Annotated in this window: 207 protein-coding genes, 8 tRNA genes, 3 rRNA genes, 8 pseudogenes, 1 riboswitch and 1 other annotated feature (2 of these 228 only partly in view); of the genes and pseudogenes, 68 read left to right on the top strand and 158 right to left on the bottom strand. The window is 41.0% G+C overall.

The genetic code is table 11. The features are described 5' to 3' along the window. Nucleotides 1-117 carry the 3' end of an APC family permease gene (locus LEUCM_RS05180; protein WP_056936430.1) on the top strand. The gene continues 1,476 nt to the left of window position 1, outside the view, so 117 of the gene's 1,593 nt are visible here — the last part of the coding sequence; the start codon falls outside the window, past its left edge; it ends in the stop codon at nt 115-117. Between the two features lie 237 nt (nt 118-354). After that, nucleotides 355-1,293 carry an alpha/beta fold hydrolase gene (locus LEUCM_RS05175; RefSeq protein WP_035148591.1) on the top strand — a complete coding sequence of 313 codons (939 nt, stop codon included), beginning with the start codon at nt 355-357 and terminating at the stop codon, nt 1,291-1,293. On the opposite strand, the gene LEUCM_RS05170 is transcribed toward LEUCM_RS05175, so the two are convergent. The 3 genes and pseudogenes from LEUCM_RS05170 to LEUCM_RS05155 all read right to left on the bottom strand — a co-directional run bounded on the left by LEUCM_RS05170 (nt 1,247) and on the right by LEUCM_RS05155 (nt 4,913). Then, a complete protein-coding gene (locus LEUCM_RS05170; protein ID WP_016265474.1) occupies nt 1,247-2,035 on the bottom strand; it encodes a Cof-type HAD-IIB family hydrolase in 789 nt (262 codons plus the stop codon). The genes LEUCM_RS05175 and LEUCM_RS05170 overlap by 47 nt on opposite strands. Nucleotides 2,036-2,162: 127 nt before the next feature. Further along, nucleotides 2,163-4,634, bottom strand: a pseudogene (locus LEUCM_RS05165) (heavy metal translocating P-type ATPase). A gap of 195 nt (nt 4,635-4,829) precedes the next feature. Continuing rightward, nucleotides 4,830-4,913 (bottom strand) — tRNA-Leu (locus tag LEUCM_RS05155). Nucleotides 4,914-5,012: 99 nt separating this feature from the next. Between LEUCM_RS05155 and LEUCM_RS05150 the strand changes: the two genes are divergently transcribed. Further along, the gene (locus tag LEUCM_RS05150; protein WP_025016047.1) at nt 5,013-5,843 is read left to right on the top strand and encodes an NAD(P)H-hydrate dehydratase; all 831 of its coding nucleotides are present in this window, start codon (nt 5,013-5,015) and stop codon (nt 5,841-5,843) included. A gap of 30 nt (nt 5,844-5,873) precedes the next feature. Here LEUCM_RS05150 and LEUCM_RS05145 read toward each other — a convergent pair whose 3' ends face one another. From LEUCM_RS05145 to LEUCM_RS05135, 3 genes are all read right to left on the bottom strand, one after another. Further along, on the bottom strand, nt 5,874-6,593 hold the full coding sequence (locus LEUCM_RS05145; protein ID WP_025016048.1) for a pseudouridine synthase: 720 nt from the start codon (nt 6,591-6,593) through the stop codon (nt 5,874-5,876). Then, nucleotides 6,590-8,227 carry a putative polysaccharide biosynthesis protein gene (locus LEUCM_RS05140; RefSeq protein WP_025016049.1) on the bottom strand — a complete coding sequence of 546 codons (1,638 nt, stop codon included), beginning with the start codon at nt 8,225-8,227 and terminating at the stop codon, nt 6,590-6,592. Before LEUCM_RS05140 ends, LEUCM_RS05145 begins: the two co-directional genes overlap by 4 nt. 482 nt (nt 8,228-8,709) lie before the next feature. After that, nucleotides 8,710-9,888: an MFS transporter gene (locus LEUCM_RS05135; RefSeq protein WP_025016050.1), complete on the bottom strand. Its 1,179-nt coding sequence runs from the start codon at nt 9,886-9,888 to the stop codon at nt 8,710-8,712. 149 nt (nt 9,889-10,037) lie between these two features. On the opposite strand from LEUCM_RS05135, the gene LEUCM_RS05130 reads away from it, so the two are divergent. Beyond that, a complete protein-coding gene (locus LEUCM_RS05130; RefSeq protein ID WP_025016051.1) occupies nt 10,038-10,412 on the top strand; it encodes a winged helix-turn-helix transcriptional regulator in 375 nt (124 codons plus the stop codon). A 257-nt stretch (nt 10,413-10,669) separates the two neighbouring features. Here the strand turns inward: LEUCM_RS05130 and LEUCM_RS05125 are convergent. The 3 genes and pseudogenes from LEUCM_RS05125 to LEUCM_RS05115 all read right to left on the bottom strand — a co-directional run bounded on the left by LEUCM_RS05125 (nt 10,670) and on the right by LEUCM_RS05115 (nt 17,125). Beyond that, nucleotides 10,670-12,009: pseudogene (locus tag LEUCM_RS05125) on the bottom strand (amino acid permease). Nucleotides 12,010-12,359: 350 nt separating this feature from the next. After that, nucleotides 12,360-14,783 (bottom strand): leucine--tRNA ligase, encoded by a 2,424-nt coding sequence (gene leuS, locus LEUCM_RS05120; protein WP_025016052.1) that lies wholly within the window; start codon nt 14,781-14,783, stop codon nt 12,360-12,362. Between the two features lie 102 nt (nt 14,784-14,885). Beyond that, nucleotides 14,886-15,092, bottom strand: a binding site (T-box leader). 23 nt (nt 15,093-15,115) lie between these two features. Next, a complete protein-coding gene (locus LEUCM_RS05115; protein ID WP_235803818.1) occupies nt 15,116-17,125 on the bottom strand; it encodes a LysM peptidoglycan-binding domain-containing protein in 2,010 nt (669 codons plus the stop codon). A gap of 186 nt (nt 17,126-17,311) precedes the next feature. On the opposite strand from LEUCM_RS05115, the gene LEUCM_RS05110 reads away from it, so the two are divergent. Together LEUCM_RS05110 and mnmM are read left to right on the top strand one after the other, a co-directional pair. Further along, complete coding sequence (locus LEUCM_RS05110; RefSeq protein ID WP_011375130.1) at nt 17,312-17,950, top strand: phosphatase PAP2 family protein; 639 nt, start codon at nt 17,312-17,314, stop codon at nt 17,948-17,950. Between the two features lie 18 nt (nt 17,951-17,968). Beyond that, nucleotides 17,969-18,529, top strand: a complete 561-nt coding sequence (gene mnmM / locus LEUCM_RS05105; RefSeq protein ID WP_025016054.1) for a tRNA 5-(aminomethyl)-2-thiouridylate-methyltransferase MnmM — start codon at nt 17,969-17,971, stop codon at nt 18,527-18,529. Between the two features lie 62 nt (nt 18,530-18,591). On the opposite strand, the gene LEUCM_RS05100 is transcribed toward mnmM, so the two are convergent. The 5 genes from LEUCM_RS05100 to yjbM form a co-directional block, all read right to left on the bottom strand. Then, nucleotides 18,592-19,221 (bottom strand): copper homeostasis protein CutC, encoded by a 630-nt coding sequence (locus tag LEUCM_RS05100; RefSeq protein ID WP_016265484.1) that lies wholly within the window; start codon nt 19,219-19,221, stop codon nt 18,592-18,594. A gap of 263 nt (nt 19,222-19,484) precedes the next feature. Continuing rightward, nucleotides 19,485-20,321: an undecaprenyl-diphosphate phosphatase gene (locus LEUCM_RS05095; protein WP_035145084.1), complete on the bottom strand. Its 837-nt coding sequence runs from the start codon at nt 20,319-20,321 to the stop codon at nt 19,485-19,487. A gap of 134 nt (nt 20,322-20,455) precedes the next feature. Beyond that, the gene (locus tag LEUCM_RS05090; protein ID WP_025016055.1) at nt 20,456-21,376 is read right to left on the bottom strand and encodes an RluA family pseudouridine synthase; all 921 of its coding nucleotides are present in this window, start codon (nt 21,374-21,376) and stop codon (nt 20,456-20,458) included. Beyond that, nucleotides 21,366-22,172 carry an NAD kinase gene (locus LEUCM_RS05085; RefSeq protein ID WP_011375135.1) on the bottom strand — a complete coding sequence of 269 codons (807 nt, stop codon included), beginning with the start codon at nt 22,170-22,172 and terminating at the stop codon, nt 21,366-21,368. The genes LEUCM_RS05090 and LEUCM_RS05085 overlap by 11 nt, the downstream gene beginning before the upstream one ends. After that, nucleotides 22,169-22,843, bottom strand: a complete 675-nt coding sequence (yjbM, locus tag LEUCM_RS05080) for a GTP diphosphokinase (protein WP_011375136.1) — start codon at nt 22,841-22,843, stop codon at nt 22,169-22,171. Before yjbM ends, LEUCM_RS05085 begins: the two co-directional genes overlap by 4 nt. 146 nt (nt 22,844-22,989) lie before the next feature. Here yjbM and LEUCM_RS05075 point away from each other — a divergent pair, with 146 nt between their 5' ends. Together LEUCM_RS05075 and LEUCM_RS05070 are read left to right on the top strand one after the other, a co-directional pair. After that, a complete protein-coding gene (locus LEUCM_RS05075; RefSeq protein ID WP_016265487.1) occupies nt 22,990-23,571 on the top strand; it encodes a CYTH domain-containing protein in 582 nt (193 codons plus the stop codon). Between the two features lie 86 nt (nt 23,572-23,657). Further along, the gene (locus LEUCM_RS05070) at nt 23,658-24,293 is read left to right on the top strand and encodes a ClpXP adapter SpxH family protein (RefSeq protein WP_231953286.1); all 636 of its coding nucleotides are present in this window, start codon (nt 23,658-23,660) and stop codon (nt 24,291-24,293) included. 52 nt (nt 24,294-24,345) lie between these two features. Here the strand turns inward: LEUCM_RS05070 and LEUCM_RS05065 are convergent, their stop codons facing one another. The 7 genes from LEUCM_RS05065 to LEUCM_RS05035 form a co-directional block, all read right to left on the bottom strand. Then, on the bottom strand, nt 24,346-25,320 hold the full coding sequence (locus LEUCM_RS05065; RefSeq protein WP_016265489.1) for a competence protein CoiA: 975 nt from the start codon (nt 25,318-25,320) through the stop codon (nt 24,346-24,348). Between the two features lie 63 nt (nt 25,321-25,383). Further along, a complete protein-coding gene (locus LEUCM_RS05060) occupies nt 25,384-26,073 on the bottom strand; it encodes an adaptor protein MecA (RefSeq protein ID WP_035145087.1) in 690 nt (229 codons plus the stop codon). Between the two features lie 172 nt (nt 26,074-26,245). Beyond that, the gene (spxA, locus tag LEUCM_RS05055; RefSeq protein ID WP_011375141.1) at nt 26,246-26,644 is read right to left on the bottom strand and encodes a transcriptional regulator SpxA; all 399 of its coding nucleotides are present in this window, start codon (nt 26,642-26,644) and stop codon (nt 26,246-26,248) included. Between the two features lie 326 nt (nt 26,645-26,970). Continuing rightward, nucleotides 26,971-27,711 carry an MBL fold metallo-hydrolase gene (locus LEUCM_RS05050; protein WP_025016058.1) on the bottom strand — a complete coding sequence of 247 codons (741 nt, stop codon included), beginning with the start codon at nt 27,709-27,711 and terminating at the stop codon, nt 26,971-26,973. Between the two features lie 129 nt (nt 27,712-27,840). Then, nucleotides 27,841-28,626: a DUF975 family protein gene (locus LEUCM_RS05045; protein ID WP_016265492.1), complete on the bottom strand. Its 786-nt coding sequence runs from the start codon at nt 28,624-28,626 to the stop codon at nt 27,841-27,843. Between the two features lie 17 nt (nt 28,627-28,643). Continuing rightward, nucleotides 28,644-30,743 carry an FtsX-like permease family protein gene (locus LEUCM_RS05040; RefSeq protein WP_025016059.1) on the bottom strand — a complete coding sequence of 700 codons (2,100 nt, stop codon included), beginning with the start codon at nt 30,741-30,743 and terminating at the stop codon, nt 28,644-28,646. Then, nucleotides 30,721-31,497 carry an ABC transporter ATP-binding protein gene (locus LEUCM_RS05035; protein WP_011375145.1) on the bottom strand — a complete coding sequence of 259 codons (777 nt, stop codon included), beginning with the start codon at nt 31,495-31,497 and terminating at the stop codon, nt 30,721-30,723. The genes LEUCM_RS05040 and LEUCM_RS05035 overlap by 23 nt, the downstream gene beginning before the upstream one ends. 139 nt (nt 31,498-31,636) lie before the next feature. On the opposite strand from LEUCM_RS05035, the gene LEUCM_RS05030 reads away from it, so the two are divergent. From LEUCM_RS05030 to LEUCM_RS05020, 3 genes are all read left to right on the top strand, one after another. After that, nucleotides 31,637-32,311, top strand: a complete 675-nt coding sequence (locus LEUCM_RS05030) for a response regulator transcription factor (RefSeq protein WP_025016060.1) — start codon at nt 31,637-31,639, stop codon at nt 32,309-32,311. A 9-nt stretch (nt 32,312-32,320) separates the two neighbouring features. Continuing rightward, on the top strand, nt 32,321-33,388 hold the full coding sequence (locus LEUCM_RS05025) for a HAMP domain-containing histidine kinase (RefSeq protein ID WP_016265495.1): 1,068 nt from the start codon (nt 32,321-32,323) through the stop codon (nt 33,386-33,388). A gap of 109 nt (nt 33,389-33,497) precedes the next feature. Further along, nucleotides 33,498-34,664 carry a hypothetical protein gene (locus LEUCM_RS05020; RefSeq protein ID WP_016265496.1) on the top strand — a complete coding sequence of 389 codons (1,167 nt, stop codon included), beginning with the start codon at nt 33,498-33,500 and terminating at the stop codon, nt 34,662-34,664. Between the two features lie 32 nt (nt 34,665-34,696). Here the strand turns inward: LEUCM_RS05020 and LEUCM_RS05015 are convergent, their stop codons facing one another. The 8 genes from LEUCM_RS05015 to ykzS all read right to left on the bottom strand — a co-directional run bounded on the left by LEUCM_RS05015 (nt 34,697) and on the right by ykzS (nt 44,246). Then, nucleotides 34,697-35,992, bottom strand: coding sequence for a PTS sugar transporter subunit IIC (locus LEUCM_RS05015; RefSeq protein ID WP_016265497.1), 1,296 nt, complete (start codon nt 35,990-35,992; stop codon nt 34,697-34,699). A 245-nt stretch (nt 35,993-36,237) separates the two neighbouring features. Then, nucleotides 36,238-36,819 (bottom strand): anaerobic ribonucleoside-triphosphate reductase activating protein, encoded by a 582-nt coding sequence (gene nrdG / locus LEUCM_RS05010; protein ID WP_016265498.1) that lies wholly within the window; start codon nt 36,817-36,819, stop codon nt 36,238-36,240. A gap of 27 nt (nt 36,820-36,846) precedes the next feature. Further along, on the bottom strand, nt 36,847-39,063 hold the full coding sequence (gene nrdD / locus LEUCM_RS05005; RefSeq protein ID WP_016265499.1) for an anaerobic ribonucleoside-triphosphate reductase: 2,217 nt from the start codon (nt 39,061-39,063) through the stop codon (nt 36,847-36,849). A 200-nt stretch (nt 39,064-39,263) separates the two neighbouring features. Further along, complete coding sequence (locus LEUCM_RS05000; RefSeq protein WP_025016061.1) at nt 39,264-41,333, bottom strand: heavy metal translocating P-type ATPase; 2,070 nt, start codon at nt 41,331-41,333, stop codon at nt 39,264-39,266. Nucleotides 41,334-41,335: 2 nt separating this feature from the next. After that, entirely contained in the window at nt 41,336-41,776 is a 441-nt protein-coding gene (locus LEUCM_RS04995) for a CopY/TcrY family copper transport repressor (RefSeq protein WP_025016062.1), read from the bottom strand. 148 nt (nt 41,777-41,924) lie between these two features. Further along, a complete protein-coding gene (gene ptsP / locus LEUCM_RS04990; protein WP_035148600.1) occupies nt 41,925-43,646 on the bottom strand; it encodes a phosphoenolpyruvate--protein phosphotransferase in 1,722 nt (573 codons plus the stop codon). Then, nucleotides 43,646-43,912 (bottom strand): phosphocarrier protein HPr, encoded by a 267-nt coding sequence (locus LEUCM_RS04985; protein WP_004265632.1) that lies wholly within the window; start codon nt 43,910-43,912, stop codon nt 43,646-43,648. The genes ptsP and LEUCM_RS04985 overlap by 1 nt, the downstream gene beginning before the upstream one ends. A gap of 142 nt (nt 43,913-44,054) precedes the next feature. Then, the gene (gene ykzS, locus LEUCM_RS04980; RefSeq protein WP_011375155.1) at nt 44,055-44,246 is read right to left on the bottom strand and encodes a protein YkzS; all 192 of its coding nucleotides are present in this window, start codon (nt 44,244-44,246) and stop codon (nt 44,055-44,057) included. Between the two features lie 233 nt (nt 44,247-44,479). Between ykzS and LEUCM_RS04975 the strand changes: the two genes are divergently transcribed. The 4 genes from LEUCM_RS04975 to LEUCM_RS04960 all read left to right on the top strand — a co-directional run bounded on the left by LEUCM_RS04975 (nt 44,480) and on the right by LEUCM_RS04960 (nt 48,888). Next, nucleotides 44,480-46,645, top strand: coding sequence for an ATP-dependent Clp protease ATP-binding subunit (locus LEUCM_RS04975; protein ID WP_025016064.1), 2,166 nt, complete (start codon nt 44,480-44,482; stop codon nt 46,643-46,645). Between the two features lie 107 nt (nt 46,646-46,752). After that, nucleotides 46,753-47,049, top strand: a complete 297-nt coding sequence (locus LEUCM_RS04970) for a DUF1827 family protein (RefSeq protein WP_011375157.1) — start codon at nt 46,753-46,755, stop codon at nt 47,047-47,049. A gap of 124 nt (nt 47,050-47,173) precedes the next feature. Continuing rightward, nucleotides 47,174-47,596: a PPC domain-containing DNA-binding protein gene (locus LEUCM_RS04965; protein WP_011375158.1), complete on the top strand. Its 423-nt coding sequence runs from the start codon at nt 47,174-47,176 to the stop codon at nt 47,594-47,596. 206 nt (nt 47,597-47,802) lie between these two features. After that, a complete protein-coding gene (locus LEUCM_RS04960; RefSeq protein ID WP_025016065.1) occupies nt 47,803-48,888 on the top strand; it encodes a MucBP domain-containing protein in 1,086 nt (361 codons plus the stop codon). A 112-nt stretch (nt 48,889-49,000) separates the two neighbouring features. On the opposite strand, the gene LEUCM_RS04955 is transcribed toward LEUCM_RS04960, so the two are convergent. The 3 genes from LEUCM_RS04955 to LEUCM_RS04945 all read right to left on the bottom strand — a co-directional run bounded on the left by LEUCM_RS04955 (nt 49,001) and on the right by LEUCM_RS04945 (nt 53,194). Beyond that, a complete protein-coding gene (locus LEUCM_RS04955; protein ID WP_011375160.1) occupies nt 49,001-50,578 on the bottom strand; it encodes a peptide chain release factor 3 in 1,578 nt (525 codons plus the stop codon). A 30-nt stretch (nt 50,579-50,608) separates the two neighbouring features. Further along, nucleotides 50,609-51,949 (bottom strand): hemolysin family protein, encoded by a 1,341-nt coding sequence (locus LEUCM_RS04950; protein ID WP_056936435.1) that lies wholly within the window; start codon nt 51,947-51,949, stop codon nt 50,609-50,611. Between the two features lie 138 nt (nt 51,950-52,087). Then, entirely contained in the window at nt 52,088-53,194 is a 1,107-nt protein-coding gene (locus LEUCM_RS04945; RefSeq protein WP_011375162.1) for an AI-2E family transporter, read from the bottom strand. Nucleotides 53,195-53,321: 127 nt separating this feature from the next. Between LEUCM_RS04945 and LEUCM_RS04940 the strand changes: the two genes are divergently transcribed. From LEUCM_RS04940 to LEUCM_RS04930, 3 genes are all read left to right on the top strand, one after another. Then, a complete protein-coding gene (locus LEUCM_RS04940; protein WP_025016066.1) occupies nt 53,322-53,753 on the top strand; it encodes a GNAT family N-acetyltransferase in 432 nt (143 codons plus the stop codon). A gap of 128 nt (nt 53,754-53,881) precedes the next feature. Next, nucleotides 53,882-54,301: a hypothetical protein gene (locus LEUCM_RS04935; protein ID WP_258421052.1), complete on the top strand. Its 420-nt coding sequence runs from the start codon at nt 53,882-53,884 to the stop codon at nt 54,299-54,301. 141 nt (nt 54,302-54,442) lie between these two features. Further along, nucleotides 54,443-56,143, top strand: a complete 1,701-nt coding sequence (locus LEUCM_RS04930; protein WP_229295523.1) for a glycosyltransferase family 8 protein — start codon at nt 54,443-54,445, stop codon at nt 56,141-56,143. A gap of 68 nt (nt 56,144-56,211) precedes the next feature. On the opposite strand, the gene ntdP is transcribed toward LEUCM_RS04930, so the two are convergent. From ntdP to LEUCM_RS04910, 4 genes are all read right to left on the bottom strand, one after another. Further along, a complete protein-coding gene (ntdP, locus tag LEUCM_RS04925; protein WP_011375166.1) occupies nt 56,212-56,748 on the bottom strand; it encodes a nucleoside tri-diphosphate phosphatase in 537 nt (178 codons plus the stop codon). Nucleotides 56,749-56,834: 86 nt separating this feature from the next. After that, on the bottom strand, nt 56,835-57,938 hold the full coding sequence (gene mutY, locus LEUCM_RS04920; RefSeq protein ID WP_056936431.1) for an A/G-specific adenine glycosylase: 1,104 nt from the start codon (nt 57,936-57,938) through the stop codon (nt 56,835-56,837). Next, a complete protein-coding gene (gene recX / locus LEUCM_RS04915; RefSeq protein WP_025016070.1) occupies nt 57,925-58,731 on the bottom strand; it encodes a recombination regulator RecX in 807 nt (268 codons plus the stop codon). Before recX ends, mutY begins: the two co-directional genes overlap by 14 nt. A gap of 1 nt (nt 58,732) precedes the next feature. Further along, nucleotides 58,733-58,912: a hypothetical protein gene (locus tag LEUCM_RS04910; protein WP_011375169.1), complete on the bottom strand. Its 180-nt coding sequence runs from the start codon at nt 58,910-58,912 to the stop codon at nt 58,733-58,735. A gap of 385 nt (nt 58,913-59,297) precedes the next feature. Here LEUCM_RS04910 and rlmD (LEUCM_RS04905) point away from each other — a divergent pair, with 385 nt between their 5' ends. Further along, nucleotides 59,298-60,689 carry a 23S rRNA (uracil(1939)-C(5))-methyltransferase RlmD gene (gene rlmD / locus LEUCM_RS04905; protein ID WP_011375170.1) on the top strand — a complete coding sequence of 464 codons (1,392 nt, stop codon included), beginning with the start codon at nt 59,298-59,300 and terminating at the stop codon, nt 60,687-60,689. Between the two features lie 215 nt (nt 60,690-60,904). Here rlmD (LEUCM_RS04905) and LEUCM_RS04900 read toward each other — a convergent pair whose 3' ends face one another. Beyond that, a complete protein-coding gene (locus tag LEUCM_RS04900) occupies nt 60,905-61,411 on the bottom strand; it encodes a DUF805 domain-containing protein (protein ID WP_011375171.1) in 507 nt (168 codons plus the stop codon). Nucleotides 61,412-61,501: 90 nt separating this feature from the next. Between LEUCM_RS04900 and LEUCM_RS04895 the strand changes: the two genes are divergently transcribed. Next, a complete protein-coding gene (locus LEUCM_RS04895; protein WP_011375172.1) occupies nt 61,502-61,972 on the top strand; it encodes a nucleoside 2-deoxyribosyltransferase in 471 nt (156 codons plus the stop codon). An 86-nt stretch (nt 61,973-62,058) separates the two neighbouring features. Continuing rightward, nucleotides 62,059-62,301 (top strand): hypothetical protein, encoded by a 243-nt coding sequence (locus tag LEUCM_RS04890; protein WP_025016072.1) that lies wholly within the window; start codon nt 62,059-62,061, stop codon nt 62,299-62,301. Nucleotides 62,302-63,080: 779 nt separating this feature from the next. Here the strand turns inward: LEUCM_RS04890 and LEUCM_RS04885 are convergent. The 3 genes from LEUCM_RS04885 to LEUCM_RS04875 are packed head-to-tail and all read right to left on the bottom strand — an operon-like array spanning nt 63,081 to nt 66,716. Continuing rightward, a complete protein-coding gene (locus LEUCM_RS04885) occupies nt 63,081-64,244 on the bottom strand; it encodes a hydroxymethylglutaryl-CoA synthase (RefSeq protein WP_056936432.1) in 1,164 nt (387 codons plus the stop codon). Nucleotides 64,245-64,258: 14 nt separating this feature from the next. After that, nucleotides 64,259-65,527 carry a hydroxymethylglutaryl-CoA reductase, degradative gene (locus LEUCM_RS04880; RefSeq protein WP_025016073.1) on the bottom strand — a complete coding sequence of 423 codons (1,269 nt, stop codon included), beginning with the start codon at nt 65,525-65,527 and terminating at the stop codon, nt 64,259-64,261. Continuing rightward, nucleotides 65,520-66,716: an acetyl-CoA C-acetyltransferase gene (locus LEUCM_RS04875; RefSeq protein ID WP_025016074.1), complete on the bottom strand. Its 1,197-nt coding sequence runs from the start codon at nt 66,714-66,716 to the stop codon at nt 65,520-65,522. Before LEUCM_RS04875 ends, LEUCM_RS04880 begins: the two co-directional genes overlap by 8 nt. 196 nt (nt 66,717-66,912) lie before the next feature. Between LEUCM_RS04875 and LEUCM_RS04870 the strand changes: the two genes are divergently transcribed. The 4 genes from LEUCM_RS04870 to LEUCM_RS04855 all read left to right on the top strand — a co-directional run bounded on the left by LEUCM_RS04870 (nt 66,913) and on the right by LEUCM_RS04855 (nt 68,685). Further along, nucleotides 66,913-67,125: a DUF1659 domain-containing protein gene (locus LEUCM_RS04870; protein ID WP_025016075.1), complete on the top strand. Its 213-nt coding sequence runs from the start codon at nt 66,913-66,915 to the stop codon at nt 67,123-67,125. A gap of 32 nt (nt 67,126-67,157) precedes the next feature. Then, entirely contained in the window at nt 67,158-67,379 is a 222-nt protein-coding gene (locus tag LEUCM_RS04865; protein ID WP_025016076.1) for a DUF2922 domain-containing protein, read from the top strand. 195 nt (nt 67,380-67,574) lie between these two features. Further along, nucleotides 67,575-68,399, top strand: coding sequence for a hypothetical protein (locus LEUCM_RS04860; RefSeq protein ID WP_025016077.1), 825 nt, complete (start codon nt 67,575-67,577; stop codon nt 68,397-68,399). Continuing rightward, the gene (locus LEUCM_RS04855) at nt 68,386-68,685 is read left to right on the top strand and encodes a hypothetical protein (RefSeq protein ID WP_025016078.1); all 300 of its coding nucleotides are present in this window, start codon (nt 68,386-68,388) and stop codon (nt 68,683-68,685) included. The genes LEUCM_RS04860 and LEUCM_RS04855 overlap by 14 nt, the downstream gene beginning before the upstream one ends. On the opposite strand, the gene LEUCM_RS04850 is transcribed toward LEUCM_RS04855, so the two are convergent. After that, nucleotides 68,682-69,500: a TIM barrel protein gene (locus LEUCM_RS04850; RefSeq protein WP_082267679.1), complete on the bottom strand. Its 819-nt coding sequence runs from the start codon at nt 69,498-69,500 to the stop codon at nt 68,682-68,684. The two genes, LEUCM_RS04855 and LEUCM_RS04850, sit on opposite strands and share 4 nt — an antisense overlap. A gap of 156 nt (nt 69,501-69,656) precedes the next feature. Between LEUCM_RS04850 and LEUCM_RS04845 the strand changes: the two genes are divergently transcribed. After that, nucleotides 69,657-70,547, top strand: a complete 891-nt coding sequence (locus LEUCM_RS04845; RefSeq protein ID WP_011375184.1) for a diacylglycerol/lipid kinase family protein — start codon at nt 69,657-69,659, stop codon at nt 70,545-70,547. A gap of 40 nt (nt 70,548-70,587) precedes the next feature. Here the strand turns inward: LEUCM_RS04845 and LEUCM_RS04840 are convergent, their stop codons facing one another. From LEUCM_RS04840 to LEUCM_RS04820, 5 genes are all read right to left on the bottom strand, one after another. Further along, nucleotides 70,588-71,484, bottom strand: a complete 897-nt coding sequence (locus LEUCM_RS04840; RefSeq protein ID WP_025016079.1) for a DUF975 family protein — start codon at nt 71,482-71,484, stop codon at nt 70,588-70,590. 97 nt (nt 71,485-71,581) lie between these two features. Further along, on the bottom strand, nt 71,582-72,586 hold the full coding sequence (rfbB, locus tag LEUCM_RS04835) for a dTDP-glucose 4,6-dehydratase (RefSeq protein WP_025016080.1): 1,005 nt from the start codon (nt 72,584-72,586) through the stop codon (nt 71,582-71,584). 102 nt (nt 72,587-72,688) lie between these two features. After that, a complete protein-coding gene (locus LEUCM_RS04830) occupies nt 72,689-73,423 on the bottom strand; it encodes an amino acid ABC transporter ATP-binding protein (RefSeq protein WP_011375187.1) in 735 nt (244 codons plus the stop codon). Then, on the bottom strand, nt 73,423-74,859 hold the full coding sequence (locus tag LEUCM_RS04825) for an amino acid ABC transporter substrate-binding protein/permease (protein ID WP_016265521.1): 1,437 nt from the start codon (nt 74,857-74,859) through the stop codon (nt 73,423-73,425). Before LEUCM_RS04825 ends, LEUCM_RS04830 begins: the two co-directional genes overlap by 1 nt. Before the next feature lie 206 nt (nt 74,860-75,065). After that, nucleotides 75,066-75,500: a hypothetical protein gene (locus tag LEUCM_RS04820; protein WP_025016081.1), complete on the bottom strand. Its 435-nt coding sequence runs from the start codon at nt 75,498-75,500 to the stop codon at nt 75,066-75,068. A 396-nt stretch (nt 75,501-75,896) separates the two neighbouring features. On the opposite strand from LEUCM_RS04820, the gene LEUCM_RS04815 reads away from it, so the two are divergent. Next, nucleotides 75,897-76,307 (top strand): peptide deformylase, encoded by a 411-nt coding sequence (locus LEUCM_RS04815; protein WP_025016082.1) that lies wholly within the window; start codon nt 75,897-75,899, stop codon nt 76,305-76,307. A 66-nt stretch (nt 76,308-76,373) separates the two neighbouring features. On the opposite strand, the gene LEUCM_RS04810 is transcribed toward LEUCM_RS04815, so the two are convergent. After that, entirely contained in the window at nt 76,374-77,294 is a 921-nt protein-coding gene (locus LEUCM_RS04810) for an IS30-like element ISLsa1 family transposase (RefSeq protein ID WP_011373852.1), read from the bottom strand. 448 nt (nt 77,295-77,742) lie between these two features. Between LEUCM_RS04810 and LEUCM_RS04805 the strand changes: the two genes are divergently transcribed. The 4 genes from LEUCM_RS04805 to LEUCM_RS09865 are packed head-to-tail and all read left to right on the top strand — an operon-like array spanning nt 77,743 to nt 80,463. After that, nucleotides 77,743-78,441, top strand: coding sequence for a LytR/AlgR family response regulator transcription factor (locus LEUCM_RS04805; RefSeq protein ID WP_025016510.1), 699 nt, complete (start codon nt 77,743-77,745; stop codon nt 78,439-78,441). Then, on the top strand, nt 78,434-79,762 hold the full coding sequence (locus tag LEUCM_RS04800) for a sensor histidine kinase (protein ID WP_025016509.1): 1,329 nt from the start codon (nt 78,434-78,436) through the stop codon (nt 79,760-79,762). Before LEUCM_RS04805 ends, LEUCM_RS04800 begins: the two co-directional genes overlap by 8 nt. Nucleotides 79,763-79,778: 16 nt before the next feature. After that, nucleotides 79,779-80,351, top strand: coding sequence for an accessory gene regulator B family protein (locus LEUCM_RS04795; protein WP_025016508.1), 573 nt, complete (start codon nt 79,779-79,781; stop codon nt 80,349-80,351). Continuing rightward, the gene (locus tag LEUCM_RS09865; RefSeq protein ID WP_011375194.1) at nt 80,326-80,463 is read left to right on the top strand and encodes a hypothetical protein; all 138 of its coding nucleotides are present in this window, start codon (nt 80,326-80,328) and stop codon (nt 80,461-80,463) included. The genes LEUCM_RS04795 and LEUCM_RS09865 overlap by 26 nt, the downstream gene beginning before the upstream one ends. A gap of 200 nt (nt 80,464-80,663) precedes the next feature. Here the strand turns inward: LEUCM_RS09865 and galU are convergent, their stop codons facing one another. After that, the gene (gene galU / locus LEUCM_RS04790; protein WP_056936491.1) at nt 80,664-81,566 is read right to left on the bottom strand and encodes a UTP--glucose-1-phosphate uridylyltransferase GalU; all 903 of its coding nucleotides are present in this window, start codon (nt 81,564-81,566) and stop codon (nt 80,664-80,666) included. A gap of 191 nt (nt 81,567-81,757) precedes the next feature. Between galU and LEUCM_RS04785 the strand changes: the two genes are divergently transcribed. Next, the gene (locus LEUCM_RS04785; RefSeq protein ID WP_025016507.1) at nt 81,758-82,576 is read left to right on the top strand and encodes a hypothetical protein; all 819 of its coding nucleotides are present in this window, start codon (nt 81,758-81,760) and stop codon (nt 82,574-82,576) included. A gap of 204 nt (nt 82,577-82,780) precedes the next feature. Further along, nucleotides 82,781-83,326 (top strand): sigma-70 family RNA polymerase sigma factor, encoded by a 546-nt coding sequence (locus LEUCM_RS04780; protein ID WP_025016506.1) that lies wholly within the window; start codon nt 82,781-82,783, stop codon nt 83,324-83,326. Nucleotides 83,327-83,369: 43 nt separating this feature from the next. Here LEUCM_RS04780 and LEUCM_RS04775 read toward each other — a convergent pair. Further along, nucleotides 83,370-83,585 (bottom strand): annotated as a pseudogene (locus LEUCM_RS04775) (nucleotidyl transferase family protein); the annotation flags it as partial. 93 nt (nt 83,586-83,678) lie between these two features. On the opposite strand from LEUCM_RS04775, the gene LEUCM_RS04770 reads away from it, so the two are divergent. Further along, entirely contained in the window at nt 83,679-84,599 is a 921-nt protein-coding gene (locus LEUCM_RS04770) for an IS30-like element ISLsa1 family transposase (protein WP_011373852.1), read from the top strand. A gap of 5 nt (nt 84,600-84,604) precedes the next feature. On the opposite strand, the pseudogene LEUCM_RS04765 reads toward LEUCM_RS04770, so the two are convergent. From LEUCM_RS04765 to LEUCM_RS04745, 4 genes and pseudogenes are all read right to left on the bottom strand, one after another. Then, a pseudogene (locus tag LEUCM_RS04765) lies at nt 84,605-84,778 on the bottom strand (sugar phosphate nucleotidyltransferase); the annotation flags it as partial. A gap of 88 nt (nt 84,779-84,866) precedes the next feature. Further along, nucleotides 84,867-85,793 carry an IS3 family transposase gene (locus LEUCM_RS09980; protein WP_258421062.1) on the bottom strand — a complete coding sequence of 309 codons (927 nt, stop codon included), beginning with the start codon at nt 85,791-85,793 and terminating at the stop codon, nt 84,867-84,869. A 17-nt stretch (nt 85,794-85,810) separates the two neighbouring features. Then, nucleotides 85,811-86,062 (bottom strand): IS3 family transposase, encoded by a 252-nt coding sequence (locus LEUCM_RS04750; protein ID WP_004270797.1) that lies wholly within the window; start codon nt 86,060-86,062, stop codon nt 85,811-85,813. Nucleotides 86,063-86,295: 233 nt separating this feature from the next. Further along, nucleotides 86,296-87,270 (bottom strand): glycosyltransferase family 2 protein, encoded by a 975-nt coding sequence (locus LEUCM_RS04745; RefSeq protein ID WP_025016528.1) that lies wholly within the window; start codon nt 87,268-87,270, stop codon nt 86,296-86,298. 258 nt (nt 87,271-87,528) lie between these two features. On the opposite strand from LEUCM_RS04745, the gene LEUCM_RS04735 reads away from it, so the two are divergent. After that, nucleotides 87,529-88,598 (top strand): IS3-like element IS1163 family transposase gene (locus LEUCM_RS04735; RefSeq protein WP_112234043.1). Its coding sequence is split into 2 segments (ribosomal slippage): nt 87,529-87,757 and nt 87,757-88,598, totalling 1,071 coding nucleotides; the frame shifts between segments, so codons are not numbered across the junction. Here the strand turns inward: LEUCM_RS04735 and LEUCM_RS04730 are convergent. From LEUCM_RS04730 to map, 8 genes are all read right to left on the bottom strand, one after another. After that, on the bottom strand, nt 88,582-89,208 hold the full coding sequence (locus tag LEUCM_RS04730) for a glycosyltransferase (protein WP_096695391.1): 627 nt from the start codon (nt 89,206-89,208) through the stop codon (nt 88,582-88,584). The two genes, LEUCM_RS04735 and LEUCM_RS04730, sit on opposite strands and share 17 nt — an antisense overlap. Nucleotides 89,209-89,258: 50 nt before the next feature. Beyond that, the gene (locus LEUCM_RS04725) at nt 89,259-89,513 is read right to left on the bottom strand and encodes a glycosyltransferase family protein (RefSeq protein WP_096695390.1); all 255 of its coding nucleotides are present in this window, start codon (nt 89,511-89,513) and stop codon (nt 89,259-89,261) included. Nucleotides 89,514-89,526: 13 nt separating this feature from the next. Beyond that, nucleotides 89,527-90,165: a sugar transferase gene (locus LEUCM_RS04720; protein ID WP_241652827.1), complete on the bottom strand. Its 639-nt coding sequence runs from the start codon at nt 90,163-90,165 to the stop codon at nt 89,527-89,529. 79 nt (nt 90,166-90,244) lie between these two features. After that, on the bottom strand, nt 90,245-90,988 hold the full coding sequence (locus LEUCM_RS04715) for a CpsD/CapB family tyrosine-protein kinase (RefSeq protein ID WP_025016240.1): 744 nt from the start codon (nt 90,986-90,988) through the stop codon (nt 90,245-90,247). 4 nt (nt 90,989-90,992) lie between these two features. After that, a complete protein-coding gene (locus LEUCM_RS04710; protein WP_035148695.1) occupies nt 90,993-91,739 on the bottom strand; it encodes a YveK family protein in 747 nt (248 codons plus the stop codon). 86 nt (nt 91,740-91,825) lie between these two features. Beyond that, a complete protein-coding gene (locus LEUCM_RS04705; RefSeq protein WP_025016242.1) occupies nt 91,826-92,791 on the bottom strand; it encodes an LCP family glycopolymer transferase in 966 nt (321 codons plus the stop codon). 446 nt (nt 92,792-93,237) lie between these two features. Continuing rightward, nucleotides 93,238-94,173: a YihY/virulence factor BrkB family protein gene (locus LEUCM_RS04700; RefSeq protein WP_025016243.1), complete on the bottom strand. Its 936-nt coding sequence runs from the start codon at nt 94,171-94,173 to the stop codon at nt 93,238-93,240. A gap of 169 nt (nt 94,174-94,342) precedes the next feature. Next, the gene (gene map, locus LEUCM_RS04695) at nt 94,343-95,140 is read right to left on the bottom strand and encodes a type I methionyl aminopeptidase (protein ID WP_025016244.1); all 798 of its coding nucleotides are present in this window, start codon (nt 95,138-95,140) and stop codon (nt 94,343-94,345) included. A gap of 262 nt (nt 95,141-95,402) precedes the next feature. On the opposite strand from map, the gene LEUCM_RS04690 reads away from it, so the two are divergent. From LEUCM_RS04690 to LEUCM_RS04675, 4 genes are all read left to right on the top strand, one after another. Beyond that, entirely contained in the window at nt 95,403-95,855 is a 453-nt protein-coding gene (locus LEUCM_RS04690) for a flavodoxin (RefSeq protein ID WP_011375211.1), read from the top strand. A gap of 582 nt (nt 95,856-96,437) precedes the next feature. Then, complete coding sequence (locus tag LEUCM_RS04685; RefSeq protein ID WP_011375212.1) at nt 96,438-96,920, top strand: GtrA family protein; 483 nt, start codon at nt 96,438-96,440, stop codon at nt 96,918-96,920. Beyond that, complete coding sequence (locus LEUCM_RS04680; protein ID WP_025016245.1) at nt 96,913-97,335, top strand: GtrA family protein; 423 nt, start codon at nt 96,913-96,915, stop codon at nt 97,333-97,335. The genes LEUCM_RS04685 and LEUCM_RS04680 overlap by 8 nt, the downstream gene beginning before the upstream one ends. Nucleotide 97,336: 1 nt before the next feature. Then, the gene (locus LEUCM_RS04675; protein WP_016265548.1) at nt 97,337-98,269 is read left to right on the top strand and encodes a glycosyltransferase family 2 protein; all 933 of its coding nucleotides are present in this window, start codon (nt 97,337-97,339) and stop codon (nt 98,267-98,269) included. A 58-nt stretch (nt 98,270-98,327) separates the two neighbouring features. On the opposite strand, the gene wecB is transcribed toward LEUCM_RS04675, so the two are convergent. Both wecB and LEUCM_RS04665 read right to left on the bottom strand, forming a co-directional pair. Next, nucleotides 98,328-99,467 carry a non-hydrolyzing UDP-N-acetylglucosamine 2-epimerase gene (gene wecB, locus LEUCM_RS04670; protein WP_011375215.1) on the bottom strand — a complete coding sequence of 380 codons (1,140 nt, stop codon included), beginning with the start codon at nt 99,465-99,467 and terminating at the stop codon, nt 98,328-98,330. A 96-nt stretch (nt 99,468-99,563) separates the two neighbouring features. After that, the gene (locus tag LEUCM_RS04665) at nt 99,564-100,121 is read right to left on the bottom strand and encodes a TetR/AcrR family transcriptional regulator (protein ID WP_025016246.1); all 558 of its coding nucleotides are present in this window, start codon (nt 100,119-100,121) and stop codon (nt 99,564-99,566) included. A 164-nt stretch (nt 100,122-100,285) separates the two neighbouring features. Between LEUCM_RS04665 and LEUCM_RS04660 the strand changes: the two genes are divergently transcribed. From LEUCM_RS04660 to LEUCM_RS04645, 4 genes are all read left to right on the top strand, one after another. Continuing rightward, complete coding sequence (locus LEUCM_RS04660; RefSeq protein WP_025016247.1) at nt 100,286-101,518, top strand: aminopeptidase; 1,233 nt, start codon at nt 100,286-100,288, stop codon at nt 101,516-101,518. Next, nucleotides 101,518-101,709: a hypothetical protein gene (locus tag LEUCM_RS04655; RefSeq protein ID WP_025016248.1), complete on the top strand. Its 192-nt coding sequence runs from the start codon at nt 101,518-101,520 to the stop codon at nt 101,707-101,709. The genes LEUCM_RS04660 and LEUCM_RS04655 overlap by 1 nt, the downstream gene beginning before the upstream one ends. Nucleotides 101,710-101,918: 209 nt before the next feature. Continuing rightward, on the top strand, nt 101,919-102,629 hold the full coding sequence (locus tag LEUCM_RS04650; protein ID WP_025016249.1) for a VIT1/CCC1 transporter family protein: 711 nt from the start codon (nt 101,919-101,921) through the stop codon (nt 102,627-102,629). Nucleotides 102,630-102,770: 141 nt separating this feature from the next. Then, nucleotides 102,771-103,091, top strand: a complete 321-nt coding sequence (locus tag LEUCM_RS04645) for a DMT family transporter (protein WP_016265552.1) — start codon at nt 102,771-102,773, stop codon at nt 103,089-103,091. A gap of 31 nt (nt 103,092-103,122) precedes the next feature. On the opposite strand, the gene LEUCM_RS04640 is transcribed toward LEUCM_RS04645, so the two are convergent. The 10 genes and pseudogenes from LEUCM_RS04640 to LEUCM_RS04595 all read right to left on the bottom strand — a co-directional run bounded on the left by LEUCM_RS04640 (nt 103,123) and on the right by LEUCM_RS04595 (nt 111,858). Continuing rightward, nucleotides 103,123-103,467 (bottom strand): iron chaperone, encoded by a 345-nt coding sequence (locus LEUCM_RS04640; protein WP_056936456.1) that lies wholly within the window; start codon nt 103,465-103,467, stop codon nt 103,123-103,125. A 101-nt stretch (nt 103,468-103,568) separates the two neighbouring features. Continuing rightward, nucleotides 103,569-104,432 carry a class II fructose-1,6-bisphosphate aldolase gene (fba, locus tag LEUCM_RS04635; protein ID WP_011375222.1) on the bottom strand — a complete coding sequence of 288 codons (864 nt, stop codon included), beginning with the start codon at nt 104,430-104,432 and terminating at the stop codon, nt 103,569-103,571. Between the two features lie 348 nt (nt 104,433-104,780). Beyond that, nucleotides 104,781-104,854 (bottom strand) — tRNA-Arg (locus LEUCM_RS04630). A 56-nt stretch (nt 104,855-104,910) separates the two neighbouring features. Then, nucleotides 104,911-106,107: an MFS transporter gene (locus tag LEUCM_RS04625; protein ID WP_025016251.1), complete on the bottom strand. Its 1,197-nt coding sequence runs from the start codon at nt 106,105-106,107 to the stop codon at nt 104,911-104,913. A gap of 72 nt (nt 106,108-106,179) precedes the next feature. Beyond that, complete coding sequence (locus LEUCM_RS04620; protein WP_025016252.1) at nt 106,180-106,707, bottom strand: transcription repressor NadR; 528 nt, start codon at nt 106,705-106,707, stop codon at nt 106,180-106,182. Between the two features lie 253 nt (nt 106,708-106,960). Continuing rightward, a pseudogene (locus LEUCM_RS04615) lies at nt 106,961-108,398 on the bottom strand (glycoside hydrolase family 1 protein). Nucleotides 108,399-108,413: 15 nt separating this feature from the next. Next, a complete protein-coding gene (locus LEUCM_RS04610; protein ID WP_025016253.1) occupies nt 108,414-108,836 on the bottom strand; it encodes a DUF3284 domain-containing protein in 423 nt (140 codons plus the stop codon). Between the two features lie 26 nt (nt 108,837-108,862). Next, nucleotides 108,863-109,198: a PTS lactose/cellobiose transporter subunit IIA gene (locus LEUCM_RS04605; RefSeq protein WP_011375228.1), complete on the bottom strand. Its 336-nt coding sequence runs from the start codon at nt 109,196-109,198 to the stop codon at nt 108,863-108,865. Nucleotides 109,199-109,500: 302 nt separating this feature from the next. Next, nucleotides 109,501-110,847, bottom strand: a complete 1,347-nt coding sequence (locus tag LEUCM_RS04600; RefSeq protein ID WP_016265559.1) for a DEAD/DEAH box helicase — start codon at nt 110,845-110,847, stop codon at nt 109,501-109,503. 12 nt (nt 110,848-110,859) lie between these two features. After that, nucleotides 110,860-111,858, bottom strand: a complete 999-nt coding sequence (locus LEUCM_RS04595) for a Gfo/Idh/MocA family protein (RefSeq protein ID WP_025016254.1) — start codon at nt 111,856-111,858, stop codon at nt 110,860-110,862. A 213-nt stretch (nt 111,859-112,071) separates the two neighbouring features. On the opposite strand from LEUCM_RS04595, the gene LEUCM_RS04590 reads away from it, so the two are divergent. After that, entirely contained in the window at nt 112,072-112,416 is a 345-nt protein-coding gene (locus LEUCM_RS04590) for a DUF4828 domain-containing protein (RefSeq protein WP_025016255.1), read from the top strand. Between the two features lie 288 nt (nt 112,417-112,704). Here LEUCM_RS04590 and LEUCM_RS04585 read toward each other — a convergent pair whose 3' ends face one another. Then, entirely contained in the window at nt 112,705-113,082 is a 378-nt protein-coding gene (locus LEUCM_RS04585; protein ID WP_011375232.1) for a YxeA family protein, read from the bottom strand. Nucleotides 113,083-113,096: 14 nt separating this feature from the next. Further along, complete coding sequence (locus LEUCM_RS04580) at nt 113,097-113,846, bottom strand: GH25 family lysozyme (RefSeq protein WP_025016256.1); 750 nt, start codon at nt 113,844-113,846, stop codon at nt 113,097-113,099. 145 nt (nt 113,847-113,991) lie between these two features. Between LEUCM_RS04580 and LEUCM_RS04575 the strand changes: the two genes are divergently transcribed. Together LEUCM_RS04575 and LEUCM_RS04570 are read left to right on the top strand one after the other, a co-directional pair. Beyond that, nucleotides 113,992-114,186 (top strand): hypothetical protein, encoded by a 195-nt coding sequence (locus tag LEUCM_RS04575; protein ID WP_025016257.1) that lies wholly within the window; start codon nt 113,992-113,994, stop codon nt 114,184-114,186. Between the two features lie 27 nt (nt 114,187-114,213). Then, complete coding sequence (locus LEUCM_RS04570) at nt 114,214-115,131, top strand: SPFH domain-containing protein (protein ID WP_011375235.1); 918 nt, start codon at nt 114,214-114,216, stop codon at nt 115,129-115,131. Between the two features lie 99 nt (nt 115,132-115,230). Here the strand turns inward: LEUCM_RS04570 and LEUCM_RS04565 are convergent, their stop codons facing one another. The 7 genes from LEUCM_RS04565 to gatC all read right to left on the bottom strand — a co-directional run bounded on the left by LEUCM_RS04565 (nt 115,231) and on the right by gatC (nt 123,597). Further along, the gene (locus LEUCM_RS04565) at nt 115,231-116,118 is read right to left on the bottom strand and encodes an alpha/beta hydrolase (RefSeq protein WP_016265566.1); all 888 of its coding nucleotides are present in this window, start codon (nt 116,116-116,118) and stop codon (nt 115,231-115,233) included. After that, complete coding sequence (locus LEUCM_RS04560) at nt 116,111-117,409, bottom strand: PTS transporter subunit EIIC (RefSeq protein ID WP_016265567.1); 1,299 nt, start codon at nt 117,407-117,409, stop codon at nt 116,111-116,113. The genes LEUCM_RS04565 and LEUCM_RS04560 overlap by 8 nt, the downstream gene beginning before the upstream one ends. 496 nt (nt 117,410-117,905) lie before the next feature. Further along, nucleotides 117,906-119,270, bottom strand: a complete 1,365-nt coding sequence (rlmD, locus tag LEUCM_RS04555; protein WP_011375239.1) for a 23S rRNA (uracil(1939)-C(5))-methyltransferase RlmD — start codon at nt 119,268-119,270, stop codon at nt 117,906-117,908. Nucleotides 119,271-119,352: 82 nt separating this feature from the next. Beyond that, nucleotides 119,353-120,381 carry a diacylglycerol kinase gene (locus LEUCM_RS04550; protein WP_016265568.1) on the bottom strand — a complete coding sequence of 343 codons (1,029 nt, stop codon included), beginning with the start codon at nt 120,379-120,381 and terminating at the stop codon, nt 119,353-119,355. 20 nt (nt 120,382-120,401) lie between these two features. Continuing rightward, on the bottom strand, nt 120,402-121,832 hold the full coding sequence (gene gatB, locus LEUCM_RS04545; protein ID WP_011375241.1) for an Asp-tRNA(Asn)/Glu-tRNA(Gln) amidotransferase subunit GatB: 1,431 nt from the start codon (nt 121,830-121,832) through the stop codon (nt 120,402-120,404). Next, nucleotides 121,832-123,298 (bottom strand): Asp-tRNA(Asn)/Glu-tRNA(Gln) amidotransferase subunit GatA, encoded by a 1,467-nt coding sequence (gene gatA, locus LEUCM_RS04540; protein WP_016265569.1) that lies wholly within the window; start codon nt 123,296-123,298, stop codon nt 121,832-121,834. The genes gatB and gatA overlap by 1 nt, the downstream gene beginning before the upstream one ends. Before the next feature lie 2 nt (nt 123,299-123,300). After that, on the bottom strand, nt 123,301-123,597 hold the full coding sequence (gatC, locus tag LEUCM_RS04535) for an Asp-tRNA(Asn)/Glu-tRNA(Gln) amidotransferase subunit GatC (protein ID WP_011375243.1): 297 nt from the start codon (nt 123,595-123,597) through the stop codon (nt 123,301-123,303). Nucleotides 123,598-123,926: 329 nt separating this feature from the next. Between gatC and LEUCM_RS04530 the strand changes: the two genes are divergently transcribed. Both LEUCM_RS04530 and LEUCM_RS04525 read left to right on the top strand, forming a co-directional pair. Continuing rightward, on the top strand, nt 123,927-124,295 hold the full coding sequence (locus LEUCM_RS04530; RefSeq protein ID WP_016265570.1) for a hypothetical protein: 369 nt from the start codon (nt 123,927-123,929) through the stop codon (nt 124,293-124,295). Continuing rightward, a complete protein-coding gene (locus LEUCM_RS04525) occupies nt 124,255-124,455 on the top strand; it encodes a hypothetical protein (protein WP_016265571.1) in 201 nt (66 codons plus the stop codon). Before LEUCM_RS04530 ends, LEUCM_RS04525 begins: the two co-directional genes overlap by 41 nt. A gap of 55 nt (nt 124,456-124,510) precedes the next feature. Here LEUCM_RS04525 and LEUCM_RS04520 read toward each other — a convergent pair whose 3' ends face one another. The 3 genes from LEUCM_RS04520 to pcrA all read right to left on the bottom strand — a co-directional run bounded on the left by LEUCM_RS04520 (nt 124,511) and on the right by pcrA (nt 130,455). Next, nucleotides 124,511-125,638: a CamS family sex pheromone protein gene (locus LEUCM_RS04520; RefSeq protein WP_016265572.1), complete on the bottom strand. Its 1,128-nt coding sequence runs from the start codon at nt 125,636-125,638 to the stop codon at nt 124,511-124,513. An 82-nt stretch (nt 125,639-125,720) separates the two neighbouring features. After that, nucleotides 125,721-127,754: an NAD-dependent DNA ligase LigA gene (gene ligA / locus LEUCM_RS04515; protein ID WP_016265573.1), complete on the bottom strand. Its 2,034-nt coding sequence runs from the start codon at nt 127,752-127,754 to the stop codon at nt 125,721-125,723. A gap of 478 nt (nt 127,755-128,232) precedes the next feature. Then, the gene (pcrA, locus tag LEUCM_RS04510) at nt 128,233-130,455 is read right to left on the bottom strand and encodes a DNA helicase PcrA (protein WP_172826498.1); all 2,223 of its coding nucleotides are present in this window, start codon (nt 130,453-130,455) and stop codon (nt 128,233-128,235) included. A 200-nt stretch (nt 130,456-130,655) separates the two neighbouring features. Between pcrA and LEUCM_RS04505 the strand changes: the two genes are divergently transcribed. Together LEUCM_RS04505 and LEUCM_RS04500 are read left to right on the top strand one after the other, a co-directional pair. Further along, nucleotides 130,656-131,480 (top strand): HAD family hydrolase, encoded by an 825-nt coding sequence (locus LEUCM_RS04505; protein WP_016265575.1) that lies wholly within the window; start codon nt 130,656-130,658, stop codon nt 131,478-131,480. A 4-nt stretch (nt 131,481-131,484) separates the two neighbouring features. Beyond that, a pseudogene (locus LEUCM_RS04500) lies at nt 131,485-132,424 on the top strand (LacI family DNA-binding transcriptional regulator). Nucleotides 132,425-132,911: 487 nt separating this feature from the next. On the opposite strand, the gene purB reads toward LEUCM_RS04500, so the two are convergent. The 4 genes from purB to LEUCM_RS04480 all read right to left on the bottom strand — a co-directional run bounded on the left by purB (nt 132,912) and on the right by LEUCM_RS04480 (nt 137,050). Then, nucleotides 132,912-134,204 carry an adenylosuccinate lyase gene (purB, locus tag LEUCM_RS04495; protein ID WP_016265578.1) on the bottom strand — a complete coding sequence of 431 codons (1,293 nt, stop codon included), beginning with the start codon at nt 134,202-134,204 and terminating at the stop codon, nt 132,912-132,914. Nucleotides 134,205-134,259: 55 nt separating this feature from the next. After that, nucleotides 134,260-135,372 carry an ATP-grasp domain-containing protein gene (locus LEUCM_RS04490; RefSeq protein ID WP_011375251.1) on the bottom strand — a complete coding sequence of 371 codons (1,113 nt, stop codon included), beginning with the start codon at nt 135,370-135,372 and terminating at the stop codon, nt 134,260-134,262. A gap of 308 nt (nt 135,373-135,680) precedes the next feature. Further along, nucleotides 135,681-136,268 (bottom strand): xanthine phosphoribosyltransferase, encoded by a 588-nt coding sequence (locus LEUCM_RS04485; RefSeq protein WP_011375252.1) that lies wholly within the window; start codon nt 136,266-136,268, stop codon nt 135,681-135,683. Nucleotides 136,269-136,393: 125 nt separating this feature from the next. Then, complete coding sequence (locus LEUCM_RS04480) at nt 136,394-137,050, bottom strand: glycoside hydrolase family 73 protein (protein ID WP_016265579.1); 657 nt, start codon at nt 137,048-137,050, stop codon at nt 136,394-136,396. A 156-nt stretch (nt 137,051-137,206) separates the two neighbouring features. Between LEUCM_RS04480 and LEUCM_RS04475 the strand changes: the two genes are divergently transcribed. After that, on the top strand, nt 137,207-138,193 hold the full coding sequence (locus LEUCM_RS04475; protein WP_025016260.1) for a Gfo/Idh/MocA family protein: 987 nt from the start codon (nt 137,207-137,209) through the stop codon (nt 138,191-138,193). Between the two features lie 69 nt (nt 138,194-138,262). Here the strand turns inward: LEUCM_RS04475 and LEUCM_RS04470 are convergent, their stop codons facing one another. Then, nucleotides 138,263-138,724, bottom strand: coding sequence for a GNAT family N-acetyltransferase (locus LEUCM_RS04470; RefSeq protein ID WP_025016261.1), 462 nt, complete (start codon nt 138,722-138,724; stop codon nt 138,263-138,265). A gap of 72 nt (nt 138,725-138,796) precedes the next feature. After that, a complete protein-coding gene (locus tag LEUCM_RS04465; RefSeq protein ID WP_004270163.1) occupies nt 138,797-138,997 on the bottom strand; it encodes a cold-shock protein in 201 nt (66 codons plus the stop codon). A gap of 311 nt (nt 138,998-139,308) precedes the next feature. Between LEUCM_RS04465 and LEUCM_RS04460 the strand changes: the two genes are divergently transcribed. Then, nucleotides 139,309-139,947 carry a hypothetical protein gene (locus tag LEUCM_RS04460; protein ID WP_025016262.1) on the top strand — a complete coding sequence of 213 codons (639 nt, stop codon included), beginning with the start codon at nt 139,309-139,311 and terminating at the stop codon, nt 139,945-139,947. A 49-nt stretch (nt 139,948-139,996) separates the two neighbouring features. On the opposite strand, the gene LEUCM_RS04455 is transcribed toward LEUCM_RS04460, so the two are convergent. Then, on the bottom strand, nt 139,997-140,590 hold the full coding sequence (locus LEUCM_RS04455) for an ECF transporter S component (RefSeq protein ID WP_025016263.1): 594 nt from the start codon (nt 140,588-140,590) through the stop codon (nt 139,997-139,999). Between the two features lie 127 nt (nt 140,591-140,717). After that, nucleotides 140,718-140,802, bottom strand: a tRNA-Leu gene (locus LEUCM_RS04450). 88 nt (nt 140,803-140,890) lie between these two features. Between LEUCM_RS04450 and LEUCM_RS04445 the strand changes: the two genes are divergently transcribed. After that, entirely contained in the window at nt 140,891-141,352 is a 462-nt protein-coding gene (locus LEUCM_RS04445) for a GNAT family N-acetyltransferase (RefSeq protein WP_016265584.1), read from the top strand. A gap of 80 nt (nt 141,353-141,432) precedes the next feature. Here LEUCM_RS04445 and LEUCM_RS04440 read toward each other — a convergent pair whose 3' ends face one another. The 6 genes from LEUCM_RS04440 to LEUCM_RS04415 all read right to left on the bottom strand — a co-directional run bounded on the left by LEUCM_RS04440 (nt 141,433) and on the right by LEUCM_RS04415 (nt 150,419). Continuing rightward, nucleotides 141,433-141,885, bottom strand: coding sequence for a SprT family protein (locus LEUCM_RS04440; protein ID WP_025016264.1), 453 nt, complete (start codon nt 141,883-141,885; stop codon nt 141,433-141,435). A gap of 2 nt (nt 141,886-141,887) precedes the next feature. Beyond that, on the bottom strand, nt 141,888-144,065 hold the full coding sequence (locus tag LEUCM_RS04435) for a Tex family protein (RefSeq protein WP_025016265.1): 2,178 nt from the start codon (nt 144,063-144,065) through the stop codon (nt 141,888-141,890). A 65-nt stretch (nt 144,066-144,130) separates the two neighbouring features. Continuing rightward, nucleotides 144,131-144,565 carry a hypothetical protein gene (locus LEUCM_RS04430; protein WP_016265587.1) on the bottom strand — a complete coding sequence of 145 codons (435 nt, stop codon included), beginning with the start codon at nt 144,563-144,565 and terminating at the stop codon, nt 144,131-144,133. Between the two features lie 284 nt (nt 144,566-144,849). Continuing rightward, a complete protein-coding gene (locus LEUCM_RS04425; RefSeq protein WP_025016266.1) occupies nt 144,850-147,513 on the bottom strand; it encodes a cation-translocating P-type ATPase in 2,664 nt (887 codons plus the stop codon). A gap of 583 nt (nt 147,514-148,096) precedes the next feature. Continuing rightward, nucleotides 148,097-148,924 (bottom strand): NAD(+) synthase, encoded by an 828-nt coding sequence (nadE, locus tag LEUCM_RS04420; protein WP_025016267.1) that lies wholly within the window; start codon nt 148,922-148,924, stop codon nt 148,097-148,099. Between the two features lie 31 nt (nt 148,925-148,955). After that, on the bottom strand, nt 148,956-150,419 hold the full coding sequence (locus LEUCM_RS04415; protein WP_011375264.1) for a nicotinate phosphoribosyltransferase: 1,464 nt from the start codon (nt 150,417-150,419) through the stop codon (nt 148,956-148,958). Nucleotides 150,420-150,517: 98 nt separating this feature from the next. Between LEUCM_RS04415 and LEUCM_RS04410 the strand changes: the two genes are divergently transcribed. Continuing rightward, nucleotides 150,518-151,246 (top strand): WecB/TagA/CpsF family glycosyltransferase, encoded by a 729-nt coding sequence (locus tag LEUCM_RS04410; protein ID WP_011375265.1) that lies wholly within the window; start codon nt 150,518-150,520, stop codon nt 151,244-151,246. 43 nt (nt 151,247-151,289) lie between these two features. On the opposite strand, the gene LEUCM_RS04405 is transcribed toward LEUCM_RS04410, so the two are convergent. The 13 genes from LEUCM_RS04405 to nagA all read right to left on the bottom strand — a co-directional run bounded on the left by LEUCM_RS04405 (nt 151,290) and on the right by nagA (nt 167,972). Next, nucleotides 151,290-152,243: a glycosyltransferase gene (locus LEUCM_RS04405; RefSeq protein ID WP_011375266.1), complete on the bottom strand. Its 954-nt coding sequence runs from the start codon at nt 152,241-152,243 to the stop codon at nt 151,290-151,292. 20 nt (nt 152,244-152,263) lie between these two features. After that, complete coding sequence (locus LEUCM_RS04400; RefSeq protein ID WP_035148700.1) at nt 152,264-153,340, bottom strand: glycosyltransferase; 1,077 nt, start codon at nt 153,338-153,340, stop codon at nt 152,264-152,266. A gap of 22 nt (nt 153,341-153,362) precedes the next feature. Further along, on the bottom strand, nt 153,363-153,749 hold the full coding sequence (gene tagD, locus LEUCM_RS04395) for a glycerol-3-phosphate cytidylyltransferase (RefSeq protein ID WP_025016269.1): 387 nt from the start codon (nt 153,747-153,749) through the stop codon (nt 153,363-153,365). Nucleotides 153,750-153,755: 6 nt separating this feature from the next. After that, on the bottom strand, nt 153,756-155,171 hold the full coding sequence (locus LEUCM_RS04390; RefSeq protein ID WP_025016270.1) for an oligosaccharide flippase family protein: 1,416 nt from the start codon (nt 155,169-155,171) through the stop codon (nt 153,756-153,758). A gap of 1 nt (nt 155,172) precedes the next feature. Further along, complete coding sequence (locus LEUCM_RS04385; protein WP_025016271.1) at nt 155,173-156,318, bottom strand: CDP-glycerol--glycerophosphate glycerophosphotransferase; 1,146 nt, start codon at nt 156,316-156,318, stop codon at nt 155,173-155,175. Further along, nucleotides 156,296-157,855, bottom strand: coding sequence for an O-antigen ligase family protein (locus tag LEUCM_RS04380; protein ID WP_056936460.1), 1,560 nt, complete (start codon nt 157,853-157,855; stop codon nt 156,296-156,298). The genes LEUCM_RS04385 and LEUCM_RS04380 overlap by 23 nt, the downstream gene beginning before the upstream one ends. A gap of 18 nt (nt 157,856-157,873) precedes the next feature. Next, the gene (locus LEUCM_RS04375) at nt 157,874-158,749 is read right to left on the bottom strand and encodes a capsular polysaccharide synthesis protein (protein ID WP_025016272.1); all 876 of its coding nucleotides are present in this window, start codon (nt 158,747-158,749) and stop codon (nt 157,874-157,876) included. A gap of 10 nt (nt 158,750-158,759) precedes the next feature. After that, entirely contained in the window at nt 158,760-160,259 is a 1,500-nt protein-coding gene (locus tag LEUCM_RS04370) for a hypothetical protein (RefSeq protein WP_157777016.1), read from the bottom strand. 264 nt (nt 160,260-160,523) lie between these two features. Then, nucleotides 160,524-162,527, bottom strand: coding sequence for a GW dipeptide domain-containing protein (locus LEUCM_RS04365; RefSeq protein WP_025016274.1), 2,004 nt, complete (start codon nt 162,525-162,527; stop codon nt 160,524-160,526). 77 nt (nt 162,528-162,604) lie between these two features. Then, the gene (locus tag LEUCM_RS04360; RefSeq protein ID WP_025016275.1) at nt 162,605-164,245 is read right to left on the bottom strand and encodes a putative glycosyltransferase family protein; all 1,641 of its coding nucleotides are present in this window, start codon (nt 164,243-164,245) and stop codon (nt 162,605-162,607) included. Between the two features lie 157 nt (nt 164,246-164,402). Further along, nucleotides 164,403-165,905 carry a glycoside hydrolase family 73 protein gene (locus tag LEUCM_RS04355; RefSeq protein ID WP_025016276.1) on the bottom strand — a complete coding sequence of 501 codons (1,503 nt, stop codon included), beginning with the start codon at nt 165,903-165,905 and terminating at the stop codon, nt 164,403-164,405. 207 nt (nt 165,906-166,112) lie between these two features. After that, nucleotides 166,113-166,814, bottom strand: a complete 702-nt coding sequence (locus LEUCM_RS04350; RefSeq protein WP_056936462.1) for a GntR family transcriptional regulator — start codon at nt 166,812-166,814, stop codon at nt 166,113-166,115. Nucleotides 166,815-166,832: 18 nt separating this feature from the next. Beyond that, a complete protein-coding gene (gene nagA / locus LEUCM_RS04345; protein WP_025016277.1) occupies nt 166,833-167,972 on the bottom strand; it encodes an N-acetylglucosamine-6-phosphate deacetylase in 1,140 nt (379 codons plus the stop codon). Nucleotides 167,973-168,113: 141 nt separating this feature from the next. On the opposite strand from nagA, the gene LEUCM_RS04340 reads away from it, so the two are divergent. Then, the gene (locus tag LEUCM_RS04340) at nt 168,114-169,034 is read left to right on the top strand and encodes a Gfo/Idh/MocA family protein (protein ID WP_025016278.1); all 921 of its coding nucleotides are present in this window, start codon (nt 168,114-168,116) and stop codon (nt 169,032-169,034) included. 193 nt (nt 169,035-169,227) lie between these two features. On the opposite strand, the gene proC is transcribed toward LEUCM_RS04340, so the two are convergent. From proC to LEUCM_RS04315, 5 genes are all read right to left on the bottom strand, one after another. Then, the gene (gene proC / locus LEUCM_RS04335; RefSeq protein ID WP_016265603.1) at nt 169,228-170,034 is read right to left on the bottom strand and encodes a pyrroline-5-carboxylate reductase; all 807 of its coding nucleotides are present in this window, start codon (nt 170,032-170,034) and stop codon (nt 169,228-169,230) included. 119 nt (nt 170,035-170,153) lie between these two features. After that, on the bottom strand, nt 170,154-170,750 hold the full coding sequence (locus LEUCM_RS04330) for a class A sortase (RefSeq protein ID WP_016265604.1): 597 nt from the start codon (nt 170,748-170,750) through the stop codon (nt 170,154-170,156). 514 nt (nt 170,751-171,264) lie between these two features. Further along, nucleotides 171,265-171,336, bottom strand: a tRNA-Gln gene (locus LEUCM_RS04325). 6 nt (nt 171,337-171,342) lie between these two features. Further along, nucleotides 171,343-171,423: transfer RNA gene (locus LEUCM_RS04320), tRNA-Tyr, on the bottom strand. A 125-nt stretch (nt 171,424-171,548) separates the two neighbouring features. Next, complete coding sequence (locus LEUCM_RS04315; protein ID WP_025016280.1) at nt 171,549-173,009, bottom strand: peptide MFS transporter; 1,461 nt, start codon at nt 173,007-173,009, stop codon at nt 171,549-171,551. Nucleotides 173,010-173,432: 423 nt separating this feature from the next. Between LEUCM_RS04315 and LEUCM_RS04310 the strand changes: the two genes are divergently transcribed. Further along, the gene (locus LEUCM_RS04310) at nt 173,433-174,017 is read left to right on the top strand and encodes an NUDIX hydrolase (protein ID WP_025016281.1); all 585 of its coding nucleotides are present in this window, start codon (nt 173,433-173,435) and stop codon (nt 174,015-174,017) included. A 125-nt stretch (nt 174,018-174,142) separates the two neighbouring features. Here LEUCM_RS04310 and LEUCM_RS04305 read toward each other — a convergent pair. From LEUCM_RS04305 to pth, 18 genes are all read right to left on the bottom strand, one after another. Beyond that, nucleotides 174,143-174,215, bottom strand: a tRNA-Thr gene (locus LEUCM_RS04305). Between the two features lie 8 nt (nt 174,216-174,223). After that, a tRNA-Glu gene (locus tag LEUCM_RS04300) sits at nt 174,224-174,295 on the bottom strand. A 44-nt stretch (nt 174,296-174,339) separates the two neighbouring features. Further along, nucleotides 174,340-174,412: transfer RNA gene (locus LEUCM_RS04295), tRNA-Asn, on the bottom strand. 5 nt (nt 174,413-174,417) lie between these two features. Then, nucleotides 174,418-174,534 (bottom strand): 5S ribosomal RNA (rrf, locus tag LEUCM_RS04290). A 90-nt stretch (nt 174,535-174,624) separates the two neighbouring features. After that, nucleotides 174,625-177,543: ribosomal RNA gene (locus LEUCM_RS04285) — 23S ribosomal RNA — on the bottom strand. Nucleotides 177,544-177,769: 226 nt separating this feature from the next. After that, nucleotides 177,770-179,343, bottom strand: a 16S ribosomal RNA gene (locus LEUCM_RS04280). The 16S, 23S and 5S rRNA genes sit together here with 3 tRNA genes alongside, the layout of an rRNA operon. Before the next feature lie 464 nt (nt 179,344-179,807). Next, nucleotides 179,808-181,298, bottom strand: coding sequence for a lysine--tRNA ligase (lysS, locus tag LEUCM_RS04275; protein ID WP_096695405.1), 1,491 nt, complete (start codon nt 181,296-181,298; stop codon nt 179,808-179,810). Between the two features lie 102 nt (nt 181,299-181,400). Then, the gene (gene dusB / locus LEUCM_RS04270; protein ID WP_025015942.1) at nt 181,401-182,387 is read right to left on the bottom strand and encodes a tRNA dihydrouridine synthase DusB; all 987 of its coding nucleotides are present in this window, start codon (nt 182,385-182,387) and stop codon (nt 181,401-181,403) included. An 83-nt stretch (nt 182,388-182,470) separates the two neighbouring features. Beyond that, nucleotides 182,471-183,349 (bottom strand): Hsp33 family molecular chaperone HslO, encoded by an 879-nt coding sequence (hslO, locus tag LEUCM_RS04265; RefSeq protein ID WP_025015943.1) that lies wholly within the window; start codon nt 183,347-183,349, stop codon nt 182,471-182,473. A gap of 72 nt (nt 183,350-183,421) precedes the next feature. Then, nucleotides 183,422-185,518, bottom strand: coding sequence for an ATP-dependent zinc metalloprotease FtsH (ftsH, locus tag LEUCM_RS04260; RefSeq protein WP_016265610.1), 2,097 nt, complete (start codon nt 185,516-185,518; stop codon nt 183,422-183,424). Between the two features lie 88 nt (nt 185,519-185,606). Further along, nucleotides 185,607-186,152, bottom strand: a complete 546-nt coding sequence (hpt, locus tag LEUCM_RS04255; protein WP_025015944.1) for a hypoxanthine phosphoribosyltransferase — start codon at nt 186,150-186,152, stop codon at nt 185,607-185,609. A gap of 39 nt (nt 186,153-186,191) precedes the next feature. After that, complete coding sequence (gene tilS, locus LEUCM_RS04250) at nt 186,192-187,571, bottom strand: tRNA lysidine(34) synthetase TilS (RefSeq protein ID WP_025015945.1); 1,380 nt, start codon at nt 187,569-187,571, stop codon at nt 186,192-186,194. An 83-nt stretch (nt 187,572-187,654) separates the two neighbouring features. Further along, nucleotides 187,655-188,098 (bottom strand): S1 domain-containing RNA-binding protein, encoded by a 444-nt coding sequence (locus LEUCM_RS04245; RefSeq protein ID WP_011375293.1) that lies wholly within the window; start codon nt 188,096-188,098, stop codon nt 187,655-187,657. Nucleotides 188,099-188,218: 120 nt separating this feature from the next. Continuing rightward, nucleotides 188,219-188,617 (bottom strand): FtsB family cell division protein, encoded by a 399-nt coding sequence (locus LEUCM_RS04240; protein WP_016265613.1) that lies wholly within the window; start codon nt 188,615-188,617, stop codon nt 188,219-188,221. A 145-nt stretch (nt 188,618-188,762) separates the two neighbouring features. Beyond that, nucleotides 188,763-189,029 (bottom strand): RNA-binding S4 domain-containing protein, encoded by a 267-nt coding sequence (locus LEUCM_RS04235; protein ID WP_011375295.1) that lies wholly within the window; start codon nt 189,027-189,029, stop codon nt 188,763-188,765. A gap of 9 nt (nt 189,030-189,038) precedes the next feature. Next, nucleotides 189,039-190,622, bottom strand: coding sequence for a putative polysaccharide biosynthesis protein (locus tag LEUCM_RS04230; RefSeq protein ID WP_025015946.1), 1,584 nt, complete (start codon nt 190,620-190,622; stop codon nt 189,039-189,041). A gap of 36 nt (nt 190,623-190,658) precedes the next feature. After that, nucleotides 190,659-194,180: a transcription-repair coupling factor gene (gene mfd / locus LEUCM_RS04225; protein ID WP_025015947.1), complete on the bottom strand. Its 3,522-nt coding sequence runs from the start codon at nt 194,178-194,180 to the stop codon at nt 190,659-190,661. A gap of 238 nt (nt 194,181-194,418) precedes the next feature. Continuing rightward, entirely contained in the window at nt 194,419-194,976 is a 558-nt protein-coding gene (gene pth, locus LEUCM_RS04220) for an aminoacyl-tRNA hydrolase (RefSeq protein WP_011375298.1), read from the bottom strand. Nucleotides 194,977-195,206: 230 nt separating this feature from the next. Between pth and LEUCM_RS04215 the strand changes: the two genes are divergently transcribed. Next, on the top strand, nt 195,207-196,184 hold the full coding sequence (locus LEUCM_RS04215; protein WP_011375299.1) for an L-lactate dehydrogenase: 978 nt from the start codon (nt 195,207-195,209) through the stop codon (nt 196,182-196,184). Between the two features lie 75 nt (nt 196,185-196,259). On the opposite strand, the gene LEUCM_RS04210 is transcribed toward LEUCM_RS04215, so the two are convergent. Then, complete coding sequence (locus LEUCM_RS04210; protein WP_011375300.1) at nt 196,260-196,679, bottom strand: MarR family transcriptional regulator; 420 nt, start codon at nt 196,677-196,679, stop codon at nt 196,260-196,262. 660 nt (nt 196,680-197,339) lie between these two features. On the opposite strand from LEUCM_RS04210, the gene LEUCM_RS04205 reads away from it, so the two are divergent. Then, nucleotides 197,340-198,719 carry a L,D-transpeptidase family protein gene (locus tag LEUCM_RS04205; RefSeq protein WP_016265616.1) on the top strand — a complete coding sequence of 460 codons (1,380 nt, stop codon included), beginning with the start codon at nt 197,340-197,342 and terminating at the stop codon, nt 198,717-198,719. Between the two features lie 181 nt (nt 198,720-198,900). After that, nucleotides 198,901-199,581 (top strand): cyclic di-AMP binding protein CbpA, encoded by a 681-nt coding sequence (gene cbpA, locus LEUCM_RS04200; protein ID WP_025015949.1) that lies wholly within the window; start codon nt 198,901-198,903, stop codon nt 199,579-199,581. A gap of 324 nt (nt 199,582-199,905) precedes the next feature. Here the strand turns inward: cbpA and LEUCM_RS04195 are convergent, their stop codons facing one another. The 10 genes from LEUCM_RS04195 to LEUCM_RS04150 form a co-directional block, all read right to left on the bottom strand. Beyond that, on the bottom strand, nt 199,906-200,427 hold the full coding sequence (locus tag LEUCM_RS04195; RefSeq protein ID WP_016265617.1) for a QueT transporter family protein: 522 nt from the start codon (nt 200,425-200,427) through the stop codon (nt 199,906-199,908). Nucleotides 200,428-200,433: 6 nt separating this feature from the next. Then, a riboswitch (PreQ1 riboswitch) is annotated at nt 200,434-200,478 on the bottom strand. A gap of 95 nt (nt 200,479-200,573) precedes the next feature. Beyond that, on the bottom strand, nt 200,574-200,930 hold the full coding sequence (locus LEUCM_RS04190) for a type II toxin-antitoxin system PemK/MazF family toxin (RefSeq protein ID WP_371861459.1): 357 nt from the start codon (nt 200,928-200,930) through the stop codon (nt 200,574-200,576). A gap of 23 nt (nt 200,931-200,953) precedes the next feature. Beyond that, complete coding sequence (locus tag LEUCM_RS04185; protein WP_016265619.1) at nt 200,954-201,220, bottom strand: hypothetical protein; 267 nt, start codon at nt 201,218-201,220, stop codon at nt 200,954-200,956. Nucleotides 201,221-201,301: 81 nt separating this feature from the next. Then, nucleotides 201,302-202,444, bottom strand: a complete 1,143-nt coding sequence (alr, locus tag LEUCM_RS04180) for an alanine racemase (protein WP_016265620.1) — start codon at nt 202,442-202,444, stop codon at nt 201,302-201,304. 3 nt (nt 202,445-202,447) lie between these two features. Then, entirely contained in the window at nt 202,448-202,801 is a 354-nt protein-coding gene (acpS, locus tag LEUCM_RS04175) for a holo-ACP synthase (protein ID WP_011375307.1), read from the bottom strand. A 133-nt stretch (nt 202,802-202,934) separates the two neighbouring features. Then, nucleotides 202,935-204,527, bottom strand: coding sequence for a degradosome RNA helicase CshA (gene cshA, locus LEUCM_RS04170; RefSeq protein WP_011375308.1), 1,593 nt, complete (start codon nt 204,525-204,527; stop codon nt 202,935-202,937). Between the two features lie 273 nt (nt 204,528-204,800). Continuing rightward, entirely contained in the window at nt 204,801-206,177 is a 1,377-nt protein-coding gene (locus LEUCM_RS04165; RefSeq protein ID WP_011375309.1) for a UDP-N-acetylmuramoyl-tripeptide--D-alanyl-D-alanine ligase, read from the bottom strand. Between the two features lie 163 nt (nt 206,178-206,340). Further along, nucleotides 206,341-207,582, bottom strand: coding sequence for a DUF3114 domain-containing protein (locus tag LEUCM_RS04160; RefSeq protein WP_016265621.1), 1,242 nt, complete (start codon nt 207,580-207,582; stop codon nt 206,341-206,343). 117 nt (nt 207,583-207,699) lie between these two features. Next, on the bottom strand, nt 207,700-208,599 hold the full coding sequence (htpX, locus tag LEUCM_RS04155) for a zinc metalloprotease HtpX (protein WP_016265622.1): 900 nt from the start codon (nt 208,597-208,599) through the stop codon (nt 207,700-207,702). Nucleotides 208,600-208,612: 13 nt separating this feature from the next. Continuing rightward, on the bottom strand, nt 208,613-209,179 hold the full coding sequence (locus LEUCM_RS04150; RefSeq protein ID WP_016265623.1) for a LemA family protein: 567 nt from the start codon (nt 209,177-209,179) through the stop codon (nt 208,613-208,615). 151 nt (nt 209,180-209,330) lie between these two features. On the opposite strand from LEUCM_RS04150, the gene LEUCM_RS04145 reads away from it, so the two are divergent. Then, the gene (locus tag LEUCM_RS04145) at nt 209,331-210,071 is read left to right on the top strand and encodes an SMI1/KNR4 family protein (RefSeq protein WP_035146668.1); all 741 of its coding nucleotides are present in this window, start codon (nt 209,331-209,333) and stop codon (nt 210,069-210,071) included. 26 nt (nt 210,072-210,097) lie between these two features. Beyond that, nucleotides 210,098-211,352: pseudogene (locus tag LEUCM_RS04140) on the top strand (multidrug efflux MFS transporter). Between the two features lie 320 nt (nt 211,353-211,672). On the opposite strand, the gene LEUCM_RS04135 reads toward LEUCM_RS04140, so the two are convergent. Continuing rightward, the gene (locus LEUCM_RS04135; RefSeq protein WP_011375316.1) at nt 211,673-212,350 is read right to left on the bottom strand and encodes a DUF2238 domain-containing protein; all 678 of its coding nucleotides are present in this window, start codon (nt 212,348-212,350) and stop codon (nt 211,673-211,675) included. A 12-nt stretch (nt 212,351-212,362) separates the two neighbouring features. Then, nucleotides 212,363-212,992: pseudogene (locus LEUCM_RS04130) on the bottom strand (TMEM175 family protein). 98 nt (nt 212,993-213,090) lie between these two features. Here LEUCM_RS04130 and LEUCM_RS04125 point away from each other — a divergent pair. Further along, entirely contained in the window at nt 213,091-214,320 is a 1,230-nt protein-coding gene (locus LEUCM_RS04125) for a chloride channel protein (RefSeq protein WP_016265628.1), read from the top strand. 83 nt (nt 214,321-214,403) lie between these two features. On the opposite strand, the gene LEUCM_RS04120 is transcribed toward LEUCM_RS04125, so the two are convergent. From LEUCM_RS04120 to pyrG, 3 genes are all read right to left on the bottom strand, one after another. Continuing rightward, complete coding sequence (locus LEUCM_RS04120) at nt 214,404-214,667, bottom strand: type B 50S ribosomal protein L31 (RefSeq protein WP_004270647.1); 264 nt, start codon at nt 214,665-214,667, stop codon at nt 214,404-214,406. 154 nt (nt 214,668-214,821) lie between these two features. Then, nucleotides 214,822-216,081, bottom strand: a complete 1,260-nt coding sequence (gene murA, locus LEUCM_RS04115) for a UDP-N-acetylglucosamine 1-carboxyvinyltransferase (protein WP_011375320.1) — start codon at nt 216,079-216,081, stop codon at nt 214,822-214,824. Nucleotides 216,082-216,426: 345 nt separating this feature from the next. After that, on the bottom strand, nt 216,427-218,019 hold the full coding sequence (gene pyrG / locus LEUCM_RS04110; RefSeq protein WP_011375321.1) for a CTP synthase: 1,593 nt from the start codon (nt 218,017-218,019) through the stop codon (nt 216,427-216,429). A gap of 266 nt (nt 218,020-218,285) precedes the next feature. Here pyrG and LEUCM_RS04105 point away from each other — a divergent pair, with 266 nt between their 5' ends. Beyond that, on the top strand, nt 218,286-219,221 hold the full coding sequence (locus LEUCM_RS04105; protein ID WP_056936448.1) for an ROK family protein: 936 nt from the start codon (nt 218,286-218,288) through the stop codon (nt 219,219-219,221). Nucleotides 219,222-219,301: 80 nt separating this feature from the next. Here the strand turns inward: LEUCM_RS04105 and rpoE are convergent, their stop codons facing one another. Both rpoE and LEUCM_RS04095 read right to left on the bottom strand, forming a co-directional pair. Beyond that, complete coding sequence (gene rpoE / locus LEUCM_RS04100) at nt 219,302-219,913, bottom strand: DNA-directed RNA polymerase subunit delta (protein ID WP_016265630.1); 612 nt, start codon at nt 219,911-219,913, stop codon at nt 219,302-219,304. A 43-nt stretch (nt 219,914-219,956) separates the two neighbouring features. Further along, nucleotides 219,957-220,397 carry a YwiB family protein gene (locus LEUCM_RS04095; RefSeq protein ID WP_011375324.1) on the bottom strand — a complete coding sequence of 147 codons (441 nt, stop codon included), beginning with the start codon at nt 220,395-220,397 and terminating at the stop codon, nt 219,957-219,959. 152 nt (nt 220,398-220,549) lie between these two features. Between LEUCM_RS04095 and LEUCM_RS04090 the strand changes: the two genes are divergently transcribed. From LEUCM_RS04090 to LEUCM_RS04075, 4 genes are read left to right on the top strand one after another with little or no spacing between them, the layout of a single operon-like run. Next, on the top strand, nt 220,550-221,392 hold the full coding sequence (locus LEUCM_RS04090) for a lipoyl protein ligase domain-containing protein (protein ID WP_011375325.1): 843 nt from the start codon (nt 220,550-220,552) through the stop codon (nt 221,390-221,392). 14 nt (nt 221,393-221,406) lie between these two features. Beyond that, on the top strand, nt 221,407-222,765 hold the full coding sequence (locus LEUCM_RS04085; RefSeq protein ID WP_025015954.1) for an HD domain-containing protein: 1,359 nt from the start codon (nt 221,407-221,409) through the stop codon (nt 222,763-222,765). A gap of 15 nt (nt 222,766-222,780) precedes the next feature. Further along, nucleotides 222,781-223,602, top strand: coding sequence for a sugar-phosphatase (yidA, locus tag LEUCM_RS04080; RefSeq protein ID WP_025015955.1), 822 nt, complete (start codon nt 222,781-222,783; stop codon nt 223,600-223,602). Nucleotides 223,603-223,621: 19 nt separating this feature from the next. Further along, on the top strand, nt 223,622-224,677 hold the full coding sequence (locus LEUCM_RS04075) for a YdcF family protein (RefSeq protein WP_025015956.1): 1,056 nt from the start codon (nt 223,622-223,624) through the stop codon (nt 224,675-224,677). Nucleotides 224,678-224,707: 30 nt separating this feature from the next. Here the strand turns inward: LEUCM_RS04075 and LEUCM_RS04070 are convergent, their stop codons facing one another. Next, complete coding sequence (locus LEUCM_RS04070; protein WP_011375329.1) at nt 224,708-225,439, bottom strand: TerC family protein; 732 nt, start codon at nt 225,437-225,439, stop codon at nt 224,708-224,710. Nucleotides 225,440-225,614: 175 nt separating this feature from the next. Here LEUCM_RS04070 and mscL point away from each other — a divergent pair, with 175 nt between their 5' ends. Then, nucleotides 225,615-226,013, top strand: a complete 399-nt coding sequence (mscL, locus tag LEUCM_RS04065) for a large conductance mechanosensitive channel protein MscL (RefSeq protein ID WP_011375330.1) — start codon at nt 225,615-225,617, stop codon at nt 226,011-226,013. A 213-nt stretch (nt 226,014-226,226) separates the two neighbouring features. Here the strand turns inward: mscL and LEUCM_RS04060 are convergent, their stop codons facing one another. The 4 genes from LEUCM_RS04060 to glmU form a co-directional block, all read right to left on the bottom strand. Further along, complete coding sequence (locus LEUCM_RS04060) at nt 226,227-227,057, bottom strand: MurR/RpiR family transcriptional regulator (protein ID WP_016265635.1); 831 nt, start codon at nt 227,055-227,057, stop codon at nt 226,227-226,229. 75 nt (nt 227,058-227,132) lie between these two features. Beyond that, nucleotides 227,133-227,828 (bottom strand): N-acetylmannosamine-6-phosphate 2-epimerase, encoded by a 696-nt coding sequence (locus LEUCM_RS04055; RefSeq protein WP_025015957.1) that lies wholly within the window; start codon nt 227,826-227,828, stop codon nt 227,133-227,135. A gap of 150 nt (nt 227,829-227,978) precedes the next feature. Beyond that, nucleotides 227,979-228,950 carry a ribose-phosphate diphosphokinase gene (locus tag LEUCM_RS04050; protein ID WP_011375338.1) on the bottom strand — a complete coding sequence of 324 codons (972 nt, stop codon included), beginning with the start codon at nt 228,948-228,950 and terminating at the stop codon, nt 227,979-227,981. An 836-nt stretch (nt 228,951-229,786) separates the two neighbouring features. Next, nucleotides 229,787-230,686: the 3' portion of a bifunctional UDP-N-acetylglucosamine diphosphorylase/glucosamine-1-phosphate N-acetyltransferase GlmU gene (gene glmU, locus LEUCM_RS04040; RefSeq protein WP_016265639.1), read on the bottom strand. Its footprint extends 489 nt past the window's final position; 900 of the gene's 1,389 nt are visible here — the last part of the coding sequence; its start codon lies off the right edge, out of view — the gene reads right to left on this strand; it ends in the stop codon at nt 229,787-229,789.

The raw sequence follows: 230,686 nt of genomic DNA, 5'->3' as shown, positions 1-230,686 counted from the left end.
GATTTCGTCCTAATTAGCGCCTTAGCCCTCATCTTCTATTATTGGGGTATTATCAGTCGCTTCTACTCTAAATACTTCTCACGCGCCAAACGAATCAATAAGGACGTCCAACTTTAAAAGAGTGTGTCATCAGTCTGGGATGTCCCGAGGATTAACAGAGCATGGCGAATGATTGCCGACGGTAATTATTTGACATGCGGCGTTAACCGCAAGGATATGACTGATAGAACACGTTTAAGTTAAAAGTGTGCCATCAAAAAGAGATTGAACAAAAATAATTTTTGTTTCAATCTCTTTTTTTGCTATCATATCAGCATTTCTGTTAGAATAAGCGATAAATGGAGGCGCTTAAATATGAAAAAATTTGCCGTACAATCAACCGACCGTCAGCACCAACTCCACGTTGTTGCTTGGTTACCTACTCAAAAACCAATCGCAGTTGTCCAAATTCTAACCGGCATGGCCGAATATATCGAACGCTATGACGCGCTCACCCAATTCTTAGCTGATCGCGGGATCGTCGTAATTGGCCACGATCATGTTGGTCAAGGACATTCCGTTCAGACAACTGATGAACTCGGTTATTTTGGCCCCCATGGCTTACAGACACTATTAAACGATTGTACCTTAATCGGGCGCATCGCCCATGAAGAATATCCTGAATGCCCACTATTTGTATTGGGCCATTCAATGGGTTCGATGCTTGCCACCCAATATGTCAAACAAACGACTGTGCCACTGGCTGGCGCAATTTTTATGGGCGTTATTGACGTTCCAGTCGTGCTCAAACCCGCTTTACCACTCGTTAATTTAATCGGAGCCCTTGCGCCTAAACAACCAGGCAAGCTTTTGAATAATCTAGCTTTTGGCGTTTATCCTAAACGCTTTGACGCCAATCGGCCGTTCTCGTGGCTCAGTTATAATCAGGACAATGTAGCGGCTTACGAAAATCATCCCCTTTGTGGCTACGTATTCAGTAATAACGGTTTTGCGATGTTATTGACGCTGACAGAATTAACGCGTCATGCTGATTGGCAACTGGCTTTAAAAGAACGCCCAGTACTAGTGCTGAGTGGCCAAGACGATCCTGCCGGCGGTTATGGGCGCCGCGCCCGCCATTTAGCGACACAATTTAAAAAGCACACCGTCACTAACGCCACGGTGCGCATTTTGCCACATACAGCTCATGAAATTTTACAAGAAACAAATGCAATTGAACAGCAACAAGCGATTTATGATTGGTTGCTTACAGCAATTTCTCAATCTCCTGCAACACGCCATAATTCTCGTTAGTATCCGCGCGGTAGGTGGCATATTGCAACATATCATCATCCGCATTACCCATTAAATAACTGTATTTAACTGTTTGAAGCATTTCTTTATCATTATACGTATCCCCAAAGGCCATCATTTCAGCCGTTGAAATATTGAAATGATTAGCTAAAAAGCGCATCGCGTGGCCTTTATCAATCCCCTTGTTCATGATATCGACCCATTCCACACCAGCGACGGCCACTGAATAGTCAGCACCAAACGTTGGCCCGTAAATTTGTTCGTAAAAGTCGCGGCTATTGGCTTCTGGGAAGTAAACCGTAAACTTATCCGCTTCAACACTCACTTTGGTTAAATCAGGAACGTATTTGATTTCGGCATAGAATTGACGGAATGTCGCATCTAAAGCTTGGTATTGTTCTTCAATATAAACCGCATCCATTCCACAAATCATCCCGATTCCGGTTTGACTCTCGTTCACAAAAGCGACCATCCGTTGATAATCAGTCAATGGCAATAAACTCTTGAAGATAATGTCACCTTGATAACTGATAACCCCGCCATTATCACCTACGAGACACATGTCATTTTCTAAATTAGCAAACATCTGCTTCAACGTATAAAGTGGCCGACCACTCGCCGCTGTAAAAATGATGCCTTTGGCCGTTAACTGTTTAACAACTTGTTCAAAATTCGGTGGCAACTGGCCACTTTCGTTTAATAAGGTATGATCCATATCTGATGCAATTAATTTAACTGTCATACTTAACGCTCCCCTATCCTTAGTTACCTTAATAATATAACGGTTTCGGCCCGTCGTCGCAACCGTTTACATTCAACTTATTAAAAATAGCACTGCCGCATTTAACGCGTCAGTGCTATTTTCGGTCTTATGATAATTTTAATCGTTTTAGTCGTAAGGCATTTAATAACACCGACACTGAACTAAAACTCATCGCCGCCCCAGCAATCATTGGGTTTAGAAGTGGTCCCCCAAACAAGTGCAGGACACCCATTGCGACTGGAATCCCGAGAATATTATAGGCAAAAGCCCAGAAAAGATTCTCTTTGATATTTTGCATCGTTTTCCGACTTAACTTAAAAGCCGTTGGAACCGCCATTAAATCATCGTGCATCAACACAATATCGGCTGATTCAATCGCCACATCTGTCCCTGAACCGATTGCTAGGCCAACATCAGCTTGCGCTAAAGCCGGCGCATCATTAATCCCGTCACCAACCATCGCCACTAATTGACCGGTTGCTTGTAAGATTTTAATTTGGGCTGCCTTTTGTTCTGGTAAAACATCACTAATCACTTGTTCAATCCCAACTTGGTGTGCAATTGCTTGAGCCGTCTTTTGGTTATCCCCAGTCAACATCACAACTTGAATCCCCATCTTTTGCAAACGACTGATGGCCGCTTGACTCGTTGCTTTAACCGGATCGGCAACCGCAATTACGCCTTGTAATTGACCGTCTTGGGCCAAGTACATCGGTGTTTTGCCTTGTTCGGCCAATTGTTGCGCCGTCTTCAAACCTGCTTCAATTGCAACACCATTTTCAGCCATTAATTGTTGATTTCCAAATAGAATTGTCTGGTTCGCAACTTGGGCGGATAGACCGTAACCCGGAATGGCTGTGAAATCGGTCATTGCTGATAAGGTTAATTGACGCTCACTAGCCGCTTGGCTGATTGCACTTGCTAATGGATGTTCCGAACCAGCTTCTACACTGGCCGCCAATTGTAACAAATCGTCTTCAGTGCCCTGATAAACAACCATATCAGTCACGATTGGCTGTCCGGCGGTAATCGTCCCCGTTTTATCCAATACAACGGTTTGAATATGTTGCGCCGTTTCAAGTGCGTCACCGCTCTTAATCAAGACACCATTTTCAGCCCCTTTGCCAGTCCCCACCATAATGGCCGTGGGGGTCGCTAACCCTAAGGCACATGGACAAGCAATCACTAAAACTGAAATCGTAATCGTTAACGCAAAGAGCCACGATTCTTGTCCTAAAAAGAACCACGCTAAACCGGATAATAAGGCCAAGCCAATCACGATTGGGACAAAGACGCCCGCAATCTTATCCGCTAACCGTGCGATTGGGGCCTTAGTCCCTTGCGCCTGTTCAACCAATTGGACAATTTGTGCTAAGGCCGTATCTTTACCAATCTTAGTGGCTTTAAATTGGAAATGACCATTTTTATTTAAGCTGGCCCCAATAACGACATCGCCAACTTGTTTTTCAACGGGCAAACTCTCACCGGTGATTAGCGATTCATCAACCGCCGAATGACCCGCAATCAATTCTCCGTCAACTGGTACTTTCTCACCAGGACGGACAACAAGCACGTCGCCGACGACCACTTCGGCCACATCAATCGTTGTTTCGACGCCATCGCGTAAAACTGTTGCTTGTTTAGGTGCTAAATTCAACAACTTTTCGATTGCTGACGATGTCTGCCCCTTAGAACGCGCTTCAAAATATTTACCCAACGTAATCAACGTCAAAATAACACTGGCTGATTCATAATAGAGGCTCGTCACTAAGTCGATATGCCCACTGATAATCGCTAAGGTGGCGATTAAGCTGTAACCCCAAGCAGCGCTAGTACCGAGTGCCACTAAGGAATCCATATTGGGATGCCCATTGAATAACGCCTTAAACCCGACAATGAAAAATTGCCGGCCCCAATATAATACCGGTAACGTCAATACTAGCTGGGTGACCGCAAAGTTAACGGGCGCTTGCATCGGTTGCCAAAATGCCGGTAGCGGTAAGCCAACCATATGCCCCATCGATAAATATAAGAGCGGCAACGTCACAAGGGCCGATAACCAAAAACGCCGCCAAAGCACTTGTAAGTGAGCCGTGCGTTTGGCTTGGATCTCCTGCGCTTCTTTTTCCGGGTCAATCTGTTCTGTTGCACCATAGCCCGCTGCGCTAACCGCTTCTTCAATCGCAGTCACGGATAATTCGGAATCGTCATATTCGACCTGCATTTTTTCAGTGGCCAAATTGACCGCCGCTTTTTGCATGCCCGGCAATTTTTGCGTTGCCCCTTCAATCGTTTGTGCACAAGAAGCGCACACCATCCCATCAATGTTAAACGTTTTAGTTGTCATTTGCTGGTTGCTCCCTTCAATCCGGTAATCCTAGTCGACCGTGTAGTGTGTCCCTTCAAGTGCCGCTGCCAAGGTGGCATGCTCAATTTCAGTAGCCGTTTGGAGTGTTGCTTGTTTTTGTTCTAAACTCACTTCAACAGATTGAACCCCTGCAATTTTTGAGAAGCGTTCTTGTACGTTTTGCGTACAACCATCACATTTCATCCCTGTAATTTTAACGATTTGTGTCATTGCCATATCCTCCAATATCTACATTTGTAAACTAATTGTTCAAAAAAATAACCGTCTCAGCGAAACGATCATTCATTCAATAAAGTTAGTTTACAACCGTAGACTTAAAAAGTCAACCTAATCATCCTAAGCAATAAAAAAGGCTAACCGCGTTGCTAAAAACAACTTAGTTAGTCTCTCATAAGCATTTCGTGATGCCCGTGGCAGGATTCGAACCTGTACTCGGTTACCCAAACAGCGACCTGAACGCTGCGCGTCTGCCAGTTCCGCCACACGGGCGATTTGCTACATGACTATTGTACCAGTGTTGTGAAGCCCTGCCAATACCCTTTTAACACTATTTCGCTTATAATAGAGGCAACTAAAGGAGGTCATCGTATGCAAATTATCACAGACGAGTTGGCCCGCCAAGTGATTGTGGCTCGGCCCGCTATCAGTCACAAAGACGATTTTGGTCGTATTTTAATCATCGGCGGTAGTCAGCAATATGGCGGTGCGGCTATTATGAGCGCCTCTGCTGCCGTTTATGCCGGGGCGGGGTTGGTTTCCGTGGCTAGCGATTTAAGCGTCCTCGCTAGCCTTCACACCCGTTTACCCGAAGCCATGTTTATTGATTACCGGCAACCCTTCGTACAATGGGCACCTACCGTTCAAGCCGCCGATGTCATCGTAATTGGTCCAGGACTTGGCTTAAGTGCCTTTGCGTTGCTTCGTTTGAAACAAGTCTTGCAAGCTGTTCAGCCTGAACAAACCCTCTTAATCGATGGTTCTGCGCTTACCTTAATCGCCCGCGAAAAACTTGCCCTACCAGATGCGCAACTGATTTTAACGCCCCACCAAATGGAATGGGCGCGTCTAAGCGGCCTATCGATTGAACAACAAACTGTCGTCAATAATCAAGCGGTACTGGCTGATTATCCAAAGGCCACACTCGTGCTAAAAAAACACCACACCGAAATTTATCACCAAACACAAGTCAGTCAGCTCATGATTGGCGGACCCGCAATGGCGACCGGTGGTAGTGGCGATACTTTAACCGGGATTATCGCTGCTTTTTGTGGCCAATTCGGAACCAACTATCAAACTATTAGTGCAGCTGTCTATACGCACAGCGCCATTTCAGATCAACTCGCTCAAAAGCAATACGTCACTTTGCCCACTCAAATGATTCAAGCTTTACCACAGTTCATGGCGCAGATGGCTCATTAATAAAAATAGCAGTCCGCTAAAAGCGGACTGCTATTTTTGTGTTGTTGTTTGTAAAGCATCAATTTCGGTTGTTGTTAACGCACGGTATTGCCCGCGTTTCAGGTCAGCCGGCAATCTTAACGGTCCCATCTGAAGTCGCTCTAGTGTCAGTACTTCTTTGTCAACCGCATGAAACATGCGCTTAACCTGGTGGAATTTGCCTTCATGAATCTCAACTTCAATTAAACTTTCTTGGCGTTTTGTATCAGTACTTAAAATCGTCAATTGTGCTGGTTGAGCATCAAAATCACTCAACTTTAGACCGTTAGCAAATTGTGCTTGGTCAGCCGCCGTTACCACCCCGGCAATTTTAGCGCGGTACGTTTTAGCAACGTGTTTTTTGGGACTCAATAAATCGTGGGCTAAATCGCCATCATTGGTGATCAACAACAGCCCCGTCGTATCCTTGTCCAAGCGGCCCACGGGGAATAAGTCTTCCCGATAATCTGCTGGTGCGAATAAATCCATGACTGTTTTTTGCGGATCGGTCGTGGCCGAAATAACCCCCGCCGGTTTATTTAATAACCAATAAAAATTAGTTTGATAGCGAATCGGTTCATCATCAACGTAAACCACCGTTTCTGGGGTCACTTGATATTTTGCTTCTTTGATAACTTTATCGGCAACACGAACCCGCCCTGCCTTTAATAATGGCTTGAGTGTTTTACGCGTGCTGACATTCATATGACTTAAAAAACGATCAATTCTCATTTTAATTTCAACTTTCTTCTAAAGCGGTCTAAGTTACTGCCTAAGACATAATCGGCTAAGCGTGATTTCAACGCTAAAACAGCATAGACTAACCCACCAACTGCGACACTAATCGCAAGGACGAGCACACTTTGAAGCCGACTTTGTGGATTAAACACTAACAATAATCCTTTGACCGTTAGTGATGTCATCAGATACATAATCACCGAAAAGCCGACGATCCCGATTAAACGGCGAATCGTTTGCCAGGCATCAAAATGATAATAGCGGTGTAATGCGGCTAACATCAAGATTGAACTCGTCGCAAAGGCTAAGCCAGTTGACACAAGCGGACCGTATACCCGGAAGAAATAAATGGCTGGGTATTGGGCCACAATTTTAACGATGAAACCAATCAATAGATAGAACAAGGCCAACCGGTTTTGGTACAACCCTTGTAGAATCGCCCCTAAGACCGTGAAGAGGCCTAAGAGAATTGAAATATACGATGAAAATTGTAAGACGCTAATCCCTAAGGCATCATGTGAGTAGAACAAAGTATAAAGCGGCCCAGCCACGGCTGCCATCCCGAAAGCCGCTGGAATCATGACTAAATTAAAGAGTTGAATGGTACTACCAATTTGTTGCCGCAATTCTTTTTGATTGCCACGAACGTGAGCCGCAGACATCAATGGTACCGCCGTAACAGCCATTGCGGCCGCTAACGAAACGGTGATTGAAATCAGCTTATTCGCATTGGCGGCAAATAAGGCGTACAAGTTATCGAGTTGGTGATTATTAGCAATCACGAAATCGTGCATCATCGGATTAAAGGTGTATTGATCGATGATATAAACCAAGTTAACACTCGCATCGATAACGATAAATGGAATTGATTGGCGAATAATGCCCTTCAATAAATCAGTCGTCGATACTTCTAGCTGATTATTACTGCCGGCGATTAATTGAGAAATGCGCCCGCGTTGTTTGATGTAATGGAAAATTAATAATAACAGTCCTGCAGCTGCCCCAATGAAGGCCGCAAATGTCGCCTGCGTAACAGCATCGACATAACTGCCCTTCATCACTTGCATGATCATGAAGGCGGAAACCGTCATGTAAAGCACTCGTGCGACTTGTTCGATGAACTGTGAAATCGCAGACGGTGCCATTTCGGAATACCCTTGGAAGTAACCCCGCATGATACTCAAGAGCGGAATCACTAGCAACGGCCAACTTAACGAACGGAAAACCGGCACCATCCGTGGATCACCGGCTGCCAAGACAGGAGCTAGTGCATATAGCGCCAGCGCCGATAAGACACCCATCCCTAACATTAAGATCAGTGACTTTTTAAAAAGGCGTTGCCCCACGCCGTATTCATTCATTTCATTATAACGCGCGATTTGTTTAGATAATGCGCCTGGAATCCCAGCCGTTGAAATCACTAAGAAAACACTATAAATCTGATAACCCCGGGCGAACAGTGTATTGGCTTGTAAGAAATTTGAGCCAAACCAAATTGGCCATGGAATAACGTAGACAGCGCCTAAGATTCGCGAAAAAATACTGCCGGCTGTCATCCATGCGAAACCGCGTAACATCTGATTCTGTGAAGATTTATCCGTAGTCCCCGTTTTAGGTGAATTGGTCATTTCACATACTCCCTCTTTCAACATCAAAAAGCATCTTCCTACCATTTTAGTTGATTGCCTGAAACCTTGCAATTCCTTTAACAAAACTTTATGAAAAAAGAGTGCTTTAGTACACGTTTAACTTCTGAGGATTAGCCTAATCAGGCGAATTGACGATGCAATCGTCGATTTGACTGATGTCGCTAACCGGAAGAAGTTGCGTACTAAAGCACGTTTCAAATTAGAACACTTTACCGAGCGTTTAACTTCTGAGTATAGCATAGCTTGGTGAATGAGCCGCACAGCGGATCGTTTGCTAAGCGTCGCTAGACGGAAGAAGTTGCTCGTTAAAGCACGTTTCAGCCGATTATCTTGTGAAGATTAGCCACAAAAAAGAAGCTGGGACAAAAATAAATTTGTCTCAGCCCCTTTTTTGATATTCGAACGATAATAGTCAAAACGTGTTAATCCTCAGGATATACCCGACTTATGCCATACTCTTTTTATTTCGTTTTCGTTGTTTGTTTAATCAAGTACCATGTTAATAAGATACTGATGAACACCATGATGCTCCCGAAAATTGGTGTACTACCCAAGCCCCAAGCGGCAGAAGCTTGACCGCCGACCAATGAGCCAATCGTAATCCCAATGTTAAAGGCTGAGATATTCAAAGCCGATGCCAATGGAATATCGTTTGGTGTGAACTTTTCAGCAAGTTGGACAATGTAAAGTTGCAAACCAGGAACGTTCATGAAGGCGAAAAAGCCCATCAATAAGACGTTAATTAAACCAAACCAATGTGAATTCAATGTTAGCATGAATAACATGAGGGTTACTAATAACCCAACAAACATTCTCAATAATGCCAACAAAGGTTTGTGGTTAGACCACTTACCGCCTAACGTGTTCCCTACGGCAACCATTAAGCCATAAACAACTAAGATAATAACCACCGCACTTGGTGACCAACCCATCTTCGTTTGTAAGATTGGTGTTACGAAAGTATAAACTGTGAATGTGCCACCATAACCAAGGGCTGTAATTAATAAGGCAATCACGATTGCTTTATTTTTGAAGACCCGAATAATCCCACTAAATTGGCTTGGTTGACCCAATGGTAAGTCGTTTGGAACCAAGAACCAGTTAGCGATTAAGCCCAAGACACCAATGCCAGCGATGAAAATAAATGACATGTGCCAGGTTGAAATTTGACCGATAAAAGTCCCCAGCGGTACCCCGGTAACAGTTGCGACTGTTAAACCAGTGAACATCACGGCAATCGCACTTGCTCGGCGTTCTGGTTCAACAACATCCGCCGCAATCACTGATGCGATTGACATAAAGATCCCATGTGATAACGCTGAAATAATCCGACCGATTAAAACAACTGAGAATACTGGGGCAAAGGCCACCGTTAAGTTACCAATGATAAAGACGATCATAATCCCCAACAATAAATTCTTCCGTGGCCAACGACTGGTTAAGATAGCCAAAATGGGCGCACCAATCGTAATCCCCAAGGCGTACATTGAAACGGTTAAGCCGGCTTGGCTCATTGTAATCCCAAAATCTTTAATCATCAACGGCATTAAGCCAACACTGATGAATTCTGTTGAACCAATCGCAAAGGCACTAATCGCCAATGCTAACAAAGTTAAGTTCGCACGTTGCTTTTTACTCATTTTCCCACACTCCTAATAGACTTTTTTACTGATGTACTATATTATTCAATAGAAGCGTCATTTTCACAATCACGCACTTTTTAGTCAGTAGGTTACTGAAAAGTAATAATTGAGTCTTATCACAATGAAAAGGTGAATCAAAATTAGAAATGAATGAGAAAACTTATAACATTGGTGTTGAAGCCACGATGGAAATCATCGGTGGTAAATGGAAACCTGTCATTTTATGCCACTTACGGAATCAACCACTCCGCTCAAGTGAACTCTTACAAAATATCCCTAAGATCTCTCAAAAAGTTTTAACGCAACAATTGCGCGAACTCGAAGCCGACGGGATTATCAATCGGAAAATCTATCAAGAAATTCCGCCGCGGGTTGAATACAGCCTCTCTGAATACGGTCAATCACTCAATAAGATTTTGAACCTACTCTGCTTATGGGGTGAAGATAATATCGACCGCCGCCAATCAGATGGCGAATCGATCAATGTCTTGCATCGTGATCAAATTAATCCAATCTACTAAAAAAGAGCGCTGTGGGTTGCGGGTAGCAACTGAGCATTAATACAAAATTGGCAGTAATCCAAGGTTTTAGGATTACTGCCAATTTTAGATTAAGCGGAAGTTGTTGCAACCAAAAAGCACGTCTAGACGATAGAAATCTGGATAGCAAAAAAGGCACCAGGACAAGTAATGCTTGTCTTGGCGCCTTCTTCACTATTTGAATATTGATAGTCTAACCGTGTTCTATAAGTCATATCCTGAACTTATGGCACACTCTTCTATTCTTTTTGACGTCCAAACTTCACGAAATAAATAACGATCATCAAGACTAAAAAGATTAATCCGACAATTAATGAGATCCGTGTTTCTGGATTAATAAACATGAAAACTAATGTTAAGCACAACATCGCCAACGTGATGTAGTTGGAATATGGTGACCATGGCATTTTAAATGGATGGGTTGCCATCTTTTCGGCGTGTTGTTTTCTAAAGGCAATTTGGCTAATTAAGATGACAAACCAAGGCACCATTCCTGGCAAGACACTTGAACTATAAACAAGGACGAAGATATTGCCAGCTTTAGGATAAACCAATGGTAGAATCGCGTTTAAAATCACACCAATTAAAATCCCTAATGAAATCGCACCAACCGCATAAAATGGCACGCCATGTCGGTTGAGTTTCAAGAAGCGTTTTGGTAATTGCCCATTATTAGCCAACGTAAACGTCATTCGACTCGCACTGTAAATCCCAGAGTTAGCGCCTGATAAGGCCGCTGTAATCACAACGAAATTAATAATTGAGGCTGCGGCGGTAATCCCGATTTTAGCAAAGGTTTGGACAAATGGTGAACCCACTTGGTTGAGTTCGTTCCAAGGGTAAATACTTAAAATGACGAAAATAGCACCGATGTAGAAAATGAGGATCCGAGCAACAGTTGATTGAATCGCTTTAACTAATGTTTCTTGTGGGTTTTCGGCTTCCCCGGCCGTAATCCCAATTAATTCAATCCCTTGATAAGAAGCAAGGACAATCGCAAGGGCAAAGACAAAGCCTTTGAATCCACCCGTGAAGAAGCCGTGTGTCCATAAATTACTAATCCCAACCGGATGCATGTGATTTCCAATCCCGAAGATGATTAATCCGAGACCAGCGACAATCATTAACACAATCGTCACCACTTTAATTAGGGCAAACCAGAATTCTAATTCACCAAACATGCTGACCGATATGAGATTAGCGGCACATAAGAACGTAATTGCGACTAAACCTGGAACCCACCCTGGCAGATTCGGCCACCAAAATTCTAGATAGCCACCGATTGCAATCATTTCACTCATCCCAACGACCACAAATTGGAAAACATTACTCCAAGCTGTCAAATAACCAAAAATGGGGTGCATATATTCCGTTGCAAATTTCGCAAACGATCCCGTATCTGGATCAACGTACAACATTTCCCCCAAAGCGCGCATGATTAAGTACAATAATAGACCGGCAATGCCATAAGCGATTAAGACAGAAGGCCCTGTCCATTTAATCGTCGTATTGGCCCCCATCCGATTGTCCCACCTAATGCAATCATCTGCATCTGACGGGCATTTAAATTCCGTTTCATTCTCCTCAAACCCTTCTATTTAGGTATTCCCATTGTTGGTTAACCCGACAATCTAAATTTACTTATCATCGTATAATAAAAAAAGAAGAAAATCAATGTCTTTTCTAATCTTTTTATCATTTTAGAATACTATTAAATAAGGTTTTGTAGATCAATAGTATTTGTTAGGTTCCTAACTATTAACTTTAGATAAGAAAAAAGGACAGACAAAATTGAATTTGTCTGTCCTTTTTGAATCGTGCTTTTCAAGCTAACTTTCTGCGCTTATCCCAGTGAATCAAACAACCGACTGCGTCGCTTATTCGCTTCCCTCTGATAATGCTCAAAAGTTGACCGAGCTTGAACGCACTCTAATTCGCTACAATATTTACCAATTTGTTTGGAATGGCAATCACTTTACGGACTGTCTTATCTGCGATAAATTCGGCTACTTTTTCGTTGGCCTTTGCCATCGCTTCTAATTCTTCCTTCGGTGTGTCTTTAGCCACTGTTACTTTGGCCTTTAACTTACCGTTAACTTGGAAGATGACTTCCACTTCATTAGCAATAAATGCTGCTGGGTCAAATGTTGGCCAATCAACATAGCTGATTGAATCATCATGACCAAGCATTGCCCATAATTCTTCCATCATATGTGGTGCGATTGGGGCTAATAATTTCACGAAGCCTTCAGCATATTCACGTGGGAATGTATCTGCTTTATAAGCATCGTTGATGAAGACCATCAATTGTGAAATGGCCACGTTAAAGTGCATGCTTTCGAAGTCTTCTGTGACTTTCTTAACGGTTTCGTTGTAAACCTTCTTCAATTGATCGTTGTTGTCAGCGACAATCTTACTTGAAAGTTGGTCGTTTTCGTCCGTATCTTCTTCTGTGTATAAACGCCATACACGGTCCAAGAATTTACGAGCGCCAGCTAAGCCCTTTTCACTCCATGAAATTGAAGCATCTAATGGGCCCATAAACATTTCGTATAGACGTAATGTATCAGCACCAAAACGATCAACAACATCATCAGGGTTAACAACGTTCCCTTTTGATTTAGACATTTTTTCGTGGTTATCGCCTAAAATCATCCCTTGATTGTATAGATGTTGGAATGGTTCCTTCGTTGGGACGACACCGATATCATACAAGAATTTGTGCCAGAAACGAACATATAGTAAATGAAGAACAGCATGTTCTGCACCACCGATGTACATGTCAACTGGTAACCAGTCCTTCAACTTGTCAAAATCAGCCAATTTATCAGGGTTCTTAGGATCGATATAACGGAGGTAATACCATGAACTACCAGCCCATTGTGGCATTGTATTCGTTTCACGACGGCCTTTACGACCATTTTCGTCCGTCACGTTTAACCAGTCTGTTAAGTTCGCAAGTGGACTTTCACCAGTACCAGAAGGTTTGATATCACTTGTTAATGGTAACTCAAGTGGCAATTGATCTTCTGGAACGACAGATGTTGTGCCATCTTCCCAATGAATAATTGGAATTGGTTCACCCCAGTAGCGTTGACGTGAGAATAACCAGTCACGTAATTTATAACTGATTTGTTCATGACCCACTTTGTGTTCAACCAACCATGGAATCATCTTGTCGATAGCAGCTTGTTTGTCTAAGCCATCTAAAAAATCTGAATTAATCATTACACCAGGTTCTGTGTGAACAGCTTCTTCAGGGTTACCGCCTGAAACAACTGGTTTCAATGGTAAACCGAATTTCTTGGCAAATTCCCAATCGCGAGGGTCATGTGCAGGAACGGCCATGACAGCACCAGTCCCGTATGAAGCTAAAACGTAATCTGAAATCCAGATTGGTAAACGTTCGCCGTTCACTGGATTGATGGCATAAGCACCCGTAAAGGCACCTGTTTTGTCCTTAGCCAAATCAGTCCGTTCAAGATCACTCTTGTGTTCGATTTCTTTTAAGTATGCATCAACGGCAGCTTTTTGTTCAGGCGTTGTGATGTCAGCCACTAATTTGTGTTCTGGGGCCATCACGATGTAACTCACACCAAACATTGTGTCGGCACGTGTTGTGAAGACGTCAATATTAGCGTCATGGTTTTCAACAGCAAATGAAACTTCAGCGCCTTTTGAGCGGCCAATCCAGTTACGTTGCATATCCTTGACACTTTCAGGCCAATCAACAAGGTCTAAGTCGTCAATTAAACGATCAGCATAAGCCGTAATCTTCAACATCCATTGACGCATTGGTTTCCGGTAAACAGGATAACCACCACGTTCAGTTTTACCGTCGATCACTTCTTCGTTGGCCACAACTGTCCCTAAATCTGGGCTCCAGTTAACAGCAACTTCGGCTTCATAAGCCAAGCCTTTTTCGTACATTTTTTCAAAAATCCATTGGGTCCATTTGTAGAAATCAGGATCCGTTGTATTCACTTCGCGATCCCAATCGTATGAGAAGCCTAATGAATTGATTTGACGTTTGAAAGTGTTGATATTTTTTTGCGTGAAATCAGCAGGGTTATTCCCCGTATCTAACGCATATTGTTCAGCAGGTAAGCCGAATGCATCCCAACCCATTGGGTGCAACACGTTGAAGCCTTGCATCCGTTTCATCCGGGCCAAGATATCAGTTGCCGTATAGCCTTCAGGATGGCCAACGTGCAACCCTTGTCCTGATGGGTATGGGAACATATCTAATGCGTAGAAATTTTTCTTATCTTTATCTTCTGTTGTTTTAAAAGATTTATGTGATTGCCAGTAGGCTTGCCACTTTTGTTCAACTGCGCGATGATCGTAAGTCATATCAAACACTCCTTATTTTTAGCGTACTTTCAAAAGTATAGACACTTTTGACGCACTCTTTTTTAATCCACTTAACGTCAAAAAAGTCCTATGGTATAAATACCATAGGACGAATTGACCGCGATGCCACCTAAGTTCTGCCCAGTTCAAACTGAACAACTCTCTGGCCGTAACGTGGCTGACGTTTCTATCTACTTGATTTCAATAGAAAACTCAAAGGTGAGTTCGCTAAGTTCAACGACGTGTTCGCACTAACCACACGCTCTCTGGACGTTTCACTTAACTACTAATCCCTCTCAACGTTAAATAATTGTTCTTAGCATACCAAACTCTTACTTCAATTTCAAGACTTGGCCAACTAAGATTAAATCTGAACGTAATCCATTAGCAGTCTTTAATTTACTGATTGTCGTGCCATTTTTTTGAGCGATTGACCATAGGCTATCACCTGATTTAACGGTATAAGACTTTGTTTTATTAGGCGTTGTTTGGTTGTTATTGTTAGTTGTTGTTTTACCAGCACTGACTTTTAACACTTGACCTGGATAAATAAAATTATTTTTAATGTTATTTAAACGAACCAATTCAGCCATTGAGATTCCTGATTGTTGTGAAATCCGCCATACTGAATCACCAGCTTTGACCTTGTAGGTTTTAGCGGTTGTCGTTGTTGAGCCATTGTTATTATTACTACTGCTATTGTTGTTGTTATTTGTTGGCGGTGTTGTTTGTCCCGTTGATTTTTGACCAACAATTAATTTTTGACCAGGATAGATGAAGTTATTACGGATATTATTCCACTTCACTAAGTTCGCCATTGAAACACCATAGCGGTTTGAGATTGCCCAAACTGAATCGCCAGACTTAACCGTGTAAGTTTGGTTATTCGCCGGTGTTGTTGGGTTCGTTGGATTTGTCGGTTTAGTTGGATTCGTTGGTGTTGTTGGGTTTGTTGTTTGTTTAGCAGAAACAATCAAAACATCGCCCGGGTGGATCATGTTATTTTTAATGTTATTCCAGCTAATTAACGTATTCATTGAAATACCGTAACGCTTAGCAATGCCGTAAACTGAATCGCCGGCTTTAACTGTGTATTTTTCACCATTTGCTGGTTTTTTTGGATTCGTTGGGTTGGTTGGTGTCGTCGGATTCGTTGGTGTTGTTGGTTTGTTAGCCGAAACGATTAAGACATCACCAGGGTGAATCATATTATTTTTAATGTTATTCCAGCTAATTAAAGTACTCATTGAAATCCCATAACGTTTAGCGATGCCGTAAACTGAATCGCCAGCTTTAACCGTATACTTTTCACCATTCGTTGGTTTAGTTGGTGTTGTTGGGTTCGTTGGTGTTGTGCCCGTACCACCATTATTACCACTTGTAGCAGGTGTATCATATTGCGTTAAGTTATATTGTTGGATAAGGCGATTTAAACTAGCTGCATAGTTCGTAGCTGTGGCATAGCGACCTTGAAGATATTGCGTCGCATTTTGATAGCTTGTTGTGTGGCTCTTGAAGGCCCCTTGATAATAAGGTGTTGACCCAAAAGAAGTATTCTTCAAAACATGCACGTAATCTTGTAGTGATTGGTAATATGAAGGATATTTACGGAAAGCAGCGTTGATTTGATAAAGATTACCATGACCATCATCTTCGTTTGTTAACATGTAGACAGAGCTACCGTTGTAACTCCCTTTAACACCGAATAAGTTGTAGTTAGGGGCTTTGCCTAAAGCGCTATTCCCAAAACCTGATTCAAGAGAAGCTTGGGCAATCATTACTGAAGCATACAAATCATTTTCACTTGCTAATTGACGTGCTGAGCTAGCAATTGAATTGATGAAAGTTGATGCACTGGTTGATGAATAAGCCATAATGGCTTGGGCTGTTGCGATATTAGCACCCGTATTTTGTGTGCCAACAACTGGTTGTGCTTGTGTTGGTTTGGGTTGAGCTGTAGCTGCCTTATTCGCATCATTTTCAGTCACTTGGGGCTTCACAACTGGTTGTGATTGGCTTTGGCTACTACTTGTTGTTTGGCTTGATTGACTTTGACTGCTGCTTGTTGCTTGGTCAGTACTACTTGTTGAGGTCGTACTATTAGCAACACTACTTGTGCTTGATGTCGCTGTATTGAGGTTGGTTTCGTTGGCACTCACTGTTTCAACAGCTGCCTTAACTTTACCGCTCGTGAGACTAGGTGCAACCGCAGACCCCATCAAGAAACTAGCTCCTGCAAAAGTCGTCATATGCCGCACTTTCTTATTCCGTAGTTCCTTTTTTTGACGGTTTAAAATTATTTTTTGTGTCGCGATTCTTTGTTTTCTAGTCTCTTTCAACATAAAAACCTCCATATAAATTTTCTTTAAAGTAATAGCTATCTTTATTAAGTTTATCTAAAATATATTATAATATTAATAATCCTATAAAACAACGTATATGTTATAAGCGGTTAATAATCGATTTAAAATTAGTTCAAGGCGACAGACCGTTAACATTGTTATTATAGAATTTGAAAGGGGTTCACTATGTCTCGTCAAAAGCAACAACTCACATCAATGATAGTGGGCTTTTCACTATTTATGATTATTTTAGTCAGTCTTTTAAACCAAGCAACTTGGATTAATACTTTCGATAGTCACATCATTCATATCGTTCGTAGCGTTGCTTCACCTTTAACAACCACTATAGCAATCGCTATCACAAGCATAGGTAATCCTTATAGTATGCTGGGATTAACAGTCGTAGCAACGCTCACCTTACTCTTCATCCGCCAGAATAATGCTGCGCTCTTCTTATTAGTCAATATGGCGGTTTTCAGTAGTTTAAACCACATTATTAAAGAATGGGTTGCTCGACCCCGACCTAGCGCGCATCATTTGGTAGTCGCTAGCGGCTTTAGTTTTCCTAGTGGTCATTCTTCTGGTGCCCTATTATTTTTTGGCTCATTAAGCATTATTGCCATTTACCTGATTAAAAGTCACTATTGGCGGCACCTAGTAATTGGTTTGTGCTTAATACTGACGCTCCTCATTGGGATTAGCCGGATTTACGTGCAGGTTCACTACCCCACAGATGTTTTAGCCGGTTTCATGTTAGCCTTAACCGGATTAGGCCTTTCGTGGTATTATTTTGATAGCTACCACCTATTGCAGCAAAAATCGTAATTAAAGGGGATTTTTATCATGCTACTTGATCAGCCAAGTTCTTTTGCCCACTTCCTATTAGACCAGGCCATTCGCCCAGGCGATGTTGTCATCGACGCCACTGTTGGCTATGGCGACGATACTTTATTTCTAGCGGAAAAAGTTGCCGATTACGGCCATGTTTATGGCTTCGATATTCAAAAAGAAGCGTTGGCAACTTGTCAAAAACGGTTAACAACGGCCAATCTTAACCAGCAGGTATCCCTCATCAATCAAGGCCACGAGCGAATCATCACTGCTCTTCCCGCCGATTTAAAGGTGCAAGCGGCGATCTTCAGTCTTGGCTCACTTTCACCAGAGACTTCTCAAGATGTCACGCTCCCTAACACGACCATCTCGGCTTACCATCAAGTCTTATCCCGTCTCAATCGGGGCGGTTTATTACTTTTTATCATTGATAATCACTTTTTTAAATCGGAAGAAGAAATCCACTACTTAGTTGCAGATTTAACCCGCCTCAATCCTGAGCGTTATGCAGTTCGCCACTTTCAAGGCGTCAACCAAGATGTCGGTCAACTACTGACCGTGATCAAAAAATAAAAAGGTTTCCGGATAAAAGTTATTTTTATCCGGAAACCTTTTTTGATTACTCAATTTTTGGATTAACCAACGATTTTAGTGCCATGTGCTTCTGTCACGTTTAATCGTTCAGTAATACCAGCAACGTTTTCCGCTGTAATGCCACCGCCTGGTAAAATGCCTAAGCGACCGTCAGCTAAACGCACTAGTTCTTGAAGACGTTCTTCATTTAACGGTGCCGTTAATGGGCCACCATGCGTTAAAATCCGTTTAACATCATGTTCAACCAACCAGTCGATTGCTTCGGCTTGGTCAGCTACTGCTAATTCGTCAAAAGCCATGTGGAAAACAACTTGCATCCCATTGGCAGCGCCAATTAGCATTTCCATTGCTTCATCATCAATCTTATTGTCAGGTGTTAAGCAACCCACAACAATCCCGTCAGCGCCTAATTCTTGTGCTGAAAAAATATCAGCTTCCATAATTTTTAATTCTTGATCGTTGTAGACAAAGTTACCACCACGGGGGCGAATCATGACCATCACTGGCACATCATGTTCATGTGCATAACGTACTGATTCAGCCATAACACCACGACTAACAGTGGTGCCGCCAACCGCTAAGTTGTCGTTTAATTCAATTCGTTTGGCACCATTACGAATGGCAGCCGGAATTTCGGTGAAATTTTCGACACAAACTTCTTTGATTAACATGGGAAAACCTCCAATTTTTATTTTAAACGTGCTTTTTAAAGCTGACTCCTGTGCTTAGTTACGCATCGCAAACGATCGACTTCGTCGCTCATTCACGACGCTAGACTAATGCTCAGAGTCAAACCGCTTTAAACGCACTTTGCACTCAAACGTGCTTTTTGAAACATATTCCTGCGCTTAACGCTATTTGCCAAACTAGCGATTCCATCGCTAATTCGTCAAATCAGGTTAATGCTCAGAATATACCCGTTTCAAACGCACTTTTATAAGAACATTGCGCCTAATACCAATACCCCTAGGATAATCCGATACCAACCGAAAACCTTGAAGTCGTTTTTCTTGATGTAACCCATCAAGAACTTGATTGAAATGATTGAAATGATGAATGAGACGACCATCCCGACCAATAAAATAATTGATTGATCACCAGTAAAGGTATTGCCTTGGTAGAAGAACTTCCCAATCTTCAAGATGCTGACCCCAATCATCGTTGGAATTGCCATGAAGAATGAGAATTCAGCCCCAACAAAACGTGATGTCCCAATTAAAATCGCCCCTAAAATCGTTGCGCCTGAACGTGATGTCCCAGGAATAATTGATAAGGCTTGGAAACACCCAATCCAAAAGGCGGTTAACCAAGGTAACGTATTTAAATCTGCAAATTTGGGTGTGCGTTGTTTATTGCGATTTTCAATAACGATAAATAAAATACCATATAAAATTAACATACTTGCGACAACCCAGTTTTGCATTAAATGTTCGTCCATCCAATCATTCAATGGGAAACCAATAATCACTGACGGAATAACCGCCAAAATAACCTTAAACCATAAAGTCCATGTTTGCTTTTGCTCTAATTGATTCTTCTGCGGTGAAAATGGGTTCAATTTATGGAAGTATAAGACGACAACGGCCAAAATCGCACCGAATTGAATGACGTAATTAAACATATCCATAAAGGCTTTTGATTCGCCCATTTTTAAAACACTACCTACTAATACTAAATGGCCCGTTGAACTAATCGGTAACCATTCCGTAAAACCTTCGACAATCCCTAAAATAATTGCCTTAATCACATTTAAAGTTAACACAATCTCCATCCCTCCATGAAACGTAGTCGTTCTCTAGTATACTAATTTCAAATCTAGAATGCGACTTAAATTAGAAGTTTAAGGTTTTTTTATTAAAATTAAACACAAAAAAAGACCGCCAAATCACGGCCTTTTGCTTATTTTTAGAGTGTTGTTTCATCAAAATCAAACTGGCGTTGCGCTAAAACAGCACTAAAATCAGCTGGCACCGGGCTTTTCACCGTAATTGTTCGTTCTTCAAATGGATGATAGAACGTCAATTGGCGGCAATGAAGTGCTTGGCGCGGCAATAAATCATCAGATTCACCGTAGAGGTTATCACCAATTAGCGAATGCCCTAGCGATGCAAAATGGACCCGAATCTGATGTGTCCGGCCTGTTAGTAACTTCAATTTAACGAGTGTGGCGCCATCACCGTGAGCGGCTTGCCAATATTCGGTCAATGACCGCTTACCACCTTCGCCGACCACCCGTCGCATGTAGAATTCTTCCGAGCGTTTAATCGGACGATCAATCCACGCATGTTGCGGTAAATCCTCGCGCATATCACCACTAGCAATTGCGATATACGTTTTTTGCAATTCTTTCGACTGTAATTGCCGATCCAACAAACTGTGCGCAAATCCATGCTTGGTAAACATCATCAAACCACTGGTATCGCGGTCCAAACGCGTGACGACATGGACTGCGAGGCTTTCAGCTTGTTCATCAATTAAATACTGCTTCACAAAATTGGCCATCGTATTATTCGGATGGTTGGGAGCCGGTAGCGAAGCGACAAAGGCTGGTTTATCAACAATCAGAAAATGATCATCCTCATAGGCAATTTTTAAATCACCCTTCACAGGAATCACGTGTTCCACCGCAACTTCTGGCGCTAGATAAACCGTCACCACATCATTTTGAACTAGTCTAATATTGGTATGGGCTTCCTGACCATTCACTAAAATCTGCCCACCTGAGAATTTAATCTTCGATAGCTGACTCCGAGAAATCTCATGTCGTCTTAAAAAATTACGTAAAATGCAGCCTTCGCTGTCTGTGTATTGCCACTCAAATTTCATGTTTTGACCCAATAAATGCATCTTCGACGCGATCCCAGAAATGGGTGTGTCGGTAACGTGCAAATTGTATTCTTTCTTTTGCAATTTTAAATTGCATTGATTCAATTGGTCGATCCTTAAACGTAAACTGATCAATCGTCACAACGTAATCGCTGGTCCGTGAGGGTTTTAAAAGTAACCACTCATCAGAAGGCAACACAATTGGTGCGGCCAGTGTTCGGTAAACACGATTATTAATCGACGCAATTTCAGTCAATTGCATCGCTTCTAATCGTGGATGCAAGACCGCCCCACCAATTGATTTTCCGTAAGCCGTTGAGCCAGTTGGTGTCGAAACACATAGGCCATCACCACGGAAACTTTCAAAAAAGTTTTCTTTGATATAAACATCGGTCCGCAAGGTTGCCGCATAACGCCGCAACGTCACTTCGTTCAACGCCAAGAAGTGTTGCACTTCGTTGGTATCGGCATAAGTAATCTTAACCTCGAGTAACGGATAACTAATACTCTGACCCAAATCTTCTTGTAAAGCGACTACTAAATCATCAACTTCAAAATCCCGCCAATCCGTATAAAAGCCCAGGTGTCCTGTATGAACCCCGATAAAGCGGATTTGATCCAGCGCATCAGCATAGCGGTGAAAAGCAGACAGTAACGTCCCATCGCCACCAACTGAAATCACCACTTCTGGTGTTTGTGCGTCCATCGTAAAACCGTTGTTAATTAACTTATTGGTTAGTTTATCAGCCACTTGTCGAGAAGAGCTGCCGTCATTGCTATATACCGTTATTCTCAATCTGGGGCATCTCCTTCAGAATCGTTTTCAGTCGCTTTTTCTAAAGCACTCTGCCACTTACCGTATGAAAAGAGCTGTTGTGCTTCTTGAATTTCTTCGCGAATTTCAGACATTTCTTTATCTAACATAAATGACGCTTCGGCTGCCCGTTTTAAACGTGCCTTCAATGTTTCAGGGAATTCCCCTTGGTATTTATAATTGAGTGAATGTTCGATCGTTGCCCAAAAATTCATCGACATTGTCCGAATCTGAATTTCTGCCAAGATTAATTTTTCACCGCTGATCAGTTGCACTGGGTATTCAACCACAATGTGATATGAGCGATAACCACTGGGTTTAACGTTTGAAACGTAGTCGCGTTCCTCGATAATCTTCATATCGGTTCGTTGGTGTAATAAGCCCACAATTTCGTGGATATCTTCTACGAACTGACACATAATCCGTAACCCAGCGATATCTTGCATATCTTGTTCCAATAAATCCTCTGTGATATACCGTCGCTGCATTTTTTCTTTGATACTATCTATCGGTTTGACCCGGCCCGTTACAAATTCGATTGGGGCATGTTCATTATTTTGTTGATATTGTTTACGCATACCACGTAATTTTATTTTCAATTCACTAACGGCTTGTTCATAAGGCATCAGGAATTTTTTCCAATTTTCGACCATAATAACCCCTCATTCAATCTGTCACATACAGCATTATTTTAACATATATTGGAAAAGAATAGATAGAATTCCTCCCAAATCAAATACAATTACAAGTTTTCAAATTTATGCTAGGATAGTCTTATTCTCAAAAGGCAGGTTATTAAATGACACAGACCATTGAACGTGAATTTAAAGTCAGTCTCACTGAACAACAATTCAATCAACTGCGGGCCGCCTATTCATGGCCGACACCTTTTACCCAGACCAATTATTACTACGAGCTACCGCAAAATGGTTTGTATCAGCAACATATGGGGTTGCGCACTCGCCTCTACCAAGAACAGGCAGAACAGACCTTAAAAGTACCCCAGACTGGTGCGACACGCACCCTACTGGAAATCACCGATACAATGCCATTAGCCACTGCACAGCAATTGATTGCGCAACAAACCATTCAGCCCGATCAGCAAATTGCTAAGTATCTAGAAACAATCGGGATTGATTGGTCACCCCTTTTCATCTGGGGTCAAGCAACCACTAAGCGTCAGGTTTTAACACTGCCTAGTGGTCGCCTAACATTAGATCAAACAACCTATCCGGATCAGACAGCTGACTATGAATTGGAACTGGAATTTGACGATATGCCACTCGCCCAACCTTTCTTCCAAGACATCGTTGCGCGTTTCAAATTAACACAAACTGCACTACTCAACAAGATTCAACGTGCTAAAAATCATCAAAGCTAATTAATTGCAAATCCAAAAAAATTTGTTAAAGTAAGACAAGAGCTTTCAATACGAGACTTAAGTTTGGGGGAACCATTTTGTTAGAAGTGTTTTTATATATTAACCCGATCGGCCAACGTTGCTTGCAATCCGAAAAGGCACTTTTAAAAATTATTGACGAGGCTGATATGAACATCCATTTCAAGTTCATACCCGTCCTCAACTTACAAAACGTTGAACGTTACATGCAATTTCAAAATTTAAATCGACGTGACTTAGACTTAAGAAATCACGTCTTTAGTACCATCTACGAAGCGGTCCTAGCTTATAAAGCAGCGACCTTCCAAGGTAACAAGAAGAGCCAAGCATTTTTAATGCAACTCCAACAAGTTTTTCAACAACCTGATACTACCCTTGATACTAAATTAGTTCTAGAAATCGCTGAAAAGGCCCACTTAGATACTGAAATGTTACTTGAAGATTGGCACAGCGATTTAACTAAACAGGTTTTTGATTCCGACCAACAACTAGCCTGTGAAATGAACATTAAGATGACACCTTCCGCAGTTGCCTTTGACTATTCTAAAGATGACTCAGAAGCCGGCTTATTAATTGAAAATTGTGACTCTTACGACCTCTTGAAAGAGGTTTGTTCTCAGGGAGTGAGTCCTGAAGACACGTACCAAAAATTACAAAAACATAAAGCTAATGTGACTAAAATCGCCTTTCGCGTACTGTCGTAATCCGTCATTCAGCACTAAATAAGCGCTCAAGATTTTAAACAGTCTTGGACGCTTATTTTTTAGCCCGCAAAGCCTGTTGCAGCCTGCAGGTTGACCAATCTCGAAAAGCTTGTTGGCCAATTAACGGTTGATTTAAGGTGGGACAAAACTGCGAAAATGTGGTTACGGGTTGCTCAGCCAGCCACCACTTTAAGCGACTTTCAAACTGATTCTGCTGATAAAGTGGTGGCACTACCGATTGATAAAAACACCAATCAGGGGCTTTTTGGAGTAACGTTCCTTGTTGGTAACAAAACTGTTGCAAGCGGACGAAGCGCTCATCACGTAGCTTTAGTCGTTGCATCAGCCGCGCTCGTTGCCAATCAATCGGCATATTTTGAATATTGATTGGTTTTAACAAACGATTTTTACTTAAAAATGCGACTAGTTGACGCGGTTTAAAGTATTGTGTCCGCCACTGATAACCTTGAAATTCAAGCGCAACGACGTGATGTTGCAAGACCCAACAGTGCAATTGCGTGCTGTAACAAACTAGATAAAAGCCCCATGCCGGGCAATAATTTAAAAAAGCCAATTGTTGCCGACTAAGATGGCGGGATTTAAAACGGAACCGATCACCAACTATCCAAGTGACCGCCAAACCACTTGCATGATACCCCTGCGTTCGTTTTAACAATTGTGTGGGCGTCAACGGACTACACTGATACTCAATCACTTGTGACTCACAATTGGGCTTTGTTAAATAAACATCGGCCCTCTGCTCAGAATTAACAACCAACTCAAAATCCGCCTGCCACCCCAGCGCATTAGCAAGTGCTGCAATCGCCACCTTACCAGTTTGATGGGCGTCACTTTCACCGCCGCCACCCACCACTTTAGTTTGATGCGCAAAATAAGGAACAGTCTGCTGACCGCCCTTGAGCTGAACAGGCTTTTGGCACCGCGGGCAAAAATACTGACCGCTTCCAAGTAAGACGGCATCTCCAGCAGACACCAACTGACCAGCAAGATTCAAAGCCATTTTCATCAAAACACCCCAAGAAAAAATACGCAAAAAAGCCAGTTGATTATTCATCAACTGGCTTTTTAATTAATCTTTAAAATAGTAACGTGTTAATTCCAAGGCGCTATTTTCCATTACTTTCTGACCATATTCACTTAAGAAATCAGCGGTGTAATTTGTTTTATGACCAAATTCATTAGCGACCGCTAAATCATCTTGGACAAACGTTTCCGTTGTATTTTCTAAGAAGAACACTAGTTGCGCGTAATATTGATGTTTGTAAACAAAAAGGGTTGAAACACCACTTTCAATGTGCAACTGTTGGGCAAGTGCAATCCAATCTTCAAATGTATCAAAGCCTAAAACAACTTGTTTAGTTGGGTTATCCGCTTGATTTAAATAAGATTCGATTTCGTCTTCTTCTTCGTCATCCTCAGAAGAGGCCGTATCCCGCTTCAATAGTTGATCCTTAATATACTCTGTAATACCGTCTTTTCCCTGAACCATTTCTGATTGTGCTTTGTTCAAATCAAGATTAGATAAATTCTTACTAATTAATAACTCTAACCCCTGTTCATTAGGTAATACTTGGAAAGTGACCGCATCATTATTAGCGAAAACGTGATCTTGATCAACTTCTTCTAGAATTGAATAGAAGAAGCGCTCGATTTTTTTATGATTACTCAATAAATCAAGGCCAGTAATGCCACGTTCTTCTAGATCATCATTTTCCAATAAAACACGAATTGTGTTTTCATCGATTTTTTCCATTCTCATGGGACAACGCCCCTTTCTATTGGGCTATTTAAATAGCCTGCACAGTATCCTACTCTTTGCTTTACCATACCAGTATCGGACACAACATTCAAGTATCAAACCATTTCCATTCAAAAAAAGATAATGATTTCGTTTGCTACTAAAAAAGTCGAGGTATCCACCTCGACTTTTTTTAGAATCCTGCCATTAATTGTGCTTGTTGTAATTCTAGTGCGCGCACTTCGCGTGGTAAGAAACGACGAATTTCATCTTCGTTGTAACCAACTTGAAGTCGTTTTTCATCCAAGATAATTGGTCGTCTTAATAGACCAGGATTTTCTTGAACAAGATCTAATAATTCATTAACAGATAAATCATCAATTTTAATATTTAGTTGTTGGAAAATCTTAGAACGTGTTGAAATAATTTCTTCAGTGCCGTCCTCAGTCATTCGCAAAATGGTTTTAATTTCATTTTTATTGAGAGGCTCCGAAAAAATATTGCGTTCTTTAAATGGAATGTTATGTTCCTTTAACCACGCACGAGCTTTACGACAAGATGTACAACTTGGTGAAGTATATAATGTAACCATATGTCTCTCTCCTTTACCTTTTATGAGAGCGGCTATGAAATAACCCATCTCCGTCTCATTCTCTCTCTTACAAGAACTTATTATACGCGAAACGACCAGTAAAAACTAGTTAATTTCCTTAATTTCTAATTAAATATTAATCTTTTCTATTAGACTAATAGTTCTATAATGTTCAATAAAAGCGTTTCAATCCACTCATATCACACTTTGAACTTATTGCCCCTTTTAAAAATTTATCCTTACCATTTAAAAAAAATTATACCAGCGTATCGTTCTCATAATATTTAACTTATTTTTTGTAAGCTAACAACAAGACCTATTCTAACCTAGTCTATTTTAATTGTCAAACCCTGTTCGGCAATTGTGACCGGAATTGTCGTGATTACTGTTTTAGCTTGTGCCAATAAAGTCTCTGGTGTGACAGCTTGTGGTAAATGCGTTAGCAATAATTGTTTAACGCCGCTAATCTGTGCAAGGTTTGCTGATTGCGTCGTCGTCATGTGCGCCATTTTTCCTGTGCGATCAGCTAAGAAGTTAGTGTCAGTCATCAATAAATCAGCACCCTGACAGAACTCAGCTAACCCTGGGAAGTAGGCCGTATCTGCTGTAAAGACTAAAACCTTGCCGGTTGTTTCTTCTTCAATTCGAACGGCAAAGGCTGGTACTGGATGTTCAGTCCGCTTAAACGTGACTTTCAATGGTCCGAGTTGCAACGTAATATCTTCTTGATAACCAAAACCTTGCGTTACATTTGGTAAGGTTAGGCTACCAAAGTGCAATGGATCTTGTAAATGCCCATAAATTGGCAATATGGGTTCTTTCTTTTGACCTGCTTGTAGTTGCCAGTAATATTGTAAAACGCCGACATCTGCGATGTGATCGTGGTGATAATGCGTCAACAAGACGGCATCTAATTGGAGTGGATCAAGTTCTTTTTCGAGTGCCAAGAGTGCGCCGCTCCCGCAATCGAGTAATAAATGATAATCGCCACTCGTTAAGAGATAACTACTTGTGCCGACCCCCGCATATGGATAACCGCCATAATAACCTAAAACTGTTAATTCCATTTTAATGAACCACCTTTCTATCTTCCTCTATAGTAGCTCACTAGCCAATTATATTGCACCCTTGTTTTTAAATATTTAGCGTTTTTTAAGCATCAAAAAAGGATTGGCATGTTAGCCAATCCTTCTTTACTATTGAATAATTTGAATGCGTTGTTGCTTAATATCTTGATAAAAGGCCGTCACACTGACGATTAAATATGGATAGAACCAGATGAAACCGATGCCGGCTGTCAAGTAGACTAACAATTCCCAGCCAATGAATGATAACCCCAATCCTAATAATTTCAACCAGTGGCCTTTTAAGATGAGTACTGACAAGGATAGTAGCATCCGCATTGAAACCTGTGGAAAATCAAATTTGATCAACACTAAGATTTGATAGTACATCAAAATTAATGGTTGCAAGAAGGTGATTGCTAGAATCACCAACAAGAATGCCAAAACAGTCGTATATTGTTTTGGATTCTGACTAATCTGCATAATATAAGGTGCCATTGATGTGATGCCATTATACGTATAACGGAAAACCCGTTGCCAGCTGATTAACTGGTGAAATGGTGCTAAACCAATAAATGTTAATGCCCAATTTAATAATTGTTGAATGAAGTTTAAGATAATCAGATGCGTATAAAACGGTGGTCGGAACAATACTAATGTATCGCTGAGACGCGTTTCTTTTTTGATTGTTAATTTATACGCCGCTAAGAAAACAGCGTTTAAAAAGACAAAATAAAATAAATAGTTGGCAAACGTATTTAACATTTGATAACCAAATGAATTTGTCTCGAATAAGCTTTGCAACAGCGTATCGGTCCCCATTTCGACTAATAGCCAGATAATCACTAAGGTTGCCATCATCTGCCAGTGGCCTTTTAATAGTTGCCGCGCAGTTGCACGATAAGTTCTTAATTGCAAAAAATTTTCCTCCGAGCTTAATATAGTACATCGTCATTTAACGGTATATTGACGATGCGATTGTAGATTTCGGCAGTTACCAGATAGAACACAAAATAAATCATAATGAAAATGCCGCACACAATATAGACTAATTGTAACCCAGGATTATCCAAAAACAAACTCAATAATCGAATCGCAAAAATCGCGTGCAAGGTCCCCAGAATAATCGGCAATAAAAAGATAATCAGAATTTGGAAATAAATCGTGCGTTTGATTTCCGAATAAGTCATGCCAATTCGTTTTAAGGTTTTATACTGCAAAATTTCTTCTTGGGCTTCTGATAATTGTTTCAGCATGATGATGCTCCCAGTTGCCAGCATGAACGTCAATGCGATAAATAAGGCAATATACATATAAAAACCAAAGTTGGCATTCGCACGGTCCTGATTAGGCTTGCGTAATAATAAATCAGCACGGACAAAACCACTTCGTTCTTCTTTAGTCGTCACTCGATAGCGTTTAAAGCCATTTTCATTTCTAACAGCTGTTAGATAGCTCCGTTTTTTCGTATCTTGTGAAAGCTTAAAAAACGACTTCATCAGTTTTTTATCGCGTCGTTGCTTAGGCGTTAGATCAAGCGCATAGACATGGTCAATAGTAGCCGGCTTGATTTGATCGTAATATTGATCTGGCACAGCAACCATATTCAGTGAGCCGTAAAAATTAACCGATACGCCATTTGGAAATAACCGCCGAAGATGAATAATGCGGAGCTGTGGTAACTCCGGTTGCTTAATCTGCAGAGGAATTCCTTGTTGATTGGCATGCGCTAACCGTTTATGATGTGGCATCTTAATCATCGTTAGCGGTAAATCAATCATCGCAATCGCCTCATTAGGCCGTAATGGCGTTGCTGGAAGCTTAAATTGTTGAGCCATCAACGCATTATATCGCGATAATGGTAAAACACCAGTAGCGCCAGCACGCGTCATTGAATCACTTAACAAGGGCGTTGCCAGTTCAAATTGGGCATCGACAATTTTATAGGTAGTCTCTGTGATTTTTTTTGGTGTAACCTGATGCGCCCGTAAAATTTGTTCGACACCCTTTTTTTGATATTTAGAATAAATAATATCTGCGGGAATATTTTCACGCAATGTCTTTTGGCTAAATGTATAGATCATCGCTGCGCTCCCCAACGCTGTAATCGTCACAGCGCTTAGAATGGTAATCATCCACAATGTTTTCGCGTTTTTCTTAAACCGATAGCTCAGATTCGTCACACTCAATAAATGTGTGCCCCGATAATAGAGTCGTTTCCAATGGCGTTCAATTCGGAGCCAAATCTGCGTATACGCTTGGAAAAAGGCAAGTGTCCCGATGACTTCAAACCACAAAATGGCACCCAAATACCCCGCATCAATACCATAGCCATAACGCCGTTCAAGTTCGGGCATCAGCACTAAAATACGTTCCGCTAAATAATAACCACTGATAATCAAAACAATGCCGATTATTCCCCAGATGGTTGTTAACCAATTAGGGCGCCGTATTTTGCGGCTAAACTCGGTTGGGTGCAATAAATCCACTAGTTGATAGCGAAAAATTAAACTACTATTTAATAGGCCAGTTAATAAGAACAGCAAACCGAAAGTAATCGTCGTCTGCTTAATAGCTCCCCAGGAGATTAAAAACGGGATTGCGACGCTGATGCCCATCATCCGTAATAGTAACATCCCAAATAACTTTGATAAAAAGATTCCGAAAAACAGACCAATCAACAGTGCAATCGTTCCGATTACTAAACTTTCGGCGAAGAATACCACACTAATCTGCAGACGCGTAACCCCCATTACACTGAGTATTCCGATTTCCTGTCGCCGTTTCTTCATAAAAAATAGATTGGCATACGCTAGGAAAAAGGCCGCAAATAAAATGATAATGATGCTGGCAATTTGAATCGTCCCACCAAAAATTAAGCGTTCACCCGCCGATTTTAGTTTAGACAACACCGGATCAGTTTTGATAGCCGTAAAACAAAAGTAAACAACAATCGCCATAATACAGGCCATCAAGTACGCCGCGTAATCGCGGGCCCGATTAATCGTACTTCTAACGAGGAGTCGTAACAGCATTGTAGCGACCTCCCCCACCAATTGTCGCCTGCATATCAATGATTTGATTAAAGAACTGTTGTCGATCACCACTGCGGACAATCTCAGAAAATAGCTGACCGTCTTTGATGAAGAGAATCCGCCGGCAATAACTTGCCGTAAACGCATCATGCGTTACTAATAGGATTGTTGTCTTCTCCTGATGATTAATTTCCGTTAGATACCGCAAAAGTTCGGTTGCCGATTTTGAATCCAAGCTCCCTGTTGGTTCATCAGCCAACAATAAAGTAGGATTGGTAATCATCGCCCGACCACACGCGACCCGTTGCCGTTGCCCGATTGAGATTTCATCTGGATAGCGGTCTAATAGACCCCCAATCCCGAGAACTTGTGTCACTTGGGCGAGTCGCTTTTCGATTAAGGCGACGCTCATCTTATCTAACGCTAACGGTAACAAAATATTTTCCCTAACCGTCAGCGAATCCAATAAATTAAAGTCCTGAAAAATAAAGCCTAAATCATGTCGTCTAAAATTGGCTAACTTAGCCTCACGCATTTTCGTCACAACTTGATTTTTGATCATTACTTGCCCATGTGTTGGCCGATCAATCGTCGCAATCATATTTAAAAGCGTCGTTTTACCAGCACCAGAAGGTCCCATGATGCCGACGAACTCCCCTTCTTCAATCTCAAAGGAAATATTATTTAACGCATTCACCAGATTAAACCGATGGCCATAAACTTTAGAAACTTGTTGAACGGCTACCACTGTCATTTTGTCACACTCCCGAATTAACTTGCTTTACATTTTAGCAGAGTTTTACCAAAAAACCCATTTAATCAGACCTTAGTTGGTTGTCTTTTAACTTAAAAATCGGTACTATGAACTTAATTATGTCTGAGGAGCGCTTATTATGTTTGAAATTATGATTGTTGAAGATGATCCTACAATTGCTAACTTGATTGCTGAAAACTTAGAGAAATGGCAGTTAAAAGCCATTATCCCCGATGATTTCGATACCATTTTTGACCGTTTTTTAACGGATAAACCCCACTTAGTCCTACTAGATATCAATTTACCCGTCTATGACGGTTTCTATTGGTGTCGTAAAATTCGTGAAGTTTCTAAAGTGCCGATTATCTTCATCTCTAGCCGCAGTACTAATATGGATATGGTGATGTCAATGAACATGGGTGGCTATGATTTTGTTAACAAGCCCTTTTCAATGGAAGTCTTAATCGCTAAAATCAATGCGCTTTTACGCCGGACCTATAACTATGTCGATCAAAATACAGACGTCATCGAACATAACGGCCTTCTAATTAACTTACAAAGTGGTGGGGCTCAAGTTGGTGATACTGTCGTTGACCTCTCTAAAAATGAATATAAGTTACTCCAATTTTTGATGCGCCAACACGGTCAAATTGTCAGTCGTGAAAAACTCCTACGGGCGTTATGGGACGACGAACGTTTTGTCGATGACAATACATTAACCGTCAATATCAATCGGCTGCGTAAAAAAATCGAACAAGCCGGTTTAGAAGACTATATTCAAACTAAAATCGGCCAAGGCTACATCATCCCATAAGGAGCAATTATGACCTTTAAAAAATTTATTCGTGATCATCTATTTCACATCGTATTCTTCTTTGGTGGCATGTTTGTCTTAGACATCGTCTTATGGCTAGATCCCCATATGCGCCTGGCCAAAGAAACCTTGATGTACCTCGATTTCCTATTAACGATTTTCTTTTGCGCTTTCTTGATTGGCCTTTACCTCTACCATCGTAAATGGTTTCGAACAATTCAAATCCGCCTCAACGCTAAAGAAGATGCCCTCAATTGGCCACTAACCGGCGCTACTTCGGCTGAAAAACAGTACTTTCAAAAATACGTTAATTCGCTATTAGACTATCATCAACAAAGCATCGAACGTTTGATGCACGCTCAACAAGATCAAAAAGACTTCATTGACGGCTGGGTTCATGAAAGCAAAGTGCCACTTGCTGCAACGCAATTGTTGGTTGAATCGATTGAAGATCAAATCCCAGAGGAGAAATTTAATCAACTGACCGACGAGCTCGTACAAATCGAACACTACGTCGAACAGGTTCTCTATTATTCTCGTCTTGATAGTTTCTCTAAAGACTACTTGGTCCAAGAATATGCCTTGAAACCCCTTATTAACCAAACGATTCGTCAAAATCGGAACTATTTTATCCAAAATCGGATTCAATTCAAATTGACTGGTGAGGAGCAAACCGTACTGACAGATGCAAAATGGTTAGTCTTCATCCTGAATCAAATCGTCTCCAATGCTTTGAAGTACACGCCTCAAAACGGGCAAATTACAATTGATTTGGCGCATGATGAACAAGGTGTCTGGCTTAGTGTCAGCGATTCTGGTATCGGTATTCCCGCTGAAGATTTACCGCGCGTCTTCGATAAAGGCTTCACTGGGCAAAATGGGCGTCAATCCAATCAGCGCTCAACTGGCCTAGGCCTCTATCTCGCTAAATCGCTAAGTAACAAGCTTGGCCACGAACTTTATGCCAGCTCAACGCCCGGAAATGGTGCGACTTTCAAATTACTCTTTCCCTTTTTAAGTTACTATAATGATCCAGACGGTGAACGTTTGATGGGCAAAGAAAATCATTTTAGATAAATATAATCGGCTAGTTCCCCTTTTTGAAGGTGGTACTAGCCGATTTTTTTATTCACTGACTCATGCAACTGTTATAATAAGCACATTAACCAGCGAAAGGAACCAACGCATGCGCAAAACAATCATCTTAACCCTCGCTTCACTACTCTTGCTTACCGGCTGTGGTGTTCAAGCTAAAAAAACGACCCAATCAACCAAAAGTACGAAACAAGCAACCATCACTAACGTCAAACCAACCACAGAAAAAATCATCCAAGGTGCCACTCAAACTTGGACCTTCGGCAAAAGGGTTGGTTCACAACAAACAACCAAAGGTGTGTCTGAGCAATTAACCATCTCGCCGACCACCAGAAGCGATGCCCAAATTAACTGGACAACCGGCCAAGGTCAAATTTCTGGTAATACAGTGGTCTACAATCAAGTATCGTTTAAAACCTGGTCTCGGAAAACACGACAAAGCGTTACTAAAGAAGGTCAAGATGATCTTCACTTTATGTCGGTCACTCAAATTAACCAGACACTCAAAAAATTAGGTGCCAATTTCAAAATCGGTAGTTTAAATGATCTTATTTATCTAGAAACAAAGACTAAAACGATGGTTCTTCCTGAAGCGGTCATTGCCAAAGACGACCACCTATACACTATTAATATCGAATACATTACGACTGATCACACCCAAACCCTAGAACGTGGTGAAGTCTTCAATAGTACCGCAACCCAACAAAAAACAACGCAAGTCCCCTTAACGCAGTTAAATGGTACTTGGACTGCAACCGGCACAACGGCCAGCGCTAACGATAGCGGCAAAGTACTCGTCAAAGACGGCTACCTCTATCAACAACGCTATGACAGTTATGAACGCTCCGCAATTCAATCGCTGGCTTCCGAATCGGCCGCCGCCCTTAGAAAAAGCGCGATGTTCACCGATCAGCAAAGTTCTGCAGCCAAAGCTGGCTACCAACTCACTGGTAAATCAGTTGCCAGTGGCGATAGTATCGGGTACCTCTACCTCTTTGTTAACAATCAAAAATTAGTCCGCATTGGCGAAGGTCTTGCGACCGACTACCAAAAAACAAGCGACCAAGTCTCTGAAAAAGAGTTACCGCAACAAAGTATCACGATTTTCAAGCAGATGGATGCTAAATATCCTGGCGAGGTTGCTTCAACAATCACCACTAAAGCGGATGCTCCAATCGTCGGTATGAGCGCTAGTATCAACTATTTGACGGATGTTACTGCCGGTCAAATTACGGAAAATAAATCAGTTACAAACTAAAAAAGGAAGACGCTAAGCGTCTTCCTTTTTTATTAGGCAGCTTCTTGTTGTTCACGGGCTGCTTCTTCTTTTAATGCCATTGATGTGGCAATCTTGATAAATGGCAAGTAGATAATCGTTGAAACGAGTAAGTTAACTGCGGCTAAAACCCCGCCTTGCCAACTAACAGTTGCCATAATCCCACCGATAATTGGTGGTGTTACCCAAGGTGGCATGATGGTTGCTGCTGGCACTAACCCTGTGCTCGTTGCAAAGTAAGCAATTGTCACTAAGACCATTGGTGTCACAATATATGGAATGAATAGAATTGGATTTAATACAATTGGTAAGCCGAAAGTTAATGGTTCGTTGATATTGAAAACGCCAGGTGCGGCACTTAAGTTACCAACAACCATGTATTGTTTGTTCTTACGGCCAACTAACCAGATAGCGAAAATCAAACCTAATGTTGCGCCTGTACCACCCAAGTTAACAAATGAATCAAAGAATGGTTTGTTAACGATGTAAGGGGCTACTTTACCAGCTTTAATCGCTGTGATGTTAGCTGTAATAGCAGGTGCATTGATAGTTTGCATGAATGGTTCGATCATGTTGGCACCGTGTAACCCGAAGAACCATAAGAATGGTGTAATGAATGCTAATAATAAAGCTGAAGGATAGCTGTTTGCAAGCCCTTGGAATGGTTCTTGAACGGCTTTGTAGAATGATGTCACGATATTTTCAATACCAAAACCTAATAAAATTGTTGCGAATAATGCAAAAATAGAAATGGTAATCATTGATGGTAATAAAGCAGCAAATGATTTAGCAACTGCAGGTGGTACCCCATCAGGCATCTTGATAACCAAGTGTTTGTTACCTAATAAGCGTCTGAGGATTTCAGTTGAAATCATTGCGACAATTAAGGCCACGAATAAGCCCATTGAATCCATGCCAGCCAAGCCACCAACAGCAAAGAAAGAACCTAATGCTGTGACGCCTGATGCTAGCGGATTAACATCGTAAGACTTACCTAAGTTATAGGCAACTAGGAAAACGATGAAGACAGACAAAATAGCAAATGTCCCGCTCCAAGCGTTCCCCCCAAATTTAGTCCAAATGTAAGCTTTGTCCGCGCCGGTACCAACTGTCTTTGAGAAAACACTATTCATAAAATTGGTATATGCCGGAATTGGTAAGTTATTGAGTAAGGTCGCAAAAGCACCTAAAATCATCAACGGCATTGTTGTCACAAAGGCATCCCGAATGGCAATTAGATGTCTTTGGTTCCCAACTTTAGCAGCAACTGGTAAGAATCGTTTCTCCATGAAACTGATAAATGAATCCATAAATCTCACTCCCTGTCCTGTTATTTAAAAGCCTATATAATTGCTATTACAAGTATTATCATAACGGCTTATGTAAGCGTTGCCAAATGATAGCCATACTAAAAAGCTTAAATTAGGAAGGTTTTCACTAATAACCAAAAGAAGCACCAACTCACTTAAATCCTGAGTGATGCTTCTTTTTTAATTTATACGGTATATACCATTCTCTTAAAATAAAATGTTATTTTTTTATTAGTGATGCATCGTTAATGGACTAATTTATCCCAAATAACGGGCTTACCAGCAACCAATGATTTCGGTACATCGATAATACGTTGGTTACTGCTGCCTCTAAATTGTAAGGTTAAATCCATCTTATCTTGCATAAAGCGACCGTCCACTAGAATATCGATTTGCGATAACAATTCCAGTTTATCGGGTGACTCGAGCATTAATTCTTCCCAAGTATAACCCGTCCACGACCAAACGTCCTTAGTCTGTCCGTAGGTTTCATGGATGCGATCAACCAATGACAGGCACGTTTTTGTATTTAAGAAAGGTTCGCCCCCCAGTAACGTCAACCCTTGAACATACGGTTGGCCAAGATCATCAATGATTTGGTCCTCCAGTTCTTTGGTGTAGGGCCGGCCATATTTAAAATTCTGGGCAATTCGGTTGTAACAACCTGGGCAGGCAAATAAACAGCCACTAACATACAAACTACAACGGACACCTTCACCATCAACAAAATTAAATGGTTTGTAATCCGCAATATAATCCTGACTAAGTTCTTCAGACAACCATTCTTGTGGTGCTGGGTTCTTAGGCCCGCGTTTCGTATTTCCCATTGAACAAACTCCTCAACTCAAAATCGTTTATTGTCTTGCAACGTTATTATTATCATTACCAATCGTGATGTGCATATGTTTGACACGACTTGAAATTTCCTTATGACGGCCGTGAACCATTGGCCGTTGTTGTGGGTTACCTAAATAACCACAAGTCCGTTTAACAACGTCACACGTTGCTGGATCTGTGTTCCCACATTGTGGGCATTGGAAGCCCCGTTCAGTTGGTTTAAAGTCACCCTTAAAGCCACACTTGAAACATTGATCAATTGGCGTATTGGTGCCTAAATAGCCAACACGGTCATAAGCGTAATCCCAAACAGCTTCTAGTGCCTTAGGATTTTGACGTAGATTTGGATATTCACAATAGTGAATAAAGCCACCGGCACAATATTTAGGATAATCTTTTTCGAAGTCTAACTTTTCAAATGGGGTTGGCGCCTTGCGAACATCATAATGGAAACTATTTGTGTAGTATTCCTTGTCCGTAATGTTTTCGACAATCCCAAATTTTTGCGTGTCTTTTTGGCAGAAAGTATTCGTTAAACTTTCAGCAGGTGTGCTATAAACTGAGAAATGATAACCATATTCTTTTTCCCAATCAACACAGTGGTTATAGAGGTCCTTAACCACGTCTAACGTGAATTGCTTAGCAGTTGCATCCTTTTCCCAATCTGAGCCAAAGAAGGCTGCACCGACTTCATAGAGGCCAATATAACCCAATGAAACTGTTGCGCGTGAATTCTTGAAAACTTCATCAACACTGTCCGTTTTCTTCAAGCGTTTGCCAAAAGCACCATAACGATAAAGAATTGGGGCGTTTTCAGGTTTAGCTTCCTTAGCACGTTCCACTTTGAAGACGAGGGCTTCCTTGCAGACCTTCAAGCGTTGTTCTAAAATTTCCCAGAACTTAGCTTGGTCACCAGCAGCTTCAAGCGCAATCCGTGGCAAGTTAACTGTTACAACACCCAAGTTCATACGGCCACTGTTGACCTCTTGTCCTTGTTCGTTTTTCCAGCCTTGTAAGAAACTCCGACAACCCATTGGTGCCTTAAATGAACCTGTTAATTCAACTAACTTGTCATACATTAAAACGTCAGGGTACATCCGCTTAGTTGCACATTCAACAGCTAGTTGTTTAATATCATAGTTTGGATCAGTTGGGGCTAAGTTTAAACCGCGTTTAACAGCAAAAACGAGTTTAGGGAAAATAGCCGTTCTCTTTTCCTTACCTAAACCTTCAATTCTAATTTCTAAGATTGCTTTTTGAATGGCACGTTCCATCCAACTTGTCCCTAAACCAAAGCCAAGTGTCGTGAATGGTGTTTGGCCTTGTGATGAATATAAAGTATTGATTTCATATTCCAATGCTTGCATCGCATCATAAATATCTTTTTCAGTCTTAGTTTGTGCGTAAGCTGTTTGTTTGGCTTCGCCATCAATCCAGTTTTTAGCATCAGTTAAATGCTTATCATAGTTCTTCTGTGCAAAAGGTGCCAATAATTCATCAACTCGATCAGCTGAACAGCCACCATATTGGCTAGAAGCAACGTTGGCAATGATTTGTGACATTTGTGCCGTAGCTGTTTGAATTGAATGTGGTGCTTCAACTTCGGCGTTCCCAATCTTAAAGCCATGATTCAACATTTCTTTAAAATCGATTAAACAACAGTTCGTCATTGGACTGTATGGTTGGTAATCCAAATCGTGCCAGTGAATTTCACCTTTTAGATGCGCATTGGCAACCTTAGGTGGCAACATCTTAAGGCCCATTGCCTTAGCGACGGTGCCGGCCGTTAAGTCCCGTTGTGTGTTAAACACTTGGCTATCCTTATTGGCATTTTCATTGACTACGGTTTGATCCTTAGCCAATAATTTTTGAATCGTAAAGTTAATATCAGTTGCTTTATTGCGGGCAAAATCCCGTTGTGTCCGATAATTAATATATTCCTGGGCGATGTCATATTGATGATGTTCTAATAGTTTGTGTTCAACAATATTTTGAATTTCATAGATTTTAACGTCTTTATCAAACCGCGCACCGACTTCGCTCACGACGTCGGTTGCCACTGAATTTAAAATTTGATAATCAAGTGGTTCTAATTCATCCTTAACGTTTTTAGCAGCTTTAATGACTGCTTGTTCAATTTTATCCGCTGAAAAGGGTAAAATACGTCCGTCACGTTTGACGACTTTAATCTCTAAATCCATTTTTGGGTCTTGTTCTTCACGTATTTCCAACATTGCACCAGTCTCCTTAAAAAAATCACTATCCCCATCATAGACGAATTCAAGATGCCAAGCAACTATATATAGTGTATTAGACATTAAAAAAGGCGTATACCAACTGTATGTCGTATACGCCAATTGTGCACAATTTTTTCTTTCCCGCGCCCTTATCAGGATTAGCCTGACGAGGTTCAAAAAAGGATTGACAAGTTTGCTTAATTTTTTAATTTTAATGTCATCGCATTAATTGCCACGACAATTGTTGAAAGCGACATCAAGATGGCACCAATCGCTGGACTTAAAATTAAGCCCCAAGCGGCAAATAAGCCACCCGCCAATGGAATTGCTAAAATGTTGTAACCAGCTCCCCACCAAAGGTTTTGCGTCATCTTCCGACTAGTAGCATGTGCTAAATTCAAGAAATGCATGATATCGTTCGGATTACTCTTAACCAAAATCACATCTGCGGAATCAATTGCGACATCCGTGCCCGCACCAATCGCAATCCCAATATCAGCTCGCGTCAAGCTAGGGGCATCGTTGACACCATCGCCAACCATCAAGACCACTTCACCCTTTGCTTGGTAATCTTGTACAAGTGCTTCCTTATCTTCTGGCTTCAAATTGGCTTGAACTGTCATACCACCCAATTGTTGCGCCACCTTTTCGGCAACCTGTTGATTATCCCCAGTCAACATCACCGGTTGGATATGACGCTTTTTCAATGCCTTGATAAACGCCAGTGCTTCTGGTTTCAACTGATCACCTTGTGCGACCAATCCTAAGACAGTTTGACCTTGAATTAAATAACTAATGGAATTACCTTTAGCAGCCAAAGTTTCAAAGGCTGCCGTATCAAATGCGATTTGCTTTTCTTGTAGATAATCGGCCGTAACGATTTGATAAGTTTGCCCTTCAATTGCGCCTGTCAGCCCGATTCCTTGAATCGTTTGTACATTTTCAGCTTGGGGCATCGTAATTTTTTCAGCGTCATTATAAGCCAAAATCCCAGTTGCCAATGGATGACTTGAGTGTCGTTCCAAGGCACCCATATAAGCCATCAATTGAGTTTTTGACATCTCGCCAGTTGGTTGAACCGCATTGACCTTAAAAGCCCCTTGCGTCAATGTCCCTGTTTTATCCATTAAAACCATCGTAATTTGATCTGCCACTTCAATGGCTTGGCGATTACGAATTAATAAGCCGTTAGTCGCTGCAATCGCTGTACTCCGAGCAACAACTAGTGGAATCGCTAAACCAAGTGCATGTGGACAAGCGATGATGAAGACCGTCACCATTCGTTCAAACGCAGTATTTAAATCAGCTAAGAAAAACCAACTGATAAAAGCAATAATCCCAGCCACTAACGCTGCGTAGAAAAGGTATTTAGCGACCTTATCGGCCAAACCTTCGACCTTTGACTTTTCTTGTTGTGCTTGTTTGATTAACTTCATCACCTGCGCTAAATAACCACTCTCACCAGTCCCCGTGACTTTAACGGTTAATGTCCCGTCGCCATTGACTGTTCCACCAATTACTTGGTCGCCAGTCTTTTTAGCAACTGCTTTGGCTTCACCAGTCACCAATGATTCGTTGACCTGACTTTGACCATTCACCACAAGACCATCCGCTGGGACTTTTTCACCTGCTGCCACCAACACGGTTTGGCCTTCTTGTAAATCCTTCAAATCAACAGCATGTTGCTGACCATCTTGATCGAGCACTTGTGCTTGGCCGGGTAATAAGGCTGCCATCTTCTCCATCGCACTCCCAGCGCTCATAACGGCGTTCATTTCAATCCAGTGACCTAACAACATGATAACGATTAACGTTGCCAGTTCCCAGAAGAAATCCATCACGTGCGTTTGTGTTGCCAAGAAATGGTTGGCAATAAAAGCATATAAACTATAACCGTACGATACCGTAATCCCCATCGCAATCAACGTCATCATCGCTGGGTTCTTCTCGGCCAATTCGCCCTTTGCACCTTTTAAGAAAGGCGCGCCGCCGTAAAAGAATAGGAAGGTTGCCAATAAGAGGACTAACCAATCCGAACCAGGGAACGTGGTTTGAAACGGTAATTTAATCCCCATAAAAGGCGATAATATAATAATGGGAATTGTTGCGACTAATGAGACCCAGAATTTCTGTTTCAAATTACCCATATGCATCATATGTCCACCATGCATCATCATATCGCCGTGATCATGGTCCATATCATGCATATCGTGCATGTCCATTTCCCCCATCTCATGATTGTGCATCTTCATATCATCGTGTTTCATCGTTATTCCTCCTTTTCACAGTCACATTTATTTGGCAAGCAGTCGCAAGCCACTTTTTCTGGTGCAGTAGCTGCTTTGGCTGTCAGTAATTGTTGTAACTGCAAAATATCCGTCTGACTCAAAGTCGTTTGATCAATTAAAGCGGCTAATGTCTGCCCTTTTTTCATACCACACAAGTGTTCAAAAAGACTTTGTGTGGCATTTTCCATCGCTTCAATCTCAGGAACGGTTGCCGTGTAATTAAACCGCCGCCCTTCCTTTTCTGTTTTTAAGAAGCCTTTTTTAACCAAGCGGCCAATCAATGTTTTGATGGTTGAATCTTGCCAATCGCGCTTTTGTTGAAGTAAATCAATCAAGTCACGACTGTTGACTTGACCAAGTGACCAGACAACGCGCATCACTTCCCATTCGGAAGTCGTAATTTCATTTGTATTTTCTGCCATCTCGTTCACATTCTTTCGTTTACATTTGTAATCATAGGTTCAGTTTACAATCCAGAAGCACTTCTGTCAATCATTAATACTTTTGCGTACAAAAAAGGGTGTTAAGACAAAATTACTTTTGTCTTAACACCCTTTAAAAAGTTTAAGCCTAACGATCTTTCATAAAATCTTCGACTAATTTTTGATTTTCTTCGTTGCTTGTATTGACGTTAACAGCTGTTTCAACCAAATCAGTTAATTCAGTTGTATCTAAACGTTTCATCAAACTACGAACTCGTAACACAGAAGTTGCACTCATTGAGAATTCATCTAAGCCCATCCCGACAAGGAGTGGTGCCATGATTGAATCTCCGGCAGCTTCCCCACACATACCAGTCCACTTACCTTCTTTATGAGAAGCGTCAATGACGTTCTTAATAAGACGTAAGATTGCTGGATTATAAGGTTGGTAAAGGTATGAAACACGTTCGTTCATCCGATCAGCAGCCATTGTGTATTGAATCAAGTCGTTCGTCCCGATACTGAAGAAATCGACTTCTTTAGCAAATTGGTTAGCCAATACAGCGCTGGCTGGAATTTCAACCATCATCCCAACTTGTAAATCGTCAGATACAGTTTGACCTGCAGCAATTAATTTTGCTTTTTCATCTTCGAGAATCCCTTTAGCTTGACGGAATTCAGCAACAGTTGCGATCATTGGGAACATGATCCGTAACTTACCATAGTTAGAAGCACGTAATAAGGCGCGCAATTGTGTTCTGAAAATATCATCACGATCTAAACTAATCCGAATTGCTCGGTAGCCTAAGAACGGATTCATTTCTTCTGGCAATGGTAAGTAAGGTAATTTCTTATCCCCACCAATATCCATTGTCCGCACAACAACTGGTTTGCCGTCCATACCTTCTAGAACTGATTTATAAGCTTCGAACTGGTCATCTTCACTAGGTAACTCAGCTGAATCCATATATAAGAATTCTGTCCGATATAAACCGATTGCTTCAGAGCCGTTTTCAAGAACACCAGCTAAATCTTTAGGTGTTCCGATATTAGCAGCAACCGTAAATGTTTTGCCGTCTTTAGTGACAGACTTTTCATTCTTTAGTTTTTCCCATTCTGCTTTTTGATCAGCAAAAGCTTGTGCCTTCACATCATATTCAGCAATATCAGCATCTGTAGGATCTAAAACAACATCACCATTAATACCATCGACAATTAATAAGTCGCCAGCTTTAACATCTTGTGTGACTGTTTCAGTCCCAACAATTGCAGGGATTTCTAAAGAACGTGCCATAATGGCAGAATGTGACGTCCGACCACCAACATCAGTTACAAAAGCCTTAACGAATTTACCGTTTAATTGGGCTGTGTCACTAGGTGTCAAGTCATGAGCAATCACAATTACTTCTTCATCAATTAATGCTGGGTTAGGGAGTGTTACCCCTAATAAATGACTGAGAACTCGCTTCGTAACATCTTTGATGTCAGCAGCACGTTCTTGCATGTATGCGTTATCAGTCATAGCCTCAAAAGTGGCCACGAATAAATCCGCGACCTCTTTCAACGCTTGCTCAGCATTAACCTTGTCATCATTGATTTTACCTTCGATAGCGCCGGTAAATTCTGGGTCTGCTAAAATCATCATGTGAGCGTCAAAAACTTGTGCTTCTTCTCCTAATGATTCAGCAGCAATCTTCCGAATGGTCTCTAGATCACTCGTAGAATCTTGTAAGGCCTTATGCAAACGATTAATCTCTTTTTCTGAATCTGAAATAGTTGATTTCGAAAATGACAAATCGGGTTGCACTAACATGTAGGCTTTCGCAGTAGCGATACCATCACTGGCAGCAATCCCTTTTAGTTTAGTCATTATTCAGATAAACCTTCCTTTTTCATTGTTTCTTCGATTGCGTTGATTGCGTCTGCTTCATCAGCACCTTCAGCAGAAATTGTAACGTCTGCGCCTTGGCCAACACCAAGTGACATAACGCCCATGATTGATTTCAAGTTTACAGATTTACCTTTGTATTCTAAGTTGACATCTGAGTTAAATTTGCTTGCTGTTTGTACCAATAATGTAGCTGGACGTGCGTGGATACCTGTGTCTGCTACTACGTGAAAATCGCGTTTTTCCATGTTAATCGATCCCCTTTTATCTAATTATAGATTTATTTTGGCCGAAATAAGTAGTCACTGATGGTGTCTACCCTTTCGAATATTAAGATTACCATTTTTTGAAAAATACTACAACAGTTTCGCTAACAAAATTAATGATAGTCTACACTATACCGCTTTCAGCGCAGCGATAAATCACTTGTCCATTTCGTTGGGCAGCGCCTACAATTTCTTTTCGGTGATCATAATTGACCCATACTTTCTGAAAGTCTAAAAACTCATCATGTTCAACGACAATGGTTTCTTTTTCGTGATTTAACAAGGCATCCATCTCCGCTAAAAAATCTCTTGCCATCTGAATCACTCCTTTATCACGTCTAGATAATTATTTTTAATGACCCTCTTTTCATTTATCAAGTAGCGTCACTGCCTCCAATTGTACGCAATTTTGACCCACAAATAAAGTTTTATTTTCGAGTTCGATTACTTGCAACTTTTTTTAGAGATGATTATAATTTATTCAAGGTCAAAGATAGTCAAACAAACTTTGACGTTACATTTAATAGGCGAAAGGTTGTGACAGATTAAATGCTTTGTCAAAATTGTCAAAAAAATCCAGCAACAATCCATCTCTACACTAGCGTCAATGGTCAAAACCAAGCCATTAACCTTTGTCAAAACTGTTATCAAGCACTAAAGCAACAAGGAATGAGTAGTCAATATAATGATCCCTTTGGTTTTAGTAATCTTGATGAACTCTTCAATGCAATCAACAATCCAAACGCTGAACGCAATGCTGCTAACCAAGGCCCCCAAACACAAGGTGGCCGTAATGGCGGCGGTAACAACGGTCAAAATGGTGAAAGTCTACTCAGCCAATTTGGTGTGAACCTCACCAACCTTGCTAAGGGTGGTCAAATTGATCCGGTGATTGGTCGCGATAAGGAAATCGCGCGCGTCATCGAAATTCTCAATCGGCGTACCAAGAATAATCCAGTCTTAATTGGTGAAGCCGGCGTTGGTAAAACAGCCGTTGTCGAAGGTTTAGCGCAAAAAATTGCCGATGGCGACGTTCCTGCTAAATTAAAGGATCGCCAAGTGATTCGCTTGGATGTCGTTTCATTAGTACAAGGGACTGGTATTCGCGGTCAATTTGAAGAACGGATGCAACAGTTGATCACTGAGCTCAAACAAAATAAGCAGATTATCCTCTTTATTGATGAAATTCACGAAATCGTTGGCGCCGGCAATGCTGAAGGCGGCATGGATGCTGGTAACGTGTTGAAGCCAGCTCTTGCGCGTGGCGAATTACAACTCGTTGGCGCCACAACTAATAATGAATTCCGTCAGATTGAAAAAGACGCAGCCCTTGCACGTCGTCTTCAACCGGTCGCGGTCAACGAACCATCTGTTGACGAAACCGTTCTAATTCTCAAAGGGCTTCAAGATAAATACGAAAGTTATCACCACGTTCACTATACGGACGAGGCGCTTAAAGCAGCAGCGGCCCTTTCTAGTCGTTATATCCAAGATCGTTATTTGCCTGATAAGGCTATCGACCTTTTGGATGAAGCAGGCTCTAAGAAAAACTTGACGATTACCTTGATGGATCCTAAGGAATTAGAAGCCAAGATTAAATCTGCAGAAGCACAAAAACAAGAAGCCCTCAAACAAGAAGATTACGAAAAAGCAGCTACCTATCGTGATCAAGTCACACAGCTCTCTGAAATGAAAGCTAATAATTCAGTTGAAAAATCCCAAGAACCAACAATCACCGAAAAGGATATGGAAAAAATTGTCGAAGAAAAAACCCATATTCCAGTTGGCGAATTAAAGGCGCAAGAACAAGCTCAACTTAAAAACTTAGCGCAAGATCTTGAAGCACGTGTCATTGGTCAAGATACCGCAGTTGATAAAGTCGCTCGTTCAATTCGTCGTAGTCGAATTGGCTTTAATAAATCCGGCCGACCAATTGGCTCCTTCCTCTTTGTTGGCCCAACCGGGGTTGGTAAAACGGAATTAGCCAAACAAATTGCCAAAGAACTCTTTGGCAGTACCGATGCGATGATTCGCTTTGATATGAGTGAATACATGGAGAAATTCAGTGTGTCAAAATTGATTGGTTCACCTCCTGGCTACGTTGGTTACGAAGAAGCCGGGCAATTAACGGAACAAGTTCGTCGGAACCCTTATAGTTTGATTCTTTTGGATGAAATCGAAAAGGCTCACCCTGACGTTATGCACATGTTCTTACAAATTCTAGATGACGGTCGTCTAACCGATTCACAAGGTCGGACTGTCAGCTTCAAAGACACAATCATTATCATGACGTCTAACGCTGGACAAACTGATGCTGAGGCTAACGTTGGTTTCGGTGCAGCTGTCGCTGGCCAAACCCATTCAATTCTCGATCAGTTAACGAACTACTTTAAACCAGAATTCTTAAATCGTTTCGACGATATTATTGAATTCCAACCATTAAGTAAAGATAATCTATTGAAGATTGTCAGCTTAATGCTTGATCAAACTAACGCGATGATTGCCGATCAAGGCCTCCACATTGCTGTGACGGATGACGCTAAATCTAAATTAGTCGATTTGGGCTACAACCCTGAAATGGGCGCTCGGCCACTACGTCGTGTCATTCAAGAACAAATTGAAGACCGCGTTGCTGATTATTATTTAGATCATCCAGAACATAAGCAATTAAAAGCGCAGTTAAATGATGATCAGATTCAAATTGTGCAAGGATAATATCAAATATTAAGATTTATTATCATATTTTAAGATTAAATCCGTGTTATATAAATCGCTTTCAGTTATACTATTAGTAGGACTTAAATGATTAGGGAGTGATTAGTATGAGACTCATTAATATTACAAATTCTTATCACCGTTTAGTAACACAACAATTAGCAACCACTAAAGCCGACTATGTGAGCGTCTATTCGCTTGGCAAAACAACAGTCCTTTTCACCCGCTCATCTAAAACGCGTGAAATTCTTCTAAAAAATGACAAGCGACATATTCAACAAGCTGAAATTGATTTTGTACTCAAGGAATTAGTAGATATTGATTCAACCGACGATGTTGAAATCCTAAACGATGGCTCATTAGTTGAGATTACCATTCCAACCCCTTCTACTACCGCCTCTTAGACGGTTGAAAGCAGGCCACTACCGATAACTTTGGTAGTGGCTTTTTGTATGCAATCAAAATAATAGCAATTCGATATGGCATATCGTATAATACCCATTAAGCTTATTGAGGGAGGATTTTACGATGCAAACTGTTCAAAAAGGGCAACAAATTATTTGTCGTTTAGAAGTTGGCGATGAACTCATCACCGAATTGAAATATTTAGCCGCTACTTTACCGGACCAATTAGGTGCCATCTCAGGAATTGGTGCCTGCAATGATGTTACTGTCAGTATTTACTCACCAGACAGCGACAGCTACGTTGAAACGCGCAGCCAAGAACAGGTTGAACTCCTATCATTGAGTGGTAACGTTGAAAATGCGGATGGTAAGATTTCAACTCACTTGCACGCCAGTTTTGCCCGCTTAGACACAAGCGTTTTTGGCGGCCATCTTGAACGCGCCGTTATTTCAAGAACTGGCGAACTCGTCATCTCAATCGTCCCCCTTGCTGTTGGGCGTATCTTGCATCAACCAACCCAATTACAAGTACTCGATTTATCATAAAAGATGATTAAAAGGGATTAAGGCAAATAAAATTTTTGCCCTAATCCCTTTTTTTGCTAGCCAAATTAGTCAGCGGATAATGATGCCCTCTAAGGTGCACGCTTTTTATTTAAAATTCTAGCCAAATTAGTAACGATTATAAACCACTCTTTTTCTAATTTATGATAGACTAGTATTAAGTAAATAACGTTCCACAAGGAGTCCGTATGAATTTTATTAACCTGATTCAATCGTTATTTAGACGGCGGCCAAAGCGCCCAACCATTCAACCAGAGACGCACTTTAATCAAGCTACTCCTGAACCAGAAAACACAAATCAATTCTTCGAGACAGCTGATCAATTTGAAAAAGAACCCCAAGCGCAGCAAACTGAACATTTTGTCACAACACCTGTCCAACCACGCAAAAGTTCAGTGACGATCCACTACCTCAACCAAAATCGAATTCCACTGCGGCCTTCGATTACACTTTCTGGAGTAGTTGGCGCTACGCTTGATTTACCGTGGTTAAAATTTCCTGGCTACTATTTAGCCGAAATTACAAATTTAAAACAACATTTCCATGAAGACCCCACTAACATTTGGCTTTTTTATAAACCCCAATTAGCGGCACCAGTCATGGTACTTCATCAAGATTTAGAAGGTGGTTTGCTGATCAAACCCCAATTTTTACTTGGCGCTTTGAATGAACACTATCAAGCTAACCCGTTAGAAGGCGGTGTGAACTTCATCTATCGCACTTCTAGTAATCAAACAGGACGTTTTAGTGCTGAAACGCAGCTAGTACGGTTCCAATATGATCCACTTAATCTAAAATACAGCGATGCCCCTGATCAACCGTTTATTGAATTAACCGCATCGGTTGACACTTACAAACGGCCGACAGAAGAAGCACTCACAACGACCCGCTTACCTAAGAATGCAATTTGGAAAATTTATAGTTGTGCAACAGCTACCTCTGGTCAACAATGGTTCAACCTCGGTAGTTTTTGGATTTCACCCAAGCATTATGAACTCCATGCAACTAACCCTAAGGCAACGGTCGATTACCAAGTCCCCAAGTTTACCAATCAATATACGGTTATTGAAACCACACCGCTTAATTTAGATGCGACTTTGAATAACACAACGGCAACGTTATGGGCCGCGCCTTACGAAAAACCGGCTACCTATCGCCTTGCTTTGAAGACTCGCGTGCACGTCAAGCAAGTGATTGCGCTCGACAATCTCAGTCGGTGGTGTGAACTTGAAGGTGGGCAGTGGCTATTAGAATCACTACTAACATTTGACTAAAAAAACATTTTTCAACGCTATATAAAAAGAGGTCTTCTGACAAAATCGATTTTGTCAGAAGACCTCTTTTTGATTGTTTAAAAACGTGCTTAGCCACTAGGAATGCATGCTCTTATAATTTAGCTGTTAATTTAACTTCTGGGTACTTATCTTGGAACCAGCGTTCTGCAAATTTATTTTCAAATAAGAAGAGTGGTTGGTCGTGAATATCTTTCACCAGCAAGTTCCGTGATGATGACATACTTTGATCTAATTTTTCAGGATCAATCCAACGAGCTGTTCGTGAGCCGATTGGTTCCATAATCACTTCAGAATTATATTCATGTTGCATCCGATATTGGAAAACTTCAAATTGTAATTGACCAACAGCACCTAGAATATAGTCGCTTGTTGTGTATGTCTTGTACAATTGGATGGCCCCTTCTTGAACCAATTGTTGAATCCCTTTATGGAATGATTTTTGCTTCATTACGTTTTTAGCAGTGACGCGCATAAATAATTCTGGTGTAAATTGTGGCAGTTTTTCAAACGAGATTGCTTCTTTACCAGTATGAATCGTATCACCGATTTGGAAGTTCCCTGTATCATACAACCCGACAATATCACCGGCAACCGCACTCGTTACTTGTTCACGAGCATCAGCCATAAATTCAGTTGAGTTATTCAACCGCATCTTCTTACCAGTCCGCGTCAACGTCACGTCAATCCCGCGTTGGAATTCACCTGAACAAACCCGTACAAAGGCAATTCGATCACGATGGGCTGGATTCATGTTAGCTTGAATCTTGAAGATGAACCCTGAGAAATCTTCATTCGTTGGTTCAACTTGTGTTTCTTCTTGTGTTTGATGAGCTTCTGGTGCTGGTGCCATATCAACAAAGGCTTCTAAGAAAGTCTTAACGCCAAAGTTTGTTAAGGCTGAACCAAAGAAGATTGGTGTTTGATCACCAGTAGCAATTTTAGCGGGATCGTAAGCATTACCCGCTTCACCGATTAATTCGATGTCATCTAGTGCTTGTGTGTAAACAGAATCTTCCTTCAAAGGATTATCGCCAGCAATCTTGCCTTCTTCATCTAAAGCAAGATAAGGATTGGCTTCATCTTCTGGCCGATACATTTCGATTCGTTTGTTAGCAATATCATATAGGCCACGTAAATCTTTACCCATCCCGATTGGCCAGTTCATAGCACAACCTTCGATATCCAATAATTCTTCTAATTCAGCAATTAAATCGAGTGGTTCGCGACCATCACGATCCAATTTATTCATGAATGTGAAAATTGGAATACCACGCATCTTGCAGACTTTAAATAATTTCTTAGTTTGGGGTTCGATCCCTTTAGCAGAATCAATTACCATGACAGCGGCATCCACCGCCATCAATGTCCGGTAAGTATCTTCTGAGAAATCCTCATGCCCTGGCGTATCTAAGATGTTAATCCGTTTACCAGCGTAATCGAACTGCATCACAGAACTTGTAACGGAAATCCCACGTTGCTTTTCAATATCCATCCAGTCAGATTTCGCAAACTGGCCACTCTTCTTCCCTTTAACGGTTCCGGCTTGACGAATCACGCCCCCGAATAATAAGAGTTGTTCAGTAATTGTTGTTTTCCCAGCATCCGGATGGGAAATAATTGCAAAAGTCCGCCGGCGTTCAACAGCCGTTTTTAATTCAGTTGGTGTCATTGTTAAATCCTCTCTTTAGTGCCAAAGTCATTAGGCCTCAGACGCATCATCTTTTGCAGCGACCGTCGTTGGTAATGTTAGTTTCAAATCTAATAAACGTGAACCGACTACCGAACCAGTTGTTAAAACAATGCCGTTCGGTAAATCGATTGATTCTGGATGACCACTGACAGGAATTGCACCAATCTCAGTAATCATAAACCCAGCAATCGTATCAACATCAGCGATTTGAATATCCGTCTGAAAGGCATCATTAAATTCATTAATTGGCATCCGGCCCATTGCCTTGTAGTGGGTCTCGTCAATCTTCTGATACAACACATCCGCCTTATCGGATTCATCTTCAATCTCGCCAACGATCTCTTCTAATAAATCTTCAATTGTGACTAGCCCAACAACGCCACCATATTCATCTAACAAGATGGCCATCTGGAGTTGAGTGCGTTTCATTTCGAATAATAAGTCATCAATCACAATTGTTTCAGGTACAAACAAGGGTTCTTTCATGACTGTTTCCAATTGTGTTTCTGAGAAGCCCTTCTCACGTGCTTCTCTTAGTAGGTTCTTGATGTGAACAATCCCTACAATTTGATCTTTATCATCCCGATAAACTGGGATTCGTGAAAATGGTTGTGCTAAAATAGCATCAATATTTTGGTCATTGTCCGCACAGATATCCACCATGAAGGCGTCCGTTCTGGGAACCATGACCTCTCTGGCCATCTTCTTATTAAGGGTAATAATCCCTTCTAACATTTCGTACTCGTCAGATTCTAAAACCCCTGCACTTTTCCCTGATTCGATCATATGAACCATCTCTTCACGGGTTAGTTTGGGTTCTGTCTCAGAAAAATCAATTGGCGTTAACTTCATCAAAACCGTCGTTGACGCTGATAGCAACCAAACGAATGGTCGCAATAAAACGCCAATGAAGCGAATCGGTTGAACTGCCGCCTTGGCAATCGCTTCTGAGCGATGCAGGGCAACTTGTTTGGGATATAATTCCCCAAAAACAAGTGAGATATAGGATAAGACAATCGTCACAATTAATACGGCTGCTTCCTTCGTCCAAGCCGCATTTCCTAAAAGGGGTGCTAATCTACCCGCAATGGTTGTGGCAGCACTCGCTGAAGATAAGAAACCAGCAAACGTAATGGCAACTTGGATCGTTGCTAAGAAATTATTGGAGTGGTTTAAAACCTCCACTAATAAGCGCGCCTTCTTATCGCCATTTTCTGCTTGGTTCTCCATCTTCGTGCGACTTAGTGATACTAGCGCAATTTCTGCCGCGGCAAAAAAAGCATTCACTAAGGTTAAAATTAAAATCAACAGTAACTGTCCCCACACCGGACTTCCAGGGTCAGGATTCATCGTCACATCCACTACCTTTCATCTTATAAATTATCGTATTGAGCCGATTAAGACCTACTATGCAGTATAGCATAGTCAAAAATGGAAATTCAACCCAGTAAGAGTCGTTAAAATCGCCTTCAAATCAGTCTTGTGCGATTATAATTTAGTCGCTTTATCGACTTTAGTGCGTAAAGCTTGAATATCGTATAAATAAACAACGACTGTTTTGGTAACGGCATAAAACGGAATTGCTAAAATCATCCCCAAAATACCGTAGATATTGCCGGCAACTAACAAGATAATGATAATCGTTAATGGGTGAATATCTAGGGAACGGCCAATCACATTAGGGTAAATCAAGTTCCCATCAATTTGTTGCACAATAACTACTACGACAATCACCATGATTGTTTTCGGAATTGAAATTGATAAACTAATAATTAAAGCAGGTGCAATCCCAATATAAGGACCAAGATATGGAATAATGTTGGAAACACCGGCGATAAAGCCCAATAAGTAGGCATATGGCATCCCAATAATCAGGTAACCAATAAAGGTGAAAACACCGACGAATAGACATTCTAGCGCCTGTCCGCCGATATAAGCTGAAATGGTTGCACCCATCTTACGTAATAAATCAGCGACTTGATCGTTATAACGATCTGGTAACATCTTTTGAATATTTGGAATGAGTCGATGACCGTCTTTTAACATATAAAAGAGCATGATTGGTACGGTAAAGACACCAATTGTCACACTCGTCACGGCCCCAATCATGCTGCCGAAACCACTGGTGAAACTCTTCATGATGTTTTCAGCAATCTTAGAAGGTTTTAAGTCTAATTGGTTAACGTATTTATTAACATCGATATTCTTCAAATGCGGATTTGTTGAGATCTTATCAATCATATCCTGCAAGCGATGCACATAATCTGGTAGATTCGTTACCACTTGTGTTACTTGATGGATTAATTGCGGAATCGCTAAGGCTACAATGAAGATAATCCCACCGAAAAAGACGATGAAAATAATCGCAATTGCCCATTTCCGTGATATTTTTAGCTTCCCCAGTAAATTAATCAATGGATTAAATAGGTAGAACAATAACCCTGCCCCAATGATTGGCCCAAACAAGGTTGAAATAAAGGTCCCTATTGGATCAAATAAGAAACTAATTTTAGTACAAACAAAAATTAAAACGGCCAAGATTAATAATTCAGTTGACCAAAACAACAATTTTGATTGACGCAAACGCTCAAACATAAACATTCCTCCACTTGACTTCATCGAAAATAACGCCTAATTGTGCTATTATAAACACAAAGATTATTTTTATTGTACCAAATTTCATTGTAAAGCTACATAAATTCAAACGATTGGTGGTTTTTTCATGCAAATTAAACAAACACGTGATTTAACAAGTCCTTACTATCAAGATGGTCTCGCTATTCGCCAAGCGGTTTTTGTCGCTGAACAAAAGGTCCCCGCTGAAATGGAAATCGATGAATTTGAAGACCAAGCACTCTACTTCACAGGTTATCTAGATGAACAACCTGTTGCCACATTACGCGTATTGACCGAGGACGACTTTTATCACGTGCAACGGGTCGCTACAATGAAAGCTTACCGGCACCAAGGGCTTGGATTAGAGCTAATGCAAGCAGCTGAAGCATCCGCAAAAAAAGCCGGTCATAAAGGCCTTATTTTAAACGCTCAAGTCACAGCCGTCCCATTTTATGAACGCTTAGGCTACCAAGCAACTAACAAGGAACGTTTCTTGGATGCCGGTATTTTACATCAAGAAATGATTAAGATCATATAAACCGTTGGCATTCTTACAATCTTTAACCTATAATAAATATTAAAGTCTGACCCTGTTTTCAAAGAGAGGTTTATTATGTCTAAACAAAAAACATTTTTCGTTAATCTATTTTTTTCGTTATCCCTTATTTGTTAGTTGTTACAATTGCTGCCATCGCTTATGACAGTTTGGTTGTGCATAGCGCTACTTGGGATCGTACAATTTTTGGCGGTCTCGTCGGCGCAACACTGATCCTCTTTACAAAAGTACCGCTTGAACGGCCACTAACAATTATGACTGAACAAACTAAGAATCCTGTTATGCATGCTATTTTGAACTTCTTCATTATCAGTCGTTCAACTGCTTATAAAATTGGCAACTTCGTTTTAGATTTCGTACTCTTTTGCCTAGCAACGTATCTACTAAGAGACTTTCTTTCCATCCAAATTATCTCTGGTAGCTTACTCGGTTGGTGTGTTATCGCAATTTTTGCTTCAATTAGCATCGCAACAGCCCTCGGTTTCAAGACACTAACAATTCAACAAGACACATCGGTAGAAAACGATTAGCGTGCTAGTCAAGGCGCTTTGGTTTTGAACATAATTTTCCCAACCATCCTTCTTCAGGGTGGTTTTTTTGTGCGCTAATCAGTTAATTTTACAAGCCTTTTGGCAACTTGTTACACTTAATCATAAATAGCTATGAAGGAGATGAGTGCCATCAAAACGATTGCTATTATGGTAGCTGCTGACGAGCAATACGCCGATCAGCTGTTACTGACACTTAAATCGATTCGAGAACATTGTGCTTTAGAAACGGCTGTTGATTTATTTGTCTTGAGTAGCGACCTCTCCCACGCAACTAAGTCCGCCGTCAATCGCTTAATGACGCTACCTCACCATGTCTCATTTATTGCCATTAATCCCCGTCGCATCAAAAATTTCCCAGGAAATAATCATTTTGACCAAACTGCCTATTATCGAATTCTAGCACCACAAATCCTCCTCGCTAGACATATTGAGCGAGTACTCTATCTTGATCTCGACACACTCATCCGAACCGATTTAACGCCTTTATACGACAGTGATTTAGAGGGGAATATTATCGGTGCGGTCATTGACCCTGGTAAAGCACTGACCTTAAAAAGACTTGGTGTTCCCCAATCGCAAGCCAATAATATCTATTTTAATGCCGGCGTTTTGATAATCGATACCATGCTTTGGGAAACACACCATATCAGCCAAAAAATTCTTGCGATGCTAGTGCCTTACCCTGGGCGCCGTGTTAATGATATCCAAGATGCGCTGAATGTCGTTTTGGCGGGACGGACTAAGTTATTGGCTCCCAAGTGGAACGTTCAAAATGCCATTTTATTTAAAACCTATGAGCCAATTAATAATGAGTACAGTCAACTCTTTAAACAGGCAATTACGGCTCCTAAAATCATTCACTTCACCACTGAGAAAAAACCATGGGAAGTCTTTTTAGAGCATCCTTATATGTCCGAATATCAGGTCTATTTATCACAACTACCTGCTGACAAACGTGATCAAATCAATATTGTTTCTGCGGCTAATTCTAATTTTGTGGAACCCCTCGCGATTTTATACGCCTCAATTCTGAATAATAACGATGATAACCGCCATTATGCCTTTTTTGTTTTAAGCGATCAGCTAACTGCTCGCGATCAGGCAACCTTGCGCCAAATCACTGAAAGTTTTAATGCCGAATTAACCTTTATTGAAGTTAACGAAACACCACTAACGGCGGTCATTCAAGATGAACAAGTTTTAAAAACTGCTTATTACCGATTACTGATTCCTAATCTACTACCCGAGATCGAACGCGTGCTCTATTTAGATTGTGATACACTATGTCTGGAAAATCTCGCGCGTCTGTGGGACGTTGAATTGGGTAACATACCAGTAGCCGCTGTTGAAGATGCCGGCTTCCATAATCGATTGGCTCAAATGGCAATTGACTACAAAAGTATTCGCTACTTCAATGCCGGTGTTTTATTGATGAACCTAACCATCTGGCGCCAACAAAAAATAACGGAACAAATTTTGACCTTCATTAAAGAATACCCTCAAAAATTACGATTTCACGACCAAGATGCCTTAAATGCGATTTTACATGATCGTTGGATTCACTTACACCCCAAATGGAACGTCCAAACTAGCATTTTGATGGACTTTATCGTTGCACCGACCGAACGGATTAACCGTCAATTTCTAAGTGCGCAAAAAGAACCGGGACTCATTCATTTTTGTGGCTCAGAAAAACCCTGGGATAAAAGTTCAACCCATCCTTATACACCTCAGTATCGCTTTTATAAAAGCCGCTTTTTAGAAAATAACAATCCGGTGCCTTTTAGAGCAAACACCACTTTTGATGAATATCATTCTTAAAAGAAAGCAAAAAAAGAAGACCGCACAATCTGTGCGGTCTTCTTTTGCTATTAAGACTAAATAGTGTTCTAACGGTGGTGAGCCAATTCTTGATATCGGTTATACCAGATATCAATATATTCCTTCGAAAATGGCCCTTTGCCATTGTTGATCCAATCTACCAAAACTTTGACATTGGCTTTCAATATCCGATCAGTTTCGGCAGAATAGTGCCACTTCGCACTATGCGCTTCATATTCATCGACGTCTAACAAGCGTTTCTCTCCGTTTGGAAAGACCTTCACGTCTAAATCATAGTCGATATACTTCAACGCTTCTTGATCCATAACGTGTGGCGATGCCAAATTGCAATAATATGATACGCCGCCTTCGCGAATCATGGCCACAACATTAAACCAATACTTCTTATGGAAATAAATAAGTGCCGGCTCCCTCGTGACCCACTTTCTGCCGTCTGATTCTGTAACTAAGGTATGATCGTTACAACCAATGACCGCGTTCTCGCTGGTTTTTAAAACCATCGTGTCGCGCCAAGTCCGGTGTAAACTCCCATCGTGTTTATAACTTTGAATCGCTATATAGTCGCCTTCTTTAGGTGCATTCATCGACCTACCTGGCTTTCCAAGGTTATTATTCATAATCACCTATCATTATAGCAAAGACTCTCAAAATTACCTAAAACTTTCTACCGCTAAAGTGAGTCAAATCGTTGCGCCATTTTCTTTTGAACCGTTGGCATTGCAATTTCTGCTAGAGCTGCTTTTGAATACCATTCACCTGGGAAAAAGGCCAAGTCGCTGTCTTTTGCAATCGTCGCCGATAACAACGTAATCGTCCACTTCAAATGGGTAAAAACGTGCGTCACCGGTTTGACAGGCACCGGTTTTAAATGCGCTAATGTTAAACCATACGCCTCTTTGAAGTAGGCTTCAATTCGAGTCATTTGCTCTTCTGGCGTTAATAACTCAGACTCATCATCCTGTAAATCTTCTGCCATCACCAACGGATAGGTCGTTAAATTAGCCAGCAAACCTGTGCTAGGTCGCTTTTGGAATAAAAAGCCCTTTTCAGATTCAATCACAACCGCAAAAAGCGCAACCGGTTTTGGTTTAGCCTTCTTCGTTTTAACCGGATAATCCAACAACGTGCCATCTTGATAACTTCTGAAAAATGGTGCTAATTCGGTGTCCCCAACCGTTGGATTTTTGGCTGTACAAACTTGCGAACCAAAATCCATGACAGCCTGGTTGAAATCGCCAGGTCGGTCTTTGGGAATTAACGGTAAAATGGCGTCGTAAAAAATACTACGATTCTTCGGATTCGCAATATCAGCGTCAATTTTTAATAACCGACTGAAGACCCGAAAAGCATTCCCGTCGATTGCGGGAACCACTTCGCCAAAACAGATACTGGCGATGGCGCCTGCTGTATACGGGCCGATACCGGCTAATTTTTCTAACTCAGCAGATGTTTGCGGCCATTTGCCCTGATAGTCATCAACTACTTGCTTAGCCGCTTTTTGTAAATTACGCGCCCGTGAATAATAGCCTAGCCCTTCCCAAGTTTTCAAGAGCAACTCTTCTGGGGCAGCTGCTAGGTCTTCAACGGTTGGAAAAGTCGCTAAAAAGCGTTCGTAATACGGAATCACCGTTTGGACTTGCGTTTGTTGGAGCATAATTTCAGACAACCAGACCCGGTAAGGTTCTTGATTTTGACGCCAAGGTAAATCGCGACGATGTTCGTCGTACCATGCCATAAAAGCAGTCTGAAACGCATCACGTTCACTCAGTGTCATCTGATACTTCTTGGTCGTCGATGAAACGGTTGATTGCATCAATATTAAATCCTTTCCGGTAAAGTGCTTGTTGCATCTTCATCCGCCGCTCGCGCGGTTCTAATAGGCGATAACGGCGCCATTTTTTCTCGCCAAGGGCTGCCAATGCATCTGCTTCACTATCACTGTCTTCTTCAAGCGCTAATTCGTCAATAATCCGACTTAAATTATCACCACCAAAGCCCTTTTGCATCAAGCCCTGTTTAATCTTTTGTTGTTGTTCGAAGAACGAACTGTGGCGGTACTTCTTCGCTAGCTTTTGGGCAGTTGCTAAGCCGACTGTCACTTGTTCTTCGTCTGTATATAGCGTCAACGCTTGATCGATATGATTAGCACTAACCCCTTTTTGAATCAATTTTTGTCGAACCACTTTAGGCCCCTTATCTGAAGTATTAATCACCGTTCTAACATAACTGTCCGCGTAATCCTGATCATCCAAATAATGTAGTTCGCGTAATTTTGTCAAACTGGTTTCAATGCCTTCTGGCGTAATTTCATGATCACGCAAGTGTTGTGTTAATTCTTTTTCCGTTCGTAATTGGTGACTTAAATAATTCAAGGCCAGTTGATAGGCCTTGGCATTGTCGTCTTCTTTTTGAATGTCGCGTTGTAAGCTACTATCGATTTCGAGCCCTTTTGCAAGCCGAAACTTGATTAAGACACTTTCAGTCACCCCAAAGGCAAACTGCTCGTCGATAAAAATGTTATAGCGCCCTTTTTGTTTTTGTGAGGTAATTTTAGTAATCTGTGGCATCTTATTTTCTCCCGTTACGTGTCGCTTTGACATTCAGATAAATCTTAAAGCCAATCACGACTACCGCTAAAATCAGGGTGCCAATGATTAATGGCAAGCTCTTCGCTTGAAAAGCATAGATCCCAATTGCAAGGACTATCACCATCGCAATTAAAAATTGATTTCGTTCCCAAAAGTTCATCGTTATTCGCTCCTTCATGGGGAGTTAGTACTAATCCCCGGCTACTGACATACTTCTTATTTAAATGCATTTCATCAATTATATCCTCAGGACATAACCGACTTGCATCACACTCTATTTAAACGTGTTCTGCAAGTCATATCCCTCCGGTTAGCGCTGCCTGTCAAATAATCGCTAACGCAATTTTTCGCCCGGCTGTGCTAATCCTCAGGCCATAACCGACTTACATCACACTCTATAGAGTAGCATAAATCACAACGCGCAACAAAATCGAACGCTGTTAGTTTCCGATTAGAATATCCGTTTTTTCTAACCGGGTTCTGTTATAATAGGGTACAGCAAATTTCGTGCTATTTACAATTTTAACAATATAGGAGTTAATTAAATGCCAGAACAAACAACTACTAATGAAGTCGAAGTCGGCCAACGTTTCCCACTGACCATCAAGCGAATCGGGATTAACGGTGAAGGGATTGGTTATTACAAACGCAAGATTGTTTTCATCCCCGGTGCACTTCCTGAAGAAGTCGTGATTGCCGAAGTCACAACTGTTGCCCCCCGCTTCATCGAAGCTAAGGTCCACAAGATTCGTCAAGAATCACCACAACGGGTCACACCTAGAGATGCCACTTACGGTCAAGTTGGTGGGATTGAATTGGAACATCTCAGTTATCCTGGCCAACTCGCCTTTAAAAAGGATATGATGATCCAAGCCTTAGAAAAATTCAAACCACACGGCTACAATGGCTATCAAGTCACTGAAACGGTGGGCATGGAAAATCCATGGCACTACCGGAATAAAGCACAATTCCAAGTGCGTCAATTAGGTGACCATTTAGGCGCTGGGTTATACGCTCCAAGCAGTCATACTTTGATTGACCTTCCAGAATTCGCAACCCAAACTGATTTAACGATGCGGATTATCCGCACTGTTTTAAAATTAGTCGAAGACCTCGGCATTCCCGTCTTTGATGAAGAAAAGAACGCCGGCATCTTAAAAACAATCGTCGTACGTGAATCTTTCTCAACCGGTGAAGCACAACTCACCTTCATCACCAATTCACCCAAACTACCAAAGAAATATGCGCTAATTACCGCCATTCAAGCTGAATTACCCGAAGTGGTCTCAATTATGCAAAACGTCAACAAAGGGAAAAACGTCTTGGTATGGGGCGACCAAACAATGCACCTTGCCGGTCAAGAAACGATTATGGAAAACCTCAACGGCGTTCAGTTTGAATTAACTGCCCGCGCCTTTTTCCAACTCAATCCAGTTCAAACCGCTAAGATGTATAACTTGGTTAAAGAAGCACTCGATTTAACCCCTGAAGATCGCTTAGTCGATGCTTACTGTGGTGTCGGCACTATCGGATTAAGTCTTGCCAATCAAGTCGCTGAAGTGCGTGGTATGGATACAATTGCCGACTCAATCGAAGCCGCTAAACATAACGCAGAGATCAACGGGATCGACAATGTGGATTATGCCGTTGGTGCAGCTGAAGACCTCTTACCAGAATGGTTAGATAACGGCTTTGTCCCAACAGCCCTTGTTGTTGATCCACCACGGACTGGTCTTGATCCAAAATTAATCGATGCAATTCTCGACAGCCGGCCCCTTAAATTCGTTTACGTTTCATGTAACCCTTCAACGCTCGCGCGGGATCTTAAGACATTGGTTCATACCTACCAAGTTGAAAAAATCCAACCGTTAGACATGTTCCCACAAACGGCCAGAGTAGAAGCAATCGTCACAATGAGATTAAAAAGAAATCTATAAAAAATGAGTGCTATTCATAGCGGTTATACTCTGAGGACTAGCCTAATCAGGCGAATAACCGATGCAATCGGTTGTTTGACTGATGTCGCTAGCCACAAGAGTATGCTATGAATAGCACGTTATGATTTGAGTGCTTTCAAAGGTCGTTTACCGCCGAGCACTAATCTAATAACAAAAAACAAACAAGCCATCCTTTAAAATGAGGATGGCTTGTTTTAGTTTTCTTTCACTTTAGCTCTCAAAAAGAACGTCACAAGCGGATTATCACTGTCTGTTTCTAACTGATTTGTTTTTAATAATGCCGTAATTAATAACGCTAAGCCGATGACAGCCGAAATAAAGGCCCAACCGCGAGATTGCTGACTATAGCTGGATGCAAGTCCATTTAAAACCCATAAGGTAACGGCGCCCCGACCGTTTAAACCAGCATCCCGATAACGACGAATACTAAGTGCAAGTGTTGGAATAAATATTCCTACAGCGATAATTGCAAAGATGCCCAAATAAATCCAAGGATTAATACCAGCTACATGACCTTTAGTGATTAATAACTGTCCTAATAATATAAATAGTGGTATATAAAGTATTAATATTATTATTCCCATTACCCACCAATAACCTGCCCGCGTACTTCGGCCCATAAAGTCAAAATAACCTTTAAAGTAATCCCGAAATGCTGTCTTAATTGTCACTTTACCAGGTACTTCTTGAATTTCACGCATACTTTTCCCTCCAGTTAACTACTATCCATTAATTGTACCGCATATCGTCTGCAATTTGATACAATGGTAAAAACACATTGGAGGCTCATTATGAAAATTTATTTTGCAAATGCACTCTTCTCACAAGCTGATTTTGATTACAATACGCGCGTGGTTGCTGCGTTACGCCAAGCAATGCCAACCTTAGATATCTATTTGCCACAAGAAAACGCAGCGATCAATGATAAAGAAGCCTACGCTAATTCCGAAATGATTGCCCAAGCTGATACCGAACAACTGGTTGCCAGTGACCTAGTGATTGCGGTCTTAGACGGCCCTACAATTGACGTTGGGGTGGCCAGTGAAATTGGTGTCGCATACGCCCGTAACATCCCAATTGTCGGCCTTTACACAGATAGTCGGCAACAAGGCGCCACGAATTCACAAAAGGTAGCCGCTTTGCAAACCATTGCTGAAAACCAATTCCATTACCTCAATCTTTATACGGTGGGCTTAATTAAATTAAATGGCACGATTGTTAACTCAGTCGATGCTTTAATCGAAACCGTTCAAAAATACTAAGAAATAGCGGCCGTTAATGCCGCTATTTTTTTGTTTCTATTTTTAAATAAAGGCGTATGCTAGTAATCAAAAGGAGCTGATTTAATATGTATGATCAATCGACAAAAGAATATCGCTGTAATATTTGTCAACAAACAATTGCTGTCAACGAACACTGTTGGACCAATATTCAATTACCCCCTGGTCGTTTCATGAACGGTTATATGGATATTCGCGAAACCTTAAAAATTACGAACGCCCAAATAATTTGCCAAAGTTGTGCCCAACTTATCAACAAGTCAATCGATTTGGACCAGATTCGAACACAAGCCTCAGATACTAAATCATGACAATCAAAAAAGGATTCAAAGTTGATAGCTTTGAATCCCCTTTATGTCGAGGTAGATAGCTTGGTTGCTGCTTGCTGATTCTGTTGTTTACTCTGGATAATGTTACACCTCAATACTATATTCAATTGTAATTAATCGTTTGTTCTAACCTACTGCTTATCGTATTACTCGATCTAGTTTAGTCGTTTCTTGGTGATTGACTCTGCGTGCAGCTTCAGCGATAACGATTAACTTTGCGTTTGTTACTGCTACGATATTCTTTAACAGACATCAGCCTCCGATATACTCGCACTTATACGCTTTGATTTTGCAATTAAGTTGTCATTGGACCCACTTCCTAGCAATCACTCAGTGTACTTTTACCAATCTTATCTTGCGATGTGTTGTTGTGATTTTGGTTCTAAAACTTTAACAATTTGTACCTTTTGTTACTTAATAACTGACAAATACGGTGGCGCTTAACAAATGTGGTTCACTTGGTTTTGTTCTGCCAAGCTATCTTTCCTCACCATTAATATACCATCTTATGTAACCGGTTACAACTAAAACACCTCATTTTTTTGAATTAATTTCAAAAACTTTTAAAATGCTGATATAACAACGTTTTAAGCTAAAACAAAAAGACGATTCGGATAAGATTAACTTATCGAAAGCGTCTTTTTGAAACGTGCCTTATCAACCTGATTCTTGCGTTTAGCTACGTCAGTTAAATAATCGATAAAACCGATTATTTCCCTAACTAGGCTAATCCTCAGAATCATCCCGGTTGCTAAGCCACTCTATCTTGTCATATATATTCTTTCGTGGTCCTTCACGCCTTTTAGGATAATTGGGGCGTTATCCATTGTGAGGTCAATTTCGTATTCACTACCGTCTTCTGGTAGTTCCGTTTGGAATTGTGTTTCGTATTCAACCATCGTGAGTTGGCGACGGTTGGCCAATAGATCAGCATGTTTTTGCTTTGCTAATTGTTTTTCGAAACCTGGTTGTAGAATCCCTGTGAAAAATTCGCTAACAGCACCTGAGCCGTAACTGAAAAGACCGATTCGATCGCCAGCTTCTAGATTAGTTGAGTGTTCCAATAATGAGAGGAAGCCTAAATATAGTGCACCCGTATAGATATTCCCGATTTGACGACTGTACAAGGTACTTTCAGCATACCGTTCTAAGAGTTGTGCTTGTTGTGCCTCGCTGCCTTCATCTAAAATCGTCCGCAATGCTTTTAGCCCCATCTTAGTATAAGGTAAGTGGAAAGCTAAAGCCTTGAAATCAGCAATTGTCCGACCCGTTTTAGCACGGTAATCAGCCCATGTTTTTTGGAAGAATTCGATGTATTGTTCTGTTGAATATTTGCCTCGTGCAAAGGCCTCTTTAGAATAGTTTGGACGCCAGAAATCTTGAATGTCTTCACTGTGGATACTTGTTTCTGGCTCAAGAACCATCAAACGTGGTTGGGCACTGACCAACATTGCAACGGCGCCGGCACCTTGTGTCACTTCACCCGGTGTCTCTAAACCGTAGCGCGCAATATCAGAACCAATCACTAATGCCTTTTGATCCGGATGAGCCGCAACATAATCATAAGCTGTCATTAAACCAGCAGTTGCACCGTAACAAGCTTCCTTAATTTCAAAAGTCCGTGCATTGCTGAGTCCTAATAAGCGTTGAATATAGATAGCACCAGCTTTAGATTGATCAATGCCTGATTCAGTTCCTAAAATCAACAATGAAATATTGTCGCGTGATTCACCTTCTAATAAATCCAAAGCGGCGTTAGCGCCCATTGTGACACTATCTTGGCTTAATGGTGCAATCGCCATTTGATCTTGGCCAATCCCAATTGTAAATTTATCAGGGTCAACACCACGCGCGTTTGCTAACATGACAAGATCTAAATAAGTATTTGGGGTAAAAAGACCCAATTTATCAATTCCAATTTGCATAATAAACTTCCAATCTATCTGTTTTCAGCACGGATTTGACTTAATAAAGTCGTCGCTGTTTCAGTATTTAAGTGCGGTGCTTTTAATAATTGTGGTAATAACGTGGTTAACTCGCTAGCTGTCGCGCCGACTGCAATTGCGAGTGATTTAGCTTGGAGTGCCATGTGCCCTTTTTGAATCCCGTCTGAAACGAGGGCTTTCAAGGCCGCTAAATTCTGACCTAACCCGATGGCCGCAATCACACCAGCTAATTCTTCGGCCGTTTCGATGGTCAGTAAACGCTGGGCAACTTGAACTGTCGGTAAAATACCGATTGAACCACCGACAATGCCGACTGGTAATGGGACGGCAATTTGACCGCGCAGTTGATGGTCACTAGTCCACGACCAATCCGTTAAGGGTTGATAGTGGCCGGTGCGTGCGGCATAACTATGCGCACCGGCTTCAATCGCCCGCCAGTCATTACCAGTTGCCATAATCACAGCATCAATCCCGTTCATAATCCCCTTATTGTGCGTCGCAGCCCGAGCTACATCCAACTGAGCAAACTGAGTCGCATCAATCAGCCGTTGTGCCACTGCCTCACCCGTTAAGGTCGCCGTTGCTAAAGTCTCCGGATTAAGTGTCACTGAAGCTTTAACAACGGACCCAAATGCGGCGTTAGTCAAAACACTCAACAAAATAGTCCCACCTAAAGTCGCTTGTACGGCGTGAGCAATTGCTTCACAAATGGTATTCACAATATTAGCGCCCATTGCGGCTTTGGTATCAATTTCAAGATTTAATTTCAGAAAACGATTTTCAACGATGGTTGTTGTGATTTTCTGCAAACCACCACCTCGTTTGACAATTGACGGATGTGCTTTTTGAGCAACCTCTTGCAAAATAACAAAATGGTTATCCACCCATTTTACAGCATCTACTAGCTGAGGTAAATCAGTTAACACGACTTCACCAAACATCACACGCTGCCCGCTTTCGATTGTGACACCACCATTTAGGCGCATCATCTTCGCTGCGTTATTAGCCGCGGCAATCACTGATGGTTCTTCGATTGCCATCGGTACTTGATAAACCTTACCAGCTACCATAACGTCCTGCACAATGCCTAAGGGCAGATGGTATTGACCGATATAGTTTTCAATCATACTATCGGCTAATTCATCTGCTAAAGGTTGGCTTTGTGCTAAAAATTGTGCATCTTTTTCTGAAAGTTGGTTAGCTTCAACTAAACGTGCTAACCGTTCTGATTTTGACAGTTGGTAAAACTTTGGACTAGTCATTTAGCCACGCCTCGTTCAGTTGGATTTCATAAGCAATCCCTAAGCCACCACCAATACATAATGAGGCGATCCCAGTTGTTTGGTTGGTCCGTTTTAATTGGTGCAATAAGGTCGTCATAATTCGTGTGCCCGAAGCCCCGATTGGATGCCCTAAAGCAACCGCACCACCGGCAACGTTCACTTTGGCAGTGTCTAACGCTAAGCCGTTTTGAACAGCAACGCTTGAGGCTGCAAAAGCTTCATTGATTTCAAATAAATCAATATCAGCAACCGTTTGATCTTGTTTAGCCAATAATTGTTGGATGGCAGGTACTGGTGTGTAGCCCATGTAATTAGGATCCATGCCGACTTCTTGATAACCAACTAATGTTGCTTGATAAACAAGACCGAGTGCTTCTGCTTTTTCTTTAGACATCACGATCATTGCCGACGCACCATCATTGATCCCTGAAGCATTGGCCGCTGTAACGGTGCCGTCTGCTTGGAAGGCTGGTCGTAATTTGCCCATTGTTTCAAGCGTTGTATCTGGACGAATCCCTTCGTCTTGACTCACTTCAAAGGTTGCGCGTCGTTGTTGCACAGTCACGGGGACAATTTCAGCATCAAACCAGCCAGCTTGTGTTGCCTTAGCCGCTTTTTGATGTGATTCTAGAGCGAATGTATCTTGCATCAAACGTGTAATACCGTATTTGGCAGCCACATTTTCAGCCGTAATCCCCATTGGTTTATTGGTGAAGGCATCATTTAAACCTTCACTACTGATACTATCGACAACGGTTTGATCACCAAACTTACTGCCAAAACGCATCCCTTTATTCAAATAAGGTGCTTGTGACATGCTTTCAGTCCCACCAACTAAAACGACATCGGCATCGCCCATCACAATCGCACTTTGTGCAAGACGGATGGCCTTCAAACCAGAACCACAAACTTCATTCACAGTCATCGCAACGCTCGTTTGTGCTAAACCGCTATTTAATGCGATTTGACGAGCAACATTTTGTCCTGAACCAGCTTGTAAGACATTGCCAAAAATAGCTTGATCAATTTGGTCAGCTTCAATGCCAGCTGCTTGAATCGCTGCTTTAGCCGCGATTGTCCCCAAATCGACTGCGGTTAAACTGGCTAATTGACCGCCAAACTTCCCGATTGGTGTTCGTTTGGCACTCATAATAACTACTTCTTTCATAATATCCCTCTTCACTTATAAGTCTAATTATTACTATAACTAAAAATCTGGTCATTGTATGCTTAATTTACTTTTCTTTAACTAATTTTTAGGATTAATCTAAAAATTAGTTACCATTTTAACGGCCATTTGGTTTACTCATTAACGTAAGCGATTCACCGGTGACCTTACAATTAAAAATTTGGAGGTTTTCAATATGCAAACATCATGGTTAACATCAACAATTGCGTTCGAATTACAAAACGAGGCTTATCAAGACGATCATCTCATGCGGCGTTTAAGCGCCGTAAAAGAAAACGTACAAGCTGACGAAATCCAAGCAGTCGGCGAAGCCCTTGCTAGCCTACATGATGACGATCAATTCATCATGGCAGAACTCACAACCAAATCTGTGTATAACGCTAAGTAAAAAACATACCAATTCTTTAGGAGGAATTCAAGATGAAAGAACTTAATTTAGAATTTAAAACGAGTGTTAATAAGAGCAAAACATTACGCCTACGCCAAGTCAACGAATCCTTAACCCCCGAAGTAGTTAAAGCAGCGATGACCAAAATCGCTAACGCCAATCTCTTCGAAAAAGATGACGTTCAACTCTACAAAACACCAGTCGCAGCCAAGTACGTTGAACGAATTGAAACACCAATTTTTTCGGATAAATAAGACTGTGTATCAGTTGGGGATATCCTGAGAATTCACAAAAGTTCGACTATAAAACAAGCGTCCGGGACAAATTTAAATTTGTCCTGGGCGCTTTTTTTGTCTTTAGATGTTCTTTAAATTTTAAGTTGTTCGCTTGTCACCATCCTTGACTTAGGTGTACGATGACCCTTATTAAGTTATTAAGGTAGGTTTAGCATGTCACTTTCAAACACACTAACCATTGACTGGCAACAACTGTTGATTGCCATTATGCGCAACTGCGCACTATTAATTTTAATGCCACTAGGATTTGCCGCCTTATTGACGGTGATTAACCGCTCAACGAAAACGCGCTTAGCACGCTGGTGGCCCCGCTCACAGATTGTGATTGGTGGCCTAGGCACCATTATTCATGAATTGAGCCACGCGTTATTTTGTCTGATTTTCAACCATCAAATTACTGATATGCAACTACTCAATCGCAACTTAAACGATCCTAATGACCACTCCCTTGGGCACGTCGAACATCGCTACCGTTCTGGCCGTCTGTGGCCAACAATTGGTAACTTCTGGATTGGCCTAGCACCTATTTTGGGTTGTTCAGCCGCAATCTTGGGCCTCACTTGGTTACTAGCGCGCAATACGTTTCAAACCTGGGTGACGTTTGCCGGAGAACCAACTTGGCAATGGCAGGCAATCAAACCCTTATTCAGTCAACTCTTGATGACTACTAAACCGAGCTTCCTATTTATCTGGTTGATCCTCTGTGGCATGATTGCTATCGGTGGTTTTGACTTATCAAAGGCTGACTATAAAGGGATGATTCCTGGGATTATCGCCACCCTGATTGTTATTATCGGAACCACCTTCATCGCCAGTCTATTCAATTCCACTACTGGTGGCACTAGTTGGTTACTCACCATCCTGACACCATTAATGGTCATTTTAACAATCGTCGTCTTACTCTCATTGATTAGTTGGCTGATTGTCGCCGCACTACTTAAATTGACGCAAAGGAGTCGATATCATGCGCGTCATTGATTTATTACAATTACTCGCCGATACACCGCGCAACGCACTCATTTTTTTCGAAGGCTCTGATCAAAATTGGCCGATTGCCGACTTTGAACAAGATATCCACAATGAACAACCGCGTCTGTTATTACAGACGGTCGCCAAGAAACCGCATCCCCTCAAACAATGGGAATTCAGTCTCCTTTTGAATCATCGCGAATACTATCAACACTATGTCTACGTTAATCAGGATAATCAAGCTTACCCACTATTTGGCTTCCGCGTAGCCCAGAATAAAATCCTGCTCGGTTAATGTTGCCGGTCAGCCGCCAAAGCGGTTAAATACTGGTGACTCGCAACCATTTCCCGCGCATCGTTTTGATCAGCCAACTGAACTTCATAGATGTTCGTTGCTGCCGAATTTAAAACCGGCACAACCCGGCGCCAATCAATGCGGCCGGTCCCGAGTTCTAACCCATCATGTTTAAGTCCTAACGAATCCACCAGATGGTAATGGGCAATCGCTGGTTTTAGCGTCTGTAAGCTCTGAACTAACACGTCATTATCGCCATGGTACTTAATAAAACAGTGACTCGTATCAAAAGCTAACCGATAGCCCTTCGCTAAAATGGCTTGGTCCAAATCTGGATTACCGTAATAAAAGAGTGGCGAAATCGAATTTTCGAAGAATAGATGATCATGACCAATCTTGTTGAGATAGTCCATCCGCTTAAAAAGTACCTCAGCCGCTTCAGTGAGATTGCGATAACCAACTGTCAATTGCTCAACGGGTTCATCATATGAACCGTGGACTAATAATTGAACATCTTCTGCTTGAGCGAGTTGCAATAAGTCCAACGTTGACTGCCACAAAAAGCGATAGCGCGCTGGTGAACTGGCCTCACTCATCGATAACTCAAGATGACCGCCTTCAAAATTCATCGGATGGTGTAAGATAATGTGCTGCACCCCTTGGTTACGGATAAATTGAATCTTATCGCGCAGCCTTTTTAAACCAGCACTTGCGACATCTTCTTCCGTCAGATGAAATTCAAATACGCTGGGATGATATTGTAAACGATCCTTAATTTGACGGTCATTCACACCCGCCTTTAACCCTAGTTGCATAGCCTGACCTACTTTCATAATTCAACGTTAGTTTCATTTTAACACTTAGCAAAAATGCTAATCAATTATCGGCTCAGCACCAACCTCAATTCGTTTTCAATGTTTATTCATGAGATTTTTGCTATGCTTAGGTTAGTTAATAAAGGAGGTCTTTTTATGGATCGTTATGCCGTTATTTATAATCCGCATTCTGGCCAAGATCATGGCGAGTCAGTTGGTAAAAAAATTGAACAAGCCCTCGTTAAAAACCAGCAGACGGTTGAATTGATGCCTACTAAAGGCCCTAAAGATGCGACACGCTTAGCAAAAAAAGCGGCGCAAGCGCAGTTCGATATCGTAGTCGCTGTCGGTGGTGATGGCACCATCAACGAAGTCGTTAGTGGCCTAGCTACTTTAGAGCAGCCACCTTATTTAGGAATTGTTCCCGCTGGTACCGTTAATAATTTGGCCCGCGTTTTACAAATTCCGTTAGATATTGACCAAGCGATTGAAAATCTACAGCAAGGCCATCTCCAACCACTAGATGTCGGTCAAATCAATGATGACTATCTAATCAGTACGATGACGCTTGGTATTTTAGCTGACGCTGCTTTGAATGTTACCCAGAGCGAGAAACAAAAATGGGGCCCCTTGGCTTTTTTAAACGAAGGTATTCGTGTATTAGCCAAGCATCAACATTACCCTTTAACAATTGAAACCCCTCATCGTCACTGGCAAAAAGACACACAGTTCTTGCTCGTGACACTCACCAATTCCGTCGGTGGTTTTACAAAATTCAATCCCGAAGCGCAACCAGATGATGGCTATTTCCATGTATTTGTCGCTCCTAAAATGTCATTAATGCGCTCTGCTATGTTTCTCCCCTATTTTCTAACAGGCAACTTTAAGAAAATTCCTGGAATGACCTACTTTAAAGCTGATAAAATAACAATTACCACTGACAATCAAGAAAGTGTGCAAACACGCATTGATGGCGATCCTAGTACCAAATCACCGTTAAATATGCGGTTATTGCAACACAAATTACAAGTCATCACGCCTCACTAGGCTATTAAAAAAGACAAAGTCTTACGACTTTGTCTTTTTTCTATTTCGTTTCATTTTCTTGATAACGTTGATAAAGTGATTCTAAGAATTGAATTTCAGTTACATTTTGATAAGGGAGCACATAGAAATTAGCGAGACCGTATGTCACACCAACCAATAATTGCCAGAAATAAAATGAATATTGCATGATTAAGAATTCTAATTTATAGCCATGCATGATTTTACGACTCATGTTAATCGCTTCGCTAGCAGTCATTTCAGGATTTTTTTCCAATAAGACATTAGTCATTGCGTATGAGGCCCCTTTGACAACTCCCGGAATGACGAATAACAATGACCAGCAGAATTGATAGAAGGTGGTTAAAACATTTGCTTTTAACACCCGGTTCTTTTGCGCTTTTACTAAGTAGTTAAAAATTTTCAACCCATCGGCACGCTGACCTCGTAAAGTAACGATTGCGCACCACTGTAAAACGGGTTTGCGTAAACAAGCAATTAAGAATAGCACTATTAAGAGCATAATCACCACTACAAACCATAAGAAAACCGTAAATCCGGTCGGACCTTGGTCAGAGTAGAGGTTCCCCAAAATTGTCATTTCAATGGCCGTCATCATTCTGCCAAAACTCATTACCAAAAGAAATGTGACAACAATCATCCCCACCACCAACCACAAGATGGTCTTCATCCATTCGCCATAACGTCCGGATAATTTACGTTGAGCTTCCTTTTTGATGTCCGCCCGCGTCATATTTAACCCCTCGACTTGGTCTAATTGGAGTGCCATTTCTTCATCCGTTTTCAATTTTTCAAAACGGCTCTTCACACTGTCACTTGTTGCGTTTGGATTGGTCATTTGTTCGATGTTAAACCCACATTTGGGACAAAACTTAGCCCCCTCCTTGATCTCCGAACCACAATTTGGACAAAACTTCATGATTATCTTCCCCCACTACTTAATATTAATTCTCTTTTATACTACTATTATTAACTTCTTTTGAACAGGGGGTTAATTAAAATCACATATTATTCGTTTATTGTCTATTGCGCGCGTATTTTGCTTCTACCTTAACTTTATCTGCTTGCCACCACGCTTCATGATGACGATACCAGTCGATTGTCTGTTGTAACCCAACTTTAAAATCTGTTAATTGCGGTTGCCATCCGAGTTCCTCCTGGAGTTTGGTCGCGTCGATAGCATAACGTAAATCATGGCCTGGTCGATCTTGAACATGATCATATGCATCTTTGGATTGTCCCATCAATGTTAAAATCATTTCTAAAACAGCTTGATTAGTATGTTGTCCATCAGCACCAATCAAATAGGTTTCGCCCATTCGGCCCCGTGTCAAAATCGTCCAAACGGCACTAGAGTGGTCATCCGTATGAATCCAATCACGGATATTTTGGCCAGCACCATATAATTTAGGGCGCCTACCACTTAAAATATTGGTAATCTGACGCGGGATAAACTTTTCAATATGTTGATACGGCCCATAATTATTGGAACAATTGGATATCGTTGCGCGTAGCCCAAATGAGCGCACCCACGCCCGTACTAACAAATCAGAACTCGCCTTGGAAGCGGAGTACGGACTACTAGGATTATAACGTGTTTCGGGTGTAAATTTTGCATCATCTACTAACGGTAAATCGCCGTAAACTTCATCTGTAGAAACGTGATGATACCGCACATGATATTGTCGACAGGCTTCAATTAGCGTATAGGAACCCATAATATTAGTTTGAATAAAAGGTGTTGGATCCTGCAGCGAATTATCATTATGACTTTCAGCTGCATAATGTACCACCGCATCCACCTTTTGGACTAACTGCTGAACCAATGGTGCATCACAAATATCACCGACTACCAACGTCACTCGTTCTGCTGGTAAGCCGGCTAAATTAGCCCGATTACCAGCGTACGTTAACTTATCCAAAACCGTTACATGGGCTTCTGGCTGTTGCCGGACCACATAGCGAACAAAATTAGAACCGATAAAACCGGCACCACCGGTTACAAGAATATGACGTATCATTTATCAAATCTCCCAACTACTTGTTATCACTTATCATAGCACGGACAACAAAAAAAGAGTTACCCAGTAATTTAAACCAGGTAACTCTTTAAACAGCTTTTTCTAAACATTCAATACCTTATTCAAGAAGTCCTTCGTTCTATCGTTTTGTGGGTTGCCGAAGACATCGTCTGGGGTGCCTTGTTCGACAATGTGCCCGTCTGCCATGAAGATGACACGATCAGCCACTTCTTTGGCGAAGCCCATTTCATGGGTAACAACGACCATCGTCATCCCTTCTTTGGCCAAGCGCTTCATTACTTCAAGGACGTCGCCGACCATTTCTGGATCCAGCGCTGATGTTGGTTCATCGAATAACAGAATATCGGGTTTCATCGCCAAGGCGCGCGCAATGGCGACCCGCTGTTTTTGACCACCTGAAAGTGAGCTTGGTTTGGCATCGTACTTATCAGATAAGCCGACTGTTTCCAAAAGATGTTTAGCCGTTTCTTTAGCTTCTTCTGGTGTCATTTTGCCCAGTTCAACAGGTGCTAGTGTGATATTTTCAGCAACGGTGAGATTTTTAAAGAGGTTAAAGTGTTGGAACACCATCCCAATTTTTTCCCGAATCTGGTTCAAATCGCTCTTACGATCACTAAGATTATAACCATCGACGATGATTTCGCCACTCGTTGGTTCTTCCAAACGGTTCAAACAGCGGAGAAAAGTACTCTTCCCAGAACCAGAAGGCCCAATCATAACAACCACTTCATTGTTGCCAACGGTTAAATCCAAATCCTTCAAAACTTCATTACTACCATAATTTTTAATGAGGTGGGACACTTCAATTCTATTCATTAGTTATTCATTCTCCTCTCGATATACTTCGATAACCATGTCAATAATGTAATCACAATCAAGTAAATCAACGCGATCATCCCCCAGATTTTGAAGCCTTCTAGGTTTCTAGCAATGATAATCTTGCCGGCTTGCGTTAATTCAACAATACCGATGATTGATAAGATCGAGGTATCCTTCAATGTGATGATGAATTGGTTAATAAAAGATGGCACCATAATCCGAATGCCTTGTGGTAAGATGACGCGACGCATTGCTTTGCCATATGGTAAGCCTAAACTACGGGCTGCTTCCATTTGACCAGCGCTAACGGCACCAATCCCACCTTTAACGAAGGCGGCTGTATAGGCCCCTTCATTGAACATCAGTGTAATCACACCAGCGACCATTGCGGGAATCTTTTGCCCCGTCAAACTTGGAATCCCCGTGTAGATGAATAAGGCTAAGACTAATAGTGGCAAGCCCCGGAAGATATAAATCACTGTATCCGAAACGGCCCGTGCAAATTTATTCGGTAACACGCCGAGTAAGCCGAAGAAGACACCGAAGATGGTTGCGAAGAAGATCGCGATGACCGTTAATAGTAATGTTTGACCTAAGCCATCTAAGATTGCGCCCTTATTTTCTTTTAATAAACCGAAGAAACTGTGATCAGCTTCTTTTTCGCTAGATGCTTTAGTATTTAAATATTTTGCTTGAATTTTAGCGTATTCGCCACTGGCTTTTAACTTCTTCAATCCCTTGTTGAATTTAGCAACTAACTCTGGGTTAGTGCCTTTCTTAACAGCGAATCCGTAGTCGCCGCCTTGAACTGGCTTCGTGACAATTTTCAAGCCTAAACCAGTCTTAATCCCGTATTGCATGACTGGTTCATCTTCGAAACAGGCTACTGAGTTACCGTTGACAACATCATTGTACATATTATCGGAATCGTCAAAAGTAACCGTTGTAAAGCCGTACTCTTTGGCCTTTGATTTTGCATAATCACCAGCAGCCGTCCCAGTCTTAATCGCGACCCGTTGGCCTTTCAACCCTTTTAAGCCAGTAATCTTACTGTCTTTTTTAACCGCCATGACAACGCCTGTGTGATAATAAGGATCCGCAAAATCAAATTTGGCTTTCCGTTCATCCGTAATTGTCATCCCGGCAATCACACCATCAATCTGTCCTGATTGGACCGCTTGAACGGCGGCATTAAAGCCGAGAGGTTGGATATTCACTTTGAAACCTTCTGATTTTGCGATGGCCTTCATGATATCAATATCAATCCCGACATACTTATTATCCTTATTCGCAAATTCGAACGGTGGATAAGTGACATCAGTTCCGATTTCATAAGTCTTCTCAGCCGCTTGCACTGATTGCACCTGTTGACTGCCAAATACAAACAGTCCCAGTAACAACAAACTACTCAAAAATAACGTTATTTTCTTCATTGTGAATCCTCCTCTATACCCTCTTACCGGTCATTAAAATTAAAAACTAATAAGTTTAGTTATAATGCTATACTCATAATTATAATCAAAAACACATACTTTGTCGAATTTTTATTCATTTTGTGCCTAAAAGATAAACTTTTTATTTATTCTAAATGCTAAAAAAGGCAATTAACCTACCCGGTTAACCACCTTTATTTCGAGCATTAGCCGAGTTTAACGACATCCGCCAATGCTTCATTAATTTGATGACAATAATCTTTTTGAATTTGTCGGATCTCCTGTAATTTTTCTAATATTAACGAATCGTTCTCTGTTTCAATGATTGATAACATTTTTTCAACACTTTCAGCGTATCCTCTAAAAGCTTCCTTTAACTGTTGATTAGTTTCAGTAAAATAACTTGGCGGATTAATACTTTCAATCAATTCCACAAAATGTCGCAAATTCACCAAATTCTTCTGGAAATACTTCTTCAAGGAATGCAGATTCTCATTAACCAAACATCTGCCTAATACGATATTACGGCAGGTTTGTGTGTATTCGTTAAAAACCGTATCAAATACTAATAATTTCTCAATGACCTGGTTGCAGCGCATGATATAAGTAACCGACGATAACGTTTCTGTTTGACTTAACATTTTATTATTTCTCCCCTCTATTGTTATAGAGCTTAAAGTCTTCCAAATTCTAATAGTTACCGTTATATATAATACGATAAACCGTTTATTAGCAATGTTAAGTGCTTTCTTTTTTTCTAATTTTTTACAATATAGACCATTAAGGCCATTTATATGACCGCTCGGTGTAATAGTTTACTAATACCACAAACAATAAACCACTAAATCTATCTTGCACTAGACCACTTTAATATTGATTAGCCTATTATAAAATTCAGCTCATATAAATTAAATTAAATTTTATAAATAAAATTATATTGTCAACCGTTATTTTGTCCCAATTTGGGCAGTTCGTGAATCACTTTGAGCAACATGATTCTGTTATAATAGGCTTATTAACTTGTGAGGAGTTTTTTTATGATTAAGCCGATTATGCATGATACCGAATTTTTGAGCCAGGTGGCCCTACCTGCCACAACTGCAGATACAGCAGTTATCACCGATTTAATTGATACATTACAAGCTAACACCGATCGTTGTGTCGGCATGGCTACTAATATGATTGGCGTTAATAAACGGATTATTATCGTCCAAATGGGGATTCTCCCTGTAATTATGGTCAATCCCAAGATTATCCGTCACAGCAACCCTTATCAAACTGAAGAAGGGTGCCTATCACTTGTTGGCCAACGTTCAACAAAACGGTATGAAACAATTGAAGTAAGCTATCAAGATCGCCAATTTAAAGCACAGCAACAAGCTTTTTCTGGCTGGGTAGCTCAAATTATCCAACATGAAATAGATCATTGTGAGGGCATCCTCATTTAATTCCTATTACACAGCCACTAGTCCGATTTGGTCTAGTGGCTTTTTTATATCAGGCAAATTACAAGTTTAATCCGAACAAGCCCGGAATCTTTCAATGGCAGTCTGTTGATGATGTATTTTTAATGGTCGTTGATTAATTAGTTCAAGTGCTGCTAGGATCTCATCAGTCGTTACTTGGCTAAAATTGGTCTTTTTCGGGAAGAACCAGCGTAACCGTCTATTAAAATATTCATTGGAACCTCGCTCCCATGGTGAATATGGATGGCAAAAATAAACTTTGATCTGATAATCCTGTTCTAAGGCCTGATAATTGGCAAACTCTTTACCATGATCAACAGTAATGGATTTTACTTGGGGACCGAAGGCCCCCATAAACTTGCCAAAGGCGGTGTTTAGAGCCTTAGCCGTTCTATTAGGGGCTTTGATGGCCCATAGAAGTCGGGTCTTACGTTCTACGAATGTAACCAGACATGATCGTGACTCACTTCGACTAGAAAGCACCGTATCTACTTCCCAATGACCAAAAGCTAACCGTTGATTAACAGTTGTTGGCCGTTGTTCGATGGAAGTCCCACTTGTAAATTTCCCACGATTTTCGCTCACTCGGTGCTGGCGGACATTCCGATTGGGTAGATCAGTCAATTTGAAGGGGAGCCAGCCACGATTAAGCCAATTATAAATTGACGCAGTGCTCAAGTTATAAGCGGCCGCAATGGTTTCTGGTGACCAGGTTAATCGTAAGTGATTGGTAATTAAAGTCGCTAATGCTGCCGTCAGCATCGAACGACGACCGCAATTCCGCCTTTTGCGATCTGCATCTTGCTGAGCTAATTCTGGATCATAAGGTTTAACTCGGTCCAACTCATAGCTAATCGTAGCTTTGGCGACGCCTAAGGCGTCAGCCATTACTTGGTAAGATTTATTCCCCTCATTGACCAGTTGTGCTAGTGCGCCACGTTGAAAACGTGATAAAGTAGATGTACCCAAAGTAATCACTCCCTATATTGGTTGGAATTAGCTACTACCATTGTAAGTGATTGCTTTGGGCTTTTTAATTTCTGTTCGGATTAATTATAGAATTTGCCATCACTAAAAATTTTTTTAATTAATTTAAATTAATTAAAAAATTAAATTCGGATATTATACTATTTGCCGTCTAAAAAATCAGCTTAGTTCTAGCATTTAATTTAATTTATTTTCGAAACAAAAATTACCGTTGCGACATTTATATTAACCGTTCAAGTAATTAGCGCTTTTAACAATCGTCTTTTAACGCCATATTAATGACTTAAAAGGGCATAATAATAGCCATTTTTGGTAAAAACGTGACAGGTTAAAGATGCTATTTTATTAAGAATAGTGATAGAATATTAAATAATCAAGTAATATAAGGAGCACTTTTAATGTTAAATATTGCATTTTGTGACGATAATCAGTGTTTTCTAAAAAAATCACTCAAGAAATCGATCGATCATTAGCCATCAAAGCAACTTATCAGACTTTTACAAATGCAACCGACCTACTCGATGCCTTTAAACCCGGTGTATTCGACGCCCTTTTTATCGACATTTATATGCCCAAAATTAATGGTAAAATGTTAGCCCACAAAATTCGCAATCTTGATAAGCGGGTAAAAATTATTTTTGTCACCCGTTATGAACAAGAAATTCTAAATACCCTGCAATATGATATCTATGATTTTCTACCTAAAGATCATCTCAGTGAGCGCATTGATAATTTGCTGGCACGGCTGAGTCGCTCTGTGGCTTTTGAAAATAGCAAATATCTTAGACTGAAACTACGCGAAACAACTGGTGAAGAACTCTATAAAAAAGTCTATCTTGATGACATTATTTACGTTCAATCACTCAATCGGAAGGTTTATCTCCATCTGGCCGATCAAACCCAATTTGAACTTATCGGTTATACCTTCCAAGAAATAACAGATTCGCTAGTTGAAAAGGGATTTCTGAGGACACATCGGAAATTCTCCGTTAATCCAATTTTTATTAATGAAATTAAAAACACCAGCATCCTAATGGATAATGGTGAAGAACTAGATTTAAGCCGTCGACGAAAAAAAGAAGTTCAAGAAGCATTTATATGCGGTATACGGGGGATTCTCAGTGACTAATCTAATTATCTACGTTACACCGACTGTGATTGAAGTGACCATCCTTTATGTACTATTGATTTTATTTTTAAATACGCGTTTTATTCAACGAAGCCGGGCGATTGCTGTGCTAATCACACTCATTGCGATAGATTCATACCTTACTATTTTTATCTCTGAATCAATACCATATATCCGTGCACTGCTAATCCCCATCGCTGTCAGCCTTTCATCAATATTACTATTTAAAGATAAAATAATTAAAATCTTTTACTTTGTTGCATTAGGTTACTATTTTGTTTATTTCTCTGATATTTTTTCTGGGTTAATACTCTCCAACCTTCTCAATAAAAATATCCTACAAGTTATCGACGTTACAGATTTTTATGGCATCCTATTCTATATTCTGACGAAGTCGATCATGTTGCTTCTAATTTATGGCTACTACCACTTTTTCAATAAACTGAATTTAAATATCTCATATCACTATTTGATGATTATGAATTGTATTTTAATCATTGGTGCCATCCTAATTGACAATTTCATGTCCATCATCAGTGGCAACTTACAACTTAACAATACGGGCCCGTTATCCCATAAAATACTAATTATGGTTATTTTACTCAATATCACTATCTGCTTAACGATTTACCTATTTTCACAACTAAGCCTCTACTATCAAAATCGTGAATTTGAACTTAACCTTCAAGCGACTTCTACTGTCTTAAAAAACGAAATTAAAATTCAAAATAAAAAAGAACTTGAACTCAGTCATATGCGGCATGACTTTAAAGAAAACATTATGTCAATCAAATATATGATTGAAAATGAGCTTGATACTGAAGCCATTAATTATGTCAACCAGATTACAGGGCAATTGGAGAAGGTTAAAGCCCAGGTTTTAACCGGGAATGTCTATATTGATGCCGTTTTAAACAACAATATTCAACTATGTGCTTCTAAGGATATCGAACTCTCACTTAAAGTGGACCAAGTCCAGACTGAATCGTTAGAACCCGTTTCTCTTTCCAACATCCTGATCAACTTATTGAAAAATGCCGTTGCCGCAACAGAAAAACTACCGCCCGAAAAAAGAAAAATCAGTGTCAAAATTTTTGAATATAAACATAAACTGGTATTAATTGTTAATAACTCTCATGCCGAAACTCATTTAGGCAACAAAATTAATCTTTCTAACAAAGGTTGGTTTAAACATGAACCACATGGCTTAGGCATTAATATTATTAAAAAGAGTATTGATCGACTCCATGGTGACTATAAAATAGCCTATGACGAAACACACTTCGATATGCTCGTTTTATTACCGATTGATCAAGACTAATAATGGAGGTATTGGCTTGGAAAACCTTACAAAAATGATTACTAATCTACTCGTTAGAAAAAAAGTGATTTCAGCAGACGAACAAGTCTTCTACAATTATGGCGTTGAGCTAACAATTAATGAGTTTTTGATTACGGCCTCCATCTTATTATTTGGGCTCAGCACTCATCAATTTTGGCTCACTGTCGGTTATGTGATTCTCTTTAGAATCATTCATACACAAACCGGCGGCTATCACTGTCGGACCTATTTAAATTGTTATCTGACATCCGCTTCTCTGGCTATTGTTGCCATCTATCTCGCGCAATGGCTATTATTCAATACCACTGTCGCGATTATTTTCTCGCTTCTATCAGCCCTTGCTTTCTGGTTTGGAACACCGCTTATAGAAGATAAACGTGTTAAAAATGAAAAATTTAAGCGTAATCGGATCACAATTGCCGCTTTCTGCTTATTCTCAGTTTTGTGTCTATGCTTCAACTTTTTAGTCATCCCGATTGGTGCCGCAACACTGGCAACTTTAGTGCTAGTCACAATATCCCATTTAAAGGAGGTGATATCTCATGAAAAAAGTCCTAAATTACGTTAGAGAAGCCATCGTATTAAAGATGCGCTTAAACTCAAAAACTGTTTCTGCAGGCTGGAGCTACGAAGTTAAAAAACCAGCTGAATTAGACAAATACCTAAAGAGTATTGACTAATTCATTACAAAAAAAGATCCCGTCAATGACGAGATCTTTTTTTATGCTCAATTACTAACCGCGATGGTCAGCACTCTTCACTTAAACGTGCTTCCTATCGCAATAATTTCCGCTTAATCTAAAATTAGCATTAATCCTAAAACCTGGATTAATGCCAATTTTTAATTAATGCTCAATTACTAACCGCGATGGTCAGCACTCTATTTATTTTCTTTCTTTTCACTTTGTTTTAATTCTTCACCCAATTTGATAATATATTTCTTCAAATCATCTTTGACTTCTGGGTGTTTCAAACCGTATTCAATACTTGTTTCTAAGTAACCGAACTTGTTACCAACATCGTAACGACGGCCCTTGAATTCGTGGGCGAAGACGCGTTGTGTCTTGTTCAATTCGTCGATAGCATCTGTTAATTGAATTTCGCCACCAAGGCCTGGTTTTTGATTTTCTAGGACATCAAAAATTTCCGGTGTTAATAAGTAACGACCGATAATGGCTAAATCACTAGGTGCCTTATCAACATCTGGCTTTTCAACGAAGTTCTTAACATTGTATAAATCATCTTTAACCTTGTTTTCAGGGTTAATGACACCATACTTATCAACTTCGCTGTGTGGCACTTTCATAACAGCCAATTGTGAGGCATGTGTTTCTTCATATTCATTAATTAATTGTTTGCTCAATGGCACTTCATCTTCCATCAAGTCATCACCTAACATGACAACGAAAGGTTCGTCAGCCACGAAAGACTTCGCAAGACGAACAGCATCCCCTAAACCATTAGGATGTGATTGGCGAATGAAATAGAGGTTAACGCCCATGTCAGTGGTTTCATTGACCATCTTCAACATCTTCGTCTTATTCTTAGCTTTTAAGTTTTGTTCCAGCTCAGGTGCTGAATCGAAGTGATCTTCGATTGGCCGTTTGCCCTTACCAGTAATAATTAAAATATCTTCGATACCTGAAGCTTTTGCTTCTTCAACGATAAATTGGATCGTTGGTTTATCAACAATTGGCAACATTTCTTTGGCCATTGCTTTAGTGGCTGGTAAGAAACGTGTCCCTAAACCGGCTGCTGGAATAACTGCTTTGCGTACTTTCATTTAAAGAATCCCCCATTAATCATAGTCTAATCATAGTATGCCATACTCAGGCCGATTTGTGACCCTTAGACGCTCAAAAATGAGAAAAATATTAATATATTAACATCTATTTGTTAATAGAATCACATTAAATTTGTAAGCGCTTGTTAATGTTTGCTATCCTCAATTGAATAGTTTATTAGGAGGTTTCTATGTTACTACATACGCGTACCGTCCCGCTCCAACACACAGTTTGTCCAGATTGCCTACCTTTAATCAAAACCGTCGATTATGATCTGCGCTTTCGTGAATCAATTAGTTGCCCGTATATCAACCATTATCGTATTAATTCCGATACCATGTTGCTAGCGACTAATAAACATCGCAGTTTAATTATCAGTCGTAACAACGGCCTGCAAGCGACGCCCCTTTCAACCCGCAAATTAATGCGCCAGTATAACCGTCAACAACTCATTGATTTCTCACAAATGCGACACATCTATCATAACTTCGGCCACCTACGGAAACTACCGCAAATTAACGGTGAATACCAATTTCTACCGCTTAGTGGCACTGCCCATCAAAACGCGAGTTGGTTAGCGCTACACTACGTTAAATACTACGAACAAGCTGGTGATCATCTGCGGATTACTTTCCTGAATGAAACAAATTGCGAACTCCTCTACAAAGGACGTCAGTTAGAGACCGAAATTCATCAATGTGCCGCAATCGGCCGGATTCTACGCACGAGCCTCGGGATTTGCGCAACTAACTTCGGCTATACCATCGAACTGCAATCTTGCTTTAACAGTAGTATTATCCATAGCTATGATTACTGTCATTGCCAATTATGTAGCATGGTACCGAATAACCCACAACAATTGATTCGGCTCCTAGATGACTTAGAAATTCACAAATCAAATTATATCTACCAAGCGGCCATACAAGAATACAAGGAATATCCGATTCATGAATTTAGCTGGTATTTACAAGGTGTGCCCGGTTTTATCAGGAAATTACGCGATTTATAAAACACCCGAAATATTGGCTTTTCACCGATTTTCAAGGTTAAATAATACTTGTTTCAGAAATTACTACTTACGAATTCCTATAAAACCAACGTTTCATTCTGATTAATCATCAAAAACGGTCGTTATTCTTTTGACCGCTAAGTCGTTATAGTGAACTTACCGGGAAAATTCACTGCGAGCTCGCGGCCTAAAGGATGAGACACAATGACCAAATCTAACCAAGCCGCTTTTAACCTCTTACTCCAAGACGACAACTTTATTTACGGGGCGCTCAAATCACTCCATATTAATCGTTATCACGAGAATTTCGATGATCTCTACCAAGAAGCCATCCTGACCTTCATTGATGCCTATCAGCGCTTTCCAGGCGATCCTGAGACCCGAGAGCACGAATTCATCGTCTACGCTTACCAAGCGATTAAATGGGCCACGATGCGACACTTCAGACAAGAAAACGGCCGGAACAAACAAATCGGTTTCGTTAACCGTCTATCTGAAGACGATGCCCTAATGGACTACCTCGACCAAATCAGTGATCCCCACTGCGACCCAGATAATGCCGTCATCTATAACGACCTCTTCGAAAAACTCTATCAGGTCTGCGACCCGCGTGAACGTCGCTTCCTAGTCCTACGCTACTTTGCCAACGCCAGCCTAAAAGAAATCGCCGTGGACTTAAACATCACGCGGCGAACGGCTAATAATATTAAATTTAGGGTGCAGAAGGAGTTTAGTAAGTTGTTAATCTAATAAAAAATAAAAGGCCTCTCGTAAGAATGAGAGACCTTTTATTTTAGTTGATGTTCAAATCGTTTTTAATTTTACTTGTTGAAATACCTTCTGTTCTTGGTAAGTAGATTACTTCACATTGATCTTTTAGGAAGTCAAATTGACCTTTCCAATCATCACCCATGACAAATGTATCAATATCATACTTAGCAACGTCAGTTTTCTTTTGTTCCCAATCTGTTTCTGGAATCACTTCATCAACATATTTAATAGCTGGCAAATTCTATAATTAATCCGAACAGAAATTAAAAAGCCCAAAGCAATCACTTACAATGGTAGTAGCTAATTCCAACCAATATAGGGAGTGATTACTTTGGGTACATCTACTTTATCACGTTTTCAACGTGGCGCACTAGCACAACTGGTCAATGAGGGGAATAAATCTTACCAAGTAATGGCTGACGCCTTAGGCGTCGCCAAAGCTACGATTAGCTATGAGTTGGACCGAGTTAAACCTTATGATCCAGAATTAGCTCAGCAAGATGCAGATCGCAAAAGGCGGAATTGCGGTCGTCGTTCGATGCTGACGGCAGCATTAGCGACTTTAATTACCAATCACTTACGATTAACCTGGTCACCAGAAACCATTGCGGCCGCTTATAACTTGAGCACTGCGTCAATTTATAATTGGCTTAATCGTGGCTGGCTCCCCTTCAAATTGACTGATCTACCCAATCGGAATGTCCGCCAGCACCGAGTGAGCGAAAATCGTGGGAAATTTACAAGTGGGACTTCCATCGAACAACGGCCAACAACTGTTAATCAACGGTTAGCTTTTGGTCATTGGGAAGTAGATACGGTGCTTTCTAGTCGAAGTGAGTCACGATCATGTCTGGTTACATTCGTAGAACGTAAGACCCGACTTCTATGGGCCATCAAAGCCCCTAATAGAACGGCTAAGGCTCTAAACACCGCCTTTGGCAAGTTTATGGGGGCCTTCGGTCCCCAAGTAAAATCCATTACTGTTGATCATGGTAAAGAGTTTGCCAATTATCAGGCCTTAGAACAGGATTATCAGATCAAAGTTTATTTTTGCCATCCATATTCACCATGGGAGCGAGGTTCCAATGAATATTTTAATAGACGGTTACGCTGGTTCTTCCCGAAAAAGACCAATTTTAGCCAAGTAACGACTGATGAGATCCTAGCAGCACTTGAACTAATTAATCAACGACCATTAAAAATACATCATCAACAGACTGCCATTGAAAGATTCCGGGCTTGTTCGGATTAAACTTGTAATTTGCCACCATAATAGATGTTGTCGCCCAAGATTAAGCATACTGAATCATCGCCGATGAAATCCGCCCCAATCACGAAAGCTTCTGCCAAACCATTGGGGTGTTCTTGAACGGCGTATTCGATGTTTAACCCCAAATCATTGCCGTTGCCAAATAACTCTTTGAACCGTGGTGGATTGAAGTCAATATTTGAGACAGATTTTAAGAGACATTCAGAACCGCGTTTACCTTCCACAGCTCAAATAAATCATTAATCGCGATTAATAACTTATTTGAACCCTGGAAAGCATTAAATCAGGCGGCCATTTGGCTCGTAAGTGTTGCAATTTCAACTTGTAAGGGGGTCTGGTAGCCCAGTGAACTATGAATTCTCTTCCTATTGTAGAAAGCATGTTGTAGAAAGCATGCACATATTCAAAAAGGACGGCAGCGGCAGTTTCATAATCTTCAAAGACCGGCACTGGATAAACACATTCCTTTTTGAGGGAAGCGTGAAAGGATTCCATTGGCGCATTATCATACGGACAACCCTTACGGCTGTATGCGTGGCGGATATGTAGCTCAGTTAAACGTTGATTGTAATCATCGCTGGTATACTGTGATCCTAAATCCGTATGGATAATCAGGTCCCCAGTAATGGTTCGATTTTTAACTGCGCTTTCAAGGGCCTTTAAGACTAAATCAGTAGCCATCTTTTTTGAGAACGAATAGCCGATAATCCGTCGTGAGTGCAGGTCCATGATGGTTGATAAGTAACACCAGCCATTACGCTTCGTTTGAATATAGGTCATATCAGCGGTCCATTTTTGATTTAAACCAGTGGTCGAGAAATCCTGCTTAAGCAAGTTGGGACGCTGTTCAACCTTGGTTTTGGAAGCCGAAGCCGCTTTCCACTTATTGACGGTAACGGAGTGGCTATCCAGTTCCTTCATGAGCCGGGAAATCCGTCGTGGACTGCACCGAAGCTGCAGTGGTTGAAGTTCCAGATTCAATTCATGGTGGATCTTCATAACACCGTATCGCTGCTTAAATTCCGCAAAGATCCGCAGAATCCGTTGTTTCAAGCCCGCATCTTCGGCCCGGCGTTTTGAAGGTTTGGGGGATCGATAACGATAATACTGAGCTCTGGAAACACCGAGGATTCGGCACATCTTGGTTACCTGGTGGTGATGGCTTTCTTGGTGAATGTAATCAAAGATATTGGTTACTTCTGCGCAAGGAAGCCCAGGGCTTTTTTTAGGATTTCGTTCTCCTCAGACAGCGAAGCCAGTCGCTTTTCCATCGCTTTGATTTTGTCTGGCGATTTACCGGATTGAGTTTTGGCCTGGCCCTGGATCCACTTATGAACTGTTGAATAGCCAATGCCATATTCTCTGGCCAGTTGGGCAGCTGATTCGCCTTGCTTATATAGGTTGATAATGTTTTGCTTGAATTCTTTGTCGTAACGAGTTGGCATGTAAAAATTCCTTCCTTTTGAGAGATGATTTATTCATTATACCCTCTCTTAAAAGTTGTCTCAGGAATCAGCTTACATCCACTCCTTTATGATGTATTATATCGAACAGTTTGTCCGTAATTCCATCATAGGAGCCACTAGATTATGCCGTATCACATTAAACCGATAAGCGACTTTATTTAGTAATGGTAATCGTTTAAGAATCTTTGCTATTACAGATAATAATTTTATATTCATTTTGAATTCTCTCTATATAGTTTAAATATTTTGAAGTACATATTCTTCCCCAATATAGAAATATACGCAGCTAAAAACGTCTTTTTATTTTCCACTTTTTTAAATATTAGTCTCCGTCTATTAGTGCGAATAAGGTTCCAAAGCAAATCAATACTCTCTTTATTTTTATTTCTATCTGATTCCATAGCTTGCATAAAAACATTAGAATACGCAGATAATAATTTACTTGATAATGGCACTAAAAGATCAGGATATGTTGACATTATTACCCCTTCCAATAATTGTCCTCTTTCAATAATATCAAGTTTCTTACTGTTGAATTCTTTATTAACAATGCTGTCTTTTCGCTGGAAGTAGTAATAATCTTCAACGTCAATCATTGCGATACTTGAAGCCTTACTAAATAGTTCATGAGTTATCGGAATATCTTCATACAAAAGCCCAACTGGATATTTTAGATTATCAAAATATCCAACTGGATACATTTTCCCCCAAGCCTCATTGTCCGGATTTTGGTACAGTATCTTCTTAATTGCATCACCCGGAGAAAGTAGACTTTGTGACCGAATTATATTTCTTGTATTAATGTAGTCACTACAGTAATTTGAAACAATCAGTCTATTAACTAGCGAAATATTTGCTCCCATTTGAATACCCGAATACAAATCTTCAATATAGAATTTAGACACAAAATCATCTCCATCTATAAACACAACATAATTCCCAGAAACAATCTCTAGACCACTGTTTCTAGCTGAACTTAACCCACCATTTTCAGTACGCCTGTATCTTACTCTTTCATCCCTACCCGCGAATTTTTTTATCCTTTCCGCAGTTGAATCGGTTGATCCATCGTCTATACAAATAATTTCTATATTTTTATATGTTTGTTTCAGAGTCGATTCAATACATCGGTCAACATAATCTTCAACATTGTAAAACGGAATAATAATTGATATTTTCTCGTCCACTATTTTAATTACCTCTTAAAATATATATTTTCATACTGTTCCACCATTCTTATTATGGAGTATTCTTTTTCTACACTTTTTTTTGCATTTTCTTTTATTTGATCTACCGCAATGCTAGATAGACTCATATCAATCTTTTTATAGAAACTACTTTCGTCATCGCACAAGAACCCATTATAATGCTCCTACCCTAGTATTTGGTACATAAATTTCTGAACAGTTGTGCCATAATTAATAAAACAAGATAGGAGCATTCCAATGAAACGATATCAAGATGATTTTAAAGCCAGCATTGTGAAGATGCATCGTGAAGAGAAAAGATCTATTCGCTCGCTTTCCGAGGAATACGGTGTTTCTCCAGCCGCAATTCATAACTGGGTTAAAGGCGCTAAATCAGTTGAGCTAGAAGACGGTACTGAAGTAACGTCCAAAGAATTCAAACAACTTCAAAAGGAAAATCAGCGATTAAAGGAGGAACTCGAAATTTTAAAAGCTGCGGCGGTGTTACTGGGAAAGCATTAGGACGAATTAATTGCCTTGTCTTCATAGAAGATCAGTTATTGCGACACCGCTTATCAATTATTCTTTCGGCACTGAAATTACCGCGCAGCACCTATTACCATTGGAAAAGATATCAACCTAGTCAACACGAACGTGTTGATAATCAACTCAAAGAAAAAATTAAATTGATTTGGGAAAATAATTATCGTGCCTATGGTTATCCACGAATAACGATGGTGCTTCGCAAGTCAGGCATCTGTGTTGGGTCAAAACGAATTTTACGATTAATGAGGGAAATGGAGATTCACTCTTTAATGAATCGGCGATTTAAAAAACCTGGCACTCATGTGGATCATTCACAACGCCCCAATTTAATCAAGCACCAGCCCAATGCAAGGATATGGCGTGCTGACATTACTTATTTGGAATTACGTCCAGGAACCTGGGTTTATCTCAGTTCTATTTACGAACCAAAGGTTCATCAAGTTCTTGCTTTCAAGATTGGTCGTCAGATGGAGGCGACGTTAGTTGTAGAAACGATTAATCAGGCGCTTGAATATCATCAAAAGCCACAATATTTTCACTCTGACATGGGTTCACAGTACACCAGCAACGAAGTTGAAACTTTACTTGAACGGCATCAGATTAGCCACTCATACTCAAAACAAGGTTATCCTTATGATAATGGGCCAATTGAAGCTTTTCACTCATTGTTGAAGAGAGAGTTTGCCTTTCAAACAACTTTTTCCAATTTTGAGGACTTGGTAATCCGAACCTCAAATTACATCAGTTGGTTTAATTCCGACAGAATTAGAACGAGTGTTTAGAAAAAGATGTGCCATTTATTGACATAGGAGCATAATTATCCAGAATCGTATCATTATTACCTATTATGTTAGTTACAAAAGCTATTTTTTCATAGTACATAGCCTCAAGTAATGAAATTGATAATCCTTCCCATTTAGATGTTAATAAAAAGAAACGATATGGTTGAATTAACTTCAAAACATCACGTCTATCCATCCAACCTGTAACAGTGATATTTTTAGCATTAAGTGTGTGCTTCAAACTTCCATCACCGATCCACACAAACTTTTTATTTGGAAATTCACCTGCTATTTTATTAAACATCACAGGATTCTTTTGCTCTTCAATACGGCCAATTGTGAAATAAACATCTTCCGTATTGGAATGTTCATTGTAAAATTTCCGCAAATAATTTGTATTGATTGCATTATTTACATACGTAGATTTTTTGGTTACCCTTTGACTCTCGTCATATTCACCTTTACTACATGCTATTGTTATAGCTTTATTCCCTAATAACTTTTCTACCAATAAATAGATATTCTTTTTCAATCGGCTTTCATTCTTCATTAAAAATGAATAACCGTGAGGTGTATAAAACATTTCACTCGTTCTATTACTATTCAACATTCTCCCTAGAGCTCCTGCCTTAGAAGAATGTAAATGAATAATATCAGGATTTATTTTTTTAAATTTCCCTTAATTTCCTTAAGAGCGTTATAGTCCTTTACAATAGAGACTTCTCTCGTAAAATGTTTAATTTCAATCATCTCAATATTCGAATTAAAGTAATTTTCCAGGTCGATTGGTGTTTGATCTCTTTTTCCATATAGAATGGAAACTTCATATCGATCAGACATTCCATTACATAATTCTGATAAATATGTCAACACTCCTCCACCTAAAGCTTCTACAACATGCACAATTTTTTTCATATAAGTCTCCCCTTTAATACGCATCATTTGGCATTACCATGATTTTAACAGTTCTAAAAAGGATGCCTAAATCATAAACCAAACTACTCTTTTTAATATATTTTAAATCTAATTCAACCATTTCATGAAAACCAATACTATTCCGCCCACTGACTTGCCATAAACCTGTACAACCAGGTTTAACCATGAGTCGTTGCCAGTCATAATCGGTATACTCTTTAATTTCCCGTTCTAAAGGTGGTCGTGGGCCAACCAATGTCATGTCACCAATTAGGACATTCCACAGTTGCGGTAACTCATCAATACTATATTTACGAATGAACTTACCAACCTTAGTAATGCGCGGGTCTTCCTTCATTTTAAACATCGCACCTTCGACCTCGTTGTACTTCAACAGATTCTTTAATTTTTCATCTGCATCCGTACACATTGAGCGGAATTTGTACATTTTAAACGTTCGCTGTTTTAATCCTAAGCGCGTTTGCGAGTAAAAAACACCGCCCGCAGGATCATCCATTTTGATCAAAATCGCAAGCACGAGAAAAAGCGGGCTCAGTAGGATTAGTCCTATCGAACTCGCTATGATATCGAAAATTCTTTTGATAATACGATAACCATACCGTTGATCAATAACAGCTTGGTTAAAAAGCATGACTTGGCGTGTATTCTCGACCTCTATCGCTTTATCAAGGTTCTGCTTTTGTACTTCCATATTTTTCCCCCCAGGTTTATTACTTTATTTCCTCTGCTCCATAGTACCCACCATAATAACCGCCATAGTAGCCACCCGTATTTTCTGCTTTAACGCGATTCATAATTGTTCCTAAAATTCGTGCATGAACAACCTCTAAAAGTTCTTTTGCCTTGGCAACCGAACCCTTTTCAACAATCCCTTGTGGTACCACCAGAATTGTCCCATCAACTTTGCTAGCAAGGATTTGTGCATCCGTCACCGATACTACAGGCGGTACATCAAAAATCACTAAATCAAAATGCTTTGTTAACTCTTGGATTAATTTATCCATCTTCTTCGTATTTAATAGTTCTGATGGATTTGGTGGAACCACACCGCATGGTAGAACAAATAAATGATCAACTGGTGTTTTTTGAATCGTCGTATTAAAATCGAATTTATCTCCTGTCAATAAGGATGTTAAGCCCTTTTTGTTAGGTACTTGGAAGGTTTGATGAACCGTTGGGCGGCGCATGTCTGCATCCACTAACAACACATTAACCCCTTGATCAGCCCAAGTAACTGCAACGTTCGCACTAACCGTGGACTTGCCTTGTAATGGGCCAGCAGATGTGAAGACAACACTCCGTAATTTTTGATCAATTGACGAGAATTGAATATTCGTTCGAACCGTTCTGAATTGTTCCGCAATGACTGAAGTCGGTTCCGTTAACGTAATTAAGCCAACCCCTTCTTTCATACTTGCTTGATCTAAACTCTTTTCTTTTTTAAATAAGCCCATTTCCCTATCCTCTTCTCGATAAGCGACTGCTACTTACGTTGACAATCGCTTTTTTAATCAAATCTTTATCAGCAATATTATTGACAATTCCTAAACTGGTTAAACCGAGTTCCTGCGTTAAGAAACTTTCTTCTTTAACCGTCTTATCCATTAATTCCCGTACAAAGGCAATCCCAACGCCTAATAATACCCCTAGCACCAGACCAATTAAGACGTTCAAGTTCTTTTTAGGTGACACTGGTGTTAAATTCGGTTTGGCTTCTGAAATGATTGAGACATTGTCAGTCCCACTCATAATTTTCGGTGCTTTTTTCTGGAATGTTCGTGCTGTTGTATTGACAATATCTACCGCAGTATAGGCGTTATCAGACTTAGCCGTGATTGAGAAGACTTGCGAATTTTGATTATTAGCAACACTAAGCATGCTAGCAAGTTCACCAGCAGTAAGTTTGTGGCCATCCCCCTTATTCATCTTACTTGCCACTGAATCCATAATAACTGGTTTCGTAATTAAGTCTTTATAGGTGTTAATCATCTGAACATCAGCTTGCACCTGATTCAGCTGTGCACCAACATCTGTACTTTGTTTACGATTAACTAAGAGCTCAGTTGAAGCACTATATTGTGGTGTAATGAAGAAAAACGTAACAATGATTGCTAACAGCGTACATACAACCGTTGATGATAGAATAAGGCGGCGATACTTTCGTAAAATGCTGAAAATCTGTTCAATATTAATCGTTTGCTCCATGATACCCTCCAAAATTAATTAACAATTATAATTACTTTACTCCACGCTGAAAGAAGTTAACCATCACTGGTTAGCTTCTTTCATGATTATTTCAAATCTAATTGCTTCCGTAAACGTGTCGACATTTGTGCTACCTCGGTTGGATTCATCACTTGGAAGGATTGCCCGTCAATCATTTGACCCGTTCCTTTTAGTTGAAGTGTCTTGAAGTGCATGGCATCGCCATAGTTTTGTTGAATATTTAAGACATCCTTCAAAGTGATATTAGTCTGCATATTATTTTCTAAAACTTGCAAGAATTTGTTATAATTCGTCACCATGTTTAATGACGTAGCTTTCTTCAAAACAGCTTGAACAATTGCTTGTTGGCGAAGTTGCCGACCAAAGTCTCCGCGTGGATCGTCGTAGCGCATCCGTGAGAATTTCAAAGCAGTTGGTCCATCAAGACTGACTGTTCCCTTTTCGAAATGGTGACCTTCGTAGGTAAAGTCCAAATCATTATCCACGGTCACGCCACCAACAGCATCCACCAATTGTTCTAAGCCCTTCATGTTAACTAGTACGTAATAATCGACCGGTACGTTTAAGAAGGCTTGGACAGTATTAACTGCCATCGGAATGCCGCCATAGGCATACGCGGCATTAACCTTAGCCGTTTGATCATAGCCAACGATTGGTACCCGTGAATCCCGGGCGATACTCAACATGTTGGTTTCCTTAGTCGTTGGATTGACCGTTGCGAGCATCATTGTATCAGTCCGGCCTTTTTCGGTTCGGCCTAGTTCCCCTGTATCTGTACCGAGTAAGAGGATCGAGAAAGGCGTCTTCTTATTTAGTTCAACTTTTTCTGAAACTTTGCGCTTATTTTGTGTCTTACCTTTAGGTTTATACACTGTCTTGGCGGTTTGATTAACATCCATATAGACCTTAGCCGCGAACGCGCCCCCAGCAAGAATCAATACCCCAAGAACAACTAAAATCACTTTTGTTAATGTCCACCCTCTGCGCCGGTGCTTATGGTGATGGTGTCGCTTCTGTTCTTCTGCAGTCATCCGTTTCGTATCCTCCTCGAAAACTAAACAAAAAAAATAATCAATCACATTACATACTATTTATAATCACGATACTTCCTATTGTAGTATAACTTTTATTAAAAAGAAATCCTTTTCTGGAATACACCTTAATAAAAAACACTTAGTTTTCACACTAAATTGTGAATAACCCCCTTAACATTGGGCGGTAATTCAATATTCAAGATTTTTAAATAATTAAATATTTTTAAAGTATCGAAAGTGAAAGTGGTTTACGAAATCTAAGTCCATCAAAAAACCGATATGTAAAAACATTAGTTTGACATATCGGTTGAGATAAATAATTTTAATTTTAGAGACTAAAAATAGGTTGTAATCATCCGGTTGATTCCCGAATTCTTACAACCTATATAATTGGTTAACGTTTCAATTCATATTTGTGCTTTGTCTCATTAATTTTTCGGCTGTCATTCATTTTGATCGCGCCGACGCGCAATGAAGTCATGAACCTTACCGCGACTGGCGTTAACATGTCCATGCAGTGCTTCTTCAATCACAACATTCAAGACAGCCCCCACCATCAGAATCGTTGCGGAATAATTCAGCCACAAGAGTAAGATAATCACCGCGCCGATTGCACCGTAACTATTCCATGACGTGCCGAAGTAACGAATATACAATGAGAAGGCTTGTGCAAGAATTAACCAGCCAACCGTTGTCAGTGCTGCCCCTGGCAGAACACTTCGCAATCGCATTTTCACATTCGGAACGAAGAAATAGATGAAAATCAGCAGTAGGAACAAGGCGATCCCCGTCACTGGCCATTTTAAACTACTAAAAATATTAACGTATGTCTTAGGAATGTTAAAGATTGGGACTAATAATTCCAAAACTTGTTGCCCGAATGTAAAAACAACAATTAAACCGACTAATAATAGAAGTAATAATAATGTACTCCCTAAAGAAATCAGGCGTTTTAAAACAAAGTTCTGAACTTTTTCAACACGATACGCGCGGTTAATACTATTTTTTAAGGCATTAATCCCCATGCTCGCTGCCCACAACGTCCCCAAGATCCCGACGGACAATAAGCCATCATTGCGTTTCTTCAATAGGGACTGCAGAACTGGCATAATCTTGTCGAATATCGTGGGCGGCACCGCCGTTTGGACGTAATCCGCCACACTCATTACATCTAACTGGAAGTACGGTAAGATGTTCCCGATAACGATTAATAGTGGGAAGATTGATAATAACGAATAATATGCGATTACCTTCGAATTATCACTAATGCTTGCTTCTGATGAACGCAACATCATTAACTTCACCACAGCAATCAACTTCTGCCGTCTGGATAAGTCCTGTTTTACCACCGGTAACTGGTTTTGATTGTCTACTGTCATATGTCACTCCAAATTCTCTTTTACACATTAGTCGTTCTACCTGAAAGGCTTATTTTCCCGACTTCTTAAGGCATATTTATCATTTCTATTATACACGAATTAACTATGGACTAATAGTTTTCTGAAAGCAAAAAAAGAAACCTTCTCATTTTAGAGAAGGTTTCTAATTTTATAGTAAATATTTAGCATCCATTTCTGGATCTTGTGATGTTAAGATTTTAGGGCCGTCTTTTGTGATGGCAATTGTGTGTTCGTATTGCGCACAGGCTGTGCCGTCTGCTGAGACGTAGTATTCCCAATCGTCACCAGGGACTGTCTTAGCCTTGATGTGCCATGTGCCACCTAAGATGACCATTGGTTCGATTGTAATGGTCATCCCTTCTTTAAGACGCAATCCCTTACCTGCTTCACCGTACGAAGGGACGTTAGGTTGTTCGTGCATTGTTGGTTGGATACCGTGACCGATTAATTCACGAACATCACCGTAGTTGTTTTCAACTTCGGTATATTGTTGGATGGCATGGCCGATATCACCTAAGCGATTGCCAACAACTGCTTGATCAATCCCAAGGTATAAAGCCTTGCGAGTATCATCCATTAATTTTTGTAATTCTGGTGCGATTTCGCCAACCGCATAAGTCCAGCAAGAATCACTTTCATAACCGTCTAAGTTAACAGTCATATCAACAGTGACGATATCGCCTTCTTTTAAAATTAGGTTTTTACGAGGAACAGCATGTGCTACTTCGTCGTTAACACAGACACAAGTGGCATACTTATAACCTTCAAAACCTTTTTCAGATGCCTTAGCACCTTGTTTTTCGATATAGTCATTTGCAAATTCTTCGATAACCCAGCTTGAAATACCAGGTTTGATAATATCGCGCAAACCACGATGAACACCGGCAATGACAGCACCCGAAGCTGCCATACCTTTAATTTCTCGTTCAGATTTTAATGTAATCAAAATGAAACCTCCAATAATTGTTACCAATTCACTATTCGTTGGAACAGTAAATCGACAGCGTTAACCCGCTGTCTATCTTCAATCTCATATTATACGCTATCTGACTCAAAAGTGTACGGCCGACCGCTTTTTAATTAAGATTAAACGCAACGCCTTTTCTTAGTTCTAGGCATTTGCTATAATCCATATAGCAGAATCTTTATTTTGGTCCGTCAGTTGCGGGCCATCATACCATTGCACACGTGAAAGGATGTTCCTAATAATGGCAACAGCAAAAGTAGTTTACGCAAGTATGACCGGTAATAACGAGGAAATTGCCGATATCGTTGAAGAAGCCCTCGAAAACTTAGACGTCTCGGTTGAAACGTCAGAAATCTCACAAGCAGATCCTTCTGATTTTGAAGACACAGACATCTGCATCGTCTGCAGCTACACTTATGGCGACGACGGTGACTTACCAGACGAAGCCGTTGACTTCTATGAAGATTTAAAAGAAATGGATTTAACAGGTAAGGTTTACGGCGTCTGTGGTTCAGGCGATACCTTCTATGATGAATTCTGCAAAGTAGTCGACGATTTCGCTGGCGTCTTCGAACAAACCGGTGCCACCAAAGGCTCAGACGTGGTTAAAGTTGATCTCGCACCAGAAGCAGAAGACATTGAACACTTAGAAAAATTCGTAGCAGAAATAGTAGCAAAACAGAGTGCTCTCTAAGCTGGTCAGCATCTGAGCACTAGCCTAGGCTGGTGAATAGTCAACTTTGTTGCCTATTTGCTAGACGTAGCTAGGCACAAGATGCTAACTTAGAAAGCACATTTCAAATCAGAGTGCTTTATAAAGCGGTTTGACTCCGAGCATTAGCTTAACTTGGCGAATTAGCGATGCAATCGCTAGTTTGACAAGTGTCGCTAAGCACAGGAGTCAGCTTTATAAAGCACGTTTCAAGTCAGAGTGGTTTATAAACTGGGAGCTTTTGAGCATTAGCTTAATCAGGCGGATTAGCGATGCAATCGCTGATTTGACTGATGTTGCTAAGCGCAGAAAGCTAGTTTATAAAGCACGTTTCAAATCAGAGTGTTCTGGCTGGCGTTTAGCTTCTGAGTATAGACCCGGTTGCCGAATGAATCATGTAATGGTTCGTTTGGCAATCGTAGCTAAACGGAAGAAGTTGCCAGACAAAACACGTTTCCACCAATTCAATATTTCCCCACTGGGTCTAGGGCAATTCCCTTTTGCTTTGGGCCCAGTTTTCTTATTTTAGTTTTACATTCTATTATTAATTTAGGGGCTCTTTTTATGGCTTTTATTAAGCGGCTATTATTTAAATACCGGGATTTATTGACCTACACCGTTTTTGGCTTTCTAGCATCCCTGGTCAACATCTTCACTTACTGGGTCTTTCGTCACACAATCATTTGGCCTTACTTGTTAGCAAACACGATTGCTTGGTTACTGGCGAATTTATTTGGCTTTTTCACCAATAAGTCCTTAGTGTTCCAATCTAAATACACAACTTTCAAGGCGCTCTTTCGCGAAGTGATTTCCTTTTTCTTCTTCCGTGGCGTTTCCTTTTTCTTAGATAACGGTCTGATGATTGTTGCCATCTCATTTCTAGGGTGGCAGAGTATGACAGCCAAGATTGTCGATCAATTAATCGTCGGTATCGTCAATTACATTACGACAAGCTACACCTTCAAGAAAAGTGAGCGGCAGATGGCCTTACGCGGTCGTATTCTGCGCCATTATCATACTATTTTAAAACGAGGCGATCATGATTAAAACAATTCAAAATCTCATTCATAAATATTGGGAACAATTAATGTATCTAGTCTTCGGGGTATTAACAACCGCCGTCAATATGGTTGTTTTCTACCTTTTAGACCAATATACTGGTATGTATTACTTACTCAGTAATACCATTGCTTGGTTTTTATCAGTTCTATTTGCCTTTTTCACTAATAAAACCTGGGTTTTTCAGTCAAAATACACGACTTTTAGAGATTTTTCACATGAAATAGCTAGTTTCTTTTTCTTCCGTGGTATATCCTATATAATGGATACTGCGATAATGTTTGTCGGTATTTCAATGCTCCATGGTCCTAACATGGTGGTTAAGATTATCGATCAATTTATGATTATCCTGGCAAACTACATTTTCAGTAAATGGATTTTCAATAAGTCAACGGAGGCTTAACATGAGCAAAACGATTTCAATTATTGTCCCCTGTTTTAATGAGCAAGAATCAGTCCCACTATTTTATGCAGCAGTTGAAAAAGTTGCGGCTCAATTACCAGATCATGCTATCGAATACTTATTTATTAACGATGGTTCCGCTGATCAAACGCTACCAGCAATGCGGACATTACAAGCACAAGATCCAGAACACGTGCATTACATCTCATTTTCGAGAAACTTCGGTAAAGAAGCGGCGTTATACGCCGGTTTACAAGCTGCAACTGGTGATTACGTCGCCGTAATGGATGTCGATCTCCAAGATCCCCCTGCTTTATTACCTGAAATGATTCAAGGTATCGAAGTTGAGGGTTACGATTGTGTTGGCACTCGCCGGACAACTCGTGCTGGCGAACCACCCGTTCGTTCATTCTTCGCTAAAAAGTTCTATCAAATTATCAATCATATTTCTCAAACTAAAATTGTGGACGGTGCGCGTGATTACCGTTTAATGACCCGTCAAATGGTCGATGCCATTCTTGAAATGACTGAATACAATCGTTTTTCAAAAGGTATCTTCAGTTGGGTTGGTTTCGACACTAAATATCTTGAATATCAAAATCAAGATCGCGTCGCTGGCACAACAAGCTGGTCTTTCTGGGGACTCTTCAAGTACTCACTTGATGGGATTGTCACTTTCTCAGAAACACCGCTAGCAATTGCCTCATTTATCGGTTTCTTCTCGTTTATTATCGCGTCAATCGCGCTAATCTTCATCATTGTCCGTGCGATTATCTTCGGTGATCCAACAAGCGGTTGGCCATCTCTCATCTCAGTTGTTCTAATGATTGGTGGCTTACAACTCCTTTGTTTAGGGATTGTCGGTAAATACATCGGTAAGATTTATCTAGAAGTTAAGAACCGCCCAGTCTACATTGTTAAAGAAAAGAAATAATCAAAAGAGGCGCCACGACAAATTCTGTCGTAGCGCCTCTTTTAGTTTATAACATGTTTTAAAATTCTTCTGGTCGTTCCTTCGTTTGTTCGAAATGATACGCAATTGCGTCTAAAATCCGCTTTGAAGCAAAGCCGTCACCGTATGGGTTTTTAGCTTGCGCCATGGCATCATAAACTTCTTGGTTGTCTAACAACTCAACCATTGCATCGTGTACCATTTCAGGTTGTGTGCCCACTAACTTCAAGGTCCCAGCTTCAACACCTTCTGGACGTTCAGTTGTGTCTCTAAGCACCAAGACTGGTTTACCAAGTGATGGTGCTTCTTCTTGCACACCACCTGAATCAGACATGATGAAGAAACTTCTAGCGGCTAAGTTATGGAAGTCAACCACATCTAGTGGATCAATCAAATGAATCCGTGGATGGTTACCTAATATGCTTTGCGCTGCTTCTTGCACAACTGGGTTAAGATGAACCGGATAGACGATTTCAACGTCATCATGGCTCTCAACCACTTGACGCATGACTTTGAAGACCCGCTTCATTGGTTCGCCTTGGTTTTCACGACGATGCATTGTCACTAGAACCATGCGTTTATCAGCATCCACCACGTTCAAAATATCGTGATCATAGTCGCTTTGCACCGTTTGTTTAAGCGCATCAATCGCAGTATTCCCAGTAATGAAGATATTATCTTCGTTATGGTTTTCTTGTAATAAGTTGGCTTTACTTTGACTTGTTGGTGCAAAATAAAGATCACTTAAAACATCGGTTAATTGACGATTCATTTCTTCTGGGAATGGTGAATACTTGTCCCAAGTTCTAAGGCCTGCTTCAACGTGCCCAATGGCCGTTTGATTATAGAAGGCACTGATACTAGCTGCAAACGTGGTGGTGGTATCACCATGCACTAAGACAATATCAGGTTTTTCAGTGGCAATCACGTGATCGAGATTCATCAAGACGTTACTTGTAATCTCACTCAAGGTTTGACGCTGTTTCATGACATCTAAATCATAATCTGGTTTAATTTTAAAAATTTCAAGCACTTGATCAAGCATCTGACGATGTTGAGCAGTGACAACAGTGACCGCTTCAAACTCTGTATCGCGCTTTTTAAGTTCCAATACGAGTGGCGCCATCTTAATGGCTTCTGGTCGGGTACCAAAAACGGTCATTACTTTAATTTTAGACACAAATAGACCTCCTACTACTTACTATTGCTATCCCTTACTATGCTACACGTTTGGCGCACGATTGACAATTATTATTATCGTTTCTTAACGATTTCTTTAGACCCGTTCCAGTTCAAAACAGCGCATTAGCATCACACCGATTTGCATTGAGGCTGATTCTTCATCAAATTGCACTAGGTGCGCGTTGATTAACGTGGCAAAGCCCGTCATTGTAATCCAAATTTCATTGACTACTTGTTGTTGCTGTTCTTTTGTCAGACGTTGGAGTGGCTGATAATCATGGAGCCGAATATCCGTCACTTGGTTAACAAAAGCGCGTGTTTCAGCAGCACCAAAATGATTATCAATAAATAACGCCCGGTAGAGTTCAGGTTCAACCGTCGCAAAACGAATATAGCCCACACCTAAATTAACAAGTGCGTCGTCATGATGCTGTTCTTCACTGACATACCAAATCAAACGCGCCTTAGCATGTTCCAAGACAGCTTGTTTCAATTCTGACATACTCCCGAATTCAAGATAAATCGGCTGTGTTGAGCAATTCAAAGCGGTTGCTAATTTACGCGCTGTGATTGATTTCAACCCATCCGTCAAAACAATTTCGTATGCTTTATCGAGAATTTGTTCTGCTTTTATTCTTTTTTTACGTGCCATGTTACCAGCACCTCCCACCACATTATTGACTCAAAAACAGATTCTTTAATGCCACTCTACCATAAAATTAAATAACATGAAAACGTTTTTATAGTTGGGGCGAGTTTTTTTAATCATCCTATGCTATGATATTGGTATCAAATAGGCTTTAAGGAGGATTTTTTATGACGACTTTCCAACATAATCTTGAAAAATATGCAGCATTAATCGCTAAAACGGGGATCAACGTCCAAGATGGCGATACCGTTGTCATCCAAATTGCAGTTAGCCAAGCTGAATTTGCTCGCGACATTACGGCAGCTTGTTACGATTTAGGGGCTGCTGAAGTGATTATCAAGTGGCAAGATGATGCCATTGATCGCATCAACATGCAACACAAGGCGCAAGAACGTCTGATTGACGTGCCAGACTTCCAAAAACAAGAATACGATTACTGGTTAGCAAACGACGCTAAACGGATTTCGGTGATGTCTAGTGACCCCGACAATTTGAAGGGCTTAGATGGCGACCGGGTTGCTGCTGCCCAACTTGCCAATGGCAAAGCAATGCTCAAGGTCCGCCAAGCAACACAAGCCAACAAGAATAGTTGGATCGTTGTAGCAGCTGCTAGTCCTGCCTGGGCGCATAAAGTCTTCCCTGATTTAGAAGCCCAAGAAGCTACTGATAAATTATGGACTGAAATCTTCAAAACAACCCGTGTTGACCAACCAGATCCAATCTTAGCCTGGGAAGAACATGGCAAGAAATTGCAAGCTAAAGCAGCCGAATTAAACGCTGCCCAATTCAAAGCCCTTCACTATACTGCCCCTGGCACTGATTTAACAATCGGCTTACCTGAAAACCATATTTGGATTGGTGGTCCTAACCAAAGTAGCGATGGTCGCCCATTCGTTGCCAACATGCCAACTGAAGAAGTCTTCTCAGCAGCTGATGCCAACCATATTGACGGTTATATTTCATCAACTAAACCATTGAGCTATGCTGGTAACGCTTTGAATCACATGCAATTCACCTTCGAAAACGGCCGCGTGGTTAAAGCCACTGCTGAAGAAGGCAACGATGTCCTTCAAAAACTATTACAAACGGACGAAGGCGTTAAAAGTTTAGGCGAAGTCGCCTTAGTACCAGATCCTTCACCAATCTCACAATCAAAGATCACCTTCTACAATACGTTATTCGACGAAAATGCGTCAAATCATTTGGCTCTAGGCTCAGCTTACGCCTTTTCAATTGAAGGTGGCACTGACATGACGCAAGAAGAATTAAAAGCAGCTGGCTTAAATCGTAGCCAAGCACACGTTGATTTCATGGTTGGTTCAAGTGATATGAATATCGATGGTTTAACACATGATGGTCAAATCGTACCAGTCTTCAGAAACGGTGACTGGGCTAACTAATGCTAACTTTTTGGCTTATGCTGTTAGGCATTTCGATTTGCCTAACAACCTTTTTTGTCGGTTTAACCGCTTATTACTATTTTCAAAAACAAACCACTAAATTATTAGTGGTCATCTCGTTAATTGGGATTGTCTGTACAGTCGTCACTTATTACTACTTCCACCAAGCCCTGTTAACACCAGCTTTATAATCAAAAAAGGATTGGACCCAAATTCATATTTGGCCCCAATCCTTTTTATTTTTCTTATTAACACCTGTACTTAATAACCATTCGAATCTAACCTAGCAATAGATTTGACACGATTCTTTCGTTGTGAATGATTTCCCAAAAGCCATTGATAATCTTTCTCAATTAGCTATAATGAAGTTAAATCAGTCAATATTAAGGAGACATCGCTCATGAAAGCTATCACAACCACCAACGCGCAACCACTAGAACATCACTTTCATCTATCAGAACGACTCAACATCATTCGGGCCGGTGTTCTAGGTGCCAATGACGGCATTATTTCGGTTGCTGGGATTGTGGTCGGTGTTGCTAGCGCGCACCAAAGTCAATACACCCTCTTCTTAGCTGGGATTTCTGGCATGTTAGCGGGCGCCTTTTCGATGGGTGGCGGTGAATACGTTTCGGTCAGCACACAACGTGATACGCAAAAATCAATGATGCGCCTTCAAAAAGAAGCGATTCAAAACGAATACGATGCCGAAGTAGCTAGTCTACAACGAACCTATGAATCAAAGGGCTTACCAACGCCTCTCGCTAACCAAGTTGCGACAGCCTTCATGCAAAAGGATAGTCTTGATATTACGCTCCGCGAAAAATATAACATTGAACTACACCACTATTTTAATCCCTGGCACGCAGCCTTTTCATCCTTCTTCTCGTTCATTTTGGGTTCGCTCTTACCAATCCTCACAATTCTAGCGATTCCTTATCCTTACAAAGTCAGTGGGACCGTGGCGTCAATTGTGGTTGCCTTAATCATTACCGGCTATACAAGTGCCACGCTAGGTCATGCCAACCGCTTCAAGGGTATTTTACGTAACGTTTTAACCGGCGTTTTAACAATGGTCGTCACTTACTTAATTGGCGGTTCGATCGGTTAGGCTTTTCTTTGGTAACCAAATTTGCTATGATAGACTTAATTTAATCGTTGCCACCGGGCAGTTAATCACTTCTATAGGTCATAGAAGAAGTGATTGGCTGCCCTTTTTTTATGGCGCGACAACTTTAGGAGGCTTTATATTATGGCATGGTTTGATTTATTAATCGCAGGATTAGCAGAGGTTTGGTGGGCAACTACTATGAAGATGAGTAGCGGTTTTACCAAACTCAACTACACGTTATTAACGATCGTCGGGATGGTGGTTAGCTTTGGCTTTTTAATTCGCGCAACTAAAGGCTTACCGCTCAGTATCGCTTACCCAGTTTGGACTGGGATTGGTGCCGTTGGGGCGATTTTAGTCGGTGTGATTTTATTCAATGAACATCTTAGTTTGTTAACTTGGTTATTCGTGATTTTACTCGTGATTGGGATTATCGGGATTAAAGTGACGAGCGGTCATTAAACAAAAATAAGCTTGCCCACTGTGGGGAAGCTTATTTTTGTGCTTGTGCTAACTGCCAACGTGCAATATTTTGGATGAGCTCAACTGGAAATGCCGCACTATCTTTTTTAAATTGAAGCGTCCCTTTACCCGTTTGATAAGGCGCGACTTCTTTTGCAAAATGAGCCATCGGTTGATTCGTTGGATAAAAACCAACGTGGCGCTTGTTAATGCCAAAATAACAAAGTGCCTTAGGTTGGTAGTAGCCAACTAATCCGTAGGCCAATTTAACTTCGGCATCCGGCAACACCGTACAAATAATCTTGTGCATTGACAGTGCAAGTGCACGATCATTATCATTTTCTAAACCAGCCAAGTATTGTGCCACATTGTCCATTTTAGCCCCACCTCTATTTTGCTATCATCTTAACACAAGCCTTCAAAAAAATGCCAATAAAAAAAGCCCAACCGAAGTTGGACTTTTTTGATAAATAATAATTATTTAACAGCTGGTGTACCGAACCATTCGATACGTGATTCAACTGTGTCTTTGATTGCTTTTGTACCAGGTGCAAGAACTTTACGAGGATCAAAGCCTTTTTCAGCTTCGTCTTTGTCTGCAGCGTAGTATGCTTTAACAGCTTTTGACCATGCAATTTGTTGTTCTGTATTAACGTTAACCTTAGCAATACCCATGTCGATTGCTTTAAGGATTTGTTCCTTAGGAATACCTGAACCACCGTGTAATACAAGAGGAATCTTGATTTCAGCAGCTAATTCTTCTAAACGGTCAAAGCTTAAACCTTGCCAGTTTTCAGGGTATACACCGTGAATGTTACCAATACCAACAGCTAAGTAGTCAGGACCAGCAGCTGCTAATTGTTTAGCTTCTTCAACATCAGCTAATTCACCAGCACCAACGATACCGTCTTCTTCGCCACCAATTGAACCAACTTCGGCTTCAACTGAGATACCTTTAGCATGTGCTAAAGCAACGATTTCTTTTGTCTTTGCTAAGTTTTCTTCGAATGGTAAATCATGACCATCGAACATAACTGAGTTGTAACCAACTTCGATACATTCTTTAGCAGCTTCGTAGTTACCGTGATCTAAATGCATGATAACAGGAACAGTGATGTTCATTGACTTGATTGTTTGTTCAACCAAGTTCTTGCATAATTCGTAACCACCCATATATTTAGCAGCACCCATTGATGTTTGGATCAAGATTGGTGTGTTAGTTTCTTGAGCAGCGCCTAAGATAGCACGTGTCCATTCAAGGTTGTTTGTGTTGAAAGCACCAACAGCGTAATGACCTTCACGAGCAGCTTTAAAGATTTCTGTACCATTAACTAATGACATGAAAAAGCCTCCAGATTAATTGCAACTTTTTAGTTGCGATTTTTGAATACGAGTCTATTTTACCATATTTTTGCTGAATATGAATCACCTTTGACAACTTTCTGAAAATGAAAACGAATTCAATCTTTCAACCCAATTCTGACTGGTTTTGTGCTTAATTATCAAATGAAAAAATAAATAACGACAATAATAACACCCCATAGTAATAGTGATATTGGCAGCCCATAAATTAGCCCTTTAAACAATGATTTTCCCTCTTAACGTCCGTATTGACGCAAAAAGAAGAAAATTTAGCGTCATTAGCGCTAAACTTTCTTCTTCTACTTGTTGTTGCTATTTAATTTAAGATGCCCCCGGCGAGAATCGAACTCGCAACCTATCGCTTAGGAGGCGATTGCTCTATCCAGTTGAGCCACGAGAGCCTATAACTTTCATTATCGCACCTCGTGAATTAACTGTAAAGTTGATTTAGCAATATTCAGTCGACATCTGTCATTTTTTGATGCATCGTTTCAACTCCGAATAAGAGGACGGCTCCGGCTGCCATCAAAATCGCAACCGTGAAGATCGTAAAAATCACTGTGATTGAGACTTTTTGATTGATGAGATAGCCGACTAAAAACGGTCCGACAATCCCACCAATCCGCCCAACTGCTGCGGCTAATCCACTTCCGCTGCCACGAATAATGGCTGGATATTGTTCTGGTGTGTAGGCGTACAACGCGCCCCACGCACCCAAGTTGAAAAAGGATAACAAGGCGCCAGCACTAATTAATAGACCGACTGATTGGGCGGTACCAAAGAAATAGGCACTGATTGCCGTTCCAATTAAGAAACTACCGAGGACCCATTTACGTCCCCACTTTTCAATTAACCAAGCTGCAAAAAAGTAGCCGGGTAGCTGCGCCAAGGTCATGATTAAGACGTAACCAAAACTGTTGACCAAACTAAAACCTTTGAGCACCATGACGCTTGGTAACCAGAGAAACATTCCATAATAAGAAAAGACGACTAAGAACCACACAAACCATAATAAAGCCGTTTTTTGGCGGTAAGCTGGTTGCCACAATTTCGTAACGCGCTGCATAAAGGGCAATGGCTTTTGAATCGTGGCTGGTTCGTGGCTATCCTTGACGTGCTCCCGAAGGACCAACGTGTAAACAGCGGGGAGTGACGTAATCAATAAGACAACGCGCCAACCCCAATTAGGAATCACAAAATATGCCAGTAAACTAGCCGCTAACCAACCGGCCGCCCAGAAACTCTCTAGTAAGACGACTGCCCGCCCACGTGTTGCGTCCGGTGTATTCTCTGAAATTAACGTCGAAGCAACTGGTAACTCGCCACCCAAACCAATTCCCACTAATAACCGTAAGGCCATGAAGACGATTAATGATGGGCTAAGCGCCGATAAGCCGTTCCCAATTGAAAAAAGTAATAGCGAGAATAGTAAACTATTCCGCCGCCCAATTTTATCAGCCAAGGCGCCGAAGAAGACAGCACCAATCGCCATCCCGATTGAGCCAACACTGCCAATTAAACCCATTTGCCCACTGTTAAGGTGCCATTCTTTAGCGAGCGCTGCAATGACAAACGACAACAATCCGACATCCATCGCGTCAAATAGCCAGGCGCCACCAGCTGCCCATAATAGTTTGTGATGTTCTTTTGTCATCTCAAATCCGCCTCCAAAGTTGATAATAATTGTGTTTATCATACTTCTTAGGTTTACATGTGTCAAGACACCCTAATTATTAACGTAGAGAATATTAAGTGCTGACAAGGCCGCTTTTATCCGTTCAAAATCCTGTTCAGAAGCGCATTCGATGGTGTGGAGGTGAATCCCACCAGTGAGTGTTGAGAGTAGTTTTTGTTCGGGATATTTTTTAATTTTTTGCATAAATCCTTTGACATCTGTCAAGTTGTTGATGCCTAATTGCCCCGTTATTTCGCCGTAGACTTGATGATCAACTGTAACGTCAATCACTCGCCCGCCGTTTTGAACAATGGCGGTTAATTCAGCGCGCGTCTTGGCTTGTGTATGCTGACACACTAATTGTGCGCGATAACCGGTGATTTGTTGGGTTGTCGTTTGATAATAATAGCCGCTGACCGTCGCAATAATATTGACACCCTGCGCGCGAATTAACGCAATATCGCCCACAATTGTCTGGCGACTCACGTGATAAGTCTGCGCTAGTTGCTTGGCACTAATCGGTTGGCCACTGTCTTTAATCGCCGCTAAAATGGCGTCTCTTCTTTGTTGGGTTGTCATTACCACACCTCGTTTTATCTAATACAGCTATTTTAAGCGCAATCGCACAAAAAAGGAAGTGCGTTTGAAACGGGTTGGCTTCGAGCATTAGCACCGCTCGGCGAATAACTGCTGCAAGCAGTTGTTTGACGAGTGACGCTAAGCACAGAAAGCTACTGACAAAAAACGGTAAAACCATCCATATCCGAATATCAAAAAAGACCTAGGACAAAAATCACTTTTGTCCTAGGTCTTCATTTTTTTAATTTAATTGTTATCCGTTACTTCGAATGACGCGTTGGTACCAATAAAAGCTGTCCTTAGGATAGCGATTGAGTTCCTTTTCGTCGGTTTCATCTCGATCAACATAGACAAAACCGTAGCGCTTCTGATAACCATTCGTCCAGCTCAATAAATCCGTGAAACTCCAGGTTGTGTAACCAATGACGGTCACGCCATCTGTAATGGCTTCTTGGATTGCTTGAATGTGAGCCTTTAAAAAGGCAATGCGGTAATCATCGTGCACTTCACCAGCACCATCTAGGCGATCATAAGCACCCAAACCATTTTCGGTAATTAAAACCGGTAAGCTATAACGACTCTCAATGCGCCGTAATGCCATTCTAAGTCCTTCTGGGTCAATAATTCCAATCCCAGTCGGTTTGTTGCATATACGGATTGTCAGCCGTCTTGAAAAGCCCTGGCACACCGCTCGCTTGACTCGTTCCTTTTTTACCGGAAGTATTTTGTTTGGTTAACCCAACGCCACCGACCAACGGATTAGCCGTTACGGTTGTCGTTTGGTAATAGTTGAGTCCCATGAAATCAGGCCGGGCTAATGGGTCTTGTAATAATGCTTGATCTGCTGCCGTGATATCTGGCAGCAGTCCTTCACGCGCCCAATAATTTAGAATTAACTTCGGATAGCGACCCCAAGCATAAACATCCAACCATAAATCGGCATTCAATTGCTCAGCATCATCAGCCGCAATCTGGTTCACTGGATCAGCATCTAGGGCATAGGTTGGACTATAGGCAAAACTAGGACCAATCCCACCTTGATAACCTTTTTCGTGGAACAACTTAATAGCACTCGCATTGGCTAAATTGGCCATATGATTAGCTTGATAAGTCCGTTTAGCATCCATCACTGCTGGTGGGTGTTCTGCGGTTAAATAGCCGTGCGTGATGAAGATATTTTGTTCGTTCAAGGTGACCCAATGATGAACACGATCGCCAAAACGTTCGAATAATAAGGCTGCATAAGCTGTAAAATCCGGAATAATCTGCCGCGATTCCCAACCACCATATTCATCTTGCAAGGCTTGCGGTAAGTCCCAATGATAAATCGTGACAATTGGTTCAATCTGATTAGCAATTAATTCATCAATTAAGCGATCATAAAAAGCTAAGCCTTCTTCATTCATCGTGCCGCGCCCAGCAGGTAATACTCGGGGCCACGAAATTGAAAAACGATAGGCTTTTAAACCCGCCCGGGCCATTAACGCGACGTCTTCTTGATAGCGGTGATAGTGATCGACCGCGACATCCCCGTTAGTGGCCTTAAAGGTCTTCCCAGGAATACGGACAAACTGGTCCCAGACAGACTGACCCTTACCCGCTTCTTGATAAGCCCCTTCAATTTGATAAGCAGCCGAAGCTGAACCCCATAGAAAATCTTGTGGGAATGGCGCCAATTGTTGATATTCCATAATCAAACTCTCTCCTTATCCCGCTAGATATGATTTTTCGATTTGTTTTAACATCTTTTTGAAGCCCCGTTTTCTCATAAAGCCTAAAACGGCACCCATCAATAAATCATTCGTTTGTTGTAATTTACTGTTTGCCTTGGCTTGTTCCCGGTAAATCACTTGGATGGCTTGCGGCCCATTGGCAAAAATATCATAACTTGATTGGTAAGTCCCTCGTGAGGAGCTTGTTTCGTAATGATAGCTCTGATCCTTGATCAACTGAGTAACCTTCAACGTTGCTTGACCACGGTTACCAAACAATTTTTGATACGAATAATTAGCAAGTTGCGCTTCGGTAATTTTTTCGCCAGTTTGTTGTTTGATATCAAATAACACAGACGTCACAATCTTCTGATAGAAATCACTCGCGGGCATACTCAAATTTTGTTTAATTTCCATAACGCAATCACGCTCTTTTCCTAAATTTAATACGTTTCAACAGGTAAGCCAGCCATCTTCCGGTAGACATCGACCACTTCGCCGGCAAGGTCTCTGAACGTAATGGCGTTCATTAAATGATCTTGAGAATGAACCGTTAATAAAGTGACATCAATATGGTCGCCACTGGCTTCCTTAGTTAACATCCCGGTTTGGACATTATGTGCTTCTGATAATGCAGCATCTGATTCCTGTAATTTAGCAGTAGCTTGGTCAAAATCGCCCTTCTTAGCGGCCTGAATTGCTTCCATTGCACTACTCTTGGCGTTCCCACCATTAATAATCAGTCCCATGATTGTTTCTAAGTTTTGTTCATCTGCCATTGTCGGCACCTCCTAAAATTTAGCTCGTCACTGACTTTCGGGCTTGCCCTTCGTGGTAACAAGGCCATTAGGGATAGCTTAAGTCTAACGTGGTCTTGTCCAATTTAGATAAAAGGCTTACAAATTAAAAGTCAATTTCCAGCGAGTCCGTTCGCTCAAGTGTCCGTCAAACGAAATAAAACCCTTACTTATATTGTAAACGCTTAACCGTGATTGTCAATTAATAGCTTGCCCACTCTCTCACAATTACGACCAAATAAAAAAGAAACCTTAACTAAATTAAGGTTTCTTTTTCGTTTGGGCTAGACCGTTAAATCTTTATTTTTCTTGTGGTAGCCCTTATTCTTTTGATCGCGTTTACGATTTTTCTTACGTTTTGGCTTTAATGGTTCAGCAGGTTGGCGAGTTGGCACTGGTTTCTTAGCCACTTTTGTCTTACTTCGTTCACCCATTGGTTTGTCATCAGCAACCGGTGTTTTCGTTGGTTGTTGTGTTGGTGTGGCAGCCGTTTTTTGAACTGGTGCGGCTTCCTTCACAACTGCTGGTTTTGTTTCTTCCAAATGATCGCCGACCAAATAACGGGTCACTAAATCATATTCTGGCGCTAACAATTTCCGCAAGTTACGGCCATCATGTTGGTTCCCCAACGTTAATACCGTTCCTTCACGGCCCATCCGACCAGTCCGACCAGCCCGATGAATATAGGTAATCTTAGCATTAGGCACGTCAAAGTTAATGACATATGGTAAGTCAGTAATATCTAAGCCCCGCCCAGCAACATCTGTCGCTAAAAGCAGTTGAATCTTACCTTCACGGAAGTCTTTTAACGCCTTTTGCCGTTCTGTTTGGCGTCCTTGGCCGGATAAAGCAGCATATGTTACCTTTTGGTGTTTCAAGGTTTGAGCTGCTTGTAGTAATTGGGCAGATTGGTTGAAAATTACCAAGCCTCTAAAATTCTTTTGGTGCGCTAAATGCCGTAAGACATTCACTTTTTGCGCGTTACCAGTTGGAATGAAGGCGTGTAATACGTCCCCACCAGTTTTGTCGATTGACCGCACATCAATTGTTTCGATTGGGACCCCAAACCAAGTTTCTAAATCGGTTAATGTGTCCGTTGAAGTTGCTGAGAAGAAGCCCAATTGCACATCAGCTGGTGATTCTTGCACAATGTGGCGGGTTTCTGATAAGCCACTGTCCGTTAATAATTCATCCGCTTCATCCATGATAATGGCTTGTAGCGTATGGAATTTTATCTTGCGTTGTTCGCTGAGTTCCAATAAACGGCCAGTGGTTGCAACGATAATTTCTGGTTTCGTCTTTAATCGTTCAATTTGGCGCTTAACATTAGCTTTCCCAGTAATCGCTTGGACGTTACAGTCAATCGCCTTGGCATAAGGTTGAATGACATCTCGTGTTTGAATGACGAGTTCTTGTGAAGGGGCCAAGATTAAGACTTGGAGACCTTCACCGGGCATAATCTTTTCTAATAAGGGGAGCGAAAATGCAAGTGTCTTCCCTGAACCGGTTGGGGCTAAGCCTAAAATTGATTTATCCTGTTTTAAAGGTTGGTAAACTGCTTCTTGAATTGGGGAAAGGTCCTTAAACCCTTGTTCATCCCATAGTGCTTGAAATAATGGTGAAACGCTCATGTATTGCCTCCGTTAATGTTGATCTGCATCAAACTGGATCCCGGCCGATTGTCTTAATTGATATAAAACGGCATTGACCGATTGACTTAGTTGTAATAATTCATGATACCGTTTTGTGTCGTGATTAGCAATAATCGTTGCAAAAGTTGCCGCTTCAGCCATCATCGGATTAGCAAGTGATTGTTCGCCGAGAGATGTTATTTTTTGACCACCATCTTCGTATAAATCGACTTGACCAATTGTGCCCGCATTATCTAAGACAATTGTGCTTTGGCCGCCATAAATTTCTGATGTTAAATATGAATCCACTGTCTTACCAAAGATTAAAGTCACATCGTAATCTGGGTAATGAAGGGTTGCGACCCCTTTACCATCCACCTTAGTTGGTAGCATTTCAGCTTGGTAATCAACCGCAATTGGTTGGCCAAACCAGCTGAGTGCATCATAAACAACGTAAACGCCTAAATCTTGTAAGGCACCACCTGAAAAGTGTGGTGAGAAAATATTGGGTTCTTCCCCCGCTAAAACCGCATCATAGCGAGATGAGTATTTCATATACGATAAGGTTGCGCCGTTGATGCTTGGTAATTTAGCAATTGCGTCTTGCACAATTTTGAAATTAGCTTCATGGATTTGGCGCGCTGCCTCAAATAGAAACTGATCGGGATGATCCGCTAATATAGCAATCATATCTACCATTTCATCCGGATTACTGAAAGCCGGCTTTTCGACAATCACATTTTTCCCTGCTTCGATTGCTTGTTTAGCTTGTTTAAAATGTAAGCTATTGGGGGATGCGATATAAACGGTTTCAAAATCGCGACTTTCAAAAAAGCCATCGAGTGTTGTATACGTATTTGCGTCGGGCGCAGTATAGTCTGTTTTAAACTGGTCCGCCTTTTCTTCAGTTCTTGAATAAACCGCTGTCAATTTGAATGCTTCTGCATCGCGTGCTGCGTTCACAAACTGGCCTGTAATCCAATTTGTACCAATAATGCCTAATTTTTGCATGTCAGTCAACTCCTTCAATTAATAGTTTTAGTATACGGGTTTTAGTTAGAAAAACCTATTAAAACCAACTACTAGTTAGTAGCCTCAATTAAGTATTTTAATAAATAATCGCGTTCTTTAACGATTCTTAATAAAATCCGACTTAAGTCCGATAATTAATTGCACGCAAGGCACGTAATTCGTGCTAAAATAGAGAGTAATTGAGGTGTGACTATGCGAATTTTTGAATTTAAAAAACCACGAGAATTATTTGATCAAACGATTCATCAATATCAACAAAAGGCCCGGGCCACTCAAGCCAGTAAAACAGCAACTTTTTACGCGGGTCATTGGACTTTCGATGATGAAAAAACGCATAAACGACATACGCTTGAAATCACGCCAAATTTACTTATCCAGATTGATCACAAACCATTAACTGGTAAGGTAATTTTGTTAAGTGAGACCGAGCTTATTTTTCTCGACCATTTTGGTTACCAACTCAAAATCACATGTGAAAACCACCAACCGGTTTCAATCTACGACGAAGCAGAAGACACAGAATACCCAATCAAATAAAGAGTGCTCTTTTCAACCGTTTTGATTCTGAGCATTTGTGTCACTTGGCGAATTAGCGATGCAATCGCTGATTTGACAAGTGTTACAAAGCACAGGAATCAGGTTGAAAAGACACGTTTCAAATCTGAGTGCTTTTATTCACGTTTTGGCTCTGAGCATTAACTCAGCGTGCTAAATGACCGATGAAATCGATCGTTTAGTGCGCGTGGTTAAGCACAAGAAGCAGTGAATAAAAGCCAATCCATACATAAAGAAGCCGCCCAGAAATAATTTGGGCGACTTCTTTTTTTACCTATTTAATTGTTTAGCCAATGCCTTTTCGGCTGCTTTTGGTAAATCCGCTTTGTCCACCTTTTGCCATGACATCACACCTTTGCGATCGTTAACCTTTAATTCAAGGTAGGCTTGTTTTTGTAAGCGTGAACTTTTGGCACTATTAAAGCTCACCTTTTTTTGATGGCCAGCCTGATCGTATGCAGGCAGGTCGTATTGGTAAGAAACATATGATTTACCTTCTGTGTCCTTATCGACCTGCTTCGTGCCGTCAGTTGTAATTTGTGTGTAATAGGTTTCACCACCGTAATAATATTCCTTAATTCCCCAGCTACCGCCAATAAAGAAAATCACGATGATGATTAATAATAACCAGCCTTTGCGTTTAAACATATTTAGGCTCCATTCTATTTAAGTTTTTGCCATTCTTGCGGCGTACCGGTGAAAACCGCCAATTGATATTCTGAGTCGTCTCGGCCACCAGGTATTTTGCTAGCAGTGGTATACTGCCAAAAACCGTTCTTAGTGCCAACTGTTGGCCGCTGTTGCGTTGTTTGCCACAGTGGATAAGTACCCTTGGTTGGAACATAGCGCTTCAATAATGCGGGCGCACCACCAATAATGCAATCTTGATGATAATACTGATTAATGAGCGTCACAAACCGGGCAATTGCCCGTTGCGTCTTGGCTTTTGCCAGTGGTTTTTGTGCGTAATCATTGTAATAAGAAAGATAAACCATGATTGGCAGATGTCCAGTATCTTGCCCGACCGATTTGATAAACTGTTGGGCTTGGTCTTCAGGTGAACTATCAAAACTAAAAAAGTGATAAACCCCCACTGATATACCTGAGCCCTCTGCCCGACTGTAATTACTATCGAAATTATCATCCTTATAGGAAGCCCCTTCGGTCACTTTTAGATAAACGAATTTTAGGCCTTCTTTTTTCAAAATCTGATAATCTTGGTAGCCATCTTCTTGGCTAATTTGAGCCCCTAAGACGGGATATTGTTGCTCGTTAGGCCGGTCGGTTCGATTCTGGAGCCACCACCAAATACCGGTGATCACTGCAATCGCTAAGAGGCTTAGTAAAACTATTCGGCGCCAGTAGCGCTTTTGAAAACTATCTTGAAAAATCGGCGTCATTCGACGTTTCATCGTTTCACCCCAACTTAAGCTTAGTACGCTTAGTTTACTATTTTCATTAACTGCAAACAAGCGACCTAACAATTTTGTTCGTCGTTGTCACTTTTGTTTGCCTTTTCACTTGAATGGTCTACAATATGTTCAAAGGAGGCGGATTATGCTAGATGAGCGTTTACTGGGGTTAACATTCCAGCTGCCCGATGCACAATCGGCGGGCGTGATTTCTTTTTTCGGCGTCTTATATCATTACCGTGTTGCGGGACCAGCGGAAACTGGTCTACTGGTTGTCGTCACTGATGTATCACCATTATACTTAACAGTTACGGCCCAACACAATGTTTTAGAATACTAGTTTTACTTTGGAGAGGAAGTTTTTAGTATGGGTATTTTTCTAACGATTTTATTAATTGTCATTTTGGTTTTAATTGCCATCACTTTATTCTCATCTTTTGCCTTGATTCATACTGGTGAAGTGGGGATTTTAGAACGACTTGGGGTTTACGTGAAGACCTTGGAACCTGGTTTCCACCTTGTCTTCCCATTTTTATACCACATCACTGAAGTAGTTAACATGAAACAAATTCCGTTAAAAGTAGCGGAACAAGAAGTTATCACTAAGGATAACGTTGTGGTCATGATTTCAGAAACACTTAAATACCACATCACAGACGTTAATTCATACGTCTACAAAAATAAAGATTCTGTTTTAAGTATGGTACAAGATACTCGGGCCCAACTGCGTGGGATTATCGGGAATATGGATTTAAACGATGTTTTAAACGGGACAGAACAAATTAATCACACCCTTTTTGAACAATTGAGTGCTGTGACCGCCGGCTACGGTTTAAATGTTGATCGGGTCAATATCGATTCCATTCAAGTCGCACATGATATTCAAGAATCAATGAACAAATTACTCCGTGCTTCTCGTGAAAAAGAAGCCAATATTATGGAAGCTGAAGGGCTCAAAGCCGCTGCCATCCGTAAGGCTGAAGGGGTTAAGGAAGCCAATATTCTAGAAGCCGAAGCTAACAAGCAAACCCAAATCTTGGAAGCTGAAGGGAAAGCGCAAAGTCAAAGAACCGTCGCTGAAGCGGTTAAGGATCAAATTAACTTAATCAACTCTAGTTTGGTGAATAACGGCGAACTTTACTTGCAATTCAAGAACATCGAAGCAATGGAACACGTTGCCGATGGCCAAAATAACACCATCGTGCTCCCTAACAAAGCAATTGACAGCTTAGGTAGCCTCCCAGCAGTTGGCGAATTATTAGCAAATAAAGACAAGCATCTATAACATACAAAAGAAGCGGCGGACAATATATTTGTCCGCCGCTTCTTTTTGGTATCCGAATAATTATCGTTTTAACGTGTTCTATAAGTTACACTTCTTTTTTTAGTGCTCTTGCTCGTCATCCGAATTGGTCCCCGCTTTTGGCGGTTGATTCATTCGATTGGTCGTCTTACTTAAAATATATTGCTCGAGTAGATTGATAATCTGCTGGTTCTGCGGTAAATCGGAGTGTTGCGCTTGATCCCCGGTAACCGTGATTTCCGTATAATGCTTGACTTGACCCTGATAAATATACTTACCAGCCTCAACACTACGAGCCGGCACAATCCCATCATTTTCGAAGTTCTCAGTCCCCGCGATGGAATACATCGACAAGTTTGAGGGAATCTTCTTTCGATTGGCGATAAAATCCGTTAACATTTGCGATTTATGGGCCAGCGACGTTTCTTCGAAATTATACGGTGAGCCAATCGTCATTAATTTTTTAACGGTAATGTCATCCCGATTGAAGTAATTCTCTAAAAAGGCGGTGTAGATCAAACCACCGTTCGAGTGCCCGACCGCTTTAAAATTATTAAACTGGTATTTCTTGGCTAACGCCGTAAACGCGATTGAGAACCATTTGGCCTGTTTTTTGATATTACTGTAGCCATCTTTATTATTCTCAAAGCCAACCACGATAAAAGGTTCGTTATCCCGCGGCTTAATTTCGCCAGAATAGCTGATATGATTATTGGTATCGACAGTCAATTTTAATAAACTATGCTTATTGCCCCGCTTTTTATTCAGTTTGTTAACCAACTCATCAAAACGATTCTGAGTCGCGCTACTCCCAGGAATGAAGATCACCGGAGACATTTTAGAATCATGGCGTTTAGTTAAAGTTGCGACGTTTTGGCGCGTCCATTGTGCAGAAGGCCACATCATCGCGCCTAAAAATAGAAAACTCAAGCCAAGGAGAATTAAACTTTTACGTTGTAATTTAGACATCTTGGTCAACTCCTTCCTGCAAACGATTTGCAAGTTGGATGAATGGTTTATAAATTAAAACGCCGACGAACACGTTTAACAAACTAATCACCAATGCCATCCAGTTACCGTTAGTCCCAATAAACGCCTGTAGTAACCCCGGCGTTCCCAGTGGCACATTGTAAACCACCGCCGGCATCAAATTGAGTGCAATCGCCAGGGCCGCAATCCCCATATTAACCAGTGGCACCAGCAGAAATGGAATAATGTATAACCCATTTCCTAAGACTGGCAAGCCCGTTAAAACGGCACTGTTGAAATTAAAGAGGACCGGCATCAACGACCAGCGGCCAATCAAATGCTGATCACGTTGACGACTGAAAAGAAAAATAGCGATTACTAAAGCCAAGGTGCCACCAGTCCCACCAATGGCCCCAAATGGTCCGTAAAGTGTTCCTAACGTGAACGGATAAGGTACGTGCCATGGTGTATGGTGCAAGAAGGCGTAATTTAGGTTAGCCGTTGCGGCAAACCCATCACGGCCAAACTGCTCAAGCGTTGGCATGCTGGTTAACCCAAAGAATGTCAAGATTGTAACGAGGACTCCAATTCCGAGTGAAAAAATCAAACTCGTTTGATTGGCTTTTAAATTCTGTAATTTTAAGATGACTTGATCCGGTAGAATTGAAATTTCCAACCAGTTGAGTAACAACCCCACTAAAATTGCAGTGACGACCACTAAGCTAATTGGCACTAACGAATCCAATGAACGCCCCACAATTGAGCCGTTATGGGGATTAGCAACCTGTTGCGCTTTCCCTAGCCATCTGAAAACAAGACCTACCAGATAACCGACGAGTAAGCCGAAGAAGAGCGCACCCATCCCCAACAAATTCGCATTAAACGTCAATTCACCGTTGGGCGTATACCGCAAGGCTAATAAAAGATAGGCCACTAAGCCTGTGATGCTTGCCAGTTGTTCGTCCCGACCATAATACTTGGCCGTATAGCGCGCTGTTGCAAAAGCTGCGATTGCTGCCACAATCCCTAAGGTTAAACTCGTTAGACTATTAAACGGCACCTGCATATAATTATGCTTCGTTAACCAAGTTGAAAAGTGGAAAATACTGGCGATAAAACTATGGCGATTAAATAATGTCAGTTGAATTAATTGGCTTAAACTACCGATTAACACAAACGGAAACAACAACGTTAAACTCCTTTGAATAATTTGATACAATGGATGATTGGTTTGAACCCGCGTGATCCATTGTCCAAATAACAGTAATTTAGATTGAACGATTACTTTCATCTGTTAACCCTCTTATCATTTCTCTTATTGGCTTTATTCTAGCCGAAACGATTCTATTTTGCACGACTTTCTTCCCTAGACCACTAAAAAGGCCGTCTAACCCTCGATGATGAGGATTAAACGGCCTTTTTAAACGTGCTTTCATTAACTACTTTCTGTGCTTTGCTACGTATCGCAAATAATCGGTTGCACCGATTATTCACAACACTAGGCAAATGCTCAAAAGTACCCGTTAATGTCGCACTCTTGATTTTAAACGTGCTTTTAATTGGCAACTTTCTGCGCCTAGCAACATCAGTCAAATCACCGATTTCATCGGTAATCCGTCTGATTAAGCTAGTACTCAAAAGTTAACCGCCAATTAACGCACTCTTGTTCTTAAACGTGCTCCGTCAGCCATATCATTCCGGTTAGCGACAGCAGTCAAACAACCGACTTTGTCGGTTATTCGTCTGCTTATGCTAATCCTCATGATATACCCGGCTGATGTCGCACTCTATTTTAATACTAATTTGGTTACTGATTCGACGTGTAATGTTTGTGGGAACATGTCCACTGGTTGTGTGCCTTCTGCTTGGTAACCTTGTGCGGCTAACAAGTCTAAGTCACGTGCCAATGTTGCTGGGTTACAGCTGACATAAACCATCTTAGCAGGTTTCAATTGACCAACAGCTTCGATAAAGCTTGGTTCCAAGCCTTTACGTGGTGGATCAACGATTAAAGCATCGACTTGAAGGCCGTCTGTTTGCCATTGGGCCATCACATCTTCGGCTTTGCCGAGTGTGAATTCAACGTTATCAATCGCATTGATTTTAGCATTATGACGGGCATCCATGACAGCTGATTCAACGACTTCAACGCCGTAAACTTGCTTAGCATGTTTAGCCACTGCTAATGAGATTGTCCCGATACCTGAATAAGCATCGATCACTGTTTCATTGCCTGTTAATTCAGCTGCTTCAATTGCCTTTTGGTAAAGGACTTCTGTTTGCACTGGGTTCACTTGATAGAATGATTGTGCTGAAATTTCAAATTTCAAGCCCATTAATTCGTCGCGAATAAAGTCACGGCCAGCGATTAATTTTGTTTGATCACCGAAAATGACGTTGGTTTGGGCCGCATTAACGTTTTGCATGATGCTGACCACTTCTGGAAGAGCCTTCTTGATTTCGATGGCAATTTCGCGGGCAGCAGGTAATTTCTTACTACGTGTGATGAAGACAATCATCATTTCGTGGCTGTAATAACCGCGACGAACCATGATTGTTCTCAAAACACCTTTATGCGTATCTTCATTGTATGGATCGATGTAGAAACGACGTAAGATATCACGAACCACTTTGATTGCTTCATCAATCTTAGGATCTTGGATGTAGAAATCTTCCATTGGCATCACTTGGTGACTGTGTTTCCGGTAGAAACCAGTCATTAAGGCACCATCGATAAACCGAACAGGTACTTGAGCCTTGTTACGGTAACCAGTTGGATCAGTCATCCCAAGTGTGGGTTGGACTGGAATATCCAAATGCGCTTTTTGGAAAACATTTAAGATTTGATTGCGTTTAAACGTTAATTGCGCTGGGTATGCCAAGTGTTGAAGTGGTGCGATCCCAGTTTGTGAGTAGATATTCGCTTTTGATTCAACACGATCTGGGCTTTTCTTTAATAAGTTAACCAAACGTGCGAAACCGTATTGTTTGTTGACCTTTGTGACTTCCACTTCGGCTTGTTCATCAGGTAAAACACCTTCGATGAATAATGGGTAATTGTCAACTTTGGCAACACCCATGCCTTCATAGGTCAAATCCATAATATCGACCGTTAACTTTTCATTTTTTCTTACTGGTGCTTGAATTTTCATAGTAACCTCTTTTTTGTTGTTTAAAAAGAGTCTGAAACAAAACTGAGTTTTGCGCCGGACTCTTTTCGCCTAATAGTTTAGTTTAACCTATTTTACCGTCACCGTCGATATCTTCTTTTGATATTTCTTCGACTTCTTTGACGAATTGATCTTCTGCTGCGAGCTCTTCTGGTGTCTCCGTTGTGATTGCGTGATCCGGAATCGCTTCTTTATTAACGTACATTTCGATGTGTTGTTGTAAGTTAATAAAAGTCATTGGCGCATCGCCACCGTATTCACCATCTAGATTAATCATCATCTTGTCGTTTTCGTCAGCTGGTCGAGCCACTAACTTAGACGTCTTCGTATAAATAATCCGTGGATCATCAACGTGCTTGCCACCTTTTAGGACAAGTGCCATCAGATGAACCAATTCGGCCATATTAGCCGTCTTCACGACGATTAATGAAAAATTACCGTCATCCAGTTGGGCATCTGGCGCCACCTGTTCGAACCCACCGACAGAATTCGTCAAGCCTAATAAGAAGAGTGATGCTTGACCATCATAAGTCCCTTCATCGTATTCAAGATGCATTTGAATGGGCTTAATCTGAGGCAACATTTCTGCGCCTTTGACGATATACGCTAAATAACCAAAGATTGATTTGAAATCAGAAGGTACTTCATACGTCAACTCTGTCAACAAGCCGCCCCCGGCGATGTTCATAAAATAATTATCGTTTGCTTGACCGATATCCATTTTGAGCGTTTGATTTTTTAAAATCACTTTCGCTGCATCGACTGGATTGTCACGTGGAATCTTCAAAGCGCGCGCGTAATCATTTGTTGTCCCGGCAGGAATAATTGCCATTTTAGGGCGTTTAGCCAGTCCGGCAATCCCGTTGACCACTTCGTTGATCGTGCCATCACCGCCGGCGGCAACCACTAAATCAAAATTATCTTTAGCAGCACGTGTCGCTTCTTTTTGCGCAGATGCTGGTTCAGGTGTTGTTTGATAAGCGCTCGCTTCATAACCCGCTTGTTCTAAAATATCCAGAATATCAGCAACACTTCGCTTCATTACTTCATGTCCTGAAGTTGGATTATAAATTAACCGTGCACGTTTTTGCATATGAATCTCCTAATTCTCGATTATCGTTTATTTAATTCAGCCATCAATAAATCATTAACAACTTTCGGATTAGCTTGACCGCGTGTTTCCTTCATAATCTTACCGACTAAGAAGCCAACTGCCCGGTCTTTACCATTTTTGAAATCGTCAATTGATTGTTGATTATCATCAAGGATCCCTGTGATGATTGGTGTCAACTTAGCAGGGTCTGATAATTGAACCATCCCTTTAGCTTCAACCCACGCTTTTGGATCCGTATCATTTTGGATAATTTCTTGGAAGACCTTTTTAGCAATCTTCGATGAAATAATACCGTCTTTGATCAAGTTGATCATTTGAGCTAAATGTTCTGGTGTTAATGCGGTTTCTTGAAGGTCAATTTGCTTGTCGTTCAAGTAAGCATTCACTTCGCCCATCAACCAGTTAGAAACTTGTTTAGGTGCGGCACCGTTGGCAACAGCTGCTTCAAAGAAGTCAGACATTTCCTTCGTGTTCGTTAAGACACCCGCATCATATTCTGGTAAGCCTAATTCATCAACATACCGTGTCCGGCGTTTAGCAGGCATTTCAGGCATATTGTCTTGCACTTCTTTCAACCAGTCATCGCCAATGTGCATTGGTGGTAGATCTGGTTCTGGGAAGTAACGGTAATCATCCGCACCAGATTTAACCCGCATTAAGTAGGTTTCGCCTGATTTTTCATCAAAACGACGAGTTTCTGGACGAATTGTTTCACCAGCAATCAAGAGTTGTGATTGACGCTTGATTTCATAAGCCAACCCTAAACGGACATGGTTAAATGAGTTCAAGTTTTTCAATTCTGATTTAACACCATATTTCTTAGCGCCGATTGGTCGCACAGAAATATTGGTATCCACCCGCATTGACCCTTCTTCCATCTTAACATCAGATGCGCCCGTAAATTGAACGATTTGACGTAAGGTTTCAAGGTAAGCATAGGCTTCTTCAGGTGTTGACATATCAGGTTTTGAGACGATTTCGATCAAGGCTGTTCCTTGACGGTTTAAATCGACGTATGAATAGCCGTCTGAACCATGCGTATTCTTACCAGCATCTTCTTCGACGTGCAATTCAGCAATCCCGATTTGTTTTTTGTGACCATCAATCTCGACTTCAATATAACCGTCTTTACCAAGGGGTTGTTCGTATTGTGTGATTTGATAAGCCTTTGGATTATCTGGGTAGAAATAATTTTTCCGGTCAAAATGTGTATCACGGGCAATATCAGCATGTAGTGCTGTTGCGACCATCATCCCAAGCGTGTAAGCACCCTTGTTCAAAGTTGGCAATGTCCCAGGATAACCCCAGTCGATAACATTCGTGTTGGTATTAGGTTCTGCACCATAATTAACAGGAGATGGACTGTACATTTTTGAGTTGGTTTTTAATTCAATATGCACTTCAAGTCCGATTGTTGTTTCGAAATTCATTAGGCTTGTCCTCCTTTAAAGCTTGGTACGTTTTTGTTAAATTCTGTGGCTTGTTCAAAGGCGTAACCGGCACGATAAACTGATTCTTCGTCGAAGGCTTTCCCGATGATTTGTAAACCAACTGGCATCCCATCAACAAGACCAGCAGGTACTGACATTGCTGGTAAGCCAGCCATGTTAGCAGGAATCGTTAAGATATCATTCATGTACATTGTGACAGGATCCGTGCCCTTGTCACCTAACTTGAAGGCAGTTGTTGGTGTTGTAGGACCCACAACTAAATCGTAATCTTCGAAGACCTTTTCGAAATCTTGAATAATCAAGGTCCGCATTTGACCCGCTTTTTTGAAGTAAGCATCATAGAAACCTGATGATAAAGCAAATGTGCCAAGCATAATCCGGCGTTTCACTTCATCGCCAAAGCCTTCAGAACGTGATTTAACGTAAACATCTTCAAGCGTCTTAGCTTCAGGTGAACGGTAGCCGTAACGAATCCCGTCAAAACGTGACAAGTTAGATGAGGCTTCACTTGAAGCAATGATGTAGTAAGTTTGAACCGCATATTGAGAATGTGGCAAGCTAACTTCTTCAACCGTTGCACCCAATGACTTGAAAGTTTCGATAGCTGTTTCGATTTGGGCCTTAACAGTTGGTTCAACACCTTCTGCCATATATTCTTTGGCAACGGCAATCTTCATGCCCTTGATGTCGCCGTTTAAAGCAGCCCGGAAATCAGGTACGTCATAATCAGCACTGGTACTGTCTTTTTCATCATGACCACTGATGGCTTGTAAAACAGTTGCGTTATCAGCAACAGTTCGACTGAAGACACCGACTTGATCAAGACTTGAAGCAAAAGCAATCGCACCCCAACGTGACACACGGCCATAAGTTGGTTTGATACCGACAATCCCGTTAAAAGCAGCGGGTTGGCGAATTGAACCACCAGTATCTGTCCCTAAAGCAGCGACCACTTCACCCGCGGCAACAGCTGCTGCAGAACCACCTGAAGAACCGCCAGGCACTTTATCAAGGTCCCAAGGGTTTTTAGTCTTCTTAAAGGCAGATGTTTCTGTTGAAGAACCCATGGCAAATTCATCTAAGTTGGTTTTACCAATCATGATGGCCTTTTTAGCCTTTAATTTTTCAACAACAGTCGCATCAAAAACGGGTTTGAAGTTAGCAAGCATCTTGCTAGCAGCTGTCGTTGTGACACCGTCTGTCAATAAGTTATCTTTAATCCCAATTGGCATCCCTGCTAATAAGTTATCAGCATCGATTGGTTGCGCATCGATTTTGGCAGCTGCTTCTTGAGCGCCTTTTTCATCGATGGTTAAGAAAGCATCAACTTGTTGTTCTTTGGTTTTAATCGTTTCTAATGTATCCGTTACTAATTGACTAGCCGTTAAGTCACCAGCAACTAGTTTGTCATGAACACTTTGTAAATCTTCGTTTAAATAATCCACGGTTAGGCTTCCTCCTTGTCCATGATGGCAGGGACTTTCAATAAGCCGTCTGCTGAATCTGGTGCATTCTTCATTAAGATTTCACGATCTGTCCCTGGTTGGGCAACATCTTCGCGAACAATGTTCTTGAGGCCATTTACATGAGTCGTTACGGGAACACCTGTGGTATCCACTTCGTTTAATTCATCAGTCATTTTCATGATGTCGGCAAGTTGTTCAGTGAATTGTTCTAATTGTTCATCACTGAAAGCTAATTTGGAAAGTTCTGCGACATGCTGAACTTGTTTTTTATCAATCATGAGTAAACCCCTTTTCTAATTCAGTCACTATTTATCCATTCTGATTAATTTTACCATATATTGCCCTAGATGAAAGTGACATCACCCGGAATTTGGTCGTTTTCTATAACTTATTCATGTAATCGTTACCATTAGTTGCTATCTCAAACTTTTTACCCTAATTAGTTTTATCATTACTGGTAACAATATATCTTATACAACTCATTAGGACTCGATATGATTCATAACAATGAATGGTAGACAACCATACGTTCAAACTTATATAATTGACTAGACAAATACGTTAGAAGAAATAATCATTTAACCATTATTACAAGGAGGAACTTATTATGACCATTACATCATTTACTCGTTTTTTAGCCGTTGCTAGCCTTAGCCTATTCGCTGGACTAACAATTCAACATCAATCCGTTTCAGCTGCTACTTCTACTGTCGGTGTTACTTTCTCAGGCATCACCCCAGAAATGCAAGCAAAAGCTGCAGAAGAACGGGCGGCTGAAGAAGAGGTGAATGATGCTTGGCTAGATATGGACTTTACCGACGATTCTCCTGTTGAAGTTGAAGAAACTGTCAACGGTCAAACACAGCACTATTGGGAATATGCTGATGGCACAACAAGCCAAACAGCACCTGCCGAAACAGCTGATACTGAAGACGTTGCAACAACAAACACCAGAAGCAGCAACTACTACTACTAAACAAACAGCAACACCTGTTAAAAAAGCACAACCTAAAAAAGAAAAGTTCAAACCAATGCCAAGTGTTGCAACGATTAAGCAACTCACATTTGACTGGGCTTCAGCACAAGTGATGCAACCCCTAGAAAAAATGATCGCACATGCTATCAAAGGCCTATAATTAAAAAAAGCTCCCGTCAATCAACTGATTGCCGGGAGCTTTTTGAATCTCTTATTTAATAACTACCGAAAACGTGTGTGGTAAAGCCTTTGCTGCCTGATACACGCCCAACATAGGCTTGCATCCCTTCCGCAGATGTAATTGAGATATCAAGCGGAATGTTACGCGGTAAATACTTATCCGCGGCCGTCGCAATATACTGTGTAAAACTCATAATTTCCGTTTCACTGTAGAATTGCGTATTAACCGTGATATTCATGCCTGCTAAGACGCCTTCTTCATAATGCGTCTGAGCGGTCACACCACTTAAGTTCGGGAAGAACGTTTCAACTTGTGTTTTAAAACTGTTAAAAGCTGTCGCGTCGTCTTGATTAATTGCTTTTTCATCATTTACAACTGGTAGCACTTGATTTTCTTGATTCAATTCGTGCCATGAATCAATCGTTGTGCTGCCTTTTTTGCTGACCCCATAAGCGAAGAATGTGCCACCAACTAAACTATCCTTAGGGGCTTGTTTATAAAGTCCAATGACAATTGTCGTATCGCTGAGGCCCTTCTTTTGACGCATTCGGCTTAAAACCTTATTAGCCATTTGTTTGCCTTGTTGGGTCATCATTGCTTTTGAAATCTTCGTTTCAAACGTTGCACCGTATTGTTCCTTGGTATAATAATCAACTTGATTCATCCCTAGGCCAATACTCATGCCCTTCATACTGCCATCTTCGCCTAAATAATCTTGTTCCAATATCTGTTGAAGGTAAATTGGATTCCGTTTATTTGGATCTTTTTGACCATTATCCTCGGGGTTTAAGCCCTCTGTATTCGTTTTTGATTTACGTGCTAACCATTTTTGCGCTTGAGCGGTCTTTAAACTTTGCCCTTCTTGGAAAACATATTTTGAAGTTGGAAATTGTTCTTTGGATAGTTTAAGAAGCCCACTCTCAAGACTCTTAACATCAAAAGAGGTATTACTCTGTTGCGTTGTTAATCCTCGAGTCTGACTAGTTTTATACTGACCATTATCAATTACGCCTTCATACATACTATCGGTCACTTTACCCGTTGTTTGTAATTTTTTAGTCGCTTTACTACTTGAACTCGATGAAGTGCCTGGAAGACTTGTGCAACCTGCTAACAATAAAAGAGTTGCTGCTGCAACGACCCATATTTTATACTTTGCCACTGAGAATGGTGCCTCCTTAATTCCGATTAAAGCGCGTTAAATAAATTAAACGCGCGCTCTTGGTTATTATACCGAACTTTACCTACTGCGCCAAATAATTATCTAAATCAGCTTCATTAATAATGGGGATGGCCAATGACTGTGCTTTTTCAAGTTTGCTACCAGCATCTTGACCCGCAATTAACGCATCCGTCTTCTTAGAAACAGAACCTGTGACCTTCGCGCCGTTATCTTCAAGCAATTGCTTCAATTCACCACGTGTATACTGCTCTAATTTACCCGTTAAAACAACCGTCTTACCGTTAAAATAGCTGTCACTAGTTGCTGCTTGGGCTTTAGTAACACCGGTATAAGTTAAATTAACGCCAACTGCTTCTAATTCTGCCATCAAGGTTTGGACTTGGCTATCCGCAAAATAAGTCACCAGGCTGTCGGCAATAATCGTGCCAATCGTATCAACCGTAATGATGGTTTCTTGATCACTCGCCATCAAGGCTGCTAAGTTTTGGAAATGTTCAGCCAATAAACGGGCAGCTTTAGCACCCACATGGCGAATCCCTAACCCAAATAATAACCTTTCTAGCGAATTCTGACGACTAGCATCGATGGCATTTAATAAATTATTAATAGATTTTTCTTTAAATTTATCCAATTGGGCTAAATCATCCGCCGTTAAACGGTATAAATCGGCCACATCGTGGATTAACTCTTTTTCTAAGAGTTGTGTAATGATTCGAGGCCCTAAACCATCGATATTCATCGCGTTCCGGGAAGCAAAATGGGTGAGTTGTTCCTTCATTTGAGCCGGACACATTGGATTAATGCAGCGTAATGCGACTTCTTCATCCAGATGCACTAAATCGTGACCACACGATGGACAAGTTGTTGGTATGCCGTACGCTTGGCTATCGCTAGGGCGTTTGGCTAAAACAACTTGCGAAATTTCAGGGATAATATCCCCTGCTTTATGCAGAAGTACTGTATCAAGCAAGCGGACATCTTTATCGCGTAACATATCCGCATTGTGTAGCGATGCCCGCGCAACGGTCGTCCCCGCTAGTTGAACCGGATCCATCACCGCGGTTGGTGTCACAACTCCCGTTCGGCCAACAGTCCATTCGATTTCACGAATAACAGTCTCTGCTTCTTCAGGTGGAAATTTATAGGCAATTTCCCAACGGGGCACTTTGACTGTATTACCTAATTGACGTTGGAGCGCGAGGTCGTTTACTTTTAACACAACCCCATCGATGCCGTACGCCAAATCGTTCCGTGTTCCTTGGTATTGTTCGATAAATGCCTGTACTTCAGCCATATTTTGACAAACAACAGACGTTGGATTCACGTTAAAGCCTAATTCCGCTAAAACATGGAGGGCCTCACTTTGCGTTGTCGCCTGCACATCATCAAACGTGACAATCGTATAGATAAAGGCACTCAATTGACGCGCAGCTGCCACCTTAGCATCCAATTGGCGTAAACTACCAGCCGCCGCGTTCCGTGGATTAGCAAACGGTTCTTGGCCTTCTGCTTCCCGTTTTTGATTCAAATCTGCAAAAGCCGCTTTGGGCATGTAACATTCACCGCGGACCTCAATTGAAACGGGACGCGTTAGTTTTTGCGGAATCGCCTTGATTGTCTTTAAATTCTGAGTAATATCTTCACCAATTGTCCCGTTACCACGCGTGGCCCCCCGGACAAAGCGGCCTTTTTCATAAATTAAATCAATCGCTAAGCCATCGATTTTTAACTCGACATTATACTCGATTTCCGTTGCCGTATTTTTTCGTAACCGTTGGTCAAACGCTGCCAACTCGGCTTCAGAAAAGACATCCCCCATCGATAACATGGGAATCTCATGCGTGACCTTTGTAAAACCTGGTAAGACTTGGCCACCGACTTTTTGAGTTGGTGAATCATTGGTCACAATCACCGGAAAAGCGGCTTCGAGCTGCTCTAAATCACGATACAACTCATCGTACACATGATCTTCCACTAAGGGCGCATCCTGTGTATAGTACGCCTGACTGTAGTCGGCTAATTGATCGCGCAATTGTTGCGCAAGTGAAGCCGCCTCACTCTGGGTATAATCTTCAACTGGTTTGGCTAAACCCATATTGGACACTCCTTTGTTGGATTGAAACGTGCTCTGTTAGGCATATTTCTGTGCTTAACAAAATTTGCCAAATCGTCGATTACATCGTCAATTCGTCAAATCCAGTTAATGCTCAAAATATAGGCGCCTACCGTCGCACTCTGATTTTGAAACGTGCTTTTTGTTGTAACAACTTCCGCTTAATCTAAAATATCCCTTAATCTTAAAACCTTGATTAAGTGCTATTTTGTATTAATGCTCAGTTGCTAAACACAACAAAAAGCCACTCTGATTTTAAACGTGTTTTTGACACAATTTCTTCCGTCTAGCCACGTCTGTCAAATAATCGATTGCATCGATTATTTGACAGACTGAGCTATACTCAGAAACTACCCGTGTAAAAAGACACTCTGATTTTAAACGTGCTCCAGCAGCGTACTCTTCCGGTTATTTGCGGTATTACACTAATCCTCAGAGTATAATCGCCTGCTTGCGCACTTTATTCTACTTTTTCTATTGGTGCAAAGCTTGCTAGTAGTCTCTTGACACCTTGTTCCTTGAAGGCGATGTCTAGTTCTTGGTCGCCGCCTGTGCCGTTGACCTTGACGACTGTGCCAATGCCCCACTTCTTATGTTGGACTTTTTGGCCCGCTTGCCAACTACCACTCTTATCGCCACCGGTTGTATCGGCAATTTTATGACTAGTGGTTGTTTTAGGCCCGTTATACGTCGTAGCGGTTGCTCTGGCGTAGCTATTCGACTTGCCAAATGGTAGCTTACGTTCTGGAATACTGCCGGCATTGCCGCTCGCGTAATCCAATAATTTATCATCAATTTCACCAACAAATCGTGAAGCTTGGTTACTTTGTTGACGACCATACAACATCCGTGAATAAGCATTCGTTAAATAAAGCTTACTTTCAGCACGGGTAATTCCAACATACGCCAAACGCCGTTCTTCTTCTAACTCGTCTTCTTCCAATAACGCCCGTGATAGTGGGAAAATACCTTCTTCCATCCCCATTAAAAAGACTACTGGGAACTCAAGGCCTTTAGCCGCATGCAAGGTCATCATCGTGACTTCACTAGCTTCTTCTTCAACAGAATCCAAATCAGAAACCAATGATAATTCCGCTAAGAAGTCCACAAATAAATCACTGTCTTCTTCTTCGGGTTCATAATGCTCATCAAATTGTTTCGTTACAGATAGTAATTCTTCAATATTTTCTAAACGGGTTTGTGATTCTAGTGTATTTTCAACTTCAAGTGCCTTCTTGTAGCCGGTCTTGTCCAATAATTGTTCGGTCAAGTCCGTCACGTTTAAGAATTCACGCATCTTCGCTAAATCACCAATGACGTTCCCAAAGTCGATTAAAGTATTGCGACTTCTAGCGGGAATCGTTGATAATTCAGCATTTTGTGCCGCTTCCAATAATGACCATTGGTGATCATCGGCAAACTGCCCTAATTTTTCAAGCGTGCCAGGGCCAATCCCCCGTTTAGGGCTGTTGACGATCCGTTCAAAACTCATTGAATCGGCCGCATTAACGACTAAACGTAAATAAGCGAGGATATCCTTAATTTCTTTCCGGTCGTAGAATTTGTGTCCGCCGACCATTTTATAAGGCATGTTAGCTTTAACAAACGCTTCTTCAATTGTCCGAGATTGCGCATTAGTCCGATATAACACTGCAAAGTCGCCGTATTTACGGTTATTTTTTTGCATTTCTTCTTGGATCTTCGTGATGACAAATAAAGATTCGTCGCGTTCACTCTGGCCTCGATAATACGTAATCGGTTGGCCTTCTTCATTTTGGGTCCACAATTCCTTTGGTTTCCGGAAAGTATTGCGGTTAATGACCCCATTAGCGGCTTCCAAAATGGTCTTGGTTGACCGGTAATTTTGTTCCAACATCACTGATTTAGCGTCTGGATAATCATGTTCAAAGTTCATGATATTGCTGATATCAGCACCCCGCCAACCGTAAATACTTTGATCGGCATCCCCAACAACACAGAGATTTTGATACTTCTCAGCTAACATATTCACCAATGTGTATTGCGCTTCATTAGTATCTTGATATTCGTCAACGTGAATGTATTGGAATTTTTCTTGATAATGTGCCAAAGTTTCCTTATTTTCTCTAAATAAGCGAATTGTTTGCATGATTAAATCATCAAAATCAAGTGCTTGGTTTTGATGGAGTCGTTTTTGGTATTCTGTATAGCATTTGGCCGCCATCTTTTCAAATGGCCCATTCGCTAAACCTTGATAGTCCGCTGGTGTTTGAAGCGCATTTTTTGCTTTACTGATTGTCCCTAAAATTGCTTTGGGTTCATATTTTTTAGTATCGATATTTAAGTCCCGACAAACATGGCGCATCAACGTCAATTGTTCAGAAGGATCCGCAATCGTGAAGGCCCGGTTATAGCCGATTTGTTCAATTTCACGTCGTAAAATCCGCACACAAAGGGCATGGAAGGTTGAAACCCAAACATCTTGAGCACCTTCGCCTAGTAAGTTGCCCACCCGTTCACGCATTTCGCGCGCTGCTTTATTGGTAAAAGTGATGGCTAAAATGCGCCATGGCAATACATGTTTTTCTTCAATTAAATACGCAACACGGTGCGTTAACACCCGCGTTTTACCACTGCCGGCACCCGCCATAATTAACAGTGGCCCTTCAGTTGTTAGAACCGCCTCAGCTTGTTCGGGATTCATTCCTTTTAAGAGCTCTTGTTCAGACAAATATAGTCATCCTTCCGTAATTGCAATTAGTCTTTATTATAACAAACTAGATAGGTAGAAAAAAGCGAACACGCCTTAGTAACCGGATTACAATTCTGGTCAATCTTATGCCTTGACCTGGGACGCGTTTCATAAATTATACTCACATTAATCCAAGAAAGGTGGCATTCATTATGATTAAATATATTTTTTCTGACTTAGATGGCACATTGTTAAACCAGGCGGGACAACTTTCCGAAAAAGATATCGCAACGGTCAAAACAAGCCCGCTACCAATCTCATTAGTTTCAGCCCGTTCGCCGCAAGAAATGCAGGCGACGGTTGAGCAACTCGCACTGACAACCCCACAAGTTGCTTTTAATGGCGGCCTCATCTACAAACCTACCGATTTATTCCCCATGGTCTTAGCCGAATATCCACTCGTAACAACAACTGTCGCACAACTAGTCGCTGCATTACAAACCGAATTTAGCGACATTAGTTTAAGTGCTTATGATTTACAGCATTGGTACACACAAAAAATTGATGCCGGAATTGAAACTGAGGCCCAACTCACCGGGCTCTTACCAACCATCATTAATTTTGACGACCAGTTGAAAAATCCATTCATTAAAATTTTTAAGGTGATGCTGATGGTGCCAGAAGATGAACAACGCACAGCCGTTCTACAATTCATTGACCAACTTCACTTACCTGGCCTTTCCGTCCAACAATCAGGTACAATGTACGTAGAAATCACCAGTCAACAAGCCACTAAAGCACAGGCCTTAATGACTATTCTCAAAAATGCCGGCTTGACGCCCGCCGACTGTGCTGCTTTTGGTGCAGGTCAAAACGACTTATCGATGTTAAGCATCGTCGGGCACCCAATTGTGATGGGCAATGCAAGTGATCAAATTCAAGCTGCCGGTCAATTTATTACTAAAACCAATCATCATAGTGGCTTTAGCTACGGGATTAAAAAATACATTACAAAAGTTAATCAAAAAGTAGGTTAAAATCATGCCAACCATTCGTGATATTGCTAGAAAAAGCGGCTATTCGGTTTCGACCGTCTCCCGCGTTTTAAATCAACAAAAATACGTGTCTGACGCTGCCAAAGAAGCGATTGAAGCGGTCATCAAGCAACTGGATTACGTCCCCAATAGTTTGGCGCGTGATTTAAGCTTTGGCCAAAATAAAAATATTGGGGTCGTCCTACCACACAATGACCATCCCTATTTCAATCAACTCTTAAATGGGATCATGGACGCCGCTTTTTCGAGTGGCTATCACATTGTGTTACTGCCTTCTGAGTACAACCGAACCGTTGAGCGCGATTACCTCGAGCAGTTGAAGCGGAAGAATTTTACGGCGTTGATTTTTACCTCGCACGAACTGCCGCTTGCAGTTTTAGAAGACTATACACGCTACGGTCAGATTGTTTGCTGTGAAAATCCGGGGCAGCACCATATTTCAGCGGTGTATTCCAACCGTGAACCGGCCTATTTAGCCGCATTTAACTACCTTAAATCGCTTGAGGTTCAACAAATCGGGCTACTCTTGAGCCGCAATTTAGCCAAAAGCCCCACTTGGGTGGCTGTCACGGGCGCTTATCAACAGATTTTTCACCAAAAGCCGGATCAGCAATTGATGATTGGTGGCATGCGCTCTTTTGAAGATGGCTACCGCGCCGCCGAACAACTGATTGCACGCCAACCAGCTCTTAATTGCTATTTTACTAATGGTGATGATATCGCGGCTGGCGTGCGGCAATATCATTTGGACCACCAACTCCCCGTCCCCATTTTAATTGGGCAGGAAAAGCAACTCTCGAGTCTCCTCCTAAAAAATGCCAACGATTGACCACCACTTCTTCACACTGGGACAAAAGGCCTTTGAACTGGCCCTCAGCAATCAACACCATGAATGTCCATTTGAATCGGAATTTATTTGGCGCTAAAAAACGAAAGTGTGCCATCAGTCGGGTATCTCCTGAGGATTAACAGAGAGTGGCGAATGATTGCGCCAGCAATCGTTTGCCATTCGGCATTAACCGTAAAGAGATGACTGATAGAACACGTTTAAACTATCAAAATTTGAATACAAAAAACGGCGCTAAAGACAAAATTAATTTTGTCCCAGCGCCGTTTTTTTGATGTTTGAGTAGTGCTCAGAGCCTACCCGTTGGCAAAACCACTCTTATTTAAAACGTGCTTTTTCCAACAACCTCTTGTGCCTAGCTTTGCATCGTGAATAATCGATTCCATCGCTTATTCACGACGCTTTGCTAGTGCTCAGAGCCTACCCGTTGGCAAAACCACTCTTATTTTGAAACGTGCTTTTGTTAGCAACTTCTTGCGTTTAGTCCTTCAGTCAAACAACCGACTTTGTCGGTTATTCGCCTGATTAGCCTAATCCTCAGAAGTTACCCGCTAACAAAACCACTCTTATTTAAATACTCTGTCAAAGATTGTTTGGACTTGGCTGAGGTGCCAGTGGTAGTCGAAGGCGTCGTCCATTTCTGCTGGTGTTAATTGTGCCATGACTTTTGGATCTGCTTCTAATAATTGACGGAAATCTTTTTGTTCATCCCATGCAAGGGCTGTTTTGGGTTGTACCAAATCGTAAGCTGCTTCTCGACTTAACCCAGAATCAACTAACTTCAATAAGACTCGTTGGCTGTAAATCAAGCCGTGCGTTAAATTCATGTCGGCTTTCATTTTTTCTGGGAAAACAGTTAATTTTTCAATAATCCGTGTGAACCGGTTTAAGATGTAATCTAATAAAATCGTCGTATCTGGCAAGATAATCCGTTCTGCTGAACTATGTGAAATATCCCGTTCATGCCATAATGAAACATCTTCCATCCCCGTGATGACGTGACCACGAATGACACGGGCTAACCCACTGACATTTTCAGAACTGATTGGATTGCGTTTATGTGGCATTGCTGAAGAGCCCTTTTGACCTTTAGCAAAGAATTCTTCCACTTCGCGAACTTCGGTACGTTGTAAATGACGAATTTCAGTAGCAAAATGTTCGATTGATGTTGCGACAACTGCCATTGTATTAATGTAATCGGCATGCAAATCACGTGGCAAGACTTGTGTTGAAATATCTTGCGCCCGAATACCAAGATTTTCTGTCACGTAAGCTTCGATTTCTGGTGAGATATTCGCAAAAGTACCGACTGCCCCACTGATTTTACCAGCTTCAACGCCTGCTGCAGCCCGTTCAAAACGTTCTTGATTCCGTTTCATTTCAGCATACCAAGTCGCCAATTTCAAACCGAAAGTCGTTGGTTCAGCATGCACACCGTGTGTCCGGCCAATCATCACCGTATTTTGATATTCGTAAGCTTTTTGTTTCAAAACGGCCATAAACCGTTCGATATCGGCCCGAATTAAGTCGTTGGCTTGTTTTAAAATATAGCCTTGTGCTGTATCAACAACATCTGTAGACGTTAAACCGTAGTGCACCCATTTCTTTTCGGCACCCAATGATTCTGAAACTGCGCGAGTAAAGGCGACCACATCATGATGTGTAATTGCTTCTAGGCGGTTAATTTCTTCAACGTCAAAGCTCGCATTAGCGCGCACTTTAGCGGCGTCTTCCGCTGGAATATCGCCTAATTTAGCCCAGGCTTCTACGGCTAAAATCTCAACTTCTAGCCAAGCTTGGTAGCGATTCTCAGTAGTCCAGATGGCACCCATTTCTGGGCGTGTATAACGTTCTAACATGTTTCTTCCTCCAAATACGTTCAGTTGAAAGCATCAACTAACGGTCGATTTCTTTTTAAATTAATTCCGCTGCTTCAAAATTATCTAATAGTGGTTGAATATTATGCCCTACAGCTGTGATATAACCACTTTCTTGCGCACCAATTGTCTGGCAACGATTGAAATACCAATCCGGCTTAATCTTCATTTGTGTTTGAATCAGTGGCCATTGTTCTGGCGTTGTTCTTAAACAAACACCCGCATTATTTAAGCGTGAAGGGCCAATTGCTAACTGGCAAATCGCCTTTAAGTGGTATTCATATTGTGAAAAGTTCAAAATGCGGTTAAGCACATCCCCAGTTTCATGTGGTGCGGTGACAATTCGCTTAACGTAGATGTTCATATCCGCGGTCAAGAAGAATTCAATCCCGAAGATGCCCATATAATCTAGGTTTTGCCCAATCACAGTCGCTAAGCGTTCAATTTCTTCTGCGACATCTTGATCGATGCGTGCCGGCGTAATTGATAATTGTAAATCTTGGTCTTGCATCTGATTTTCAATAATCGGTAACGTGACAACTTGGCCTTCATAATCCTTGGCAACCATCACGGCCAATTCTTGTTGTTTAGGGACCCATGATTCTAATAAGTAGGCACCCAATTCCAACGTATCATCCATCTTGGCCAAATCGGCTGGTGATTCAAGGTATTGATGATATTGCCGACCGAAGCCGCGTTGAATCGGTTTTAAAATACAGGGATAGCCAATTGAATCAACCCCTTGTTCAATATCCGTCTTATCAACCACCGTCACATATGGTGAGATATTGATATTGAGATCACTCAAAAAGACCTTCTCGAGGTAACGATCTTGCGTCATTGAGAGCGCATCGCTACCTTGTGGGACATTGTAATCTTGAACCAACTGTTCTAGTAGTGTTTCATCGAGCGATTCATCCGTATACGTGAGCACCTGGCAACAATCGCCTAAACGTGCGAGTGTTTCGTATTGCTGTGGATCGCCTTCAATCTGAATATCAAGTACTGCGGCTAATGATGAATCTTGTGTCTGTTCGGTGACAATTGCCGCAACGCGGTAGCCCATTTCCTTAGCTTTTAAAGCCAACTTGTACGCACGTTGATCATTTCCAATAATTCCAATCGTTTGACCCGGATAAATAACTGGCATCTTTCTACCTACTTTCTTATGCACATGACTTCAATTCTCAGATACTTCTATTATAGCGAATTCTATCCCTAACTACCTAGTACTTTAACTAAATCTTGATATTTTTCGCACAAAAAAAGGGAGTGTGCCATAAGTCGGGATATCCCGAGGATTAACACAGAATGGTGAATGATTGCTGTAAGCAATCGTTTGACATTCAGGGTTAACCGGAAGGATATGACTTATAGAACACGTTTAGACTATTAAAGTACGGATATCAAAAAGGAGGCTGAGACAAATTTTACTTTTGTCCCAGCCTCTTTTTCAAATTAATTTTCGTTATTTTCGTCTAGGAAGACCACTTCGCCTTGTTCAAAAGCAGCAATCCGTGCTAATGATTCAACGTGAATGCCGCGTTGGTCTAATAACTCGCGACCCTTTTGGAATGTTTTTTCGATGACAATGCCGACCCCTTCGAGTTGGGCACCAGCTTGGTCGATAATTTCTAATAAGCCTTCAACTGCTTGACCGTTTGCTAAGAAATCATCAATCACTAAAACACGATCGTTTTCGTTCAAGAATTTCTTAGAAATTGAAATGTGGTTGTTAACTTTCTTCGTATATGAATAAACAGTTGCGCTATACATATTATCTTGGAGTGTTAAACTCTTGTGCTTACGTGCAAAAACAACGGGAACGTGGAAAGCAAGGCCAGAAAAGACTGCTGGGGCAATGCCTGATGATTCAACCGTTAGGATTTTAGTAATTGGGGCACCTTCAAATAATCGCTTAAACTCTTCACCCATCGCTGCCATGAGTTCTGGATCAACTTGATGATTTAAGAAGTTGTCAACCTTCAATACATCTTCTCCTAAAACCTGACCATCTTTTTTAATACGTTCCTCTAATAACCGCACACCTAGCACTCCCTTGTTTTCTGAAATTGAATTAAAAATAGGTTACCACAAATAAAAGCTAGCGACAACTTTAATTAAGACTTTTCAAGATTTATTATCATAAACAAGATTATTTATAGTGTTTATCAATCAAATTGGTCCAATCGATAGGTCTTGACGAGTTCGATTAACTTCTCCGGATAATTAGGATCCGTTGCATAACCATCTTGCTTGAGCGCTTGGGCAGCCTGTGTATAATTGGTGGCTGCCACAACGTGTTGATAATGATTATGATCCCAAGAGGTCCCGTGCGCAAAGAGTAAAACGTGATCTAACATAGACTCGCGATAGTCACGGTAAACGCGAAAGCGCGCGGTAGTCGTCACCCATTGGCCGTTCAAGTATTCCTTAGTGGTCATCTCTTTGGTATTATCCGGGTCATCGCCTTTAATCCCAAAATAGTTATGGTAATCCGCTGCAAGTGAGCTTTTGCCCCAATCACTTTCTAAGATGGCTTGGGCCAGTGTAACACTAGAAAGCACATGGTATTTTTGTTGTAATTCTTGTGCATAGGGTGCTAATTGATTAATGAATTCTTTTTTCTTCTTCACTTTAGCTAATTCTTCTTGTTTGGCCTCATTGGCTAAGCGTTCCTGAGTTTGTGCACCGGTGTATTGAATATATACTAACCCAACTCCCAGAGCAAATAAAACGCCCAACAGGACGACTAGCCATTCTGTCGGTTGTCTCTTTTTAGTGTTGTACCATTTTTTGGTCGTGCGCCGTTTTTTCTTCTTCGCCACTAATCTGCCTCTACTTCGTTCAATCTACTTTATATTGTACACAAAATTACCTCGAAGACCAATGCTTAATCTGCTTAATTACCTTTAATTCCTATTTTGTTTTTTATTGTTATAATATCGTTTGGAACCGATTACGATAGTAAAGGACTGATTTATTTGACAACTCTTAACTGGGGCATTATGGGTCTAGGCAATATTGCCGGTAGTTTTGCAACTTACTTCAACCAACCGGACGGCCAAATCTATGGTGCTGCTTCTCGTTCATTAGAAAAGGCAAACGCCTTCACCCAACAGTATCATATTCCCCATGCTTATGGTAGCTACGCTGAGATGTTGGCCGACCCTGCCATTGATATTATCTACGTCGCCACACCTCACAACTATCACTTTGATGGGATTATGGCGAGCTTAAACGCTGGTAAACATGTCTTTTGCGAAAAAGCCATCACAATGAACCGTCGCGAATTAAATGCGGCTAAAGCACTAGCGGCCGAAAAACATTTAATCTTGGCTGAAGCCATGACGATTTATCATATGCCACTTTTTGCAGAAATTGAACGTCAACAAGTTGCCCAAGATTTAGGCGCTTTAAAATCAATTCAAGTCACTTTCGGGAGCTACAAAGAACTCGATCCAACTAATCGCTTTTTCAATCCCGAATTAGCCGGTGGCGCAATGTTAGATATCGGTGTTTACGCCCTCGCATTTGCCCGGCGGATGCTGAGTGCTAAACCAGAATTGATTGCCACCCAGTGGGTCCCATCAGAATTCGGTGTCGATCAACAATCAACACTCCTTCTTAACAATGCTCATCAAGAAATGGTGACCGTGACCCTTAACCTTCACGCGAAGATGCCTAAACAAGGCGTCCTCGTTTATGAAAAAGGCTACGTAACGGTCGATGATTATCCACGACCAGATAAGGCCCAATTGACCTTCCCTGATGGGACTACTCAAATCATCCAAGCGGGCGATGCTACCAACGCTATGAACTACGAATTACACGACTTCCAAGAAGTTGTTCGTAGTCATCAAGAAAATGACACACTCGCCCTAACAAGCGACGTCATGGACATTATGACCGACGCCCGCGCACAATGGGGTTTTGTTTACCCATTTGAACAACCTTCAGACTTAATTTAAAAGGATTAATGATAAAAAGGACTAGGACTAAAAGCATTTTTTTGTCCTAGTCCTTTTTATGTTGGCCTCTTATAGTGGTTGACTCAACACCACCATGTCCTGCAATCGAATCCCATTTTCAATAATTGGTGCTTGATATTGTTCAAAAAAGTTTTTACGAATATGATCGAAACGAAACCCTTGGCGCAGATAAAAGCCGATTGCTGCCAAGCTACCATCCCCGGTGCCCACTAGTAATGTCTGGTACCCTAAGTCAACCATCATCTGTTTCAAATCGTTGAGCGCTTGTTGCCCATAACCTTGATTCCGATAAGCTGGCAATAAGGCGATATTTTTCAATTCAACTTGTGTTTGGTCAACAAACGTCACATGCATAACGCCAATTACGGTTGATTGGCCGGCTAAGTGAATGCTATAGAGCTGACCCTCGTTTAAATAACGACGAATCATGCCGACTTCTTCATCTGCTAATCGTAAATAAGGTAAGTAATTCTCCCGCTCATTTGGGGCAATCATTTGATAAGCTAACATCCTGCCGCCTTTCTTTAGCCATAAAAAAAGGACCAACTGATTGACAGTTGATCCACGACTAATATTTATAAATTAGTTTTTGTTTACGTTAACGGCTTGTGGTCCACGATCGCTTTCTTCGATATCGAAAGAAACGCTTTGACCTTCTTCAAGAGTCTTGTAGCCTTCACCTTGGATAGCTGAGAAATGTACGAATACATCACTACCATCTTCGCGAGTTACAAAGCCATAACCTTTTTCTGCGTTAAACCATTTTACAGTTCCGTTTTCCATGAGAAAACTCCTCCTTGTGTCGTTAGACACGTTATAAATTTGTGTATTTCTGTCGGTGCGATGGAAGAAAGTTCTTTTGGAAACATTCGAACCATAACCTGTCAAAAAGTACAAGCATAGTGTAACACATGAAAAAAAGAGAAACAACCCTAAACACTAAAAAATAAACCGTTTTCTTTCTACGATAACCGAACTTTTATACTTTCCATTAAATTGACGTTTTTCCGTCATCCACCATGGTAAACGGTTGGCTTTTAGACTGATTTACGCTAAGATGAAGTTAACGAATTTAACTACTGGAGTGCCTGACAATGCTAAAAATACTAAAACGATTACTCCCCATTTTGGGACTACTATTTCTACTTGCTGGTTGCGAAAAACCACTTGATACGAAACAACAGGTCAAAGACGACCTCAACACTATTTTACAGATTTCTAAAACGCAACAAACAGCGCTTAGTACCTTAGAGAATGCTGGTCAAGGGGTGCCTGATAGTTATCTTAAGATTCAAGAAAAATACCCTGATCAAAATCTTTTAGAGGTTAAGGGCTCTAAAATTGCGCAAACTGCCGCAACACGAACCGCAGCTTATGACACACTCAAGGCACAACAAGCTGAATTAAAGCCAGTTGTTAAGCGTTTGATTAAAATTGCTAATCAAGAAAGTGATGAATTACCAATTGAATTCATCAAGGATTTAAATCAGAGCTTGAAGCTGTCTGCACTTGATTACACGACACTTTCTAATTTCTACGACGCGGCCACCACTGCTGAAACCGACTTTTATGCCGATCACACATCAGCTGATGCACACGCAGACGATTTAGCGGCACCTATCAACCGCTTAAATCAATATTATAGTGCCATCTACCAACAAGCAGAAATCGCTAAGGTCAATATCAATACGGTCACTGCTCAAGCTAAGAAAGTTCAAAAACAATTAGACTAATCACTAAAAAAAGAGTCGGGACAAAAATTACTTTTGTCCCGACTCTTTTTTATTCGCGTTTAAACCTTAACAATGGTTTAGCTACAAACGGTGTCACAATCACCGCTAAGGCTATTTCCATCAAAGCGTTAATCGCCACAGCACTCAACATCACGATAATTAAGTGACTGACATCCGTTTTATAAATACCGGCTGCTTGTTGGCTATAAAAGGCCCACGTCAATAGAATAACTAACGTCGTATTAACGATGGTCCCAAAAAAAGCGGCGATTGCCATCGAGCCCCGTTGCCCCGCTTTAGTATTGTGTAAGTGTTGATATAATAATCCGGCGACTAACCCCACCATCAAACGCGGTAAAATAGCAATTACCGGGTTTTGGAAGATCAATAAGGTTAATGCATCGACTGGCGCTGTATAGGCGTGAATCAGGGATAATGTCCCCCAGATTGCGCCTAGAGTTGCGCCGCCACGAGTACCTAAAATAATCGCCCCAATGATGACGGTTAAATGCATCGTGGTGACGCCGGGTAACCCTGGTAGAATATAAATATAACCAACCATCGGCACAAAACTTTGAATCATTAACAATGCCGTTAGAATCGCTAGAATGCTGATCTTATACGCTGATGAATTACGTGTCATCTCTACTTACCTCTCCCATTAACTTATTGCCCATTATAGCGATTTACGAAATTGAATTCAATTCTCAAACTTAATTAGGACACAAAAAAACGACACCGCTAACGGTATCGTTTAACTTGTTATCATATGCGGGTGAGAAGACTCGAACTTCCACCGGGAAAATTCCCGACAAGATCCTTAATCTTGCGCGTCTGCCATTCCGCCACACCCGCGATACTTGCTTTATGACTTTAAGCCACGTACATTAGTATAAGAGAAACCCGAATTGAAGTCAACAAAAAATCGCTCTGGAGGCCAAAAATGTTTATCGAAACCGCTAATTTAACCGATATTGGTGCCTTAACAACGCTTTATCAAGCTTTAACAACTGAAATGCACGCATTCCAGCCGACTAATTATCAAGAAAAGAGCAGTCCTGATTTCTTCACCTGGAAAATGATGGTTGAAGACAAACGCCAAACTGTCTATATCACTCGCAATCAGGATCAGATAACGGGTTTTTGTCACGTTACCACAGCACAAACTAGTCCTTCCAATCTCTTTATCAGCCATCAATTTGCCTACGTCACTGCATTATACGTCCATCCTGACTATCGTCGCCAAGGAATTGCAACGGCGTTACTTGCAAAAGCCCGTACTTGGCAAAAAGAAAAACAACTCGCCTTTTTGGAGCTAACCGTCTTGGGCAATAACCAATCCGCCCTGCAACTCTATCAAAAATTAGGCTTTGTGACACAAAACCAAACGCTCCGACAAGTTTAAAAAAACAGGCCCTGGGACAAAATTATTTTTGTCTCAGGGCCTGTTTTTAATCTCTCAATACTTATGGCACACTTCTTTTTTTAAATTTCTTTTACTAATTTTAAATGACCATGGCAACGACGACAGACATAACGCGTTGTATTGATATGCCGTTGTCGTTGATACAACTGGCCACATTTGGTGCATTGATAGGCTAGTCGTTTTTGTGGTGCCTTTTTAGCCGTGACCGGTGGTGCAAAGCGCGCACCACCAACCTGTTGTAAAAGCCGCTTAAAATCATGGTCTCGATGCCGATACCCACGGTGCAATAAATGCAGGTGGTAATGACACAGCTCATGTTTAATAATGCCTTCTAAAACAGCCTGTCCTTGGGCAACCATCAACGGGTTAATGTCGATGTGGTGGTCTTGCAGATGATAACGACCCCCTGTTGTTTTTAAGCGTCGATTAAAGTTTGCCTGGTGACTAAACGGACGATTAAACGTGGTTACTGAAATATTTTGAATGAGTTGCGTTAATTCTTGATCCGTCATCATTAATCAGTTGCTTTAGGCGCCTTCATCGTCAATTGAACCCGTTCACGTTCTTGATCGACGCTTAAGACCCAAACCTGAACAACATCACCGACTGAAACTTCATCAGATGGATGTTTAACAAAGTGATTGGCCAATTGCGAAATATGAACTAAGCCATCATGTTTAACACCGATATCCACAAAAGCACCGAAATCAATGACATTCCGCACGGTTCCTTCTAGGGCCATGTTCGGTTTCAAATCGGCGAGGGTTAAGACATCATGCCGTAGCAGTGGTGCTGTCATTTGATCCCGCAAATCCCGACCTGGTTTTTGTAAACCGCTTAAGATATCTTCAAGTGTTTCAGAGCCGACCGCTAATTCGGTCGCCAAATCAGTCACTGTTAATTGCTTAATTGCTGCTGATAATTCTGGTGTTCCTAAAGCCTCCAAAGTGACACCCAACGATTTTAAAATCGCCTTGGCTACTGGATAGCTTTCAGGATGAATATCCGTATTGTCTAATGGGTTGTCGCCACCGATGATTCGCAAGAACCCAACGGCTTGTTCGAATGCCTTAGGGCCTAAGCGCGGCACTTTCTTCAATTCACTGCGTTTTTGATATAAGCCGTTTTCGTTACGGTATTGGACAATATTTTGGGCAGTCGTCGCTGATAACCCAGAAATATGTTGTAAGAGTTGTGGACTAGCGGTGTTCAAGTTAACCCCTACGCTATTGACAACATCTTCAATGACTACGTCTAATTGCGTCGTCAATTCCTTTTGGGCAACATCGTGTTGGTATTGCCCGACACCGACTGCTTGTGGATCAATCTTAATCAATTCTGCTAAGGGATCTTGTAAGCGCCGTGCGATACTAATCGCACTCCGCTCTTCAACATGTAGATCTGGGAATTCAGCCCGCGCTGTATCACTTGCTGAATAAACGGAAGCCCCTGCTTCGTTGACAATCACGTAAAAGATTTCCCGGGAAATGGTTTTTAAAACTGATGCCACAAATTCTTCAGATTCACGACTAGCAGTCCCATTCCCGATTGCAATCATTTCAACATTATATTTTTCAAGGAATTGCTTGAATTCATCGGCAGCTGCTGCTCGTTTAGGCGCTGCAGCTGGTTTATGCGGATAGATCACTAATTTATCTAGAAATTTCCCAGTCCCATCGACAACGGCTAATTTACAGCCTGTTCGGTAAGCAGGGTCAAAGCCTAAAACAACTTTGCCTTTCAAAGGCGGTTGTAATAAAAGATGCTTTAAATTATCGCCAAAGACGGCAATTGCTTGTTGATCAGCCTTTTCTTTTAACTGCTTCCGCAATTCACGTTCAATGGCCGGGCCAATGAACCGTTTATAGGCATCTTCAATAGCCGTCTTAATAATTTGGGCGGCAGCTGAGTCTTGACCGTGAATAACGGCTTGAGCAATATGACCAACAATCATATTTTCGGCAACTTCTAGCTTCACCTTCAAGATACCTTCGTGTTCGCCACGATTAATCGCTAAATATTGATGTTCCGCAATCTTATTAATCGGTGCTGAGAAATCATAATAGATTTGATAAACTTGCTTATCATCGCTATCAGCATCTTTCACCTGACTTACAATTTGCCCGTTTTGACGGGTATATTGTCGTGTCCAGTCTCGGAAAGTAGCTGTTTCACTAATATTTTCAGCGATAATTTCGTGTACACCCGCTAAAACAGCATCTGTATCGGTAATCTTTTGGTCTGGGTTAAGATAATCGGCCGCTTTTTCCAGGAGGACTTGTTCTGAAAAGTTCGGTAATTGCGCAATCAGGTTGGCAAACGGTTCTAACCCAGCTTCTTTAGCAATCGTCGCCTTTGTCCGCCGTTTTTGCTTATAAGGCAGGTATAAATCCTCAAGCACTTGTAATTGGCTAGCGGCTTCGATTTGCTTTTGTAAAGCCGGCGTTAACTTAGCTTGTTCGGCAATATTCTTGATAATATCGGTCTTCCGTTTTTCAAGCGTTGTTAAGTATTGGAAGGTGTGTTCGATTTCGCGAATTTGAACTTCGTCTAAACTACCCGTTCGTTCCTTACGATACCGCGCCACAAACGGTACGGTGTTACCTTCGTCTAATAAGGTTAACACGGCATTAATTTGTTGTGGTCGATATTGCGTCAGTTGTTTGGTGACAAGTTGTTGAATATCAGTCATGTGCGTCCCTACCTTTATCTTCAATAAAAAAACAGCACCCGTCTTGGGAACTGTCATGAGTTGATCTAAGCAATTTTTGAGATGTTTTGGATATACTTAGAAATTCGTTCTGTTGCTTTGTCTTGGTTCATTTCTGAAGCAGCAAAAGCTTGCATATCAACTGTTTGATCATCATGCATGCTTGTAATTAAATCTTCGCAACCTTGAACGAAATCAGTATAAGCACCGATTAAACGTTGGTTGTTACCCATTAAACGAGCTGGGGCAACGGCTGTCTTAAATTGTGCTAAGAATTCGTGGTATTGATCCACACCGTCTCTGAAGATTTGGGCTGTCTTTTGGTAATCTTGTTCGCTCATTTCAGCTAACTTACCATCAGCAACGGCCGCTTTTAAAGGGACGAAATATTTACTCATGCCTTCTTGCACTTTTTCAGTGTTGTCGATTAAATCGTTAACAGCTTGGCCGTATTTAGCCAACTTTTGTTGTGTTTTATTCATGTTAATCCTCCTAGTTTCCTATGCTTCAGTATACTAATTCTGGTATCGGCTTGCAAGAGTGCGTTTGAAACGCATTTGACTTCGAGCATTAGCATCGTGTTGTGAATAACCGATATAATCGGTTATTTGCAATACGTCGCTAAGCACAGAAGACAGTTTCAAAAAGCACGTTTCAATCAGGTAACAATTAAATAAGGCACCAAGGACAAGAATAACTTTTGTCGTTAGTACCTTATTCATTCTATTTCTTTTTAAGCATCAGCCTATCACGGTCTTTTATTAAATTATTTAGCAGCTCTTCTTTGGAAGAACTTCACGATTTCAACGATGACTACTAGCATGAATGAAGCTGCTAATACAATCCCCCATTGATATAAATCAAGGTGTGAGACATGGAATAAGCCATTGAGCCCTGGAATCATGATTGTTGCGGCTAATAAGATAAATGAAGCTAAAACAGCCCAGTTGAAGGCTTTATTCTTAAAGAAGCCAACTGTAAAGATTGATTGATGGACTGATTTAACGTTGAATGCGTGGAAGAGTTGGATCATCCCTAACGTTGCATACGCCATTGTTAAGGCATCCGCATGGGCTAAGCCACTTGCTTGATGCACTGGGAACGTAATCGCTAACGCGTAAACGGCTAAGGTAATCCCACCTTCTAATAGGCCTTGATAGATAATCGCTTGGAACACGCCGCCTGAGAAGAAGTTTGATTTACGCCCACGTGGTTTTTGATTCATAATCCCTGGTTCAGTTGGTTCAACCCCCAATGCAATCGCTGGGAAAGTATCCGTTACTAAATTAATCCACAAGATATGCACTGGTTGCAGAATTTGCCAACCTAATACTGTCATCATGAATAAGGTTAACACTTCACCCAAGTTGGCTGATAAAAGATATTGAATTGATTTTTGGATATTAGCAAAGACTTTCCGGCCTTCTTTAACCGCAATTACGATTGTTGAGAAGTTATCATCGGCTAAGACCATATCACTGGCCCCTTTAGAAACTTCAGTCCCGGTGATCCCCATCCCAATACCGATATCGGCTGATTTGAGGGCTGGTGCATCATTGACACCATCACCAGTCATCGCAACAACCTTACCGTGTTTTTGCCAAGCTTTCACAATTCGCACCTTATGTTCAGGCGCAACCCGCGCATAAACGGCGTATTGAGTAACTTTTTTAGCGAATTCTTGATCATCCATTTGGTCTAACTCAGCACCAGTAATAACGGCGGCATCCGCATCTTCTTCTGGGGTAATAATCCCTAAACGAAGCGCGATTGCTTCGGCTGTATCGCGGTGATCCCCAGTAATCATTAGGGTCCGGATGCCAGCTGAATGCGCATCTGTTACAGCTTGTTTTGCTTCTGGTCGTTCAGGATCAATCATCCCAACTAAGCCAGCGAAAATTAAATCAGTTTCAATCGTTGGATCAACCGTTGCTGGCACACTTGGTAAGACTTTATAAGCCAACGCTAAGACTCGCAAGGCTTGTTTTGCCAAACCATGGTTCGTGTCTAATAATAATTGGCGCTCTGCATCGTCCATCGGTTGAACAACGCCTTGTGCGTCGATATAATGCGTAACGCGTTTGAGCAATTCATCCGGTGCACCTTTCGTGGTCATTAAGAATTGACCATCAGCTTGTTGATGAATTGTGGTCATCAACTTCCGCTCTGAATCAAATGGTACTTCAGCGACCCGTGGTTCGGCTGCTAAGGCTGCGTTAATATCAAAATCTTTATCACGCCCATACGCGATCAGCGCGGTTTCAGTCGGATCACCAATCATGTCACCATCGGCCTTAATTCTAGTATCATTGGCCAAGTTCATGATTTTAAGCGTCAAATTATCCGCTGGCAGTGTTGCCCCAGCATCTTGTAATTGATTGTTAGTGAATATTTTTTCGACGGTCATTTGGTTCATCGTTAACGTCCCAGTTTTATCAGACGCAATAATATCAGTGCTCCCCAGTGTTTCTACAGCGGGTAACTTACGAACGATGGCCTTTCTTTTAACCATCTTTTGCGTCCCTAATGCGAGGATAATCGTCACAATTGCGGGTAAACCTTCCGGAATTGCTGCGACCGCTAACGAAATAGCAGTTAATAACATGTTAATTGGTGATTGTGCGTGGCGTAAGTAACCCACCACGAAAACAATTGCAGCAATAATTAAGATCATAATCGTCAAACTCTTACCTAATTGGCTCAAGTTCATCTGTAATGGCGTCGTTGTTTCGTCGGCTTGGTTGAGCATCCCAGCAATTTTACCAACTTCGGTCTGCATCCCAGTCCCCGTTACAACACCAACGCCACGACCGTAAGTAACGTTACTATTCATAAACGCCATATTGGTCCGATCACCAATCCCACTTTCTGGATCAGTTAGTGTCTCAACTGTCTTATCAACCGGTACGGATTCCCCAGTTAAAGCGGACTCTTCGATTTTCAGAGCAGCTGATTCAAGTAGGCGAAGATCCGCGGGCACAATATCGCCGGCTTCCAGCAACACGATATCGCCAACTACGAGTTCTTCACTCTTAATCGTCACGATTTCGCCATCTCGACGAACGTGTGCATCAGGTGTCGCCATTTCTTTTAAGGCGTCAATTGCTTGTTCCGCCTTTGCTTCTTGGAAAACCCCAAAAATCGCATTTAAGATCACAACGGCTAGAATAATGAATGCGTCTGGCCATTCATGTGCTAAAAAGCCCGCGATCATTGCTGCGACTAATAACACAATAATCATAAAATCTTTGAACTGTTCTAAGAAACGAATCGCTAAACTTTTGCGTTTCTTTTCAGTTAATTGATTCCGACCATTTTCTGCCAAACGTTTTTCAACCTGTTCTTGGGTTAAACCTTGTGGCGTTGTTGCGAGCGCTTTAAGTGTTGCGTCTGTTGATTGTGTAAAAAATGTGGTTTGTTTATCTACCATTACCTTGCCTCCTATAAATTTGATTTTGGGGGTAAAAAAAGAGACCTACAGGAATTCTAAAAATCCCTATAAGTCTCACTAATTAAGATAACACCAGAATATTGCCTTGTTGGTGGCGTTATCGCAGACAAGCTGCCAGTTACTCCCTTATCGTTAACCCCATTATAAGGTATAACCAATCTAAAAGGCAAGTAAATAATTATTTTAATAACTAAATTGGCTCACGAAACTAGACTCGAAAGCTAACCACTGACAACGCAGGGCTAAACGCGTTCTGTAACCCATATCCTTCCGGTTAACCCTAAGGATATAACCAGGGTTACGGTACACTCTGGTTATAAACGTGCTTTTGTCAGTAGCTTTCTGTGCTTTGCTAAACTTATCAAACCGGTGATTTCATCACCAATTCGCTAAGTTCTGCAAATGCTCAAAAGCTAACCACTGACAACGCACTTTGTTCTGAAACGTGCTTTTTCAGGCATATTGTTGCAGTTAGCTACGTCTCGCAAACAATCGACTGCGTCGCTTATTCACGAGCCTAGGCTAAGTCGCCACAATATATCCGCCTGAAACGCACTCTGTTTTATTGCCAGAATGTGTCGTAGATTGTTATTGGTAGATGACGCTTGTGGGCCGTTTTCTTGTACCAGTTTTCAATCTTCGTTGCGGCTTCTTCACTGACCTGACGACCTTCTAAATAGTCGTCAATTTGATCATATGTGACGCCCAATGCTAATTCATCTGGTAATGCTGGACGGTCTTCTTCAAGATCCGCTGTTGGTACTTTTTCATAGAGGTGTTTAGGCGCACCGAGTTCGGCTAACATGGCCTTGCCTTGACGCTTATTGAGTCTGAAGATTGGCACTAAATCTGCGCCACCATCACCAAACTTCGTATAAAAACCAGTGATGGATTCGGCTGAGTGATCCGTTCCTAAAACAGCGCCACTATTTTCACCAGCGATCCCATATTGGGCAATCATCCGCACGCGGGCTTTAATATTACCCTTATTAAAATCGCTAACGGTTACACCGGTTTCCACAAGGGATTGGACCATTGCATCCACTGAGCCTTTAATGTTGACCCGTTTGACTTGATCAGCTGCCATAAATTCAATCGCGGCCATTGCATCCGATTCATCAGCTTGTTCGCCGTAAGGCAATCGCACTGCGATAAATTGATAACTTTCATCGCCAGTTTCGGCCCGCATTTCTTGCATTGCTTTTTCAGCAAGTGCACCCACTAAAGTTGAATCTTGGCCGCCTGAAATGCCTAAGACATAGCTTTTTAAAAATGTATTTTTCTTTAGATAAGCCTTCATAAAATCAACCGATCGGCGAATCTCTTTGGCGGGATCGATCGTTGGTTGTGTTTTTAAGGCTGCAATAATTTCTGCTTGTAAAGCGTTCATTTGCCAGATACTCCTTCAAAAATAATCGATTCTAGTGCATTAAATTAACGTCTTCTCTGACTTTGCGGATTGAATTCATCTTATTGTCCCAAGTCCGTTGTGATAGATCGACTGGGTAATCCTGTGGATTCAAGTCACGTTTGTATTCATCCCAAAGTGAATCAAGGTTTTCAGCACAGAACTTCTTAATTGCCGCTAATTCAGGCAACGTATAGACCCGTTTGCCGTTTTCAAAAATAGTCCGTAAGATTGGTCGGGCATTGAAGTCGGTCACGGTCTTATTGATGTATGTGTAATTAGGATGGAACATGTAAATCGTATCTTGTTCAAGTGGATCTTCATCCCATAATGTGATGTAGTCCCCTTCTGATTTACCGTCAACTTGTTTGGTAATTCGCCAAACTTGCTTGCGGCCTGGTGTTGAGACTTTTTCAGCATTACTTGATAATTTAATGGTATCGACCATCTTACCATCTGAGTTTTCAATTGAAACCAACTTATAAACCGCGCCCAAGGCTGGTTGGTCGTAAGCGGTAATTAACTTCGTCCCAACGCCCCAAACATCGATTTTAGCTTCTTGCATCTTCAAGTTTTGGATTGTCTTTTCATCTAAATCGTTAGAAGCGTAAATTTTAGCGTCCGTGAAGCCTGCTTCATCCAATTGTTGGCGCACACGTTTGGAAATATAGGCCATATCGCCACTATCAATCCGCACACCTTGGAAATTAATCCGGCTACCGAATTCGCGCGCAACTCGGATTGCACTCGGCACACCACTCTTCAAAGTATCATAAGTATCCACAAGGAAGACACAGTCCCGATGCGTTTCAGCATAGGCCCGGAAGGCTTCGTAATCGTTACGGTAAGCTTGAACTAAAGAATGCGCATGTGTTCCGCTTGCTGGAATCCCGAAAATTTTAGAAGCTCGTACATTACTGGTTGCATCAAAGCCACCAATATAAGCAGCGCGTGTGCCCCATAAAGCAGCATCCATTTCTTGGGCCCGGCGTGTCCCGAATTCTAAGACGGGATCCTTGCCGACCACTGATTTGATCCGTGCTGCTTTGGTTGCGATCAAGGTTTGGTAATTGACAATATTTAATAACGCCGTTTCAATCAATTGGCATTGGGCGAGTGGCCCTTCTACTTGCATGATTGGTTCATTGCCAAAGACCAATTCGCCTTCAACCGCTGAACGAACCGTTAAATCAAAATCTAATTCTGCTAGATACGTCAAAAAATCTTCAGGATAACCAACTTCATCCCGTAAATAAGCTAAATCGCTCTCGGTAAAGCGGAGATTCTCAAGATAATTAACGATATGTTCCAAGCCAGCAAAAATAGCATACCCATTTTCAAAAGGTAGTTTTCTGAAATAGCATTCGAAAACCGCTGTCCGATTATGGAGTCCCTTTTTAAAATAAGTTAACATCATATTGAGCTGATACAAGTCTGTATGTAACAACAAACTATCATCAGGATATAATTTTTGCATGTCGCACTCCTAATTAGAGATATATTTGGTATACTTAGTTGAAGCTATTATACAATAAAACAGCGAGTTCTGCATAATTTCGAGAAGGAGTTTTACAAATGCAATTTCCGACAGTCTCAGTTTTAAATATTCCTTTTATCAATACTACTAACCAAGCATTTATTGCGCAACTTTCAAAAGACTTAGCCGCTAACGAAAACCGTTTTATCGTTACTGCTAATCCAGAAATTGCCCTCTATGCCACTAAACATAACGATTACTTCCAAACGATTAGCCAAGCCGATTACATTACACCAGACGGTATTGGTATTCTTAAAGGCGCCACAATGTTAGGCACGCCGCTTACAGAACGAATTACCGGTTTTGATACGATGACGGCCTTATTCGAAATTGCCAATCAAAACAGCTATAGCGTTTATTTGCTTGGTGCTAAGGAAGAAGTTTTACAAGCCGCTTGCCAAAACGTTGCAAAACAATATCCTAACGTCACCATCGTCGGCCAACACAACGGTTATTTTGACGACCAAGAAGAACAAAAAATTGTTGCCGATATCGAACGAACACAACCCAATATTATTTTGGCAGCACTTGGCTTCCCCAAACAAGAAACCTTTATCGAAGCCAATCGTCACAAAGTTAACGCCATTTGGATGGGTGTTGGCGGTAGCTTTGATGTTTTATCGGGAACTGTTAGCCGGGCTCCAAAAATTTGGCAAAAAATGCACTTAGAATGGTTCTATCGTTTTGCATCACATCCAAGTCGCTTGAACCGTTTCCCAGCGCTTATTGAATACATGCGCTTGGTTAAAAAAGAAAAGAAAAACTAAAAAAAGCATTGAAGACAAACTTAATTTTGCCTTCAATGCTTTTTTATTTTGATAATCGTTTTAATGTTCGGCTGTACTGAATTTTTTCTAAATAGTACCGTCTCACATTACCGTCACTCAGCAAGATGCCCAGAAACTGGAGTCCCTTACCAATTGATTTCGTTTTTTTAACAGTGCTCAATAAATTAATATTAGCGTTAAAGCGGTCTTTTTGATGTTGATCGTAAAACCCTTTTTCAGTTAGGTAAGCTTCCAGTTTCGCTTTGATTGCTTCATCACTCGCTGTTAATCTAAACACAGTCGTCTGACGTAAAAAGCCAGAAATTAGAAAGGTTTTTAACATGTCACTTTGAGTCATACTGTTTTGTCTAATCCGATAACGCATCAACGGTTCATTAGTCACACCTATTTGCTGACCCGCCGCGATCATTCGTAACCACAAATCATAATCTTCACAGGCGATTAGTTGTTCCTGATAGCCACCAACTGTTTCAAAAGCTGCTTTTTTACCCAGAACACTCGGATGAACAATGAAATTATCATATTGTAATAACTCACGAACGGCAGCTGCTGATTCAACCATTTGTGGATGCCGACCAATCTCGGCATTAGTTTCATCAATCAGAATCGAAGATGATGCAATAACATCCAATTGCCGTTGTTGCAATAAATCAAATTCAGTCATTAGCCGTTCTGGCACAGCAATATCATCAGCATCCATTCGCGCAATGTAATCACCCCGACTTGCTTTCAATCCCCGATTCAAACTAGGTGCTAACCCTAGATTATGCTCGTTGCTGATTAAAACAATTCGCGGTTCTTCTTTTGCATATTCATTTAAAACAGCTGCCAATGCTTGATTATCAGGATTATCCAAAACAATGATGAACTCAAAATTTTGATAAGACTGTTTCAGAATTGATTCAATTGACTGGCGTAATTCCGTTTCTTTTTCATTATAAACGGCCATCACAATACTAATTAACGGTGTTTCCATAGTAATCTCCTTGTTGACGCCTACAATTGTGCATACAAATCATGCATCAAAATCGCTAACTGGCGTGTTGAAAATGATTGACTAACATGCTTATTAAAGGCTAAGCCCATGCCAACTAATTGGTTATTTTGATAAGCAGCGTAAGCTTCATTTAACGCTTTGACATATCCTTGTAAGTCTAAGCTATCCACAACCCAGCCATATTCTGGGCTATCCATAATTACCTTGCTATCACCAACATCGGTCGTAATCGCAGGGACGCCATAATTGCCAGATTCTAACAAGACGGTTGGGAACCCTTCGTGAATTGACGATAAAACTGATAAATCGGCGTGTCGATAAAAGTGCGCCACATCTGATTGAAAGCCATCAAAATGAACCTTATCAGTTATTTGATAATCTGTTGCTAACTTCTTAAACTCTGCTTCTAGTTCGCCATCGCCAATCAGGTGTAGTTGATATTCGAAATCAACATTTGCTAACGCTTCTAACAATAGCTGTTGGTGTTTTTGCGCTGTTAGTCTGGCGACACAAATCATTGTAAATTGCGGTTGCTTAACTGGCGTCGGTACTTCTGAACTAAATTCAATGGCATTAAAAATGGTTGTCATCTTATTCGTATCGATACCTTGTTGCACCAAGCTGTTTCTAAACCGTTCGGCGATTAGATAGATATGATCCGCTTTTTTAAGTACCCAGAGACTTAACGGCAATAAAATCTTGCCTTTAAACCCTTTATTCAGATAATCAATCTTAGGTAACGTGTGCAATGTCAACGTCCACTTCGCCGTAATTCGTTTCCGAATTAACGCCAAGAAGAGATTAGACCGTGGTCCATGCGTATGCACGACATCAATATTTTCAGAATTGATATGCGCTGCTAGTTGTTTCAAAAAATGCGGGGTTAACGTCTTTGGCTGTTCAAACACTTCAACCGGTAATTGATTAGCGCGCGCTAGTTCTGCAACCGGGCCATCTTCAAAAACTAATAAAGAAGGCTCGTCTTTACCAAGTGCGATCATTGCCTTCATTAAACCGATAATATGTGAGCGACCACCGCCCGTTTCATTCCCTGCGTTTACAAAAAGAACCTTCACGTAATCACCTTTTCATTCTAATTTAGTTTTCTAAATCTTGCTTAATTTGTGTCGTTGAAATACCTGTTGTCCGCGGAAGATAGATGACTTCACAATAATCCTTTAAGAAATCAAACTTCCCTTTCCAATCATCGCCCATTACAAAAATATCAATATCGTATTTTTGAACATCTTTAATTTTTTGTTCCCAATCTTTTTCAGGAATTACCTTATCAACATATCGAATGGCTTCGAGAATATATTTGCGATGTTCATATGAATGGTAAGCTTCTTTATGCTTTTCAGCATTAAATTCGTCCGTTGATAAGCCGACAATTAATTCATCGCCTAATTGGCTGGCACGTTCTAAGAGATGAACATGACCCCAGTGTAATAGATCAAAGGTACCGTAAGTTAAAACTTTTGTCATTTTAAATCATCCTTTCTTAAGGCGCATCAAATCTTGCCGGACACGTGTGTTTAATCCAATTAATAATATCATGAATAAAAGGCCAACGATAATCGTTTGAACGACGAGATCAAAGAATAAACTACCGAGGTTGATTGGAATATGCAAGCCAATTAATAACGTTAAGCCAAATATTAGCCAGTACTTCCAATGTTCATGCCACAGGAATTTAAAATCTAAGTGCCCTCGTACTAACCAAATCCGCATCCCACAAACCAATAATTCGGTCAGGACAATAATGGTTGTCCCACCATTAGCCCCAAAGCGACCGGCGAATACGAAATTCCCAATTAGGGAGAAGACCGCGCCAACTAAGTATGGAATCGCGACAATTCGGTACATCCCTTTTGATAGCGCAAATTGATTGGCATAAATACCACCATAAGGAATGATCACCACAAGTAAACTAACCCAAAAGAAATTATCCGTCATTGCTTGATAGCGACTACCGAAAAACCAAACGATAAATTTGTTAGCATTGACCATCAACGCACTCGTGAATAGCAAGCCGAGTATCAAAGTATAGTCCAACGAGACTTTCAATAAATTCTGAATTTGATTTTCATCTGCTTCTTCGCTGTCCATCTTAGCCATAATTGGCATTAAAACAATTGTCACTGATCCCAACAACTGTACAACTGCCCGCGCCATGGTTTGCGTCTGAGCATAATACGTTAATTGAACAGAACCCGCTAATAAGCCAATAATGGTTTGGTCAAAGCTCGTATAAAATTGCGCAGCAACTGAAGGAATGGTGACGGTAATTGATTCTTTCAAATATTGCTTAGAAAAATGAATTCGTCCAAATTTAAATTGGGGAATTTCTGTTTTAATCCCTAACCAGAAGACAAAATTAGCTAAATAAGTAATACTATTGATTAATAAATAAATCCAAAGATCTTGTTCACTGTGTACAAAAATAAAAATCGTAGCCACTAATGTTAATTTGATAATTGTATTTCGCATGACCACTGTTTTAACTTGACCACGACCAATGTAAAACCAAGAAATATCCAAAACATAGCCGATTAAAAACGGAATTTCAATTAGAAAATAGAATTTATAACTCATGAATAAGCAGACAACCACAATATAACTAATAATCACGATTAAACCACTAAAAAGTTGCAGACCCCATAGTTTTTTGAAATTTTCTTCAAGATTTTCTTTTGTCGATTGGGCAATTACTCGGACACCCACCTGGTTCATTCCCATCAGAATGATAAAGCTCAAGAAAACTGGAATCGAGTTAACGTAGGAATTAATGCCTAACGCTTCTTTGCCTAATACCCGCGCCACGTATGGTGTTGTAACAAAAGGTAGTACAATGATCAGCAACTGATAAACAGCATTATAAATGATATTTGTTGAGGCTTTTTTCATACTAAACTTTCCAAACTTCCTGAATTATTTTTTGCGTCGCCGAACCATCGGTGTTCGCATTGTGTAACTGATTAAATGCTTTTGTCGTTTGTGTCGTTAACCCTTGACTAAGCAATGTATACAGGTCTTGATTATCTGTTACTAATGGCCCTGGGATAAAGGCTTGGTAGTCAAAATAAAAGCCCCGTAAAATAGCCTGATATTTATCCAAATCATATGCGTAAAAAACAATCGGTTTTTCCAATAACGCATAATCAAAGAAAACAGATGAATAATCAGTCATTAAAACATCGGCTGCTAGATACAACTCTTCGATACTTGCGTAGTGATTGACATTATGCACATGTGGATAAGCCGCAATGTCTGGCATTTGTTCCGCCACGTTTGGATGCAAGCGAATTAACAAGTCATATTGATTACCCAATTGTGCTTCAAATTGCTCTAAATCTAACGCTAATTTAAACGTAGGTTCATCATCTCGAAAAGTAGGTGCATATAAAATAGTTTTGCGTGTTGCATCTAATTGTAGTTTTGCTTTCAAACTAGCTACCAATTCATGATCATCTTTATGCTTCGCTAAATAATCATTCCGTGGTAACCCATAGCTCATAATCTTGGTTTGCTTTAAATTAAATGCTCGTTCATACAACCAATTATCTTCAGGTGCATTAGAAACAAAGTAGTCCCAGTTAAGGGGTTCTCTTGCCGTCAAGCGTTTGAAGTCATTATCATCTGGTAAATCATTGCCAATGTGCTTAAGCGGCGTACCATGCCAAGTTTGCACAAAAACCCCATTTTTATGGGGTTTTAGACGGAATGGAAAGTTAATATCCATAATCCAATATTTAGCACGCGCAAGCGCCTTTAAATAGGCCTTCTCGTGTCTGGCAACAAATTGGATATTAATACCCGGATATTGGGCCTTAACTGCTTGTCGCGCTTGTTCATCATTTAAAACAATAATATAGTTACCGTTAGGGAATTTCTCAATCAAACCTTCAAAGAGGGCTTTTGGATTACCTGAGAATGATTTTCCAAAAAAAGAATTGATAAAAAATGTGTCGTCTGACATTGGTGTGACTAATTTAATCAAACCAAACCAAATACGATGATATAAAACTGCTTTAACTGTTGCGATAGCCGTCATGCTTTTTAAGTCCTCTCGTTGTCACTAATGCGTATCCTAATGCAAAGGCTAGAATAATCGTATCCGCTAAGAAATCCATTACATTACCACTGAATGCGGATAGCACAATGATTAATCCTGAGCCAAATAATAAACTCACTTCAAAGAAAGTTGCCTTTTTACCTAGCACACGAATTACTTCGTATAAACAATATAGCAGTACAAAGACGTAAGGCATGATTAATAGTAAGACGCCGATGAAGCCCATTGAATACCATTGTGAGATAAAGTCTTGCTCTAAATTGGCAATGTGGTTCATCCGAGTATAAGAAATCCCGAACCAATTATTTAATGGGTCGTTATTAACGGATTTAGCACGATTTAGCATTGCTTCTTCGACCTTGCGGTAATTTAAGCGATCACCAACTGGCCATTTCATTACTTGATACCAGAATTGTGGATCATCACGATATGAGTAGCCACCCATCACAAATCTCGCATTTAATGAGTAATCACGATAATGATTTTTGATATATCTCATCAAAGGCGTTTCTTTACGATGGTCAATTTGATCGCCAGATTGTTCTTGCTCTTTTTCTTTTTCAGCTTCTAATTCTTTTTTCTTTTCTTTTTGTTCTTTCTTAGTACCATCTTGTGTCTTTTGAACCGCTGTATCGGTCGTTGTCCGATTAAACATTGGTGACATCGGTAAAATAGCACCACCGACCAACGTTAGGACTGCAAATGTTGCAAATAAACTAACCTTGAACTTAAATTCTTTAAATAGCAAGCTGTAAATCAAATATAAGATGATATAACCGGCCAATACAACGAAGAACCCTAATGATGCGGTCTTCGTCCCGAGCATTAACATTGCAAACATTTGAACTGTTGCTAGTGCGATACTCTTTAAATCTAGTTTTTCAACCAAATAATAAAGAACCATCGGTGTCAATAATACTTCGACTGCCGAAACTGCGTTAGCGTAATAGAAAAAGCCTTTTGACGCTAAGCCGTAATAAGACCATTGTTGGCCGCCACCAAACCATGAAAAAATATTTCCTTGAATCCAGCCACCACCATACGATGATAAGCTAATTTTGAATAAGTTCGTAATCACAATACTGCCAGAAATAATCCAGGCTAAGAACTTAATCACTTTATTAAACGTAGCTCTAGTTACCTGAACCTGTGTTGTCACAAATAAGACAACTAATGGGATTACCATTCTAATCCAGTAGAAGATTTCCCCCACCGTTGAGTAACCCAAGTCGATTGGGCTGGTTGATTTAAAATGTCGTGTAAATATCAGATGTAAGACTAAATAAACAACTAGAATAGCCGTATAAAGCCCCGCAAATCGATTCGCCTTATTATGACGGCTACTCCAAATATAAAGCCCCGCAATAATCGCTACGAGAAAAATTCTAATCAAGGTTGCTGGTGAAAATGGTACCCAATTTGTAACTGGTGGTACGTATAAAAAATAGATATCCAAAAATGGTTGCAGTAACACTAATAAAATTAGTGATTTTTTTGTATATTCTTTAAAGTTCACGGACTTATTCCTCCAAGATTAATGATTCAATATATATTGATAGAACGTATCAGTTTTTTCTTGATTCTCTTTTGAAAACTTGTTCGTTAATTTATGCATGCTTGATAAGGTTGCTATTTCTTGATAGCGTTGCTCATCAAACGGTTCGAATAACACCTTCCCCATAAGGTGCGGTTCAACGTTACTCAACCGTGGTAACTTTGCGTATTCCGCAGTTAAGTGATCACAAGCAATTGTTAAAAAGACATGAAACATAAAATAATTATCTAACGTATCATGTGTCTGCCAATAATTATATAATAAATCTCGCGTTAATACTAAGATAGGGTGGTTAGTGTCACTATGAATGAACCAACTCGAAGCAGCAATTGCCCGATTTTGTTGTTGTGTATTGCTGTAGAAAAAGAGTGGTGCATCAAAAACATAACCCGGGAAATTAGTCCCCGTAAAATAAACTGTACTATCAATCCAAGTGCCACCATGTTTCGTTAACAGCGCCACCCGTACTAGATCGGATAGGTGCGCATAAGGAATTAGCCCTGCATCAATTTTAGCCTGCAGGAATGTTGGAAAGGTAATAAAGTCGCTTAAATTTGCTAACGTTATGATTTGCACCTGTTGTTTTGGATATAGTCTTTTAATCGTTTCGATATTATGTCTAACCAATGCTGGCGCATCTTCAATGCCTTGGAACCAACAAATCCAAATGACGTTATTTTTTTCGCTGCTTGTCGGTTGTACTTGATATTGATCAAGAAATGCTCCGGCTTCTTTTTTTAACTTAACATACGTTAAGGCATCTGCAACCGGCGTTTGCTTATTCTTTAAGTAGAAGTTAATAAAGCTTGGAGAAAGTAGGGTCGTCACATAATTCAATCTCTTTTTTAAATTCATTTTATCCCGCCTATTTATTTTGACTATCAACTTTTAAAACTTGAGAAAACATTTCTGCGTTACTATTCGTATTCTTTTCAATTAAGCGCCACTTAGCATATGGGACTAACTTTGCTCCTTCGCTCTTTATCCTATAGTATCTTCTATAACTAGCATCACCGGCTTGAGGATGAACTGCCCAATAATACTGATTATACGGTACCTCTAGATATAAACGATAATCTTTAGGCGTGTTATGTTTTTCCTGATAGATCATAAAATCATTTTTGATACGACTTGCATGACCAATTCGTGTTGCTAAGCCTGCATAAAAAATGACAATCATTACCATCACTATTCTGATAATAGGTAAACTAAATTTAACAACGTTCAACTGATTACACAACGCTACTACTAACAAGCATAGGCAAAAATAACTTGCAAATGCCCCCCGAGGTCCGAATGGTGTTACAACAAAGAACGGCATGACTAATACAACGGCTGCCATAATCAATGCAATATATTCAATATTGTGGGTTTCAACGGATAACTTGGCCATTTCAATCACAATGACGAGTAAGAATAAGATTGATAATAGACATGATACCAAATAGCGATGACTAAAATTCTTAAAAAAAGTATTAAACAAAATATAATGATATTCTGTAAAAGCAATCAAGGCACTCAACTCTAGATAAGAAACTACCGTGCCTAATCGATTAGCTGAATGCTTTTGAAGATTTTTGATGATTAAGTACCCCAAAATAACTGCCAGTAACACTGTAATAATTGGATTATTAATTAAGAGATAAAAATCCATTTGTTGTGCAATAATATGGTAAATCTTAGAGAGTGAAAAACTAGTTTCTCGATAACTATACCTATCATGATGGAATAAAATATTCAAGTAAGCCTTATTGGAGAACATTAAAGCGCCACCAATGTACGTGCCAATGAAGTTAGCAATCACTAGGTAATTTTTCTTTTTTTGATATAGCATATATCCCATTAAAATTGTAGCAACTGCTAAATTCAATAGTGTAACGTGTTCAACAAAGAAACAACTAATGATTGAAAGAATCACTATCAAAATGCTATATTGTAAATATTTTAACGCTTGCCAATCGGCATAATGGTACTTCACTAAATTAACAATAAGTAAAGGATAAATCAGAGCTGCCATGTAGTTAAAGAACCCCGCATTCCAACCCAAGACTTGTGCAAATAATTCCGTACTCATCGTTAACAATAAAGCAAGAATTAATAACGTATTTTTTTCTAACTGTCTGACGTTATCGATTAAATGTGCCGCTAGATAAACAACCAATGTTGTAATACCCGCATAACTTAAAACTTTAAAAATTGCGCTATGGCTAGCTATGATAATTAAACTATTCCCCGCATAGCGCCCATCATAATTTAAGAATCGTCCTGATCCAAAATAATCTCTTAGAGTCGTTACACCCCAGTTTAAATCATCTCCTGTTAATGGGAAATTAATGGATAGGTACCCAAAAAACAGAAAAATCAAAAAAATAAACCGTATTTTTTTATCGTTCTATTTCTCTGAACTGTCATTTAAAAACGTCCTTTCAAATAATAAAACGAATACCAAATAGACTTAGTAAGTCGCCTTTTTTATTACATCTACCTTGCTATTCTACATAATTCTATAGTAAAAACCAAGTTTTGCCAGGAAGTTTAACTAAATACGTCATTTTATTAAGTTTGTTTTTATTTTTGGCAAAAAAATAGGGCTATACTCTCTCGAGTATAATCCCCATCTTAATATTTACTATTTAAAAGCCGTAACTAAAATCCATGCCACTTGCTTACCATTAACAGTTGCTAAATAATACTGTTTACCTGTTGTGGTTGTAATCAATTGTGTTACTTTAACTGATTTATTAGCTAAGTTGCTTGTCGTTTGGTTAGCTGACTTGATACCATCATCTGTCAACCAATATTCTGGTTGACCCGCGATAGCCCTACCTAATTTATTAACATATTGGCGGTTAACAACCGTTTCTCCTTGCTTAAACGCCGCTACCGGAATCCAGGCTACCTGTTTGCCCTTAACAGTTGCTAAATAATACTGTTTACCTGTTGTAGTTGTAATCAATTGTGTTACTTTAACTGATTTACTAGCTAAGTTACTTGTCGTTTGGTTAGCTGACTTAATACCACCATCTGTCAACCAATATTCTGGTTGACCAGAAATAACAGTCCCTAATTTATTAATATATTGACGGTTAACTACTGTTTCTCCCTGGTTAAAGGCAGTTGCCGGAATCCATGCAATTTGTTTTCCGTTAACCGTTGCTAAGTAGTATTGTTTACCTGAAGTTGTTGTAATTAGTTGAGTTACTTTAACCGACTTATTTGTTAAATTACTTGTTGTCTGATTAGCAGATTTAATACCACTATCCGTCAGCCAATATTCCGGTTGATTGTTTACTACCATCCCAGTTTTATTAACATATTGACGACTAACAACTGTTTCTCCCTGTTTGAAAGCACTCATCGGAACCCATGCAATTTGTTTTCCGTTAACTGTTGCCAAATAATATTGTTTTCCCGCCGTTGTTGTAATTAGCTGCGTCACTTTAACAGTCTTACCGGCCAGGTTACCAGTTGTTTGATTAGCAGATTTAATACCACTATCTGTCAACCAATATTCTGGTTGTCCACCTGTAATGGTCCCTGTTTTATCAACATACTGACGGTTAGTTACCATCTCGCTTACCTTAAAAGAATCTACTGGAATCCAAGCTACCTGATTACCATTAACAGTTGCTAAGTAATATTGTTTTCCACTTGTCATTGTAATTAGCTGCGTCACTTTAACAGCCTTATTAACTAAATTATCAGTTGTTTGATTAGCCGGTTTCAATCCATTATCTGTTAACCAATATTCTGCCTTATTTCCAACAACAGATCCGGTCTTATCAATATATTGTCTATTCACAACTTTTTCAGTCATTTGTTGATAATAATGCTGTACTAAACTATAGAATTGATTAATATCATAACCATATTGCGCAAAATAATCATCTGGATCAACATGATCTGTCCCACCCAAGAAATTTGTTACATCGTGGTGTGTCCAGATAGTCCCAACCCCGTCATCATGGGCTAATGAAGGCGTTAAACCATATTGTTGAAGTAAAAATGCTGTGTACCAAGCAGAATAACTTGTAGTCTTAGCAAAATCATTGAAGTTTCTAGCCGTTACCATTTCAAATTGTGTGAAATATTTATTAGCGACAGGGCCTGCACCCCATGCACCATAGTCTGTATCGTGAATATTTAAAATCATATCAGCGTCGATAAAAGTGTGTACAAATGCGCTTTCCCAACCACCATTAATTTCATAATTTGCCCCATTTCGGGCGCTAAAATCATTGGGGTTGGCCGTATAATGCACTACAACACCAGAAGGTTTACCGTCATCCGTTTTGTATGGAAACATTTCGAATGTGTGTAATTCTTTAGTGATTTCAGGATGTTGGAAATTCTTATTTAAAATATAACTATTTACATTAGGATAAGCTGAAAATGCACTAATTGCACTATTTTTTTTAGTAGCATCAGGATTGGTGATAACTTCCCCAATATCATCCGTCCCTTTTGCTTTTTCTTTTCTAGGCGTAGCTTCTTTAATATCTTGACTAGTCAGTTGCGCCTTCATCTGGTTTGGTGCTAATACTTGAGCAGCATAAGTATTATTAATATTCACTGCTGATAGAGCCGACATTGCTGTTAATCCTAGCAAGAATCCTGTTAACCGTTTTTCCATTTTTATCCCCCTAATAATTCATTACTCTTAAAAATTTACCACAATTTTAGGTGAAGTTAAATAGCATTAACCAATAATCATATAGTCTTTTTAAATATTCTAAATCCGATTATGATAAATAGGGTACTAATTGATAGAAGTGCACCAACTCGTTGCATTAAGGTTTCTTGATACCTCACCTTTAATGTTCCCGTTCCCGATATATTAACGGTTACAAGACCGTTATATTCTTTACCGGCGAATACTTTTACCATTTCTTGATCATCTATAGTCCCCGTGTATCCCTTGTAATATATTAACGGTAATACCACTTTAGCTTTTTTGGCACCTTTAAACCTTAAAGTAATTGTATTTCCTTGCTTTTTATAAAACGACAACTTCGACCTCCCGGCCACGACTCTTGGCTTATGGGATATTGTTCTGAAACTCTCCAAGTTAGAGGCCAAAGGTAGATATTCTTGCCCCGCACCAATACTATAAGTATCCAATGTATTGTATTTTGCATAACTAACACTATTATTAGGGTACATTTTAACTAAATTTCTTCCTGATGAGACACCTATCATCAATATAACCACAAGTAATAAATATCGTTTTAAATTTGTATTAAAAAAGTATCCTGCATTTTCTGCAAATACAAAGCAAAGGAGTAACGTTACTATCATATCTAATCGCCAAGGAAATTGTAACATCTTTAAAAATGTCTTTTGTATAATAATCCACGGAAATAGGTTTGTTGATATAAAAAGCAACGATGAACCCAGCACTAGTAATTGTCGTGTACTTTTCTGTTGTATATGCTTATAGTTCATCCACATAACGATTAGCGCTAAAATCACAACTAAACCTAGTGTTGGTTGACTAATATTATTGTTAACACTGTCTGTCATTAACGACATTGGCTTACTAGCGTTTAACTCTAAATTAGGTTTGGCATCTGAAAGTTTAAACGTCATATTTTTCATTTGTTCTAGCATTGGTAGAAAATAAGCCAAGCTAAGTAATATTGATACACCTGTCGCTTTAACTAACGAAAGAAATATTTGTAAATCTGCACGCATTTCTTTCAAATTTAGAACAATACAACATAAAATAAGAAATGCCACTAATAATGGTGATAACGGGTGACAATAAATAATGCCCGTAATTCCTAGAGCTAATGCTAACCATTGCTTTTTATCACCGTAAAAAATACTATAAATACCGACAAATGCAATTGGTAAGAATATAAAAGCGCCCAATTCACCCAAATCATATCTAAATAGTAAATTATGTAATCTATAGGCTGATGAAGTATACATAAAACTAAAAATCAAACTATTCCAATACGATCCCTTAATCATTTTAAAAGACCAAAATGCACTGATAAAAGTTAAGAAATTAAGTATAAAAAAATAAATAACCGTAACTTTACTCATTGACAATCCACATAACCTTAAAATAGCTGCTGGATACAACATAAAATTAGAATAAAATAAATTCGCAACGTATCCGAACCCATCAATAAAACTCATATTTATCTTAGGGAATAGATTACCATTTTTTAAAGCGTCAGCTAATCCTTCGATTCTCATCATATGAAATCGATTATCGCTAGTCCCGAGATAAGTCCAAATGTGATGATTCATTATTTGTGATGGTACTAGAATTAAAACACTTGAAACCATAAAAAGAAGAAGTGTTAAAAGTAATGTTAGTCGTTTTTTATTAGCTGTCATAGCCGTCTCCTATATCCCTTATTTACAAAAAGTACTTCATAATTCATATTACAGTTCTTATGAATGTAAATCTATAGCATTTAACGAGATTTTTTAACCCTAAAAATAAAAATAAACGACACCAAAACCAGTTGGTTGTGTCGTTTATTTTAACTTTCTAAAAATCAACATGTCCAAATTGTGTAAATTGTTTAGGTAAATAAACATCCTGACCTATGAAATACATTGTTTGTCCTTTAATTGTTACGAATCCACTATTTTTCCATTTAGTGCCCGTTTTCAACTTATTAGGTGCTAATGTACCATCTAGCTTATATGTTGAAACTGATAAACCTGGAATATAATTGACTTCCAAAATACGATTATCAATTGATGTATCTTTTCGAGGAATGTATTCATCGGTAGCGACTAGAAGCATCTCTTGATTATTAATCATTTTAAAATTACCGACTTTCCAATTTGTCCCCTTTTTAAAAGTTGCATTCGTTCCAGCAATCACTTGACCATTACCATGGTACCCATAAGTACTATCTACAGTAATTTTTGCAGTGGCTTCACTCATTGCTGGTTTAGGCCCGCTTGCCCCAAATTGCGTATATAATTTTGGCAAATAAACATCTTGACCTATACGATACATTACTTGTCCTTTAATCATTACAAAACCACTATTTTTCCATTTTGTACCTGTCTTCAATTTGTTAGGCGCTAACGTACCATCTAACTTATACGTGTTAACCGTCATATTAGGGTAGTAATTAACTTCTAATATACTATTATCAATAGATGTATCCTTACGCGGAATATATTCATCCGCTGCAACTAATAACATTTCTTGATTGTTGACCATTTTAAAATTGCCAACTTTCCAACTTGTTCCTTTTTTAAAAGTTGCATTTGACCCGGCAATTACTTGACCATTGGCATGATAACCATAAGTACTATTAGCCGTGATTTTTGCTGTTGCTTCACTTACTGGAGTCTTTGGAAATCCAGTATTATTAAACGCTTCTTGATCCCATTCTTGTAGACCATATTGTTCGATAACTTTAATAATTGTAGCTGCATAGTTAGGATCTGTTGCGTAACCATCCTCTTGAACTAATTTTGCAACCTGTTTATAGTCCTTTAATCCCAGTAGGTTATGGTAGCGTTCATTATCTGTAAAGAAATTCCCGTGGTCTTCTACACTAGTAGCCCAATTTGGATACTTTCTAAACTCTGCATTGATAGTAACATAATGTCCATTCACCCATTCCTGAGTAGGGTAAATAACATACTGTCCATTATAGCGTCCCTTAATACCAAATAAATTATTTGCTTTTGCTGTTAAATCTGAGGTGCCCCAGCCACTTTCTATAGCAGCTTGTGCAGCCGTTACTGAGGGTAAAAAATTATGCTTTCCCCAAGTATCTATTGCACCTTGCTTAATGGTATTAAAGAAAGTAGTTGTATCTGTTCTTGCCATTGTATTTGGCAGTTGTAACTTCTGCTTAGTAGTATAAAAGCCCTGTCCTAAACTACTATTTTTAACTAATGGTACCTTGGCTTTCCTTTCTATCGAATCAGCCTTAGCACTAGTGATATTACTAAAAACCGGCATCACAGCTCCTGTTGTTAGCAGTAAAGTTGCGAGTGATACTAAAAGTTTTTTCCCCTTCATTTGTATCTCCTCCTTGTTTACAACAACTATGCTACACTGATACTAATTTAAAACAAGACTACTAACATCATATTTAAAGGTGTATATTTATATGTGTATTCGCCACAAATATTGATAACATTAATTAGTTACTCTTTAAGTCATTACATGTATAAAAAGAGACCTCCCAAAAATATATTTTGGGAGGTCTCTTTTTATACGATTAAATTATCTTTCCAAATAAAATTCAAATCGTTCGCCGACATATTGTGTGCGGACGTATTCAAATGGTGTGCCGTCGTTTAAGAAGGATACTTGGCGCAAGCGTAAGATTGAGCCGTTGCGCTTGATGTCCAAGTATTCGGCAATTCGTTCTGAGGCGAGTTGCGCCGAAACGGTTTGTTGTGCGCCGCCCATTTGGTAGCCACCTTTTTCTTCCAGCGTCTTATAAAAAGAACTAGTGATTTCAGCTTTACTGAAATCAGCGACTAATGATTGTGGCACTGTGGCCACTTCAAAACAAATGGGAATATTATCCGCGTAACGAATCCGTTCCATCCGCAACACTTGTTCACCGTCTTTTAGTTGGAGCTTTTCAGCCTCACTTAGAGATGGATTAGCAATGTGAAAAGAAATCGTCTTGCTAGATGGCGTTTTACCTTGGGCCGTCATTAAATCTGTAAAACTGGTTACCCCGGACATTTTTTCTTGGACTTTTCGGTTAGCGACGTAAGTCCCAGCACCAATTCGGCGTTCCAAAATGCCTTCATCAACCAGCGTTTGGACGGCTTGTCTAAGCGTCATCCGCGAGACTTCAAAGTTTAATGCGAGTTCACGTTCTGAAGGGATCCGATCCCCAATCGACCACTTGCCGGCTTCAATATCTTTTTTAAGTTGATTATGAATTTGAATATAAACAGGTGATTCCATGGGTCACACTCCTATTGATTAATGTTGGTAACCTTGGCCGAAGCTGTAAGTTGCCACTAAGTTTTGTTGTTGGTCCAAGACGTTTAAATCAGCATCGCGGCCAACTTCTAATTTACCTTTTTGTGTTAGGCCGAATTCTTCAGCTTGGTTAACACTTGACATCATAACGGCTTCAAATTTATCACAGCCCGTGAAGGTTTGGATATTCTTGAAGGCATCGATGTAAGTCAAGACAGAACCAGCCAATGTGCCGTCTTCTAAACGTGCTTGTTTGTCTTTAACGATTACTTTTTGACCGCCTAATTCACTTTCGCCTTCAGCAATCCCTTTGGCACGCATTGAGTCGGTTACTAAATCGATACGTTCTGCACCTTTTTGTTCATATGCTAATTTAATCATATCTGGCACGATATGGAAACCGTCTGCGATCAATTCAGCATACATATTGTCTTCTAACATTGCGTGACCTGTTACACCAGGTTCGCGGTGCTTGAATTCACGTTGGGCATTGTATAAATGTGTGACGTGAGTTGCTTTACTTTCAATCATTTGCTCCCGTGTGGCATTACTATGACCAACAGAAGGCACGATGTTATGTGCTAAACAATAGTCTTCGAAGGCTTTTGAACCAGGATCTTCTGGTGCGTAAGTAATTAAACGAACGCGATTGCCTGATAATTTGTTCCATTCGTCTAATAAGTCAACGTCTGGATCTTTGATAAATTGTTCAGGTTGGGCACCCTTAAAGATTGGGGTGATAAATGGGCCTTCTAGATGGACACCTTGGATTAATGGGTTCTTTTCAGCAGCGTCTTTAACACCACGCATGGCGTTGGCAATATTTTCATTTGATTGCGTCATTGTTGTTGCAAATAAAGTTGTGACACCTTCGTTTTGCATCATCTTCGTTGCCATTTCGTCGATTTGGTTAGCATCGCCATCCATTGCATCGAAACCGTAACCACCATGACAGTGAACGTCGATGAAGCCAGGAATGATAGTTTGACCTTTCATATCTTGGATTTCTTCGCCAGCTTGTGCTTTGTAGTCAAACATTGGGCCAACAGCTAAAATCTGTTTGTCAAAACGAATATAGCCGTCTTCAATAACGTCATCACCAGTATAGATTACTGCATGTTTTAAAACTTTGATTGTCATTATCCATCCACCTCTATTATTAAATTACTTCCAGTATAAATGGTATAGACCAAAAATGCAAGCCACTCGGCGTGATCTTTGAACCGTTTTCTTAAAAATTTGGTATACTGTCCTTATCAACTACTGTGAGGAGTTTTAAGCATGCTAAATATTGGGGTTATCGGTTTAGGGAACATCGCGCAAAAAGCTTATTTGCCAGTGATGGCACAATTACAAGATCAAGTTAACTGGGTTTTATGTTCTCGTCAGCCTGCTAAGCTTGCACAATTACAGGCCCAATATCACTTTAGCGATGGTTGCCTTTCTTTTGAGGCCCTCTTGGCAAAATCATTGGATGCCGTTTTTATCCATACACCTACTAATACCCATTATACACTTGTTAAGCAAGCACTCTCACATGGATTACACGTTTTTGTTGATAAACCGCTCAGCGAGAACCCACTGGAAGTCGCTGAACTCTATAAATTAGCCGCACAACAAGGCCTATTATTAACCGTGGGTTTCAACCGTCGTTTTGTGCCGCAATTACAAAAATTAAAAAGCATCCCTAACAAGCAACTGATTAACGTTACGAAAACACGCGTTGATACACGGCAACCAGCCGCTTTTGCGATTTACGATTTAATGATTCATACTATTAATACAGCCCTTTATTTAGCCAATGACGTTGGTTTGAGCTATAACGTGCAAACGTATTGTAAACAGGATGCCAACCAACAATTACAAGTCGCCCAATTGACCGTTGAAACGGCCAGCCAACTCATCACTGCGACGTTAAATATGCAAGGCGGCACTAACCAAGAAATCGCTAGTCTTCAAAGTCCGCACGGCTTGTTCACCGTGGATAACCTGACACAATATACCGCCAAGACGGCAACCGATAACCGGCAACAACAACCTGCAGACTGGGAACCAACATTAGTTACTCGTGGCTTTGACCCAATGATCAAGGCCTTTATCACAGCCTTACAAACAAATGGTGAAAACCCCGTCTCACCTGCCAGTAGCTTATTAACACATCAGTTATGTCATACGATGTGCAGACAAGCGCAACGTCGTTAAAAATAGGCCAGAGCATGGCATAAAAAAAGAGGTCGAAACAAAAATTACTTTTATTTGACCTCTTTTTTAGGCTTAAACGTGCTTTTCAAAACTGCCTTTTCCGGTTAACTACAAAATGAGCAGTATGGCTAAAACCTGCCATACTGCTCATTTTTAGGTTAATCCTCAAAGTCAAATCGTTCGAGTCCGCACGCTATTTTTGGCTTTCCAAGTCTTTTTCGATTGTTGCGTCGATACCTTTGACGACTGCTGACATTAAACCTGCTTCTTCCATTGCTAACAAGCCCGCAACGGTTGTGCCACCTGGTGATGATACTTTGTCGATTAAGTCCCATGGTGAATCGTCACTCAGCAGAACATTTTGGGCGCTCCCTAAAACAGCTTGGGCTGCGATTTCAGTTGCAGCTTTCTTGGTTAAACCGTGTTTAACACCAGCCCGTGCCATTGAATCGATGAATAAGTAAACGAAAGCTGGTGAACTACCAGCAAGTGCGCTGAAAGTTGTGAAGTCTTTTTCACCAATTTCAACAACGCCACCTAATTGTGACAAGACGTCCTTCACGCTCTTCAATTGATCAGCACTCACTTGTGCATTACCGACAACGGCTGTGATACCGGCGCGGTTAGCAACGTTAACGTTGGGCATAATCCGCAAAATAGGTAGATTATCCGCGTCCACTTGTTGACTTAATTTAGCCAATGAAAGACCGGCTGCCATTGAGACCATTAATGGTTGTTTTTCTTTAAAAGCAGCGCTTGTTTCTTCTAGAATAAGTGGCACAATATATGGTTTAACCGCCAAGAAGACAATATCAGCTTGTGCGACCACCGCGATGTTATCTGCCACTGGTGTAATGTGTTGTTCAGCCGCAAATGCTTCATAATTTGCCGGATGAGCCCCGTGAACCAAAATATCCGTTGTTGCGATCTGATCAGCTTTCACTAAGCCTTTAATAATTGCTTGTGCCATATTACCGACACCAATAAAACCAATTTTCATTCTGCCACCCCTTTTTGTATTGAACCAAGAATACCGAAAGAAAGTGTTAAAGTCAATTAACACCATATCTATCTAAAAACAGCACCTGACAAAATCAATTTTGCCAGATGCTGTTTCATTTAGAAGCGTGCTAAAGTTTTAGCTGATGCCTTCGTTGTTTGAACCAATTCACCCACAACGACTGTTCGCTCGTAAGTCTGACCATTGACTATCTCGCCATCAGGATCACAGGTATACAAAGTCACTAGGCGTTTTTGCCGGACATCATCCAAAATAGCTACTTGGTTGGCCTTAACCGTTTTGCGACTGATGACGCGATAGGTATAAACCTGCTTCGTATCGGTCAAATAAATCGCGGCGCCCACTTTCGTTTGACCGAGTGGTGAAAACAAAACATTTTCCTGGGCAATATCGTGACTACTCAAAACATAATTCCGCTTGCCCATTGTCTGTCCTTGTTTATTGGTAACAGCCGCCTTTAGCATATTATCGTGCCCGTTTGTTTGACCAATACCTTTGATAATCGGCAATTTAATGCCAACTGAGGGAATTGCCAACTTACCAACCGTAATCCCCCGCGTATCTTCATCCCAATAAGTTGGTTGCGGTGCATTATCGTCCGCCGTCTTTTTCGTCTGAACTGGTCGCACTTTGACGGTTCGTGCTCGGGCGATATTTTGCGTTAACTGATCATGCCGATACTTTTGAACACCCATCAAGCCTAGAAAAAGACAAAGTGATGCTATAAAAAGCCAACGAACCCATTTCACTGCAGGGGGCTTTTATTGTCCTTTTATCTAAAAAAACTTATCGACGAATTACTAACATTTGATGCTGACGAGGCAAACGAAATCAGTGAATTACTATTATTACTTGTTAGACGAATGAAATAAATAACAAAAAAGCTGGTGAAAATTAATTCATCGGCCTTTTTTGTTACCTATTATCTTCTCTCAAAACCACTCTTTAAATTAATACTCTCCCTTGGCTATACATGGGCCCGTGAAGTTTATAAGGCACACGACGGACTATTAGTCGGATTTCCTTTAACCTCTTCAGATTCGAGTTCTGGGGCTTACCTGAAGCGCGATTAAATCATCTTTTTTACCTTAAAACTCAGAACTGCTATCAATAATCCGCGCACGCTTATTCTATAAATGAATAAAGCGTGTTTTTTTACTCACAAAAAAAGCGGACCGACAATTGTCGGTCCGCTTACCTGATAAATTATTGGGCTAGCTGGATTCGAACCAGCGCATGACAGGATCAAAACCTGTTGCCTTACCGCTTGGCCATAGCCCAATCAAGTGGAGGAGAGTGGATTCGAACCACCGAACCCGAAGGAGCGGATTTACAGTCCGCCGCGTTTAGCCACTTCGCTACTCCTCCATATGTCTGTCTCATCTCATCGATTCAACTATATTAGTTTACAAAATTTCCAGACAAAAATCAACCCTAAAATGCAAAAAAAACCTCGATTATTGTATAAATAACCAAGATTTCTTTTAATTAATTTAGTCAACGCCTTCCATTAACTTGTGAATTGGTTTCACGAAGAAAATTAAGACGATCCCGAAGATCGCACTAACGATCCCGATGCCTAAGAAGTATTTAATTTCAGTTTGTGGTGAGTATAAACGAACTAACTGTGCGTTGACCGCTTGACCAGCAGCATCAGCTAAGAACCATATACTCATCATTTGTGATCTAAATGCTTTTGGTACTAATTTGGTTGTAATCGAAAGGCCGATTGGTGAGATTAACATTTCAGCAATTTCAACAATTAACCATGAACCGATTAACCAGAATGGACTAACACGAACAGCTGTCCCGTGTAATAATCCAGGAAGTGCCATAAACATGTATGATAATCCAGCGAAGATCAAACCAACGGCGAATTTACCAGGTGCTGATGGTTGTTTCTTCCATGTGCTCCATAACCAAACAAATAATGGTGTTAAAAGCATGATGAACAATGGATTTAATGATTGGAAGTTAGAAGCAGCAAGCTTCCAGCCACCAATATGCAAGATTGTCCGATCTTCAGCAAACAATGCCAAGACAACTGAACCTGATTCTTCAATACCCCAGAAAACAGCGGCAGCGATGAAGAGTGGAATATAAGCTAAAACGCGTGAACGTTCTTTTTTAGTAATTTTCTTGCTTGAAAGCATGTTGTAGAAGTAAATAATTGGTAATGCAATTGCGACGATTGAGATGATTAAAACAATATTATCAATGTTTAAATTATTTGTTAATTGTAAAGCTGTAATACCAAGTGCAATAACGACTAAGCCGATAACCACTTTAATGATAATCCCTCTTAGTTCGTCCGCTGCGATTGGATCATTTGGTTTAGAATTTTCTTTACTAAATTGTGAACGGCCACGGTAGTATTGGATAAGGCCGAAGAACATCCCAACTGCGGCTAATGAAAAGCCTAAATGGAAGTTAACTTGTTGTCCGATTGTACCAACAACCCAAGGTGCCACGAATGACCCTAAGTTAATCCCGAAGACGAACATACTGAAACCAGCATCTCGACGACGATCATCTTCACTGTATAGGCCACCGACCATTTCAGAAACGTTTGGTTTCAATAACCCAGTTCCGGCAACAATCAAGCCGATTGAAATAAATAAAGCAGTTGCGCCCATCGGTACCGCTAGTACAATATGACCCAACATAATGAAGAACCCACCGATGAAGACGGTCTTAAAGCTACCCCAGATTCGATCACTCAACCAACCACCAACAACACTGGCTAAGTAAACCATAGAACCATAGATCGCCATCACTGACATTGCGGTTGCCTTGTCAAAACCAAGACCACCCTTATCTAAAGCAAAATACATATAGAATAGTAAAATTGCACGCATCCCGTAATAACTGAATCGTTCCCACATTTCTGTGAAGAATAATGTCGATAGGCCGTGCGGTTGGCCAAAGAATGTCTTTTCATGTTTCTCTTCCATTGTAATACCCCACTTTAAAACTTTATTATTTTTGAAACTAGGAATTGACAGCTGTTAAGATAGGGACTTCAATGGTTGAAATCGGCACTATACAAGAACTCTCTTATCATTCGCTTAGAATCTATAAATGACATTATAATCTTATTTTAATGTTAAAGCAATTCTTTTTTAAATTTTTATGTATTTTTTGACTAACTTTCAAAACTTTTTTCACTAGATTTATCTAGTGTTTTGGCAATTAATAATTACTGCTTTCGCTTATTTTCAACAGTTACTTTCTTAACTAGTAATCAGTGATTACTAATATATTATCTAAGTCATAATCAATTTTGTTAATCTACTTCGATTCAATAATTATTTTATGGGTGAACGGTTGAGGAATCTTTGTAGTACAATGATTAAATAGAAAGTAGGTCGAATATCGTGACACAACTCAAATTAGTTGCACTTAAAAAGTTATTAGCGGATCGGTGGCTTAATTATTACGAAGCTACCTATCAAAATCCCAAACAAGAGGAGATTAATTATCACTTTGTTAGTCGTGAGGCTAATTTAACAACAGACAACCTTAAACATCCCGTAACGGCCTCTGCTGTCACTATGTTTTGTCTCAATCATGATCATAGTCAGGTCTTGTTATTAAGACAATTTAGACTCCCTCTCAACGATTATGTCTACGGTAATTCAGCTGGTTTAATCGAACCTGGTGAAACAGTCGAACAAGCCATTGAGCGCGAACTCGTCGAAGAAACTGGCTATCAAGGTGTTCATATTGATCAAATCTTTAGTCCTAGCTATTCTACGCCAGGTATTACAGATGGTGCCATCACTTTAGCCATCTGTACAATCGATCAACACCCCTCTCAAGAAACGGCTTTAGAATCCGCTGAGGAATTGACCAGCATTTGGGTTGATAAAAAACGAGCTGCTGAGATATTAGCAAACGGTAAAATTTTAGGCCGAACACAACTACTGTTATGGCAGTGGGTGAATGATCGTTTAAACTAAATAAGACGTTGTCCGCAAATATTGGACAACGTCTTATTTTTGAGCCTTATTAATAGGTAACAAAAAAGCACTGCTAGTCATTCAGACTAACAGTGCTTAACAAGAATCACACGCATAACACTTAGTGCCGGCTGCAGGAGTCGAACCTGTGACCCTCGGTTTACGATACCGATGCTCTACCAACTGAGCTAAGCCGGCATAAAAGATGACCCGTACGGGATTTGAACCCATGATACCGCCGTGAAAGGGCGGTGTCTTAACCACTTGACCAACGGGCCGAAAATAAAAAACGATTGAAGGGTCTCAACCGCTCAATTTATTACTCCGGTTGTCAGGCTCGAACTGACGACATCATGATTAACAGTCATGCGCTCTCCCAACTGAGCTAAACCGGAATCAAGCGTGGCAACGTCCTATCCTCGCAGGTAGTTTCCCACCAACTACTATCGGCGCTAAGAAGCTTAACTACTGTGTTCGACATGGGAACAGGTGTATCCTTCTTGCTATCGCCACCACACTATTTGTGCTTTCGCACTGAGAAGAACTTCGTTCTCTCAAAACTGCATAATAAGTAATATTTTCATTTCAAAAGCCTAACATTGCACCTTTGGTTAAGTCCTCGACCGATTAGTACTAGTCCGCTCCATACATCGCTGTACTTCCACTCCTAGCCTATCTACCTGATCATCTTTCAGGGGTCTTACTTCCATAAAGGAATGGGAAATCTCATCTCGAGGGGGGCTTCACACTTAGATGCTTTCAGCGTTTATCCCTGCCATACATAGCTACCCAGCGATGCGCCTGGCGGCACAACTGGTACACCAGAGGTATGTCCATCCCGGTCCTCTCGTACTAAGGACAGCTCCTCTCAAATTTCCTGCGCCCGCGACGGATAGGGACCGAACTGTCTCACGACGTTCTGAACCCAGCTCGCGTACCGCTTTAATGGGCGAACAGCCCAACCCTTGGGACCGACTACAGCCCCAGGATGCGATGAGCCGACATCGAGGTGCCAAACCTCCCCGTCGATGTGGACTCTTGGGGGAGATAAGCCTGTTATCCCCAGGGTAGCTTTTATCCGTTGAGCGATGGCCCTTCCATACGGAACCACCGGATCACTAAGTCCGACTTTCGTCCCTGCTCGATTTGTCAATCTCACAGTCAAGCTCTCTTATACCTTTACACTCTACGAATGATTTCCAACCATTCTGAGAGAACCTTTGAGCGCCTCCGTTACACTTTAGGAGGCGACCGCCCCAGTCAAACTGCCCACCTGACACTGTCTCCCGCCACGCTAAGTGGCGCGGGTTAGAGTGGTCATACAGTTAGGGTAGTATCCCACCAACGCCTCAATCGAAACTAGCGTTCCGATTTCTACGGCTCCTACCTATCCTGTACAAACTGTACAAACACTCAATATCAAGCTACAGTAAAGCTCCATGGGGTCTTTCCGTCCTGTCGCGGGTAACCCGCATCTTCACGGGTATTATAATTTCACCGAGTCTCTCGTTGAGACAGTGCCCAAATCATTACGCCTTTCGTGCGGGTCGGAACTTACCCGACAAGGAATTTCGCTACCTTAGGACCGTTATAGTTACGGCCGCCGTTTACTGGGGCTTCAATTCTGGGCTTCGCTTGCGCTAACTCATCCTCTTAACCTTCCAGCACCGGGCAGGCGTCAGCCCCTATACGTCATCTTACGATTTTGCAGAGACCTGTGTTTTTGATAAACAGTTGTTTGGGCCTATTCACTGCGGCTGACCTGACGGTCAGCACCCCTTCTCCCGAAGTTACGGGGTCATTTTGCCGAGTTCCTTAACGAGAGTTCACTCGCTCACCTTAGGATATTCTCCTCGACCACCTGTGTCGGTTTACGGTACGGGTAGTTTATTTCTCACTAGAAGCTTTTCTTGGCAGTGTAACATCAGGAACTTCGCTACTTAATTTCGCTCCCCATCACAACTTGTCCTTAAAGAATCAAGCATTTCACTCAACTCAAGACTTATTGCTTGGACACACATTTCCAGTCGTGTGCATTCCTTAGCTTCCTGCGTCCCTCCATCATTCAAACAAAATAAACTAGTACAGGAATATCAACCTGTTATCCATCGACTACGCCTCTCGGCCTCGCCTTAGGTCCCGACTAACCCTGGGAGGACGAGCCTTCCCCAGGAAACCTTAGTCATACGGTGGATCAGATTCTCACTGATCTTTCGCTACTCATGCCGGCATTCTCACTTCTAAGCGCTCCACTAGTCCTTACGATCTAGCTTCATCGCCCTTAGAACGCTCTCCTACCGCGGACACTTACGTGTCCACCCACAGTTTCGGTATTATGTTTAGCCCCGGTACATTTTCGGCGCAGCGGCACTCGACTAGTGAGCTATTACGCACTCTTTAAATGGTGGCTGCTTCTGAGCCAACATCCTAGTTGTCTGTGCACCGCCACATCCTTTTCCACTTAACATAAATTTTGGGACCTTAACTGGTGATCTGGGCTGTTTCCCTTTCGACTACGGATCTTATCACTCGCAGTCTGACTCCCGGAACTAAATCAATGGTATTCGGAGTTTATCTGAATTCAGTAACCCATGACGGGCCCCTAGTCCAAACAGTGCTCTACCTCCATGATCCAATATTCCGAGGCTAGCCCTAAAGCTATTTCGGAGAGAACCAGCTATCTCCAAGTTCGATTGGAATTTCACCGCTACCCACACCTCATCCCCGCCATTTTCAACTGACGTGGGTTCGGTCCTCCAGTGTGTTTTACCACACCTTCAACCTGGACATGGGTAGGTCACTTGGTTTCGGGTCTACATCTATATACTCACTCGCCCATTTCAGACTCGCTTTCGCTACGGCTCCAGCTTTTCACTTTAACCTCGCATATAAACGTAACTCGCCGGTTCATTCTACAAAAGGCACGCCATCACTCATTAACGAGCTTTGACTAATTGTAGGCACATGGTTTCAGGATCTATTTCACTCCCCTTCCGGGGTGCTTTTCACCTTTCCCTCACGGTACTGGTTCACTATCGGTCACTAGGGAGTATTTAGCCTTGGGAGATGGTCCTCCCGGATTCCGACGGAATTTCACGTGTTCCGCCGTACTCAGGATCCAGAACGGAGGTCAAGTTGTTTAATCTACGTGGTTATCACACTCTTTGACTCAGCTTCCCAGCTGATTCGATTACAACTTAACTTGGTAACTCCAAAGTTCTGTCCTACAACCCCAAGAAGCAAGCTTCTTGGTTTGGGCTCTTCCCCGTTCGCTCGCCGCTACTTAGGGAATCGATTTTTCTTTCTCTTCCTGAAGGTACTTAGATGTTTCAGTTCCCCTCGTCTACCTTCATTAAGCTATGTATTCACTTAATGATAATACTCGATTAAAAGTATTGGGTTCCCCCATTCGGAAATCTCCGGATCAAAGCTTACTTACAGCTCCCCGAAGCATATCGGTGTTAGTACCGTCCTTCATCGGCTCCTAGTGCCAAGGCATCCACCATGCGCCCTTTATAACTTAACCTATCTTTACCTACGGTAAAGGGTTATTATTTGAGTTTAGCGATATGAACTAATTCATATTTCTATTATTAAAAAACTCTTTAAAACGCAATGTTTTTCTCGGCTTTTAAAACTAATATATTACTTATTATCCAGTTTTCAAAGAACAAAGTTTGAGAGTAGACCTCTCAAAACTAAACAAAGTTTTGATTTCGCAAATGTACAAGGTTTTCCGTATTATTCCTTAGAAAGGAGGTGATCCAGCCGCAGGTTCTCCTACGGCTACCTTGTTACGACTTCACCCTAATCATCTGTCCCACCTTAGACGGCTGGCTCCCCGAAGGGTTACCTCACCGGCTTTGGGTGTTACAAACTCTCATGGTGTGACGGGCGGTGTGTACAAGGCCCGGGAACGTATTCACCGCGGCATGCTGATCCGCGATTACTAGCGATTCCGGCTTCATGTAGGCGAGTTGCAGCCTACAATCCGAACTGAGAATGGTTTTAAGAGATTAGCTAAACCTCGCGGTCTCGCAACTCGTTGTACCATCCATTGTAGCACGTGTGTAGCCCAGGTCATAAGGGGCATGATGATTTGACGTCGTCCCCACCTTCCTCCGGTTTGTCACCGGCAGTCTCACTAGAGTGCCCAACTAAATGCTAGCAACTAGTAATAAGGGTTGCGCTCGTTGCGGGACTTAACCCAACATCTCACGACACGAGCTGACGACAACCATGCACCACCTGTCACTTTGTCCCCGAAGGGAAAGCTCTATCTCTAGAGTGGTCAAAGGATGTCAAGGCCTGGTAAGGTTCTTCGCGTTGCTTCGAATTAAACCACATGCTCCACCGCTTGTGCGGGCCCCCGTCAATTCCTTTGAGTTTCAACCTTGCGGTCGTACTCCCCAGGCGGAGTGCTTAATGCGTTAGCTGCGGCACTGAAGGGCGGAAACCCTCCAACACCTAGCACTCATCGTTTACGGCATGGACTACCAGGGTATCTAATCCTGTTTGCTACCCATGCTTTCGAGCCTCAGCGTCAGTTACAGACCAGACAGCCGCCTTCGCCACTGGTGTTCTTCCATATATCTACGCATTTCACCGCTACACATGGAGTTCCACTGTCCTCTTCTGCACTCAAGTTTCCCAGTTTCCGATGCACTTCTTCGGTTGAGCCGAAGGCTTTCACATCAGACTTAAGAAACCGCCTGCGCTCGCTTTACGCCCAATAAATCCGGACAACGCTTGCCACCTACGTATTACCGCGGCTGCTGGCACGTAGTTAGCCGTGGCTTTCTGGTTGGATACCGTCACTACCTGATCAGTTACTATCAGATACATTCTTCTCCAACAACAGAGTTTTACGATCCGAAAACCTTCTTCACTCACGCGGCGTTGCTCCATCAGACTTTCGTCCATTGTGGAAGATTCCCTACTGCTGCCTCCCGTAGGAGTCTGGGCCGTGTCTCAGTCCCAGTGTGGCCGATTACCCTCTCAGGTCGGCTATGCATCACGGTCTTGGTGAGCCTTTACCTCACCAACTAACTAATGCACCGCGGGTCCATCCTAAAGTGATAGCCGAAACCATCTTTCAACCCTACACCATGCGGTGTTAGGTTTTATGCGGTATTAGCATCTGTTTCCAAATGTTATCCCCCACTTTAGGGCAGGTTACCCACGTGTTACTCACCCGTCCGCCACTCACTCAAATGTTTATCAATCAGGAGCAAGCTCCTTCAATCTAAACGAGAGTGCGTTCGACTTGCATGTATTAGGCACGCCGCCAGCGTTCGTCCTGAGCCAGGATCAAACTCTCGATTAAAAGTTTGTAGCTCTTGTTTTGTTACTTAATTTATTTGCTAGCGAAATTGACTTCGCAAATATGTTGTGCCCCGAAGGGCGACCCTACACATTTGGTTTATCAAAACTTTGTTCAGTTTTCAAAGATCTACTGTGTTGAAACAGCTTAATTAATATACCATTTATAACAACTGATTGTCAAGAACTTTATTAATATTTTTTGAATAAATATTCAAAAGCAATTTTTAATGTTTCTCGTAATCGTTGTGGCTTTTATCTCGCTGACAACATAGACTACTATATCAGCTATCTAATCATTCGTCAACTTTATTTATTCATCTTTATTTCAGAACTTTCAACACCTAAATAATCCAATTTATCCGGTATTTTATGCAAAACATGAACAATTATCCAAAAGCAGTCTTTATATGGCGGTTATCCCGAAAATTGCACAAAAAAAACGCCTTTTCAGGCGTTTAAAAAATTTTAAATTTCTTCATTTTCTTGCTTATCTGGACGCATTGTTGGGAATAAGAGGACATCACGGATAGAAGCAGCGTCAGTTAACAACATAACAAGACGATCAATCCCGATACCAAGTCCACCTGTAGGCGGCATTCCGTATTCTAATGCTTCGACATAATCTTCGTCGATACCTTCAGCTTCATCATTACCATTTTCACGTTCCTTAGCTTGTGCTTCAAAACGTTCACGTTGATCGATTGGATCATTCAATTCAGTAAAGGCATTTGCATATTCGTTACCATGCATGAAGAGTTCCCAACGGTCTGTAAAACGATCGTCTTCGGCATTCTTCTTAGCCAATGGTGAAATTTCCACTGGATGGCCGTAAATGAATGTTGGTTGTACTAACGTATCTTCAACGAATTCTTCAAAGAAGGCGTTAATGATGTGACCCACTTGCCAGTATTCTTCATACTTAACGTGGTGTTGGTCTGCTAATTCACGAGCAGCTTCAACTGTCATTGGTTGCCAGAAATCGACACCCGTTTCAGCCTTAATAGCATCTACCATGTGAACACGGGCAAAATCACCATCTAAGTCAATTGCTTGACCTTGATATGAAATTTGACCAGTTCCCAAGACTTTGTGAGCTGCAAAACGGATGATACCTTCTGTTTCATCCATGACATCTTTGTAATCAAAGTATGCAGCGTATGTTTCTAACATCGTGAATTCAGGGTTATGTTTGGTATCAATCCCTTCATTCCGGAATACACGACCAATTTCATAGACACGTTCCATCCCACCAACGATTAGTCGCTTCAAATGCAATTCAAGCGCAATCCGTAAGTAGAGGTTAATGTCTAATGCATTGTGATGTGTAATAAATGGCCGTGCTGAGGCCCCACCAGCTTGACCATGCAAGACAGGTGTTTCAACTTCAGTAAAGTCATGTGTATCTAAATATTCACGAACGGCAGAAATAATCTTGCTCCGTTTTGTGAAACGATCCATACTTTCAGGATTAGCAATCAAATCTAAATAACGTTGACGATAAATTTGTTCGACATTCGTTAAACCGTGATACTTATCAGGTAATGGGCGTAATGCCTTTGACAAGAATGTTAGATGAGTTGCTTTAACCGTTAACTCACCCATATCAGTTTTCATGATTTGACCTGTAATACCTAAATGATCCCCTAAATCGGCTTTCTTGAAAATTTTGTAGTTATCTTCACCGACTTCGTCTTTACGAACATAAATTTGAATCTTACCTGAACGATCGCGGATATCGGCAAAACCAACTTTACCTTTACCCCGTTTAGACATCATTCGTCCTGCAATTGTTACTTCTTGGTTTTTAACATCCAAGTCGTCTTTTTCAATTGCTTCAAATTCTTCGTGTAGCGCTGCTGCTAAATGCGTCCGTTCAAAACGGCTCCCAAAAGGATCAATGCCTTCATCCTTTAAAAATTGCATTTTTTCGCGACGGACCTTAAGTTGGTCATTCATTTCTTTTTGATTATCTTTTTGTGCCAACTGACAATTCCTCCATTACTTTCAATTATCTACTCTTGTTGATTTTAACATGAAACTAGGCAATTAAGTATCCCCTTATGCCATTCTTGCTTCAGTTTCTTCAACAAAACGGTCTAAAATGTCGCCAACCGCTTGTTCTGTTTCAACTTCATTAACTGCAGCCTTCGTCTTAGCAGCGCGAGGAATCCCCTTGAGGTAGTAAGCAGCTTGTTGTCTAAATTCACGACAAGCAACGTTTTCGCCCTTTAGTTCTACTAAACGATGCAACTGGAGCTTAGCTGTTGCGATTTTTTCTCTTGGTGTTGGTTCTGCAATCAATTCACCGCTGCGCAAATAGGTTTCAACTTGACGTAAAATCCAAGGGTTCCCTAAAGCAGCGCGGCCAATCATGACGGCGTCAGCACCAACTTCATCCAACATGCGTTTGGCATCTTGTGGTGTGCGGACATCCCCGTTACCCATAAATGGAATCTTCAATTCAGCTTTGACCTGCTTCAAGATATCCCAGTCTGCTTTACCGGTATACATTTGTTTACGAGTCCGACCGTGCATGGCAAGTGCTGATGCGCCAGCGCGTTCTGCAGCAAGGGCGTTTTGAACAGCAAGGATGTGATCTTCATCCCAACCAGTCCGCATTTTAACCGTGACCGGTTTTTTAACAGCGTCCGTCACATATGAAACCATTTCGTAAACCTTGTTTGGATCTAATAACCAACGCGCACCAGCGTCTGTTTTTACGACTTTATTCACGGGACAGCCCATGTTGATGTCGATGATGTCAGCTTGTGTGTGTTGATCCACAAATTTAGCGGCTTCCACTAATGTATCTTTTGAGCCACCAAAAATTTGGATACTCACTGGATGTTCGTTTGGATCAACAAACATCATGCCCATTGTTTTTTGATTATTGTGCATAATCCCGCGGTCACTAATCATTTCACAGACGACTAAGCCTGCGCCAAATTCCTTTGCAGTCACTCGAAATGCTGCGTTTGTAATACCAGCCATTGGTGCGACGACTACTTGATTTGGAATCGTCACGTCTCCTATTTGCCATGTCATAATGCCAACCCATTCCCTTCGTGTCTTTCGACAATATCCAAGCTATCATAGCAAAAAATTATCTTTCAGGCAAAAATTCCGTCCTATTGTTCTGCTAAGATGGCTTTCAAATCCGCTTCACTAAATTGATATTGTTTGCCACAGAACCGACATGTTGCTTCGGCACCGTGATCTTCTTCAATTAATTGTTTTAAATCTTGAGGTGCAATTGAGCTGAGCGCTTTAGCAAACCGTTCCTTAGAACAATCACATTCGTATTTAACAGGTAATTCTTCCAAGGTCTTCATTGGTAATTCGCCAACAATTTCGGTGATGATTTCTTCTGGTGTCATCCCCTGTTGCAATAGTTCTGACACAAGTGGCATTTCTTGAAGACGCGCTTCTAGAATATCAATCAAGCGATCATCTGCTCCGGGTAAGATTTGAATCATAAAGCCACCGGCAACGCCGATTGTGCTGTCTTCGTTTACAAATACTGACACACCAACTGCTGATGGTGTTTGTTCTGATTTTGCTAAGTAGTACGTAAAGTCTTCACCTAATTCACCAGAAACCAATGGTACTTGCCCAGTAAAGGGTTCCTTAAGGCCAAGATCCTTAGTGACACTTAACGTCCCAGTTGTGCCGACACCGGCTTTAACATCAATCTTATTTTTCTCATTTGAGGGTAAGTTAACGTGTGGATTCGTGACGTAGCCCTTAACAGTCCCTTGTGCGTTACCGTCTACTACGATTTTTCCGACAGGACCATCACCTTCGACTTTAACAGTCATCTTAGTATCGCCTTTTAAACCAGCGGCACTTAATAGTAATGTCCCAACAATTGTCCGGCCAAAAGCGGCTGATGATGTGGGCCATGTATCGTGTTTTTCTTGTGCTTCTGTGACAACTTGTGTGGCGTTTACGGCATAGGCCCGTAATTGACCATCTTCTGATACTTGTTTGACTAAATAATCCTTCATTATGCTACCTCTTTTATTTATTGATACAAAAAGGTCGACCACTAATCGTGTCGACCTTTTCGTTATAACCGATTATGCATTATCGTTTGAGTCATCATTAGTTGGTTTTGAATCAGCAGTATCATCCGCAACTTCTGTTGTTTCTGAATCAGCTTGTTCAGCCTCTAATTCTGAGTCAGTTTTTTCAGCTTCTTTAGCTTCAAGTGCTTTTTTAGCTTCTTCAAAAGTAGCCGCTTTTTCACTTGGGAATTCTTCAGCATTCTTTTCAGGCATCTTACCATCATTGAATAAGCTTAAGATTTCTTTTTCGTTCAATGTTTCGTACTTCAATAACATTTCAGCAATCAACTTGTGTTGTTCACGATGTGCTTGAATAATTTCAGTTGCTTGTTGATGTGCTTCGTCGATTAAGCGACGAACTTCGCTATCAATTGCAGCAGCCGTTGCTTCAGAAAAGGCTGGGCCTTGACCGTAAGCAGCACCAACGAATGGTTGGCCTTCTTTTTCAAGCGCAACCGTTCCTAGTTTTTCAGTCATCCCGTAATGGGTAACCATGCCACGTGCAATATCTGTCGCTTGTTCGAAATCGTTTGAAGCACCGGTTGATTGAGAGTTGAAGATGATTTCTTCAGCTGTCCGACCACCCATTAAACCAGTCATTTGTTCCGTTAATTCTTTCTTACTCATCAAGAATTGATCCGTCTTAGGTAACATGATGGCATATCCGCCAGCACGACCACGAGGCACAATCGTGACCTTCCGAACGACACGTGAATCACTTAATACTAAGCCGATAATTGCATGACCAGCTTCGTGATAAGCCACTGTTTCACGTTCTTTAGGATTGATGACCCGATCCCGTTTAGCAGGACCGGCAATTACCCGATCTTCGGCTTCATCAACATCAGAAGCATCGATATCTTTCTTACTACGACGAGCTGCCACAAGGGCCGCTTCGTTTAATAAGTTTTCAAGATCAGCACCAACAAAACCTGGTGTTTGTTGGGCGATTTCTTTTAAATCGACGTCGTCTGCTAATGGTTTGTTCTTCGCATGGACTTTTAAGATGGCTTCACGACCCTTAACGTCTGGACGACCCACAAGGATCTTCCGGTCAAAACGACCTGGACGTAAGAGGGCTGGATCTAAGACATCTGAACGGTTAGTAGCAGCGATGACGATGACGCCTTCGTTACCTGAGAAACCATCCATTTCAACTAACATTTGGTTTAATGTTTGTTCACGTTCATCATGGCCGCCACCCATACCGGCACCACGTTGACGTCCAACAGCATCAATTTCATCAATAAAGATGATTGATGGCGCTGATTTCTTAGCTTGTTCGAATAAATCACGAACACGGCTAGCACCAACACCGACAAACATTTCAACGAAATCAGAACCGGAGATTGAGAAGAACGGTACGCCCGCTTCACCAGCAACTGCTTTCGCTAATAATGTTTTACCAGTACCTGGAGGTCCTTCGAGTAATACCCCGGCTGGAATCCGTGCGCCTAATGCCGCAAACTTACGAGGATCTTTCAAGAATTCGACAACTTCGACCAATTCTTGTTTTTCCTCTTCAGCGCCAGCAACGTCAGAGAAGCGTACTTTATTCGCACCCTTATCCGCTTTTTGCGCTTTGGACTTGCCAAAGTTCATCATTCGGCCACCTTGGCCACCGCCTTGACCTGCTTGACCCATCATCATGTAGAATAAACCGAACATAATAATTAGTGGCAAGATTAGGCTTAAGATGCTAACCCACCAACCAGATTGTGGTTCTTGCATTGTTTCAATCTTTGTTTTGTTTTGGTTAGCTAAATTCGTAATGGCACTAACTTGTGAATCACTTTGTAATAAAGTGGTTGTAAAGTGTGTCACTTTCTTATTTTTTGATTGTGAACCAAAAAATGTTGACTTAGGCTGTTCGTCTTTTTGTGCTTTACGATATTCCCCTGAAATTTTATAAATACCATTTGTCGGTTGGATTGAGAACGACTTAACTTTATCCGTCTTCAATTCACTTAAAAAAGTACTTGATTGAACTTCCTTAGACTCTGATCCGCTATTGCCATTCATGAAGAATGAAAATACACCGACTAAAGCCACTAGGATAATAATGTAAAACAGACTATTACTGAACAGTCTATTCTTCTTGTTGTTCATACGTGACCTCCTGAAGCTTCTCATCATTTGTGACACTGTGTCCTTTTGACACTGTTAAACTATAACATATCTGACTTTCATTGACCATTTATTTACCCGAATATATTTCCGGTTTCAAAACGCTAATTGTTCCCATATTACGGTAACGTTCGGCATAATCTAAACCGTATCCAACAACGAATTCATTTGGCACTTCCATGCCAACATAATCCGAATGAACTGGGACAACTCTACGACTTGGTTTGTCCATTAAAGTGCAAACTTTAATCGAATTAGCTTGGCGCGTCTTGAGGATTGACATCAAGTAATTCAACGTCCGACCAGTATCGACAATATCTTCAACGATAATAATATCGCGACCTTGTACGCTGGTATCAAGATCCTTGATGATTTTCACTTCGCCAGATGAAATCGTACCTTCACCGTAACTTGAAACGTCCATAAAATCGATTTCGACATGCAAATCAATTTCCCGAATTAAATCAGTCATGAAAACAATGGCACCTTTTAAAATCCCAATCATCAACGGATTTTTGCCTTCATAATCCGCCGTAATTTGCTTGCCCAATTTTTCATTGACGCGTTGTATGTCTTCTCTTGTGTATAAAATACGTTCGATATCTTGTTCTAACATTGAGCTAGCCTCCATTTTTTAGTAAAACCTGAATGTTCTTTATTCACTTATATAACACAGTACGTACCGTATTTTACCAGTTTGTTCGTGATTAAACAATGCTGAAATTCGAAATTCTGGGTGTCCAATCAGGGTCTCTTGTGACCAGATACCCCAGCTATTCTGCCGCTTTTCATGAGGTACCTTCAAATCGATAAAAAGACGTTTAAGTGTTTTATGGTGGGTTTTATCAATCATAATTGTATCAGTTAACTGGCATGGTTTGGCAACAATTGGCCATTGCTCATCTGCTAACCAAATTAATTGTTGACCCGATAGTTTACGGGGCAAATGATTAATCTCAAAAATACCAATTTGTTCGTTATTTGGCAAGACACACCACTTATTCAGCATTAGCGTTCGACTTTTTTCGTCTTTCACGGCTATCTCACCAATAGTCGTTTCACCAATTTGGAAGCGATCATAGATTTTGGTAAACAAAAGCCTCTGACCAAGGGCCAACTGACCTTGTGGTTTAACCGTTGATTGAATCAATTGCTTGAGTTGTTGCAGTTGGGTTTCCTTTAGCGGACTAATTTGGGGGAAATACTGTTTGATGATGAGTTGCCAGATGGCTGTTTGTTGCGCTGTAGGCAGTGTTTTAATCGCCTTGAGCTGTCCATTAATAACTTTGTCTGTAACCTTCAAATCTAGTAATGGTAATAATGTCGTCGTCAATTGCGCTTGTTGCCCCAATAAGGCTGTCAATTGCTGACTGAAGCGATTCGCATTTTGCAAGATTTGGCCATTTTCTTGTTTTAAAAAAGGGACCAAAGTATGGCGCACCCGATTCCGCAAGACAGTTGTCTCATAGTTTGTCTGATCTTCAAAAGACGTAATGTTATTGGCTAACGCAAAGTCGCGTAAATCCTGCTTAGCAAATGGCAATAAGGGTCTAATCAACGTGCCGTCAGCAAATGGCCGTTGACTTTGAATCCCACGCATTTCGTGCAATTCACCACTGCGAATAAACTTCATCATCAGTGTTTCCAACTGATCATCCCCATGGTGCGCCGTCACGAGATAATCAACCTTTTCAGCGGTCATTAAGTGTTCAAAAAATTGATATCTAAACTCTCGAGCTGCCGCCTCAATCCCCGTTTGCGGGTGTTGCTGTAGCGGCCAATGCGTCACTTGCAGTGATAAATCATTTTCAAGACAGAATTGTCGTAGGTACGCTTCTTCTGCTACACTTTCCGTCCGTAACTCATGGTTGACGTGGGCGACAATCAATTGAGGCTTAAGTGCTGTCGGTAGGCGTTGCAAAAGCGTCAATAGAACCATCGAGTCAACACCCGTTGATGTCGCAACAATCACTTTTGCGCCAGTTGGCCAAAACTGGTGGCGCCGTATTTCGTTTTGAAAAGCTTGTTCAAGCATCTTAACCCTCCTTCAAATGAATAGAGGTTGGGTCAAAAGTCTATTCACTAAACTTTCAACCCAACCTCTATCATGATTTTTGATTAACTACGACGACCGCCACGGCCCCCACGTTTACCTTCTGTATTGCGTTTAATAGTAGACAAACGATCTTCACTATCTTTTAAGAAGCCTGATAGTAAATCGTCAAAGCCTTCCTTCTTAGGCGCACTTGTATGTTCAGGTTTACGATACCCACCGCGATTGTTATTTGGACGACTAGATTGTGGCCGAGTATGCTCTTGCACCTTAGGTTGATCAACCGCTTTTCGAATTGATAATCCGATTTTTCCGTTTTGATCTGACATCACCTTCACAGTCACTTCGTCCCCAACTGTTAAGACATCGTGAATGTCCTTGATATAACTATCAGAAACTTCACTGATGTGGACTAATCCGGTCTTGCCTTCTCCTAAATCAACGAAAGCGCCAAAATTCGTAATACCTGTTACCTTACCAGGAACTTTTGAACCAACTTCAACTGCCATATAAAACTACGTCCTCCTAAATGGTCGTTTGAACTCGTCAAACTTTTAATCACAAACTTGTGATATTTAATAAAATAAGTATAGCACGCTTTACCCTTGAAACAAGGCTGTAAAACGAAATTATTTTTGTTGTTCGTTTAAATTTGGTGCCTTATCTTGAGGCAAACTATAGATTGTTTCGCCCTTCTTTGAATAATAATATTTGTAGCGAATATACTTGGCTAAGTAGTCATCATTATGTAACTGAGAGACCTGCACTTTTAAATCCGCTTCTTTGGCTTTGGCCTTTTTTAAGGATTGTTTTTTAACAACTGTTTGCTTCTCAATTAATGCCAGAGAATGGTGGGTTTGCAGGATTTGAACACCACAGACACTAAAAAGAATTAACGCGATGACACCCAACGCTAATAAGCGACGCTTATGAACCGTCCGTGTCCGTTTCGATTTTTGTTCAACCTTTTGTTTAGCTGCCTGCTGTTTCGTATAGGCATTTTCAATTTGCGTTATCTTACGACTCACGTTAGCCCCTCCAATCACTGATTGTAATCCCTTTATTATAGCAAGTTAATAAAAACAACGTCAACCAATATCACGAAAATAGGCGATATTAGTGATTATCCTTAACAAATTGGACTAAACCACTAATATCGCCTATTAAAAGACCTTATTCAAAATTTTCTGCAACCTTAGTTTCAAGGATTTCATACATTTCTGCCGCATCGCTCTTCTTGGTTGTTTCGATAATTTGCGTAATCTTGACAATCATGGTTTTGTTACCAAACCCAATTTCCAATTTATCGCCAACAACGACGTTACTTGAAGACTTTGCTTGACGATCATTAATTAAAATCCGACCTTTATCTGCAATTTCTTTTGCAACTGAACGTCTTTTAATAATCCGTGATACTTTTAAAAACTTATCTAATCTCATTAGTGTCGCCTACCTTTTTAATTTTTGTGCTAGTTTCAGCAACTGTTTACCACCCGGAATCGTTAACCATTCTCGAATTGAAAATAATTGCCATGCTAAAGCAAGGCTGATAAAGACGGGTACCCCGACTGCAATCCCAACGCCAGCACCTAAAACGGCTTGGCCCCTTGAGACCAAACTAGGTTGAATGACAGTTACCACAAAGCGGACCGCTACAGCCATGATGCCACAGATCAAAACCAATTTACCTGTAAAATGCTGGCCGTCCAAGGCATCTCGCACCAATTCTGGTGATTGCCGTAAGATTAAGGCTAACACAACCCCTAAACTAATAACAGTCCCAACACTCGCGCCCACAATTTGGAAGTGTTGTACCAACCATTGATTAATGACCACTTTGACCAAAAGGCCGATTAATAGCGCAATCGTCGTCTTATGGAACTGATCCAAACTCTGTAAAACACTATTGCAGGCATTGATTAGCGCAATAATGACAATACTTAGCATGTACCACACTAAGGCTTTATTCCCATCTGCATCCCCAAACAACAAGTAGTTCACTTGTGGCATGAGAATCATCAAACCAGTCGTTGCCGCCGCCGAGAGGCCTAAACTGATATGAATCAATGATTCAGCGACTTGTTGGAATTGATGATCTTGCTGTTGTTGTCGTGCCCGCGAAAGGCTTGGAATCAATGTCGATGAAAAAGCCATTGAGATAACTAAGCCTAATTGCACGAGCGGTTGGCCCCGGTCAAATATCCCTTTAAGGTTTTTAGCAAAATCCTCGGTTAAGCCACTGGCCACTAAGCCTTTTTTAACCGTGAATGAATCAACCAACTGTAATAACACTATTAATGAAGCAAACAGACAAATTGAGCCCCCTTCTATTAATAAGCGTTTAGCCAATGAACGGTACGCACCTAGGTTAATGCCCTTCGGTTTTGTCCCTCTGAGCACGAAGGCCTTTTCCGCCGGTTTCAATAAGGCAACTGTTGCTACCAAGCCTCCGAAAAAGGCACCGGACATCGCCCAGGTTCCCATTTCATAAACGGACCAGTGTAGCTTCAGCGACAACCAGGCCGCTAGGATAATGACAACCACCCGGACAAGTTGTTCGGCCACTTGCGACGTAGCCGTTGGAATCATATTGAAGATCCCTTGGAAATACCCCCGCGTAACCGCCAAAAACGGCATCAATAAGAACATGTATGACACCATTCTGATTAACGGTGCTAATTCAGCATCCGCCATTGCCACCGCAATTGCCGGTGCTTGATATTGCAGATAGAAAAAGATCAGTGCGCCGAATAACCCTAATAGCGCAAAAGATCGCCGTAAAATCTGTGTTTGTTCAGCCGGGGCCGTTTCCTCAGCCACAATTTTAGAGATATAAACTGGGAAACCACTTAACGCAAACGTCATCCCAATCCCATAGATAGGGTAAACTTGCTGATAAACGTAAAACCCGGTGTTGCCAACCATATTTTGAAATGGGATCCGATAGACCGCACTCAATATTTTGGCAACAAAGGAGGCAATTGATAAGACAACTGCGCCCTTCATTAAATGTTGCATCTGTTTATTTTGCATCGAATCCCTCCGATAATCGCTACCAGTAACTAGCGGTTATTTTGCCAACTGCTTCTTTTCGATTTCAACAAGTGTTTCCACAAAAATCGCCAACTCACGTAACCAATCGCCAGTCTTCATCTTAGGTTGGATAATTAACGTCACACTTAATTTTTCTTGTTCAAAACCGACCGTTGCCTTCAAGCGAGTTGCTGACAAGGCTTCAAAAATCTGTTCACCAGAAACTAAGCGACTCCCTTTTGGTGATAAGACGACTTGAATCTTGTCTTTGACTTGTTTAATCGTTTCGATTAACGCATCATCGGCATTCATTTTTAATTGGCCAATCGTTAAGAGATGCGCGACTTGAACGGGATAATCCCCGAAGCGATCGATTAAATCGCTCTGAATTTCCGTAAAGGCCGCTTCCGTATCCATTTGGCGAATCCGTTTGTAAATTTCAATTTTTTGCCGTTGATCATTAATATAATCATCCGGCAAGTAAGCTTCGAGCTTCAAATCAATCTCAGCGTTAGTCTTAGCCGCCACTTTCTTACCTTGTTTCTTGGCGACTGCTTCGCTGAGCATTTGTGAGTATAAATCAAAACCGACTGAATCGATAAAGCCGTGTTGTTGTTTACCTAATAAGTTACCAGCGCCTCGAATCGATAGATCACGCATCGCAATTTTGAAGCCGGAACCTAATTCAGTAAAGTCTTTAATAGCCTGCAGACGCTTCTCGCTGACCTCGGTCAACACCTTATCCGGTTTATACATAAAGTACCCGTAAGCGACCCGACTACTCCGGCCAATCCGCCCCCGTAATTGATACAGTTGGGACAAGCCGTAGTGATCAGCATCTTCGACAATCATCGTATTCACATTGGGCATATCAACCCCGGTTTCAATAATCGTGGTTGTGACCAACACATCATACTTACCTTGAACAAAGTCGTAAATGACCCCTTCTAGTTGGGCCTCCGTCATTTGCCCATGTGCATAGCCGACGGTTGCCTCTGGCACAAGCGCTTGAATCTCATCGACGGTTTGTTCAATATCACTGACCCGATTGTGCAGGTAAAAGACTTGGCCATTGCGTTCCAATTCCCGTTCAATCGCTTCTCGCATCGCACCAGCATTTTGTTCCATCACATAGGTTTGGATGGGGTACCGGTTAGTTGGTGGGGTTTCAATAACAGAAAGATCCCGCACACCCAACATCGACATGTGTAACGTCCGTGGAATTGGCGTTGCCGTTAAGGTTAACACATCGACTTGCGCTTTTAATTGTTTAAGTCGTTCCTTATGTTTAACACCAAACCGTTGTTCTTCATCGACAATTAATAAGCCAAGGTCCTTGAAGACGACATCTTTTGATAATAGACGATGCGTTCCAATGACGATATCCACTTGCCCTTTTTCCAAGCCTTTAAGCGTAGCCGTCACTTCTTTACGCGTTTTAAATCGTGATAATAGTCCGAGTTCAACTGGAAAATCCGCAAATCGCGCTAGCATGTTTTCATAATGTTGTTGCGCCAAAATCGTGGTGGGCACCAAGAAAGCGACCTGCTTCCCGGCTGCGACTGCTTTAAACGCAGCGCGCAAGGCAACTTCGGTTTTCCCAAAACCAACATCCCCGACCAACAAACGGTCCATTGGGCGTACTTTTTCCATATCATGCTTAATCTCGGCCGTACTCCGTAATTGATCATCCGTTTCTGGATACGCAAACTGATTTTCGAAGTCAGCTTGTAGTTGATCATCTTCAGGAAAGGCATAGCCCTTTTCAGCTTCCCGTTGCGCGTACAATTCGATTAAATCATCCGCAATATCTTCAATCTTAGCGGAAACTTTACTCTTAGTCTTTTGCCATTCCGCCCCACCTAGTTTATTAATCTTAGGTGTTTTGGATTCAGCCGAGACGTATTTTTGAACCATGTCCAACTGTGTCACTGGAATAAACAGCTTCCCATTATCCCGGTACAAGATGGTGATGTAATCCTGATGGACACCGTCGACTTCTAAGGTCTCCATCCCGACGTATTCACCAATCCCGTGGTTGACGTGAACGACGTAATCGCCTGGCTTTAATTCGCTGTAACTCTTTAAGCGTTCCGCATTAGCTAACGTTTGCCGGCGCACCTTCTTTTTCGGTGCGGTATTAAATAATTCTTTTTCAGTCAGAACGACTAATTTTAAATCTGGTAGTTCAAAGCCATTTTGCAATGAGCCTTGGACAATTTGAATCTGCCCAGCCACCAACTTAGTTTTAGTCGTGACCGTCGCTTCAATCTCAAAATCGTGGAAGGTTTGGTCAATTTTCTTCACTCGTTTGGCATCTGATACTAAGACGACCACTGTTTGTTGTTGCTTTTGCCACCGGCTCATTTCCGTTTTTAACAATGGCATTTGGCTAAAGAACTGTTGTACATTGCGGGTTGGCATATTGCCGAGCGTATCTAGTTTTAGCTTACCCATCCCTTTTTGGAATAAGGATAAGTATAAATGCGGATGTTGGTCTTGCTTCATTAAATGATGAACATCGACTAACAGTTTTTGTGCCGGTAGTAAGCGGCGATTGCCCAACATATCGGTCTGCCAATTAGCGGCTTCTTCCGCTAGGACGCGTTGTGTTTCTTGAATGCGAGGATAATCATCAAAAACAACTAACCCGCTGTTTTTAAAGTAATCAATTAGACTCGTATGATCGGGGTAAAGATAATCGACGAAGAGTGCTAAGTTTTCCAAGCGCTCGCCTGCCAATAATCGACTAATCGGCGTTTCGAAGTTCACGGCTAACGCCTTTTGATCATCTTTTGCCGTTATCTTGGCTGCTGTTTGTTGATAATCGGCTTGCAATGCTTCTCCGGCCATTTCGAGTTGTGCCGCATTGGCTAATAGATCAGTCGCCGGCATGATAGCGACACTCTCGAGGTTTTCAATACTTCGTTGGGTATCCGCCTCAAACGAACGAATCGCATCGACTTCGGTATCAAACAGTTCAATCCGAACTGGATTTTCCGTATCAAGGGGGAAAATATCAATGATATCGCCCCGCATTGCAAACTCACCAGGTTTACCGACTAATTTATCGCGATGATAGCCCATTTCGGCTAACTGTGCGCCTAAAATTTTCGGATCGACTTCGCCGCCCATTTCAATCTGGGTCTGACTATCGCGCCATTGACGGGCTGTTGGCAATAACCGTCGCATTCCTGCAACTGACGTCACGACAATCCCTTTTTTACCCGTCGCCAAAAAGCTCAACGTTCGTACACGTTCAGCTCTTGATTCCGGTGAACTAACTGCAATTTCGGCCGCCATCACTTCTTCAACAGGAAAGGTATAAATCTGGTCCCCATTTAACTGATTGGCTAAATCTTCAGCAACCTGATTGGCTTGAAACATATTACTTTCAATGATTAATAACGGCTGACGCTGTTGTTTATAAATCGTTGCCAAAAAAAGCGTCTTGGCTGAGCCCGAAAGGCCCGTAAGCAGTTGTCTGACGCCTGGCTTTTGATTTTCTAATACGGATTGCACTTGCTGGGTGTTACCCAACATTGAAATTAAATCCATTCAAAAGGTCCCTTACTTTCTTGAATTTTGTGACTGGTAGAAATGGGCGATACGGCCTTTAAACGTGCTATTAGTGCTAGTGCTCAAAATCTAAACAAGCACTAAAAGCACTCTAATTTTTAAACGTGCCATTAGTGCTAGATTTCTGCGCCTAGCTACGCATCGTAAACAATCGGTTGCACCGATTATTCACGATACTAGGCTAGTGCTCAAAATCTAAACAAGCACTAAAAGCACTCTAATTAAATTTATTCATTGTCTTCATAAAATCATCGTTTTGACACCAATCGTCGATTGCTTCGCAGGCTTGATCAATCGCTTGATTAATCACTGGTGCGCCATCTTTATCAAATGGTGTTAGAACCCAATTGACCACCGTACTTTTTTGAGGATGTTGAATCCCAATTTTAAGCCGCTTGAAGGTTTGGCTCTTCGTGTGCGCAATAATACTTTTAATCCCGTTATGGCCACCTGCTGAACCCTTTTGGCGGAGGCGTAATTTGCCCATCGTTAAATCCATATCATCTTGGATGACTAATAATTCATCAATCCCAACTTGGTAGTAACTCATCAATGGGCCAACTGAGCGACCAGAGTCATTCATGAATGTCAGTGGTTTAACTAATAAGACTGTTTCACCTTCGTATTTGAAGCTGCCATATTCTGCTTCAAAATCATGTTTATTGAGTGTTACGTTGTATTTTTCACATAATTGGTCAATCACCATAAAGCCAATATTGTGTTTTGTTTTTGCATATTTACTCCCAGGATTCCCCAAACCAACAATCATCTTCATTTGTCTTACCTCTTCTTCAAAATCGCCGTTATAACGCAAAAATACTGAGAAGTTGCTCTCCCCAGTCGACGTTTGTTATTGCTGTTTATTATACCATACCCGTTTTTCTTTCTATATTAGGAAATAAATAGTTTTCTGAAAATTTAAACAAAATTAGCGAACTTTCATGCAAATTATGCTATACTGGTTTTCGAAATGAAGAATTGTTTTACAGAAAGGACGTCATTATATTGGCAAACATTGAAAAAGATCACCAAAAAGTTATCCTCGTCGGCGACGGCGCTGTTGGTTCTAGCTACGCTTATGCTTTAACATTACAAGGTATTGCACAAGAAGTTGGTATCGTAGATATCTTTAAAGAAAAAACACAAGGTGATGCAATCGATTTATCTGATGCATTAGCTTTCACTTCTCCTAAGAAAATCTATGCTGCTGAATACTCAGATGCAAAAGATGCTGACGTTGTTGTTATCACTGCTGGTGCACCACAAAAACCAGGTGAAACACGTTTAGACTTAGTAAGCAAAAACCTTAAAATCTTGAAGACAATCGTTGATCCTATTGTTGAATCAGGCTTTAACGGTATCTTCTTAGTTGCTGCTAACCCAGTTGATATCTTAACTTACGCTACATGGAAATTATCAGGTTTCCCTAAGGAACGCGTTATCGGTTCAGGTACATCACTTGACTCAGCTCGTTTCCGTAAAGATATCGCTGAAATGGTTAACGTTGACGCACGTTCGGTCCATGCTTATATCATGGGTGAACATGGTGATACAGAATTCCCTGTATGGTCACATGCTAACATCGGTGGCATCAAGATTTCTGAATGGGTTAAAGCTCATCCAGAAGTTAAAGAAGAAGAACTTGTTAAGATTTTCGAAAGTGTTCGCGACGCTGCTTACACAATCATTAACTTAAAAGGTGCTACATTCTACGGTATCGGTACTGCATTAGCTCGTATTACTAAGGCTATCTTAGATGACGAAAATGCTGTCTTACCATTATCAGTATTCATGGATGGCCAATACGGCTTGAACGATATCTTTATCGGTTCACCTGCTGTTATCAACCGTTCAGGTATTACTAACATCCTTGAAATTCCATTGACAGACCACGAAATGGAAAGCATGCACAAATCTGCAAAACAATTAAAAGATATCGTTACAAAAGCTTTTGAAGAATTAGATATCGAAACTCGCCAATAATCTCGATTATTGCTGATTAAAAAGGGATCAGGACAAATTAATTTTTGTCCTGACCCCTTTTTTTAATGTCTCTTTTTAATTAGCGTGTTCCAACGTATGATTGACCATCGCCATCAAATTAATATCATGATCCTTAAGCTGTGCGTCCCAAGTGAGTAATTCCGCCTTAATTGATTCATAGGTTTCAATGCCCTCGGGAGTCGCATTAACGCGCATTAATCGTTGGTCATCTTGTTCGCCACGAATCTTATAAACCAATCGCTTAGACTGCAAGAGATTTAATTTTCTAGAAACTGCTGGTAAGGATGTTTTAAAGAAAACAGCGAGTTCACTTGGTGATTTTCTTTCTTCTTCAATAATTTGTTCAATCACCAAAAATTGTTCAAAACTAACATCATATTTGCGACTAATTGCATTTAACTTTGTTGCGATTTGTTGTAGCTTTGAGTACCATTCTCCTAATAATTGCATTCTTGTATCTGCTTTACCGACCATTATCTTACCTCCTACGTAAAATAGCTGTTTTAATATGTTTGATATACGTATACGGCATATACCATTATAATTTTAATTGTTTGGTCAACCCTGATAATTAGTTACCGAAATACCTATGTATAAAATATAAATTATGATTAAAACACTTGAAATTTATTTCTATATTTCATTCACAGCTACTTCCATTCAAAAATCCTTAAATATTAAACCTATCAAAATCATCAAACTACTTATCTAGAGCCCTTCTAATATTGTTAACATCACTTATCATATCGCAATCCCATATCGTTGACAATAGTTAATTGTTAAAATATTAACACAAAATATTAATACTATTAATATCTTTATTTAGTTTTTATCTTACCATTCGAAATTTCTTCACAAACTTTGTCGGCGCTTATCAAGTCATTAGTTTCATCTGAAATAACGACCAATACCATTTTTTCTTGTAACAACCATTCATTTGATTTTAATAATTGCGCCTGCCAACATTAGATTGTTAAGCCCTTTATTTGTTGTTCCTTAAAGTTATCTAATAATCAAGCTTTCGCATTTCTTTTTAGCTCACTTTCTAGTATGCTTAACTATTAGTTAACGTCCTTTGTAATTAAAAACTATTTAGGGTATGATTAATCTATCAGAAAGATTGGAGTTGATGTTGTGAAGGTTTCAAAGAAAGCTTATACCGCTTTGGGCGTCGCAGCCGTTATTTTAATCGGCGGTTATTCTGCCATGAGTCTCCACTACAACAAAGTATTTTTACCGAATACAGTTGTTGCCGGCACTAACATTAGTGGTAAATCGCCTGCCGAAGCTAATGAAGCATTACTCAAGCAAGTTAACCACCAGAAATTCACGTTAAAAGAAGATCAAACGACCCGCTTATCGTTTACAGCAAAGGATGCTGGTTTTAGCCATAATTTCCAACCGCTTTTGAAGAAGATTCAGTCTTCTCAAAACGGCTGGTCTTGGCTTGGTCATCAATTAAGCAATCCTAAAAAATTGCAGTCTGAAAATGCCCTTATTTTAAACCAACAAACTTTTAAACAATTCGCAAATCAGACAGTTACTAAATTAAATACTGGTCGAACAGCTTCTAAGAATGCAACGATTAAGTTAGTTAATGAAAACTTTGAAATCGTTAAAGAAGTCAATGGTAATCAAATCGACCAAGCACAATTTGAAAAAACAATTAACAAAGCAATCAATCAAGGTAAAACCTCCATTGATTTAAAACAAGACTATACCGTTCCAACTATTAAATCGACCGATTCAGCGCTTCAAAAAACGGCTAAGAAAATGACGACCATCAGTGATGAAAAAATTCATTATTCCGTTAATGGTAATGAATTCACAGTCCCTAAGGCCACCATTCAAGGTTGGTTAGTTAATAACAACGGTGCGGTGTCACTTGATAAAACTGCCGTTTCTAATTACGTTTATCAACTCAAGACAAAATACGATACTTATGATAAACCATTAACCTTTAAATCAACGAAACAAGGAACAGTTACTGTGCCTGCCGGTATTTACGGTTGGAGCATCTCACCTGCAGATGAAATTAGCGCCCTCATGAAAGAAGTCCCTGAAGGTAAAGACTTCTCTAGAACTGCTGTTATTCGTGGTTCTGGGATGGCGCAAAAAGATCGCAGCGTTGGTTCAACTTATATCGAAATCGATAAAAAGGCCCAACATATGTGGCTCTACCAAAATGGCAAGGTAACAATCCAAACAGACGTCGTCACAGCACGACCACCTCAAACAACCCCGAGTGGTGTTTGGAGTATTTGGAAGAAAGAACGAAACGCCACGCTCAAAGGCACTAACTTTGACGGCGTCAGTGAGTATGCAAGTCCTGTTAATTATTGGATGCCAATTGATGAAACAGGTGTCGGTATCCATGATTCGCCATGGCAACCTAAATATGGTGGCACTTGGTATAAAGAACATGGCTCACATGGCTGTATCAATACCCCACCAACAATTATGGCCCAACTTTACAATACCGTTAGTGAAGGTATTCCAGTGGTCGTCATCTAAAACAACTTAAAAAAGGTCCTAAAAAGCAATTCATGCGATTGTCTTTTTAGGGCCTTTTTAAATCTCATTAATATTTAATTGTTTTTTCGCCAAGTCGAAAAACTAGTTATTTTAATTACGTCAATGGTATGCTATGATTACATCAGTATATGAGAGAATTTTAATCTAAGGAGAAATGCTTATGTTAATCAAATCCCTAGTGTTACCCAAAGAACGTCTGACCACGATTGAAGAATCTGTGACACCTGAAGAAGCCCTAACGATTTTGGAAGATTCCGGTTACCGTTGTGTGCCTGTTTTAGATGCCAGCGGTAAAATTTTCCGTGGTAATATTTATAAAATGCACATCTACCGACATAAATCTCAAGGGGGCGACATGCAATTGCCCGTCACAAGCCTCTTGAAGAATATGACGAAATACATTCCAGTTGATGCGCCATTTTTCAAGGTCTTCTTCAATATCAAAGATTTACCTTACATCGCCGTATTAGATGAAGACAGTAACTTCTTTGGTATTTTAACGCATAGCACTCTACTTAATATGCTTTCAGAAGCTTGGAACTTAGAACTTAGTAGTTATGTGCTCACGGTCCTTTCTGCCGGTGAACAAGGGGATTTAGTTGCCATGTCGAAGATTATCGCCAAATACACGTCGATTGCCAGCTGCATGACCTTAGATGCCAAACAAGACGAATTCGTTCGACGCACACTCTTCACACTTCCTAGTGGCTTAGACATCGAAATTCTCAAGAAGATCACTAACAAACTTGAGAAAAAAGGCTTTAAAGTGCCCGAAATTGATGACTTACAATCTGGTAAAGTTCTCCGTAATGATTCTGACGAAATTGAAAATGTTATTTAAACTAAAAAAAGTGCGTTGTCAGTGGTTAGCTTTTGAGCATTTGCAGAACTTATCGAATTGGTGATAAAATCACCGGTTTGATAAGTTTAGCAAAGCACAGAAAGCTACTGACAAAAGCACGTTTAAGAAAAAAAGTGCGTTTGAAACGCTTTGACTTTGAGCATTAGCACAGCTCGGTGAATAACCGCTGCAAGCAGTTGTTTGACGAGTGACGCTAAGCGCAGAAGTCAGTTTCAAAAAGCACGTTTACACCATCAATATTTGGATAGCAAAAACGGCGCTAAAGACAAAATTACTTTTGTCCTAGCGCCGCTTTTTTTGCTATTAAATTTGTCGTTCAAAATGTAAGACTTGATCGACCGCGTACATAATTGGTGCGGTAATCGTCATGATAACAGCTTCAGAAATCGCCAATGTGGCATACGTTGGCCAGAATGGGATTTGCGTTTTAGCCGTTGAGCCAGTTAAAACAATCATCCAAGCAATCATGAACATCGATACCGTGAATAAGATGATATTGACTAGCATTTTTTGCCATGTTTTCTTCAAATGAGGTATCACAAGCGTTAAAACAAGTAACGCTAACAGAGTTTGGCCGCCGCCAAATAACGTATCCAAAATCTTATTTTCAGAGCTAAAAAAGAAATTGAAGACGAGCACGCCGCCAAAAACGCCCCATAAATATTTTTTGTTGAAGACAACCAGATGGTTTAAGCCTTCTGATACCCGGAACTGAATGGGGCTAGAAGCAAGGCCCAGTACCCCTGGAAATAGTGATAATACCACGTATAGCGCAGCAACTAAGCCATTTAAGATCACACTACGCAAGTGATTTTGATTAGTCATTTAATAATCCTCCTAGTTTTTTAGCGTGGGATGGTTACGAACCACGATTTTTCAATGCGATTACTATCATAGCACATCTGAACACTCGATATCAAAAAGAAAAAGCCTCAGACACCTTGTCTGAGACTCTCGCACTAACTTATGTATTAAGGATTCAAAACAGGTTGGAGCCCAACGCTAATTGTTAACGCGCGATCAACTTGACGCATCTTCTCAGCAACTAAATGCGTGACCTTGTCTTTGAGACGTTGTTTATCAATCGTCCGGACTTGTTCCAACAAGATAACAGAATCACGCTCAACACCATTGGCCTTAGCTGTGATACCAACATGTGTTGGCAACTTAGGCTTTTGAATCTTCACCGTAATAGCCGCCACGATTACCGTTGGACTATGATGATTGCCCACGTCATTTTGAATAATTAACACGGGACGCATGCCACCCTGTTCTGATCCTACTACTGGTGATAAGTCTGCATAATAAATATCACCGCGTTGTATCAATTCTCCCACTTCTATCCCTCCAATTAGGATAAATCAACTGTGCGAATGCGGGCATAAGCCTCACTTTCACAAGCGTTGAATTCAGCGGCGATTTGACTATTAAGATTGGCCATTTCGACATAGCCGTTAATGACGTTATCAACCTTCGCTTGTCGGGTTGCCATAAATTCATGGATGGCATCTTGAATCAAATCATTCTCATCAAGGCCGTAAACCTCGCAATAGGTTTTAATCTCTTGTACTAATTTAACGTCTAAGTTAACGGATAATCGTTCGTGGTTAGCTTCCATCTTCATCAGCCTCCGAAATCAACACTTTTTAACCTGCATTTATCCTAACACAGAAATGAAGATAAGCAAAATTGTTAATCGTTAGTGTTCATTTAATCCGGTATACACACGGGGAATTCGATCTGATAAATCACAGATAATTTCATAGTGAATTGTATCAGCATAATCGGCCACTTCTTGTAGTGTGATTTCATCGTCGCCACTCTTACCAACAAAGACCACTTTCGTCCCTACTGGATAACGTTTGGGCAAGCGAATCATCATTTGATCCATACAAATGCGGCCTACAATTTCACAACGTTGCCCATCTACCAAGACTGTTGAACCTTGCATTCTTCTCAACCAGCCATCAGCATAGCCCATTGGAATCGTACCAATCCATTCACCTTCGGATGCTTCATAAGTCGCACCATAGCCAATTTTGGTGCCAGCTGCAACTTGTTTGACAAAGACCAATTCTGATTCAATCCCGAGTGCTGGTTTAAGCGGATAAGGTAAATCAGGAATCGCATTACCAGAAGGATTAAGACCATATAAACTAATGCCCATTCGAATAATATTACCATTACATGCCGCATGCCATAAACTCGTTGCTGAGTTAGAAACATGAACAAATCTAGGCCGTTCCGGTAAAGCCGTCATTAGCTGATTAAACCGTGCGCTTTGTTCCTTGAAATAAGTATCATCCGGATCATCGGCTGTTGCAAAATGCGTGAATACCCCTTCGAAATCGAAATAATCAGAATGTGCTTTGATAAAGGTATAAGCCGCTAAGAGCTCAGCTTCATCGCGCATGCCAATTCGACCCATACCACTGTCTATACTCAAATGGATGGGCACTGGATGGAGATAAGGTACCTGTTGGGCAATTGCAGCCGCTTCTTGTAACCATTCGAGTGAACCAACTGTCAATGAAATTTGATTAGCAGCAGCTAATTCAATTTCACTAGGTTGTGTAATCCCAAGAACCAAGATTGGTTCTGTGAAATTAGCCCGACGTAACGCTAAAGCCTCGTCTAATAACGCCACACAAAAACCGGCGGCACCAGCGGCTTGAGCGGCCTCCGCGACTGGTATGAGGCCATGACCGTAAGCATTGGCTTTCAATACCGGAAAGATCACGGTATCTGTACCTTCAAGGTGTTTTAATTCGTTTTGAATATTCTCATAAATTGCATTTTGATCAACTAAAATGCGTGTTGGTCGTAAGTAACCGACTGTCATGTCTTAACCTCTTTCCAAAATAACTTCTGCGATCACGAGTGTTGCTGTATGTGAAAGCGAGACGTGAACCACACCATCAAATAAATCTTGTTTGATGTACGGTTTGCCCTGGGGATCATTCAGCGTTTCCACTGCTTGCAGTTTTACCTGGCCAATCCCTGTCCCATAAGCTTTACTAAAGGCTTCCTTAACTGCAAAACGGCCAGCTAAAAATTCTAGTGCCCGACGACCAGTATAATGACTAAAAAGTTCAAATTCAGTTGCCGTTAATACTTTTTCAGCAAAACGACTATTTTTCTCTTGTGCTTTTTCAAATCGGTCGATTTCAGCCAAATCAATTCCTAATCCAACTATCACAGTATTCGCCCCTAGTAGCCTATTTTCTATTAAGTTTACCACAAAGCCGATGCGGAAAAAACTTACAGCTCTGTCACATCATAATATGAAAATAGCGCCCCACCAAAATTGGTAGGACGCTATTAAACGTTAATTATTTATCGTTTGTCCGAATTGTGAAGTTCCGTTTTGAACGGCCATCAGTCTTCTTACGGCTGTCGCCGCGATTGTCGTTACTACGACGTTTGCTGCTATCACCGTTACTGCTGCTACGACGGCCATCTTTGCTGCTGTCGTTGCCACGACGTTTGCCATCGCCACTACTACGACGGTTACCACCACGATAACCACCGCCGTTACCGCCACGACGATTGCCGCTATTACCACCACGACTGCCGCCGCGGTTTCCGCCACGATTGCCACCCTTTTTACGTGAAGGCAATGGACGTTCTGGTGTGATCTTAACTGGAACGGCTTCTTTACTGATTGTCTTCAAAAGAACTGAAGCTAATTCAACGTCTGAGAATTGTTTTAATAATTCTTCAGCTTCTTCGTTGTATTTAGCTAATTGGCCTTTTTCAATCATTGAGTTGATATCAGCAACAGCTGCTGCTAATTGACCCTTGAAGGCTTCTTTTTCTGAAGGTGGTTGTAAAGGTAACATCCGTTTCTTCGTTAATTCTTCAATAATCCGTAAGTATTCCATTTCGTTTGGTGTCACGAAAGTAACTGAAACACCTGATTTACCGGCACGGCCAGTACGGCCAATACGATGAACATAACTGTCTGGATCTTGAGGAATATCGTAGTTATAAACATGCGTTACACCAGAGATATCAAGTCCACGAGCAGCAACGTCTGTTGCAACTAAGACATCCAAACGGCCAGCCTTAAATGATTTCAAGACGCTCATCCGTTTTTGTTGTGATAAATCACCATGAATACCTTCAGCATTGTAGCCACGAGCCTTCAAACCACGTGTTAATTCATCAACACGACGTTTTGTACGGCCGAAAATCAATGTTAATTCTGGTGATTGAACATCGAATAAACGGGTCATAATGTCGAATTTTTCAAAGTCTTTAGCACGAACATAATATTGATCGATTAAGTCAGCAGTTAATTCTTTTGACTTCACTTTGATCATTTCTGGATTTGTCATGAAGCTCTTACCGATTTTCATGATTGGTGCAGGTAATGTTGCTGAGAATAATAATGTTTGACGTTTTTCAGGTACTTGTTTGATGATACTTTCGATATCATCCACAAAACCCATGTCTAACATTTCATCAGCTTCATCTAAAACTAATGTTTTAACGTGATCTAATTTAACAGTCCGACGATTGATATGATCCAATAGACGACCTGGTGTCCCAACAAGAATTTGTGGGTGATCTTTTAATGAACGAATTTGACGGCGAATATCAGCACCACCATAAACAACTTGAACCTTAGCTTTACGGTCGCGACCTAAACGGTAAAGTTCTTCTTGTGTTTGGATGGCCAATTCACGTGTTGGTGAAATGATTAATGCTTGGATATCCGGGTTATCTAAATCTAAGTTTTGTAAGATTGGTAAACCGAAAGCAGCTGTTTTACCAGTCCCTGTTTGAGCTTGGCCGATAACGTCCTTGCCAGCTAATGCCAAAGGAATTGTTTCCCCTTGGATTGGTGTTGCTTCTTCAAAGCCTGCGCGGCTAATTGCTTTCATGATTGGTTCTGATAGACCTAATTCTGAGAATTTCAAATAGTGTTCCTCCTTGTTTTGTAAAAAACATGCCATTACAAAACAGGTCCACTTCATCAGTTACACCATTTTCAAAAATCTGTCTTGTAATATAATTGTTTTCAAGAGCCTTTTTCATTAAAAAAGCTCCTTAATAGCTTATCACGCTCACCATTAATTAGCAAACGGAATTAACCCGATTATGGGTGATATTCATTGTTTTATGACATTAATTAGTCGTGCGAACCCGACTCTACCGCTGTAAATGAATCAGCTAAAATTCTTTTTGCCTTGTTAATCGTTCTCAGTCGTCAAAGCAGCCACTACTTTTTCTAAATGCAAGCCATGACTAGCCTTTAAGACGACTAAATCGGATGGTTGGATGGTTTCTGCTAAAGCGGTAATTAATTCAGGTTGCTGTGTTTTTTCAAAGTAGTGTAGTTGTTCTGCTGGATAAATTGTTGCGAGCTTATCGAATAGTGGTTTAATTTCCGTCCCAAATAGATAAACTTCTTGGATTTGAGCAGGATCTAAGACCGTTGCCAAACTCTCATGAAGTTTCTTGCTAGCCGTTCCGAGTTCCAACATGTCCCCTAAGACGGCGATTCGGCGCCCATCAGTTTCAAAATGGCTAAAATTGCGTAACACTTCGATAGCCGCTGTTGGATTTGAGTTATATACATCACTTAACATTCTTTGCCCTGCGGTCCCGACCAACCATTCTGTTCGGTTACGCGTTACTTCAAAATTAGCTAACGCCTTGCTCATCACTTCTGGTTTAATGTGATAATGTTGGCCAATTAAAATAGCGGCTAAGGCGTTATTGACGTTGTACGCACCCATCATTGGAATTTCAAAAGCGACGTCTGGCCAAGCATTCAACTTAAATTGCGTCTTCGTTTCACCAGCACGGACTTGAATTGGATAAAGTGTGTTGGTTGTCGCACTCCCAAAAGTTTCACGTTCCAAATCGCCAACGCGTTCATTTAAGAGTGGTTCGTCACCGTCATACACCAATAAGCCGTCTTCTTTTAAAAAGTCGGTGATTTCCATCTTGGCATCGGCAATTTTATCCCGTGTTTTGAAAAATTCAATGTGTGCTTCACCAATCATGGTAATGGCGGCCACATCTGGCATTGCGATTTCGCTTAAAGCGTGCAATTGTCCAGGGCGGTCCATTCCCATTTCAATGACGAGAATTTCAGTATTGGCTTCCATTGACAAAATCGTCTGAGGAACACCAATTTCATTATTAAAGTTTGCTTGTGTTTTATGAATATTATATTGACTGCCCAATACAGCGGCTGTCATATCCTTAGTGGTTGTTTTACCGTTACTTCCAGTAATCGCCACAACTTTAGGATTAATCTTTAGTAAGTACCGTTTAGCCAATTGTTGATACGCTGCTAGCGGATCTTTCACAAGTAATACTGGAAAATCAGTTGGTTGATCATCACGTGCACTGGCCCATAATGTCGCTACCGCACCGTTTTCTCGTGCTTGATTGATAAAATCATGACCATCCCGATTACCGGCTAGTGGGACAAATAACGCCCCTGGCCGTAATTCACGCGCATCAAAAGCAACACTTGTCACTTCTACTGTCGCCCATTGTTCAGTCTCATTTTTCGCACCAGTCATCCGTGCAATTTCGCTCAATTGCATTTTCATATCTTAAATAGCTCCTATTGGTTAGTGATCAAAAGCCCACGCTTTCAATCTTATTTTTATGATTCTTATAAAAAGCCCACACGACTATTTCGCGTGATTAACTACGCAACATTGTACCATAAATTTTCAAAAGACCAACAGCAGATTCTAGCCGACCAATCCGTTAATAAGGTCGTGAATAGGCATCACTTTTTTCTGCTGATTGCCGATATTGTTGTTTATTAGGACTCTGCCAGCCGGCAAAAGCCCGGTCGCGTAATTGATGATCCAATTGGCGTGGCGGTCGACTATCCAGTTGGGCATGTTGTAAATTATTGCGGTTAGCATAGTTGAAAGATTCGCCATTTAATAACGCATTTTTTTCGGCAATATTCAATACATACTGTGCCGGATCACTTTCAATTTGATGAGGTGTCCGATACCGTAACACATCCCACTGCGTCACAAACTGCCCAGTTCGATCAATGATAAATTCGCTATGAAAATCAGGCGTCAACCGTTTACGATTCAAGTTAGTATCCGAATTAAAAGTGACACCGCGCATATATTTATTATGCAAGCGGGCCGGTTCCCTTTTCAACCAATACGCCCGCTGCTTCCTTTGCCGTTGCGCGACGAATTTTTGGAGTGCCATTTCATCAGAATCACCGGCAGTCTTAAAATGGGTTCGAATATACTGAATATTTTGCCGATCCAGATACATTCTAAATTGATGCAGCCGCTGATCCGTCAAATCCTGGTCTTTAAAAGCAAGTTGAACACTCTGCGCAAACGTCTTTAAAAATGGCGCGTCCGGTGGCATTTCTGAATAGATTTCAAAATCTTCTGCCGCTAATTGTAAAAAATGGTGCGCATCTAATTGCGCCCCCAACTGCATCAAAACTAAATTAGCTCGCTGCCAATTAATCAACCGATTCGTTGTTCGGTCCCCATAAGCCTGATATAGTTGCTGATAAAGTGGTGACCCCACACGATGCAGCGCACGATTGGCAGCCGTTAAATTAAACAACGGTTCTTGGTTTCTGATAATGCTCGCATAAGCCCGCAAGCTGTTATCATCCCAGTTTTCCAACTCTAACTGGGCAAAATGAGCGACCAGTCCGTTTTTGGTGGGAAGATGGTACCGTAATTGGGTTGTCTCTAGCCAAAGCGCACTTAAGGCCGTACCATTACTTGGCTCAATCAAATTCTGAATTAACAACTGTTCCAGCTTTGTTTGGGTTGCAGTTGGCAGTTGAAATAACCGCTTGTCCTGTAATGCCAACAGCAATTGACCACGTACTTGTGGCAATAATTGTTGTTGTATCATTTGCCGCATGACTGCCGTTGTTTGGCGATCTTGCAATTGCGTGATCAGTACCGTCTGTAAATTCATTAATCGTCGTAATTTTTGATTAACCATCATCCCCACCACCTTACATTCATTATACCCGTTAATCAGTCAGACGCCGAAAGTTTCACACAAAAAAAGACTGACCAGCAAATGATTGCGATCAGTCTCTTTTAAGCTAATTAATAACTACTACATATTACGTAAACGTTCGACCCGTTGTTCAATTGGTGGGTGACTATCAAATAAATGCGCACCAAAGCTGCCGCGACCCTTAAACGGATCTGAGATATACAACGCCGCGCTAGACGGATCCGCAGCTTGCATCGGTTCACTATTAGAAATCTTCAATAAGGCATTGATTAACCCTTCTGGATTCCGAGTCAACTCAACGCCGGAAGCATCCGCTAAGTATTCACGATTCCGCGACAAGGCCATCTGTGCAATGCTAGCCGCTAATGGCCCCAGAATCATTAAAAGAATTGAAAAGACTAAGGCAATCACATTGCCTGCGCCACCTTCACGGTCATCATCGCGATCACGACCGCCGCTCCACCACATCATATTACTACCGATATTAACAAGTAACGAGATGACCGCAGCTAACGCCAAAGCAATCGTCGATAAGCGAATATCGTAGTTCTTGATGTGTGAAACTTCGTGGGCAATCACGCCTTCTAATTCTTCACGATTTAACCGGGCCATAATACCGGATGTTACAGCAACCGCGGCATTTTTAGGATCATTACCCGTTGCAAAGGCGTTGGGACTATCATCATCGACGATAAAAACCCGCGGCATCGGAATCTGACCGACCATGGCCATGTCTTCAACAATGTGCCACAAATCTGGATACTGACTGGCATCTTTAATTTCGTGCGCGTGATTCATCTGCATGACCACATTAGTGGAATTACTAATCATCATTACCATATAAACGGCCGCTAAGACCGCCGCAATGATCACACCCGTCAAGGTGTTTTGCATGAAGAGATAGCCTAATGCCGCACCAATTGCGAGTACAAGCATCAAGAAACCAATCATCACATAGACGGTCCGTCGTTTATTCTGTGCAATTTGTTCATATAACATTTCAGATCACACTCTAATCGAAAGAAACTTTTGGCACTTCTTTTTCAACTTCTGGCGTTGCTAAGTAAGCCGTCTTTTGGAAGTTATGTGCCCCAGCGATGATGTTGCCTGGGAAAGTTTCAATTTTATTGTTAAAACGAGTTGCACTTGAATTGAACAATTGACGTGCGTAAGCAATCTTGTTTTCAGTATTCGTTAATTCTTCCATTAATTTCATGTATTCAGCATTTGCTTTCAAATCTGGATAACTTTCTGTTAATGACAAGATGCTCTTCAATGATTCTGATAATTGATTAGAAACAGCCATCGTTGCTTGACGATCATCACTTGGCATTTCTAATAATTGATTACGCATTTCTACAACTTTGGTAAATGTTTCTTGTTCGTATTTAGCGTAACCTTTCACCGTTGATAATAAGTTGGGAATTAAATCATTCCGGCGCTTGAGTTGCACATCGATTTGGCTCCATGATTCATCCGCCCAGTTGCGGCTTTTGACCATGCCATTATACGTGCTGATGTAAAACGCAACGGTCCCAACGATTAATACTAATATAATAATCACAACTAACCATAGCATAAACTAATCCTCTTTTCTTTTGATATTGTCTTCATAGTAGCAGACTCTTATTCACAAATAAAGCAGAATTATTATTCTTAACAAAATTCAAAACTATCACCGATTAGTGGTAAACTAGAGAGATATCCCTATTAGCAAAGGAAGGTCTCACATGTTTTCTGCACACCCAACAATTGCGGATAGCGGGCTGATTGATCCGCGATTTATCAAACCTAACGCAGCTTTACCAGCGGATTATTTAGCACTATGCCAAGAGACTAACGGTGGGTTTTTAAGCCGCTTTAGCCTTCCCACTAGCGAACCAACTAGTGATGGTTTAGACCACGTTGAGTGTCATTATCTCGCTGGTATTGCAACGGGTTCACAAACAGTCATAGAAGTGGCGCAATGGCCTGATTATTTGATACCATTTAGTCAACACGGTACGCAATATTTTGCGTTCGATTATCAACAATCACCTGATAACCCCAGCATTCGCTACATTGATACCGAAGTTGACCAGTGGTTGACTGTTGCGTCCTCTTTTTCCCAGTTTCTCGCACAATTAGGTACCAAACCGATTGTTGTTCCTGAAACCGATGACTTGACGCTGACGCCGTTGCAACGTAATCACTACCTATTAATTGCACCTGCTGAACAATTAATGGTGCTACTAGCGCTTTATGAGGCTGATAGCCCTAAAGACTGGTATTTAGACTGGCTGCTCTTTTTCGCGCAATCTGGTACCTTAGAACAGCAAAAATGCGCATTAGATGCCTACCATACACAACGTTTATATTTTAAACGCCAATTGCCTCAAGCTAAGAGTCAACAGTTGACACAAATTTTTGCACAACAACCTGCACTACTAGCGACTTACCAAGCTTATCAAAAGCAATGGTCGCCGCTTTAACTCATTAGAATCGAGATGATTGTTTCATGTTGACTCATATCCGTCAACGTTTATTCAGACCCAGAGAACAATGGGAGCAAAACCTTGTTGTTTTATGGTTTGGGAATTTCATGGCCGGGGTTGCCTTTAGCCTCATCATGCCATTTATGTCACTTTATATAGATACGTTAGGCGATTTTTCCGCCGCACAACTGAGTATGTGGAGTGGGTTAACCTACTCGATCAACCTTCTTAGTAACGGCCATTATCTCGCCTTGGTGGGGCAAAATTGCCGATCGCCGCGGTCGTAAATTAATGTTACTCCGTGCTTCACTTGGAATGGCTATTGTCCTAGGGGCAATGGGCTTAGTCCAAAACGTCTACGAGCTGATTGCACTTCGCTTGTTGCAAGGGGTATTTTCTGGTTATATCAGTAACTCAAACGCCCTCATCGCAACTTCCGCTCCTCAAGAAAAGAGTGGTCAAGCCTTAGGAACCCTGACAACTGGGACCGTTTCTGGAACTCTGTTAGGCCCACTACTTGGTGGCGTTGTTGCTGAAATGACTGGTTACCGAACGACCTTCTTCATTACCGGAACCATTTTATTCGTCGTCTTCTTACTCTGTTTAGCTTTCGTTCATGAAAACTTCACACCAATCGAAAAAGGTGATCAAGTTCCCGGTAAACAACTGATCCAAAATCTTAAATATCCCCATTTAATTATCGGGATGTTTGTCACAACAATGATTATTCAAGCTTCCAACAACTCGATTAGTCCGTTGTTAAGTTTATACGTTCGCCAATTAATGGACCATGGCAAAAATGTCGCGTTAGTCAGCGGGATTGTCGCCGCGATTCCGGGGATTGCGACCCTGATTGCCGCACCGCGCTTTGGTGCCCTCGGTGATCGAATCGGGTCCGATAAAATCCTGATTGGTGGTTTGATCTTCGCGGTCTTCGTCTACATCCCCCAAGCGTTCGTTCAAAACGTTTGGCAATTAGGCGCCTTGCGTCTGCTTGTCGGGATTGCCGATGCAGCTTTATTACCACAAGTTCAAACCATTCTAGCCAAATACTCGCCGCATAATTCCGCCGGCCGTATTTTCAGTTATAACCAATCCTTCCAAGCAATGGGCAACGTTGCCGGACCACTAATTGGTTCAAGCGTTTCTGGCTTTTTCGGTTATGGTGGAGTCTTCATTTCCACCACCGTCTTAGTCGTGATTAACCTCTTTTGGGTCAATCAAAATACCCGTGTTCTTCGTAAAAATCGAGCGGACGCGGCTAAAAAAACATCTTAATAAAAAGAGTGTGCCATCAGTCAAAGATATTCTGAGGATTAACAGAGAGTGGCGAATGATTGATTGCTGACAGCAATCGTTTGACATTCGGCGTTAACCGCAAGAATATGACTGATAGAACACGTTTAGCCGATAAAAATTCGACTAATAAAAAGGGCGCTAAGACAAAATTACTTTTGTCTTAGCGCCCTTTTACTTTTAGAAACGCGTTTACTCAACCTGACTCCTGTGCCTTGCTACGTCGCACAAACAATCGACTGACGTCGCTTATTTGCACGATTAGGCAAGTGCTCAGAATCAAACCGGTTGTTATGTCACTCTTATTTCTTGGTAAACGTTAATTTATTTAGCCATTCCCGGTTGTGTTTAATACAGAAATAACCGATGATTGCGATTAAAATTGAGCCGACCACATCTGCTAATAAATCGCCCATCGTATCAACTAATGCCGCTTGTCCACGTAGTAAGTGGCCATTTGCCATAAAACGTTGCATGTTTAGACCTAATAAGCGATCACCTGTGAACTCGTAGAATTCCCAGAAAACACCAATTGTACTGCCAAACGTTGCAGCAAAGATACTCATCAATAATGGTGAAATAGTTTGGCGTAAATGACTCGAAATCAAGGCTGAAAAAATCGTATAACCTAAGCCTGCCAACAAGCCAGCACTTAAAATATGCAGGAATTTATCCCAATAATAGATTTGACTATAAAAATGTAACCCGGTCCCTAATAAAATCGAACAATAGATAAAAACTAAATAAACGGCATATAATATTTCTGGGAATCGATAACGCATAAACCGTTCCAAGATAATTGGTAAGGTCGCAATGACTAGCCCCCCAACAACTTGAACCATCGTAAAGGCTAAACCCGCATTTTGATCGGGATGATTTAACATTTCTTCTAAAGCAATTCCGATATATAGCAAATGACTCGCAATCGTGAAGACGTAGACCCAATCGACCCAGCGCCAATTTTGTGTTCGTTTTGCCACTTTTATCACTCCTTATTCAATTAAATGATGTTTTTCAATATTCCGACTCAAACGCAAATACGCAATAAAGTGGAAGACGTTTCCCAAGAGGATTAATAATGCCCCGACAACGACATTAAACTGAATCCCCACCAATGCAATTACGTAAATCAGCACACTCCGTAGTGGATCATTGCGAATGGCTCGGTAGAATTGTTCGTGTTGTTCTTGATGGATCATCAAATCTTGATGCACCGCCATGAACCGGTACAATACCCAAAATAGACCCGAGATCACCAACGCCACTAGTGCATAACTTGTGAATGCAAAGCGAATATCCGCTAAATTTCGTTGCGCAACTGCTTCGGATAACAGACTCGTCGGGTAATTAATCAGCGTGATGGCAAACAATAGAATCAAATTTAAGATATTGAGTTGCCAATTCGTCCGTTTAATTTTAGCAAAATAGTCATGATGAAATAACCATAACGTTCCTACATAAAAAAATGATAACATATACGCTGCTAAAATGGGCCATTACGCGATTACAGCTTGCCCCAAATGCCCAATCTTGTAGTTGGGCAACTTAAAATCTAACACTAGCAGTGTCAGCAAAATCGCAAAAACCCCGTCACTAAATGCTTGTAGCCGATCAATTTTCATTATTATTCTCCTCCATGATTAATCACAATTCCACTATGGTCAAATACACGTGGTTAGTGCATAATAGTGCATAAATAATCCCATTTTTAGGAGGGCCTATGCCATCATCGACCACTAAAACCACGCAATTTAAAATTATCTTTGTACTATACAGCTTACTGTTAGGCTTATTAATTGGTGGCTTAGCCGCCGCCTTCTTAGCGCTTATCAACCTCAGCACACACCTTATTTGGCAAGTTGGTTATTCACATTTCAACCATCCTGCCTATCCCTTAGTCATCGGATTATTCGGTGGCATCCTCGTTGGTTTAATGCAGCGTTCTTGGGGTCCTTATCCGAAAACAATGCACGAAACACTTAGCGAATTCAAACAAACCGGCGCCGTTGCCTATCAGCATCAAGTCGGTAAAAATATCATTGCGGCCTTAGTCGTCCTAGCTTGCGGTGCCAGTTTAGGGCCCGAAGCAGCATTATCAGCTATCGTCGGCGGCTTGATCACTTGGTTGGGTGATCGCCTTAAATTAACAGCCCACCAACAAACACTATTTTTAAATATGGGAATTGGCGCAATGCTGGCTACTATTTTCCACGCCCCATTCGCTGGTGTGGGTGAGGCTATTGAAAAAACGCCGCTTCGCGAACACTTTAAATCCCATTTCAACCAAATGCTATTATATATTCTAACGACGGCCACGGGGTTACTTGGTTTTACTTTAGTCAATCAATTATTCCCCAAAGAAAGCCCGTTTGCCTTACACACGCCAACCATTCATTGGACATTGGCAGTCTGGCCATTACTTATTTTAGCATTAATTGTCGGATTCGTTTTTGGCAATCTATTTTTAAAAATCGAACAATGGTGTCAGTGGCTTGCCGACACCATTCACCGACCAGTTTTACTCGCCGTTATCGCTGGTATTTGCCTAGGCGCTTGCGGTCTATTGTCCCCCTATTTACTGTTTTCCGGAGAACACTATTTACTAACCTTTACCAAATCCGGCTTGGATCAATCGTTTGGCTACTTACTCTTAATCGGACTTGGCAAAACAGTTTTAACCAACCTCATCTTTGCTTTCGGGTGGCGCGGTGGTAAAATTTTTCCAGCCATCTTCGCCAGTGCAGCAATCGGTTTAAGTTTGGCAGTCCTCTTCCCCTACACCCCAGGACTGCTTGTCGCAACCGTAGTAGCCGTCAGCTGTACTATCATCGTAGCGCAACCGTACGTCACGGCGACATTATTACTCTTCTTATTACCGCTTCAATTTTTCCCAATCATTCTAATAGCTTGTATCGGTACGCACAAAATTCAGCAATTATGCATTAAATAACCGTAAAAGGCACGATTGAACGTCCAATCGTGTCTTTTTTGTGCAAAAAAAAACCAGGGAAAAATTCCCCGGTTCCAAAATAATTATTTGGCAGCGTTCTTGTCTGCAAAACCATATTTTTTGTTGAAACGATCGACACGACCATCTGCTTGAGTAAATTTTTGTTTACCAGTGTAGAATGGATGTGAATCTGATGAAATTTCAACACGAATTAATGGATATGTGTTACCGTCTTCCCATTCAACAGTTTCAGCTGAGTTAGCAGTTGAACCTGAGATGAACTTGAAGCCAGTTGATGAATCCATAAATACAACCTTGTGATAATCTGGATGAATACCTTGTTTCATGTCTTTTCCGCTCCTTTTTACTAAAGTTAGTGTGCCACCGAAATGGCACTCAACTTAAGTTTCGCCCTGAGATATTTACTATGTCAGAGATATTTGTTTACATAACCATTAAATATTAGCACGAATGCCAACAAAAAACAATAGACGTTCGCGGTTATTCTTCAACCATTTTGACGACAGCCCCGAGGCCCGTTAGTTTATCAATAACGCGATCATATCCTCTTAAAATATTACTTGCGTTCGTAATGGTTGTCACACCGTTGGCCATCAAGCCCGCGATCATCAGACATGCGCCACCACGAATTTCATCGGCTGATACTTCTGCACCTTGCAATTTATCCGCATGGTGCAATAAGATAACATCATTTTCGATTGAGATATCCGCACCCATCCGAATTAATTCTGGGACATGACGCGTCCGTTTAGGATAAAGCGTATCAACAACTAGGCCTTCACCTTGTGCTTTCAATAAAAGTGGTGTTAAGGGTTGTTGTAAGTCAGTCGCAAAACCAGGATATGGCATTGTCTTGACTTGTACCATCTTCAAATCAGGTGATGGATAAACAAAAATACTGTCTTCTTTAACATCCATCTTAACGCCCATTTCTTCTAACTTAGCAAGATAAGCATCCATATGTTCGCTAATGATATTTTTAACGTTCACCCCGTCACCGATGGCAGCTGCCATGCTGAGGTAAGTCCCGGCTTCAATCCGGTCAGGAATAATCGTATGTGTGTTGTGGCCGTATAAGTGGGCCACCCCTTCAATCCGAATAATATCAGTACCGGCGCCACGAACCTTCGCACCCATATTATTTAAGAAAGTCGCAATATCGACAATTTCAGGTTCACGCGCAGCATTTTCAATGACTGTTTGACCTTCAGCACGAACAGCAGCCAATAATAGGTTAATGGTTGCCCCAACTGATGCCATGTCTAGATAAATTTTAGCGCCGTGTAAGCCTTCTGGTGCGTTAATTTCAATCGCCCCATGATTATTGGTAACCACCGCACCAAGGGCTTCGAAACCTTTGATGTGTTGGTCGATTGGCCGTGGTCCGATATCATCGCCACCAGGCAAGCCCACGATTGCTTTACCGAAACGTCCTAACAAAGCCCCCATGAAATAATATGAAGCCCGTAAACTTTGAATTTTACCACTTGGTAAAGGTGTTGATACAATATTTGTCGGATCAATTTCAACCGTATCGCCCGTGAAGGTTGAAGTAACCGACATATCTTCTAAAATTGATAGTAAGCTGTTGACGTCCTTGATGTGCGGCACACTATCCAGAACAACTTTGGATTCTGCCAAAATCGCTGCTGGGATAATTGCTACCGTACTGTTTTTAGCGCCGCCAATTGTCACTTCCCCTGATAGAAGATTACCGCCTTGAATTAACATTTTTTTCATTTTTTAGATTTCTCCGTTCGATTCATAACAAAAGAGCAAACTTCCGTTGACTAATTAACTAAGTTATTGCAACTTAAAGTACGCTTTTGGCTTTCCAAGTTTATTATTTAATTGATTATTGATTTGTTAACATACCTAAAAACATGTTATATCGTTTCTAAATAAGTCATACACGTATAATAATAATTAATTAATTGCTAAATTACAAGCCATTCTCAGAATATCATTCGTTTTATAACAAATTATAGTTTATAGCAATAACTTTTTAATTAATTCAGACATTGAATCCCTTGTGAATCAGTGGACAAAAAAACTCGGCCCACAAATGAGCCGAGTTTTTATTAATTACATTGTTGCGCCGATGAATGCTTTGAACAAGCCTTCTGGTTTGTTTGGACGTGATAAGAATTCTGGGTGATATTGTGCAGCCACGAAGAATTTGTTTTCTGGAATTTCGATGACTTCAACTAAACGGTTGTCAGGTGAAGTACCAGCAAATACTAAGCCCTTGTCTGTTAACAAGTCACGGTATTCGTTATTGAATTCATAACGGTGACGGTGACGTTGTTGGATAACACTTTGGTTATCATAAGCTTCGGCAGTCTTAGTACCTGGTTTTAACTTACATGGGTACAAACCAAGACGTTGTGTTCCACCCATATTTTCAAGATCTTTTTGATCTGACATGATGTCGATTAATTTGTGTTCTGCATCTGGGTGCACTTCACCAGTTGTGGCATCTGTGATACCGGCAACGTTGCGGGCAAATTCGATACTTGCCATTTGCATCCCTAAACAGATACCAAGATATGGCACATCATTTTCACGGGCATATTGGATTGAAAGAATCATCCCTTCCAAACCACGATCGCCGAAACCACCAGGCACGATGATGCCATCGAAACCAGCTAATGTTTCAGCAACATTTTCTTTAGTGATATCTTCTGATTGAATTGGTGTCACTTTAACGTCTGTGTTATAAACATAACCAGCATGACGTAATGCTTCATTCACTGAGATGTAAGCATCTTGTAATTCGATATATTTACCAACCAAGGCAATCTTCTTTGTACCTTCAAGGTTCTTGATTGTGTGTAACATGTCGATCCATTCTGTCATGTCAGCTTCTGGGGCTGTCATCTTGAAGTGGTTCAAGACAAAATCATCTAAACCTTGGTTCTTCAATAACAATGGAATATCGTAGATTGATTCTGCATCGCGTGATTCAACAACTGCTTCGGGTTCAACATCACAGAATTGCGCAATCTTGTTACGCATGTCATCTGGAATTGCTTTTTCAGTCCGACAAACCAAGACATTTGGTTGGATACCAATACCACGTAATTCTTTAACACTGTGTTGTGTTGGTTTAGTCTTCATTTCACCAGCAGCCTTTAAGTAAGGCACCAATGTTGTGTGAATGTAGATACAGTTTTCAGCACCGACATCCGCCTTCATTTGACGAAGTGCTTCTAAGAATGGTAGTGATTCAATATCACCAACAGTCCCACCGATTTCAGTAATGACGATATCTGAATCAGTAGTTGTCGCAGCACGCATGATTTTTTCTTTAATCATGTTTGTGATATGTGGAATGACTTGAACAGTTGCGCCAAGGTATTCACCTTTACGTTCTTTACGTAAAACTTCTGAATAAATTTTACCTGTCGTCACGTTAGAATATTTATTTAAATTGTTGTCGATAAAACGTTCGTAATGGCCAAGATCTAAATCAGTTTCAGTACCATCATCTGTTACGAAAACTTCACCATGTTGGTAAGGGCTCATTGTACCGGGATCCACGTTGATGTATGGATCAAATTTTTGAATCGTTACTTTTAAGCCACGATTCTTTAATAAACGACCGAGTGAAGCCGCAACGATTCCTTTACCTAATGAGGAAACAACGCCACCTGTTACAAAAACATATTTGGTCATATAAATATTCTCCTTTTCTTCTTAGCCAATGCTAATCCTTCAGTTCTCTGGGAAACAACAAAAAACAAAAACAAGCTCCCTATTCAAAATGAACAGGGAGCTTGTTAACCGATTCTGGCTTCACAAATAATTGTAAAGCGCCCATAGAATATAATACAAGAAATCTATTTTAGCGTCAAGCAAAAATCACCTAACTTATTAACTGCTTTTAGACGCTTTTTTGTAGTACTATAGGGTGGTTGTTAAAATCAAGGAGGTTTGCGACTATGGTTCAATCCACAGAAACAATCTTAGTATTAGATATCGGTGGTTCGGCCGTTAAATACGGCTTTTGGACGGCCCAAAAACTCGAAGATCAAGACCAGTTTCCAACACCCCTCACCCGGAACAAGTTCTATCAAACAGTAGCTGACATTTGTGCTGCACACGAACCAATTGCTGGGATTGCGGTGAGCTGTCCTGGTGAACCGGACGAAGACACAGGGATTGTTCACGGCATGAGCTATGTACCCTTTCTTCATCTCGGTGAGTTCCAACACGATTTTGCAACCCAATTAAACCGCCCCGTCTCCTTACAAAACGATGCCGAAAGTGCCGCTTTGGCGGAAATGACCCTCGGCGTGGGCCAAAATCATCAAAACGCGTTATTCACAATTATCGGTTCCGGTATCGGTTTGGCCATCGTTCAAGAGGGCCTCATCTTAAAAAATCTTGCCGAGAAGTTCGATAATCCTGAAAAGCGGTTCGCTGATACACTCAAAACACTCAACAATTCCAAAGTCTCACCCGTTCAAATTGGTAAGACTGTCTCACTGAAGAATTTCAAACTGCCTAACACGATCGATGGCAAAACTGTTTTTGAATTGGCGAAACAAGGCGATCCCATCGCTAGTCAAGAAGTTGATCAGATGTGTGCGTCACTCGCTGAAATCCTGATTTTCTTAAATGCCGCCTATCAACCAGAAATTATCGGCATTGGCGGCGGCATTAGCAACAGCCCCGATTTGCTGCCAGAGCTGAAGACTCATATTGAAACGTTGCTCACTGCCCCAGATAGCCGTATCAATTTTTATAAACGTTTCTATTCAAATCCTGAACAGGCCTTCAAACAGCCCAACCTACAAATCTGCCATTTTAAAAACGATGCCAATCTAGTGGGGGCCGCTCTGCATTATGAACAACACTTTGAAACAGTCAACTAAATCTAAAAAAGAGGTGCCCAGACAAAATCATTTGTCCTGACACCTCTTTTTTGTTTGAACGTTGAATATTAGAGCAACGACTATAAATCGTCATCCTCGTCTTCTTCGTCTTCATCATCATCTTCGCTAAATTCTGATAATTGACCTTCGATACCATCTTCAAGCGCATCGTCGTCTTCATCATCGTCATCGTCGCCGATGCTTTGTAAGTCTGCTTTATATTCAGTTAGATCATCACTAGAATCATCATCTGTTACTGCAAGTTCTGCCTCATCTTCAACGTCTAAATCTTCGTCTTCAGGATCATCATCACTGTAATCAATAACATCGTCGTCATCAGCCACATCGGCTAAGAAAGCATTAACCTTCTTACGACGCTTCTTCTTAGTTGGTTGGTCTTCTTCATCTTCTGGATGGTTAACTTCTTCATCGACAGATTCATATGGGTACCAAGAACGCAAGCCCCAAACGTTTTCGCCTAAAGAAATAAAGCTACCATCTTCGTTTAAATCTGTATAAAATTGTGATAAGCGTGCACGCACTTCTTCATCACTTTTGCCTAAATAATTTTGGACTTCATTCGTTAAGTCAGCAAATGCAATTGTGTCGCCCTTGCCTTCTAAAATTGCGTGAGCGACTTCTATCATTGATAGTTCTTCTTTATTTTGGCCTTTAAAAACGTCTAATTTCAACCAGTACACGTCCTTTCAACAGTCTATCCTTAATCATACTAGTTTAAGCATTAAAAATCAATCGTAATTTGTAATCACCAACAACCTGTTGGCTGATTTCTAATTGATAATGAACAACAACTTCACCGCTAAGTGGTTCGTCTGATAATGTCATCAATAAATGATTAGTCGTCGTCAAAACTGGTAAGTTGCCGTATTGTGTTTGGTAAAGTGAGCCCTGTGCATCGTGCATTTTAAAATAGAGGCGTAATTGTGTCGCATCTTTTTCGGTGCCACGCGTTAATTGGACTTGCCCATCTTCTGCTAACTTAAAGCGCACGGCCGTTTCTTGGCCTTGTGCGTGTTCTAAGTAACGAAGATAAGTCGTCGTGCCCATTTGGATCAATTCGCCTTCTTCATCGAAAACGTGGCTTTCGGTTTGACCATCTTGTGTAATTTCTGTTTCAAGATGAATTTTAATCGGCGTACTCTTTTTGCTAGCCATGATAAACTCCCTCTAAATTCTAAATTAATTACATTATAAGCTAAACAAATTAGCCATGCCACCTTTGATTAAGCAATCCCGCCTTAGTTAAAGACAGTTATCCTAATTTAAGCTATAATTATAGGTATATTAATGAATTGTGAGGTGTTATTTTGCAAGATTTAGCGACCCTTTATCCCCAGAAAACATGGTCCGTTGTTAATCAACAATTTTCGGCTGACCAAGGTCAACTCGCTTTTGCCCACGCGAATACACTGTTGGCCCTCACCAAAGAATGCCAACAACCAATTATTCATTTTTGGACACTCGAAAAAACAGTCATCTTAGGCATGATGGATACCAAATTGCCTGAATTGACCGCTGCTACTGATCAATTGACCGCCGCGGGCTATCACTATTTTGTCCGGAACGCTGGTGGTCTTGGCATTGTTGCCGATACCGGTATTCTCAATCTGGGCTTTTACCTGCCAGAAGTCGCTGATCACCTCTCTATTAATGCGGCTTATGAATTAATGAAGACCCTTTTTAGCGAGACCTTCAACACGAGCAATATCACCATCGAGCATTTTGAAGTGCAGCATTCTTACTGCCCCGGCGAATATGACCTTAGTATCAACGGGCAAAAGTTCGCTGGCATTGCGCAACGACGCTCCAAAAACGGGATTGCGATTTTACTATACGCTAGCATTGAAGGCGACCAACAAGCACGTGGCACTTTAATGCAGCATTTCTATCAAGCTGGCAAAGCCCAACAACAAACGCGTTGGACCTTCCCAGATGTGCATCCCGAAACAATGGCTAACCTCGCTGATTTACTGCACCAACCACTCACGGTGGCTAGTGTCAGCCAACAATTAAGCGCTAGCTTGCAATCAAATTCCGGGTTAACCTTGCAATCAGATTTACAAACACTGATGCAAGAAGCCGACTACCAAACACAACTGACCAAGAACACACAATTATTGCGCCGGTATCAACCAGGATACCAGCCTTAGAAGGAGATTTTTTTGTGACCTATGCCCTGCAGAAACTAACCCGCGAAAAAGTATTTCGCGATCCTGTTCATAATTATATCCGTGTCGACTATCAAGTAATTCTCGATTTAATCGATACGCCAGAATTTCAACGACTCCGCCGAATTAAGCAGTTGGGCACGACCTCCTATGTCTTCCAAGGGGCAGAACATTCACGATTTACCCATTCTTTAGGCGTTTATGAGATCACGCGTCAAATCTGTGACCAATTCCAAATCAATTACCCCACCAAACAGCCAGGCGATGGTCTTTGGGATGACAGCCAACGACTTGTCGCACTCTGCGCGGCCTTGTTACACGATATCGGCCATGGTGCTTATTCACATACTTTTGAACATATTTTTAATACGGATCATGAATCGATTACGCGCCAAATTATTATGACGCCTGAAACCAAGGTCAATCAAATTCTCAGCCAAGTGGCACCTGATTTCCCGGCAAAAGTGGCGAGCGTCATTGACCACACTTATCCTAATCCCCAGGTGGTCCAGATGATTTCAAGTCAAATTGATGCCGATCGCATGGATTATCTATTGCGGGATGCCTATAATACCGGTACCAAATATGGTGAATTCGATTTAACCCGTGTTTTGCGAGTCATGCGCCCCTACGCTAATGGGATTGCCTTTTTAGCCAACGGCATGCATGCCGTTGAGGATTATATCGTCAGCCGTTTCCAAATGTATCAACAAGTTTATTTCCATCCCGTCTCACGCGGCATGGAAGTCGTCTTACAAAAATTGCTCCAACGCGCTAAATTTCTCTACGAACAACCGGATCATCATCAAAGCTTGGCCCCTCAATTATTGATTCCCTTTTTCGAACAGGATTTCACCTTGCGGGATTATCTTAAACTCGATGATGGCGTCTTAAATACCTATTTTATTTACTGGTTAGACTGCCCCGATACCGTTTTGAAGGATTTAGCGGGCCGTTTTCTCAGCCGTCGTCCTTTAAAATCGGTGAAATTTAATCCATCAACGGCAGATTGCTTACCAGAGATGCGGGCCCTCACCGAACAAGCCGGTTACAACGCGACTTACTACACCGCCGTTAACAATAGCTTTGACCTCCCCTATGATGCCTATGACCCGTCGGCTAAATCGCCCAAAACCCAGATTGAGATTATTCAATCTGATGGGCAACTGAATGAGCTTTCTTCAATCAGTAACTTGGTCGCAGCCATTTCAGGTAAGTTCTCGGGAGACGAACGGTTCTATTTCCCTAAAGAAATGCGCAATACCGCTAATCTCGAAGTTTTCGCACCAATTTATCAACAATTTAACAGCTACATTAATAATGGTGCGATTCAAGCGCACCCCCACAACCAATAAGGAGTGTTTCTCATTATGTCAATTAAACTCGTCGCAGTCGATATGGATGGTACTTTGTTAAACGAAAATAACGTCCTCAGCCCCAAAACCATTGAAGTGGTCAAGGCCGCTAAAGCCCAGGGCATCAAAGTGGTCCTTTGTACCGGTCGCCCACTCACTGGTGTCACACCTTTCTTACATGAATTAGGCCTCACAGATAGTTCTGATTATGTGGTTACCTTTAATGGCGCCTTAGTTCAAAATACCGCTACTGGTGAAATCTTAGTGCGTCACACCCTGACACACGCACAATACTTAGAACTCGAGATACTTTCACGGACAATTAGCGTTCACCTTCATGCCGAAGATGATCAATTCATCTACACGGCCAACCGCGACATCAGTCCTTATACCATTGGTGAAAGTGCCTTGGTTAATATGCCAATTAAATTCCGCCACGTTGATGAAATTGCCCCTGACAAGGCCTTTTCAAAAGTGATGCTGATTGACGATCCTGAAGTTCTAGCTGAAGGTAAAGCCAAGATTCCAACGGAGTTCTTCGATCGTTATCAATTTGTCCAAAGTGAACCTTATTTCCTAGAAGTCCTCAACACCAAAGCTGGTAAAGGCAATGGCTTACGTGACTTAGCCAATGCGTTGGCCATCGACCAATCAGAAGTGATGGCGGTCGGTGATCAAGGCAATGACCTGTCAATGTTAGCTTACGCTGGTTTACCAGTTGCCATGGATAACGCTATTCCTGAACTTAAAAAAATTGCCAAAGTCATTACGAAGAGTAATCACCTCGGTCAAGACGGCGTTGCTTATGCCATCGAAAAATATGCACTCAATAAATAAAATCCTTTAGGAGTCACTTATGAACACCTTTATCGATCATTTTTACATCTTACCGCTGATCTTCTTAGCGCTGTTTGTCGGACTGCAACTGACTGAAAAGCGTCGGTTTATCAACGGGATTGTCTTTAATGGCTTTCTTGCCACGGCGGTTGGTGAACTGGCCATTCTCGTTTTTCAATCGGATAGTCGCAACGTTTATTATATTGCCCTCGCCGCAGCGATTGTCGCCTTTCTGATTATCTTGTTTTTCTACTTGTTTGGCTTCTTACTCTTTTTATGGAACGCCTACATCGTTTGGAAAAAAGAAAGCCACACACTTTCGAACATGCTGACCCTGTTTATCGGGTTAGGGTTAATTGCCCTCTTCTTCGTGCCTATGTTGGCCAACTTACTCCATGTGCCCGAAGATTTACGGATTTTCATCGGAACAATTAGCACCGTTTTTCTACTTTACATCCCGTTATTTTTCTATCTTTATCTTTCTTCACTGATTATCTATCTATTCAACCGACCACGGTATAATCAAGACTACATCATCGTTTTGGGTAGTGGCTTAATTGACGGACAGTACGTGCCACCACTGTTAGCCAGTCGGATTGAACGGGCAATGACCTTCTACCACCGCCAAGTCAAAAAAGGCCGTCCGGCACCGAAGCTCGTCTTCTCCGGCGGACAAGGTGGGGATGAAAAGCTCCCTGAATCAGTCGCCATGCAACGCTACGCAATCGACCATGGCATCCCTGTTGAACAGACGTTAACGGAAGAAAAATCCGTCAACACACTTCAAAACATGCAGTTTTCAAAGCAAATTATCGAAGCCGATACGGATAAAGATAAACCCCGAATTATCTTCTCAACGAACAACTACCACACTTTCCGTGCTGGACTATTCGCTAAACAAGCCCATCTCAAAGCTGATGGTATTGGCGCTAAGACGTCGAAATACTTCTTACCCAACGCAACCATCCGTGAATTCATCGCGATTCTCTCGATGAAACGCCATCAGTTATTATTTGTAACAATCTGCAGTTTACTATTTGCGATTCTAGCAGTCTTATTGAACCATCTTAATTAAAAAAAAGGACCGACAATTGTCGGTCCTTTTTTATGCTCGTTGTTTACGAATATAGTGAATCCCTAGCGTAATCAAGATTGTTCCGAAGACAATGCCCGCGAACACAAGATTGGGAATTTCAATATCAATCGCTGGAATTGATAAGAACAACTTCACCGCGATGAAGAGAATCAAGATATACGCCATCGGGTTTAATTCTGGAATCTTTTCCATCAAACGCGCAATAATCTGGGCAATCCCCCGCATACAGATAATCCCAATCATCCCACCAATCAAGACAATCACAGGGTTACTTGAAATCGCTAATGAGGCTAAAACTGAATCAATCGAGAAGACGATATCCATTAATTCAATTGAGATAACCGTCCGCCAGAAACGATGTGGGCTACTAATTTTAGAACCCGGTTTTTTAACTTGCTTAGGTTGTTTTTGTTTCCTGAAATAAGCATAGACTAAGTAAACTAAATAGAGCGAACCTGCGACTTTGATCTCCCATAAGTGGATCAAGAAAGTCCCAACACCAATAATGATAAAGCGGAATAGATAAGCGCCCCACAAACCATAAACTAGTGATTTTTCCTGTTCAATTTTTGTTGGTAAACTTTGGGTTTGTGCAGCTAACACAACCGCGTTATCGACTGATAGCAAGCATTCCATAATCACCAATGTTAAAATCAATAACCAATCTTCAGAAGAACGAATAACTGTTTGCCAGTTATTTAATTCAAAGAAAGGCTGGTACAATTGTACAATCCAATTCATACGATAGGCCTCAATTACTTTAATTTTTAACTCGTTCCTATCTTAACGATTTTTCATGAAAATAACAAATATTATCTCACTTTATTGTCAGCGACCATCCATTATTATTTATTCTCTGGGCAAAATACGGTATAATTTTCCTTGAAAACAATTAATAGTATGGAGGGATCGCTTTATGATTAAAGAATTTAAAGAATTTATTATGCGCGGCAACGTGCTAGACATGGCAGTCGGGGTTATTTTGGGGGCTGCACTTAAGAGTATCGTAGATTCATTAACTAAAAACTTAATCAATCCAATTATTTCATTATTCGTCGGTCAAGTGGATCTTTCAGGGATTGCTGTCACAATTCCGGGAACTAAGGCTGTTTTCCAAATTGGGAACTTCCTCAACGACGTGATTAACTTCTTGATCATCGCTATTATCGTCTTCCTAATCGTCAAAGGATTCAACAAACTTCGCGACATGGGCAAGAAGACAGAAGAAGAAGTTGCTGAAGAAGCAGCACCTACTCAAGAAGAACTATACTTGAAGGAAATCCGCGACTTGTTGGCAAACAAGGATCATCAATAAGCTATTATTCACACCATGAAATAAGGAGCTGGGACAAAAGTAATTTTGTCTTCAGCTCCTTTTTCGATATCCGAATATTGATGATATAAACGTGTTCTATAAGTCATATTCTTCCGGTTAACCCTGAATGTCAAACGATTGCTTACAGCAATCATTCGCCATTCTGTGTTAATCCTCGGGATATCCCGACTTATGGCACACGCCCTTTTTTAATTACTTTTTAAGTTTGTGGTGCATAATCGTATCCACTGTTTGCTTCATTCGCCAATTGTATTGCTCATCTTCTAAAAGTAACATCGCCAAAATATCGATAACATAGGTCAGCGCAAATTGTGAGTTCACAAACCGCGCACTGGCAAAGCCAATGCTATCTTCAACAAACAACGTCAAGTCACTCGCAGCTGCCAATGGACTATCAGTCCCACTGGTAATTGCGGCCGTTTTAGCACCATTTTCCCGCGCATTTTGGACCGCTTGATTGACCTCTTCCGTATTACCAGAATTTGATAGACCAATCACTAAATCCGTTTTGTTAATAATCCGAGAGGTCATCAACATCATATGACTTTCAGTCACAACAGTCGCTTGAATGCCCATTCGGGTTAATCGCTGCCCAAACTCCGCGGCCGTATAGCCTGAACTACCCAAACCATAGATAAAAAGCTGCTGGCTGGTTTTGATCCAACTAACCAACTGATCAAGGTCCGCTTGTTTAATCCGTGCCTGTGTCTTAGTGATGACATCTTGGTAGAATTGATAAATTTCAACGGACGTTTGCGATTCATGATCAACCTGTCCTTGAACCCCCGTCATCGTTGGTTGGGGGCCCTCGCTAAATTGCAATTTAAAATCGACGAAGTTTTGACAGCCAATCTTACGAACAAACCGCGAAATGGTTGAATTACTAACTTGCAGTTCAGCGGCTAGTTCATCAATCCCAATCCGCTGAATGCTCGCCCCTTTTTGAATCACCGCTAGGGCCACCTTCTGTTCTTGTGGCGATAAAAAAGAATATTGTTGTTTGATATGCTCGATAATTGCCATTGTAACTCCTTTAAAAACCGAGATCTGTCTTCTCTTTATTATAGAAGACCACGCGGCTTTTAGAAAGACCGGCGCTTATTTAACTTGAATCGCGTCGACATAATGCTTAGCAATCAACTGCGGACGTGTGATACTTGAACCCACGACAACGCTATGGCAACCGAGTTTAAGAACGGCGGCCGCTTTCTCTGGAGAATCAATTTTACCTTCCGCAATCACTGGTACTTTAGATAACGCCAAGACCTTTTTCAAGTAGTCAAAATCATTATCAGCAATATTACAGCCTACCGTTGCTGGTGTATAACCATACATCGTTGTCCCAACAAGATCAAATCCTAGTCGGTTAGATTCCTCCACATCTGCCAGGCTCGCTGTATCAGCCATCAATAATGTTTCGGGATACTCAGCACGCATCGTGGCAACAATTGTCTCTAACTGCTCGCCATTGGGGCGTGGGCGGCCTGTGACATCGCAGGCCACAACCGCTGCGCCAGTCGCTGCGATTCCTCGCATTTCTTTGAGCGTTGGTGTGATATAGATTGGTGCATCCGGGTAATCGACTTTATCTAAAGCAATCACAGGAAGTGGCACGGTATCCATAATGGCCTGCACATCTACAACAGAATTCGCCCGAATGGCACTGGCACCCGCTTCATATGCCGCCTTTGCCATCCGCGCCATGATAAATGAACTATGAAGTGGTTCATCCGCTAATGCCTGACATGAGATAATGAGTTGTCCTTTAGTCGTTTCTAAGAAATGATTTGCCATTATACTTGCCCTCTTTTTATTAAGATTACGCTTACAGATAGCATACGACGCGCCTTCATTTTCAGCAATCACTACTGTTGGAAATCTTTTTCAGGTGGACAAAAAAAGAAGCCACCACATAAAATGCGGCGACTTCCGATTAATTTCTGATTAACGTTTAAATCTATTTTCGAACAATGGACTAACTGGTTTGTTTTCATGGATTCGTTTGATCGCATCCCCGATTAGTGGGCCGACTGAAACTTGAACCATCTTATCAATTAGTTTTTCTTTTGGAAGGTCGATTGAATCTGTAACAATCATTTGCTTGATAACTGAATCTTCAATACGTTGGATAGCAGGACCTGATAAAACAGGGTGTGTACAACAAGCAAAGACTTCAGTAGCACCGGCATCTTTTAAAGCTTGTGCTGCTAATGTAATTGTACCAGCAGTATCAATCATATCATCGATAATGATTGCGCGTTTACCATTAACGTTACCAATAATGTTCATGACTTCTGAAACATTAGGTCTTGGACGACGTTTGTCGATAATTGCGATTGGTGTCTTCAAGAAGTCAGCCAATTTACGAGCACGTGTCACACCACCATGATCAGGTGAAACAACAACGGCGTTTTCTGCTAAGTCGTTGCTTAAGAAGTAATCAGCTAATAATGGTGCACCCATTAAGTGATCAACTGGAATATCGAAGAAGCCTTGGATCTGTACGGCATGTAAGTCTAATGCTAAAATACGGTCAGCGCCAGCCATCGTTAACATGTTTGCTACTAATTTAGCAGTAATTGGTTCACGTGAGCGGGCCTTGCGATCTTGACGTGCGTAACCATAGTAAGGTAACACAACGTTGATTGTTTTAGCAGATGCACGACGTAATGCATCAATCATAATCAAGATTTCCATCAAGTTATCATTAACTGGTGCAGATGTTGATTGAATTAAGAAAATTTCGTCACCACGAATACTTTCTTCAATATTGATCTGAATTTCACCATCACTAAAACGTTTAACAGAAGATTTTCCTAAAGGAACCCCAACTTCAGCTGCGATTTTCTCAGCTAAGGGCTTATTAGAGTTCAAAGCAAAGATTTTCAACTTAGGGTCGAAATATTGTTCAGACATGTCAGCCTCCAAAAATTTAAGTAAGTACCTATTTAAATTCTAGGCATTTTCGCAATGAAAATCAAGATTAAAACCTAAAAAAGATTTTAATTTACGCTAAGTAAGCGCTGTTCATTAGAAATGCAAGAGAGAATTAAATGTTAATAGCTATAACCATCGAACCTCCCGTTTAGTATACCGTTAAATTCGAAAAAATGCTTGATTATTTTTGGTTGTGAATCCAATTGTCATTTAATGCGTGACAAGGTACACTAATTGAAAAAGGAGATTTCTATGACGCGACTTAAATATGCTATTTTTAATAATCTTTATCTTTTAATTCTGGTAATTATGATTACTACCGATCGCTTATTCCATCTCAGCATGCCCTATTTCATTTTGGGTCTCATTTTATTCGTTGCAGTCTTGATTTATCAGTACCGTTTTTTCTACCCCAGCCACCCAAATTACAATCCTAAAAATTATCGGATCACAAAATTGGGATGGGCAATCACTGCGATAGGATGTCTAATCATACTCCTGCTAATCTTCTTTTTAAGTGGCTCAATTTGGTTATGGCCCGCTTTTCTAATCACCTGCTTAATGCGCGATTATTTCTCAATTTTAAAATAACGACAAACATAAAAAAATCGTCCGTAATCTCAGAAATAAGATTACGGACGATTTTTATTTCAAGACGTGCTTTACAACACTAATCGTCACAAACACGCTCTAACCTGAAATGTGCTTCTTGTCACAGTAATTTCCGCTTAATCTAAAAATAGTGTTAATCCTAAACCCTGGATTAATACTATTTTTTAATTAATGCTCAATTACTAACCGCGACAGACAGCACTCTATTGCCATTCTTCGTCTTTTGCGACTGGCAATTTAGCCCAGTAGTTTTCTTTATTTGTTTGACGTGCACGGGCGATGGCCATTGCTTTTTCTGGGACATCGTCTGTGATTGTTGAACCAGCTGCGATGAATGTGTGATCAGCAATTTCAACTGGGGCCACGATGTTTGAGTTGCTGCCGATGAAGACGTGGCTACCAACGTTTGCATGGTGTTTAGCCACACCGTCGTAGTTAACAAAGACAACGCCACAGCCAACATTAATGTCAGTCCCCAGGGTTGCATCGCCAACATAACTTAAGTGACCAATCTTCGTGCGGTCGCCAATTTTAGCGTTTTTCACTTCACAGAAGTTCCCAACATGTACATCCACACCGATTTCAGCGTTAGGACGCAAGTGGCTGTTAGGACCAATATTTGAGCCTGTATGCATGATTGCTGATTCAATGGTTGAACTTGTGATTTGAATATTATCTTCGATTGTTGAATCAACAATTGTTGAGCCAGCACCGACGAAACAATCTGAACCGATCGTTGTGTTGCCTTTTAAGACAACATTAGGTTCAATAATTGTATCGTTGCCAATTTTAACACCGACTTCGATATAAGTGCTTTCTGGATCAATCAATGTGACACCATTTCGCATATGCGCTGTGTTAATGCGTTGACGCATCACTTTGGTAGCTTGTGATAGGGCAACGCGGTCATTAACCCCCATTGATTCTTCGAAGTTTGGCATCTTGTAAGCTGCTACAATTTCGCCCTTCTTCTTCAAGATTTCAACCACATCTGTGAGGTAGTATTCACCTTGGGCATTTTCATTTGTGACTTCATGAAGTGCTTGGAAAAGTGTCTTGTTGTCGAAACAGTAAACACCTGTGTTAATTTCATTAACAGCAGC

Origin of the sequence: Latilactobacillus sakei subsp. sakei DSM 20017 = JCM 1157 (assembly GCF_002370355.1) — a bacterium.
Lineage (GTDB): Bacteria > Bacillota > Bacilli > Lactobacillales > Lactobacillaceae > Latilactobacillus > Latilactobacillus sakei.
The sequence above is the reverse complement of the archived record's forward strand: the minus strand, read 5'-3'. Positions and strand labels throughout refer to the sequence as shown.

Coding starts and splice junctions, on each gene's coding strand:
- LEUCM_RS05175 (WP_035148591.1), top strand. CDS start 355: ATGAAAAAATTTGCCGTACAATCAACCGACCGTCAGCACCAACTCCAC.
- LEUCM_RS05170 (WP_016265474.1), bottom strand. CDS start 2,035: ATGACAGTTAAATTAATTGCATCAGATATGGATCATACCTTATTAAAC.
- LEUCM_RS05150 (WP_025016047.1), top strand. CDS start 5,013: ATGCAAATTATCACAGACGAGTTGGCCCGCCAAGTGATTGTGGCTCGG.
- LEUCM_RS05145 (WP_025016048.1), bottom strand. CDS start 6,593: ATGAGAATTGATCGTTTTTTAAGTCATATGAATGTCAGCACGCGTAAA.
- LEUCM_RS05140 (WP_025016049.1), bottom strand. CDS start 8,227: ATGACCAATTCACCTAAAACGGGGACTACGGATAAATCTTCACAGAAT.
- LEUCM_RS05135 (WP_025016050.1), bottom strand. CDS start 9,888: ATGAGTAAAAAGCAACGTGCGAACTTAACTTTGTTAGCATTGGCGATT.
- LEUCM_RS05130 (WP_025016051.1), top strand. CDS start 10,038: ATGAATGAGAAAACTTATAACATTGGTGTTGAAGCCACGATGGAAATC.
- leuS (WP_025016052.1), bottom strand. CDS start 14,783: ATGACTTACGATCATCGCGCAGTTGAACAAAAGTGGCAAGCCTACTGG.
- LEUCM_RS05115 (WP_235803818.1), bottom strand. CDS start 17,125: ATGTTGAAAGAGACTAGAAAACAAAGAATCGCGACACAAAAAATAATT.
- LEUCM_RS05110 (WP_011375130.1), top strand. CDS start 17,312: ATGTCTCGTCAAAAGCAACAACTCACATCAATGATAGTGGGCTTTTCA.
- mnmM (WP_025016054.1), top strand. CDS start 17,969: ATGCTACTTGATCAGCCAAGTTCTTTTGCCCACTTCCTATTAGACCAG.
- LEUCM_RS05100 (WP_016265484.1), bottom strand. CDS start 19,221: ATGTTAATCAAAGAAGTTTGTGTCGAAAATTTCACCGAAATTCCGGCT.
- LEUCM_RS05095 (WP_035145084.1), bottom strand. CDS start 20,321: ATGGAGATTGTGTTAACTTTAAATGTGATTAAGGCAATTATTTTAGGG.
- LEUCM_RS05090 (WP_025016055.1), bottom strand. CDS start 21,376: ATGAAATTTGAGTGGCAATACACAGACAGCGAAGGCTGCATTTTACGT.
- yjbM (WP_011375136.1), bottom strand. CDS start 22,843: ATGGTCGAAAATTGGAAAAAATTCCTGATGCCTTATGAACAAGCCGTT.
- LEUCM_RS05075 (WP_016265487.1), top strand. CDS start 22,990: ATGACACAGACCATTGAACGTGAATTTAAAGTCAGTCTCACTGAACAA.
- LEUCM_RS05065 (WP_016265489.1), bottom strand. CDS start 25,320: ATGAAAATGGCTTTGAATCTTGCTGGTCAGTTGGTGTCTGCTGGAGAT.
- LEUCM_RS05060 (WP_035145087.1), bottom strand. CDS start 26,073: ATGAGAATGGAAAAAATCGATGAAAACACAATTCGTGTTTTATTGGAA.
- spxA (WP_011375141.1), bottom strand. CDS start 26,644: ATGGTTACATTATATACTTCACCAAGTTGTACATCTTGTCGTAAAGCT.
- LEUCM_RS05050 (WP_025016058.1), bottom strand. CDS start 27,711: ATGGAATTAACAGTTTTAGGTTATTATGGCGGTTATCCATATGCGGGG.
- LEUCM_RS05040 (WP_025016059.1), bottom strand. CDS start 30,743: ATGCTGTTACGACTCCTCGTTAGAAGTACGATTAATCGGGCCCGCGAT.
- LEUCM_RS05035 (WP_011375145.1), bottom strand. CDS start 31,497: ATGACAGTGGTAGCCGTTCAACAAGTTTCTAAAGTTTATGGCCATCGG.
- LEUCM_RS05030 (WP_025016060.1), top strand. CDS start 31,637: ATGTTTGAAATTATGATTGTTGAAGATGATCCTACAATTGCTAACTTG.
- LEUCM_RS05025 (WP_016265495.1), top strand. CDS start 32,321: ATGACCTTTAAAAAATTTATTCGTGATCATCTATTTCACATCGTATTC.
- LEUCM_RS05020 (WP_016265496.1), top strand. CDS start 33,498: ATGCGCAAAACAATCATCTTAACCCTCGCTTCACTACTCTTGCTTACC.
- LEUCM_RS05015 (WP_016265497.1), bottom strand. CDS start 35,992: ATGGATTCATTTATCAGTTTCATGGAGAAACGATTCTTACCAGTTGCT.
- nrdG (WP_016265498.1), bottom strand. CDS start 36,819: ATGGGAAATACGAAACGCGGGCCTAAGAACCCAGCACCACAAGAATGG.
- nrdD (WP_016265499.1), bottom strand. CDS start 39,063: ATGTTGGAAATACGTGAAGAACAAGACCCAAAAATGGATTTAGAGATT.
- LEUCM_RS05000 (WP_025016061.1), bottom strand. CDS start 41,333: ATGAAACACGATGATATGAAGATGCACAATCATGAGATGGGGGAAATG.
- LEUCM_RS04995 (WP_025016062.1), bottom strand. CDS start 41,776: ATGGCAGAAAATACAAATGAAATTACGACTTCCGAATGGGAAGTGATG.
- ptsP (WP_035148600.1), bottom strand. CDS start 43,646: ATGACTAAACTAAAAGGGATTGCTGCCAGTGATGGTATCGCTACTGCG.
- LEUCM_RS04985 (WP_004265632.1), bottom strand. CDS start 43,912: ATGGAAAAACGCGATTTTCACGTAGTAGCAGACACAGGTATCCACGCA.
- ykzS (WP_011375155.1), bottom strand. CDS start 44,246: ATGGCAAGAGATTTTTTAGCGGAGATGGATGCCTTGTTAAATCACGAA.
- LEUCM_RS04975 (WP_025016064.1), top strand. CDS start 44,480: ATGCTTTGTCAAAATTGTCAAAAAAATCCAGCAACAATCCATCTCTAC.
- LEUCM_RS04970 (WP_011375157.1), top strand. CDS start 46,753: ATGAGACTCATTAATATTACAAATTCTTATCACCGTTTAGTAACACAA.
- LEUCM_RS04965 (WP_011375158.1), top strand. CDS start 47,174: ATGCAAACTGTTCAAAAAGGGCAACAAATTATTTGTCGTTTAGAAGTT.
- LEUCM_RS04960 (WP_025016065.1), top strand. CDS start 47,803: ATGAATTTTATTAACCTGATTCAATCGTTATTTAGACGGCGGCCAAAG.
- LEUCM_RS04955 (WP_011375160.1), bottom strand. CDS start 50,578: ATGACACCAACTGAATTAAAAACGGCTGTTGAACGCCGGCGGACTTTT.
- LEUCM_RS04950 (WP_056936435.1), bottom strand. CDS start 51,949: ATGAATCCTGACCCTGGAAGTCCGGTGTGGGGACAGTTACTGTTGATT.
- LEUCM_RS04945 (WP_011375162.1), bottom strand. CDS start 53,194: ATGTTTGAGCGTTTGCGTCAATCAAAATTGTTGTTTTGGTCAACTGAA.
- LEUCM_RS04940 (WP_025016066.1), top strand. CDS start 53,322: ATGCAAATTAAACAAACACGTGATTTAACAAGTCCTTACTATCAAGAT.
- LEUCM_RS04930 (WP_229295523.1), top strand. CDS start 54,443: ATGAGTGCCATCAAAACGATTGCTATTATGGTAGCTGCTGACGAGCAA.
- ntdP (WP_011375166.1), bottom strand. CDS start 56,748: ATGAATGCACCTAAAGAAGGCGACTATATAGCGATTCAAAGTTATAAA.
- mutY (WP_056936431.1), bottom strand. CDS start 57,938: ATGACACTGAGTGAACGTGATGCGTTTCAGACTGCTTTTATGGCATGG.
- recX (WP_025016070.1), bottom strand. CDS start 58,731: ATGCCACAGATTACTAAAATTACCTCACAAAAACAAAAAGGGCGCTAT.
- LEUCM_RS04910 (WP_011375169.1), bottom strand. CDS start 58,912: ATGAACTTTTGGGAACGAAATCAATTTTTAATTGCGATGGTGATAGTC.
- rlmD (WP_011375170.1), top strand. CDS start 59,298: ATGCCAGAACAAACAACTACTAATGAAGTCGAAGTCGGCCAACGTTTC.
- LEUCM_RS04900 (WP_011375171.1), bottom strand. CDS start 61,411: ATGCGTGAAATTCAAGAAGTACCTGGTAAAGTGACAATTAAGACAGCA.
- LEUCM_RS04895 (WP_011375172.1), top strand. CDS start 61,502: ATGAAAATTTATTTTGCAAATGCACTCTTCTCACAAGCTGATTTTGAT.
- LEUCM_RS04890 (WP_025016072.1), top strand. CDS start 62,059: ATGTATGATCAATCGACAAAAGAATATCGCTGTAATATTTGTCAACAA.
- LEUCM_RS04885 (WP_056936432.1), bottom strand. CDS start 64,244: ATGCAAATTGGAATTGATAAATTGGGTCTTTTTACCCCAAATACTTAT.
- LEUCM_RS04880 (WP_025016073.1), bottom strand. CDS start 65,527: ATGACTAGTCCAAAGTTTTACCAACTGTCAAAATCAGAACGGTTAGCA.
- LEUCM_RS04875 (WP_025016074.1), bottom strand. CDS start 66,716: ATGAAAGAAGTAGTTATTATGAGTGCCAAACGAACACCAATCGGGAAG.
- LEUCM_RS04870 (WP_025016075.1), top strand. CDS start 66,913: ATGCAAACATCATGGTTAACATCAACAATTGCGTTCGAATTACAAAAC.
- LEUCM_RS04865 (WP_025016076.1), top strand. CDS start 67,158: ATGAAAGAACTTAATTTAGAATTTAAAACGAGTGTTAATAAGAGCAAA.
- LEUCM_RS04860 (WP_025016077.1), top strand. CDS start 67,575: ATGTCACTTTCAAACACACTAACCATTGACTGGCAACAACTGTTGATT.
- LEUCM_RS04855 (WP_025016078.1), top strand. CDS start 68,386: ATGCGCGTCATTGATTTATTACAATTACTCGCCGATACACCGCGCAAC.
- LEUCM_RS04850 (WP_082267679.1), bottom strand. CDS start 69,500: ATGCAACTAGGGTTAAAGGCGGGTGTGAATGACCGTCAAATTAAGGAT.
- LEUCM_RS04845 (WP_011375184.1), top strand. CDS start 69,657: ATGGATCGTTATGCCGTTATTTATAATCCGCATTCTGGCCAAGATCAT.
- LEUCM_RS04840 (WP_025016079.1), bottom strand. CDS start 71,484: ATGAAGTTTTGTCCAAATTGTGGTTCGGAGATCAAGGAGGGGGCTAAG.
- rfbB (WP_025016080.1), bottom strand. CDS start 72,586: ATGATACGTCATATTCTTGTAACCGGTGGTGCCGGTTTTATCGGTTCT.
- LEUCM_RS04830 (WP_011375187.1), bottom strand. CDS start 73,423: ATGAATAGAATTGAAGTGTCCCACCTCATTAAAAATTATGGTAGTAAT.
- LEUCM_RS04825 (WP_016265521.1), bottom strand. CDS start 74,859: ATGAAGAAAATAACGTTATTTTTGAGTAGTTTGTTGTTACTGGGACTG.
- LEUCM_RS04820 (WP_025016081.1), bottom strand. CDS start 75,500: ATGTTAAGTCAAACAGAAACGTTATCGTCGGTTACTTATATCATGCGC.
- LEUCM_RS04815 (WP_025016082.1), top strand. CDS start 75,897: ATGATTAAGCCGATTATGCATGATACCGAATTTTTGAGCCAGGTGGCC.
- LEUCM_RS09865 (WP_011375194.1), top strand. CDS start 80,326: ATGAAAAAAGTCCTAAATTACGTTAGAGAAGCCATCGTATTAAAGATG.
- galU (WP_056936491.1), bottom strand. CDS start 81,566: ATGAAAGTACGCAAAGCAGTTATTCCAGCAGCCGGTTTAGGGACACGT.
- LEUCM_RS04785 (WP_025016507.1), top strand. CDS start 81,758: ATGTTACTACATACGCGTACCGTCCCGCTCCAACACACAGTTTGTCCA.
- LEUCM_RS04780 (WP_025016506.1), top strand. CDS start 82,781: ATGACCAAATCTAACCAAGCCGCTTTTAACCTCTTACTCCAAGACGAC.
- LEUCM_RS04750 (WP_004270797.1), bottom strand. CDS start 86,062: ATGCCAACTCGTTACGACAAAGAATTCAAGCAAAACATTATCAACCTA.
- LEUCM_RS04730 (WP_096695391.1), bottom strand. CDS start 89,208: ATGTTGAATAGTAATAGAACGAGTGAAATGTTTTATACACCTCACGGT.
- LEUCM_RS04725 (WP_096695390.1), bottom strand. CDS start 89,513: ATGAAAAAAATTGTGCATGTTGTAGAAGCTTTAGGTGGAGGAGTGTTG.
- LEUCM_RS04720 (WP_241652827.1), bottom strand. CDS start 90,165: ATGCTTTTTAACCAAGCTGTTATTGATCAACGGTATGGTTATCGTATT.
- LEUCM_RS04715 (WP_025016240.1), bottom strand. CDS start 90,988: ATGGGCTTATTTAAAAAAGAAAAGAGTTTAGATCAAGCAAGTATGAAA.
- LEUCM_RS04710 (WP_035148695.1), bottom strand. CDS start 91,739: ATGGAGCAAACGATTAATATTGAACAGATTTTCAGCATTTTACGAAAG.
- LEUCM_RS04705 (WP_025016242.1), bottom strand. CDS start 92,791: ATGACTGCAGAAGAACAGAAGCGACACCATCACCATAAGCACCGGCGC.
- LEUCM_RS04700 (WP_025016243.1), bottom strand. CDS start 94,173: ATGACAGTAGACAATCAAAACCAGTTACCGGTGGTAAAACAGGACTTA.
- LEUCM_RS04690 (WP_011375211.1), top strand. CDS start 95,403: ATGGCAACAGCAAAAGTAGTTTACGCAAGTATGACCGGTAATAACGAG.
- LEUCM_RS04685 (WP_011375212.1), top strand. CDS start 96,438: ATGGCTTTTATTAAGCGGCTATTATTTAAATACCGGGATTTATTGACC.
- LEUCM_RS04680 (WP_025016245.1), top strand. CDS start 96,913: ATGATTAAAACAATTCAAAATCTCATTCATAAATATTGGGAACAATTA.
- LEUCM_RS04675 (WP_016265548.1), top strand. CDS start 97,337: ATGAGCAAAACGATTTCAATTATTGTCCCCTGTTTTAATGAGCAAGAA.
- LEUCM_RS04665 (WP_025016246.1), bottom strand. CDS start 100,121: ATGGCACGTAAAAAAAGAATAAAAGCAGAACAAATTCTCGATAAAGCA.
- LEUCM_RS04660 (WP_025016247.1), top strand. CDS start 100,286: ATGACGACTTTCCAACATAATCTTGAAAAATATGCAGCATTAATCGCT.
- LEUCM_RS04655 (WP_025016248.1), top strand. CDS start 101,518: ATGCTAACTTTTTGGCTTATGCTGTTAGGCATTTCGATTTGCCTAACA.
- LEUCM_RS04650 (WP_025016249.1), top strand. CDS start 101,919: ATGAAAGCTATCACAACCACCAACGCGCAACCACTAGAACATCACTTT.
- LEUCM_RS04645 (WP_016265552.1), top strand. CDS start 102,771: ATGGCATGGTTTGATTTATTAATCGCAGGATTAGCAGAGGTTTGGTGG.
- LEUCM_RS04640 (WP_056936456.1), bottom strand. CDS start 103,467: ATGGACAATGTGGCACAATACTTGGCTGGTTTAGAAAATGATAATGAT.
- fba (WP_011375222.1), bottom strand. CDS start 104,432: ATGTCATTAGTTAATGGTACAGAAATCTTTAAAGCTGCTCGTGAAGGT.
- LEUCM_RS04625 (WP_025016251.1), bottom strand. CDS start 106,107: ATGACAAAAGAACATCACAAACTATTATGGGCAGCTGGTGGCGCCTGG.
- LEUCM_RS04620 (WP_025016252.1), bottom strand. CDS start 106,707: ATGACAACCCAACAAAGAAGAGACGCCATTTTAGCGGCGATTAAAGAC.
- LEUCM_RS04610 (WP_025016253.1), bottom strand. CDS start 108,836: ATGGAAATTAAACAAAATTTGAGTATGCCCGCGAGTGATTTCTATCAG.
- LEUCM_RS04605 (WP_011375228.1), bottom strand. CDS start 109,198: ATGGCAGATGAACAAAACTTAGAAACAATCATGGGACTGATTATTAAT.
- LEUCM_RS04600 (WP_016265559.1), bottom strand. CDS start 110,847: ATGAGCGTTTCACCATTATTTCAAGCACTATGGGATGAACAAGGGTTT.
- LEUCM_RS04595 (WP_025016254.1), bottom strand. CDS start 111,858: ATGCAAAAATTAGGCATTATTGGTACAAATTGGATTACAGGCCAGTTT.
- LEUCM_RS04590 (WP_025016255.1), top strand. CDS start 112,072: ATGCGAATTTTTGAATTTAAAAAACCACGAGAATTATTTGATCAAACG.
- LEUCM_RS04585 (WP_011375232.1), bottom strand. CDS start 113,082: ATGTTTAAACGCAAAGGCTGGTTATTATTAATCATCATCGTGATTTTC.
- LEUCM_RS04580 (WP_025016256.1), bottom strand. CDS start 113,846: ATGAAACGTCGAATGACGCCGATTTTTCAAGATAGTTTTCAAAAGCGC.
- LEUCM_RS04575 (WP_025016257.1), top strand. CDS start 113,992: ATGCTAGATGAGCGTTTACTGGGGTTAACATTCCAGCTGCCCGATGCA.
- LEUCM_RS04570 (WP_011375235.1), top strand. CDS start 114,214: ATGGGTATTTTTCTAACGATTTTATTAATTGTCATTTTGGTTTTAATT.
- LEUCM_RS04565 (WP_016265566.1), bottom strand. CDS start 116,118: ATGTCTAAATTACAACGTAAAAGTTTAATTCTCCTTGGCTTGAGTTTT.
- LEUCM_RS04560 (WP_016265567.1), bottom strand. CDS start 117,409: ATGAAAGTAATCGTTCAATCTAAATTACTGTTATTTGGACAATGGATC.
- rlmD (WP_011375239.1), bottom strand. CDS start 119,270: ATGAAAATTCAAGCACCAGTAAGAAAAAATGAAAAGTTAACGGTCGAT.
- LEUCM_RS04550 (WP_016265568.1), bottom strand. CDS start 120,381: ATGCAAAAACGTGCACGGTTAATTTATAATCCAACTTCAGGACATGAA.
- gatB (WP_011375241.1), bottom strand. CDS start 121,832: ATGAATTTCGAAACAACAATCGGACTTGAAGTGCATATTGAATTAAAA.
- gatC (WP_011375243.1), bottom strand. CDS start 123,597: ATGATTGATAAAAAACAAGTTCAGCATGTCGCAGAACTTTCCAAATTA.
- LEUCM_RS04530 (WP_016265570.1), top strand. CDS start 123,927: ATGACCATTACATCATTTACTCGTTTTTTAGCCGTTGCTAGCCTTAGC.
- ligA (WP_016265573.1), bottom strand. CDS start 127,754: ATGGGTTTAGCCAAACCAGTTGAAGATTATACCCAGAGTGAGGCGGCT.
- pcrA (WP_172826498.1), bottom strand. CDS start 130,455: ATGAATCCCGAACAAGCTGAGGCGGTTCTAACAACTGAAGGGCCACTG.
- LEUCM_RS04505 (WP_016265575.1), top strand. CDS start 130,656: ATGATTAAATATATTTTTTCTGACTTAGATGGCACATTGTTAAACCAG.
- purB (WP_016265578.1), bottom strand. CDS start 134,204: ATGTTAGAACGTTATACACGCCCAGAAATGGGTGCCATCTGGACTACT.
- LEUCM_RS04490 (WP_011375251.1), bottom strand. CDS start 135,372: ATGCCAGTTATTTATCCGGGTCAAACGATTGGAATTATTGGAAATGAT.
- LEUCM_RS04470 (WP_025016261.1), bottom strand. CDS start 138,724: ATGTTAGCTTATCAAATGATTGCCCCAAATGAGCGGGAGAATTACTTA.
- LEUCM_RS04465 (WP_004270163.1), bottom strand. CDS start 138,997: ATGGAAAACGGAACTGTAAAATGGTTTAACGCAGAAAAAGGTTATGGC.
- LEUCM_RS04460 (WP_025016262.1), top strand. CDS start 139,309: ATGCTAAAAATACTAAAACGATTACTCCCCATTTTGGGACTACTATTT.
- LEUCM_RS04455 (WP_025016263.1), bottom strand. CDS start 140,590: ATGACACGTAATTCATCAGCGTATAAGATCAGCATTCTAGCGATTCTA.
- LEUCM_RS04445 (WP_016265584.1), top strand. CDS start 140,891: ATGTTTATCGAAACCGCTAATTTAACCGATATTGGTGCCTTAACAACG.
- LEUCM_RS04440 (WP_025016264.1), bottom strand. CDS start 141,885: ATGACGGATCAAGAATTAACGCAACTCATTCAAAATATTTCAGTAACC.
- LEUCM_RS04435 (WP_025016265.1), bottom strand. CDS start 144,065: ATGACTGATATTCAACAACTTGTCACCAAACAACTGACGCAATATCGA.
- LEUCM_RS04430 (WP_016265587.1), bottom strand. CDS start 144,565: ATGAATAAAACACAACAAAAGTTGGCTAAATACGGCCAAGCTGTTAAC.
- LEUCM_RS04425 (WP_025016266.1), bottom strand. CDS start 147,513: ATGGTAGATAAACAAACCACATTTTTTACACAATCAACAGACGCAACA.
- nadE (WP_025016267.1), bottom strand. CDS start 148,924: ATGAACGCTTTACAAGCAGAAATTATTGCAGCCTTAAAAACACAACCA.
- LEUCM_RS04415 (WP_011375264.1), bottom strand. CDS start 150,419: ATGCAAAAATTATATCCTGATGATAGTTTGTTGTTACATACAGACTTG.
- LEUCM_RS04410 (WP_011375265.1), top strand. CDS start 150,518: ATGCAATTTCCGACAGTCTCAGTTTTAAATATTCCTTTTATCAATACT.
- LEUCM_RS04405 (WP_011375266.1), bottom strand. CDS start 152,243: ATGGAAACACCGTTAATTAGTATTGTGATGGCCGTTTATAATGAAAAA.
- tagD (WP_025016269.1), bottom strand. CDS start 153,749: ATGACAAAAGTTTTAACTTACGGTACCTTTGATCTATTACACTGGGGT.
- LEUCM_RS04390 (WP_025016270.1), bottom strand. CDS start 155,171: ATGAAAAAAGCCTCAACAAATATCATTTATAATGCTGTTTATCAGTTG.
- LEUCM_RS04385 (WP_025016271.1), bottom strand. CDS start 156,318: ATGACGGCTATCGCAACAGTTAAAGCAGTTTTATATCATCGTATTTGG.
- LEUCM_RS04375 (WP_025016272.1), bottom strand. CDS start 158,749: ATGAATTTAAAAAAGAGATTGAATTATGTGACGACCCTACTTTCTCCA.
- LEUCM_RS04365 (WP_025016274.1), bottom strand. CDS start 162,527: ATGGAAAAACGGTTAACAGGATTCTTGCTAGGATTAACAGCAATGTCG.
- LEUCM_RS04360 (WP_025016275.1), bottom strand. CDS start 164,245: ATGACAGCTAATAAAAAACGACTAACATTACTTTTAACACTTCTTCTT.
- LEUCM_RS04355 (WP_025016276.1), bottom strand. CDS start 165,905: ATGAAGGGGAAAAAACTTTTAGTATCACTCGCAACTTTACTGCTAACA.
- LEUCM_RS04350 (WP_056936462.1), bottom strand. CDS start 166,814: ATGGAATCACCTGTTTATATTCAAATTCATAATCAACTTAAAAAAGAT.
- nagA (WP_025016277.1), bottom strand. CDS start 167,972: ATGACAATCAAAGTTTTAAAACATGCAGTAATCTATACTGGTGATGAC.
- LEUCM_RS04340 (WP_025016278.1), top strand. CDS start 168,114: ATGCTAAATATTGGGGTTATCGGTTTAGGGAACATCGCGCAAAAAGCT.
- proC (WP_016265603.1), bottom strand. CDS start 170,034: ATGAAAATTGGTTTTATTGGTGTCGGTAATATGGCACAAGCAATTATT.
- LEUCM_RS04330 (WP_016265604.1), bottom strand. CDS start 170,750: ATGGGTGTTCAAAAGTATCGGCATGATCAGTTAACGCAAAATATCGCC.
- LEUCM_RS04315 (WP_025016280.1), bottom strand. CDS start 173,009: ATGGAAGAGAAACATGAAAAGACATTCTTTGGCCAACCGCACGGCCTA.
- lysS (WP_096695405.1), bottom strand. CDS start 181,298: ATGAATGACCAACTTAAGGTCCGTCGCGAAAAAATGCAATTTTTAAAG.
- dusB (WP_025015942.1), bottom strand. CDS start 182,387: ATGACATGGCAAATAGGAGACGTGACGATTCCAAATCAAGTAGTCGTC.
- hslO (WP_025015943.1), bottom strand. CDS start 183,349: ATGAAGGATTATTTAGTCAAACAAGTATCAGAAGATGGTCAATTACGG.
- ftsH (WP_016265610.1), bottom strand. CDS start 185,518: ATGAACAACAAGAAGAATAGACTGTTCAGTAATAGTCTGTTTTACATT.
- hpt (WP_025015944.1), bottom strand. CDS start 186,152: ATGTTAGAACAAGATATCGAACGTATTTTATACACAAGAGAAGACATA.
- tilS (WP_025015945.1), bottom strand. CDS start 187,571: ATGCTTGAACAAGCTTTTCAAAACGAAATACGGCGCCACCAGTTTTGG.
- LEUCM_RS04245 (WP_011375293.1), bottom strand. CDS start 188,098: ATGGCAGTTGAAGTTGGTTCAAAAGTTCCTGGTAAGGTAACAGGTATT.
- LEUCM_RS04235 (WP_011375295.1), bottom strand. CDS start 189,029: ATGAGATTAGATAAGTTTTTAAAAGTATCACGGATTATTAAAAGACGT.
- LEUCM_RS04230 (WP_025015946.1), bottom strand. CDS start 190,622: ATGCAAAATAAACAGATGCAACATTTAATGAAGGGCGCAGTTGTCTTA.
- mfd (WP_025015947.1), bottom strand. CDS start 194,180: ATGGATTTAATTTCAATGTTGGGTAACACCCAGCAAGTGCAATCCGTA.
- pth (WP_011375298.1), bottom strand. CDS start 194,976: ATGAAGATGATTGTTGGTTTGGGGAATCCTGGGAGTAAATATGCAAAA.
- LEUCM_RS04210 (WP_011375300.1), bottom strand. CDS start 196,679: ATGGTCGGTAAAGCAGATACAAGAATGCAATTATTAGGAGAATGGTAC.
- cbpA (WP_025015949.1), top strand. CDS start 198,901: ATGTTAATCAAATCCCTAGTGTTACCCAAAGAACGTCTGACCACGATT.
- LEUCM_RS04195 (WP_016265617.1), bottom strand. CDS start 200,427: ATGACTAATCAAAATCACTTGCGTAGTGTGATCTTAAATGGCTTAGTT.
- LEUCM_RS04185 (WP_016265619.1), bottom strand. CDS start 201,220: ATGGAAGCTAACCACGAACGATTATCCGTTAACTTAGACGTTAAATTA.
- alr (WP_016265620.1), bottom strand. CDS start 202,444: ATGACAGTCGGTTACTTACGACCAACACGCATTTTAGTTGATCAAAAT.
- LEUCM_RS04165 (WP_011375309.1), bottom strand. CDS start 206,177: ATGAAAATGCAATTGAGCGAAATTGCACGGATGACTGGTGCGAAAAAT.
- LEUCM_RS04160 (WP_016265621.1), bottom strand. CDS start 207,582: ATGATGGTTAATCAAAAATTACGACGATTAATGAATTTACAGACGGTA.
- htpX (WP_016265622.1), bottom strand. CDS start 208,599: ATGTTATATGAACAAATTGCACAGAATAAACGACGGACCGTCTATGTG.
- LEUCM_RS04150 (WP_016265623.1), bottom strand. CDS start 209,179: ATGCTATGGTTAGTTGTGATTATTATATTAGTATTAATCGTTGGGACC.
- LEUCM_RS04145 (WP_035146668.1), top strand. CDS start 209,331: ATGTTTTCTGCACACCCAACAATTGCGGATAGCGGGCTGATTGATCCG.
- LEUCM_RS04125 (WP_016265628.1), top strand. CDS start 213,091: ATGCCATCATCGACCACTAAAACCACGCAATTTAAAATTATCTTTGTA.
- LEUCM_RS04120 (WP_004270647.1), bottom strand. CDS start 214,667: ATGAAACAAGGTATTCATCCAGATTATCACAAGGTTGTATTTATGGAT.
- murA (WP_011375320.1), bottom strand. CDS start 216,081: ATGAAAAAAATGTTAATTCAAGGCGGTAATCTTCTATCAGGGGAAGTG.
- pyrG (WP_011375321.1), bottom strand. CDS start 218,019: ATGACCAAATATGTTTTTGTAACAGGTGGCGTTGTTTCCTCATTAGGT.
- LEUCM_RS04105 (WP_056936448.1), top strand. CDS start 218,286: ATGGTTCAATCCACAGAAACAATCTTAGTATTAGATATCGGTGGTTCG.
- LEUCM_RS04095 (WP_011375324.1), bottom strand. CDS start 220,397: ATGGCTAGCAAAAAGAGTACGCCGATTAAAATTCATCTTGAAACAGAA.
- yidA (WP_025015955.1), top strand. CDS start 222,781: ATGTCAATTAAACTCGTCGCAGTCGATATGGATGGTACTTTGTTAAAC.
- LEUCM_RS04075 (WP_025015956.1), top strand. CDS start 223,622: ATGAACACCTTTATCGATCATTTTTACATCTTACCGCTGATCTTCTTA.
- LEUCM_RS04070 (WP_011375329.1), bottom strand. CDS start 225,439: ATGAATTGGATTGTACAATTGTACCAGCCTTTCTTTGAATTAAATAAC.
- mscL (WP_011375330.1), top strand. CDS start 225,615: ATGATTAAAGAATTTAAAGAATTTATTATGCGCGGCAACGTGCTAGAC.
- LEUCM_RS04060 (WP_016265635.1), bottom strand. CDS start 227,057: ATGGCAATTATCGAGCATATCAAACAACAATATTCTTTTTTATCGCCA.
- LEUCM_RS04055 (WP_025015957.1), bottom strand. CDS start 227,828: ATGGCAAATCATTTCTTAGAAACGACTAAAGGACAACTCATTATCTCA.
- LEUCM_RS04050 (WP_011375338.1), bottom strand. CDS start 228,950: ATGTCTGAACAATATTTCGACCCTAAGTTGAAAATCTTTGCTTTGAAC.